Origin of the sequence: Microbacterium sp. 2RAF4, from assembly GCF_052115285.1 — a bacterium.
GTDB lineage: Bacteria > Actinomycetota > Actinomycetes > Actinomycetales > Microbacteriaceae > Microbacterium > Microbacterium oxydans.
On sequence record NZ_JBFRGI010000005.1, the window covers coordinates 55385 to 281301 of the forward strand.

Annotated in this window: 221 protein-coding genes and 2 pseudogenes (2 of these 223 running past the window's edge); 130 read left to right on the plus strand and 93 right to left on the minus strand. The window is 69.0% G+C overall.

The window, feature by feature from the left end:
- Window positions 1-662 carry the 3' portion of a siderophore-interacting protein gene (locus tag AB4070_RS17215; protein ID WP_441981172.1) on the plus strand. It extends 145 nt beyond the left edge of the window, so the window shows 662 of its 807 coding nt (coding positions 146-807); its start codon lies off the left edge, out of view; the stop codon is at window positions 660-662.
- A gap of 23 nt (window positions 663-685) precedes the next feature.
- Here AB4070_RS17215 and AB4070_RS17220 read toward each other — a convergent pair whose 3' ends face one another.
- The 4 genes from AB4070_RS17220 to AB4070_RS17235 all read right to left on the minus strand — a co-directional run bounded on the left by AB4070_RS17220 (window position 686) and on the right by AB4070_RS17235 (window position 2763).
- Window positions 686-931, minus strand: coding sequence for a hypothetical protein (locus tag AB4070_RS17220; protein WP_441981173.1), 246 nt, complete (start codon window positions 929-931; stop codon window positions 686-688).
- Window positions 932-1014: 83 nt separating this feature from the next.
- Entirely contained in the window at window positions 1015-1350 is a 336-nt protein-coding gene (locus tag AB4070_RS17225; RefSeq protein WP_441981174.1) for a hypothetical protein, read from the minus strand.
- A 62-nt stretch (window positions 1351-1412) separates the two neighbouring features.
- Window positions 1413-1718, minus strand: coding sequence for a protealysin inhibitor emfourin (locus AB4070_RS17230; protein WP_441981175.1), 306 nt, complete (start codon window positions 1716-1718; stop codon window positions 1413-1415).
- On the minus strand, window positions 1693-2763 hold the full coding sequence (locus tag AB4070_RS17235) for a M4 family metallopeptidase (RefSeq protein WP_441981176.1): 1071 nt from the start codon (window positions 2761-2763) through the stop codon (window positions 1693-1695). The genes AB4070_RS17230 and AB4070_RS17235 overlap by 26 nt, the downstream gene beginning before the upstream one ends.
- Before the next feature lie 243 nt (window positions 2764-3006).
- On the opposite strand from AB4070_RS17235, the gene AB4070_RS17240 reads away from it, so the two are divergent.
- Window positions 3007-3417 (plus strand): hypothetical protein, encoded by a 411-nt coding sequence (locus tag AB4070_RS17240; protein WP_441981177.1) that lies wholly within the window; start codon window positions 3007-3009, stop codon window positions 3415-3417.
- A gap of 35 nt (window positions 3418-3452) precedes the next feature.
- Here AB4070_RS17240 and AB4070_RS17245 read toward each other — a convergent pair whose 3' ends face one another.
- A complete protein-coding gene (locus tag AB4070_RS17245) occupies window positions 3453-3896 on the minus strand; it encodes a hypothetical protein (protein WP_441981178.1) in 444 nt (147 codons plus the stop codon).
- A 162-nt stretch (window positions 3897-4058) separates the two neighbouring features.
- Between AB4070_RS17245 and AB4070_RS17250 the strand changes: the two genes are divergently transcribed.
- Genes AB4070_RS17250 through AB4070_RS17270 form a run of 5 tightly spaced genes read left to right on the plus strand, consistent with a single transcriptional unit; the run spans window position 4059 to window position 9474 of the window.
- Window positions 4059-5375, plus strand: a complete 1317-nt coding sequence (locus AB4070_RS17250) for an ABC transporter substrate-binding protein (protein ID WP_282847464.1) — start codon at window positions 4059-4061, stop codon at window positions 5373-5375.
- A gap of 2 nt (window positions 5376-5377) precedes the next feature.
- The gene (locus AB4070_RS17255) at window positions 5378-6340 is read left to right on the plus strand and encodes a carbohydrate ABC transporter permease (RefSeq protein ID WP_441981179.1); all 963 of its coding nucleotides are present in this window, start codon (window positions 5378-5380) and stop codon (window positions 6338-6340) included.
- Window positions 6337-7281 (plus strand): carbohydrate ABC transporter permease, encoded by a 945-nt coding sequence (locus AB4070_RS17260; RefSeq protein ID WP_441981180.1) that lies wholly within the window; start codon window positions 6337-6339, stop codon window positions 7279-7281. Before AB4070_RS17255 ends, AB4070_RS17260 begins: the two co-directional genes overlap by 4 nt.
- Window positions 7281-8918 (plus strand): amylo-alpha-1,6-glucosidase, encoded by a 1638-nt coding sequence (locus AB4070_RS17265; protein WP_441981181.1) that lies wholly within the window; start codon window positions 7281-7283, stop codon window positions 8916-8918. Before AB4070_RS17260 ends, AB4070_RS17265 begins: the two co-directional genes overlap by 1 nt.
- Window positions 8919-8964: 46 nt before the next feature.
- Window positions 8965-9474: a GNAT family N-acetyltransferase gene (locus AB4070_RS17270; RefSeq protein WP_441981182.1), complete on the plus strand. Its 510-nt coding sequence runs from the start codon at window positions 8965-8967 to the stop codon at window positions 9472-9474.
- A gap of 36 nt (window positions 9475-9510) precedes the next feature.
- Here the strand turns inward: AB4070_RS17270 and AB4070_RS17275 are convergent, their stop codons facing one another.
- The 4 genes from AB4070_RS17275 to AB4070_RS17290 all read right to left on the minus strand — a co-directional run bounded on the left by AB4070_RS17275 (window position 9511) and on the right by AB4070_RS17290 (window position 11887).
- On the minus strand, window positions 9511-9783 hold the full coding sequence (locus AB4070_RS17275; RefSeq protein ID WP_441981183.1) for a DUF6510 family protein: 273 nt from the start codon (window positions 9781-9783) through the stop codon (window positions 9511-9513).
- Complete coding sequence (locus AB4070_RS17280) at window positions 9783-10508, minus strand: ferredoxin reductase (RefSeq protein ID WP_441981184.1); 726 nt, start codon at window positions 10506-10508, stop codon at window positions 9783-9785. The genes AB4070_RS17275 and AB4070_RS17280 overlap by 1 nt, the downstream gene beginning before the upstream one ends.
- Window positions 10505-11098, minus strand: a complete 594-nt coding sequence (locus tag AB4070_RS17285; RefSeq protein ID WP_441981185.1) for a sulfite oxidase-like oxidoreductase — start codon at window positions 11096-11098, stop codon at window positions 10505-10507. The genes AB4070_RS17280 and AB4070_RS17285 overlap by 4 nt, the downstream gene beginning before the upstream one ends.
- Window positions 11099-11230: 132 nt before the next feature.
- The gene (locus AB4070_RS17290) at window positions 11231-11887 is read right to left on the minus strand and encodes a GntR family transcriptional regulator (RefSeq protein WP_061015407.1); all 657 of its coding nucleotides are present in this window, start codon (window positions 11885-11887) and stop codon (window positions 11231-11233) included.
- A 148-nt stretch (window positions 11888-12035) separates the two neighbouring features.
- Between AB4070_RS17290 and AB4070_RS17295 the strand changes: the two genes are divergently transcribed.
- From AB4070_RS17295 to AB4070_RS17315, 5 genes are read left to right on the plus strand one after another with little or no spacing between them, the layout of a single operon-like run.
- Window positions 12036-14135, plus strand: a complete 2100-nt coding sequence (locus tag AB4070_RS17295; protein ID WP_441981186.1) for a beta-galactosidase — start codon at window positions 12036-12038, stop codon at window positions 14133-14135.
- Window positions 14132-15511 carry an aminomethyl-transferring glycine dehydrogenase subunit GcvPA gene (gene gcvPA, locus AB4070_RS17300; protein WP_441981187.1) on the plus strand — a complete coding sequence of 460 codons (1380 nt, stop codon included), beginning with the start codon at window positions 14132-14134 and terminating at the stop codon, window positions 15509-15511. The genes AB4070_RS17295 and gcvPA overlap by 4 nt, the downstream gene beginning before the upstream one ends.
- Window positions 15508-17094, plus strand: a complete 1587-nt coding sequence (gene gcvPB, locus AB4070_RS17305; RefSeq protein ID WP_441981188.1) for an aminomethyl-transferring glycine dehydrogenase subunit GcvPB — start codon at window positions 15508-15510, stop codon at window positions 17092-17094. The genes gcvPA and gcvPB overlap by 4 nt, the downstream gene beginning before the upstream one ends.
- Window positions 17095-17099: 5 nt before the next feature.
- Window positions 17100-18479 (plus strand): ATP-NAD kinase family protein, encoded by a 1380-nt coding sequence (locus tag AB4070_RS17310; RefSeq protein WP_441981189.1) that lies wholly within the window; start codon window positions 17100-17102, stop codon window positions 18477-18479.
- Window positions 18480-18529: 50 nt separating this feature from the next.
- Window positions 18530-19288, plus strand: coding sequence for an SDR family NAD(P)-dependent oxidoreductase (locus tag AB4070_RS17315; protein WP_441981190.1), 759 nt, complete (start codon window positions 18530-18532; stop codon window positions 19286-19288).
- 6 nt (window positions 19289-19294) lie between these two features.
- Here the strand turns inward: AB4070_RS17315 and AB4070_RS17320 are convergent, their stop codons facing one another.
- Both AB4070_RS17320 and AB4070_RS17325 read right to left on the minus strand, forming a co-directional pair.
- A complete protein-coding gene (locus AB4070_RS17320) occupies window positions 19295-19687 on the minus strand; it encodes a VOC family protein (protein WP_441981191.1) in 393 nt (130 codons plus the stop codon).
- Window positions 19684-19965 (minus strand): ArsR/SmtB family transcription factor, encoded by a 282-nt coding sequence (locus AB4070_RS17325; protein WP_441981192.1) that lies wholly within the window; start codon window positions 19963-19965, stop codon window positions 19684-19686. The genes AB4070_RS17320 and AB4070_RS17325 overlap by 4 nt, the downstream gene beginning before the upstream one ends.
- 106 nt (window positions 19966-20071) lie before the next feature.
- On the opposite strand from AB4070_RS17325, the gene AB4070_RS17330 reads away from it, so the two are divergent.
- A complete protein-coding gene (locus AB4070_RS17330; RefSeq protein WP_046746908.1) occupies window positions 20072-21592 on the plus strand; it encodes an SDR family NAD(P)-dependent oxidoreductase in 1521 nt (506 codons plus the stop codon).
- A 12-nt stretch (window positions 21593-21604) separates the two neighbouring features.
- Here AB4070_RS17330 and AB4070_RS17335 read toward each other — a convergent pair whose 3' ends face one another.
- Window positions 21605-21943: a winged helix-turn-helix transcriptional regulator gene (locus tag AB4070_RS17335; RefSeq protein ID WP_282847480.1), complete on the minus strand. Its 339-nt coding sequence runs from the start codon at window positions 21941-21943 to the stop codon at window positions 21605-21607.
- A 77-nt stretch (window positions 21944-22020) separates the two neighbouring features.
- Between AB4070_RS17335 and AB4070_RS17340 the strand changes: the two genes are divergently transcribed.
- The gene (locus tag AB4070_RS17340; protein ID WP_046746906.1) at window positions 22021-22677 is read left to right on the plus strand and encodes an FMN-dependent NADH-azoreductase; all 657 of its coding nucleotides are present in this window, start codon (window positions 22021-22023) and stop codon (window positions 22675-22677) included.
- A gap of 102 nt (window positions 22678-22779) precedes the next feature.
- On the opposite strand, the gene AB4070_RS17345 is transcribed toward AB4070_RS17340, so the two are convergent.
- On the minus strand, window positions 22780-23862 hold the full coding sequence (locus AB4070_RS17345) for a sensor histidine kinase (protein ID WP_441981193.1): 1083 nt from the start codon (window positions 23860-23862) through the stop codon (window positions 22780-22782).
- A 10-nt stretch (window positions 23863-23872) separates the two neighbouring features.
- Window positions 23873-24544, minus strand: a complete 672-nt coding sequence (locus tag AB4070_RS17350) for a response regulator transcription factor (protein ID WP_046746904.1) — start codon at window positions 24542-24544, stop codon at window positions 23873-23875.
- A gap of 87 nt (window positions 24545-24631) precedes the next feature.
- On the opposite strand from AB4070_RS17350, the gene AB4070_RS17355 reads away from it, so the two are divergent.
- From AB4070_RS17355 to AB4070_RS17380, 6 genes are read left to right on the plus strand one after another with little or no spacing between them, the layout of a single operon-like run.
- Complete coding sequence (locus tag AB4070_RS17355; protein ID WP_441981194.1) at window positions 24632-25294, plus strand: M15 family metallopeptidase; 663 nt, start codon at window positions 24632-24634, stop codon at window positions 25292-25294.
- The gene (gene alr / locus AB4070_RS17360; protein ID WP_441981195.1) at window positions 25291-26415 is read left to right on the plus strand and encodes an alanine racemase; all 1125 of its coding nucleotides are present in this window, start codon (window positions 25291-25293) and stop codon (window positions 26413-26415) included. The genes AB4070_RS17355 and alr overlap by 4 nt, the downstream gene beginning before the upstream one ends.
- Window positions 26412-27359 (plus strand): D-alanine--D-alanine ligase family protein, encoded by a 948-nt coding sequence (locus AB4070_RS17365; protein WP_441981196.1) that lies wholly within the window; start codon window positions 26412-26414, stop codon window positions 27357-27359. Before alr ends, AB4070_RS17365 begins: the two co-directional genes overlap by 4 nt.
- 54 nt (window positions 27360-27413) lie before the next feature.
- Window positions 27414-27803: a VOC family protein gene (locus AB4070_RS17370; RefSeq protein ID WP_441981197.1), complete on the plus strand. Its 390-nt coding sequence runs from the start codon at window positions 27414-27416 to the stop codon at window positions 27801-27803.
- Window positions 27804-27850: 47 nt separating this feature from the next.
- Window positions 27851-28111, plus strand: a complete 261-nt coding sequence (locus tag AB4070_RS17375) for a type II toxin-antitoxin system prevent-host-death family antitoxin (RefSeq protein ID WP_441981198.1) — start codon at window positions 27851-27853, stop codon at window positions 28109-28111.
- A complete protein-coding gene (locus tag AB4070_RS17380; protein WP_441981199.1) occupies window positions 28108-28371 on the plus strand; it encodes a type II toxin-antitoxin system RelE family toxin in 264 nt (87 codons plus the stop codon). Before AB4070_RS17375 ends, AB4070_RS17380 begins: the two co-directional genes overlap by 4 nt.
- Before the next feature lie 45 nt (window positions 28372-28416).
- Here AB4070_RS17380 and AB4070_RS17385 read toward each other — a convergent pair whose 3' ends face one another.
- From AB4070_RS17385 to AB4070_RS17405, 5 genes are read right to left on the minus strand one after another with little or no spacing between them, the layout of a single operon-like run.
- The gene (locus AB4070_RS17385) at window positions 28417-29433 is read right to left on the minus strand and encodes an ABC transporter substrate-binding protein (RefSeq protein WP_441981200.1); all 1017 of its coding nucleotides are present in this window, start codon (window positions 29431-29433) and stop codon (window positions 28417-28419) included.
- Window positions 29434-29443: 10 nt separating this feature from the next.
- Complete coding sequence (locus AB4070_RS17390; RefSeq protein ID WP_441981201.1) at window positions 29444-30226, minus strand: ABC transporter ATP-binding protein; 783 nt, start codon at window positions 30224-30226, stop codon at window positions 29444-29446.
- Window positions 30223-31368 (minus strand): FecCD family ABC transporter permease, encoded by a 1146-nt coding sequence (locus tag AB4070_RS17395; RefSeq protein WP_441981202.1) that lies wholly within the window; start codon window positions 31366-31368, stop codon window positions 30223-30225. The genes AB4070_RS17390 and AB4070_RS17395 overlap by 4 nt, the downstream gene beginning before the upstream one ends.
- Window positions 31365-33155 (minus strand): prolyl oligopeptidase family serine peptidase, encoded by a 1791-nt coding sequence (locus AB4070_RS17400; protein WP_441981203.1) that lies wholly within the window; start codon window positions 33153-33155, stop codon window positions 31365-31367. Before AB4070_RS17400 ends, AB4070_RS17395 begins: the two co-directional genes overlap by 4 nt.
- The gene (locus AB4070_RS17405; RefSeq protein ID WP_441981204.1) at window positions 33152-34354 is read right to left on the minus strand and encodes a hypothetical protein; all 1203 of its coding nucleotides are present in this window, start codon (window positions 34352-34354) and stop codon (window positions 33152-33154) included. Before AB4070_RS17405 ends, AB4070_RS17400 begins: the two co-directional genes overlap by 4 nt.
- Before the next feature lie 110 nt (window positions 34355-34464).
- Here AB4070_RS17405 and amiA point away from each other — a divergent pair, with 110 nt between their 5' ends.
- The 7 genes from amiA (at window position 34465) to AB4070_RS17440 (ending at window position 42218) form a co-directional block, all read left to right on the plus strand.
- Window positions 34465-34563 carry a streptamidine family RiPP gene (gene amiA / locus AB4070_RS17410; RefSeq protein ID WP_017831216.1) on the plus strand — a complete coding sequence of 33 codons (99 nt, stop codon included), beginning with the start codon at window positions 34465-34467 and terminating at the stop codon, window positions 34561-34563.
- 85 nt (window positions 34564-34648) lie between these two features.
- The gene (locus AB4070_RS17415) at window positions 34649-35458 is read left to right on the plus strand and encodes a hypothetical protein (RefSeq protein WP_441981205.1); all 810 of its coding nucleotides are present in this window, start codon (window positions 34649-34651) and stop codon (window positions 35456-35458) included.
- The gene (locus AB4070_RS17420; RefSeq protein WP_441981206.1) at window positions 35455-36444 is read left to right on the plus strand and encodes a CocE/NonD family hydrolase; all 990 of its coding nucleotides are present in this window, start codon (window positions 35455-35457) and stop codon (window positions 36442-36444) included. The genes AB4070_RS17415 and AB4070_RS17420 overlap by 4 nt, the downstream gene beginning before the upstream one ends.
- Window positions 36441-37844: a YcaO-like family protein gene (locus AB4070_RS17425; RefSeq protein ID WP_441981207.1), complete on the plus strand. Its 1404-nt coding sequence runs from the start codon at window positions 36441-36443 to the stop codon at window positions 37842-37844. The genes AB4070_RS17420 and AB4070_RS17425 overlap by 4 nt, the downstream gene beginning before the upstream one ends.
- A gap of 38 nt (window positions 37845-37882) precedes the next feature.
- Entirely contained in the window at window positions 37883-38887 is a 1005-nt protein-coding gene (locus tag AB4070_RS17430; protein WP_441981208.1) for a hypothetical protein, read from the plus strand.
- A complete protein-coding gene (locus tag AB4070_RS17435) occupies window positions 38884-40527 on the plus strand; it encodes an ATP-binding cassette domain-containing protein (protein ID WP_441981209.1) in 1644 nt (547 codons plus the stop codon). Before AB4070_RS17430 ends, AB4070_RS17435 begins: the two co-directional genes overlap by 4 nt.
- Window positions 40524-42218 carry an ATP-binding cassette domain-containing protein gene (locus tag AB4070_RS17440; RefSeq protein ID WP_441981210.1) on the plus strand — a complete coding sequence of 565 codons (1695 nt, stop codon included), beginning with the start codon at window positions 40524-40526 and terminating at the stop codon, window positions 42216-42218. The genes AB4070_RS17435 and AB4070_RS17440 overlap by 4 nt, the downstream gene beginning before the upstream one ends.
- Here AB4070_RS17440 and AB4070_RS17445 read toward each other — a convergent pair.
- Window positions 42196-44745: a DEAD/DEAH box helicase gene (locus AB4070_RS17445; protein ID WP_441981211.1), complete on the minus strand. Its 2550-nt coding sequence runs from the start codon at window positions 44743-44745 to the stop codon at window positions 42196-42198. The genes AB4070_RS17440 and AB4070_RS17445 overlap by 23 nt on opposite strands.
- 168 nt (window positions 44746-44913) lie before the next feature.
- Between AB4070_RS17445 and putP the strand changes: the two genes are divergently transcribed.
- Window positions 44914-46425, plus strand: coding sequence for a sodium/proline symporter PutP (putP, locus tag AB4070_RS17450; RefSeq protein WP_441981212.1), 1512 nt, complete (start codon window positions 44914-44916; stop codon window positions 46423-46425).
- Here the strand turns inward: putP and deoD are convergent.
- The 9 genes from deoD to AB4070_RS17495 all read right to left on the minus strand — a co-directional run bounded on the left by deoD (window position 46422) and on the right by AB4070_RS17495 (window position 53833).
- Window positions 46422-47132 (minus strand): purine-nucleoside phosphorylase, encoded by a 711-nt coding sequence (gene deoD, locus AB4070_RS17455; RefSeq protein WP_441981213.1) that lies wholly within the window; start codon window positions 47130-47132, stop codon window positions 46422-46424. The genes putP and deoD overlap by 4 nt on opposite strands.
- A 19-nt stretch (window positions 47133-47151) precedes the next feature.
- Window positions 47152-47670 carry a hypothetical protein gene (locus AB4070_RS17460; protein WP_441981214.1) on the minus strand — a complete coding sequence of 173 codons (519 nt, stop codon included), beginning with the start codon at window positions 47668-47670 and terminating at the stop codon, window positions 47152-47154.
- Entirely contained in the window at window positions 47667-48290 is a 624-nt protein-coding gene (locus AB4070_RS17465; protein ID WP_441981215.1) for a GTP-binding protein, read from the minus strand. The genes AB4070_RS17460 and AB4070_RS17465 overlap by 4 nt, the downstream gene beginning before the upstream one ends.
- A complete protein-coding gene (locus tag AB4070_RS17470; RefSeq protein ID WP_282847504.1) occupies window positions 48287-48658 on the minus strand; it encodes a hypothetical protein in 372 nt (123 codons plus the stop codon). The genes AB4070_RS17465 and AB4070_RS17470 overlap by 4 nt, the downstream gene beginning before the upstream one ends.
- A 153-nt stretch (window positions 48659-48811) precedes the next feature.
- Entirely contained in the window at window positions 48812-49480 is a 669-nt protein-coding gene (locus tag AB4070_RS17475) for a DNA alkylation repair protein (protein ID WP_441981216.1), read from the minus strand.
- 83 nt (window positions 49481-49563) lie between these two features.
- Window positions 49564-50601 (minus strand): FUSC family protein, encoded by a 1038-nt coding sequence (locus AB4070_RS17480; RefSeq protein WP_441981217.1) that lies wholly within the window; start codon window positions 50599-50601, stop codon window positions 49564-49566.
- A 44-nt stretch (window positions 50602-50645) separates the two neighbouring features.
- Window positions 50646-51287, minus strand: coding sequence for a hypothetical protein (locus AB4070_RS17485; protein ID WP_441981218.1), 642 nt, complete (start codon window positions 51285-51287; stop codon window positions 50646-50648).
- Window positions 51288-51341: 54 nt separating this feature from the next.
- Complete coding sequence (locus tag AB4070_RS17490) at window positions 51342-52625, minus strand: family 16 glycosylhydrolase (RefSeq protein WP_441981219.1); 1284 nt, start codon at window positions 52623-52625, stop codon at window positions 51342-51344.
- 92 nt (window positions 52626-52717) lie between these two features.
- A complete protein-coding gene (locus AB4070_RS17495) occupies window positions 52718-53833 on the minus strand; it encodes an ROK family transcriptional regulator (protein WP_441981220.1) in 1116 nt (371 codons plus the stop codon).
- A gap of 121 nt (window positions 53834-53954) precedes the next feature.
- Between AB4070_RS17495 and AB4070_RS17500 the strand changes: the two genes are divergently transcribed.
- From AB4070_RS17500 to AB4070_RS17595, 20 genes and pseudogenes are all read left to right on the plus strand, one after another.
- Window positions 53955-55277, plus strand: a complete 1323-nt coding sequence (locus AB4070_RS17500) for an ABC transporter substrate-binding protein (RefSeq protein WP_441981221.1) — start codon at window positions 53955-53957, stop codon at window positions 55275-55277.
- A 3-nt stretch (window positions 55278-55280) separates the two neighbouring features.
- The gene (locus tag AB4070_RS17505; protein WP_441981222.1) at window positions 55281-56204 is read left to right on the plus strand and encodes a carbohydrate ABC transporter permease; all 924 of its coding nucleotides are present in this window, start codon (window positions 55281-55283) and stop codon (window positions 56202-56204) included.
- Complete coding sequence (locus AB4070_RS17510) at window positions 56201-57019, plus strand: carbohydrate ABC transporter permease (RefSeq protein WP_441981223.1); 819 nt, start codon at window positions 56201-56203, stop codon at window positions 57017-57019. The genes AB4070_RS17505 and AB4070_RS17510 overlap by 4 nt, the downstream gene beginning before the upstream one ends.
- Entirely contained in the window at window positions 57016-58275 is a 1260-nt protein-coding gene (locus AB4070_RS17515; protein ID WP_441981224.1) for a Gfo/Idh/MocA family protein, read from the plus strand. Before AB4070_RS17510 ends, AB4070_RS17515 begins: the two co-directional genes overlap by 4 nt.
- A 124-nt stretch (window positions 58276-58399) precedes the next feature.
- Window positions 58400-59356 (plus strand): manganese catalase family protein, encoded by a 957-nt coding sequence (locus AB4070_RS17520; protein ID WP_441981225.1) that lies wholly within the window; start codon window positions 58400-58402, stop codon window positions 59354-59356.
- A gap of 102 nt (window positions 59357-59458) precedes the next feature.
- Window positions 59459-59914 carry an SRPBCC family protein gene (locus AB4070_RS17525; RefSeq protein ID WP_441981226.1) on the plus strand — a complete coding sequence of 152 codons (456 nt, stop codon included), beginning with the start codon at window positions 59459-59461 and terminating at the stop codon, window positions 59912-59914.
- Between the two features lie 6 nt (window positions 59915-59920).
- Window positions 59921-60085 (plus strand): annotated as a pseudogene (locus AB4070_RS17530) (helix-turn-helix domain-containing protein); the annotation flags it as partial.
- 9 nt (window positions 60086-60094) lie between these two features.
- Window positions 60095-60520, plus strand: a complete 426-nt coding sequence (locus AB4070_RS17535; RefSeq protein WP_441981227.1) for a hypothetical protein — start codon at window positions 60095-60097, stop codon at window positions 60518-60520.
- Window positions 60521-60702: 182 nt separating this feature from the next.
- Window positions 60703-62019 (plus strand): cytosine permease, encoded by a 1317-nt coding sequence (locus AB4070_RS17540; RefSeq protein WP_441981228.1) that lies wholly within the window; start codon window positions 60703-60705, stop codon window positions 62017-62019.
- Window positions 62016-63164, plus strand: coding sequence for a DUF917 domain-containing protein (locus tag AB4070_RS17545; RefSeq protein ID WP_441981229.1), 1149 nt, complete (start codon window positions 62016-62018; stop codon window positions 63162-63164). Before AB4070_RS17540 ends, AB4070_RS17545 begins: the two co-directional genes overlap by 4 nt.
- Complete coding sequence (locus AB4070_RS17550; RefSeq protein ID WP_441981230.1) at window positions 63164-64714, plus strand: hydantoinase/oxoprolinase N-terminal domain-containing protein; 1551 nt, start codon at window positions 63164-63166, stop codon at window positions 64712-64714. Before AB4070_RS17545 ends, AB4070_RS17550 begins: the two co-directional genes overlap by 1 nt.
- A gap of 66 nt (window positions 64715-64780) precedes the next feature.
- On the plus strand, window positions 64781-65860 hold the full coding sequence (locus tag AB4070_RS17555) for a DUF998 domain-containing protein (RefSeq protein WP_441981231.1): 1080 nt from the start codon (window positions 64781-64783) through the stop codon (window positions 65858-65860).
- 73 nt (window positions 65861-65933) lie between these two features.
- A complete protein-coding gene (locus tag AB4070_RS17560; RefSeq protein ID WP_441981232.1) occupies window positions 65934-66179 on the plus strand; it encodes a hypothetical protein in 246 nt (81 codons plus the stop codon).
- Between the two features lie 68 nt (window positions 66180-66247).
- Window positions 66248-69130: a helix-turn-helix transcriptional regulator gene (locus AB4070_RS17565; protein WP_441981233.1), complete on the plus strand. Its 2883-nt coding sequence runs from the start codon at window positions 66248-66250 to the stop codon at window positions 69128-69130.
- A 74-nt stretch (window positions 69131-69204) separates the two neighbouring features.
- Window positions 69205-69408 carry a cold-shock protein gene (locus AB4070_RS17570; protein WP_017831237.1) on the plus strand — a complete coding sequence of 68 codons (204 nt, stop codon included), beginning with the start codon at window positions 69205-69207 and terminating at the stop codon, window positions 69406-69408.
- A gap of 242 nt (window positions 69409-69650) precedes the next feature.
- Entirely contained in the window at window positions 69651-70676 is a 1026-nt protein-coding gene (locus tag AB4070_RS17575; protein WP_441981234.1) for an iron-siderophore ABC transporter substrate-binding protein, read from the plus strand.
- A gap of 33 nt (window positions 70677-70709) precedes the next feature.
- Window positions 70710-71759 carry a FecCD family ABC transporter permease gene (locus tag AB4070_RS17580; protein ID WP_441981235.1) on the plus strand — a complete coding sequence of 350 codons (1050 nt, stop codon included), beginning with the start codon at window positions 70710-70712 and terminating at the stop codon, window positions 71757-71759.
- Entirely contained in the window at window positions 71756-72838 is a 1083-nt protein-coding gene (locus tag AB4070_RS17585; RefSeq protein ID WP_441981236.1) for a FecCD family ABC transporter permease, read from the plus strand. Before AB4070_RS17580 ends, AB4070_RS17585 begins: the two co-directional genes overlap by 4 nt.
- Window positions 72835-73635 (plus strand): ABC transporter ATP-binding protein, encoded by an 801-nt coding sequence (locus tag AB4070_RS17590; RefSeq protein WP_045262087.1) that lies wholly within the window; start codon window positions 72835-72837, stop codon window positions 73633-73635. The genes AB4070_RS17585 and AB4070_RS17590 overlap by 4 nt, the downstream gene beginning before the upstream one ends.
- Complete coding sequence (locus tag AB4070_RS17595) at window positions 73625-74587, plus strand: siderophore-interacting protein (protein WP_441981237.1); 963 nt, start codon at window positions 73625-73627, stop codon at window positions 74585-74587. The genes AB4070_RS17590 and AB4070_RS17595 overlap by 11 nt, the downstream gene beginning before the upstream one ends.
- 157 nt (window positions 74588-74744) lie before the next feature.
- Here the strand turns inward: AB4070_RS17595 and AB4070_RS17600 are convergent, their stop codons facing one another.
- Window positions 74745-75587 carry an alpha/beta fold hydrolase gene (locus tag AB4070_RS17600; protein ID WP_441981238.1) on the minus strand — a complete coding sequence of 281 codons (843 nt, stop codon included), beginning with the start codon at window positions 75585-75587 and terminating at the stop codon, window positions 74745-74747.
- Window positions 75588-75683: 96 nt separating this feature from the next.
- Here AB4070_RS17600 and AB4070_RS17605 point away from each other — a divergent pair, with 96 nt between their 5' ends.
- Both AB4070_RS17605 and AB4070_RS17610 read left to right on the plus strand, forming a co-directional pair.
- Window positions 75684-76250, plus strand: coding sequence for a TetR/AcrR family transcriptional regulator (locus AB4070_RS17605; protein WP_441981239.1), 567 nt, complete (start codon window positions 75684-75686; stop codon window positions 76248-76250).
- Window positions 76251-76357: 107 nt separating this feature from the next.
- A complete protein-coding gene (locus AB4070_RS17610) occupies window positions 76358-77167 on the plus strand; it encodes a tryptophan-rich sensory protein (protein ID WP_441981240.1) in 810 nt (269 codons plus the stop codon).
- Between the two features lie 72 nt (window positions 77168-77239).
- Here AB4070_RS17610 and AB4070_RS17615 read toward each other — a convergent pair whose 3' ends face one another.
- Genes AB4070_RS17615 through AB4070_RS17640 form a run of 6 tightly spaced genes read right to left on the minus strand, consistent with a single transcriptional unit; the run spans window position 77240 to window position 85016 of the window.
- Window positions 77240-77911 (minus strand): response regulator, encoded by a 672-nt coding sequence (locus tag AB4070_RS17615; protein WP_046746772.1) that lies wholly within the window; start codon window positions 77909-77911, stop codon window positions 77240-77242.
- Window positions 77908-80466 (minus strand): ATP-binding protein, encoded by a 2559-nt coding sequence (locus tag AB4070_RS17620; protein WP_441981241.1) that lies wholly within the window; start codon window positions 80464-80466, stop codon window positions 77908-77910. The genes AB4070_RS17615 and AB4070_RS17620 overlap by 4 nt, the downstream gene beginning before the upstream one ends.
- Window positions 80463-81065, minus strand: coding sequence for a K(+)-transporting ATPase subunit C (gene kdpC, locus AB4070_RS17625; RefSeq protein ID WP_441981242.1), 603 nt, complete (start codon window positions 81063-81065; stop codon window positions 80463-80465). Before kdpC ends, AB4070_RS17620 begins: the two co-directional genes overlap by 4 nt.
- Window positions 81066-81091: 26 nt before the next feature.
- A complete protein-coding gene (gene kdpB, locus AB4070_RS17630) occupies window positions 81092-83245 on the minus strand; it encodes a potassium-transporting ATPase subunit KdpB (RefSeq protein ID WP_441981243.1) in 2154 nt (717 codons plus the stop codon).
- A 2-nt stretch (window positions 83246-83247) separates the two neighbouring features.
- Window positions 83248-84927, minus strand: a complete 1680-nt coding sequence (gene kdpA, locus AB4070_RS17635; RefSeq protein ID WP_441981244.1) for a potassium-transporting ATPase subunit KdpA — start codon at window positions 84925-84927, stop codon at window positions 83248-83250.
- Window positions 84927-85016 (minus strand): potassium-transporting ATPase subunit F, encoded by a 90-nt coding sequence (locus tag AB4070_RS17640; protein ID WP_017201862.1) that lies wholly within the window; start codon window positions 85014-85016, stop codon window positions 84927-84929. Before AB4070_RS17640 ends, kdpA begins: the two co-directional genes overlap by 1 nt.
- Window positions 85017-85222: 206 nt before the next feature.
- Between AB4070_RS17640 and AB4070_RS17645 the strand changes: the two genes are divergently transcribed.
- Complete coding sequence (locus AB4070_RS17645; protein WP_441981394.1) at window positions 85223-86386, plus strand: SLC13 family permease; 1164 nt, start codon at window positions 85223-85225, stop codon at window positions 86384-86386.
- A gap of 10 nt (window positions 86387-86396) precedes the next feature.
- On the opposite strand, the gene AB4070_RS17650 is transcribed toward AB4070_RS17645, so the two are convergent.
- The 3 genes from AB4070_RS17650 to AB4070_RS17660 form a co-directional block, all read right to left on the minus strand.
- The gene (locus AB4070_RS17650; protein WP_441981245.1) at window positions 86397-87341 is read right to left on the minus strand and encodes an alpha/beta fold hydrolase; all 945 of its coding nucleotides are present in this window, start codon (window positions 87339-87341) and stop codon (window positions 86397-86399) included.
- A gap of 118 nt (window positions 87342-87459) precedes the next feature.
- The gene (locus AB4070_RS17655) at window positions 87460-88068 is read right to left on the minus strand and encodes an FMN-binding negative transcriptional regulator (protein WP_441981246.1); all 609 of its coding nucleotides are present in this window, start codon (window positions 88066-88068) and stop codon (window positions 87460-87462) included.
- Window positions 88068-89024 (minus strand): DMT family transporter, encoded by a 957-nt coding sequence (locus AB4070_RS17660; RefSeq protein WP_441981247.1) that lies wholly within the window; start codon window positions 89022-89024, stop codon window positions 88068-88070. The genes AB4070_RS17655 and AB4070_RS17660 overlap by 1 nt, the downstream gene beginning before the upstream one ends.
- Here AB4070_RS17660 and AB4070_RS17665 point away from each other — a divergent pair.
- Entirely contained in the window at window positions 89023-90429 is a 1407-nt protein-coding gene (locus AB4070_RS17665) for an aminotransferase-like domain-containing protein (RefSeq protein WP_441981248.1), read from the plus strand. The genes AB4070_RS17660 and AB4070_RS17665 overlap by 2 nt on opposite strands.
- 6 nt (window positions 90430-90435) lie before the next feature.
- Here the strand turns inward: AB4070_RS17665 and AB4070_RS17670 are convergent, their stop codons facing one another.
- Both AB4070_RS17670 and AB4070_RS17675 read right to left on the minus strand, forming a co-directional pair.
- Window positions 90436-90564, minus strand: coding sequence for a hypothetical protein (locus AB4070_RS17670; protein ID WP_441981249.1), 129 nt, complete (start codon window positions 90562-90564; stop codon window positions 90436-90438).
- 31 nt (window positions 90565-90595) lie between these two features.
- Entirely contained in the window at window positions 90596-92716 is a 2121-nt protein-coding gene (locus AB4070_RS17675) for an APC family permease (protein ID WP_441981250.1), read from the minus strand.
- Window positions 92717-92800: 84 nt separating this feature from the next.
- On the opposite strand from AB4070_RS17675, the gene AB4070_RS17680 reads away from it, so the two are divergent.
- Window positions 92801-93892 carry a VanZ family protein gene (locus AB4070_RS17680; protein WP_441981251.1) on the plus strand — a complete coding sequence of 364 codons (1092 nt, stop codon included), beginning with the start codon at window positions 92801-92803 and terminating at the stop codon, window positions 93890-93892.
- 23 nt (window positions 93893-93915) lie between these two features.
- Here the strand turns inward: AB4070_RS17680 and AB4070_RS17685 are convergent, their stop codons facing one another.
- A complete protein-coding gene (locus AB4070_RS17685) occupies window positions 93916-94278 on the minus strand; it encodes a nuclear transport factor 2 family protein (protein WP_441981252.1) in 363 nt (120 codons plus the stop codon).
- Window positions 94279-94385: 107 nt separating this feature from the next.
- Between AB4070_RS17685 and AB4070_RS17690 the strand changes: the two genes are divergently transcribed.
- From AB4070_RS17690 to AB4070_RS17710, 5 genes are all read left to right on the plus strand, one after another.
- A complete protein-coding gene (locus tag AB4070_RS17690) occupies window positions 94386-95120 on the plus strand; it encodes a GTP pyrophosphokinase (RefSeq protein WP_441981253.1) in 735 nt (244 codons plus the stop codon).
- A gap of 61 nt (window positions 95121-95181) precedes the next feature.
- A complete protein-coding gene (locus AB4070_RS17695; protein ID WP_441981254.1) occupies window positions 95182-95505 on the plus strand; it encodes a hypothetical protein in 324 nt (107 codons plus the stop codon).
- A gap of 95 nt (window positions 95506-95600) precedes the next feature.
- On the plus strand, window positions 95601-97307 hold the full coding sequence (locus AB4070_RS17700; protein ID WP_441981255.1) for a molybdopterin-dependent oxidoreductase: 1707 nt from the start codon (window positions 95601-95603) through the stop codon (window positions 97305-97307).
- A gap of 41 nt (window positions 97308-97348) precedes the next feature.
- Window positions 97349-97837, plus strand: a complete 489-nt coding sequence (locus AB4070_RS17705) for a MogA/MoaB family molybdenum cofactor biosynthesis protein (protein WP_441981256.1) — start codon at window positions 97349-97351, stop codon at window positions 97835-97837.
- Window positions 97834-98268, plus strand: coding sequence for a molybdenum cofactor biosynthesis protein MoaE (locus AB4070_RS17710; protein WP_441981257.1), 435 nt, complete (start codon window positions 97834-97836; stop codon window positions 98266-98268). Before AB4070_RS17705 ends, AB4070_RS17710 begins: the two co-directional genes overlap by 4 nt.
- 134 nt (window positions 98269-98402) lie before the next feature.
- Here the strand turns inward: AB4070_RS17710 and AB4070_RS17715 are convergent, their stop codons facing one another.
- The 6 genes from AB4070_RS17715 to AB4070_RS17740 all read right to left on the minus strand — a co-directional run bounded on the left by AB4070_RS17715 (window position 98403) and on the right by AB4070_RS17740 (window position 103263).
- Window positions 98403-98636: a MoaD/ThiS family protein gene (locus AB4070_RS17715; protein WP_441981258.1), complete on the minus strand. Its 234-nt coding sequence runs from the start codon at window positions 98634-98636 to the stop codon at window positions 98403-98405.
- The gene (moaC, locus tag AB4070_RS17720; RefSeq protein ID WP_441981259.1) at window positions 98633-99145 is read right to left on the minus strand and encodes a cyclic pyranopterin monophosphate synthase MoaC; all 513 of its coding nucleotides are present in this window, start codon (window positions 99143-99145) and stop codon (window positions 98633-98635) included. Before moaC ends, AB4070_RS17715 begins: the two co-directional genes overlap by 4 nt.
- Window positions 99142-100377 (minus strand): molybdopterin molybdotransferase MoeA, encoded by a 1236-nt coding sequence (locus AB4070_RS17725; RefSeq protein WP_441981260.1) that lies wholly within the window; start codon window positions 100375-100377, stop codon window positions 99142-99144. Before AB4070_RS17725 ends, moaC begins: the two co-directional genes overlap by 4 nt.
- Window positions 100374-101192: a HesA/MoeB/ThiF family protein gene (locus AB4070_RS17730; protein ID WP_441981261.1), complete on the minus strand. Its 819-nt coding sequence runs from the start codon at window positions 101190-101192 to the stop codon at window positions 100374-100376. The genes AB4070_RS17725 and AB4070_RS17730 overlap by 4 nt, the downstream gene beginning before the upstream one ends.
- Window positions 101193-101227: 35 nt before the next feature.
- Window positions 101228-101596, minus strand: a complete 369-nt coding sequence (locus AB4070_RS17735; protein WP_441981262.1) for an antitoxin HicB — start codon at window positions 101594-101596, stop codon at window positions 101228-101230.
- A 299-nt stretch (window positions 101597-101895) separates the two neighbouring features.
- Window positions 101896-103263, minus strand: coding sequence for a D-alanyl-D-alanine carboxypeptidase family protein (locus AB4070_RS17740; protein ID WP_441981263.1), 1368 nt, complete (start codon window positions 103261-103263; stop codon window positions 101896-101898).
- Between the two features lie 120 nt (window positions 103264-103383).
- On the opposite strand from AB4070_RS17740, the gene AB4070_RS17745 reads away from it, so the two are divergent.
- From AB4070_RS17745 to AB4070_RS17780, 8 genes are all read left to right on the plus strand, one after another.
- Window positions 103384-103776, plus strand: a complete 393-nt coding sequence (locus tag AB4070_RS17745; protein WP_441981264.1) for a TOBE domain-containing protein — start codon at window positions 103384-103386, stop codon at window positions 103774-103776.
- 1 nt (window position 103777) lies between these two features.
- Window positions 103778-104560 carry a molybdate ABC transporter substrate-binding protein gene (gene modA / locus AB4070_RS17750; protein ID WP_441981265.1) on the plus strand — a complete coding sequence of 261 codons (783 nt, stop codon included), beginning with the start codon at window positions 103778-103780 and terminating at the stop codon, window positions 104558-104560.
- A complete protein-coding gene (gene modB / locus AB4070_RS17755; protein ID WP_441981266.1) occupies window positions 104557-105345 on the plus strand; it encodes a molybdate ABC transporter permease subunit in 789 nt (262 codons plus the stop codon). Before modA ends, modB begins: the two co-directional genes overlap by 4 nt.
- Window positions 105342-106418: an ABC transporter ATP-binding protein gene (locus AB4070_RS17760; protein WP_441981267.1), complete on the plus strand. Its 1077-nt coding sequence runs from the start codon at window positions 105342-105344 to the stop codon at window positions 106416-106418. The genes modB and AB4070_RS17760 overlap by 4 nt, the downstream gene beginning before the upstream one ends.
- 121 nt (window positions 106419-106539) lie before the next feature.
- Complete coding sequence (gene moaA / locus AB4070_RS17765; protein ID WP_441981268.1) at window positions 106540-107625, plus strand: GTP 3',8-cyclase MoaA; 1086 nt, start codon at window positions 106540-106542, stop codon at window positions 107623-107625.
- An 8-nt stretch (window positions 107626-107633) separates the two neighbouring features.
- Window positions 107634-108302, plus strand: a complete 669-nt coding sequence (locus AB4070_RS17770) for a uridine kinase (protein WP_441981269.1) — start codon at window positions 107634-107636, stop codon at window positions 108300-108302.
- Window positions 108303-108306: 4 nt separating this feature from the next.
- Window positions 108307-108885, plus strand: coding sequence for a hypothetical protein (locus tag AB4070_RS17775; RefSeq protein ID WP_441981270.1), 579 nt, complete (start codon window positions 108307-108309; stop codon window positions 108883-108885).
- 70 nt (window positions 108886-108955) lie between these two features.
- Window positions 108956-109225 carry a ribbon-helix-helix domain-containing protein gene (locus AB4070_RS17780; protein ID WP_441981271.1) on the plus strand — a complete coding sequence of 90 codons (270 nt, stop codon included), beginning with the start codon at window positions 108956-108958 and terminating at the stop codon, window positions 109223-109225.
- 265 nt (window positions 109226-109490) lie between these two features.
- Here AB4070_RS17780 and AB4070_RS17785 read toward each other — a convergent pair whose 3' ends face one another.
- Window positions 109491-110705 (minus strand): amidohydrolase, encoded by a 1215-nt coding sequence (locus AB4070_RS17785; RefSeq protein ID WP_441981272.1) that lies wholly within the window; start codon window positions 110703-110705, stop codon window positions 109491-109493.
- Window positions 110706-110866: 161 nt separating this feature from the next.
- Window positions 110867-111514 (minus strand): TetR/AcrR family transcriptional regulator, encoded by a 648-nt coding sequence (locus tag AB4070_RS17790; protein WP_441981273.1) that lies wholly within the window; start codon window positions 111512-111514, stop codon window positions 110867-110869.
- 157 nt (window positions 111515-111671) lie between these two features.
- Here AB4070_RS17790 and AB4070_RS17795 point away from each other — a divergent pair, with 157 nt between their 5' ends.
- The 6 genes from AB4070_RS17795 (at window position 111672) to AB4070_RS17820 (ending at window position 119502) form a co-directional block, all read left to right on the plus strand.
- Window positions 111672-113333, plus strand: coding sequence for an ABC transporter substrate-binding protein (locus AB4070_RS17795; protein WP_441981274.1), 1662 nt, complete (start codon window positions 111672-111674; stop codon window positions 113331-113333).
- A 69-nt stretch (window positions 113334-113402) separates the two neighbouring features.
- Complete coding sequence (locus tag AB4070_RS17800; protein WP_441981275.1) at window positions 113403-114227, plus strand: ABC transporter ATP-binding protein; 825 nt, start codon at window positions 113403-113405, stop codon at window positions 114225-114227.
- Window positions 114224-115030 carry an ABC transporter ATP-binding protein gene (locus AB4070_RS17805; protein WP_441981276.1) on the plus strand — a complete coding sequence of 269 codons (807 nt, stop codon included), beginning with the start codon at window positions 114224-114226 and terminating at the stop codon, window positions 115028-115030. Before AB4070_RS17800 ends, AB4070_RS17805 begins: the two co-directional genes overlap by 4 nt.
- Entirely contained in the window at window positions 115027-116115 is a 1089-nt protein-coding gene (locus AB4070_RS17810) for an ABC transporter permease (RefSeq protein ID WP_282848166.1), read from the plus strand. Before AB4070_RS17805 ends, AB4070_RS17810 begins: the two co-directional genes overlap by 4 nt.
- 1 nt (window position 116116) lies before the next feature.
- Window positions 116117-117256 (plus strand): ABC transporter permease, encoded by a 1140-nt coding sequence (locus AB4070_RS17815; protein ID WP_441981277.1) that lies wholly within the window; start codon window positions 116117-116119, stop codon window positions 117254-117256.
- On the plus strand, window positions 117256-119502 hold the full coding sequence (locus tag AB4070_RS17820) for a glycoside hydrolase family 3 N-terminal domain-containing protein (protein ID WP_441981278.1): 2247 nt from the start codon (window positions 117256-117258) through the stop codon (window positions 119500-119502). Before AB4070_RS17815 ends, AB4070_RS17820 begins: the two co-directional genes overlap by 1 nt.
- A gap of 67 nt (window positions 119503-119569) precedes the next feature.
- Here AB4070_RS17820 and soxR read toward each other — a convergent pair whose 3' ends face one another.
- The gene (gene soxR, locus AB4070_RS17825; RefSeq protein WP_378875456.1) at window positions 119570-120019 is read right to left on the minus strand and encodes a redox-sensitive transcriptional activator SoxR; all 450 of its coding nucleotides are present in this window, start codon (window positions 120017-120019) and stop codon (window positions 119570-119572) included.
- 119 nt (window positions 120020-120138) lie between these two features.
- On the opposite strand from soxR, the gene fdxA reads away from it, so the two are divergent.
- Genes fdxA through AB4070_RS17845 form a run of 4 tightly spaced genes read left to right on the plus strand, consistent with a single transcriptional unit; the run spans window position 120139 to window position 123009 of the window.
- The gene (fdxA, locus tag AB4070_RS17830) at window positions 120139-120465 is read left to right on the plus strand and encodes a ferredoxin (RefSeq protein WP_282848170.1); all 327 of its coding nucleotides are present in this window, start codon (window positions 120139-120141) and stop codon (window positions 120463-120465) included.
- Window positions 120462-121835, plus strand: a complete 1374-nt coding sequence (locus AB4070_RS17835) for an FAD-dependent oxidoreductase (RefSeq protein WP_441981279.1) — start codon at window positions 120462-120464, stop codon at window positions 121833-121835. The genes fdxA and AB4070_RS17835 overlap by 4 nt, the downstream gene beginning before the upstream one ends.
- The gene (locus AB4070_RS17840) at window positions 121832-122341 is read left to right on the plus strand and encodes a flavin reductase family protein (protein WP_441981280.1); all 510 of its coding nucleotides are present in this window, start codon (window positions 121832-121834) and stop codon (window positions 122339-122341) included. The genes AB4070_RS17835 and AB4070_RS17840 overlap by 4 nt, the downstream gene beginning before the upstream one ends.
- A gap of 38 nt (window positions 122342-122379) precedes the next feature.
- Complete coding sequence (locus tag AB4070_RS17845; protein WP_441981281.1) at window positions 122380-123009, plus strand: superoxide dismutase; 630 nt, start codon at window positions 122380-122382, stop codon at window positions 123007-123009.
- Between the two features lie 132 nt (window positions 123010-123141).
- Here the strand turns inward: AB4070_RS17845 and AB4070_RS17850 are convergent, their stop codons facing one another.
- Window positions 123142-124149 (minus strand): LacI family DNA-binding transcriptional regulator, encoded by a 1008-nt coding sequence (locus AB4070_RS17850; RefSeq protein ID WP_046746811.1) that lies wholly within the window; start codon window positions 124147-124149, stop codon window positions 123142-123144.
- 81 nt (window positions 124150-124230) lie between these two features.
- The gene (locus tag AB4070_RS17855; RefSeq protein ID WP_441981282.1) at window positions 124231-125901 is read right to left on the minus strand and encodes a glycoside hydrolase family 13 protein; all 1671 of its coding nucleotides are present in this window, start codon (window positions 125899-125901) and stop codon (window positions 124231-124233) included.
- 209 nt (window positions 125902-126110) lie between these two features.
- Here AB4070_RS17855 and AB4070_RS17860 point away from each other — a divergent pair, with 209 nt between their 5' ends.
- Window positions 126111-126542 carry a DUF1761 domain-containing protein gene (locus AB4070_RS17860; protein WP_441981283.1) on the plus strand — a complete coding sequence of 144 codons (432 nt, stop codon included), beginning with the start codon at window positions 126111-126113 and terminating at the stop codon, window positions 126540-126542.
- A gap of 11 nt (window positions 126543-126553) precedes the next feature.
- On the opposite strand, the gene AB4070_RS17865 is transcribed toward AB4070_RS17860, so the two are convergent.
- Entirely contained in the window at window positions 126554-127450 is an 897-nt protein-coding gene (locus AB4070_RS17865; RefSeq protein ID WP_441981284.1) for an SDR family oxidoreductase, read from the minus strand.
- Between the two features lie 241 nt (window positions 127451-127691).
- Here AB4070_RS17865 and AB4070_RS17870 point away from each other — a divergent pair, with 241 nt between their 5' ends.
- Complete coding sequence (locus AB4070_RS17870; RefSeq protein ID WP_441981285.1) at window positions 127692-128954, plus strand: hypothetical protein; 1263 nt, start codon at window positions 127692-127694, stop codon at window positions 128952-128954.
- 57 nt (window positions 128955-129011) lie between these two features.
- Here AB4070_RS17870 and purQ read toward each other — a convergent pair whose 3' ends face one another.
- The 3 genes from purQ to AB4070_RS17885 all read right to left on the minus strand — a co-directional run bounded on the left by purQ (window position 129012) and on the right by AB4070_RS17885 (window position 130576).
- Window positions 129012-129719, minus strand: a complete 708-nt coding sequence (gene purQ, locus AB4070_RS17875; RefSeq protein WP_061015104.1) for a phosphoribosylformylglycinamidine synthase subunit PurQ — start codon at window positions 129717-129719, stop codon at window positions 129012-129014.
- Window positions 129716-129964 (minus strand): phosphoribosylformylglycinamidine synthase subunit PurS, encoded by a 249-nt coding sequence (gene purS, locus AB4070_RS17880; protein WP_017831295.1) that lies wholly within the window; start codon window positions 129962-129964, stop codon window positions 129716-129718. Before purS ends, purQ begins: the two co-directional genes overlap by 4 nt.
- Window positions 129965-130042: 78 nt before the next feature.
- Window positions 130043-130576 (minus strand): adenine phosphoribosyltransferase, encoded by a 534-nt coding sequence (locus AB4070_RS17885; RefSeq protein WP_441981286.1) that lies wholly within the window; start codon window positions 130574-130576, stop codon window positions 130043-130045.
- 231 nt (window positions 130577-130807) lie between these two features.
- Between AB4070_RS17885 and AB4070_RS17890 the strand changes: the two genes are divergently transcribed.
- The 6 genes from AB4070_RS17890 (at window position 130808) to AB4070_RS17915 (ending at window position 137251) form a co-directional block, all read left to right on the plus strand.
- Window positions 130808-132118 carry an ABC transporter substrate-binding protein gene (locus AB4070_RS17890; RefSeq protein ID WP_441981287.1) on the plus strand — a complete coding sequence of 437 codons (1311 nt, stop codon included), beginning with the start codon at window positions 130808-130810 and terminating at the stop codon, window positions 132116-132118.
- Window positions 132119-132194: 76 nt separating this feature from the next.
- Complete coding sequence (locus AB4070_RS17895; RefSeq protein ID WP_441981288.1) at window positions 132195-133274, plus strand: carbohydrate ABC transporter permease; 1080 nt, start codon at window positions 132195-132197, stop codon at window positions 133272-133274.
- On the plus strand, window positions 133271-134161 hold the full coding sequence (locus AB4070_RS17900; RefSeq protein ID WP_441981289.1) for a carbohydrate ABC transporter permease: 891 nt from the start codon (window positions 133271-133273) through the stop codon (window positions 134159-134161). The genes AB4070_RS17895 and AB4070_RS17900 overlap by 4 nt, the downstream gene beginning before the upstream one ends.
- Before the next feature lie 5 nt (window positions 134162-134166).
- Window positions 134167-135597: a GH1 family beta-glucosidase gene (locus AB4070_RS17905; protein WP_441981290.1), complete on the plus strand. Its 1431-nt coding sequence runs from the start codon at window positions 134167-134169 to the stop codon at window positions 135595-135597.
- 28 nt (window positions 135598-135625) lie between these two features.
- Window positions 135626-136156, plus strand: a complete 531-nt coding sequence (locus AB4070_RS17910) for a DUF6578 domain-containing protein (protein ID WP_441981291.1) — start codon at window positions 135626-135628, stop codon at window positions 136154-136156.
- Window positions 136157-136255: 99 nt separating this feature from the next.
- The gene (locus AB4070_RS17915; protein ID WP_441981395.1) at window positions 136256-137251 is read left to right on the plus strand and encodes a LacI family DNA-binding transcriptional regulator; all 996 of its coding nucleotides are present in this window, start codon (window positions 136256-136258) and stop codon (window positions 137249-137251) included.
- Window positions 137252-137339: 88 nt separating this feature from the next.
- On the opposite strand, the gene AB4070_RS17920 is transcribed toward AB4070_RS17915, so the two are convergent.
- Both AB4070_RS17920 and AB4070_RS17925 read right to left on the minus strand, forming a co-directional pair.
- Window positions 137340-138401: a hypothetical protein gene (locus tag AB4070_RS17920; RefSeq protein WP_441981292.1), complete on the minus strand. Its 1062-nt coding sequence runs from the start codon at window positions 138399-138401 to the stop codon at window positions 137340-137342.
- Complete coding sequence (locus AB4070_RS17925) at window positions 138374-139246, minus strand: DUF1266 domain-containing protein (RefSeq protein ID WP_441981293.1); 873 nt, start codon at window positions 139244-139246, stop codon at window positions 138374-138376. Before AB4070_RS17925 ends, AB4070_RS17920 begins: the two co-directional genes overlap by 28 nt.
- Window positions 139247-139370: 124 nt before the next feature.
- Here AB4070_RS17925 and AB4070_RS17930 point away from each other — a divergent pair, with 124 nt between their 5' ends.
- On the plus strand, window positions 139371-140057 hold the full coding sequence (locus tag AB4070_RS17930; RefSeq protein ID WP_441981294.1) for a TetR/AcrR family transcriptional regulator: 687 nt from the start codon (window positions 139371-139373) through the stop codon (window positions 140055-140057).
- Between the two features lie 69 nt (window positions 140058-140126).
- On the opposite strand, the gene AB4070_RS17935 is transcribed toward AB4070_RS17930, so the two are convergent.
- A complete protein-coding gene (locus tag AB4070_RS17935) occupies window positions 140127-140945 on the minus strand; it encodes a matrixin family metalloprotease (RefSeq protein WP_441981295.1) in 819 nt (272 codons plus the stop codon).
- 235 nt (window positions 140946-141180) lie between these two features.
- Complete coding sequence (locus tag AB4070_RS17940) at window positions 141181-141819, minus strand: GntR family transcriptional regulator (protein ID WP_441981296.1); 639 nt, start codon at window positions 141817-141819, stop codon at window positions 141181-141183.
- A 172-nt stretch (window positions 141820-141991) separates the two neighbouring features.
- Here AB4070_RS17940 and AB4070_RS17945 point away from each other — a divergent pair, with 172 nt between their 5' ends.
- From AB4070_RS17945 to AB4070_RS17965, 5 genes are read left to right on the plus strand one after another with little or no spacing between them, the layout of a single operon-like run.
- Entirely contained in the window at window positions 141992-143269 is a 1278-nt protein-coding gene (locus AB4070_RS17945) for an NRAMP family divalent metal transporter (RefSeq protein ID WP_441981297.1), read from the plus strand.
- Between the two features lie 4 nt (window positions 143270-143273).
- Window positions 143274-144038 (plus strand): LamB/YcsF family protein, encoded by a 765-nt coding sequence (locus AB4070_RS17950; RefSeq protein WP_441981298.1) that lies wholly within the window; start codon window positions 143274-143276, stop codon window positions 144036-144038.
- Window position 144039: 1 nt separating this feature from the next.
- Window positions 144040-144840 (plus strand): putative hydro-lyase, encoded by an 801-nt coding sequence (locus AB4070_RS17955; RefSeq protein ID WP_441981299.1) that lies wholly within the window; start codon window positions 144040-144042, stop codon window positions 144838-144840.
- Window positions 144840-146444: a carboxyltransferase domain-containing protein gene (locus AB4070_RS17960; protein ID WP_441981300.1), complete on the plus strand. Its 1605-nt coding sequence runs from the start codon at window positions 144840-144842 to the stop codon at window positions 146442-146444. Before AB4070_RS17955 ends, AB4070_RS17960 begins: the two co-directional genes overlap by 1 nt.
- Window positions 146441-148174, plus strand: a complete 1734-nt coding sequence (locus tag AB4070_RS17965) for an acetyl/propionyl/methylcrotonyl-CoA carboxylase subunit alpha (protein ID WP_441981301.1) — start codon at window positions 146441-146443, stop codon at window positions 148172-148174. The genes AB4070_RS17960 and AB4070_RS17965 overlap by 4 nt, the downstream gene beginning before the upstream one ends.
- Before the next feature lie 73 nt (window positions 148175-148247).
- Here AB4070_RS17965 and AB4070_RS17970 read toward each other — a convergent pair whose 3' ends face one another.
- Window positions 148248-149576: a uracil-xanthine permease family protein gene (locus AB4070_RS17970; protein ID WP_441981302.1), complete on the minus strand. Its 1329-nt coding sequence runs from the start codon at window positions 149574-149576 to the stop codon at window positions 148248-148250.
- Between the two features lie 112 nt (window positions 149577-149688).
- Between AB4070_RS17970 and AB4070_RS17975 the strand changes: the two genes are divergently transcribed.
- Together AB4070_RS17975 and AB4070_RS17980 are read left to right on the plus strand one after the other, a co-directional pair.
- Entirely contained in the window at window positions 149689-149952 is a 264-nt protein-coding gene (locus AB4070_RS17975; protein WP_441981303.1) for a type II toxin-antitoxin system VapB family antitoxin, read from the plus strand.
- The gene (locus AB4070_RS17980) at window positions 149949-150338 is read left to right on the plus strand and encodes a type II toxin-antitoxin system VapC family toxin (RefSeq protein ID WP_441981304.1); all 390 of its coding nucleotides are present in this window, start codon (window positions 149949-149951) and stop codon (window positions 150336-150338) included. Before AB4070_RS17975 ends, AB4070_RS17980 begins: the two co-directional genes overlap by 4 nt.
- Before the next feature lie 36 nt (window positions 150339-150374).
- On the opposite strand, the gene AB4070_RS17985 is transcribed toward AB4070_RS17980, so the two are convergent.
- Window positions 150375-151253: a phosphoribosylaminoimidazolesuccinocarboxamide synthase gene (locus AB4070_RS17985; protein WP_441981305.1), complete on the minus strand. Its 879-nt coding sequence runs from the start codon at window positions 151251-151253 to the stop codon at window positions 150375-150377.
- 77 nt (window positions 151254-151330) lie between these two features.
- Here AB4070_RS17985 and AB4070_RS17990 point away from each other — a divergent pair, with 77 nt between their 5' ends.
- The 8 genes from AB4070_RS17990 to AB4070_RS18025 all read left to right on the plus strand — a co-directional run bounded on the left by AB4070_RS17990 (window position 151331) and on the right by AB4070_RS18025 (window position 157572).
- Complete coding sequence (locus AB4070_RS17990; protein ID WP_441981306.1) at window positions 151331-151879, plus strand: GNAT family N-acetyltransferase; 549 nt, start codon at window positions 151331-151333, stop codon at window positions 151877-151879.
- Window positions 151880-151960: 81 nt separating this feature from the next.
- Window positions 151961-152587 carry a PadR family transcriptional regulator gene (locus tag AB4070_RS17995; RefSeq protein WP_441981307.1) on the plus strand — a complete coding sequence of 209 codons (627 nt, stop codon included), beginning with the start codon at window positions 151961-151963 and terminating at the stop codon, window positions 152585-152587.
- Window positions 152584-154155, plus strand: coding sequence for an MFS transporter (locus AB4070_RS18000; RefSeq protein ID WP_441981308.1), 1572 nt, complete (start codon window positions 152584-152586; stop codon window positions 154153-154155). The genes AB4070_RS17995 and AB4070_RS18000 overlap by 4 nt, the downstream gene beginning before the upstream one ends.
- A gap of 122 nt (window positions 154156-154277) precedes the next feature.
- Window positions 154278-154553 (plus strand): DUF4160 domain-containing protein, encoded by a 276-nt coding sequence (locus AB4070_RS18005; RefSeq protein ID WP_441981309.1) that lies wholly within the window; start codon window positions 154278-154280, stop codon window positions 154551-154553.
- Window positions 154550-154717, plus strand: coding sequence for a DUF2442 domain-containing protein (locus AB4070_RS18010; RefSeq protein WP_441981310.1), 168 nt, complete (start codon window positions 154550-154552; stop codon window positions 154715-154717). Before AB4070_RS18005 ends, AB4070_RS18010 begins: the two co-directional genes overlap by 4 nt.
- A gap of 42 nt (window positions 154718-154759) precedes the next feature.
- Window positions 154760-155314, plus strand: a complete 555-nt coding sequence (locus tag AB4070_RS18015; RefSeq protein ID WP_441981311.1) for a GNAT family N-acetyltransferase — start codon at window positions 154760-154762, stop codon at window positions 155312-155314.
- 54 nt (window positions 155315-155368) lie between these two features.
- Window positions 155369-156847: an amino acid ABC transporter substrate-binding protein/permease gene (locus tag AB4070_RS18020; RefSeq protein ID WP_441981312.1), complete on the plus strand. Its 1479-nt coding sequence runs from the start codon at window positions 155369-155371 to the stop codon at window positions 156845-156847.
- A complete protein-coding gene (locus AB4070_RS18025) occupies window positions 156844-157572 on the plus strand; it encodes an amino acid ABC transporter ATP-binding protein (RefSeq protein ID WP_058631627.1) in 729 nt (242 codons plus the stop codon). The genes AB4070_RS18020 and AB4070_RS18025 overlap by 4 nt, the downstream gene beginning before the upstream one ends.
- Before the next feature lie 133 nt (window positions 157573-157705).
- Here the strand turns inward: AB4070_RS18025 and AB4070_RS18030 are convergent, their stop codons facing one another.
- The 4 genes from AB4070_RS18030 to AB4070_RS18045 form a co-directional block, all read right to left on the minus strand.
- Window positions 157706-159016 carry an MFS transporter gene (locus AB4070_RS18030; protein WP_441981313.1) on the minus strand — a complete coding sequence of 437 codons (1311 nt, stop codon included), beginning with the start codon at window positions 159014-159016 and terminating at the stop codon, window positions 157706-157708.
- The gene (locus AB4070_RS18035) at window positions 159013-159492 is read right to left on the minus strand and encodes a winged helix-turn-helix transcriptional regulator (protein WP_441981314.1); all 480 of its coding nucleotides are present in this window, start codon (window positions 159490-159492) and stop codon (window positions 159013-159015) included. Before AB4070_RS18035 ends, AB4070_RS18030 begins: the two co-directional genes overlap by 4 nt.
- Window positions 159493-159745: 253 nt before the next feature.
- On the minus strand, window positions 159746-161023 hold the full coding sequence (purD, locus tag AB4070_RS18040; protein ID WP_441981315.1) for a phosphoribosylamine--glycine ligase: 1278 nt from the start codon (window positions 161021-161023) through the stop codon (window positions 159746-159748).
- Window positions 161024-161091: 68 nt separating this feature from the next.
- Window positions 161092-161766 carry an NUDIX hydrolase gene (locus tag AB4070_RS18045; protein WP_441981316.1) on the minus strand — a complete coding sequence of 225 codons (675 nt, stop codon included), beginning with the start codon at window positions 161764-161766 and terminating at the stop codon, window positions 161092-161094.
- A gap of 51 nt (window positions 161767-161817) precedes the next feature.
- Between AB4070_RS18045 and AB4070_RS18050 the strand changes: the two genes are divergently transcribed.
- A complete protein-coding gene (locus AB4070_RS18050; RefSeq protein ID WP_105669591.1) occupies window positions 161818-162186 on the plus strand; it encodes a sterol carrier family protein in 369 nt (122 codons plus the stop codon).
- A gap of 30 nt (window positions 162187-162216) precedes the next feature.
- Here AB4070_RS18050 and AB4070_RS18055 read toward each other — a convergent pair whose 3' ends face one another.
- Window positions 162217-162669 (minus strand): hypothetical protein, encoded by a 453-nt coding sequence (locus AB4070_RS18055; protein ID WP_441981317.1) that lies wholly within the window; start codon window positions 162667-162669, stop codon window positions 162217-162219.
- Between the two features lie 166 nt (window positions 162670-162835).
- The gene (locus AB4070_RS18060) at window positions 162836-163204 is read right to left on the minus strand and encodes a VOC family protein (RefSeq protein ID WP_441981318.1); all 369 of its coding nucleotides are present in this window, start codon (window positions 163202-163204) and stop codon (window positions 162836-162838) included.
- A 61-nt stretch (window positions 163205-163265) separates the two neighbouring features.
- On the opposite strand from AB4070_RS18060, the gene AB4070_RS18065 reads away from it, so the two are divergent.
- Entirely contained in the window at window positions 163266-163715 is a 450-nt protein-coding gene (locus AB4070_RS18065; RefSeq protein ID WP_441981319.1) for a MarR family winged helix-turn-helix transcriptional regulator, read from the plus strand.
- An 11-nt stretch (window positions 163716-163726) separates the two neighbouring features.
- Here AB4070_RS18065 and AB4070_RS18070 read toward each other — a convergent pair whose 3' ends face one another.
- From AB4070_RS18070 to AB4070_RS18080, 3 genes are read right to left on the minus strand one after another with little or no spacing between them, the layout of a single operon-like run.
- Window positions 163727-164500, minus strand: coding sequence for a heme ABC transporter ATP-binding protein (locus AB4070_RS18070; RefSeq protein ID WP_441981320.1), 774 nt, complete (start codon window positions 164498-164500; stop codon window positions 163727-163729).
- Window positions 164497-165570 (minus strand): FecCD family ABC transporter permease, encoded by a 1074-nt coding sequence (locus tag AB4070_RS18075; RefSeq protein WP_441981321.1) that lies wholly within the window; start codon window positions 165568-165570, stop codon window positions 164497-164499. The genes AB4070_RS18070 and AB4070_RS18075 overlap by 4 nt, the downstream gene beginning before the upstream one ends.
- Window positions 165567-166679, minus strand: coding sequence for a heme/hemin ABC transporter substrate-binding protein (locus tag AB4070_RS18080; protein WP_441981322.1), 1113 nt, complete (start codon window positions 166677-166679; stop codon window positions 165567-165569). Before AB4070_RS18080 ends, AB4070_RS18075 begins: the two co-directional genes overlap by 4 nt.
- Before the next feature lie 163 nt (window positions 166680-166842).
- On the opposite strand from AB4070_RS18080, the gene AB4070_RS18085 reads away from it, so the two are divergent.
- Together AB4070_RS18085 and AB4070_RS18090 are read left to right on the plus strand one after the other, a co-directional pair.
- A complete protein-coding gene (locus AB4070_RS18085) occupies window positions 166843-171057 on the plus strand; it encodes an HtaA domain-containing protein (RefSeq protein ID WP_441981323.1) in 4215 nt (1404 codons plus the stop codon).
- A gap of 105 nt (window positions 171058-171162) precedes the next feature.
- A complete protein-coding gene (locus AB4070_RS18090; protein ID WP_058631637.1) occupies window positions 171163-171477 on the plus strand; it encodes a hypothetical protein in 315 nt (104 codons plus the stop codon).
- A gap of 3 nt (window positions 171478-171480) precedes the next feature.
- On the opposite strand, the gene AB4070_RS18095 is transcribed toward AB4070_RS18090, so the two are convergent.
- Genes AB4070_RS18095 through AB4070_RS18110 form a run of 4 tightly spaced genes read right to left on the minus strand, consistent with a single transcriptional unit; the run spans window position 171481 to window position 175791 of the window.
- The gene (locus AB4070_RS18095; RefSeq protein ID WP_113681004.1) at window positions 171481-172086 is read right to left on the minus strand and encodes a zinc-binding alcohol dehydrogenase; all 606 of its coding nucleotides are present in this window, start codon (window positions 172084-172086) and stop codon (window positions 171481-171483) included.
- A gap of 44 nt (window positions 172087-172130) precedes the next feature.
- Window positions 172131-172955 (minus strand): enoyl-CoA hydratase/isomerase family protein, encoded by an 825-nt coding sequence (locus AB4070_RS18100; protein ID WP_441981324.1) that lies wholly within the window; start codon window positions 172953-172955, stop codon window positions 172131-172133.
- A complete protein-coding gene (locus tag AB4070_RS18105; RefSeq protein ID WP_441981325.1) occupies window positions 172952-174244 on the minus strand; it encodes a hypothetical protein in 1293 nt (430 codons plus the stop codon). The genes AB4070_RS18100 and AB4070_RS18105 overlap by 4 nt, the downstream gene beginning before the upstream one ends.
- Window positions 174241-175791 (minus strand): AMP-binding protein, encoded by a 1551-nt coding sequence (locus AB4070_RS18110; RefSeq protein ID WP_441981326.1) that lies wholly within the window; start codon window positions 175789-175791, stop codon window positions 174241-174243. The genes AB4070_RS18105 and AB4070_RS18110 overlap by 4 nt, the downstream gene beginning before the upstream one ends.
- A gap of 244 nt (window positions 175792-176035) precedes the next feature.
- Here AB4070_RS18110 and purM point away from each other — a divergent pair, with 244 nt between their 5' ends.
- From purM to AB4070_RS18125, 3 genes are read left to right on the plus strand one after another with little or no spacing between them, the layout of a single operon-like run.
- Entirely contained in the window at window positions 176036-177166 is a 1131-nt protein-coding gene (gene purM, locus AB4070_RS18115) for a phosphoribosylformylglycinamidine cyclo-ligase (RefSeq protein WP_441981327.1), read from the plus strand.
- 6 nt (window positions 177167-177172) lie between these two features.
- On the plus strand, window positions 177173-178645 hold the full coding sequence (gene purF, locus AB4070_RS18120; protein ID WP_378875495.1) for an amidophosphoribosyltransferase: 1473 nt from the start codon (window positions 177173-177175) through the stop codon (window positions 178643-178645).
- Window positions 178642-179958 carry an MFS transporter gene (locus AB4070_RS18125; RefSeq protein ID WP_441981328.1) on the plus strand — a complete coding sequence of 439 codons (1317 nt, stop codon included), beginning with the start codon at window positions 178642-178644 and terminating at the stop codon, window positions 179956-179958. The genes purF and AB4070_RS18125 overlap by 4 nt, the downstream gene beginning before the upstream one ends.
- A 9-nt stretch (window positions 179959-179967) precedes the next feature.
- Here AB4070_RS18125 and AB4070_RS18130 read toward each other — a convergent pair whose 3' ends face one another.
- Entirely contained in the window at window positions 179968-181002 is a 1035-nt protein-coding gene (locus AB4070_RS18130; RefSeq protein ID WP_441981329.1) for a LacI family DNA-binding transcriptional regulator, read from the minus strand.
- Between the two features lie 94 nt (window positions 181003-181096).
- Here AB4070_RS18130 and AB4070_RS18135 point away from each other — a divergent pair, with 94 nt between their 5' ends.
- Together AB4070_RS18135 and AB4070_RS18140 are read left to right on the plus strand one after the other, a co-directional pair.
- Window positions 181097-182917: a glycoside hydrolase family 35 protein gene (locus tag AB4070_RS18135; RefSeq protein WP_441981330.1), complete on the plus strand. Its 1821-nt coding sequence runs from the start codon at window positions 181097-181099 to the stop codon at window positions 182915-182917.
- Between the two features lie 265 nt (window positions 182918-183182).
- Window positions 183183-188378 (plus strand): endo-alpha-N-acetylgalactosaminidase family protein, encoded by a 5196-nt coding sequence (locus AB4070_RS18140; RefSeq protein ID WP_441981331.1) that lies wholly within the window; start codon window positions 183183-183185, stop codon window positions 188376-188378.
- A gap of 280 nt (window positions 188379-188658) precedes the next feature.
- On the opposite strand, the gene AB4070_RS18145 is transcribed toward AB4070_RS18140, so the two are convergent.
- The 5 genes from AB4070_RS18145 to AB4070_RS18165 all read right to left on the minus strand — a co-directional run bounded on the left by AB4070_RS18145 (window position 188659) and on the right by AB4070_RS18165 (window position 193241).
- The gene (locus AB4070_RS18145) at window positions 188659-189579 is read right to left on the minus strand and encodes a carbohydrate ABC transporter permease (RefSeq protein ID WP_441981332.1); all 921 of its coding nucleotides are present in this window, start codon (window positions 189577-189579) and stop codon (window positions 188659-188661) included.
- Window positions 189576-190553 (minus strand): carbohydrate ABC transporter permease, encoded by a 978-nt coding sequence (locus AB4070_RS18150; protein WP_441981333.1) that lies wholly within the window; start codon window positions 190551-190553, stop codon window positions 189576-189578. Before AB4070_RS18150 ends, AB4070_RS18145 begins: the two co-directional genes overlap by 4 nt.
- Before the next feature lie 90 nt (window positions 190554-190643).
- Entirely contained in the window at window positions 190644-191957 is a 1314-nt protein-coding gene (locus AB4070_RS18155; RefSeq protein WP_441981334.1) for an ABC transporter substrate-binding protein, read from the minus strand.
- Between the two features lie 196 nt (window positions 191958-192153).
- Window positions 192154-192975 carry an MOSC domain-containing protein gene (locus AB4070_RS18160; RefSeq protein WP_441981335.1) on the minus strand — a complete coding sequence of 274 codons (822 nt, stop codon included), beginning with the start codon at window positions 192973-192975 and terminating at the stop codon, window positions 192154-192156.
- 80 nt (window positions 192976-193055) lie between these two features.
- Window positions 193056-193241, minus strand: a complete 186-nt coding sequence (locus AB4070_RS18165; protein WP_029259537.1) for a DUF3073 domain-containing protein — start codon at window positions 193239-193241, stop codon at window positions 193056-193058.
- A gap of 150 nt (window positions 193242-193391) precedes the next feature.
- Here AB4070_RS18165 and AB4070_RS18170 point away from each other — a divergent pair, with 150 nt between their 5' ends.
- The gene (locus tag AB4070_RS18170) at window positions 193392-193937 is read left to right on the plus strand and encodes a universal stress protein (protein ID WP_046746511.1); all 546 of its coding nucleotides are present in this window, start codon (window positions 193392-193394) and stop codon (window positions 193935-193937) included.
- A gap of 179 nt (window positions 193938-194116) precedes the next feature.
- On the opposite strand, the gene AB4070_RS18175 is transcribed toward AB4070_RS18170, so the two are convergent.
- The gene (locus AB4070_RS18175) at window positions 194117-194743 is read right to left on the minus strand and encodes a PadR family transcriptional regulator (protein ID WP_441981336.1); all 627 of its coding nucleotides are present in this window, start codon (window positions 194741-194743) and stop codon (window positions 194117-194119) included.
- Complete coding sequence (locus tag AB4070_RS18180) at window positions 194740-195579, minus strand: DUF4097 family beta strand repeat-containing protein (protein ID WP_282847109.1); 840 nt, start codon at window positions 195577-195579, stop codon at window positions 194740-194742. The genes AB4070_RS18175 and AB4070_RS18180 overlap by 4 nt, the downstream gene beginning before the upstream one ends.
- A gap of 212 nt (window positions 195580-195791) precedes the next feature.
- Here AB4070_RS18180 and AB4070_RS18185 point away from each other — a divergent pair, with 212 nt between their 5' ends.
- From AB4070_RS18185 to AB4070_RS18195, 3 genes are all read left to right on the plus strand, one after another.
- Window positions 195792-196589: a MerR family transcriptional regulator gene (locus tag AB4070_RS18185; RefSeq protein ID WP_441981337.1), complete on the plus strand. Its 798-nt coding sequence runs from the start codon at window positions 195792-195794 to the stop codon at window positions 196587-196589.
- 146 nt (window positions 196590-196735) lie between these two features.
- Complete coding sequence (locus tag AB4070_RS18190) at window positions 196736-197110, plus strand: hypothetical protein (RefSeq protein ID WP_282847111.1); 375 nt, start codon at window positions 196736-196738, stop codon at window positions 197108-197110.
- 5 nt (window positions 197111-197115) lie between these two features.
- Window positions 197116-197955: a nitroreductase family protein gene (locus AB4070_RS18195; RefSeq protein ID WP_441981338.1), complete on the plus strand. Its 840-nt coding sequence runs from the start codon at window positions 197116-197118 to the stop codon at window positions 197953-197955.
- Here the strand turns inward: AB4070_RS18195 and AB4070_RS18200 are convergent.
- Window positions 197924-198247 (minus strand): Rieske 2Fe-2S domain-containing protein, encoded by a 324-nt coding sequence (locus AB4070_RS18200; protein WP_441981396.1) that lies wholly within the window; start codon window positions 198245-198247, stop codon window positions 197924-197926. The genes AB4070_RS18195 and AB4070_RS18200 overlap by 32 nt on opposite strands.
- A gap of 156 nt (window positions 198248-198403) precedes the next feature.
- A pseudogene (locus AB4070_RS18205) lies at window positions 198404-199473 on the minus strand (NAD(P)/FAD-dependent oxidoreductase); the annotation flags it as partial.
- Window positions 199474-199536: 63 nt separating this feature from the next.
- On the opposite strand from AB4070_RS18205, the gene AB4070_RS18210 reads away from it, so the two are divergent.
- The 10 genes from AB4070_RS18210 to AB4070_RS18255 all read left to right on the plus strand — a co-directional run bounded on the left by AB4070_RS18210 (window position 199537) and on the right by AB4070_RS18255 (window position 210712).
- Window positions 199537-199911, plus strand: a complete 375-nt coding sequence (locus tag AB4070_RS18210) for a fluoride efflux transporter FluC (protein WP_441981339.1) — start codon at window positions 199537-199539, stop codon at window positions 199909-199911.
- A complete protein-coding gene (locus AB4070_RS18215) occupies window positions 199908-200267 on the plus strand; it encodes a fluoride efflux transporter FluC (RefSeq protein ID WP_441981340.1) in 360 nt (119 codons plus the stop codon). The genes AB4070_RS18210 and AB4070_RS18215 overlap by 4 nt, the downstream gene beginning before the upstream one ends.
- Before the next feature lie 187 nt (window positions 200268-200454).
- Window positions 200455-201723, plus strand: coding sequence for an ABC transporter substrate-binding protein (locus tag AB4070_RS18220; RefSeq protein WP_441981341.1), 1269 nt, complete (start codon window positions 200455-200457; stop codon window positions 201721-201723).
- A 4-nt stretch (window positions 201724-201727) separates the two neighbouring features.
- Window positions 201728-202687, plus strand: a complete 960-nt coding sequence (locus tag AB4070_RS18225) for a carbohydrate ABC transporter permease (protein WP_441981342.1) — start codon at window positions 201728-201730, stop codon at window positions 202685-202687.
- Window positions 202680-203567 carry a carbohydrate ABC transporter permease gene (locus AB4070_RS18230; RefSeq protein WP_282847118.1) on the plus strand — a complete coding sequence of 296 codons (888 nt, stop codon included), beginning with the start codon at window positions 202680-202682 and terminating at the stop codon, window positions 203565-203567. The genes AB4070_RS18225 and AB4070_RS18230 overlap by 8 nt, the downstream gene beginning before the upstream one ends.
- Before the next feature lie 3 nt (window positions 203568-203570).
- The gene (locus AB4070_RS18235) at window positions 203571-204626 is read left to right on the plus strand and encodes a LacI family DNA-binding transcriptional regulator (protein WP_441981343.1); all 1056 of its coding nucleotides are present in this window, start codon (window positions 203571-203573) and stop codon (window positions 204624-204626) included.
- 41 nt (window positions 204627-204667) lie between these two features.
- Entirely contained in the window at window positions 204668-205849 is a 1182-nt protein-coding gene (locus AB4070_RS18240; protein ID WP_441981344.1) for a Gfo/Idh/MocA family protein, read from the plus strand.
- Between the two features lie 39 nt (window positions 205850-205888).
- Window positions 205889-206815, plus strand: a complete 927-nt coding sequence (locus AB4070_RS18245; protein WP_441981345.1) for a DMT family transporter — start codon at window positions 205889-205891, stop codon at window positions 206813-206815.
- An 80-nt stretch (window positions 206816-206895) separates the two neighbouring features.
- Window positions 206896-207483 carry a TetR/AcrR family transcriptional regulator gene (locus tag AB4070_RS18250; protein WP_441981346.1) on the plus strand — a complete coding sequence of 196 codons (588 nt, stop codon included), beginning with the start codon at window positions 206896-206898 and terminating at the stop codon, window positions 207481-207483.
- A 16-nt stretch (window positions 207484-207499) separates the two neighbouring features.
- On the plus strand, window positions 207500-210712 hold the full coding sequence (locus AB4070_RS18255; protein ID WP_441981347.1) for an efflux RND transporter permease subunit: 3213 nt from the start codon (window positions 207500-207502) through the stop codon (window positions 210710-210712).
- Between the two features lie 152 nt (window positions 210713-210864).
- Here AB4070_RS18255 and AB4070_RS18260 read toward each other — a convergent pair whose 3' ends face one another.
- Window positions 210865-211761 (minus strand): aldose 1-epimerase family protein, encoded by an 897-nt coding sequence (locus AB4070_RS18260; protein WP_441981348.1) that lies wholly within the window; start codon window positions 211759-211761, stop codon window positions 210865-210867.
- Between the two features lie 294 nt (window positions 211762-212055).
- Between AB4070_RS18260 and AB4070_RS18265 the strand changes: the two genes are divergently transcribed.
- On the plus strand, window positions 212056-214221 hold the full coding sequence (locus tag AB4070_RS18265; protein WP_441981349.1) for a DEAD/DEAH box helicase: 2166 nt from the start codon (window positions 212056-212058) through the stop codon (window positions 214219-214221).
- Window positions 214222-214396: 175 nt separating this feature from the next.
- Here AB4070_RS18265 and AB4070_RS18270 read toward each other — a convergent pair whose 3' ends face one another.
- Together AB4070_RS18270 and AB4070_RS18275 are read right to left on the minus strand one after the other, a co-directional pair.
- Window positions 214397-214936, minus strand: coding sequence for a YaeQ family protein (locus AB4070_RS18270; protein ID WP_441981350.1), 540 nt, complete (start codon window positions 214934-214936; stop codon window positions 214397-214399).
- A gap of 46 nt (window positions 214937-214982) precedes the next feature.
- A complete protein-coding gene (locus AB4070_RS18275; protein ID WP_441981351.1) occupies window positions 214983-216083 on the minus strand; it encodes an Rv2578c family radical SAM protein in 1101 nt (366 codons plus the stop codon).
- Window positions 216084-216157: 74 nt separating this feature from the next.
- Here AB4070_RS18275 and AB4070_RS18280 point away from each other — a divergent pair, with 74 nt between their 5' ends.
- The 5 genes from AB4070_RS18280 (at window position 216158) to AB4070_RS18300 (ending at window position 221178) form a co-directional block, all read left to right on the plus strand.
- A complete protein-coding gene (locus AB4070_RS18280; protein ID WP_441981352.1) occupies window positions 216158-217087 on the plus strand; it encodes a M15 family metallopeptidase in 930 nt (309 codons plus the stop codon).
- Window positions 217088-217240: 153 nt separating this feature from the next.
- Entirely contained in the window at window positions 217241-218404 is a 1164-nt protein-coding gene (locus AB4070_RS18285) for an acyl-CoA dehydrogenase family protein (RefSeq protein ID WP_441981353.1), read from the plus strand.
- A 113-nt stretch (window positions 218405-218517) separates the two neighbouring features.
- Window positions 218518-219615, plus strand: a complete 1098-nt coding sequence (locus tag AB4070_RS18290; RefSeq protein WP_441981354.1) for a serine hydrolase domain-containing protein — start codon at window positions 218518-218520, stop codon at window positions 219613-219615.
- 151 nt (window positions 219616-219766) lie between these two features.
- Window positions 219767-220876: a DUF222 domain-containing protein gene (locus AB4070_RS18295; RefSeq protein WP_441981355.1), complete on the plus strand. Its 1110-nt coding sequence runs from the start codon at window positions 219767-219769 to the stop codon at window positions 220874-220876.
- Window positions 220873-221178, plus strand: a complete 306-nt coding sequence (locus AB4070_RS18300; protein WP_441981356.1) for an HNH endonuclease — start codon at window positions 220873-220875, stop codon at window positions 221176-221178. The genes AB4070_RS18295 and AB4070_RS18300 overlap by 4 nt, the downstream gene beginning before the upstream one ends.
- Before the next feature lie 158 nt (window positions 221179-221336).
- Here AB4070_RS18300 and AB4070_RS18305 read toward each other — a convergent pair whose 3' ends face one another.
- From AB4070_RS18305 to AB4070_RS18320, 4 genes are read right to left on the minus strand one after another with little or no spacing between them, the layout of a single operon-like run.
- Window positions 221337-222152 (minus strand): ECF transporter S component, encoded by an 816-nt coding sequence (locus AB4070_RS18305; RefSeq protein WP_441981357.1) that lies wholly within the window; start codon window positions 222150-222152, stop codon window positions 221337-221339.
- Window positions 222149-223024, minus strand: coding sequence for a siderophore-interacting protein (locus tag AB4070_RS18310; protein ID WP_441981358.1), 876 nt, complete (start codon window positions 223022-223024; stop codon window positions 222149-222151). The genes AB4070_RS18305 and AB4070_RS18310 overlap by 4 nt, the downstream gene beginning before the upstream one ends.
- A 10-nt stretch (window positions 223025-223034) precedes the next feature.
- Complete coding sequence (locus AB4070_RS18315) at window positions 223035-223853, minus strand: energy-coupling factor transporter transmembrane component T (RefSeq protein WP_441981359.1); 819 nt, start codon at window positions 223851-223853, stop codon at window positions 223035-223037.
- Window positions 223850-225601 carry an ABC transporter ATP-binding protein gene (locus AB4070_RS18320; RefSeq protein WP_441981360.1) on the minus strand — a complete coding sequence of 584 codons (1752 nt, stop codon included), beginning with the start codon at window positions 225599-225601 and terminating at the stop codon, window positions 223850-223852. The genes AB4070_RS18315 and AB4070_RS18320 overlap by 4 nt, the downstream gene beginning before the upstream one ends.
- Window positions 225602-225849: 248 nt before the next feature.
- On the opposite strand from AB4070_RS18320, the gene AB4070_RS18325 reads away from it, so the two are divergent.
- On the plus strand, window positions 225850-225917 hold the 5' end (the start) of the coding sequence (locus AB4070_RS18325; protein WP_441981361.1) for a heparan-alpha-glucosaminide N-acetyltransferase domain-containing protein. It continues 1204 nt past the right edge of the window; the window shows 68 of its 1272 coding nt (coding positions 1-68); it begins with the start codon at window positions 225850-225852; its stop codon lies beyond the right edge, outside the window.

Here is a 225917-nt window from a genome sequence, read left to right on the forward strand (position 1 = left end):
ACTACGCGCCCGCGGGGCCTGACGAATACCTCGGTCTGCTGCTGCCTCGCGACGAGAGCGTTCCGCTCGTGCTGCCCGCGAACGATGGGACGGAGAACATCCGTGCAGCTGTCGCGGCCATCCCCGACGAGGAGCGGCCAGATCTGCGCTGGTACACGCTGCGCGACCACCGCCCCGAGGCTCGTGAGATCGACGTCGACTTCGTCGTGCACGGCGATGAGGGGCCCGGAACCCGATTCGCCGGACGAGCGCGTGTCGGCTCGTCCCTCGGCATCCGCGAGTGCACGGCCTTGTATGCGCCCCTGCCCGAGACCCGCGCGCGGGTGATCATCGGCGACGAGTCGTCACTGCCCGCGATCGCCCGCATCCTCGAGGCGACGGAGGCTCCGGAGACGCACGTCTTCATCGAGATCGCGGATGCCGCGGAGAAACAGGAACTCGCGGGCGCCGTCACCTGGGTCGAGCGCCGGGGTGAGCTGCCCGGTGCGCGACTGCAGCAGGCTGTGCGGGCCGCTGAGCTCCCCGAGGTGATCGACTATGCGTGGGTGTGCGGAGAGCGACTCGCCGTGCAGGAGCTACGCCGTCACCTGGTGGACCGTGGCGTATCGAAGGACCGGATCACATTCTCGGGATACTGGCGGCTGGGCGAAGCGCGGGGCTGAGGCCGGCGGCTCCGGCCGGTCTGTCAGTCGTCTTCGGGGTCGTCGTCCTCGGGCTCCCGGTTCTCGGTCGCGGTCGCTTCCGGCACGGGAGGGGCGACGGGGAACAGGACCGAACTCAGATCGCCGCTGGTCTCCGCGCCGAGTCCGATCGACAGCGGATCGACGACGGGGGCCGTATCGAGGACTTCCGATTCGGAGCGCTCGAGCGGTTCCGAGGGCAGCACCCACTGGTTCTCTTCTTCTTCAGGCTTCTGCTGGAACAGTCCCATGGGGTCCATTGTGACCCCGCGCGGCCGACACGGGGTCGGATTCACACGCGATTGATCGGATGCCGCTGCAGCAGGCCGGGCGGTCAGGTGGAGGCCGTGCGGCGGAAGGTGAAGTACCCCGAGACGCCACCGTGATTGACGACGCCTGTTCCCGTGCTCATCAGCCGATCCGAGGTGGTGGCGCCGGAGTCGACGAAGGCGTATCCCGTGTGCTCGAGCCGCCACCCCACCCTCTCGACCTCGCCGAGGAAGTAGCCGACGCTCTCGTTCTGGAGGTAGTCGTTCTCCGCGGAACCCCAGGACGACGGGGCCCCGGTGAGACGGCTGACCTCGACGTGCAGATGGAGCAGGGGGTCGCCCCTGGTGTACGCATCTCGTGCTGCTCCGAGCAGCCGTTCTGCTTCTTCCGTCGTCAGCATGATCCCCCTTCATGAGACCGCCGGTCGACGGCTCATCTGAGAGCGTACGTCGGATGAGCGTGTCAGGTGGAGGCCGCGCGCACAGCGTCGACGAGTGTGCGCCAGGGGCCGTCGAGCGCGGAGTCCGGCAGCTCGCGTTCGCGTCTCTCGGACGGTGTGCGCGCTCGGATGCTCCACATGAACCGGTCGGCACCGACGCTGCCGTCCGGTTCCTGGTCCCACGGGCAGCTGTCGATCAGGTCGATCCACTCCACGGCGGCGTCGGGTTCCGCTTCGACCCGCCACTGACGGCGGATGCCGGCGATGCCGCCGGTGCGCACCACCGCGATGACGACCTGCGCGTCAGTCGGTGGAGGGGACTCGCTCATCCTCATAGACTCCCACGGTCGTCCACGCCCGTCGAGCGGCTGCGGCCGTGGCGGTATCGACGGTCGTGGCCGCGGCGACGGTGGCGTCGGCGAACTGCGTGAAGGTCGCGGTGCTCGACAGGCCTCCGGTGAGGGCGCGATACCAGACGGTTCCCGCGCGCTCCCAGGCGTTGCCGCCGAGGTCGGTCGCGAACAGGGCGAACGCGCGATTGGGGATGCCGGAATTGATGTGCACCCCGCCGTTGTCTTCCGTGGTGCGGACGAAGCCGCTCATGTGGTCGGGCTGCGGATCGCGGCCGAGTTCGTCGTCGTCGTAGGCGGTGCCGGGCGCGATCATCGAGCGCAGCGCCGCGCCTTCGACCGCATCGGTGAAGATCTCGGCGCCGATGAGCCAGGTCGCCTGGTCGGCCGTCTGGCCGAGGGCGTACTGCTCGGTCAGGGCGCCGAACACGTCGGCGATCGACTCGTTCAGGGCGCCGGGCTGCCCCTGGTACTCGAGGTTGGCGGTGTGCTGCACCACGCCGTGGGCGAGCTCGTGGCCGATGACGGTGAGCGAGCCGGTGAAGTGCTGGAACACCTCGCCGTCTCCGTCGCCGAAGACCATGCGCTCGCCGTCCCAGAACGCGTTGTCATAGTCGACGCCGTAGTGCACGGTCGCGTCGAGCGGCGCGCCCGCGTCGTCGAGGGAGTTGCGGCCGAACGCCGCCAGGAGCATCTCGAAGGTGGCGCCGAGCCCGTCGTAGGCCTCATTCACCGCGGTGTCTTCGACCGGGGCATCGTCTTCGCCCCGCACGACAGCGCCCGGCAGCTGCTGGGTGTTGCCGGCATCGCTGATGGTGCGGTTGGGGGCGTCGGACAGCTGCGCAACGAGGTCGCCGTTCTCGTCGATCGACAGGTCGATGCGGGCACGGAACGGCGGGCGCCCGGCGGTCAGTGTCTGCCGCGCGGCAGCGGCGGCCTTCGGGAAGCGACCCGACTCGGCCAGACGCGCGAGCAGATAGGAGGGGACCACTCCATGACGTTCTCCGGATGCTGTGCTGCTCATGGTGCGACCCTACGCCGGGGGGCCGACGTTCGGGGGCCTCCGCGGGCGGAGCGTCCTCTGAATCACCGTCACGCGACCGCCGCCTCCGCGGACGCCTCACCGTGCTTCATATCGGACCAGGGGTGCAGATTTCCGGAGCACTGAGGAGATGTCCCCCGAATGGCCGACAGACGCCTCCCTGAGGAGCGGCTACCTTGCGAAGTGTCGCTCGTCGTGTGTCGGGCGGAGGAATGTAGGGGGCTCATGCGCATCAAGACACCGGCCGCCAAGGTCGGGTACCTGCTCGTCTTCGTCATCGGGATCACCCTCACTGCGTTTCCGCTCGCAGCCATCAGCTACGAACTCGGATTCGCGTGGGCGACCGTGGCTCTCGTGGCAGCCGTCGTCGTCGCAGCGCGCACCTTTCGTGGTGCCGGCGAATCGGATGCCCCGCGTCCATGGTGGAAGATGACCAGCACGCGAGGCAGCGCGCTTCTTCTCAGCGCCTTCTTCTTGATCCAGGGAGTCGCCGCGTCGTTCGGTGCCTTCGGTGTACCCGATCCGACGTTGGTCCTGATCGGTGGCGTGGTGGCGCTGGTGATAGGCGCGTTCTACCTGCACTCGGCCCTCCGGGTTCAGCAGCCCGTGGAAGGCGCCGTTCCCGCGGAGAACTGAGCCCCGCACGCCGCGGGAGCTCTGGTCACGTCGTCTCAGTCGCGCTCGATGCTCAGCACGGTCGTGCGCAGGCCGTCGGATTCGAACTGCACCGGCATGCCCGGGTGGTCGACCGAGAACCAGAAGACGCCGTCGACGGTGTCGTACCTGCGGCAGGTGAGTGCGCCGAGGGGAGTCGTCAGGCTCACCGTCGACACGCTCGTCGTCTCGGGATCGAACGCGGAGTGACCCTGGAGTTCGAGCCACGTCACCCGGTTCGAGACCACCGCCTTCGGGTCGTCGACCGACCAGCGGTCGAGCGTCGCGCCCTCGTCGTCCACGTCGTGATAGCGGTTGACGTGTTCGGCGAGTGGGCCGTCCGGCCCTTCCAGGAGCAGATGGATCGTGGTTCCGGCGCCGATGGCATCACGGATCTCGGCCGCGGTGAAGGGCGTCGGGAGGAGTCCAAGGTCGAGCAGGTGCGGATCGGGATCGGTCATGGAGCCAGTCTGCGTCATACCCTGCTGGTTCGTCACGGGATGGTCTCGATGCTCCCTTCCCTGCCGCCATTCCTTGACAGGATTGCGTTTTGTATACAGAATACCAATACGCCCGAAGGGGTGATCCCGACCTGATCTTCCAATGACGAAAGAGGTAGCGAGATGGCACGTGCGAACGTGACGCGGTTTCTGGCACTGGGGGCCGCCGGTGCTCTGGCGCTCGGACTCGCCGCGTGCAGCGGTGGGGGTGGAGGAGGCGGTGGAGGCGTCGACGCCGACGGCAACGCCACCGTCGTCTGGTCGACCTGGGGCACGGCCGACGAGCTCACGCGCTACGAGGAGTTCAACAAGGACTTCATGGAGCGCCACCCCGACATCAAGGTCAAGCTGCAGCCCGTGGCCGACTACGGCGACTACCACTCCAAGCTGCTCGCCCAGCTCACCAGCAACACCGCCCCCGACGTGTTCTACGTGGGCGACGACAAGATCGGCCAGTTCGTCGACTCGAACCGGCTCATGCCGCTCAGCGACCTGATGGACTCGAAGGACAGCAAGACGAAGAAGGACGACTTCTTCCCCGGGCTCTTCGGCGCTGCCGAGAACGACGGCGAGGTGTACGCCGCCCCGAACGACTCGAACCCCGACGTGTTCTGGTACGACAAGCAGGCGCTCGCCGCCGCCGGCATCACCGAGGACCCGGCGACCCTGGCCGAGAACGGCGAGTGGACGACGGACAAGTTCCTCGAGATGAACAAGAAGCTCCACGACGCGGGCCTGACGGGCACGATGTATTGGAACTACTGGGCGACCCACTGGAGCTGGCTGTCGTCGCAGGGCCTCGACGCCCCGTACGACGACTCTGGCGCGTTCGTGGCGAACAAGGATGCCGACACCGTCGAGTCCGTGCAGCAGCTCGGCGACCTGTTCGAAGACGGCACCTTCGTCGTCGCAGACACCCTGCCGGACGGTGCCGGGGCCGACAGCGTGTTCGTGACGCACAAGGCCGGCTTCTTCGTGCAGGGTCGCTACACGATCGGCACGGTGAACGCGACGGGCGAGCAGGACAGCTACGACATCGTGCAGTGGCCGACTCCCGACGGCGAAGCCGCTCCGACCGGTGTCGCGACCAGCTTCCTCGCCATCAACGGCAAGACCAAGGTGAAGGACGCCGCATTCACGTTCTGGACCGAGTTCCTCTCGGCCGAGGGGCAGACCTTCCGTCTGCAGGGCGGCGGCAATGCCGTCCCGTCGATCAAGGGTGCAGACGACGTGGTGCTCGAGGGTGACTACCCCGCGCATGCGCAGACCTTCCTCGACATGCGCGACATCGGATTCGAGGACTACCCCGCCGAGGCGCGCGTGCCGGGTCTGCCGACCGCGATCGCGGACGAATTCCTGAAGCTCTACCAGGGCAAGACCGACGCGCAGGCCACCCTCGACACGATCGCCGACGTGGTCAAGGACCGGTCGGAGAAGTAGGCGTGAGCACTGTCACCGAGAACGGGCGGATGCCGCAGGTCACCCCTGCGGCATCCGCCCCGCCCCTGCGCAAGGAGGCACTCTGGCGCCGCCGTGATCGGCGGTGGGGGTACGTCTTCGTCGGCCCGCAGCTGCTCGGCATGGGCCTGTTCGTCGTGCTGCCGTTCGCGGCCAGCCTGGTGCTGGCTTTCGCCGACTGGGACGGTCTGTCCGACCTCACGTGGGTGGGATTCGCGAACTTCGCCGACCAGTTGACGGATCCGCTGCTGTGGCGGGCGATCATCAACACGCTCATCATCGCGATCGTCACGGTCCCCATCGGCCTGGGCCTCTCGGTGATCGTGGCGGTCGCGCTCGAGAAGCTCAAGACGCGCACGCTCTACCTGATCCTGTTCTTCGCGCCCGTCGTGACGTCGACGGTGGCCGTGGCGATGATCTGGCAGCAGATGTTCCGCTCCGACGGCCTGCTGTCCACGACGATCTCGAAGGTCTTCGGGGTCACCCCTCCGGATTGGCTGCAGGATCCGAAGCTCGCCCTCCTCGCCGTCTGCATCGTCACGATCTGGTCGTCGATGGGCCTGAACGTGGTGATCTTCCTCGCCGGCCTGCAGAACATCTCGCCCTCGGTGATCGAGGCGGCACGGATCGACGGCGCCGGCCCGTGGCGGCTGTTCACCAGCATCCGCCTGCCGCTGCTCTCGCCGATCGTGTTCTTCTCTTCTGTGGTTGCCTTCATTTCCTCCCTGCAGACGTTCGACACCGTCTACGTGCTCGTGCAGGACGCGGGCCCCGACAACGCCACCCGCACGATCGTCTACCACATCTTCGATCTGGGCTTCGGGCGGTTTGAGTTCGGTCCGTCCAGTGCCGCGAGCATCATCCTGCTCGTGCTGACCCTCGTCATCACCGCTGTGCAGTTCGGCGCGCAGAAGAAGTTCGTCCACTACGAGGATGACCCCGCATGAGCATCCAGACGCCTCCCCTCACCGGTCCCGCTCCGGCGACCGACTCCACCATCGCGATCACCGCGCCCGGCTACCGTTCGCGTGGCCGTGGTGGACCTGCCGCCGATCGCGCCCGCCGCTGGCTCGGTTCGACCGTCCTGCACGTCGTGCTCGTCATCGCCGGGATCGGCATGGTGTTCCCGTTCATCTGGATGCTGCTGACCTCGTTCAAGACGCTGCCGCAGCTGCTGAAGAACCCCCTGCAGTTCCTGCCCGACCCGTGGACCTTCGACAACTACACCGAGGCGTGGAACGCGGTGCCGTTCGGTCAGGCGTACCTGAACAGCGCCTACATCGCGATCCTGGTGGTGGTGGGCACCCTGCTCACGGCCTCGATGGCCGGCTATGCGTTCGCGCGCATCCGGTTCCGCGGCAGCAAGGTGCTCTTCATCGTCTTCCTGGCGACGCAGATGATCCCGAAGCAGGTGACGCTGATCCCGTTCTACCTGCTGATGTCGAACCTCGGTTGGGTCGACTCGCATCTCGCGCTGATCGTGCCGGGGATCATGGCGAACCCGTTCGCGGTGTTCCTGATGCGTCAGTTCGTGCTGGCGCTGCCGCGTGAGCTCGAAGAGGCGGCCATCGTCGACGGCGCCGGCCGCTGGCGCATCTTCTGGAGCGTCGTGCTTCCGAACCTCAAGCCCGGTCTCGCAGCCCTCAGCATCATCGTGGCGCTCGACGTCTGGAACGCCTTCCTGTTCCCCCTGGTGCTGCTGAACTCGCCCGACCTGTTCACGGTTCCGCTGCTGCTGAACGCGTTCGAGAGCCAGCAGGGATCGGTCAACTACGGCCTCGTGATGGCGGCCTCCGCGATCGCCACCGTGCCGATGCTGATCGTGTTCGTGATCGGTCAGCGCAAGATCCTCAACAGCATGGCGGCATCGGGACTCGGAGGACGATGATGACGGATGCTGCAGCGCTCGCCGGGCGTCACCTCGACCTCGTCACCACCCCGTTCACGCTGCCACGCTCGCGGGTGCTCGTGTTCCGTGCGGAGGACGGGGAAGGCGTGCGGGTGCACACCTCGGAGTACGAGAGGCGGCTGTCGGAATGCCGTGTACTGGATGCGCTGGCTGTGGTGGATGCGGCGGGAGCTGTGCATCCGGTGGTCGACGTGCATCCGGCGCGGGTGACCTTCGGGGATGCTGCGGCGACGCTGACGTTCGCCGATCCGTCGACGCTGAGCCTCGGGGGAGAACCCGGGTTGCGGGTGCGGCTGCGGCGACCGGACGGGAGTGTGGACGAGCATCCGCTCGGTGACGGTCTTCGACTCCGCATCGATGCCGATCGTGCCGTGGTCGTCGAACCCGGCGACCATGCTGCGGCGCTCGCAACGACGGAGGAGGTCTGGGGCGACTGGTTCGCGAAGTGTCCGACAGTGCGCGACGACCTGCAGGAGATGGCCGCGTTCTGCTGGTGGGTGCTCGGAGCGAACATCATCGAGCTGCCCTCGCTCGGCGACGCCAGAGCGATCGTCCCGTCGAAGATCGGCTATGTCGGCCTGTGGCAGTGGGATGCGTACTTCATCGCCGTCGGGTTGCGACACGGCGACCCGGAGCTCGCGCGCGAACAACTCGACATCGCCTTCCGGTTCGCCCAGTCCGACGGGCAGCTGCCCGACGTGGTGCACGAGCTCGGGGTGCTGGCCACCAGCGATGATCTGCCCGAGAGCGACCGCGCCAACCTGCGTCGCGCCGGCTCGCAGATCGCCGACCCGAGCGCGCCCGTGCCCCTGACGAAACCACCGCTCGCCGCGTGGGCGCTGCGCAAGGTGCTCGAGGTCGAGGATGCTCCCGACTATGCGCGCACGCAACTGGCCCGCGTCGTCCGCTCGCAGGACTGGTGGTTCGCCGCGAGCGACCTCGACCGCGACGAGATGCCGGAGTATGGCCACCCGTACTCCTCAGGCCTCGACGACAGCCCGATCTTCGACGGACCGCTGCCCACCGCGGCTCCCGACCTCGGGGCGTATCTCGTGCGCCAGGATCGGGAACTCGCGTCGCTGCTGGAGAAGTACGAGCCGGATACCGACGTGACGCGGTTCCGCGAGAGGGCGGCGGCCACGCAAGAGCTGCTGCTGCGCATGTGGGATGCCGAGCGGGAGCGTTTCCTCGCGTTCGGCGGAGGGGAGCCGCAGCTCAGCGACACCGTCGTCGGGTTGATGCCGCTGCTCACGGGCACGCTGCCGACTCCTATCGCCGAGAAACTGCGTGCGGCCGTCGACGATCCTTCTCGGTTCGCCCTCGCTTGGGGGCTGCCCACCGTCTCGGTCTCCGACCCCGACTTCTCGGACGAGCGCATGTGGCGTGGGCCGGTGTGGGTCAACACGAGCATGCTCGTCGCGGAAGGGCTCGAGGCTTCGGGATACGCCGAGCGGGCGCGTGACCTGCGCGAGCAGGCCGTGGCGCTGGTGATCCACGGCGGTGGTCCGCACGAGTACTTCAACCCGCACACGGGGCAGAAGGCACGCACGGCGACGACCGCGTTCGGCTGGTCGGCTGCGCTCTTCATCGACCTGGCGGTGACGCTGTCGCGGTGAGCGCCTTCGATGTGGGGGCCAGGCATGATCCTGGTTAGCTGATGTGATGCATGAGCCGCTCACGATCACGCTCGAAGACCCGCGCTCACCGGAAGGGCGAGGCGTCCTGGAGGCCTTCTTCGCGGAAGTCATCGGGCGCTACTGGGATCGGCCGGCCACCGCGGCGGAGGTCGAGCAGGAGATGGAGAGCGACCCGAGCGACGACCTCCGGGGCGATACCGGGTTCCTGCTCGTCGTTCGAGACGGCGCCCAGGCGGTCGGCTGCGGAGGCGTTCGATTCGTCGGACCGGGAGCGGGCGAGATCACGCGGGTGTACATCGCCCCCGCCGCGCGCGGGCGTGGGGTCGGCCGCTCCCTGATCCACGAACTCGAATCGATGAGTGCCGAGCGCGGTCTGCACACTCTCCGGCTGACCGTGCGTCGCGACCTCGCCGAGGCGCATCGGCTCTACCAGCGACTCGGGTATGAACCGGTCGCGCCCTTCTCCGACTCGCCCTACGCCCACCACCAGTTGGCGAAGAAGCTGGATGCGCCGTCCCCGTCAGAAGATCGATGACCGGCTCCGTCATCGGGAGCGGGATGCCCCGCGGTGCTACCCGGAGGAGTGGAGGGACTGCAGCAGCCCGACGCGCATCGACGTGCCGTCGGGGGACTGCAGCACGGTGAAGAGCGTGCGGGTGCAGGTGCGGCACCGCACGATGGCGGCGTGGCGATCGAGCTCGACCACGGTCTCGGCGAGGGCCGCGAGCGCGCCGCAACCGCCGCAGGTGCCGACCAGCGCGGTGACGTCCGCGCCGAAGAGGTCCCAGAGCATGCCGGCGATCGCGTTTCCGTCGACGGTCTGTGCGGGGGCGGCAGCATCCATCACTTTCCTCCGAATCGTTCGGTGCGCACGCGTTCCGGCGCATGCCCGAGGCCGACCAGCAGGTCGGCCACATGCTCGACGAACCCGGTGGGCCCGCACACGAAGACCAGGGGAGCGCGCTCGGGTGGCCAGGTGGCATCCCGGAGCACCTCTTCGGTGACACGTCCGACGGTCCCCGCCCATCCGTCAGGAGCGGAACGGGTGAACGCCCATCGCACATCCGCTGCCGCCCCTGCGGGTGCCGCCTCGAGCTCACTGCGATAGAGGGCTTCGTGCGGAGCCCGCACCGAGTAGAGCAACCTGACCGCGTCGGTCGCCCCTGCGGCCTGAGCCGCCCGCACCATCGACATCAGCGGCACGATGCCGGATCCACCGGCGATGAGCTGCACGGGACCGGGTGTTTCGGGCTGCCAGACGAAGTATCTCCCCAGTGGGCCCTTCACCTCGAGCTCGTCGCCGACGCGGACGTCGCGCACCAGGTACGGGGAGACCTCCCCGTCGGGGATCTCGTCGACCGCGAGTTCGATCGTCTCGCTGTCCCCGAAGGAGGCGAGCGAATAGGAGCGGACCGCCTGGTAGCCGTCTTCGGCGGTGAGACGGACATCGACGTGCTGTCCCGGGTCGCTCCCCGGCCAGCCCGGCACGCTGAGTCGGATCGTGCGAGCAGAATCCGTCTCGGCGTGCGCGCCCGTCACCCGCGCCTCACGCCAGCCGCCGACCGTCACCAATAGCGTTCCTCCGTCCACGGATCGCCGTGCATGTTGTAGCCGTTCTGCTCCCAGAAGCCCGGAGCGTCCTCCTCCATCAGGGTGAGTGCCCTGAGCCACTTCGCGCTCTTCCAGAAGTAGAGGTGCGGCACGATCAGCCGAGCGGGGCCGCCGTGCTCCGGGGCGAGCGGTTCGCCCTCGAACTCGAACGCGATCCACGACTGCCCGCCGAGCAGATCGTCGAGGGGGATGTTCGTGGTGTACCCGCCGTAGGAATGCGCCATCGCGAAGGAGGCGGCGGTGTCGATCCCGTCGAAGAGCGTGTCGAGGGAGACCCCGCGCCAGGAGGTGGCGAGCTTCGACCATCGCGTCACGCAGTGGATATCGGTGCGTACGTCTTCGATGGGCAGCTCGTGCAGTTGATCCCACGTCCAGGAGACGACCTCGCCGACCTCGTTGCGGATGCCGAAGCTCCACTCCGACATGTGGATGTTCGGCGTCGGTCCCGCGGAGAGCACGGGGAAGTCCTCGGTGAGATACTGCCCCGGCGGGAGCTCGGGGGTGCTCTCGCGGCGTCGAGCGCCGAAGCCTCGGGAAATCACGGCCATGATCTTGCTCCTGTCGGTGGATGCGACCCTGCGCGTCAGGCGTACTGGTTCAGACGGTACTCCGCGGAGGGTGCCCGGGGCGAGGGAGGGTCGCGTCGAGCCGGGAACAGGAGAGCGTGTGGTGGAGAAGGACTACGCCGTGAAGTAGGAGCTCGTGGCGTTGTCGAGGATGCGCTGCATGCCGTGCATCCAGTTGAGCTTGAGCGCTTCGACGGCGCCGGGGATGTCGCCGTCGGCGAGGTGCCGGGCGATCTCGGCGTGCTCGGCGGCGACGCGTTCGACCTTGACGTCTTCGGGCACGAGGAGCGACTCGTAGCGGTGGAACGAGCTGCGCACGTTGTCGATCACGGCGAGCAGACGGGCGTTCGGGCAGGCGGACAGCATCATGCTGTGCCACTCGTCGTCCTTGGTGATGACGAGCTGATGTTCGACGAGCTCGTCGGCGAAGGCATCGGCCATCTCCTTGAGCTGCGCGCCGATGCGACGCAGCTCGTCGGGCGGACTCAGCTCGAGGGCGAGGCTCTCCAGGGCCGCCATCACGGGGGCGAGGTCGCGGAACTCCGAGGCGCTGAGCGGGACGAAGCGGAAGCCCTTGCCGTTCTCGCTCTCGATCTGTCCTTCGGATTCGAGGGCGATGAGCGCCTCGCGAAGCGGGGTGCGGCTCACGCCGAGCTCGGTGGCGAGCTGCACCTCGTTGATGCCCTCGCCGGGCTGCACGAGTCCGGCGCGCATGCGGGTCAGCAGCTCCTGCCGAACCTGCGAGCGCAGGTTCTTGCGTTCGATCGCCATGCGTCCCCTCTTCTGCCGCCTGCCCGTCAGCCTATGGGTTGACGGGCCTCTGACGACGTCTTAGTGTGTGTATACAGAATACAGCTGATCCCGGATTTGCACCAGTGCCCGGCGGGATCAGCCGGTGATGACTCAGAGAGGAGACTTCGTGCCCGCACCCGGTGGCGACCAGCCCACCCGACGCGTCCGCCTCGACGCCCTCGCCTACGGCGGCGACTACAACCCCGATCAGTGGTCGGAAGAGACCTGGCACGAAGACATCCGGCTGATGCGTGAAGCCGGCGTGAACATGGTGAGCCTGCCGATCTTCAGCTGGCCCCAGCTGGAGCCGGAGCCCGGCATCTTCGACTGGGCCTGGCTCGATCGCATCATCGACCTGCTGTGGGAAGCCGGCATCGCGATCGACCTCGCCACCGCCACCGCGACCCCGCCGTCGTGGCTGCTGCGCGCGCACCCCGAGATGGCGCCGTGGGACGCGGATGGCCACCGGCTCGAGTTCGGCTCCCGCCAGACGTACTGCCCCTCATCTCCGATCTGGCGCGAGAACGTCGTCCGCATGGCCAAGGCCATGGCCAAGCGCTACGGCGAGCATCCGGGACTCGCGATGTGGCACATCTCGAACGAATACGGCGACCACACCTCGCGCTGCTGGTGCCCCGAGTCGGCCCGCCACTTCCGTCGCTGGCTGCGGGACCGCTACGGCGATCTCGACGGTCTGAACGAGGCCTGGGGCGTGAACGTGTGGGGTCAGCGCTACACCTCATGGGAGCACATCGAGACGCCGAAGAAGGCTCCCGGCCCGGTCAACCCCACCAAGCTGCTCGACTTCGAGCGCTTCTCGTCGGATGCGCTGCTGGAGCTGTTCCAGCTGGAGATCGACGTGCTGCGCGAGGTCACCCCCGACATCGCGGTGACAACGAACTTCATGAGCATGTTCCGCGATCTGAACTACTGGGACTTCGCCGCCGTGGAAGACGTCGTGACCGATGACGCCTACCCCGAACCGGCCGACCCGACCTCGCACGTCGGCGCCGCCCTCAACTACGGACTGATGCGCTCGCTCAAGGACGGACAGCCGTGGCTGCTGCTGGAGTCGTCGGCGAGCGCTACGAGCTGGCGTGACGTGAACGTGCCCAAGGCCCCGGGAAAGATCCGCGTCGAGAGCCTGCAGGCCGTCGCCCACGGCTCCGATGCCGTGATGTTCTTCCAGTGGCGACAGGCGAAGTACGGCCAGGAGAAGTTCCACTCCTCGATGCTCGGCCATCGCGGCGAGCGATCGCGCAGCTTCCGGGAGACCAAGGCGCTGGGCAACGAGCTCAAGAAGCTCGAGCCGGTGCGAGGGACCCGCGTGCGCTCGCGCGTCGCCCTCGTCGTGGACTGGGACTCCTGGTGGGGCACCGGCGCCGCAGAATCGCTGCCCTCCCAGCGGCTGCAGTGGGCACAGCAGGCGCGTGCCTGGCACCGGGCGCTGTACACGCTCGGCCAGCCGGTGGATGCGGTGCGGGCGACAGGACCGTTCGACCGATACGACGTGGTCGTGGTGCCGAACCTCTACATCGTGGAGCAGCCGCAGGCCGACGCGCTGCGATCCTTCGTCGAGCGCGGAGGTCACCTCGTGGTCGGGCCGTTCTCGGGAGTGGTGGATGCCACCGAGAAGGTGCATGACGGTGGAGCGCCCGGGCTGCTGCGCGACCTGCTCGGCATCGAGGTCGACGAGCAGTGGCCGATCGCCGACGGTCTGACGGAGCGCATCGACGTCGCCGGCGAGATCCTGAGCGTGCCGGCGTGGAGCGAGTGGATCGAGGTCGACGACGATGTCGACGTGCGCGGGACCTACGCGAGCGGTGAGCTCGACGGACGGCCTGCCGTGACCTGTCGCACGGCGGGGGACGGCACGGCCTGGTACGTCAGTGCGATGTTCGAACCGGACGGTCTGCTCACGGTGTTCCGCGACGTGCTGCGCACCGCTGGCCTCCCCGCTCGCGAGCGGACGGACGTCGATGTCGAGGTCGTCACCCGGTCCGACGACGCCACCGACTACACGTTCTACCTGAATCACGGGCGCTCGCCCGTCGCGTTCGAGATCCCGTCGCCGGGCGTGGACCTGCTCACCGGCGTGCGTTATGCGGGCCGTCTGGAGCTCGAACGCTTCGGCGTCGCGGTGCTCGCCGCTCCCCGTGCCGACACCCTCTCTCTTGCCACCCTGACCCCGCCTTCGGGCGCTGATGACGTGAAGGAGGACGCATGACCACCCCGTTCGTGCATCCGTACATCCCCAACACCGCCCCCGAGTCGAGGGCGGCGATGCTCGCGGCCGTCGGCGCCGCGTCGGTCGACGAGTTCTACGCCGATGTGCCGGAGTCGCTGCGACTCGGCCGGGCGCTCGATCTGCCGGCACCGTTCGTGGCCGAGCAAGACCTCGCCCGTCACGTGCGCGGGCTGCTCGCCAAGAACCGCTCGACCGAGGAGCGGCTGAGCTTCCTCGGCGCTGGCACCTACAACCACTACGTGCCCGCCGTGGTGGATGAGGTCATCGGCCGCAGCGAGTTCCTGACCGCCTACGCCGGCGAACCCTACGAGGACCACGGCCGCTTCCAGGCCCTGTTCCAGTACCAGTCGCTGATGGCGGAGCTGTTGGAGATGGACGTCGTGAACGTCCCGGTCTACGACGGCTACCAGGCCACGGCGACGGGCCTCACGATGTCGGGGCGTCTCACCGGTCGCGGGCGCGTGCTGGTGGTCAGCGACGTGCTGCCGGCGAAGCTCGCGAAGGTGCACGACTACGTGCGGGCGCACCTGACCCTCGAGCAGGTGCCATCGGTGAACGGAACGGCCGACGTGGAGGGGATCAGGGCCGCTCTCGGCGACGATGTCGCCGCCGTGTGGGTCGAGACTCCCAGTGCCACCGGAGCCGTCGAAGCGGCGCTGCAGGAGATCGCGGATGCCGCGCACGCCGCCGGCGCCGTGCTCGTGGTCGGCACCGATCCCATCGGCTACGGGGTGCTCACCCCGCCTTCGGCCTCCGGTGCCGACATCGTGACCGGAGACATCCAGTCCCTCGGCCTGCATCAGTGGTTCGGTGGAGCCCACGGCGGCTTCATCGCCGTGCACGACGACCCCGCGTTCGTGATGGAGATGCCTTCGCGGCTGTTCGGCCTCGCCACCACCGACGTGCCCGGCGAGTACGGCTTCGGCGACGTGGCCTACGACCGCACCTCGTTCGCACACCGCGAGGAGGGGAAGGAATGGGTCGGCACGGCCGCGGCCCTCTGGGGCATCGCCGCCGGTGTCTACCTCGCGCTGATGGGCCCCGCCGGCATGGCCGAGCTCGGCGAGGTGCTGCTCGCCCGCACCCGGTATGCGCAGCAAGCACTCGCTGCCGTTCCCGGTGTCTCTCTCGACGACGGCGCCGTGCACCTGCGTGAGTTCACGGTGACCCTCCCGGTGCCCGCGGCGGAGGTCGTCACGGCGCTCCGCGCCCGAGGCATCGAACCCGGCGTGGTCGTGGGCGAGCACCGCCTGCTCGTCTGCGTCACCGAACTGGTCTCCCAATCCGACATCGATACCCTGGCGGGCGCGCTCGCCGCGGTCGTCGCCCCCGAACTCGCAGAGGAGCAGAAGTGAGCCTCCCCGTCGCGCCCAAGCCGGCGCTCCGCCGATTCCAGCAGGCCCGCTGGGACGAACCGATCATCTTCGAGCTGACCACGCCCGGTGAACGCGGCGTGCTGGTGTCGCAGGTCGAGCCGGGCGTGCGCGAGGCGGTGGGCGATGTGGTCGCCGCCCTGCCGGCCTCACTGCGTCGCCCGACCCGTCCCGCGCTGCCCGAGATGGGGCAGATGCGGGTGCTCAAGCACTACCTGCGGCTGTCGCAGGAGAACCTCGGTGCCGACTTCAACGTCGACATCGGCCAGGGCACCTGCACCATGAAGTACGCCCCGAAGATCAACGACCAGCTCGCGAACACCCCGCAGCTCACCGCGATGCACCCGCACCAGGATCCGGCAGATGCGCAGGGTGTGCTCGAGATCGTCTGGCAGCTGGAGCGGATCCTCGCCGAGATCTCCGGCATGGACGAGGTGTCGCTGCACACCCAGGGAGGCTCGGCGGCGATCTGGTCGAACATCGCCATGATCCGGGCCTTCCATGAGGCGAACGGCGAAGGCGAGCAGCGTCGCGAGGTCATCACCACGATCTTCAGCCACCCCTCGAACGCGGCCGCCGCGAAGGCTGCAGGCTACGAGGTCATCACGGTCTACCCCGATGCCGAGGGCTATCCGTCGCTCGACGCGTTGAAGGCCGCCCTGTCGCCCCGCACCGCGGCGATCATGGTCACGAACCCGGAGGACACCGGCATCTACAATCCGGCGATCCGGGAGTGGGTCGACGCCGCGCACGCGGTCGGAGCCCTCGCCTCGTACGACCAGGCCAACGCCAACGGCATCCTCGGCGTCACGCGCGCCCGCGACGCCGGCTTCGACGTGTGCCACTTCAACCTGCACAAGACCTTCGGCACCCCGCACGGCAGCGGCGGACCGGGATCCGGTGCGAACGCCGTGAGCGCGGCACTGGCTCCGTTCCTGCCGGGACCGCGCGTGGTGCGCGACGACGACGGGACCTTCGGGGTGGCCGAGGCGGGGGAGCTCTCGATCGGCGCGGTCGGTCCGTTCTTCGGGGTCATCCCCGCGCTCGTGAAGGCCTACTCGTGGATCATGGCACTGGGGGCTCCGGGGCTGCTGGCCGCCGCGGAGACCGCCGTGCTGAACAACAACTATCTGATGGATCGCGTGCTCGCGATCCCCGGGGCCTCGGCACCGTATGCCACCGGTCGCCGCCGCATCGAGCAGGTGCGCTACTCGTGGGAGGAGCTGTATCAGGAGACCGGCATCTCGTCGGAGGAGATCGGCGTGCGCATGTCCGACTTCGGGATGCACTACTGGACGAGTCACCACCCCTACGTGGTGCCGCAGCCGTTCACGCTCGAGCCGACCGAGTCGTACTCGATGGCCGAGCTCGACGAGTATGCGGCGACCCTCGCGGAAGTGGCGCGCGAAGCCAGGGACACCCCGGAGGTGGTGCGCACCGCCCCGCACAACCAGACCGTGCACCACACGCACCATGACGATCTGGACGACCCAGAGCGGTGGGTGATCACCTGGCGTGCATACCAGCGGAAGTACGCGGTGGAGCTGGCCGCACGGGCGGACTGACCGCGATGATCGGACTCGTCGTCAACCCTGTCGCCGGAGTCGGCGGGCCCGCGGGCCTCGCCGGCTCCGACGGTGCGGACGTGCAACGCCTCGCAATCGCGCGCGGGGCCCGTTCGCGCGTGCAGGAGCGGGCGGTCCTCGCCCTGACGACGTTTGCCGAACGGCATCCGGGGCTCGTGATCGCGACGGCGCCCGGTGCCATGGGCGCTGACGCGGTGCGCGCCGCAGGACTCGCACCGCGCGTCGTCACCCCCGTTTCCGCTCCCGCTCCCACTTCCACTCCGTCGAGTGCACGGCTTATCGCCGAGTGCACGGCTTCGACACGCGAAGGACCCGTGCACTCGGCAGCATCTGGTGCAGTCGGCGACGAGGCGCAGGGGGAGGACGGCGGCGATGAGACGGGGACGGGCGGCGCCGACACCTCACACGCGGTGGCGGCGCTCGCTGCGGTCGGGGCCGACCTGATCCTCGTGGTCGGTGGGGATGGGACGCTGCGGGACGCGGTCGCCGGACTCCGTGCCGTCGGCACCGCGTACACGACTCAGGAGGAATCCACCGATCCGGGGAGTCGTCGCCCCGGTTCGCGGAGTTCTGCTCCGTTCATCCCCCTTTACGCACAGGTGGCTGCGGTGCTCCGGGCCCCGGCCGTGCTCGGAGTTCCGGCAGGCGTGAAGATGTACTCGCCCGTGTTCGCGGTCAGCCCGCGGGCGGCGGGATCGATCGCCGCGGACTGGATCGACCACGGCGGCCTCCCGACCGAAGAGCGTGAGGTTCTCGACATCGACGAGGCCGCGATGCGGCGCGCCCGCGTCGACCCCACCCTGTATGGAATGCTCCGGGTGCCGCATCGTGCGGGCCGCACTCAGGCGCGCAAGGCGCCGACACCGGTCACCGAGGCGGCAGCGGTCGAGGCCGCGGCTCACGGGGCCGTCTCCCGCATGCGACCGGGCGTGCGCTATCTGCTCGGCCCCGGCGGCACGACCGCGGAGATCGCTCGGCAGCTCGGCGTCGAAGGTTCCCCGCTCGGCGTCGACGTCGTTCTCGACGGTGCCCTCCTCGTCCGCGGTGCGAGTGAGCAGGAGTTGCGCGCCCAGATCGCCGAGGGTCCGGCGCAGGCCGTCGTCACCGTCATCGGCGGGCAGGGATTCCTGCTCGGGCGCGGCAACCAACAGCTCTCGGCACCTGTTCTTCGCGCGCTCGGCGACGAGCCTCTCCTCGTCGTCGCCCCCGAGCAGAAGCTCATCGACCTGCACGGACGCCCGCTCCTCGTCGACTCCGGCGACCCGGAACTCGATGCGAGATTCGCCGGGCACGTGCGCATCATCACCGGCGTCGGCACCACCAGTCTCTATGCCGTGACCGCACCCGAACTCTCTCTCAGCTGACACATCCGACCCCCGGCAGACCCGTCTGCACGTACCCGAAAGGACAACCCATGCGTCTCGAGAACAAGAAGGCCATCGTCACCGGCGGTGCCGGCGGCATCGGTCGCGCCACGTCGCTCGCGCTCGCCGCCGAGGGCGCGGCCGTCGCCGTCGTCGACCTGAACGCGGATGCGGCCGAAGCCGTCGCGGAGGAGATCCGTGCGGCCGGTGGCACGGCCATCGCGATCGCGGCGGATGTGGCGAGCGAGTCCGACATCGAGCGGGTGATCGCGACCTCCGTGGCCGAACTCGGCGGTGTGAACGTCGTGTTCAACAACGCCGGGATCATCCGTCGCACCACCGCCGTCGAGACCACCGTCGAGGAGTGGGACCGCGTGTTCGGCGTGAACGTGCGCTCGATCTTCCTGATGTGCAAGCACATCGTGCCCATCATGGAGGCGGCGGGCGGTGGCTCCATCATCAACACCGGATCGGGCTGGGGTCTCAAGGGTGGCGGTCAGGCCATCTCGTACTGCGCCTCGAAGGGGGCGGTCGTGAACATGACCCGCGCACTCGCGATCGACCACGGTCCTGCCGGCATCCGGGTGAACTCGGTCAACCCCGGCGATGTGAACACCGGGATGCTGCGCGACGAGGCGCGTCAGCTCGCACAGGACACGAACGCGTTCCTCGCCGAGGCCGCCGACCGTCCGCTGCGACGCATGGGTGAGCCGAGCGAGGTCGCCCAGGCCGTGGTCTGGCTGGCGAGCGACGACTCCTCGTACGTCACGGGCTCGGCGCTCGTCGTGGACGGCGGCGGGATCGCGTAGCCGCGGTCAGTCGGCCTTCATCTGGATCAGCTGGATCAGGTTGCCGCACGTGTCGTCGAGGACCGCGACCCAGGCGGTACCGATGTCGGTCGGCGGCTGGGTGAACACGACGCCGAGCGCGCTCAGACGTGCGTGTTCGGCGGCGAGGTCGTCGACGGCGAACTGCGCGAGCGGGATGCCGTCTTCGACGAGCGCGTCGCGGTAGGGCTTGACCGCGGGGTGCCCGGAAGGTTCGAGCAGGAGCTCGGGTCCGTCCGGCGCTTCGGGCGAGGTCACCGTGAGCCAGGCGGCATCGCCGAGGGGGATGTCATGGTGCTTCGTGAAGCCCAGCACGTCGGTGTAGAAGGCGAGGGCCTTGCGCTGGTCATCGACGAAGATGCTGGTCAGTTCGATTCTCATGGGATGCTCCGTGTGGTCGGCCACCGCTCGACGATGCGGGCGATGGGTTCCGGATGGAAGTAGTGGAACTTGGAACGGCCTCGTCGTTCCGTGGAGATCAGTCCGGCGGATTCCAGCACGGCGAGGTGCTGCGACACGGCCTGCCGGGTCAGTGAGGCGCCGTGCTGCATCGTGAGCGTCGTGCAGATCTCGAACAGCGTCTGTCCGTCCCGCCGCGACAGCTCATCGAGGATGAGTCGCCTCGTCTCGTCGTCGAGCGCCCGGAACACGTCTGCCACACCACCATGATAGGCAAGTGCCCACTTGCCTATCAACCCCCTCCTCGTCCGGGAGGCGGGGAGGACGCGGGGCTGGCGTGCAGGATGCTCGCGTAAAATCGGCACAATGACCGACGCCCCCTCCGACGCTGCACCCGACCTCGGACCGGGCGTCGACCCCGAAGATCTCGCCACCACGCTGCGTGTGCTGCGCGAGCTGCACCGGATCGACAACGAGCACCCCGACTTCATCGCGGTGCGCCAGGCCACCGCGGCGATGTTCAAAGACGTGAAGCGGGTGCGCCGCAAGCAGATCCGTGACGCGATCGCCGAGGCCGACAAAGCCGTGGTGGCCCGCACCGCCACGGGTGCCCCCGACCGCATCGATGATGAGACCCGTGGCAACGATCTCGCCACCAGCGTGGTCGACGCCCCGATCGCGGGCGAGCTGCTGAAGCCCCGCAACTGCTACATCTGCAAGCAGCCGTACACACAGGTCGACGCCTTCTATCACCAGCTGTGCCCGGACTGCGCCCGCTTCAGTCACGGCAAGCGCAACGCCCGCACCGACCTCACCGGCAAGCGCGCCCTGCTCACGGGTGGCCGCGCCAAGATCGGCATGCACATCGCGCTGCGGCTGTTGCGTGACGGCGCGCACACCACGATCACGACCCGCTTCCCGCGCGACGCCGTGCGGCGCTTCTCGGCCCTGCCCGACTCGGCCGACTGGCTGCATCGACTGCGCGTGGTCGGCATCGACCTGCGCGACCCCGCCCAGGTGATCGGCCTGGCGGACTCTGTCGCCGCTCAGGGCCCGCTCGACATCCTGATCAACAACGCCGCGCAGACCGTGCGCCGCTCGCCGGGTGCGTACTCCCTGTTGGCGGATGCCGAGCTGCAGCCGTTGCCCGATGGCCCGCTGCCCGAGATGGAGACCTTCGGGCACACGGCCGACCCGCACCCGCAGGCGCTGCAGGCTTCGGTCGATGCGCATCCGCTGCTGTCTGTGGCCGCGCTCGGTGGCACGGTCGCCGAGCAGGGCGGTCAGGCACTCACGGCCGAAGATCTCGCGCGCCTCGCGATGGCGCCCGGATCGTCGTCGCTCGAGAAGCACGCCGACGGCACCGCGATCGACGCCGGCGGGCTCGTGCCCGACGTGAACCGCGTCAACAGCTGGGTGCAGTCGATCGAGCAGGTCGATCCGCTCGAGATGCTCGAGGTGCAGCTCGCCAACACGACCGCGCCGTTCCTGCTTATCAGCCGTCTGCGCGCCTCGATGGCCGCGTCCGATGCGCACCGCAAGTACGTGGTCAACGTCTCGGCGATGGAGGGACAGTTCTCCCGCCGCTACAAGGGCCCTGGCCACCCGCACACGAACATGGCCAAGGCCGCGCTCAACATGCTCACCCGCACCAGCGCGGGCGAGATGCTCGAGAAGGACGGCATCCTGATGACCGCCGTCGACACCGGGTGGATCACCGACGAGCGCCCGCACTACACGAAGGTGCGCCTCGCCGAAGAGGGCTTCCACGCCCCGCTCGACCTGGTCGACGGCGCGGCGCGTGTGTACGACCCGATCGTGCGCGGCGAGGCCGGGGACGACATCCACGGCGTGTTCCTTAAGGACTACGAGCCCAGCCCCTGGTGAGGGAAGTTCGGGTCAGTGCGCGCGCTCGGCGAGGTTCGCCGAGGCCCACTGCCCGAGCTGGTTCAGGATCGGCAGCAGTCCTTCTCCCGCGGGCGTGAGCGCGTACGACACGGTCACGGGCGGACCGGCATCGACCGTGCGCGCGACGAGTCCGGCGTCGGCGAGCTCCGCCAGGCGATCGGAGAGCACGGTGTCGCTGATGCCGTCCACGGCGCGGCGGAGTGAGACGAACGTCGTGGGTCCGCCCCCGAGGGACGACACGATCATGCCGTTCCACCGCTTCCCGAGCACGCTGAAGGCCAGTGTGACGGCGGCGTCGCACACCTGGCGTCCTTCGTCGACCTCGGCCATGGCCCCATCCTACCCGTGCTACGTTAACCGATGTCGCTAAGAAAAACAGAGCGACTACGAAAACGAGAGGTAGGCCCATGTCCCTGTTCCGCCTGGATGCCAGCATCCTTCCCGCGTCGTCCGCCAGTCGTGCGCTCGCCGACATCGTCGAGGCCGAGTGGACCGCGTCGCACCCCGATTCGACCGTCTTCCGTCGCGATCTGGCGAGCGACCCCGTGCCCGCGACCGCGTGGGCGGATGCCGTGACGGGTGGATTCGTCGACGAGGCCCAGCGGACCCCTGCGCAGAACGAGGCTCGCGCGCTCGCGACGCAGTTCGCCGACGAGCTCATCGGCGCCGACGCTCTGCTGTTCGCGGTGCCGCTCTACAACTACGGCGTCTCGCAGCACTTCAAGACCTGGTTCGATCTCGCCTACACCGACGCGCGCATCGATCCGACCGGCACCGCATTGAACGGCAAACCGGCGACCCTGGTCACCGTGCTCGGCGGCAACTACGCGCCCGGTTCGCCCAAGGAGGGCTGGGACCACTCGACCGGCTGGCTGCGACGCGTGCTCGAAGACGTCTGGGGTCTCGATCTGCGCGTCGTACAGCGTCCGTTCACACTGGTCGGCGTCAACCCGGCGCTCGACGCATTCGCCGACACCGCGCGCGAGCTCAAGGAGAACGCCGAAGCCGACGCCCGCACCTACGGCCGCGAGCTCGCCGCGACACGCGACCCGCGGGTGGCCTGAGCCCCGCGGGGTCGACTTCGCCGTCTTCGAATCGCGCAGATGGTTCGTTCTGTGCCCGGCATCCGACCATCTGCGCGATTCGAGACACCGGAGGACGGTCGTTCAGCCGGGAAGCTCCATCGGATACGGGTGCGGCAGCCACACGGTCACGATCAGACCGCCATCCGTCCGCGGGGTGAGGACGAGCGTGCCGCCGTGAGCCTGCGTGATGCGGTCGACGATCGCGAGGCCGAGCCCCGCCCCCGCATGGTCGTCGCCGCGGGTGCGCTCCGCACCACGCTGGAACGGCTCCACGAGCGTCGCCACGCGGTGTGCCGGCAGATGCTCGCCGGTGTTCTCCACGACCAGTGCGACCGCGTGCGGCATCGAGTGCGTGCGCACGGCCACGGCACCGCCGGAGGGCAGGTTGTGCACGATCGCGTTGAGGACGAGGTTCATGACCAGCTGCGGCAGCAGCGCCGCCGACCCGAGCACCGACGCGGGTGCACCGCCGACCTCCATCGCGACTCCTCGGCGGTCGGCAAGCGGCACCAGGGCCTCGACGGCCTCCTCCGCGAGGAGGGACATGTCGACGACCTCGCGCGGAAAGGTCCGTCTGTCCGCCCGGCTCAGCAGCAGCAGCGCCTCGGTCAGGTCGATCGCGCGAGTGTTGACCTCCTGCAGGCGGTCGATCAGCGCGTCGACGTCACGTTCCGGGTCATCGCGCGCGACCTCGAGCAGGGCCTGCGAGATCGCGAGAGGCGTGCGCAGCTCGTGCGAGGCGTTCGCGGCGAACCGCTGCTGCTCGGCGACGTGGGCTTCGAGCTGCTCGAGCATCGAGTCGAAGACATCGGCCAGGTCGCGGAACTCGTCGCGAGGGCCGGGGAGCGCGATCCGGTGCGAGAGCGATCCCTGCGCGGCCAGCCTCGCCGCATCGCCGATGCGTTCCAGAGGTGCCAGCATCCGTCCGGCGAGCAGCCACCCGCCACCCAGACCCAGCGCCAGGAGGGCGACCATGACCATCGACGCGACCGGGACGAACGCCCTGATCAGGTCGGAGCGGTTCGGCACGCGGACCTCGAAGTAGGGGATCTGCACGTCCGGCACATACCGCAGCAGGTACAGGGCCACCGCGGCGAGGAGCAGCAGCCCCGACACCAGCACGACCGCCGCGTAGCTGAGGGTGAGCTTGAGGCGAGCGCTCATCCCGCGGCGCCTAGGCATCGGCATCCGTTCCGATCCGGTACCCGACACCCGGGACGGTGAGGATGATCCACGGCTCTCCCAGGCGCTTGCGCAGCGAGGAGACCGTGATGCGCACGGCGTTCGTGAACGGGTCGGCGTTCTCGTCCCAGGCGCGCTCGAGCAGCTCCTCCGCGCTGACGACACCGCCCTCGGCGTCGACGAGCACCTCCAGCACGGCGAACTGCTTGCGGGTGAGTGCCACGTAGCGGTCGTCGCGGTACACCTCGCGGCGGAACGGATCGAGGCGAAGGCCGGAGACCTCCAGCACCGGAGGCCGACTGCGCTGGCGGCGACGGTCGAGGGCACGCAGACGCAGCACCAGCTCGCGCATCTCGAACGGCTTGGTGAGGTAGTCGTCCGCACCGATCTCGAAGCCGCTCGCCTTGTCGTCGAGGCGGTCGGCTGCGGTGAGCATGAGGATGGGGATGCCGCTTCCCGACGCGACGATCCAGCGGGCGATGTCGTCGCCGGAGGGTCCCGGCACGTCGCGGTCGAGCACGGCGAGGTCGTAGGAGTTGATGCTCAGCAGCTCCAGCGCCGTGTCGCCGTGGCCCGCGATATCGGCCGCGATCGCCTCGAGGCGCAGCCCATCGCGGATCGCCTCGGCGAGGTAGGGCTCGTCCTCGACGATCAGCACACGCATGGCAGCGATCCTACGCACCCCGGCATATCGCGAACATATGGAAAAGCGCATACGCCCTGGCAACCGGCTCCCTTCTTCACTGGGAGCATGAACACCAACAGCTCGTCCCTCCCGCCGCGGGCACGCCGTCGCCGTCGGGTCGCCGGCGTCGCGGTCGCGCTCGCCGCCGCCGTGATCCTGGCGTTCGCGGTGCAGCAGTCGTTGTCCGTGGCTTTCGCCGACACGGCGAAGACGCTCCCCACGCCCGTGCCGACCCCGGTGCCCGACGACGTGGAGCCCGTCGACGTGCCGGGCGACGCCGACGGGGCGATCCGTGACGGGGATCAGCCCACGGTGTTCGATGTGGACCGCGTCGCGGTCGGCAACCTCGACCCCGCGCTGCTCGACGCCCTGCAGCGGGCGGCCTCGGATGCCGAGCGCGATGGCGTCACGTTCCTGGTGAACAGCGGATGGCGCTCGCCGGGGCTGCAGGAGCGGATGCTCCAGGACGCGATCGCCGACTACGGGTCGGAGGACGAAGCGCGCCGCTGGGTGGCGACGCCGCAGACGTCGGCGCACGTGTCGGGCGACGCCGTGGACGTCGGCCCCCTGCCCACGCTCGACTGGCTCGCCCAGTACGGCTCCGACTACGGACTGTGCCAGACCTACGCGAACGAGTCATGGCACTACGAGCTGCGCCCCGAGGCGATCGATCAGGGGTGCCCCGAGATGTATGCCGATCCCACCGAAGACCCGAGGATGCAGCGATGACCACCATGACCGCCCCTCGTCCCGCCATCGCCTCGCGCCTGCACGCACCGACGCTGACGACGCTCCCCGACGCCGTCGCCGAGAACCTCCGGATCGTCAGGGCGGCGACTCCGGTGCCGATCATGGCCGTCGTGAAGGCCGACGGCTACGGACACGGTGCCGTCGTCGTGGCAACGGCTGCGGTCGCGGCGGGCGCTGAGTGGCTCGGGGTGACGCAGGTCGCCGAGGGCGTCGCACTCCGCGAGGCCGGACTCACGGTGCCCATCCTCTCCTGGCTGAACCCGGCGGGCATCGACGCCGAGGCGGCGGCGGAGCATCGCATCGACATCGCGGTGGGCTCGGCCGAAGAGCTTCGCCAGCTGAGTTCTGACGCGTCGCGCCCGGTCAGGGTGCACCTGCATCTGGACACCGGGATGGCCCGCGGCGGGTGTCCGCTGGACGAGTGGCCCGAGCTGTTCCGACTGGCGCGCGCCGGCAGAGGGCGGATCGAGGTCGTGGGGGTCATGGGTCATCTGCCGCGTGCCGACGAAGGCGATCCGGGCGCGAACGCGGCGGCCGTGCTGCGCATGCGGCAGGGCAGGGATGCGGTCCTGCGTGCCGGCCTCGGACCGGTGCTCGTGCATCTGGCGGCGACGTCGGGGGCGCTGACCGATCCCGCGACCCATTTCGGGATGGTGCGGATCGGCGCAGGACTCGTCGGGATCGACCCCTCGGGGATGACGCCACTGGTCGGGGCTTCGCGATGGACCGCGCCCGTCGTGCACGGGGCTCTCGCCCCGGCGGGCACGGCTGTCGGGTATGCGGGAACGCATGTCAGCCGTACGGAGACGCACCTCGCGGTCGTGGGCGTCGGGTACGCCGATGGGATCCCGCGAGAGCTCGCGCCTGGCGCCGGTGTCGAGATCGGCGGCGTGCGGCATCCGATCGTCGGACGGGTGTCGATGGATCAGATCGTGGTCGACACCGGGGCCGCCCTGTTCCCGCGCGGCACGGTCGCGACCGTGTTCGGCCCGGACGGGGGTGCGGTGCCCTCGGTGCAGGAGTGGGCGCGGTGGGCGGGGACGATACCGCACACCATCGTCACCGGGATCGGAGCGCGAGTGCGGAGGAGTGCGTCATGACGAGGGTGCTGGTCATCGGGGGAGGGCAGAATGCCGAGCACGACGTGTCGTTGGCGTCGGCGGCCGCGGTCGCCGCAGCTCTGCGGCTGGGGGATCACGACGTGACGTGCGTGACCATCGATCGAGACGGCATCTGGCGCGTCGACGGGCGCCCGAACGGGGGATCCGCCGCCGAGTCGCTGGCGCTCGCGCTTCCGCTGCTCACGCGCTCGGACGTGGTCTTCCCGGCCGTACACGGTGCGCTCGGCGAAGACGGGGCGCTGGCGGCTCTCTGCGCCCTCGCCGGAGTGCGCGTGGTGGGCTCGGGGCTGCGCGCCGGTGCGATCGGCATGGACAAATGGGCGACGAAGCTGGTGGCGGACGCCGTGGGGATCGGGACCGCCCGCGGGCGGCTGATCTCGGCGGACGACATCGGGGATGTGGAGTTCGACGGCGAGGTCGTCGTGAAACCGGTCTCGGCGGGGTCGAGTCACGGCGTGAGTCTCGTGACCCAGGAGGACGGTCTGCTCGCCGCGCTGCATGAGGCGGCGCGATTCGACCGACGCATCCTCGTCGAGGAGGTCATCCGAGCGCGGGAGATCGACGTGGCCGTGCTGCGCGAGAAGGGGGGCATCCGGTGGGCGGCTCCGCCGCTGGAGATCCACGCGACCGGACTCTTCGACACGGCGACGAAGTACGACGGGAGTGCGCGTTTCACGGTGCCGGCGCAGCTCGATGCGGGCGAGGCGGCGTCCCTGAAGCGCGCTGCGATCGCGATGTTCGACGCCCTGGGGTGCGACGGCGTCGCGCGGATGGACTTCTTCCTCACGGATAGGGGTCCCCTGCTGAACGAGGTCAACACGATGCCGGGGCTGACCGCGGCGTCGCAAGTGCCGCGGATGTTCGCGGCTGCGGGAGTGGATTACGTCGACCTGGTCGGCAGGCTCGTGCGCGCCGCGGTGTGAGAGCGGAGTCGAGAAGGCATCGACAAGCGAGCCCGGGAGGCGGATGCTGGAGCCATGGCAGCATTCACAGCGGACAACGCGTTCAGCGGATTCAGCGTCGATGACATCGACGCGGCGGAGGACTTCTACGGCACGACGCTCGGGCTCGATGTCGAGCGCAACGCGATGGGGTTCCTCGACCTGCGTCTGCCCCGCGGCGGCTCGATCCTCGTGTACTCGAAGCCGAACCACGCGCCGGCGAGCTTCACGATCCTGAACTTCCCGGTGGCGGATGTCGACGCCGCCGTGGACGAGCTCATCGCCCGGGGCGTGCAGACGAAGATCTACAGCGACGAGGAGTTCCCCTCCGACGAGCGCGGCATCGTCCGCGGCAACGGGCGGGGACCGGACATCGCATGGTTCCGCGACCCCGCGGGCAACGTCCTCGCCGTCATGCAGGCGTGATTCACGTATCGTCTCCCTCTTATGTACATAAGGGGTAGAATTGCGTTATGAACACGATCAGCCGAAACGTCCCGTCGAAGGATCTTCGCGACAGCTTGGCCGACGTTCTCGGAGGTGTCGCCTACGGTTCCGAGCGCGTGGGCGTCACCCGTCACGGGAAGCTCACGGCCGTCGTGATCAGCGTGGCTGATCTGGAACTGCTCGAAGAACTCGAGGCTGCTCGCGATGCGGCCGAGTTCGCGGCGGCCAAGGCGGCGGATGATGGACAGCGGGTGTCGCTCGATGAGCTCATCACGGAAGTTGCGTGACGAGCTATCGGGTCGAATTCACCGCAGCGGCCGCTAAGGAGATACGCAAACTCGACGCGCAGATCCGTCGACGGATTCTCGTCGGCATCGCTGAGCTGGAACGGGAGCCCCGCCCTCCCGGTGTCCGCAAGCTCTCCGGCTATGACAATGCCTGGCGGGTGCGCATCGGCGACTACCGCGTTCTCTACGAGGTGATCGACGCTCAGGTGCTCGTGACTGTGGTGCGTGTCGCCCACCGCCGAGACGTCTACGAGATCTGACGCCGCATCCCCGAAGAGCGTGTGCTCTCCGGGGATGCGGGCAACTCAGTCGAAGACGACGTCCGGGTGGAGGCCCTCGGCGATCAGTCGCACGGCCGAGACGTTGCCGAGTGTGCCGGGGAACAGGTCGGTCGAGGGCACCGCGATCAGTCGACCGTCGCGCACGGCGGGCATGTCGGGGAACGTCGCGGCGAGGTAGGAGCGGACGGCCGCCTCGTGCGCGGGGTCGGACACCGCGAAGACGATCGCGTCCGGCGCCTCCGACGCGAGCGATTCCGGGGTGATCTCGGCGGCGAAGAAGTCGGAGAACGCGGGGTCGTCCGGCGTGAAGACGTTGTCGGCACCGGCGCGCTTCAGGATGTCGTACTCGATGCCGGCGCCGATCGCGGTGAGGGTCGTCCCCTCCACGAAGACCTGAGCAACGCGGGGGCGGTCCTTGCCTTCGAGCGCCGCATCGACGGTCGCGAGCTCGGCCTTGGACGACTCGATCAGGTCGTCCGCCTCGTCCTCGACGTGGAAGATCTCGCCGAGGTTCTCGAGGTCGATGAACAGGTCGTCGACCGTGCCCTCCATGCGTCGGTCGAAGCATCCGCCGGTCGCGGTGTACGCGGCGACGCCGGCCTCGGAGAGCTGCTCGATGCTGGCGAAGCCCTGTTCCGCGGTGAACTCGTAGGTGGTCGGCGAGTAGACGAAGTCGGGTTCGACGGCGAGCAGTTCCTCCCGGCTAGGCGGGGCGTCTCCGCCGATGACGGGCACATCGGCCGCGAGGTCTGCGACGTCGCTCGGCAGTTCCTCCGCGGTGGCCTGCGCCTGTCCGACGAGCGAATCGGCGAGACCCAGGCGCAGCAGCAGCTCGGTCTGCGAGGGGTGCAGCCCGACGACGGCCGTCGGCGTGGCCGGGATCTCGACCGTGCGGCCGCAGTTCTCGATGCTGATCGCCTCCCCGGAGGCGGCGGGCGCTGCTCCCGTGGAGACGCCGCTGCCGCAGGCGGTGAGGACGATCGCGCCGAGGCCGACGGAGGCGGCGGCGAGCAGGCGGGCGGGTCGGGTACGTGGTGTCATTCTTCTTCTCCTAGGTGAGGGGCTGGGGCTGTCTGGGGTGGAACGTCATCGCGCGTGCTCCCGTGTCGACCTCGACGGCGATGCGGGCGGTCACATGGAAGACCTCGTCGACGAGCGCGGGGGTGAGCACGGTGTCCGGAGCGCCGAAGGCGACGATCCTGCCCTCGTCGATCACCGCGACGTCATCGCAGAACGCGGCGGCGATGTTGAGGTCGTGGAGGGCGGCGATCACGGTCGTGCCGAGTCCGCTCACCACACGCATGAGATCGAGCTGATGCGCGATGTCGAGGTGGTTCGTCGGTTCGTCCAGCACGAGGATCTCGCCGCTCTGCGCGAGGGCTCTGGCGAGCATCACCCGCTGGCGCTGACCGCCCGAGAGTCGACGCACCAGCCGGTCGCCGAGATCGTGCACGTCCGCGGTGCGCAGCGCCTGGTCGACGATGCGCTGATCCTCCGGGGTGTCCCGGCTGAACGGTGGACGATGGGGTGAGCGGCCGACCAGCACCGTCTCCCGCACGGTCAGATCGAACTCGGACGGGGCGTCCTGGAGCATGACGGACACGGTGCGCGCGAGCGTACGCGGCGGCAGCTGCGAGACGTCGAGCCCGTCGATCAGGACACGCCCCCGCTGCGGACGCTGACCCGTGAACAGGGTGCGCAGCAGGGTGGACTTGCCGCTGCCGTTCGGGCCGAGGAGCCCCACGATGCGGCCTGTACCGACCTCGAGGTCGACCCCGTGCAGCACGGTACGGCCACCGCGGGCGACGCTGACCCCGTCGAAGTGCACGCTCATCGGTCGAACCCCGCCCGATCGCCTCCGCTGCGCATCAACCACAGGAAGAACGGAGCCCCGACGAAGGCGGTGAGGATGCCGAGCGGGATCTCGGTGGGCATCGCGACCGTCCGCGCGAGCAGATCGGCGACCATCAGGAACAGAGCGCCGCCGAGGATCGTGATCGGCAGCATCCGCCGATGGTCGGAGCCGACGAGGAGCCGGGCCATGTGCGGCACGACGAGCCCGACGAATCCGATGCCGCCGCTCACGGCGACGATCGCTCCGGTCAGCAGCGAGGCGAGCACGAGCAGCACGCCGCGCACCCGGGTCGTGCGCACCCCGACGGCCAGTGCGGACTCGTCGCCCGCGAGCAGCGCGTTCATGGAGCGGGAGAGCCCGAACACCGCGATGCAGGCGATAGCGAGGGCGACCGCAGGGATCAAGAGCGTCGACATGTCGGCGGCCGACACGCTGCCGAGGAGGAAGAACATCACGCTCACGACGTTCTGGGCGTCGGTGGTGAGGGTGAGGTAGCTGGTGACCGCGCTCAGCAGGGCGCCGAGCGCGACGCCGGCGAGGATCATCCTCGTCGGGGACAGTTCTCCGCGGATGCGCGCGAGCATGGCCACGAGGAGACAGGCGACCATCGCCCCCACGAACGCCGCACCGCTCATCGTCAGCCCGAGGAAGGTGGCACCGCCCGAGACGATCACCAGCACGGCGCCGACGCTCGCGCCTGAGGAGACGCCGAGGATGTACGGCTCGGCGAGGGGATTGCGCACGACGGCCTGCATCATCGCTCCGGCGAGAGCCAATCCCGCTCCCGAGAGTGCGGCCAGGAGCGACCTGGGCACCCGGAACTGCCACACGGCCTGGTCCTGCAGCGGGGTGAGTGTGCCGTCCGTCATCCAGGGCATGCCGGGGATCAGGTGGCCGATCACGATCTTGGCGGCATCGAGGGGGGAGACGCCGACGGGGCCGGTGGCGGCGGAGACCACGAGGACGAGAACGGCGAGCACGGCGATCGTCGTCACGGTCGGGCCGACAGGAAGCACCCGTCGACCTCCGCTGCGGCGCAGTGCGCCCTCCTGGCTCGACTGCCGCCGGAAGGGCAGACGTCGGGCGCGTGGTTCGGTGAGGGTGGCCGTCGAATCACTCACCGGATGCCTCCGGTCGTGCTGCCTGACGCGATGGTCGTCGTGGCCGCGAACTCGAGCACCGCGAGGCCGAGGGCGTGCAGGGCGACGGACTCGTTCGCGCCGTGGCCCGCCCCCGCTGCCGTCCACGAGCGAGCCGAGCCGCCCGCTCGACGCAGCGACTCGACCATCCGGTGCGTGTCGCGGGCGAGGACCCTGGTGTCTTCGCCGAGCACCACTCCCAGGTAGGAGGGGACCGGCGCACCGATCGGAAGGGACTCGGCGCGCGCGAGCGGAGACAGCGCGCCGAGCCGGGCGCGGGATCCAGGTGTGCCGTCGTCGCCGAACTCTGCGCGCCAGCCCGCCCCGAGCGGATGATCCTCGAGGGCGAGCAGATCGAGCGGAGCGGCTGTGGTCACGAACCCCGCGCACAGCTCCGGATGCTCGAGCGCGCACGCGGCGGCGACGACCCCGCCCAGCGAGGCGCCGGCGAGGACGAGCAGATCGGGGCGGGTGACACCGGCCGCGATCAGGCCGCGGGCGACGTCGGCGAGGTCCGCGACCGTGCGGTGCTTGCGCTCGCCGTGTCCTGCTGCGCGCCAGGCCTCACCGCGCTCGCCCCCGCCGCGGAGCTGTGCAGAGGCGTAGGCACCTCCGCACTCGACCCATGCGGGCACGGTCGGTTCGAACACGGGCAGATGCGGCACGCCGAAGCCGCCGTAGCAGGTCAGGATCAGCGGCAGCGGGCCCGTCGTCCCCGCGCCCGTGATCCCCGCCCCTGTGATCCCCGCCACGGTGCTCGGCGACGTCACGTGCACCGTGAGGGTCGCGCCGTCGCCGGCCGGGATGTCGTAGCGCACGGTGGTCGCGCGGGAGTACGCGGCAGGCGGCACCATCGTGGTCCCGAGCTGTGCGCGCTCGACGATCCGGGGTGGCGTGAGAGGGCCTTCGACGCCCAGATGCAGCACGCCGTCGTCGACGCCGAGCATCGTCGTGGTGAGCACGTCCGCGTCGGAGAAGGCCGGTTCCGTGCGGCCGACCTCGATGCCGTCGTCGAGGTCGATGAGCACGCTCCGCCCTTCCGCGACGGCGAGCACGACCACCCGATCGTCCAGCACCGCGACGTCGACGATCCGCACATCGGGGTCGTGCCAGCGCCAGAGTGCGCCGTCATCTGCCGCATCGGCTGCGGCGTCGATCCGCACGGCATCCAGACCCCGGTCGTGCCATACGAGCACCCCGGTATCGAGGGGCCCGGCCCGGAACAGCGCAGACCACCGACCCAGCGGCGTCGCCGTCGCCCGGTCGGTCAGAGTGGTTCCCGTACCGGCGAAGCTGAGGGCGCGCAGGCCGCTCTCTCCTCCGGGGAACAGTCGCAGCCGGCCCTCGTTCGCCAGGGGAGCCACCCGTGTCTCGCCCGTCTCCACGTCGAGGGTCACGAGCCGGCGGTCGCGGCTGGCGACCACGTCGAGGCTCCGCGAATCGGTCGCCCAGAGCACGGCGTCGTAGCGCAGGCGGATGTCGGGGTGGAGACGCAGCGTGCCGGCGGCGACGTCGACGAGGCCGAGGACGGCGTTCTCATCGGCGGTGGGCGCCCATTCCACCGCGATGAGGCGACGGTCGGGGGAGGGGAAGATCCGGTGCAGGTGGCCATCCGGCTCGATCACGGTCGAGCCGTCGAGGCGATGGATGCCGCGGCGGGTGCGGTCGGCGGCCCTCCCCAGGGTGAAGCCACCGACCGGGAGCCCCGGCCGACCATGGCGCTCGGCGCGGGAGAGGGCGTCGTCGAGCACGGCCCGATGCGCGTTCATCGGCCCACCAGGTCGTCGACGTTGTCGTCCTCGGACGCCCAGAGCAGATGCCCGCCCTCGTCGAGCGGGGTGGGGAGCTCGACCGTCGAGATCTCGGTTCCGTCGAGGAGGAGGATCGTGCCGTCGCCACCGCTGGTGACCGCGATCGTGCCGCCGACGGGGTCGATCGCGATGGACCGGCGCTGCGCGGGGCGGCCGCCGACGCCGTCCCACGGCAGCCGACCGGCGCGAGGGGGATGTGTCATCGCCGGGATCGGCACGGCCCGGGACACACGCGCCTCCTCGCGATCGATCACGAGCACCGCGTCTCCGTCGGGGTGGATGACGGAGACGGCCGCAACGCCCGCAGCCAGTGCGAACCGGAACGCGAGCCCCGGCGGCAGCGGCACAGCACGGGAGGATCCGGATGCGAGGTCGATCTCGACGAAGGTGTTCGTCCATTCCGGCCACGATCCCGGGGAGGCAGGCCCGCCGCGCACGATCCCCGTCGCCCGTCCGGTGTCAGGGGCGAGACGCAGGTAGTACGCCCGTCCGTCGACGGGCCAGGGGATGATGCCGATTGCCCGAGGTGCACCGCCGTCGACCACGAAGCGCTCGAGGCCGCGGCTCGTCGCGATGCCGATGATGCCGGAGACGGGGTCGATCACGTCGCCGTGGCCGTCTGCGGCGAAGTCGGTGAGAAGGCGTCCGCGGAGGACAGGCGCGTGGGGGCCGACCGCGAACGCTGCGGCAAGGGGGATCGTCTCGACGGCTCCCGGTTCGCGGTGGCGGAGCACGATCGTCGGTTCGCCTGAGGCCTGGTCGGGAGCCACGACGACCCCGGGTTCGCCGACGCGGGCGCGGAACCGCGTGGACGAGTCGGTTGCGAGATCCACGACGGTCACCAGGTCGCTCCAGGCTTCGTCGTTCATGCCCAGGCCGGAGGTGACGACCACGTGACGACCAGACGGGTCGCAGGCGAGGTGCTCGGCGGGGATGGCGATCGGGATGCGTCGTACGGTGCCGCCGCCGACGACTAGAGCGCCGCCGCGGTCGTCGGCGAACGCCCAGCGGTCGTTCGCACCGGAGGGCAGGCGGAGGAATCCGGCGTGCTCGGCGAGCCAGCTGTCGGCCACCACGACACGCCGGGAGTCGTCATGGATCTCGAAGACGGTCCCGGCCCGGTGATCAGCGGCGAGGAGGGGGAGGGAGGAAGGCATGTTCGCCAGACTAGTAGATATTGAGAATCATTATCAATTAGGGTCGATCTCGTCCCACCGTGGACCCGTCCCGCACACCGCGGGTCGGAAACTCACTGAAGGAGAACGAAATGGAAAAGCAGATCCTCGCCGAGATCGAAGAGTCCGAGCAGCTGGCGCACCTGTCGGCATCGCACTCCAACGCACTGGTCGAGAACCCCTTCGACTGATCGCGGATCCTTCCGCCGCGCTTTCGAGCGCACTCCAGTCCGGCCGGGTGTTCGCGCCCGGCCGGGCCCTTCCCCGAGAGACTCCATGACTTCCGAACCCCGCGTCCTGCCGCTCCCCGACTCGGGAGCCCATCTCGTCCTCGGCGCCGACGGTCGCCCCCGGATCCGCCTGCGCACCGGACGATTCGCCCTGATCGACGCGCCACCCGCCGAGCTGTTCGACGCCCTCGGCGCTCCCGGCGGTGGTTCGAACGGTGCGGCCTCCGCGCTCCTCGACCGCCTGATGCTCGAGGTGCAGGAGCGCGAGTCCGTGGACGCGCTCCGACGCTGGCCGGACGAGCGCCGCGACGTCTGTGTGCTGGGAGCAGGCGCGCTGGTCGACGGGCTCGAACGTGTCCTCCAGTCCTGGGGTGCGCGGGTCACCGTCCTCGATCCGGAGTCCGCGCTGCCCGATGACACCTCCCTCGTCGTCGCCTACGCCGACGACGCGCTCGGCCGCCGTCGGTGGTCCGACCTCGACATGCTTCCCCTGCGGGGTGTCGCCTGGCTGCGTGTGCACCGCGAGGGCGAGAGCATCCTGATCGATCCGCTCGCGCTCGACGAGCACGACCCGACCTCGGCCCAGGTATCAGCGCGACGGCTGGCCGCGAGCAGCGCGCCGGCTTCGACCGAGGCATGGCAGAAGTCCGGTCCGGCCGCGGCCACCCCGGTCGACGACGCGGCGTCGGTGCTCGTGCTCGCCCGGCTGCTGTACGTGATCCTCACCTGGGCGCGAGCCGACGCCGACCTCGACCACCTGCGCACGACCCTGTGGAAGCTGGTGCCGTCGACCGGATCGGTCACCGAGCACACGGTGCTCCCCTTCCCCGCGGCACCGCCGAGGCTGCCCCGATGACCCCGCCGCGCGATGCCCGTCCCCATGTCGTCGTCGCCGATGACGGCGCCCTGCTGCGCGGATGGGCCTGGTCGCCCGCAGAGACGCGAGGCGTGGTGGTCATCCGCACTCCCTACGGGGCCTGGCGGCACGCCGACACCGCGCGGGCGTGGGTGAGGCGCGGGTACCGCTGCGTGATCCACGACGTGCGCGGCAGGCACTCGTCCGACGGCGAATGGCATCCCTACCTCTCCGAGCGTGCAGACGGCCGCGCGGTGGTCGATGCTGTCAGGGCCGAGAGCCCCGGGCTACCGCTCCTGCTCTCCGGCGGGTCGTATGCCGCCCACACCGCGCTCGAGACGGCGAGGTCGGTCGACGTCGATGCACTCGTGCTCCTCGTGCCGGCGCTCGGGCTCGCCGAGACCGCGTGGGACGCGAACGGGCGACCACACCTGCGCGACCGGATCGGGTGGTGGCACCAGCACGGTCGTGGGGCGCGTTCCCTTCCCCCGCTGAGCGATGAGGAGCTCGAGGCCAGGGTGGCGCGGGCAACCGAGGTCGGCGTGCACCGGGCCGCTGCGGAATGGGGGTGGTCGCGAGAGGTGCTCTCCGGCTGGCGTCGCCTGTGGTCAGCGCCCGCCGTCGATCTGCACCGCGCCTACGGCGACCTCCGCGTACCCCTGCTGCTCATCCGCGGCGACCACGACTTCTTCTTCGCGGATGCGGGCCGGCTCGCCGACGCCTGGCGTGGGCCGCTGCACCTGGTCGACGGGCCCTGGGGCCACCGGCTCGCCGCCGACATCGACGATGACGACGTCCGCTCCCGGCTGCGCAGGGCGGGCGGCATCGGCGGCGTGCTGGACGCCTGGCTCACCGAGACCGGTCTGCCGTCGGCGGGAACAGCGTCGGCATCCGAGCCCGCAGACGTCGGTCGGCATGCGACCCGCCGCACCAGGTCGGCCTTCGAGCCCGAGACCGGTCGCTGGCGCTACGAGAGGACAGCATGAACGCGCACGACACCCCGAATCACCGCACCGAACGAGCGACCCTGCCTGCCGAGGCGCTCGTCGACGCGGAGGCCGGCATCATCCGCTCCGTGCGCGAGGTTCCGCATCCGATCGGCGCACCGCACCGGTATCTGGCTCTCACCGCATCGGTGGCCGACGCCCGCCTGCTGGGCGAATGGCCCGCCGACCGGGTCTCGCTCGGCACCTCGTTCGGCGACCCCGCCCAGGCGCGCATCGCGGCCATCGGCGAAGGCGTGGAGCGGTACTGCGGCAATTGGCTGCCCGATGTGCTGCCGCGGCACGACCTCCGCGTCGCCTCGGCGGAAGAACTGCGCGCCGACGGAGAGGCCGTCATCGACGACGCGGATCTTCCGCGCTTCGCCGATTGGCAGCTCTCCCGTGCGGGCTTCCCCTATCAGCGGCTGGAGGAGTCCACGCCGACGCTGTGGGCGCGCTGCGACGATCTCGACGGAGGCTCGGTGTGGATGCCGGATTCCCTCGTGCACCTGAACTGGCGACAATCCCGCTTCCGCTCTCTGCCCCGCACGCATCACCTCAACTACGCGGGCATCGCCACGGGAGCGGGCTTCGACGATGCGCGCGATCGAGGGGTGATCGAGGTGATCGAACGGGATGCGCTCGAGGTGTGGTGGCACCTCGATGGGCCGACGTTCGGCATCGACCCTGCGACGGTCCCCGGTCTGCTCGACGATCTGCGCGGAAGCAGCCTGCGTGTGTGGCTGGTGGCGATGCCCTCGGAGTTCGCCCCGGCGATCGGCGCTCTCGTGCACGATCCGGAGCGCGGCCTCTACGCCGCGGGGTTCTCGGCCGCACTCGATCCTGCACGCGCCGCACGGAAGGCCGTGCTGGAAGCCGTGCACACCTGGATATACACGCAGGGCTGCACGACGGCGGACGGGTGGGTGTTCCGGGCCGTCGCCGAGGGATTGATGGCCAAGGGCCTCACCCTCGAGTTTCGTGCGGACGCCGACTACACGACCGCGGCCGGAGCCGAGTTCGAGAAGGTGATCGACCTCGGCGCGCACGTGCAGGTCTGGCTGGACCCGACCGTGCACGGCGAGACGCGCCGGTTCCAGGCGCCCGTGCAGGGTGTACTCCCGTTGAGCGCAGTGGAACCCGTGACGATGGACGAGGTCTATGCGCGCCTCGCTGATCGCGGCCACCGCGTGCTCACGCGCGACCTCACGACCTCCGACGTGCGGCGCACTGACCTGCGCGTGGTGCGCTCGATCGTGACGGGGCTCGTCCCCAACGCACCGGCTGCGTTCTCGTACCTCGGCATGCCCCGGTTCCGAGAGGCGGCGCAGGAGCGCGGCTGGCGGACGACCTGGAGCGGCGGACCGGAGGACTTCACGCTCCTCCCGGCCCCGCACATGTGAGGCTGACCATGGCGCAGAGCTTGCGGGAAGAGCGTGGCGTGTCCACACCGCTCGACCAGGTGCACTCGTCGCGGGTGCCGTCCGGTCCGCTGCCGCCCGGGCCGAGGGTGAACGCCTGGGAGCGGACCGGCGCCGTGGCGGACGATCCCCCTGTCGGTGTGCGCGAGCTCGTCGACGGACTGTGGCACCCCGGGGAGTTCCATCGGGCGGAGGACGGCACGGCCACGTGCATCCACCGTCGCCCTGTGCCCTCGGCGGGGGCGTGCTACCCGGTGCAGACGCACCTCGTCGACGCGGTCGGTGTGCGTTGGGCGGTCGACCACGACGGAGGCGTCCTCCTCCGTCGAGATCCCCGTGCCGATCGCGCGGACGGATGGCCCTCGACCACCCCGGGGGACGGCATCGCGCGGGTGGTGTTCACGGTCCAGCCGGGTCGATCCTTCGGCCGCTACCGGCATCGGGCCTGGCCGCTCTGGATCGCGGACACCGCCTACGCAGTCGCCGCGGTGCGCTTCCTGCTGGGTGCGAGGGCGGGGCGGGGGCAATTCGGACCCTCGGCCCGACTGCGCGGACTGCTCGGCGTGCCCCGCGCTTCCGACGTCGACAGCTGGCTCCGGCGGGGACTCGCCCCCGAGATCCCGCTCGCCGCGGTCGAGCTTCCGCACGCCCCGGTGCCGATCGACGCGGCACGTCGTGCTCTCGGTGCCAGACGTTCGCCGTCCACGTCCGCATTCATCGCCCGGACCCCCGCGCGAGAACGCCTGACGCCGCGCGGCGAGATCGAGCGCCTCGCGCGCGCGTCCGGGCAGGCCTGGGTGCGGGGCGCGAGCACCGTCCGCTCCTGGTCCGCGCCGACCACGGCTCCGGCGCCGGTCATCGGCACCGCGCTCTGGAACGCCCATCTCACCGCGGCCGGTCTCTGCTACCGCGCGGCGCTGGGCGGAGGCTGTGGCGCTCGCCCGGTGTCCGGCTTCTCCTCGACCGGAGGGCGATGGATCCTCCACGCGGTCGCCTTCCTCGACTCTCCCGGAGGCTCACGATGATGATCGTCCCCGAGCTGTGGCGCGAAGCGCGACGGCACCCCTGGCTCCTGGCTGGGACCACGTTCCTCCTTCTCCTCGTGTATGCGACGCACCTGCTGCAGGCGCTGGCTCTCGCGTGGTCGCTCGCAGCTCTCGTGCGCGGTCATGGGCAGGGCGCAGTCGTCGGCATCGGGGTGATCCTGGTGATCGGGGTGACGCGCATGCTGCTGACGATCGTGCAGGGAGATGCCGCCGCGCGCCTCGGCGGGAGGGTCAGAGAAGACCTTCGGGGCGCGGCCGTCTCCGCGGTCCTCGTGCCGCAGAGGCTGCACGACGCCGGTCTCAGGGACGGCTCGACCCAGCTCGCACTCGGCGACGGGATCGACGGTACGGACGCCTATGTGTCGAAGTACATCCCCGCCATGGTGCAGCTCGTCGTCGGCAGCCTGATCGCGGTGTGCCTCGTGGCGGTGCTGTCCCCGCTGATCGCGGTGTGCGTCGCGGCGGGGATCCTGCTCGCGGTGCTCGGTCCGCTGCTGTGGAAGCGCATGCTCGCCCGTCGGGGCTTCGAGCACTGGGACAGCTACGAGGCTCTCAGCGGCGACCTTCTCGAGTCCCTTCGCGGCATGTCGACGTTGCGTGCACTGGGAGACGTCCCCGCCACGCGGGCGCGCCTGCACACGAGGTCGGAGGCACTGCGCCTGGCCACCGAACGCGTGATGCGCACGTCGCTCGCGGAGACGGCCATCACAGACTTCGCCGTGCAGGCCGGCGTGGTGGTCGCCGCGGGGCTCGCGGTCGTCGCGGTCCTGACCGGTGAGCCGCCGGCCGTCGAGGTCTACGCGCTGCTGCTGCTCTCCTCCGAGGCGTTCCGTCCGGTGCGCGAGCTCTCCCGACACTGGCACGCCGGTTTCCTCGGCCTCACCGCCGTTCCAGGGCTCGCGACCCTCGGGGCGTTCCGTCGCACGCCCCCTCTCGCACCGACGCGGGGGGAGCCCGACACGCACGCACTTCCCCGGGGCCGGATGCTCCGCATCTCCGGCCTCTCCTACCGCTACCCCGGTGCCGATCGCGACGTCCTCCGCGGTGTCGATCTCCTCGCCGAACGCGGAGAGGTCCACGCGATCGCCGGGCCTTCGGGCGCAGGCAAATCCACGCTCTTCGACCTGGTCCTCGGATTCCTGCCCGCGGCAGCCGGAACGGTCGAGCTCGACGGGCGTCCGCTCCAGCCGAGCGATGTGGCGGTCGTCTCGCAGCGGCCTGTCCTCTTCGCCGGCACCATCAGGGAGAACATCGATCTGTTCGGTGCGGATCGGGAGGACGTCGAACGCGCCTGTGCCGCGGCGGGTGTGCTCGACGAGATCAGGGCCATCCCCGGCGGCTTCGAGGCGATGGTGGCGGAGGCCGGGACGAGTCTGTCGGGAGGACAACGCCAACGCCTCGCCCTCGCCAGGGCGCTGCTGGCCGGTCGTCCCGTGCTGCTCGTCGACGAGCCGACCAGCGCCCTCGACGACCGCAGCGCCCTGACCGTCGCCGAGACGCTCGAACGCGTCGCCGAAGAGAGGATCGTGCTCATGATCAGCCACCGCCCCGAGGCGCTCGCCCGCGTGGCCGACGTGCGGGTGCTCCGTGACGGGGTGCTCGTGGGGGAGGTTCCGTGACCTCGTCAGGGGCGATCCTCGCCCGGCTCCTTCCGCCGCTGCGACCGGAATGGCGTCGCATCATGGGCAGCTACCTGATCGCCACCACGAGTCTGTGCGCCCTCGCCACCATCGGGGTGCTCACCGCACTCGGCGTGGGCGGCGCCGTCGTGCACGGCACCTGGCCTCCGGTCGTCTGGTGGGTGGCGCTCGGCACCCTCGTGCTGTTGCGCACCTTCCTCACCTGGCGGGAGATGGACGTGTCGCACGCCCTCGCGTACCGGGTGCTGGCGCGGCTGCGGATGGCTCTCTTCGACGCCTACTCCCGGAGCGTTCCCGGGCGGCGGCGGGAGCACTCGGGCCGCGCGGCCTCCGTGGCGATGACCGACATCGAGAAGCTGGAGTTCTTCTACGCGCACACGGTGGCGCAGATCGGAGCCGCACTCACCCTGTTCCTCGGAGCCGTGGTCTGCGCGTTCGTCGTGATGCCCGTGGCGGCCCTCGTGATGCTCGGTGGAGCGGCCGCCGTCGCGCTCACCGCCTGGGCGGGAGCGGGTCCGGCGCGCCGGGTCGGGGCGCGCGAGCAGCAGGAGCGGGAGGATCAGTCGGAGCGACTGGTCGATGCTCTCGGCGCCGTGCGGGAGGTTCTCGCCTACGGACTGCAGGGCCGCGTCGTGCGCGAGGCCGTCGCCGGCACCCGGAGGTCGGTGGCGCTCACTCGTCGAAGGGAGGCCATCGCCCATCTCGTCGACGGCACGCGCGAACTGATCCTCACCGCCGTGGTGATCGGCGTGATCGCGGCGTCTCTGACCCTCGGCGGCACGGTGGGCGGCACGGTGGGCGGCGCTCAGGCCGCGCTGCTTCCCGCGGTGATCGCACTCGCCGTCGCCGGGGTGGCGGCGGTGGCAGAGGCCGCCCATACGGTGTCGGAGCTGCACCCGCTGATCGCGAGCGCCGACCGTGTGGGGGCGGGCCTGCACCGTCCTCCGGTCGTGGCGCCGGTCGAGCGCCCGATCTCGCTGCCCGACGGCCCCGTAGGGATGCGCTTCGAGAAGGTGTCGTTCTCCTACGACGACAGGACCGACGTGCTCGGAGGGTGGTCGATGGAGGTCGATCCGGGGGAGCACGTCGGTCTCGCCGGGCCGTCCGGAGCAGGCAAGAGCACGGTCATCGCACTCGCGGCCCGCCTGTGGGACCCCTCAGCCGGCACCGTCGCGCTCGTCGACGCGACAGGCGCCGTCTATCCACTCGGCCGCATCCGCGACGACGAGCTGCGCCGTGTCGTGGCGGTGGTGGAGCAGGACGCACGCCTCTTCCACGGCACGGTCCGAGAGAACCTGGTGCGCGGAGCCGACCCCCGCACCGATGAGCAGTTGTGCGACGCCCTCACAGCGGTGGGGGCCGATGACTGGATCACCCTCGACGATGAACTCGGCGAGCACGGCGCCCGGCTGTCCGGAGGTCAGCGGGCTCGGCTGGCCCTGGCACGGGCGCTGTGTCGTGCGCCGCGGGTACTCATCGTCGACGAGATCACGGCGAGCCTGGACGCCGAGTCCGAGCGCATCATCTCCGACGTGCTCGAACGGTTCGACGGGACCGTGATCGCAGCCTCGCACCGGCGCGAGACGCTGGGGAGGTTCGGCAGGGTCGTCGGTGTGGAGCGGGTGGGGGCAGGGGTCGGGTCTGCGCCTACAGCCGGTCCACTCCAGTGATGGTGACGACTGCCTCGCCCGCCTCGTCGGAGTCGGCGAGGTCGATCGTCGCGGAGATGCCCCAGTCGTGGTCGCCGGCCGGGTCGTCGAAGATCTGCCGTGCGGTCCAGACGGTCGGGCCCTCGGTGAGGATCAGCAGCTTCGAGCTGCGCGCGTCCGCTCCCGTGAGGATGTCGTCGTGGTCGGCGAAGTATCCGTCGAGCGCGTCCGACCATGCGTCGGCGCCGAACCCCGGATCGAGCTCGGCCAGCGCGTTCACGTCTTCTCTCGCGGCGAGCTGCACCCGGCGGAACAGTTCGTTGCGCACCAGGATGCGGAAGGCGCGGATGTTGCTCGTGAGGCGCTTGGGTGCGGGAGGCACGATCGGCTCGTCAGGTCGATGCGGGTCGAAGCGTCCGTTGTCGACGCCGGCGATCAGCTCTTCCCACTCATCGAGCAGGCTGGAGTCGACCTGGCGGACGAGTTCGCCGAGCCACTCGATGAGGTCGCGGAGGTCTTCGTCCTTGAGTTCCTCCGGGATGGTCTGCGAGGCCGCACGGTAGGCGTCGGAGAGGTAGCGCAGCACGACGCCCTCGGAGCGCGCGATCTTGTAGTAGGCGACATATTCCCCGAACGACATGGCCCGCTCGTACATGTCGCGCACGACCGACTTGGGGTGTAGCTCGAAGTCGCGGATCCAGGGCTGAGCCGCGCTGAACGTCTCGAAGGCCGCGGTCAGCAGCTCGTCGAGCGGCTTCGGGTACGTGATCTGCTCGAGCAGCTCCATGCGCTCGTCGTACTCGATCCCCTCGGACTTCATGGCCGCGACCGCCTCGCCGCGTGCCAGGAACTCCTGCTGGCTCAGCACGGCGCGGGGATCATCGAGGGTCGACTCCACGATCGAGATCATGTCGAGCGCGTACGAGCCCGTCCCGACCCCCTGGGCCGCTGAACTCGTCGACGCGTCGGGGTCGAGCAGTTCGAAGGCGGCGAGGGCGAACGGCGAGAGCGGCTGGTTGAGTGCGAAGTTCGGCTGCAGATCGACCGTGAGGCGGATGTCGCCGTCCGGCGTCTTCTCGACGATGCCCGATTCGCGGAGGGTGCGGTAGATGCCGATGGCCCGGAGTGCGAGCTCGCGCTGACGCCTCCGCGGTTCGTGGTTGTCGTATACCAGTGCACGCATATTGGCGAACACGTCGCCGCCGCGGGCGATCACGTTGAGCATCATGGCGCTCGTGATCTGCATGTGGGAGGTCAGGGTCTCCGGCACGGCGTCGATGAGCTTGCGGAACGAGGGCTCGCCCCATGACACGAAGCCGTCGGGTGCCTTCTTGCGCACGATCTTGCGCTTCTTCTTCGGGTCGTCGCCGGCCTTCTTCACCGCCGCGACGTTCTCGCTCTCGTGCTCGGGAGCCTGCGCGACCACCGTGCCGGCGGTGTCGTAGCCCGCACGACCAGCGCGGCCGGCGATCTGATGGAACTCGCGGGCGTTCAACTGCCGCATCCGCGTGCCGTCGAACTTGGTGAGCGCCGTGAGCAGCACCGTGCGGATCGGCACGTTGATCCCGACGCCGAGAGTGTCGGTGCCGCAGATCACGCGCAGCAGACCGCGCTGCGCCAGCTGCTCGACGAGGCGTCGATACTTCGGCAGCATGCCCGCGTGGTGCACGCCGATGCCTGCACGCAGGAACCGCGAGAGCGTCTTCCCGAACGCGGTCGTGAACCGGAACTCGGCGATCAGGGCGGCGATCTCGTCCCGCTGCTCGCGGGTGGCGACCTTGGTGCTCGACAGTGCCTGGGCACGTTCCATCGCTGCGGCCTGCGAGAAGTGCACGACGTAGATCGGCGCCTGCCCGGTGTTCAGCAGGTCGTCGATCGTCTCGTGGATCGGAGTCGTCTCGTAGAAGAAGTGCAGGGGGACGGGGCGCTCCACCCCCGTCACGGTCGCCGTCTCGCGGCCGGTGCGACGCGTGAGGTCGGCGGCGAGCTCGGTCACATCGCCCAGGGTCGCCGACATCAGGATGAACTGCGCCTGCGGCAGCTCGAGCAGCGGCACCTGCCACGCCCATCCGCGGTCGGGGTCGGCGTAGAAGTGGAACTCGTCCATCACGACCTGCCCGACGTCGGCGTCGGTGCCCTGGCGCAGGGAGAGATTCGCGAGGATCTCCGCCGTGCAGCAGATGATGGGGGCGTCGGCGTTCACCGCAGAGTCTCCCGTGACCATGCCCACGTTCTCGGCACCGAACACGTCGACCAGGGAGAAGAACTTCTCGCTCACGAGCGCCTTGATCGGTGCCGTGTAATAGCTGCGGCGTCCCGCCACGAGTGCACTGAAGTGCGCTCCGATCGCCACCAGCGACTTCCCGGTGCCGGTCGGCGTCGACAGGATCAGGTTGTTGCCGGACACGATCTCGATGATCGCCTCGTCCTGCGCGGGATACAGGCTGATGCCCGTCGATTCCGCCCATTCGACGAACGCCAGGTAGACGGCGTCCGGGTCCGCGGCGTCCGGAACGAGGGCGGGGTCGAGCCGCGGCGGGGTAGTCATGATCCCTCGATCATCCCATCCGCCGATGAGTGTCTGATGCGGCGCGAGGTTAGATCCTGCTGACCGCGCCGAAGTCACGCCGCGCCGAGGCGCCTCGGGATGCTCGGGGCCGCGCTTGGCATCATCGAACGACGACAACCGGAGGCTGCACGCCCAGGGGGGACGACGATGCCCGACCAGATCTTCACTTTCGCCGCACTCGCGCTGTACTTCGCCGGGATGCTGCTCATCGGCTGGATCGCCTTCCGGCGGACCGGCGACCATGAGGACTACATGCTCGGCGGACGGAACCTCCCGCCGTGGGTGGCCGCCCTCAGCGCGGGAGCCTCAGACATGTCCGGCTGGCTGGTGATGGGACTCCCCGGCGCCATCTACGTCTCGGGACTCATCGAGGCCTGGATCGCGGTCGGCCTCACGATCGGTGCCTACCTGAACTGGCTGCTCGTCGCCCCGAGGCTTCGGGCGTACACGCAGGTCTCCCGGAACTCGATCACGGTGCCGAGCTTCTTCGAGAACCGGCTGCGTGACACGACGCGACTCCTGCGTGTGGTCTCCGGAATCGTCATCCTCATCTTCTTCACGCTGTACATCTCCTCGGGCATGGTCGCCGGCGGGGTCTTCTTCGAGAGCTCGTTCGACGGCGACTACCTGACCGGCATGCTCCTGGTCACGGGCGTCACCCTCGCGTACACGCTCTTCGGAGGGTTCCTCGGCGCATCGCTGACCGACGTGGTGCAGGGTCTCATGATGGTGGTGGCCCTCGTGGTGATCCCGGTCGCTGCGATCGTGGCGATCGGAGGGCTGGCCGAGACGGGGGAGCTGATCAACGAGGTCGCGCCCGACCATCTGTCCCTGCTCTCGGGCACTGCGCTCACCGGCGGCACGATACTCGCCATCGTGTCCTCCCTCGCGTGGGGACTCGGGTACTTCGGGCAGCCGCACATCATCGTCAGGTTCATGGCACTGCGCTCGCCGCAGGAGGCGAAGAGCGCCCGACGCATCGGCATCTCCTGGATGATCGTCTCCCTCGGAGGTGCGGTGCTCTCCGGCCTCGTCGGCATCGCCTACATCGCCAAGACGGGCGTCGACCTGGCGAACCCCGAGACGGTCGTGCTGCTGATGTCGCAGACGCTGCTGCATCCGTTCGTCGCGGGTCTCGTGCTGGCGGCGGTGCTCGCCGCGATCATGAGCACGATCTCCAGTCAGCTGATCGTCTGCTCCTCGGCGCTCGTCGAGGACCTGTACGGGGTGTTCCGGCGGACGCCGCCCTCGCAGAAGACGCTCATGCTGATGGGGCGGCTCGGGGTGTTGGGTGTCGCGATCGTCGCAGCGGTCCTGGCGATCACCCCGAACGACACGATCCTCGGCCTCGTCTCGTTCGCGTGGGCCGGCTTCGGTGCCGCGTTCGGGCCGGTCATCCTGCTCAGCCTCTACTGGCGTCGACTCACCAACTGGGGTGCTCTGGCGGGGATGTTCGTCGGAGCCGCGACGGTGTTCATCTGGAAGGCGCTCGACACCGGGCTCTACGAGCTTCTTCCCGCGTTCGTGCTCGCCACGGTCGCCGCGGTCGTGGTCAGCCTTCTCACCTACACGCACGACGAGGAGATCCAGCAGGAGTTCACGGACACCGGTGCGATGGTGGCTCTGCCCCGTCCGCACGCGGTCGGCGACACCCCCTAGCGGGTCGCGGCGCGCAGCGCGATGCGGATCATGTCGCCGAACGTCTGCTCGCGCTCCTGTGCCGTGGTCTCCTCGCCCGTGATGATGTGATCGCTGACCGTGCAGATGGCGAGGGCGCGTCGACCGTAGTACGCCGCGAGGGTGTAGAGACCAGCGGCCTCCATCTCGACGCCGAGGATGCCGTGCTGCACGAACGGCTCCGTGAGCTCGGGGCGGGTGCTGTAGAACTGGTCGCTCGAGAACAGCTGCCCCACGTGCACCGTCGACTCGAGCGATTCGGCCTCACTCGCCTCGACAGCGGCACGCAGCAGCGAGAAGTCGGCCACGGGCGCATAGTCGAGCCCGTGGAAGCGCACGCGGTTGATGCCGGAATCGGTGCTGGCGCCGTTCGCGATGATGATGTTGCGGATCTTGACCCGCTCCGTCAGCGCTCCGCAGGAACCGACCCTGACGATCGTCTGCACGTCATAGGCGTCGAAGAGCTCGTTCGCATAGATCGCCATCGAGGGCTGCCCCATGCCCGAGCCCTGCACGGAGACGCGATGCCCCTCCCAGGTGCCGGTGAAGCCGAGCATGCCGCGTGTCTCGGAGTAGAGCTCGGCATCGTCGAGGAAGGTCTCGGCGATCCACTTCGCACGCAGCGGATCGCCCGGGAACAGGACGATGGGGGCGATCTGGCCGGGCTCTGCGGCGATGTGCGTGCTCATGGCCTCAGCGTAGTCAGCCTCACCCGGGAGCGCCCGCGAGCCCCAGCGCGGTGATGAGCTCGTATGCGGCCGAGCGGGCCTGCACGATCACGGTGCCCACCTGCACCCCCTTCGCGGACACCGAGAGGAGCAGCTGACCGTACGGTGCGAGGATGAAGCTGAGCAGTGACAGCTGGCTCTGCCCGATCGACACCGAGACGACGGCGGAGAGGCTCGGCTCCGTGCCCCGGGAGATGATCTCGGCCTCGGCCCTGGCGACCGCGAACAGCGAGCCGTTCATGGCGGCAAGGCGGTCTCCGGTCTCACCGAGCGCTCCGACCGACGCGATGTGCAGACCGTCGGCGGTGGACAGCACTGCCGTGGTCAGTTCGGGGAAGCGCTCCTCGAGATGACGCAGCCGAGTGAGTGCGGCCTGACTGACGACGCCCGCCCAGAGCGCCCAGTTCGCGGCCAGATCCGGATGCATGAGCGTGCCGTCCTGCGTCGGGCCGGACTCACCGGTCGACGCGGAATCGTCCGATCGGATGGGGACGTTCATGACTCTCCTCCCGGGAGGTCGAGGGCTGCGCACGCCACCCGCATCACGCTCTCGCGGTCGCGCGCGTCGGCGGCGAGCACGCGAGTGAGGGGTATCCGATGCCGTTCGAGGCTCTCGCCGAGCGCGCGGCGCACCTCGTCGAGGGCTTCGTCGGCCACGTGGGTGACGGCGATCACCGTCTGCTCGTGGTCGCCGGCGAGTCGCGCCAGCCACTCGGCGGCGTCCGCAGTGATGCTCCCGCGGTCTGCACGCAACCACAGCAGCATGCGGGTGTCGGAGGAGGAGACGCTCTGCCGGGCATGGGCGAAGCGGTCCTGGCCGGGAACCCCGATGAGCGCGACCGAGATCTCGTCCGTGGGCTTCCACGTGCCGTAGTCGAGCCCCACCGTTGTCGTCGTCTTGTCCGCATCGCCGTACTCGGCTGAGCCCGCCGAGATCGGGACGTCGGTATCCACGGTGACGACATCGCTCAACGCCCGGACCGCCGTGGTCTTCCCGGCACCGACCGGCCCCGCGAAGACGAGACGGAACCTCGTCGGCAGGTTCCGTCGTCGTCGGCGCACCCGTCTGGCCGCCGGTTGTGCGGCGGTATCGACGGTCGAGGCTTCGGAGCCGATCAAGCGTTCAAGGCCGCCACGTGGCGGTTCACGGCGGACCGGAGCAGGGCGATGTTCGTCGCCTGGCGGTCGGCGGCGAGGTAGATGAACGTGTCGTCGTCGATCATCTTGAGAAGGTGGAGCTGCGTGTCGAGCGTCAGCAGCATGTCTTCGAGCGTGGCCTCGAGGCGGAGCGCCTCGATCGTCTTCCGCTTGTTCTTCACCATCTCGCTGTTGTACGCGCTGGCGACATCGAGGTCGAAGTCCGGGCGGACCGAATTCGAGGCGAGCGGCAGGCCCGATTCGACGTCCACCACGGAGGCGCCGATGAACCCGTTGATGTCGTTCGCGATGTCGGCGATGAGTGCGTTCAGTTGATCTTGCGTGGCCATGATGATGCATCCCCAGTTCCGTCGTCGCGCAGGTGACCGCACCGTGCGGGCACCCCCAGTGCGCAGACGAACGGATAAAGTGTATAACGTTACCGACTGTGCTGAGCGACAGCGACCGGACACGCCTGGCGAGGAGTGATCGCCCGGTGCGGCTCAGCCCTCGCGGCGGCGCACGATCTCGTCGATCCAGAGCGGAGCGAACGGCGAGGTGCAGCCGGGGGCGGTCGGGTAGTCGGCGAGTACCTGCAGGCGCTCGCCGATCTCTCGGGCTCTGGCGCGATGCTCGGGGTGGAAGATGCCGATGTTCGCGAGGGTCTCGTTCATGGCCCATTGCAGGCGTGAAGGCGCCGTCGCCAGATCCCGCTCGATCAGGTCGAGCAGGTGCGAAAGCTCCAACCCCTCGGGGTCCTTCATCACGCGCACGGTCGTGAGCGACCACGCGGCGGCGGCGACGGTCGGGTCGGGGTCGTCGAACCAGCGCAGCCGCAGCTCCTCGGCGAGCGGAGTCTTCTTGGCGACGTAGTTGACGAACCAGTCGTTGACCTTGGGTGCGCGGGTCTCGCGCAGCATGGCGTCGAGCTGGTCGGCGCTGTAGTCCCTGGGGCGACAGATCAGGAGGGCGAGCAGCCGCGCAGGCGTCTCGCCCGTGGCCCACAGATCTTCAGCGAGGGGCTGATCCGTCTTGATGCGCTTCGCCAGGGCACGCATTCGGCTGAGGTTGATGCCGTGGTCGTCACCGCGCTTCTCGTTGGCTGCGCGCACCTTCGGGTCTTCCAGCGCGGCCAGTTCCCCGAGCGCTTCCCCCACGGTCATGTCTGACATGTCTCCAGCGTAGGCCGCTTCGAATCGCGCGAACGGTTCGATTCCGGCGCCGGAGACCCCCGGTTGCGTGATTCGAAGACGGGTCAGTCCTCGTCGACCAGCTCGCCGCGGATGCGACGGAGGTCTTCCATGAGCGACCCGATCAGGATCCAGTGCTGCGATGACGGCGGACGGATCACGAGGGGAGCGGTGAGGGCGGGGATCGCCGACGTCATGGTGTCGGGCTCCGGCGAGGCATCGGCGACCTGCACGGCGAGGCGGACGTCGTGCCCGGCTCGCCGCAGCTGCTCGGCGATCGCGGTGACCGCGGGCTCCTCGCCGATCTCGTCGTCGTAGTGGTCGAAGTAGGCGCGGGTCATGCCGATCGTCTGCGTCACGATGGGGGAGAGGCGATCGAGCAGCGCCCGCATCTCGCGCAGGTCGGCGCGGTGGGTCGAGCGCCGCGGGTTCAGCGTGAGCGACTCCTCTCCGGCGGCGATCGATGCTTCTGCAGCCTCCTTCATCGGGCGCAGCAGCCGCACCTCCAGCATCAGCTCCTGCAGCTTCGCGGGCGTCTGCGGTTCGGGCAGTGCGTCGGCCAGGCGATCCAGGCTCGCGGCGAGTTCGAGGCCGAGGAGCCCCACGTCCCGGCGGGCGGGCGCGACCAGCACCGGTGGCACGATGAGTGCGTTCACGACGATGCCGATCACCACGCCGATCAGCGTCTCCACGATGCGGGCGAATGCGTACTCGGGGCTGGACGACCCCAGCGCCAGCACGAGCATCGCGGAGATCGCGACCTGGTTTCCGGTGCCCGGAGAGGCGCGGAAGATCCACGCCACCAGCATCGCGACGACGATCGCGAGCAGCACGATCCAGCTCGGCGAACCCAGCAGCAGCCCCAGGGCGACGGCGATCACGACGCCGGCGATCACCCCGATGCTGCGCTCGAGCGCCTTCGACAGCGATTGGTTCACGCTGGGCTGCACCACCAGGAGGGCGGCGATCGCGGCGAAGACGGGCAGTTGCGCGGGGAACACCCATCCGGCGATGAGCCATGCGGCGATCGTCGCGGCGGCCGACTTCACGACCTGCAGTAGCGGGGAGCGCTGTGAGGCACGGATCGCGGCGGGGATGCGCATGACCTCAACGGTAGTCGTGCGGGTCGGCGCGTCGGGGTGCGCCGCTACGGAGCCGGCTGAGATGTCGAGCGCAGAGGCCCTTTCGCGATGTCGTCGATGAGCCATTCGCCGTCGACTTTGGTCAGCGTGTACTCGCGCGGCTGTGCGAACTCCGCCCCCGCCTCGGCGCCGAGCTCGTGGAGGTATCCCTCGGTGGCGGTGACGATCCGGAACAGGGACTCGAACCCGACCGTCGCCTTGGCGCGGCTCTCGTCGATGCTCGATGGAGTCCACGCGACGCCGGTCTGCTCGATCGTCAGGTCGTTGTCGACATACATCGCCACCAGGGCGTCACGGTACCCGGTGTCTGACAGCTTGGTGACGAAGAGCGGCGTGAAGAACGCCTCTTCCGCGACGATAGAGTCGGCCACGCTGGCAGGCGAGCGGTTGTCCGAGGCCCCGGAGTGCAGAGCCACGACCTGCTGCACGGCCTGCACATCCGCGTCGTCGAGCGGCAGCTGTTCTCCGGTGGAGGTGAGGGTCCACAGGGTGGCGTCCGGGTCGAACCCCGGGGTCGGTGTCGCGCTCGGCGCGTTCGATGCGGCCGGTGGGGTCGGTTCGGTGCAGCCGGAGAGACTCATGCTCCCCGCCAGCAGTGCGAGGGTGAGCAGGAGGGCAGACGTGGATCGGGATGGTGTCGTGCGCATGGGGGTCTCCTCGAAGGGGAGGGGGACCGGTCGGTCCCCCTCCCGGTGTCGTGCTCAGTTCGCGGGCGCGGCCTTGAGCTGCCAGTGCGAGGACCACCAGCTGCTCGACACGTTGCCGAACTCGACCTTGCCGGTGTTGTTCTCGACGTGCAGCGCGCCGGATGCGTTCTGGATCCGGGTGAACCCTCCGCCCGCGTCCGGTGTCGACCAGGAGGCGGAGGCACCGGCCGTCGCTGCGGTCCCGTGTCGCACGGTCGTGCCGTCCACGTAGAGGTACTGGTTGGTCCAGCGGTTGCGGTACTTCGTGGTGCCGGACGACGTCTCGGGAACCCATTGCGCGCTCCAGTAGCTCGTCGGCACCTCGCCGAAGCGGACGACCCCGTCGTTCGGCTCGATGTTGATCGCGCCGGCGCGGTGACGGTTGTTGATGAGCTTCCAGGTGGGGGACACGGCTTCGGAGTAGCCGGCGTTGTCCTTGTACACGCGCAGGTAGTCGACCTCCCACTGCTTGGGCCAGACGCTGTTCGGCTGGCCGGAGCCCGCGCCCGTGTAGATGTTCATGATGATGCCCATCGCGGTGTTGGGCGCATCGTTGAGCGTCTTCACGAGCTGGCCGTCGTAGTAGAACCGCAGCTGGGTGGGAGTCCAATCCATGGCGTAGACGTGGAACTCCGTGGTCGGGGAGCCGGACACCGGAACCGTGTCGAGCGACCACGATGAGAGGAAGTTCGGGTCGCCCCAGCCGTAGGCGGCGATGCGCCAGCTGTTCGGCGTGCTGAAGAAGGTCTCGATCATGTCGATTTCGGACTGGCCGCCGGTGGTGTTGGTGCCGACGAGCCACAGGGCCTGGTGCCCGCCGCCGCCCGCGTTGGAGTTCTTCGCCCGCACCTCGAAGTAGCCGTACTTGGTCGAGTAGCCGTCGAAGGTCGGCAGGTTGTTGCGGTTCACGGCGCTGCCGTTGAAGGGGTGCCAGTTGTTCTGGTTGTGGGTCTGGATCGCGGAGGACACCACAGTGCCGTCCTGATCGGGGTTCCACGGCGGTTGGTCCTTGTCGACGCGGAGCTTGATGGTGCCGTTGGAGATCGTGTAGCGCGCGGCGGTGTCGGCGATGTCCTCGGCGGGCACCCAGTGGGGCAGATAGTTCGGCAGCCACTTGTTCGTGTCGAGCGTCGTGCCGGTGAACTCCTCGCTGAAGTCGAGAGTGTATCCGGGTTTGTCGAGCGGGCTGGGTGGCGTGTCGGCGGCCCAGGCTGCGGGGCCGGCGAGAGTGAGGGCGGCTGCGGAGGCCACCACGGCGGCGGCCGCGGTGAGGCGACGTACGGATTGCGGGCGTGTCATCATGCTCCTCGGGGATCGACGGTGATCTTCACCCGGACGCGATCAGACGAACACGGCCGGCGAGGCAATTAACCCGGACTCTGTCGTAATTGTCAATACTCGCGAGCGAACAGCTGCTCGTGCACGGCCGCAGTGCTCACGGCGAGTGCACCGAGGCAGGGCGCGGCGGCTCCCAGCGCCGACGGCCGGACTTCGGGGAGGAAGAGGGCGCGACCGTCGAGCTCCCGACTCAGCGCTGCGGCGAGCCGCGTCGACGCCTCCGGGATGCTGCTGCTGATGACCACGGCGTGCGGATCGATCGCCAGGACGAGCGCCCCGAGCCCGTCAGCGATGTCCGCCGCGAAGTCTGAGACCGCTGCATGGGCCTGCGCGGACAGACCGTCGCCCTCGAGGAAGAGGCGTTCGATCTGGCCGGCGGCGCGGGTGGTGAGGCGTTGTTGAGCCTGAGGCCACGCCACGCGACCCAGCGCCCCGATCTCGCCCGCAGCGCCGTGGGCCCCGCGGGCGACCCGGCCGTCGACGATCGAGGCTGCGGAGATGCGGTTGCCGATCCGCAACAGCACGGCGGTCTCGTCCGCGCCGACGGCTCCGCTCTCGATCTCGGCGATGGCTGCGAGCTTGGTGTCGTTGTCGAACGAGATCCGTGCGTCGGGGAACGCGCGCCGCAGGTGCGCGTCGATATCCGCCTCCAGCCAGTCCGGCACGACGGTCGTCTTCACGGGGTGGCCGTCCGCGTCGACGATGCCGGGGATGCCGACGGTGAGCGCGGCGATCTCCCGAGCGCCCGTCGCCTCGTCGAGCAGCGCGGCCACCAGGTCGATCACTGCGGCAGCTGCATCCTCACCGCCGGAGAGGTCCTGTTCGATCCGGCGATGCGGTGCAATCACCGTGCCGCGCAGGTCGCCGGCGATGCCTGCGATGCCGTGCGGGCCGATGTCGATTCCCACCGACATGCCGTGCGCGGCCGCGAAGCTGTAGCCACGCGCCGGTCGGCCCGCCCGGTGGGGGCGCAGCTGCTCGGCGGCGACGAGTCCGTTCTCGAGCAGCGAGGGCAGCACGGCCTCGACGGTCGTGCGGGAGAGGCCGGTGACGGACGCGAGCTGGGTGGCGGTCAACGGTCCGTCCGCCTCCCACAGGGTGGTCAGCACGGCGTGATCGTTGAGTCGCCGCATGGCTGCGAGGTCGGTGCCGAGCGGCTGGGATGTCACGAGTCCTGACTACCACATCCGGCGATCCGGACGCTTGACACCGTGACTGCTCCGCCCTAAATTATGAATTACCACGGAGAGTTGCAAAATACTCCCTCCCTCACCCGAAGGCGACACAACCATGCAAAGACGCACCCGACTCGTCCTCGCGCCGCTCGCGGCCGGAACGCTTCTCGGCCTCGCTCTCACCGCCTGCGCACCCGGCGCGACGACCAGCGGCACCGGCGCCGATGTCGACGCCAGCACCGAGCTGACCACCGATGACATCACCCTGACCCTGATGTCGACTCCCGAATCCGGCGCAGCGACGGAAGCCACCATCGCTGCGTTCGAGGCGGAGCACCCGAACATCACCATCGAGTACTCCCAGACGAACTACGACGACTACAACCAGAGCGTGAACCTGAACCTGTCCGGCGACCAGTCGCCCGACATCGTCCTGCTCAACGCCGTGGCCAACACCGTGAAGAACAAGCTGGTGCTCCCGCTCGACGACTACGCCGGCCTCTACGGGTGGGACGAGTTCTTCCCCGCCAACCAGCTCAATCAGTGGCGGGTCGCCGAGGACGGCAGCACGCTCGGAGACGGGGGCGCGCTGTATGCCGCGCCCGCCGGCTTCTCACTGGTCGGTGCGTACTACAACAAGGCGCTCGCCGCGCAGCTCGGGATCGACGCTCCGACGTCGCCGGCCGACTTCGAGAAGGCGCTGCAGACCGCTGCGGCCGCCGGCGCCCTGCCGGTGCAGGTGGGCAACGCCGAGGGACACGCCGCGTTCATCGTCCAGCTCCTCGGCCAGGGGGCATCCGGGGCCGACGTGGCCAACGCCTGGGCCTTCGGCCACGAGGGCGAGACGTTCGAGACCGACGCGAACCGCGAGGCGGCGCAGACGCTGGTGGACTGGCAGAAGGCCGGTTACCTCGGAGACCCGACGACGGTGAACGGCACCGATCTGCAGGGAGCCGTCGACAACTTCACGGCGGGCAAGGGGCTGTTCCTCGTCGACGGCATCTGGGACGCCGGCAAGATCGGGGACGCCCTGGGGGCGGACGCCGGGTTCCTGGCCTTCCCCGGTGAGAACGTGACGGGAATCGGCACCTCGGTGGCCTACGCGATCTCCTCGCAGAGCGCGCACCCCAACGAGGCGGCCGCGTTCCTCGACTTCCTGCGATCCCCCGAAGCCAGCGAGCAGCAGTTCGCACAGGGGTTCATGCCGAACGATCCCACGGTCGCGGTCGCCGAAGACGGAACACTCCAGGGCGACATCGTGGCCGCGTGGGCTGAGGTCTCCGATGCCGACGGTCTCGTCGCGTTCAACAACAACGCGACCGCGACGATGAACGACGTGCTCAAGGCCGGCACGCAGCAGCTGATCGCGGGTCAGACGGGCGTCGACGACTTCCTCGCCGCCGTCCAGGCCGACTGGGCCGCCGCCCACGCCGGCTGATCGATGACGACCACGTCACCGCGGTCGCGGGAGGGTTCCGGTCGCACGGCCGGAGCCCCCCGTCGACCGCGTCGGGGATGGAGCGCTCTCCTCTATCTGCTGCCAGCGCTCGCGTTCTACGGCACCTTCACCATCGCGCCCTGGGTGCAGAGCATCTGGCTCTCGTTCTGGGAGTGGGACGGGATCGGTGCCGCCACCTGGGCCGGCATCGACAACTACGTCAAGGTCGCGACCGACGAGCGGCTGCTCGTGGCACTGCGCAACGGCCTCGGGTTCATCATCTTCTACACCGTGTTCCCTGTGATCCTCGGCCTCATCATCGCCGCGGTCATCGCCGCGCGCCCTCGACGGGGGTCCGGGTTCGTCCGCACGGTGCTGTTCCTCCCGCAGATCCTGCCGCTCGTCGCCGTCGGCGTGGTGTGGCGCTACCTCTACGCTGCCGACGGCCCGATCAACCAACTGCTCACCGCCCTGGGTATGGGGGATCTCGCTCGGGCATGGCTCGGCGACTTCACCTGGGCCTACCCCGCGGTGGGGGTGATCGGCACCTGGGTGACCACAGGGCTGTGCATGATGCTGCTGCTCGCAGGCATCCAGAAGATCGATCCGTCGCTGTACGAGGCCGCCCGGCTCGACCGATGCGGCCCGATCCGACAGTTCTGGCACGTGACGGTCCCTGGCGTCCGGGCTGAGATCGTCGTCGCAGCGACGGTCACGCTGATCGCCGCGCTCGCCAGCTTCGACATCGTCTACGTCACCACCGGCGGAGGCCCCGGATATCAGACGATCGTGCCCGGCGTGCTGATCTACAAACTCGTCTTCACCTCGAACGAGGTCGGGCTCGCCTGCGCACTCGCCACCGTGCTGAGCGCCATCATCCTCGTCTTCGTCGCCGTCATCGGCAGGATCGGACGCCGCAACGCATGAGATCACGCACGTCCCGGTTGATATCCGCCGGCTTCCTCCTCGTGGCGGTGCTCAGCGTCGTCCTCCCGTTCCTGGCGCTGGTCTCCGCCGCGCTGCAACCCTCCGGCACGCTCGTGCCGCGGCTCACCTGGCCGACCGATCCGCACTGGGAGAACTTCCTCAGCGCATGGACCATGGCCGGCTTCGGCTCGCTGCTCGCATCGAGCGCGATCATCGCCGTCGTCGTGGTGCCGATCTCGGTGATCTGCTCCACGCTCGCGGGCTACGCCATGGGAACCATGAAGATGCCGGCGAAGGGGGCGCTGTTCGCGTTCTTCCTCGCCGGGCTCACGCTCCCGTATGAGGCCATCGTCATCCCGCTCTACTTCTCCATGCGTTCGACGGGGCTGATCGACACCTACTGGGCCGTCATCCTGCCCCTGGTCGGAGCGTTCATGCCGTTCGGGATCTTCTGGATGCGCACCCACTTCGAGTCGGTGCCGAACGAGCTCATCGAAGCGGCGCAGCTCGACGGCGCGGGTCGCTTCCGCACGCTGATCCAGATCCTGATCCCCGGCGCCAAACCGGCGATCATCACCTATGCGCTGCTGACGTTCATGTGGGCGTGGAACCAGTTCCTGCTCGCGCTGATCCTGATCCGCGACCCCGCGCGACGGACGGCGCCGTCGGGACTCGGCACCTTCGTGCAGCAGTTCGGCGAGAACATCCCCCTGCTCGCGGCCGGCACGATCATCGTGATCGTTCCGATCGTCGTCCTCTACTTCATCTTCCAGCGCAAGTTCGTCGCCGGTCTCGTCCAAGGAGCACTCAAATGACCGTCCCCGTCCCTCTCCGTCTCGCGATCGTCGGGGCGGGATCGCGCGGCACCGGGTATGCCCGTCGCGCCGTGGCCGAGGGGGCGACGATCACGGCGGTCGTCGAGCCGGACCCGGAGCGTCTGGCGGCGTTCCTGACGGAGTTCTCCGGGCAGCCGATCGAGCGGTTCGACACCTGGCAGGACATCGCGGGGCGCGCGGAGAGAGTGGCGGATGCGGTCGTCGTCGCCACCCCGGATCGCCTGCATGCGGATCCGGCGATCGGGCTCGCCGAAGCCGGATACCACCTCCTGCTCGAGAAGCCGATCGCGCCGACCGAGGAGGAATCCGCCCGCATCGTCCGTGCCGCTGAGGACGCGGGCGTGATGCTCGCTGTATGTCACGTGATGCGATACTCCGCGTACTCCCGCACGCTCAAGCGTCTGCTCGACGACGGGGCGATCGGGCGGCTCGTCTCGGTCGAACACCTCGAGCCGATCGGCTGGTGGCACTTCGCGCACTCCTACGTGCGAGGCAACTGGGCACGCGAAGAGGACTCCGGCCCGATGCTGCTCACGAAGAGCAGTCACGATATCGACTGGCTCTCCTACATCGTCGGGCTGCCGGCAGAGCGGGTGTCGTCGTTCGGCAGCCTGCTGCACTTCCGCCCGGAGAACAAGCCCGCCGATGCGGCGGCGCGCTGCCTCGACTGCCCGCTGCAGAACACGTGCGCGTACTCCGCGACCACGATCTACCGCGGGTTCCTCGGCGACGAGACGTTCGAGCGCTGGCCGCTCGCCGTGCTCACCACGGACGTCACCGCTGCCGGGGTGGACCGCGCACTCCGTGAGGGCCCGTACGGCCGCTGCGTGTACGACGGGCAGAACGACGTCGTCGATCATCAGGTCGTCAACATCGAGTACGGCGGTGGGGTCACCGCATCGTTCACCGTCACCGCCTTCACGGAACTCGACTTCCGCAAGACCCGCCTGTTCGGGACCACGGGCAGTATCGAGGGCGACGGGCGCACCCTCGTCGTGCATGACTTCGTGCGCGACGAGAAGTACGAGGTCGTCCCGGAGACCCGGGGCAACGCGAGTGCGGCCGACGGGCACGGCGGGGCGGACGATGCCCTCGTTCACGCCTTCCTCGACGCGCTGCGCACGGGGGACCGCTCCGGGCTGCTCTCCGGTCCCGAGGAGAGCCTCGCCACCCACCGGATCGTCTGGCTTGCCGAGGAGGCGAGGAGGCAGGGCACCGTCGTCACCATCCCCTGAGAGTCGCCGGTCGCGCGCGCACGGCGCGATGATACGCGCGGGCCGGGGCGTCGTCCATCGGGGTGGCTGATCGTCGGAACGGGCGCAGAGTGGGCCGTTCATCCCCGACGGCGAGGAGGCCGACATGTACTTCCATCTCCAGCAGCTCATCAACCCGATCGAGGTCGACGAACCGGATCCTGCGGCGGCCAATGCGCTGCAGGAAGGTCTGGGCGGTCAGTTCGGCGAGATGCGCACGATGATGCAGTACCTCTTCCAGAGCATCAACTTCCGCGGACCGGACGGCAAGCCGTATCGCGACCTGATCCAGGGCATCGGCACCGAGGAGATCAGTCACGTCGAGCTCATCGGCACGACGATCTCCCGGCTGCTCGACGGCTCGCCCGCGTATCAGGGCACGAAGGGCGATCCGGTCGATGCGCCGGGTGCGGGAGGCGCGGTGCCGTTGAGCATCGCCCTGGATCACAGCAACATCCACCACTATCTGGTCGGTGCGCAGGGAGCTCTCCCCGTCGACGCGGCGGGCAATCCCTGGATGGGCAGCTACGTCTACAACTCCGGCAACCTCGTGCTCGATCTGCTCTACAACCTGATGCTCGAGTCGACGGGCCGGCTGCAGAAGTGTCGGCTCTACGAGATGACCGCCAACAAGACGGCCCGCTCGACCATCTCGTACCTGATCGTGCGCGACCAGGCACACGAGAACGCGTACGCGAAGGCACTGGAGACGCTCGGTGTGAACTGGCGGACCAGTCTGCCGATCCCGAAGACGAACGCGGAGAGCTTCCCCGAGGTGAAGCGCCTGCTCGACCTCGGACTGCAGAGCAAGCAGTATTCCTTCGATCTCGACGACCGCTCCGAGGCAGGGCGCATCTTCCAGGGCATGTCTCCGTCGGGCGACGGGACCGAGCTCGTGGCGGACGAGCAGGCTCCGGAGGGAGTGCCGTCGACGATCGCTCCGGAACGACCGGAGGAGTTCTCGCCCGGCGCGGACGCGGAACTCCAGGCGCTCATCCAGGCGACCGCCGAGATGGAGATGGCCGACATCGACGCGACGTTCGGCCGGATGTCGGCAGGCTGAGGGAATGTCGGGGAACCGGCGGCGGATGTCAACCCCGTCGCCGATCCCCGCGATCTGCGGCTGAATGGGATCACACGAACGACGAGCAGTGAGGAGCATCCCATGGTGCAGATCATCGAGACCATCGACGTCGACGTTCCCGTCCGCACGGCCTACAACCAGTGGACGCAGTTCGAGAGCTTCCCGAAGTTCCTCGACGAGGTCGAATCGATCACCCAGATCGACGACACGCACACCCACTGGAAGGTGAAGGTCGGTGGCGCGACCCGCGAGTTCGACGCCGAGATCACCGAGCAGCACCCGGACGAGCGCGTCGCGTGGAAGAGCACGGGTGGTGAGACCGAGCACGCGGGAGTGGTGACGTTCCATACGCTCACCGACACCTCGACGCGGGTGACGGTGCAGCTCGACTGGGCCCCTGAGGGGCTGCTCGAGAAGCTGGGCTCGCTGGTCGGCGTGGGGGGTCACGCCGTGAAGAAGGACCTCGAGAACTTCAAGGAGTTCATCGAGGGCCGTGGAGTCGAGACCGGCTCGTGGCGCGGCGACGTGGAAGCCTGACCGGAGATCAGATGCAGAGAAGGCCCGACGGCTCAGCCGTCGGGCCTCGCGGAAGCGCGCACGATCTTCGCGCGCCAGGGCTACGCCGAGACGAGCCTGCGCGAGATCGCCGAGGCCGTCGGGATCAAGACCCCCTCGCTCTACGCGCACTTCCCGAGCAAGGAGGCGCTGTACGCGGAGGTGTACGCCGCGGTCTCCATCGAGCACACCGCCTTCTTCGACGAGCTCGTGCGGAGCAGCAGCACTCTCGAGCCGCTCGCTCGTCTGCAGCACCTGCTGGGCGGGATCGAGGCGTACTACCGCGACCGTCCCGACCTCGCGGAGTTCAGCCTCAGGGCCGCGGTCTCCGAGTACGGGCCAGGTGGCGAGCAGCTGCGTCAGATCTTCCTCGACTCGGAATCGACCCTGGCTGCAGCCGTGCGCGAGACCTACGACGACGGCGTCTCGGCGGGCGCGTTCATCCCCGGCGATGCCGACGGCTTCACCGCGCTGGTGTTCGTCGTCATGGACGGCCTGTTCCTGCAACTCACCCATTACACGCCGGAGATCTACCGCGAGCGCTTCGACCAGGCCTGGCGACACCTCTCCACGATCCTGTCCCGATGAACCCCGCCGCACAGATGCGGTGACCCTCGACGATCGCCGGCAGGGAGCCACGAACTCCCTTCGGCACCGCGTCACCCGGCCGCACCGCGACCCGACCCCCGACCCGCCCTGCGAGGCGTCCGCACCCCGGGAACCCGAATCCCCGCCGACGCACTCGCAGGGCCACATCCCAAGGAATGATGATGACCACCACCGACTACGAGCACGGCGTCGTGCCCCAGGACCAGCGCAAGAGCTGGCTGTCGATCGCCACCGTGTGGATCGCGATCGGCATCGACCTCTCCGGGGCGTTCCTCGGCGTCTCGCTGGCATCCGGAATGGCCTTCTGGCCGGCGATCGGCGCGACGATGCTCGGTTCGCTCCTGCTCGGACTGCTCGCGATGGCATGTGCCTACGTCGGAGCGGCCACAGGACTCTCCACGGCGATGATCTCGCGCGCCGTGTTCGGCCGGGTCGGTGGAGCGATCCTCGCCCTGGCGATCGCCATCAGCCTCGTCGGCTGGTACGCCGTGCAGGCGGGCTTCTTCGGCGCCAACGCGCAGATCGCCTTCGCCGAGTTCACCGGCATCGATGTCCCCGTGCAGGTGTTCACGGCGATCGGCGGCGTGCTGATGGCCATCACCGCGTTCTGGGGCTACCGCTCGATCAACCGCCTCAGCACCCTCGCCGTGCCGCTGCTGCTCCTGCTGCTCATCGTCGGCGTCATCGTCGCGTTCACGGTGAACGGTGCGGCGGGGCTCGATGCTCCGGTCGAGGCGACGTTCACGTTCGGCGGTGCGGTCTCGCTCGTCATGGGCATCTTCATCCTGGGCGTCGTGCTCGCCCCCGACATGGCGCGCTGGGCCAAGACCCCGAGACAGGCCATGATCGCCGGCTTCGTCGGCTTCTTCTTCGGCAACTCGATCATCCTGGTCGTCGCGATCCTGCTCGCCCGCATCATGGACGGCACCGAGCTGATGGCGATCTTCTTCGCGCTCGGCCTCGGTGGCGTCGCGGTGATCGTGCTGATCCTGGCGCAGTGGACCACGAACACGACCAACCTCTACTCGGCGGGTCTCTCGTTCGCGTCGATCAGCGAGCGGCTGAGCCGACGCACCGTGACCGTCGTGCTCGGCGTGATCGGCATCGTCGTCGGTGTGATCGGGGCCGCCGACTACTTCGTGCAGTTCATCCTCGTCATCGGCACCATCATCGCCCCCTACGGCGGCGTGTATCTGGCATCGTTCTTCACGGGCCGCAAGACGGCGCGCTGGTCCCATGGCGCCACCGTGCCGATGGTCGACGGCTGGTCGATCGCCGCCTGGGTGGTCGGCATCTTCGTGGCGGTCGCGACCACGAACCCGGCGGACGGACCCGGCTTCGGGTGGTTCACCCTCACGTCGATCTCGGCCCTCGACGGACTGCTCGTCGGTTTCGTCGCGTACCTCGTGCTGCTTCCGCTTCGCCGTCGCGTCGCTCCCGATGCGCCTGCTCCCGTCACGGACGAGGTGAGCGCATGAGCGCTGTCGTCACGACGCCCATGATCACCGAGGCCGACATCGACGAGATCGCGCTCGGTGCCGCCGTGCTCGGCACCGGCGGTGGAGGAGACCCGCACGTGGGATCGCTCATGGCCAAGCGGCTGATCCGCCTGCACGGACCCGTACGACTGCTCGCGGTCGACGAGCTGACCGACGACGACTTCGTCATCCCGATCGGGGGCATCGGCGCGCCCTCGGTGAGCGTGGAGCGCATCCAGGCCGAGTCCGAGCTGCGGGCAGCACTGGACGCGATCGAACGCGCGGTCGGTCGCACGCCCACGGCCGTGATGCCCATCGAGGTCGGCGGAGGCAACTCGATGATCCCGATCGCCGCGGCCGCCCTCGCCGGGCTGCCGGTGGTCGACGGCGACGCCATGGGTCGTGCCTTCCCCGAGGCGCAGATGGTCACCTTCCACCTCGCCGGCTACGGGCCCGGGACGACAGTGCTCGTCGACCATCACGGCAACGAAGTGGTCAGCCGTCCTGTCGACGGTGCATGGTCGGAGCGCATCGCGCGGTCCGTCACCGTCGAGATGGGGGGAGGTGCGACCATGATCGACTACGCCTACGGCGGCGATGTCGTGCGCGAGTGCGCCATCCCCGGCACGCTCGGGCTCGCCCAGCGCATCGGACGCATCCTCCGCGGACGCGACTCGTCCGGGCGAGAGCTGCGCGACGACGAGCGCATCGATGCCCTCTGTGCCGACCTCGACGCCGTGCGGCTGTTCGACGGGAAGGTCGCCGACCTGCAGCGCGCCGTCGACGGCGGTTTCACCCGCGGTGCGGCTGAGCTCGTCGGTGTCGGCGACGACCGGGGGAGCGCGTTCCGGCTCGATTTCCAGAACGAGATGCTGCTCGGACGGAGGGACGGTGTGCTGGCTGCCGTCACTCCCGACCTGATCGCGGTGCTCGACCTGGCCACGGGCATGCCGATCACGACCGAGTCCCTGCGCTACGGCGCCCGGGTCGCGGTCATCGCGATCCCCAGTCACGAGAAGTGGCGCACTCCGATCGGCCTGGAGACGGCGGGACCCGCCCACTTCGGCTACGACGTGGAGTGGGTTCCGGTGGAGCACATCGCGCAGCGTTCCGCTGCGCGCACGACGGATGGGGAGGTCGCGTGATGGCCGGCAGATATCGCATCGGCATCGATGTCGGCGGCACGAACACCGACGCCGTGATCCTCGATGAGCGCCTCGAGGTGGTGGCCTCGGTCAAGCGTCCGACCACGGCCGATACGGGCGATGGAGTGGCTGCCGCGATCGACGCCGTGCTGGCGGCCTCGGGTGTCGACGCCACGCTCATCGGCCATGCGATGCTCGGGACGACGCACTGCACCAACGCGATCGTCGAACGTCGCGGTCTCGGCCGCGTCGGCATCCTCCGTCTCGGGGCACCGGCCACCACGGCTGTTCCTCCCCTGGAGGGGTGGCCGGACGATCTGCGGGCGGCGATCGGCGAGCACGTCCACCTGCTGGCCGGCGGATTCGAGGTCGACGGGCGCGTGCTCTCGCCGGTCGATGAGGAGGCGGTGCGCGCAGCCTGTCGGGAGGTGCGCGGCGAGGTCGACGCGGTCGCCGTCGTCGGCGTGTTCTCCCCCATCGACGAAAGCCAGGAGGAGCGCGTCGCCGCGATCGTGGTCGAGGAGCTCGGCGTCCCGGTCTCGCGGTCGGCACGGATCGGCTCGCTCGGGTTGCTCGAGCGTGAGAACGCGACCGTGCTGAATGCCGCGCTGATGCAGACGCTCCGGCAGATGGCCGCGGGCTTCGTCGCGGCTCTGCGGGAGCGGGGCATCCCCGCCACGCCGTACTTCGGCCAGAACGACGGCACCCTCATGCAGCTCGAGTACGCGCTGGAGTTCCCCGTGCTCACGATCGGCTGCGGCCCCACGAACTCCATCCGCGGAGCCGCGCACCTCTCAGGTGCGACCGATGCCCTCGTCGTGGACATCGGCGGCACGACGACCGACATCGGTGTGCTCGTCGACGGGTTCCCGCGGCAGTCGGCGCACGCGGTCGAGATCGGCGGCATCCGCACGAACTTCCGGATGCCGGATGTGCTGTCGGTCGGCCTCGGCGGCGGCACGATCGTCCGTGAGACCCCGGCGGGTGCCGCGGTCGGTCCGGACAGCGTCGGCTACCGGCTCCCGCAGGAGGGACTCGCCTTCGGCGGCTCCACTCTCACGGCGACAGACGTCGCCCTGGCGGTCGGCGGGGCTGCGATCGACGGCATCGACGCGCCCGTCGTCCCCACAGCGGTGGGTGCGGAGGCCTGGAGGGCGATGCGGGCGATCCTGGAGGACTCGATCGACCGGATGAAACCGAATGCCGCACCCGTCCCGGTGATCCTCGTCGGTGGCGGGGGAATCATCGCCCCGACCGTGCTCGACGGCGTCGCCGAACTGATCCGTCCCGACCACTTCGGGGCTGCCAACGCGGTCGGCGCCGCCCTCGGCGAGGTCGCCGGACAGATCGAGAAGATCTACCGCGTTGACTCCGCCGACCAGCGGGCCTCGCGGGCGGATGCCGCGGCGGAGGCGACAGAGCGTGCCCGACTCGCTGGTGCCGACCCGGCGACGATCGAGGTCGTCGCGGTGGAGGAGCTGCCCGTCGCGTACTCCGACGGCACGGCCGTGCTGATCCGCGCGCGTGCGGTGGGGCGCCTGGCCGCCTGACGTCCCCGCCGCACGCCTCGGACGGGTGGGGTTCCGCCCGTCCGAGGCGCGTGCTTGCATGGGCGCATGGAGCAGGAAGCGAAGCTGCGCGGCGAGACGAGGGCGATCTGGGCGACCGTGGTCTGCTTCGTGGTCGGTGCAGTGGCGGGCATGCTCGTGCTGGGCGGTGACGCGCGCCCGCTCACGGGGGTAGGTGCGCTCGCGATGCCGGCGGCGGTGGTCGCCGGAGTGATCGCCGCGGGGGCATTCCTCGCGAGCACCCTGATGCACCGCCGCGGCGAGACCGCCTCGATGCCGCGGTGGCAGGCGGTGGTGTCCGATCTCTCGACCGGAGCCCTGACCATCGCGTTCGGGGCCGTCACCGTGATGGGGGTGCTGCTCGCCGCGGAGGTGCTGGCGGCCGGTCTCCAGGGCTTGCAGCTCGCGGCGGTCGGCGGCGGTGTCCTGACCGGCGTGGCCGCGGCGGTCGGCGGGCGCTTCGCGTTCGGGGCCGGCATCGACCTGCGCACGTCCGACCTCGCTGCGCTCCTGTTCGGCTTCCTTGTGATCGGCACGCTTTTCGCGATGGTCACCGCCGCCGATCCCCGTTGGTGGGAGCAGAACTTCTCCCAGCTCGGCGTCGGGTGGGCGTTCAACGGCACCCTCGTGGTCGCCGGTCTGCTCGTCGCGACCGTCGGCTCGTACATCGGCCGCGACCTGCACCGGATGCTCGGCGACGCCGTGCTCTCCCGCATCGCCCTCGTCGTGGCGCTGTGGGCGGCGTCCGGGATCGCGCTCGCCGCTGTCGGGCTGCTGCCGCTGCACCGCGTGCCGGTTCCGCACGACATCGCGGCTCTCGGCGCGCTCGTGCTGTTCGCCGCGGCGGCCGCCACCACGGTCGCGAGGGTCCCCGGACATCCTCGCGCGCTGTCGATCACCTCGATCGGTGTGGGCCTGCTGGTCGTGATCGCCCTGGTGCTGTGGGTGCCCTTCGGCGTGTACTCCACCACTGCCGTCGAGGCGATCGTCGTCGGACTCGGGCTGCTGTGGATGGCGACACTCGTGCGTGTGCTCGCGATCCTGGTGCCGGCCGGGTCTCGACCGTCCGGGCGTCTGCGGCTGATGCGGGCGCGCGCACCGTCGGGCGCGGGGCCGGGGGAAAGATAGGGCATCTGTCCGATGTGCCAGGGGTACCTCAGAGCGGAGTGTAGGGATACAGCGAACCGTCGAGGAGAACCCCATGTTCGAGCACCCCTATCTCCACCAGCAGCTCACCAGGCATGACCAGGAGCAGATGGAGCGCGCCGCTGCGAGGCGCCTCACCCTGATCGAGCACGCCGACCAGATCGTGCCGCGGCCGGAAGGAGCGATCCGTCGGATGCTTCGTCATGCGTTCGGTCGCTCGGCGGGCGATGCCACGGCGGTGCCGGGGAAGGCGCGGGTCGCGGCCGCGTGCGACTCGGCAACGGCGGCGCACGCGCGGTGAGCAGAGTCATCGCGCGCGGCGAACATCCGACAGACCCGAATGTCGGTCGGGGGTGGGACGATGAGTCCATGCCCCCTTTCGCATCGAGCGCTGCGATGGTCGGCCGTGAGGCCGAGCTGGCAGAGGTGCGTCGATCGTTCGCGGGCGTGCGCGACGGCATCCCGGCGGCCCTGCTCGTCGAGGGCGAGGCGGGCATCGGCAAGTCGCGACTGCTGCGCGAGTTCGCCACCGAGATCTCGCCGACCGCCGACGTGCACGTGGGGTGGTGCCTCGACCTCGGCGCTTCGCGCACGCCGTACGGCCCCCTCACCGGAATCCTCCGCTCGATCGTCCTGCGCATGGGGGTCGACCGGGTGCGCGAGTCGGTAGGTGTCGGAGTCGAGGCTCTCGGCATGCTGCTGCCCGAACTCGTCGACGCCCCGACCGATCGCGACCGCACGAGCCCAGAGCGTCTTCGCGACGCCATCGCCTCACTCATCGAAGCGGCGGCCGAACGTGCCCCTCAGGTGCTCGTGGTCGAAGACCTGCACTGGGCCGACGAGTCCACTCTCGCCATCCTCTCCTTCCTGCTGCGGGCCCTCAGTCGCGGCCGCATCCTGCTGCTCCTCACCTGTCGCACCGACGACGTGCGCCGTGGCGACGCCGTGAGCCGCTTCATCGGGGAGGCCACCAGAGCACGGCTGCTCGAGCGCCTCACGCTCGGCCGCCTCGACGAGACCGCTGTCCGAGAGCTGGCCGAGCAGATCACCGGCCGTGCGCTCACCGCGAGTGCGCTCGATCGCATGCAGGAGCGGGCCGAGGGCGTGCCCTTCTTCATCGAGGAGATCGCCGGATGTTCGAACGGCCCACTCCCTGACGGCCTTCGCGATCTGCTGCTCGCCCGTTTCGACCGACTCGGCGACGACGCGCGCCATGTCGTGCAGGTCGTCTCCGGTGCGGAACGCCCGCTCTCGCATCCGCTCATCACGAGCCTGGTCGAGCTGCCGGAGCAGAGGCTCGACGAAGCGATCCGCGAGGCGACCCGCAGCGGCATCCTCGTGATCGGCGACGACGACTACCGTTTCCGGCACGCGCTGCTGCGCGAGGCCGTGCACGACGACCTGCTCCCCGGCGAGCGGGCACGACTGCACCGCGCATACGCCGAGGCGCTCGAAGCGCAGTGTGCCGGGTCCGATTCCAGCGACGCCGCCGCGCTCGCGTACCACTGGCAGCTGGCGCAGGACGATCGGAAGGCACTGGTCGCCGCCGCCGACGCGATGCGTCACGCGAAGGGACAGTACGCGTTCGCGAGCGCCGCCCGTTTCGGAGAGCTGGCGCTGGAGCTCTGGCCGCTCGTGCCCGACGCCGCCGACGCGGCCCGCATCGAGCGTCTCGACCTGCTGCTGGTGCTCGGCTCCATCCTGCGCAATGCGGGCGACGGTGAACGGGCGCTCGCCGTGGCCAACGTCGCGCTCGCGGAGGTCGACCCGGAGACGGTCGATCCGCGACTGCATGCTCGCCTCCTCCGCAACAAGGCGCTGTATCTCGTCAACCTGGGGCGTCTCGGGGCCATCCCGCTGCTGCAGCAGGCTCTCGCGATCGCCGACGAGCGGATCGGCGATGAGGTGTTCCGCGCCGAGCTGCTCAATCAGCTGGCGAGCCGCCGGATGATCGCGGGCGATCGCGAGGAGGCGATCCGGCTCGCCGACGAAGCCGAGCGTGGGGCGGCCGGAGCCGAATCCACGGATCAGCTGTCGATCGCCGCGAACGTGCGCGGAGGCTCGCTGGCGCACCTGGGTCGCATCGACGAAGGCGTGCGCGAGTACGAGCGTGCGCGTGAGCTCGCGACGGGTTCCAACGCCGAGATGCGATACCGGGTGAACTACTCCGACCTGCTCACGCTGCTGGGGCGCTACCGAGAGGCCGTCGAGGTCGCAGAGGAGGGCTTACGGCGCGCCCGCGAACTCAGGGTCGAACGCACCTCGGGGTCGATCATGGCGCAGAACATGGTGGTCCCTCTGCTCGAACTCGGCGAGATCGATCGGGTCGAGGAGATGCTGTCGAGGGACTTCGTGCAGGGGACCCTGCGCGTGTTCCGCATGTACATGAGCATGACGCGCGTGCGGGTGCTCGCCTGGCGGGGGCGGTCGGCGGAGGCCGCAGAGCTCTTGCAGGCCTGGCTTCCCGCGTTCGAGGAGACGGGCGTCTCCGAAAGGCAGATCTGGTACGACCGCGTGATGATGATCGTCGCCGTCGCCGAGAGTCGAGGAGACCTCCGCGGGGCGCTCGACACGATCCTCGAGATGCTGGAGAGCGATGAGCCGGCGCTGCTGCACCAGCGTCGACTGCTGCTGGAGGGAGGTGCGATCATCGCCGAGCTGCGAGCGGCGGGAGTCGACGTGTCAGGGGCATCTGCCGCGATCCGTGCCGCGTGGTCCGCCCAGCCGACGCAGCTGCAGCACGACGCATGGGAGACGATCCTCGACGCCCTCCTCGATCCCCGCCCCGATGCGCTCGCCGAGGCGCTGCGGTGCGCGGAAGGGGAGGACGTGCCGGTGATCTTCCGTGCCGTCCTCCGTCTGGAGCAGGCCCGCGTGCTGGTCCGCGATGGAGACCGGATCGCTGCGGGCTCCGTGGTCGCCGAGGCCGACGCCCTCGCGGAGTCCCTCGGCAACGCTCAGCTCCAGTCCGCCGTCTCCCGGTTCGCCACAGACGCCGGGTTGAGGGGAGATGCGGTGTCGGCGTCGAACACCGACCCGCTGACCGCAAGGGAGCGGCAGGTGCTCGAGCTCATCGCCGAAGGCCTGAGCAACCGCCAGATCGGTGAGCGCCTGTTCATCAGTGTGAAGACCGTGAGCGTGCATGTCTCCGCCGTCCTGCGCAAGCTCGGCGTGAGCACACGCACCGAAGCAGCTCTCCTGAAGAAGAATGAACAGCCCCGTACTGCGGCGGAGCCTGCCGTGGTAGCGTGACAGTGCGCGCGTCTCGGATGTTCCGGGTCGGCGTAGGCCGTGTAAACGGCTAAGTCAACAGAAAGTAGAAACACATGGCCACTGGCACTGTGAAATGGTTCAACGCGGAAAAGGGCTTCGGCTTCATCGCTCCCGATGACGGCTCGGACGACCTTTTCGCCCACTACTCGGCTATCGCCGGCTCCGGTTTCAAGGAGCTCCGCGAGAACCAGAAGGTCGAATTCGACGCTGAGCGTGGCCCCAAGGGCATGCAGGCGGCGAACATCCGCGCTCTCTGAGCGCGCGCTGACTTCCTGAAGCCGGTCGGATCCTCACGGATCCGGCCGGTTTTTTCGTGCCTTCCGCCGTTCGAATCGCGCGGGCGGTTCCCTCCGGCCGCAGTTCACACCCATTCGCGCGATTCGAACGGGGGAATCTCAGGGTGAGGATCACCTAACCTCCGTGTTAGATTAGGCCAGGCTTACCAAAGGCTGGGCGCATCACCCGTGCCGCCCCCTCACCCCGAACCGAAGGAACGCCTGTGCGCACCTCTCGAATCCTCGCCATCGGCGCGGCCGCCGCGCTCGCCATCGGCCTCTCCGCCTGCGCATCGTCCGCGCCGGAGTCGACCTCGACCGCCGGCGGCAACCCCGCCTCCGACGACGTCTTCCCCGTCACCGTCGAGCACGTCTACGGCGAGACCACGATCACCGAGAAGCCCGAGCGCGTCGCGACCGTGGCATGGGCGAACCACGAGGTGCCGCTGGCACTGGGCATCGTTCCGGTCGGCATGAGCAAGGCCGCCTGGGGCGACGACGACGACAACGGCGTGCTGCCGTGGGTCGAGGAGAAGCTCGATGAGCTGGGTGCCGAGACGCCGGTGCTGTTCGACGAGACGGACGGCATCGACTACGAGGCCGTCGCCGACACCGAGCCCGACGTGATCCTCGCCGCCTACTCCGGTCTGACGCAGGAGGAGTACGACACCCTCTCCAAGATCGCCCCGGTCATCGCCTACCCGAAGGTCGCCTGGGGCACCTCGGTCGACGACATGATCGAGATGGACTCCAAGGCCCTCGGCCTCGAGAAGGAGGGCAAGGCCCTGATCGAGCAGCTCGACGCCGACGCGCAGGAGGCCGTCGAAGCGAACAGCGTGCTCAAGGACAAGAAGGTCCTGTTCTCCTACATCGACCCGACCGATCTCAGCCAGATCGGCTACTACACCGCGATCGACACCCGCCCCGGCTACCTCCACGGCCTGGGCCTGCCGTTCCCCTCGATCGTCGAGGAGAACAAGGACAGTGACCAGTTCTACCTGACCGTGAGCGCGGAAGAGGCGCAGAAGTTCGACGACGTCGACCTGTTCATCACCTACGGCGACGAGTCGATCATCCCGCTCCTGCAGGCCGACCCGCTGCTGTCGAAGATCCCGGCCATCGCCGAGGGACGCATCGCCGTCCTTCCCGACGCCACCCCGATCGCGGCCTCCGCGAACCCGTCGCCGCTGTCGATCCCGTGGGGTCTCAGCGACTACCTCGCACTCCTGGCCGCACCGCTGTCCAAGTAGCCGTTCCATCCGCAGCAGCGGAGTGAATGCTCAGTGACCTCAGCAACCGTCATCGCACCAGCACCGGGCGCCGCAGACCTGCGGCGCCCGGTGCTGGTGCGCACCATATGGCTCCTGGTCGGACTGGTGGTGCTCGTCGTCCTCAGCGTCCTGTCGATCTCCTTCGGCGTGCGCGCGGTCTCGTTCGACGACATCGTCGCCGCGCTCTCCGGCAACACCGACACGATCGCCGAAGCCGCGATCGTGAAGCGCATCCCCCGCACCGTGCTCGCCCTCCTCGTCGGCGCTGCACTCGCGCTCTCCGGAGCGACCATGCAGGCGGTCACAAGGAACCCGATCGCCGACCCCGGCATCCTCGGCGTCTCGAACGGCGCCTCCCTGGCCGTCGTCTGCGGCATCGCCTTCTTCGGACTCGCCGACCCCTACGGCCAGATGGCCTTCGCGATCGCGGGAGCCGGCGTCGCCGCCGTCTTCGTCTACACGGTCGGCTCACTCGGGCGCGGGGGGGCGACCCCTCTCAAGCTCGCACTCGCGGGGGCGGCGACATCGGCGGCCTTCGCCTCGCTCATCAGCGCCGTGATGCTGCCCCGCGTCGACCTGCTGCAGACGTTCCAGTCCTGGCAGATCGGCGGCGTCGGCGGTGCGGAGTGGCCGCGCATCGCCCTGACCGCGCCGGTGCTCGCCGTCGGCGCCCTCATCTGCTTCCTGTGCTCGCGGGGCATGAACTCCCTCGCCCTCGGCGACGAGATGGCCAAGGGCCTCGGCGAGAACGTGTTCCGCACCCGCTTGATCTCGGCACTCGGTGCCGTGATCCTCGCCGGGGCCGCGACCGCGATCGCCGGACCCATCGGATTCGTCGGGCTGATCATCCCGCACGTGTGCCGCATGCTGGTGGGCACCGACCACCGCTGGCTGCTTCCGTTCTCGGCCATCGCCGGCGCCGCCCTGCTGACGGCGAGCGACATCGTGGGTCGCGTGATCGCCCCGTCGTCCGAGGAGATCCAGGTCGGCATCATCACCGCCATCATCGGAGCGCCGTTCTTCATCTGGATCGTCCGCAGGCAGAAGGTGCGTGAGCTGTGAGCACGACCGAGCACACCGAGCACACCCTCGAACGCGCCGAGGAGTCGGCCACCGCCCGCATCGCCCGGATCGTCGCGGGCCGGCGCTCGCGGCACCGTCGTCACGCGATCGCCACGATCGTCCTCGGCGTCCTGGTCCTCGCCCTCTTCGCGGTCGCTCTCATGGTGGGGAACACGTTCTACACGCCGGATGAGGTGATCCGCGTGATCCTCGGCGAGACCGTGCCAGGGGCGTCGTTCACGGTGGGCGACCTGCGGCTGCCGCGCGCGGTGCTCGCGGTCCTCACCGGAATCGCCTTCGGCATGGCGGGGGTCTGCTTCCAGACGATGCTGCGAAACCCTCTCGCCTCGCCCGACATCATCGGCATCTCCAACGGCGCCGGAGCTGCAGCCGTGTTCGGCATCATCGTGCTGTCCGTCAACGGGCCGGTCGTGTCTCTGCTCGCGCTCGTCGGCGCCGTGGTCACGGCCTTCGTGATCTACCTCCTCTCGATCAAGGGCGGCTTCGCCGGCACGCGACTCATCCTGATCGGGATCGGCGTCGCGGCCATGCTGCAGAGCGTCATCTCCTACCTGCTGTCGCGCGCGGCGAACTGGGACATCCAGACCGCGATGCAGTGGCTCACCGGAAGCCTCAACAACGCGTCGTGGGAGCGGGTGCTGCCGATGGCGATCGCCGCGCTGATCATCGTGCCTTTGATGCTGTCGCAGGGCCGGGCACTCGGAGCGCTCCAGCTCGGAGACGATTCCGCTGCGGGACTCGGCATCCGCGTCAACGTCACCCGCCTGCTGCTCATCCTCGGTGCGGTCGCGCTGCTCGCGTTCGCGACCGCCGCCACCGGCCCCATCGCCTTCGTCGCGTTCATGGCGGGGCCCATCGCCGCGCGCATCACGGGTCCAGGCGCGAACCTGCTCCTGCCGTCGGCGTTCGTCGGGGCTCTGCTCGTGCTCGCCGGCGACCTCATCGGCCAGTTCGCCTTCGGAACCCGTTACCCCGTCGGCGTCGTCACCGGCGTCGTCGGGGCTCCGTACCTGATCTACCTGCTCATCCGCACCAACCGCTCCGGGGGTTCGCTATGACCGTCTCGCACAGCCTGTCCGCCGAGGGGGTCACGCTCGCCTACGGCGACCGCACCATCATCGACGGTCTCGACCTGCAGATCGCGCCGGGCCGCATCACGACCATCGTCGGAGCGAACGGATGCGGCAAGTCGACGCTGCTGCGCTCGCTGGCCCGCCTGCTGTCCCCGAGCGACGGGCAGATCGTGCTCGACGGCAAGTCCGTACACGCACGCCCGACCAAGGAGGTCGCGCGCATCCTCGGGCTGCTTCCGCAGTCGCCCGTCGCGCCGGAGGGCATCGCGGTCGCCGATCTGGTCGGCCGCGGACGGCACCCGCATCAGAAGATGCTCGCCCGGTGGAGCACCCACGACTACGAGGTGGTGGCTGACGCCCTCGACGCGACCGGAATCTCCGACCTCGCCGACCGCAGCGTCGACGAGCTCTCCGGCGGTCAGCGTCAGCGTGTGTGGATCGCGATGGCCCTCGCGCAGGAGACCGACATCCTGCTGCTGGACGAGCCGACCACCTTCCTCGACGTCGCGCACCAGGTCGAGGTGCTCGACCTGCTCACCGACCTGAGCGTCTCGCGCGGCACGACCATCGTCATGGTGCTGCACGACCTCAACCTCGCCGCTCGCTATGCCGACGAGCTGGTCGCCATGAAGGACGGGCGCGTGCATGCGACGGGCGCACCCCAGGACATCGTCACCGCCGAGCTCGTCGAAGAGGTCTTCGGCCTCGCCAATCAGATCACCATCGATCCGGTCTCCGGCAAGCCGATGGTCACACCCATCGGGAGGCACCATGTCCGCTGAGACGACCACGACCGAGCGCCCGACCTACATCCTCACCCGCGCTGAGGTGCGGGCCGTCGCGCGTATCTCGCCCTCCTTCGTGCGGGTGACCTTCGGTGGAGACGAGCTGTTCGAGTTCGGCACACCGGGTGAGGTGTTCGACAGCCGCATCAAGCTGGTCTTCCCGCCCGCGTCCGGAGTGCTGCCCGACCTCGACAGGGCATCGGACAACTGGTGGCAGGCGTTCCTCGCGGTGCCGGAGGAGGAGCGCGGGTCCATGCGCACCTACTCCGTGCGCGAGCTTCGGGTCGACCCTGCCGCGGGTACGGAGGTGGACGTCGACTTCGTGCTGCACCTCGAGCCGGGGCTCACCGGTCCCGCGTCGCTGTGGGCGAGCCAGGCCGCGGTCGGACAGGAGCTGTACCTCGTCGGTCCGCGTCGTGGCGTGGATGTGGACGCGCACGGAGGGGCCGAGTTCGCCCCCGGTGCTGCGGCATCGGTCGTGCTCGCCGGCGACGAGACTGCTGCTCCGGCGATCGCCCGCATCCTGGAGGACGCGCCTCGCGACCTGCGCGGTGTCGCCTTCATCGAGGTGCCGTCTCCCGCCGACATCCTGCGCATCGACGTGCCTGCGGGCGTCGAGGTGCACTGGCTGCCCCGTGATGCCGGAGAGCCGCACGGGCTGCGACTGATCCCCGCGGTGCTCGGGTACCTCGGAGACGCGGACGCTGCGGACGAGATCCGGGTGAAGGACATCGACGGCGAGGACCTGCTGTGGGAGACGCCGGAGTACTCCGGTCTCGGCGAGGACATCGCCACGGCCGACGCTCCGGGCGAACGCTACTTCTGGATCGCGGGGGAGAGTGGCGTGGTCACCACGCTGCGTCGCCACCTGGTCAAGGACCTCGGCATCGACCGTGGGCAGGTGGCCTTCATGGGCTACTGGCGCCGCGGTGTCGCCATGCGCGGCTGACCCCTTCCTCTTCCTCCTCCCCCTGCCCTCCTCCCCCTGCCAAAACGAAGACGACCCGAGCATCCGTCGGCGTGTCTTGTGTGGACGCGCCGCCCGGGTGCCGGGTCGTCTCCGTTTCGGCCTGCCTGCGGGGAGCGGACGGCTGGCGGGGGAGGGGTTACTTCGCGAGGAAGGTCTTCAGCGCGGCGTTGACCTCGTCGGCGTGGGTCCAGAGCAGGCCGTGCGGGGCGCCCTCGACCTCGACGTAGTCGGCCTCCGGAACCGCCTGGTGGAAGCGGCGCGCGGTGGCGTCGATCGGGAGGATGTTGTCCTTCGTGCCGTGCAGGATGAGCGTGGGCTTCGCAGCCGCCGCCACAGCCTCGACGTCCGAGCGGAAGTCCTCGATCCAGGCGGGCACGACGGCGTAGGCAGCCACGGGCGCGCTGCCGATCGCGACGTTCCAGCTGCCGGTGACAGCCTGCTCGCTGATGCGGGAGCCGAGGTTCTCGTCGAGGTTGTAGAAGTTCTTGTAGAAGTCGGTGAACCACGCGAATCGGTCACCCTTCGCCGCGGCTTCGATGCCGTCGAAGACCTCCTGCGGCACGCCCTCGGGGTTGTCGTCGCGCTGCACCAGGAACGGCTCGAGCGAGGCGAGGAAGGCGAGCTTGGCGACGCGCTCGTGCCCGTAGCGGGAGACGTAGCGGGCGAGCTCTCCGGTGCCCATCGAGAAGCCGACGAGCACGACATCGCGCAGGTCGAGGGTCTCGAGCACGGTGTTGAGGTCGGCGGCGAACGTGTCGTAGTCGTAGCCGGTGTTCACCTTGGAGGACTGGCCGAATCCGCGGCGGTCGTAGGTGATGACGCGGTAGCCCTGGGCGAGGAGCTCGCGGGTCTGGCGCTCCCAGCTGTGCCCGTCGAGCGGGTAGCCGTGGATCAGGACGACGGGCTGGCCGGCTCCCTGGTCTTCGTAGTAGAGCTCGATCGCGGTGCTGTTCTCGTCTCCGACGGTGATGTAGCCCATGGTCCTGATCCTTTCGGTCCCGGTGAGAACGGTCGTTCTCGCTCGATGTCCTCAATCTAGAGAACGTTCGTTCTCGTGTCAAGTAGACTTCTGGACATGACCGAAGACGAGGCTCGCGAGCGCATCCTGTCCGCCGCGGAGGAGCTCTACTACCGAAAGGGCTACGCCGCTGTGGGCATGGACGAGCTGCGCTCGGCCGCAGGCGTGTCGCTGCGCCGCCTCTACGCGCTCTTCCCCGCCAAGAGCGACATCGTCGCGGCGGTGCTCGCGCGCAAGCACGCGGAATGGGAGTCCGGCCTCTCGGGGGCGGTGGCGGATGCGGGGGATGACCCCCGTGCGCGCATCCTGGCCGTCTACGGGTACCTCGAGAACTGGTTCTGCGCCGACGACTTCCGCGGCTGCGCCTTCATCAATGCGTTCGGCGAACTCGGCGGCACCAATGCGGAGGTCGCGGAGATCGTGCGGGCGCACAAGGCGTCGTTCCAGGAGTACATGGCCGGCCTGGTCGCCGACACCGGCGCTCCGTCCGCGCTCGCCGCACAGCTGTCGATCCTCGCCGAGGGCGCGCAGAGCACCGCGGCGATCTCCGCCGATCCGGCCGTCGCCGCACAGGCGCGGGGTGCGGCCGAGGTGCTGATCGATGCGGCTTTCGCCCGCGTCTGAACTCTCACCCGGTGCATCATCCATATTTTGGCTAACCTGGTTAGCGAAACGCGGCATCGCTGTCAAGGCCGGTGCGACCGAGGAAGCGCAGCCGTAGCCTTCGGGGCATGGAATCACGCACGAAGGGCATCGGTCGTCAGACGCTGATCATCGCGGCGGCGACATTCATGGTGATCGCCGCCGCTGTCGGGGCAGGAGCATTCGGCGGCGCGTCCGTCGACGATCTGCAGGACGGGGCGCTCTCGGCTCAGGGCTCGTACCTCGCGCCGGCAGGCCCCGCATTCTCGATCTGGTCGCTGATCTACCTCGGGCTGATCGCATACACGGTGTGGCAAGCGTTCCCGGCGCAGCGGCAGGATCCGCGTCAGCAGGCCGTGGGCGGGTGGATCGCCGCCTCGATGGTGCTGAACGGGCTGTGGCTGGTGACCGCACGGTTCCTGACGCTGTGGCTCACCGTCGTCGTGATCGCGGCGCTCCTGGCCGTGCTCGCGCGGGTGATCGTGCTGCTCGGCCGCTTTCCCTCCCGGAACCTCGCGGACCGCATACTCACCGACGGCGCGAACGGCCTGCACTTCGGCTGGGTCACCATCGCGACGGTGGCCAACACGGCCGCGTGGTTCACGCAGATCGCCCCGGAGAGCTGGGCGCAGGCCGCGGACGCCTGGGCCATCGCCGTGCTGGTCGTCGTCCTGGTGATCGGGGCTGCCGCGGCGTGGGCCACCGGACGCATCTCCCCTGCCCTCGCGACGGCCTGGGGTCTCGCCTGGCTCGCGGTAGGACGGCTCACGGGAGAGCCCGAGAGCACCCCGACCGCGATCGCCGCGATCATCGTGGCCGTGCTGCTCGTCCTCACCGGGGTCGCGGCGGTTGTGCGCCGGTCACGCGCCGTGAACAACTCCTCAGAACCTGCGCGCTGAGCCCGCCCGCATCGGCTTTCGGGGGCGATGTTCCCAGTAATTGAGGAGTTGTGCACGCGGGAGCGCAGGGGCTCAGAGGACGAGCCGATAGCCCATCCCTGATTCGGTGAGCAGATGCACCGGAGCACCCGGCTCCTGCTCCAGCTTCTTGCGCAGCTGCGACATGTAGAGGCGCAGGTAGCCGGAGTCGGACACCTGTTCGCTGCCCCAGATCTCCTTCAGCAGATCCTGGCGGGTGACGAGTGCACCCGGGTGCCGGGACAGGTGTTCCAGCATGCGCCACTCGGTGGGCGTCAGATGCACCCTGGTGCCGCCGCGGGTGACGGTCTTGGTCGAGAGGTCGACCACCACATCGCCGAAAGCCACCGTGGACTCGCCGCCCGCCGGAGCAGACCGTCGCGAGAGGGCCCGCAGACGCGCCAGCAGCTCATCCACCTGGAACGGCTTGGTCACGAAGTCGTCGGCTCCAGCGTCGAGTGCCTCGACCTTGTCGGCGGACCCCGTGCGCCCCGACACCACGATGATGGGCACGTTGGTCCAGCCGCGAAGGGCCTGGATGACCTCGATGCCGTCGAGTCGAGGCATGCCCAGATCGAGCATGATGAGGTCCGGGTGGGTCTGAGCGGCTGCGGCGATCGCGGCCGCACCGTCGGGGGCGACCACCACGTCGTAACCGTGGGCGGCGAGGGTGATCCGCAGGGCGCGGACCATCTGCGGATCGTCGTCGGCGATGAGGAGCTTCACTCCGTGCCTTCCATGTCGCGGGATCCTGCGGCCAGCGGCAGGGAGATGACCATCGTGAGGCCGCCGCCGGGGGTGTCCTCGGGTGTCAGGGTACCGCCCATGCCCTCGGTGAACCCGCGCGACAGGGCGAGTCCCAGACCGAGTCCCGTGGTGTTGTCGGTGTCGCCGAAGCGTTGGAACGGCTGGAAGATGCGGTCGCGTCGCTCGGGCGAGACGCCTTCCCCGCGGTCGATGATCCGGATCTCGGCGCGGTCGCCGAGAGCGCTCGTGGAGACGATGATGCGTGAGCCGTCGGGGGCGTGCCGGTGGGCGTTGGCGATCACGTTGACCAGCACGCGAAGCAGCAGCACGGGGTCGGCGTGCAGCGGGGGCAGATCGGGGTCGAGGGCCAGCTCGACGTCGGACGGACCGAGACCCAGCTCGTCGACGGCTGCGAGCACGATGCCTGCCGCGTCCATCCGGGACGATGAGACCGCCAGCACTCCGGCCTGCACGCGGCTCACGTCCAGCAGATCCGTGACGAGCGTCGACAGTGTCGCGAGGCTCTCGTCGGCGGTGGCGAGCAGCTCGGCGCGGTCGGACTCGGACAGCCCGTGGGCGCCCCGAACACCACCGATGGCGGCGACCGCGGAGGCGAGCGGACGCCGCAGGTCGTGGCTCACGGCCGACAGCAGAGCGCTGCGCACCTGATCCGTCTCGGCCAGAGCCTCGGCTTCCCTCGCGGTGGCCCGCAGATCGGTGTGCTCGATCGCGGCGGCGAGCTGGGCGACGATCGCATCCAGCAGCCGCCGCTCGGGACCGGCGAGCGGCTCTCCGTTCAGCTCCAGCACCGCACGGGGGCCGCCACCGGTGACCACCCCGACCGGGATGGTCGTGGCGCGTCCGTCGGCCACGGGCTCGCCGTCGCTCGCCAGCACCTCGCCGTCCGGCGCGAGCAGGCGCACGCCGCTCAGGCCGAACGCCTCTCGGGTGCGGCTGACGAGGGCGAGCACGGCGTTGTCACCGCGCAGCACATTGCCGGCGACGGCCGCGAGCAGCTCTGCTTCGGCGGCTGCACGTTGGGCGGTGCGGGCACGACGGGCAGCCTGGTCGACGATGATGCTGACCAGGATCGCGATCACGACGTAGAGCGCGAGGGCGAGCACGTGCAGCGGGTGCGCGATCGTGATCGTGAAGAGCGGCGCGACGAAGAGGAAGTCGAGCGTGATGCCGGAGAGCACGGCGGCGAACACCGCGGGACGGATGCCGCCGATGAGGGCGACCACGACCACGAGCAGCTGATACGCGAGCACTTCGGCGGTGATCGACTCGGGGCTGCGATACGTGTACATGATCCACGACAGGATCGGGCCGAACACGAGCGCGACGCCGAACCCCAGCAGCTGTCGCCGCCAGCCCAGAGCCCCACCCTTGATACGCGGGAGCACCATCCGTCCGCCCGCCGCGGCATGGGTGACGATGTGCACGTCGATGTCGCCGGAGCGTCGGATGACCTCTGAGCCGATGCCGGGACCGGTGAGAGCGGCGGCCAGTCGGCTGCGCCTGCTGACGCCGATCACGAGCTGCGTGGCGTCGGCGCCCTGTGCGAACTCGACGAGCGTGGCAGGGATGTCGTCGCCGACGACCTGGTGATAGGTGCCGCCGAGCGATTCGACGAGGGTGCGCTGTGCGGCGAGGGCACCTGGCGTCTCGTCGCGAAGCCCGTCCTGCGCGGAGATGTGCACGGCGAGCAGTTCCCCACCGGCGGAGCGGGCGGCGATCCTGGCACCACGTCGCAGCAGGGTCTCGCCTTCTGGCCCTCCGGTCAGGGCGACGACCACGCGCTCCCTGGCCTGCCATGTGCCCTCGATGCCCTGCTCGGCCCGGTAGCTGCGCAGCGCGCTGTCGACCTCGTCGGCGAGCCAGAGCAGGGCCAGCTCGCGCAGAGCAGTGAGGTTGCCCAGGCGGAAGTAGTTCGACAGGGCGGCGTCGATCCGCTCGGCGGGATACACGAGTCCTGCCGAGAGCCGATCGCGCAGGGTCTGCGGGGCCAGATCGACGACCTCGATCTCGTCGGCGGCACGGACCACGGCATCCGGGATCGTCTCCTGCTGTGCGATGCCGGTGATCTTCTCGACCACGGCGTTCAGAGACTCGATGTGCTGCACGTTGACCGTGGTCACCACGTCGATGCCGGCGTCCAGCAGCTCGTCCACGTCCTGCCAGCGCTTCGCGTTGCGGGAGCCGGGGGCGTTCGTGTGCGCCAGCTCGTCCACGAGGGCGATCTCGGGTGCGCGGTCGAGCACGGCGTCCACGTCGAGCTCGGTCAGCGCGACTCCGCGGTGCAGGTCGACCCGCCGTGGAACCTCGGGGAGCCCCACGGTCTGCGCCCGTGTCGCAGCGCGCTCGTGCGTCTCCACGATCGCGATCACGACATCGTGGCCTTCGTCGAGCATCCGCCGTCCCTCGGCGAGCATCTCGTAGGTCTTGCCGACGCCGGGGGCGGCTCCGAGCAGGACTCGGAGCCGCCCCCGGCGCTGGTGGCCCTGGGCTCGACGAAGAGGTGCTGCGGTCATTCGCCCTCCCGGTCATCGAGCGCGAGGTTGAGTTCGGCGACGTTGATGCGCTCCTCGCCGAGGAATCCCAGATCCCGCCCTTGAATCCTAGACTCCACGAGGTCGCGCACCTCCTGCGCGGACAGCCCGCGGGCCTCGGCCACACGCGGCACCTGCAGCAGCGCATACGCCACGCTGATGTGCGGGTCGAGGCCCGACCCCGAGGCGGTGACCGCGTCGGCCGGAATCTCCGACGGGTCGATGCCCTCGCGTTCCGCGATCGCGGCCTTGCGCTCGGCGATCGCGGCGACGAGGTCGGCGTTCACGGGTCCGAGGTTGCTGCCGCTGGAGCCGGCGCCGTCGTACCCGTCACCCGCGGCGGAGGGGCGCGATTGGAAGTACTCCGGGAGCGCCTCCCCGTCGGCATCCGCGAAGGACTGACCGATCAGCGCGCTGCCCCTGTCGTCGGGGAGCGCCGATCCGTTGGCCTGCCAGGGGAGCAGCAGCTGGCCGACCCCGGTGACCAGGAGTGTGTAGCCGATACCGAGCACGAGGGTGAGCACGAGCATCGCGCGGACGGCGACACCGGTGGTGCGGAGGGTGGTGCGAGTGGATGACATGTTCTGCATTCCGTTTCAGAGCCGGGTCAGAAGCCCGGGATGAGGCTGATCACGAGGTCGATGAGCTTGATGCCGATGAACGGGGCGATCACGCCGCCGAGACCGTAGATCAGCAGGTTGCGCTGCAGGATCTGCGAGGCGCTCGCCGGGCGGTACTTCACCCCTCGCAAAGCCAGCGGGATCAGGAACACGATCACGATCGCGTTGAAGATGATCGCACTGGTGACCGCGGACGCCGGTGAGTGCAGCTGCATGATGTTGAGGGCGGCGAGTCCGGGGAAGACCCCCATGAACATCGCCGGGATGATCGCGAAGTACTTGGCGATGTCGTTCGCGAGCGAGAACGTGGTGAGCGCTCCACGCGTGATGAGCAGCTGCTTCCCGATGCGCACGATGTCGATGAGCTTCGTGGGGTCGGAGTCGAGGTCGACCATGTTGCCGGCCTCCTTCGCGGCCGAGGTTCCGGTGTTCATCGCCACGCCGACATCCGCCTGCGCGAGGGCGGGGGCGTCGTTCGTGCCGTCGCCGGTCATCGCGACCAGGCGTCCTCCCTCCTGCTCCCGCCGGATGAGGTCGAGCTTGTCTTCGGGGGTCGCCTCGGCGAGGAAGTCGTCGACGCCGGCCTCCTGCGCGATGGCGGCGGCCGTGAGCGGGTTGTCGCCCGTGATCATGACGGTGCGGATGCCCATCGCCCGCAGCTCGTCGAAGCGTTCGCGCAGGCCGTCCTTCACGATGTCCTTGAGGTGCACGACCCCGAGGACGCGGGCGTCCGCTCCCGGGCCCTTCACCGCGACCACCAGGGGTGTGCCGCCGCTCTCGGCCACGGCGTCCGTGCGGCTCGTGAGCTCGAGGTCGTCGCCGTCGAGTCCGAGCCAGGCACGGACAGCGGAGCCGGCACCCTTGCGGATCTGCGTGCCGTCGGCCAGGTCGAGGCCCGACATGCGGGTCTGTGCCGTGAACGGAACGACCACGGCGTCATCGGGGGCGATCACCCGGATGCCCTGCACGGCGGCGAGTTCGACGATCGAGGCTCCCTCCGGCGTGGGGTCCGCGAGAGACGACAATGCGGCGACGCGCAGCAGCTCGTCCGCATCGACTCCCGGAAGAGCCAGCACCTCGTGGGCGCGGCGGTTGCCGTACGTGATGGTGCCCGTCTTGTCGAGCAGCAGCGTGGTGACGTCGCCCGCGGCCTCGACCGCACGACCGGACATCGCGAGCACGTTGCGCTGCACGAGCCTGTCCATCCCGGCGATGCCGATGGCCGAGAGCAGCGCCCCGATGGTGGTCGGGATCAGACAGACGAGCAGGGCGATGAGCACCGGGATACTGACAGGGGATGCGGCGTACGACGCGATCGGGTTCAGGGCCAGCACCACGACCACGAAGATGATCGACAGGCTCGCGAGCAGGATGTTCAGGGCGATCTCATTGGGGGTGCGCTGGCGGCTCGCACCCTCGACGAGAGCGATCATCCGGTCGACGAACGTCTCACCCGGCTTCGAGGTGACGCGCACCACGATCCGGTCCGACAGCACCCGGGTGCCGCCCGTGACGGCGCTGCGGTCGCCACCGGACTCGCGGATCACCGGGGCGCTCTCGCCCGTGATGGCCGACTCGTCGACCGTGGCGATGCCCGAGACGATGTCGCCGTCTCCGGGGATCAACTCGCCCGCCGTGACGATCACGATGTCGTCGCGCTGCAGCTCGGCCGACGAGACCTGGGCGGTCGCTGCGTGCTCGGCCGCCGCATCCGTCGTGCCGTCGTAGCCGACCACGCGACGGGCCATCGTGCTGGTGCGGGTCTTGCGCAGGCTCGCGGCCTGCGCCTTGCCGCGGCCCTCGGCGACAGACTCCGCGACGTTCGCGAACAGCACCGTCAGCCACAGCCAGATCGCTATCCCCCAGGTGAAGGGCGCGGGCACCGGGGTGCCGCCGGAGTCCGCCGGGCCGCCCAGGAACGGCTCGGCGATCGCGAGCACGGTCGTGAAGGCCGCACCGACCCAGACCAGCAGCATGACCGGGTTGCGTACCAGGGCTGTCGGGTTGAGCTTGCGCACGGCGCCGGGAAGGGCCTGCACGAGCTGCGACCAGCCGAAGGAGCGCGGTGGTCGGGTGGGGGCGGATGCCGCAGCATCCTGTTGTTCGGAGGGCGATTCCGAGGGGGTGGTGATGAGGGTCATGGTCAGACGAGTCCTTCAGCGAGCGGGCCCAGTGCGAGCACGGGGAAGTAGGTGAGCGCGGTGACGATGACCGTCACCGTGAGAAGCAGACCGACGAACTGGGGTCGGTGCGTCGGCAGGGTTCCCGAGGTGGCGGGGATGCGCTCCTGCGCTGCGAACGAGCCGGCAAGGGCCAGCACGAGCACGATCGGCAGGTACCGGCCGAGCAGCATCGCGATACCGAGGGCGGTGTTGAACCACGGGGTGTTCGCGGTGAGTCCGGCGAACGCGGAGCCGTTGTTGTTCGACGCCGAGGTGAAGGCGTAGAGCACCTCGCTCATGCCGTGCACACCGGGGTTCAGGATGCTGGTGGACTCCACGTCCTCGCGGATGCCGGGGATCGCGAAGCTCAAGGCGGTACCGACCAGCACCAGGGTCGGCGTCACCAGGATGTACAGGCTGGCGAGCTTGATCTCGCGCGGCCCGATCCTCTTGCCGAGGTACTCCGGGGTGCGTCCGACGAGCAGTCCGCCGACGAACACCGCGATGATCGCGAGCACGAGCATGCCGTACAGCCCCGAGCCGACACCACCGGGGGCGACCTCGCCGAGCATCATGTTCAGCATCGGCATCATGCCGCCGAGCGCCGTGTACGAGTCGTGCATCGAGTTGACCGCGCCCGTCGAGGTGAGGGTGCTCGCGCTGCCGAACAGGGCCGAACCCAGGATGCCGAAGCGCACCTCCTTGCCCTCCATCGCGGCCCCCGCGAGCTCGGGAGCGGTGCCCCGGCCGGCCAGCTCGAGCGCCGAGAGGGCGAAGGTCGAGACGAGGAAGATCGTGCCCATCACGGCGGCGATCGCGTAGCCCTGACGGTGGTCGCCGACCATGCGGCCGAAAGCGCGGGGGAGGGAGAACGGGATCACGAGGATCAGCAGCACCTGCAGCAGGTTCGTGAAGCCGGTCGGGTTCTCGAACGGGTGCGCGGAGTTGACGTTGAAGAAGCCGCCGCCGTTGGTGCCGAGCAGCTTGATGGCCTCCTGCGAGGCCACAGGGCCGCCGGGGATGCTCTGCGTACCGCCCGAGACGGTGGTGACGTCGGTGAAGCCGGCGAAGTTCTGGATCACGCCGCCCGCGAGCAATGCCACGGCGCCGATCAGCGCGATCGGGAGGAGGATGCGGCCGAGGCCGCGGATCAGATCGACCCAGAAGTTGCCGATGGTGGTCGAACCCCGGCGGGCGAGACCGCGGATGAGGGCGATCGCGATGGTGAGACCGACCGCCGCGGAGACGAAGTTCTGCACCGTGAGGCCCGCGAGCTGCACGGTGTAGCCCATGGTCTGTTCGGGGGAGTACGACTGCCAGTTGGTGTTGGCCACGAACGAGGCGGCGGTGTTGAAGGACAGCCCTTCCGGCACGGCCGGCAGCCCGAGCGACTGGGGGAGGAAGGCCTGGAGTCGCTGGAGACCGTAGACCAGGAGAACCCCGACCACCGAGAAGGCGAGCACGCTGCGGGCATACGCGCGCCAGGTCTGCTCCGACGAGGAGTCGACTCCGATCAGTCGGTAGACGCCGCGCTCGACCCGCAGGTCACGCGCCGAGGAGTACACGTGGGCGATGTAGTCGCCGAGGGGGCGGTAGAGGAGCACGAGCACGACCACGACGGCCGCGACCTGCAGGATGCCGAACAAGATCGTCGCGTCCATCAGAACCTCTCCGGGGCGACGAGCGCGACCACGAGGTAGACGACGGCGGCGACCGCGAGGGCGGCCGCGAGGATCTCGAAGACGATCACAGTCGCTCCACCCCCTTGGCCGCCAGGGATACGAGGGCGAACAGCGCGAGAGTCAGCGCGATGTAGATGATGTCGAGCACGGATCCGATACAACTCCCGCGCGGGGTTCGCGGACGCCATCCTCACGCTTCCCCTACGCCCTCCGCCCCGATGCATGCGGGTTGCTCACGGTTCGGCCCTATGCTCACGGGGTGGGAATCAGAAGGATGCGCATCGGGACCGGGACGTGGATCGTCGCGGCGCTCGTGGTCGTGGCGCTCGTGTGCGTGCTCACGGGGTTCCTGCCGCGCACGGAAGCCGGTGCGCTCGGCGAACGGATCGCGCCCGTGCTGGGGTTCGTCGTCGCGATCACGATCGTCGCCGAGCTCGCCCGCGACGCGGCGGTGTTCGACGTCGTCTCGCAGCGACTCGCCCGCTGGGGCCGAGGGCGGGTGCTGGTGCTGTGGGCGCTGGTGGTCGCGCTCGCCGTGGTGAGCACCGTGTTCCTCTCGCTCGACACCACCGCTGTGATCGTCACCCCGGTCGTCGTCGTGCTGGCGCAGAGCATCGGCGTCTCCCCGTTGCCGTTCGCCCTGGCCACCGTCTGGCTCGCCAACACGGCATCCCTCGCACTGCCGGTCTCGAACCTCACGAACCTGCTCGCCGCCCCCGCGATGGGGGAAGGGCCGGGAGCGTTCATCGCGCTGAGCTGGGCGCCCACGCTCGTGGGGATCCTGGTGCCGGTCGCGATCCTCACCGTCCTGCATCGGCGCACGGTCTTCGGTGCGTACGAGACGCCCGTGCCGCGGCGGCCGGCCGACCCGACGCTGTTCTGGAGCGCCACCGGCATCCTCCTCGTGCTGATGCCGCTGCTCGCGCTCACCCACGACGTGTGGATCCCGGCCACGGTCGCGGCTCTCGCGTTGATCGTGCTGTTCGCCGTCCGTCGACGCCGCGTCCTGCGGCTCTCGCTCGTCCCGTGGCAGGCGATCGCGCTCGCCGCGTCGCTGTTCGTGCTGGTCGAGGCCGCGCACGCGCAGGGGCTGCTCGACTTCCTGACCTCGCCCACGGCGAGCGGCGACTCTCCGGGCGACCTGTTCCGGTTGGCCGCGCTCGGAGCCGTGAGCGCCAATGCGATCAACAACCTCCCGGCGTACCTCGTGCTCGAGCCTGCTGCCGGTGATCCGGTCGCCCTGATGGCGCTGCTGATCGGCGTGAACGTCGGACCGCTCATCACCCCGTGGGCGTCGCTCGCGACCCTGCTCTGGCACAACCGGATCGTCGCGCTGGGCGTGACGATCCGGTGGAGCCGCTTCATGCTGTGGGGCGTGGTGGCCGCCGTCCCGACCGTGCTCGCCGCGGTGCTCGTGCTGACGCTGGTCGCGGGCTAGCCGGTCCGCATCAGTCCGCCGCGAGGGCGTCCAGGAAGGTGCGCGTCTGGGCGGCGAGCTCGGGCGACTGCGTGTGGTGCAGGTAGTGGCCGCCGTCGACGCGGACGACCTCGCCGCGATCCACCGTCGCCGCCTGTGCGTCGTGCAGCTCGAGCCAGCCGGGCACATCGCCGTCGCCCTCCGCGACGAACAGCAGCACGGGCAGGTCTGCGGGGAACGTCGTCCCACTCACCGAGGCGAAGTTCGCGGGCGCGCGGTCCATCTCGTCGAGCAGGGTGGGCGCGGCCGCATTCCGGTTGCTGAGCACCTGCATCCGGTCCTTCGTGTCGTCGTCGTACGGAAGGCCCGCGTAGGCGTCGCCGGCGAGCCCGCTCAGCTGCCGTGTCAGGCCCAGGGCCGACATCGTGCCGATCGTCGAGGTGGGGATCTCGTCGTCCCACCCCGGCTGGTCGGGCACACTGCTGTCGATGCCGATGAAGGCGGTCACCTCGTCACGGTACGCGGCGGTGTAGGTGAGCGCGTAGATGCCGGAGATCGAGTGCCCCATCAGCGTGTAGCGGTCGACGCCGAGCTGCTGCAGCGCTTCGTGTACCTCGCGGGTGATGTTCTCGGCGGTGCGGGGTTCGTCGGTCTGGTCGCTGAGTCCGGTACCGAAGGGCTCCACCGCGACGACCCGGTAGGTGTCCTGCAACTCGGCGATCAGCGGCTGGAAGTCGAGTGCCGGAGCCGCCGTGCCGAGGCCGGGCAGCAGCACGATCGTCTCGTCTCCTTCGCCCGCGACCACGACGTTCATCGCCTTGCCGTCGACCGTCACGGTCTCGCCGTAGGGAGTGAAGGTGGACGCCTCGACCTTCGTCGCGATCACGTTGCCGATCGCGGTGGCCGCGATGGCGAGCACGGGCACCGCCACGATGACTCCGAGGGTGGTGAGGACGACTTTCCAGGGCTTGCGCATGGTGCTCTTTCTCGATCGGCGGATCGGATTCCGCGTCTGGGATCCAGTCCATCCGACCTCGGTCCTGCCGGGAAGTGTCGCGCCGTCACCGGCTGCGGTGACTTGTGTCACGACCCGGTCAGCGGGGAGCCTTGCCGACGCGGCGCATCTCGGCCGCGAGGGCCGCATTGGTCTCGGCGAACTGCGCGGTGATGTGCTCCCGCACCTCGGGCGACTTGTTCTGGCTGAGCTTCGCGCGGGCATCGAAGCGGGTCACGCGCATCCGCAGGCCGACCGTCCCCTTCGCCGCTCGTCGTGTGCCCGCCTCGTCTTCCGACAGGTGGCGGCCGTGCTCCCGGTGATCCTCGAAGTGGTTTGTCAGCCGCGTGAGCATGGCGTAGTTCTCCTCCTCGCTGAGGATCTCGGGGATGCCGTAGAGGTGCGCGGTGACGTGGTTCCAGGTCGGCACCAGGTCGCCGGGCGCGTAGAGGCTCGGCGATACGTAGCCGTGCGGTCCCTGGATGATCACGAGCACCTCATGTTCTCCGAGCTCGTGGAGCTGCTCGTCCGGCCGGCCGAAATGGCTCGCGATCACGATGTCGCCTTCGTCCTCGACCAGCAGCGCGGGGTAGTGCGAGGCGACGAGTCCGGTGCTCGTCGGGGAGACGAACGTCGCCCAGGGGTTGCCGCGGATCAGGCGTTTGACCTCGTCGGGGTCGGTCATCAGGTAGCGGGGTGTGTGACGCATCAGGATTCCTTCGTGCGGGTCGTCGTCCGGCGGGTTGTCCGGTGGCTGGCCAGCCGGGTGCGCACCGCGAGCGCGGCGCACGCGATCACGGCGAGTCCGCCGACCGCGGTGGCCCAGCCGATCGGTTCGTGCAGCAGGAGTGCAGCCCAGGCGATGCTCATCACGGGCTGGACGAGCTGGATCTGGCTCACCTGCGCCATCGGACCGATCGCGAGCCCGCGGTACCAGGCGAAGAAGCCGAGGAACATGCTCACCGCGGCGAGGTACGCGAACGCCAGCCACTGCACGGGTGTCGCTGCGGGAGGCTGCTGGACCGCCGCCCCCACGGTCAGCACGGCCATCAGCGGAGCAGCGACGATCAGCGCCCACGAGATGGTCTGCCAGGAGCCGAGCTCGCGGGCGAGCAGCCCTCCCTCCGCGTATCCGATCGCCGCGGCGACGACGGCTCCGAACAGCAGCAGGTCGGCACCGGTGAGGGAGCCGAGCCCGCCGTTCTGCAGCGCGGCGAAGACGACGGCGGCGACGGCGCCGAGGAGCGCGAACACCCAGAAGGATCGGGCGGGGCGTTCCCCGGTGCGGAGCACGACGGCGACCGCGGTCGCGGCGGGAAGCAGGCCGATCACGACGGCGCCGTGGCTAGCGGGGGTCGTGGTCATCGCGAACGAGGTGAGCAGGGGGAAGCCGGCCACCACTCCGCCGGCGACGATCGCGAGGCGTGCCCATTGCCGTCTGGTCGGTGTCCGCTGGCGGGTCGCGGCCAGGGCGATCCCCGCGAGGAGGGCGGCGATGACCGCGCGGCCGGATCCGATGAAGAGCGGTGTGAGCCCGCCGATCGCGATGCGCGTGAACGGGAGGGTGAAGGAGAAGGCGAGAACTCCCAGGAACCCCCACCACACGCCCGCGCGTGTCGATAGCACTGTCGATCGCGAAGCGATAACGCTACTGTCTACTTTCATGAGTCAGGATAGCAGTGACCGCATCGTCGCCGGCGTGCGTGCGTGGATCGCCTCCGCGTCACCGGGCGCACGGGTGCCGTCGAACCGGGCGCTCACGGCCGAGTACGGCGCGAGCCCGGTGACCGTGCAGAAGGCGATGCAGCGGCTCATCCGACTCGGCCTGGTCGAGTCGCGTCCAGGTGCGGGCACGTTCGTGCGTGCCGTGCCGCGTGCCCGCTCGGTCGACTACGGCTGGCAGACGGCCGCCCTCGGCACGGCGCCCGCGGGCCTCGTCGGCCTGTCATCGACGCAGCGCACCGTCGCCCCCGACGCGATCGGCATGCACTCGGGCTATCCCGCGGTCGACTTGTTGCCGGAGCGGCTCGTGCGGCAGGCACTCGTGCGCGCGGCCCGCTCGGACGCGGCCCTGACCCGTTCGCCCGCTGCGGGTCTTCCGGAGCTGCAGGCGTGGTTCGCGGGGGAGCTCGCATCGGCGACTCCCGTCGGCATCACCCCGGCCTCCGCTCGAGACGCGCTCGTGATCTCGGGCAGCCAGAGCGGCCTGAGCTCGATCTTCCGTGCGGTCGTAGGCGTCGGGCAGCCGCTGCTGATCGAGTCGCCGACGTACTGGGGAGCGCTGCTCGCCGCGGCACAGGCCGGTGTGACGCTGGTGCCGATCCCCTCCGGCGCGCACGGCCCCGATCCCGACGACATCGAGCGGGCGTTCGCGCAGACCGGGGCTCGGGCGTTCTACGCGCAGCCGACGTTCGCGAATCCGACCGGGGCGCAGTGGCCGATCACGACGAGCGAGGCCGTGCTCGAGTCGGTCCGCCGCCACGGAGCCTTCCTGATCGAAGACGACTGGGCGCACGACCTGGGGATCGACGCCGACCCGCGTCCGATCGCCGCGTCCGACGACGACGGCCATGTGGTCTACCTGCGCTCGCTCACCAAGAGCGCCTCGCCCGCCCTGCGCGTCGCCGCCGTGATCGCGCGCGGGCCGGCACGGGACCGTATCCTCGCCGACCGGGCGGCCGAGTCCATGTACGTGAGCGGGCTGCTGCAGGCCGCCGCGCTCGACGTGGTCACCCAGCCCGCGTGGCGCACCCACCTCCGCGGTTTCCGGGAGCACCTGCGTGCGCGGCGCGACCTGCTGATCTCGAGCCTGGCGACGCACGCGCCCTCTGCACACGTCGAGGGTGTTCCGGCGGGTGGCCTCAACCTGTGGGTACGGCTGCCAGACGGGACGGATGTCGTGCAGGTCGTGCGCGAGTGCGAGGTGCGCGGACTCATCATCGCGCCGGGGCCGGAGTGGTTCCCCGCCGAACCGTCCGGTTCCTACGTGCGCCTCAACTACGCCAACGCCGACCCTGCCCGCTTCGCGGAGGCCGCCGGTATCCTGGGCGCCGTGCTCGACGGAGCCTGAGGGCGTTCAGCGCTGTTCCGGCTTCGTGCCGAGGTCGGCCCAGAGCCAGGCGAGATCCACCGAGGTCGTCTGCGGCAGCGAAACGGAGGCAGGGTCGAGGGCCGGGTGGAAGATCGCGTCGTCGAGAGTGCTCATACTCTGTATTGCGCGATCCGCCCCGAAGAGTTCACGCTTCGGGCGCACCGTCCTGCGGCGGACCGGCGGGACGGTGCGCACGCCGACCGCTGACGACCACCGGGCGACCCCCGCGCTCCTGACCGGGCAGCGGACGGGAGCGGCGACCGTAGATGAGCTCCGACGAATCGAGCAGCCACGGCACGAGGGTGATCGACACCCCGTGCACGAGCATGAGCTGGTTGGCGAGGCGGCGGGCGCGGCGGTTGTGCAGGAAAGACTCCCACCAGTGGCCCACGATGTACTGCGGCAGGTACACGGTCACGACGGATGAGCCGTGCTTCTCGCGGTACTGCTTGATGAACTGCGTCACCGGCTGCGCGAACGAGCGATACGGCGACTCGACGATCACGAGCGGGATCGGCACCAGGTGGTCGGCCCAGTCCTTCTGCAGTTGCGCCGCGTCGTCGGAGGCCACGGCCACGTGCACCGCGAGGGTCTTGCCGTGCTTCGCTGCGATCGCGTAGTCGATGGCTTTCACGACGGGCTTCTGCAGACGGTTGACGAGCACGATCGCCAGGTCGCCGGTCGCGCCGAACTTCGTGGTGTCGTCGATCGCGATCTCGTGCTCGACGTCCCGGTAGTACCGCTTCACGCCCAGCATCAGGAAGGCGAGGATCGGGATGGCGAAGAACACCAGGTACGCGCCGTGCGTGAACTTCGTGATCGTCACGATGACGAGCACCAGCACGGTCATCACGGCACCGGTCGAGTTGATGATGAGCCCGACCTTCGCCGAGCGGCGGTCCGCGGCCGAGGCGCCGTCGATCCCCGGGCCGGCCTTCTCCTCCGTCGGCCCGCGCAGCACTCGTCGCCAGTGCCGCACCATGCCGATCTGGCCGAGCGAGAACGACACGAACACTCCGATGATGTACAGCTGGATCAGCGTGGTCAGCTTCGCCTGAAACACCAGGAGCACCACGATGGCGCCGATGCCGAGCAGGATCATGCCGTTCGAGAACACCAGGCGGTCGCCGCGGGTGTTGAGCGACTTGGGCGCGTAGCCGTCACGCGCGAGCACGGCCCCCAGCAGCGGGAAGCCGTTGAACGCGGTGTTCGCCGCGAGCAGGAGCACGCACGCGGTGGCGGCCTGGATGATGAAGAAGGGGATGCTGCCTCCGCCGAACGTCGCGGCGGCGATCTGCGCCATGAGACTCGGCTGCGGGTTCGTGCAGTCGAAGCCGACCAGGTCGCACGGGTTCTCGGCGTAGTGCACACCCGTGATCAGGGCGAGCGCGGTGAGACCGGCGAACAGGCACGCGGCGATGCTCCCCATCAGCACGAGGGTCGACTGGGCGTTGCGGATCTTCGGTGCGCGGAAGGCGGGCACCCCGTTCGAGACGGCCTCGACACCGGTGAGGGCCGAGCATCCGCTCGAGAACGCGCGCAGGATCAGCAGGATCACGGCCGCCTGGCCGAGGCTCTCCGCCTGCACGCTGAAATCGTGACTCGAGGCCACAGGTGCGTCGCCGAGGAAGGTGCGGATGAGGCCGGTGACGATCATGATGCCGACCGACCCGATGAACACGTATGTCGGGATCGCGAAGACCAGAGAGGCCTCGCGCACGCCGCGCAGGTTCACCACGATGATGAGGATCACGAAGCCGACGGCGAGCTCGACGCGGAACGGGTCGAGGCCCGGCACCGCCGAGATGATGTTGTCGACACCGGAGGCGACCGACACCGCGACGGTCAGCACGTAGTCGACCAGGAGGGCCGCGGCCACGATCACCCCGGGGATCTCGCCGAGATTCTTCGACGCGACCTCGTAGTCACCGCCTCCCGACGGGTAGGCCTTGATGAGCTGGCGGTAGCTGAGCACGACCACGACCAGCAGCACCACGACGGCGCCCGCGACGAGCGGCGTGAACGACAGGAAGGTGAGCCCGCCGATCAGCAGGATCATCACGAGCTCCTGCGGGGCGTATGCCACCGAGCTGAGGGCGTCGGACGCGAAGATGGGCAGAGCCATCCGCTTAGGGAGCAGCTGGTCGTCGACCTGCTGGCTCGTCAGCGGTTCGCCGATGAGGATGCGTTTGGCGCGTGGCGGTGCCTCCGCGCCCTCCCTGTTTTCGTCTGACACGTCCGGCGACACTACGCCTCCCGATGACATCCTCACGCGATCCTCACGGAATCCCTACGGTGGGATGGCGCGGTCCTCACGGAATCCTTACGCGCAAAGCTACACTGGCACGCGGTGGAAGATCAGGTGCTGCTCGGATTCATCGCGATCGCGATAGGGGTGGCTTTCGGCATCCTCCTGTTCGTGCCCTTCGTGGCGGTCAGCTACCGTCGGCGGGGGCGTCTCGGTCTGGGTCGCACGGTGCTGTGGCTCGCGGCGCTGATCTACTTCTGGGCGATCTGGACGTACACCCTGCTTCCGTTGCCCGACCCCGACACCATCCGCTGCGTCGGCGCGATCACCGATCCGATGTCGGTCGTGCGCGATGTGCAGAAGGCCTTCGCGGCGCCGGGGAATCCCCTGCGGCAGCCGGCTCTGCTGCAGCTTGTGTTCAACGTGCTGCTTTTCGTGCCGCTCGGGTTCTTCGTCCGCGTTCTCGCGGGGCGCGGCGTGGTGACCGCGCTCGCCGCCGGGTTCGGGCTGTCGCTGCTGGTCGAGACGACGCAGCTGACCGGTGTGTGGGGTGTCTACCCGTGCGCCTACCGCTTCTTCGACGTCGGCGACCTGATGACGAACACCCTCGGCGCGGTGGTCGGCTGCACGCTGGCGCTCGTCGTGCCGCGGACGCTTCGTGGCGCGAAGGCGAGCCCTGACGCCGACCTCCCGCGCCCGGTGACCCGCGGTCGTCGTGCCCTCGCCATGCTGTGCGACGCCCTCGCCTACGGATTCCTGAGCACGGGCATCGGCGTGACCGTGCAGGTGTGGCTGGAGTATGTCGTGCGCGACAGGGCGGCTGTGCTCGACGGGTCGATCGCCTCCACCGCAGGAGCCGTCGTCCCCGCCGGCCTGTTCCTGGTGCTGATCCTGGCGACCGGACGCTCGGTCGGCGACTTCGCCGTGCAGTTGCGCTACGCGGGCTCGCGGCTGCCCGCCCCGCTCGCCCGCCTGCTGCGCTGGGCCGGGGGCATCGGCGGCCTGAGCGCGCTCGCCCTGGGCGGCAACCTGTTCGACCTCGCCAGCTCGATCCTGATCCTCGTCGCGGTCGTGATGCTGTTCACCACCCGTCTCGGTCGAGGACTGCCGGGAGTCGTGTCCGGGCAGCAGCTCACCGACGCGAGGGCGTCGGCGCGAGTGGTGGATGGTTCCTCTCCTCCGCGCGATGCGTGACGGCGGAACCTGCTGACCGGTGGTCAGCCCTCTGCGTGGGGGCGCGGCATGTACCACTCGGTGAACTCGGTCGCACGCCCGTCGGGTGCGAGCCGGATGATCCAGAGGTTGAGGTAGTCGCGCTCGGCCGGGTACCGGGTGCGGCCCTGGACGACCACGAAGTCGCCGGTCTCGTGGAGGATCTCCCACTCGAAGGTCCAGGTGCCCGGGTCGTCGCTGTCTTCGAGCCATCCGGACACGATCGCCTCGCGCCCGGTCCGAGGCTGCGAGTCGGGGCTCGTGAGGTAGCGCGCATCGTCGGTGAAGAGCGCCCCTATCCGTTCCGGATCGTTCGACCTCCACGCCTCGATGTAGGCCCTGGTCCAGTTCTCGCCTGCTGTCGTCATGTGCTCCGTTCTAGGCCGTGGTCGAGGCCGCGTCAACCCGTTCGAGAACCGTGAGGACATCGGGCATCCACAGCGGTTTCCGATCACGAAGCCGTAACGTCGGTGACATGACGACCGTTCACGTCACCGAGGACACGATCAACCAGGCCCGCGAGCTGCGCGACGAGCTGCAGCGGTTCCTGCGCGAGTACGAGTTCGGGATGCGCGAGGTCGAGACGAAGATCTCGATCCTGCGAGACGAGTTCACGCACGACCACGCCTACAACCCCATCGAGCACGTGAAGAGCCGTCTGAAGTCGCCGGACAGCATCGTCGAGAAGCTTGCGAGGAAGGGCATCGACGAGCCCGACTTCGACCGTATCCGTGCCGACATCACAGACATCGCCGGCGTGCGCGTGACCTGCAGCTTCGTCGCCGACGTGTACCGTCTGTTCGACCTGCTCACCGCACAGGACGACGTCACCGTGCGCACGGTCAAGGACTACATCGCCCACCCCAAGGCCAACGGCTACAAGAGTCTGCACGCGATCATCGAGGTGCCCGTCTTCCTGTCGACCGGTGCGCTCTCGGTGCCGGTCGAGGTGCAGTTCCGCACGATAGCCATGGACTTCTGGGCGAGCCTCGAGCACAAGATCTATTACAAGTTCTCCAACCAGGTGCCCTCGCACCTCGTGGACAGTCTGTCGGATGCAGCGGAGGCGGCGTCGGAGCTCGACAGCCGGATGGAGCGCCTGCACCGTGAGGCGCACGGGGTGCCGCAGCGCCAGCTCGCGCCCCCGCCTCCTCCGGCTCCGAGGTCCACCCCGGACGCACCCTCCAGCCCCCGCGTCGTCGGAGTCTGACCGGGGCGCGCCCGTGCGCGACGCTGTTGCGCCCACGGGGCGGTCCTGGCACCATCGGCAGGTGGTGAGAACGCAGGAATCCGTGTCCGTCGTCGCTGATCGAGCCGTCGTCGGTGATCGGGCCGTCGACGAGCGACCCGACGTCGACGACCTGCCCGGCATCGACGACCTCCCCGGCATCGACCGTGGGTCGCAGCGATGCGAGTGCGACCACGGCGACGACGACGGCTACCAGCCGTGCGGACGCAAGGCCAAGTGGCGCGTCACCGTGGACTGCGTGTGTGGCGAGGGTCACCCGCGTCGCGTCGAGATCCTGTGCTCGAGGTGCATGCGCACGCTGCGACAGTTCCAGGGACGCGAGGCCATCACCGTGCGCCGCCTCTGACCCGCGGGCACCGACTCCTGATCGGTCACATCCGATCTCGCCGTCGCTCCGAACAAGCGGGGAGCACATCGGAGACGGTGGAACAGGAGACGATCATGGCGCAGCGCCGCAGTGGCAAGAGGTTCCTCGTCTGGGCGGCCCTCGCCGGGGTGATCGGCGGAGGGGTCTTCCTCGCGACGGCCGAGCTGTTCGCTCTTCTCTTCGCGCGTGCGGCCAGCCCGATCCTCGCCGTCGGCGGGTTCGTGATCGACATCGTGCCGCAGCCGTTCAAGGAGTTCGCGATCGCCACCTTCGGCGAGTACGACAAGATCGCGCTGCTGGCTGGGCTCGGGCTCGCTGTGCTCATCGCCTCGGCGATCGCCGGCATCCTGCAGTTCGTGCGCCCGCCGCTCGGCGTGATCGCTCTCGTCGTCGCCGGTGTTCTCTCCACCGCCGCCATCGTGACCAGGGCGGCCGTGTCGCCCCTGGCCTTCCTGCCTCCGGTACTCGGAACCGTCGCCGGGTCGATCATCCTCGTGCTCCTCAGCCGCCGTCTGCGCGGGTGGAGGGACGCCCGCACCGCCGTCGCGGAAGCCGGCCGAACCGCCGGGGCGGAAGCCGGCAGCACCGCCGGGGCGCAAGGCGCCGGCACCGCCGGGGCGCAAGGCGCCGGTGCCCATGACTCCGGCGCGGTAATCGCCGAGCCGGAGGACGGCGGTGTCGGGCCGGCGGATGTCGAGCCCGCTCGGCCCGGCATCGACCGACGCCGATTCTTCGTCCTCGCCGCGCTCGCCGGAGCATCTGCACTGGTCGTGGGGATCACGGCACGGACGGTGAGCATGGCCGTGTCGTCGGTCGAGGCGATCCGCAGCGCGCTCAAGCTCCCCGCCCCGAAGACCACGGTCACGGTGCCGCAGGGTGCCGAGCTCGACATTCCCGGCCTCAGCAAGCTCTTCACCCCGAACAAGGACTTCTACCGCGTCGACACCGCGCTCACCGTCCCCTCCATCGACCCCGACACCTGGCGGCTCGTGATCGACGGCATGGTCGATCAGCGGGTGGAGATGAGCTTCCAGGACCTCCTCGACATGGGGCTCGACGAGTATGCGATCACGCTCACCTGTGTGTCGAACGAGGTCGGTGGCGAGCTCGTCGGCAATGCGAAGTGGCTCGGTGTGCCGTTGCGCGATGTGCTGAAGAAGGCCGGCGTGAAGTCCGGTGCCGACATGGTGCTCTCGCGCAGCGTCGACGGCTATACCGCGAGCACCCCGCTCTCGGCACTCACCGATCCCGACCTCGATGCGATCCTGGCGGTCGGCATGAACGGAGAGCCACTGCCCCTCGAGCACGGCTTCCCGGTGCGGATGGTGGTGCCGGGGCTCTACGGCTACGTGTCGGCGACCAAGTGGCTCACCGAGCTGAAGGTCACGACCTTCGCCAAGGACGAGGCGTATTGGACGCCCCGCGGGTACAGTGCCGAGGCCCCGATCAAGTTCGCCTCGCGCGTCGACACCCCCAAGATCGGTGAGGCGGTCGCGGCGGGGAAGATCCCGATCGCCGGTGTCGCCTGGGCTCAGTCGGTCGGGATCGAACGCGTCGAGGTCAGCATCGACAACGGTGACTGGATGCCGGCGACGCTGTCGGCTCCGATCAACGACGACACGTGGGTGCAGTGGTTCATGGAGTGGGATGCCACCCCCGGAACGCACTACGTCGCCGTGCGCGCGGTCAACAAGAACGGCGATCTGCAGATCGAGGAACGCGCCCCGATCGCTCCGAACGGCTCTTCGGGGTGGCAGCGTTCGCTCATCCGGGTCAACTGAGGCCGGTGCACAGCCGACCTCGCGGGCCTAGGGTGGGAGCCATGGGCCCGCTCCCCGCACTCGTGATCACGGTCTCCGACCGATCCTTCTCGGGAGAGCGTGAGGATCGGGGAGGCCCGATCGCCGTGGGGATGCTGCGTGACGCGGGATGGCACTGCCCCGACGCCGAGATCGTGGCGGACGGGGTCGATTCGGTGGCGGATGCCCTGCGCAGAGCCGTCGCCCGCGGCATCCGCCTGGTCGTGACCACCGGCGGGACCGGTGTCGGGCCGCGCGACCTGACGCCGGAGGGCACTCGGCGCGTGATCACCAGGGAGATCCCGGGGATCGCCGAGGAGCTGCGTCGCAGCGGACTCGCCGACACCCCGCTCTCGGTTCTCTCTCGTGGGCTCGCAGGCATCGTCGACCCCGCGGGCATGCTCGTGGTGAACCTTCCCGGATCCACGCGAGCCGTGGCCTCCGGCGTACCCGTGGTGCTCGGCGTCGCCGGGCACATCCTGGACCAGGTGGAGGGCGGAGACCACTCATGAACGACGTACGAATCGCTGCGGTGACGGAGGAGCGCCTCGACCTCGACACGCATCTCGCCGCGGTCGAAGACCCTCGACTCGGCGCGGTGACCACCTTCGTCGGTCGGGTGCGCGACAACGACCCGGATGCCGAGACACCCGTGGTCGGGTTGGAGTACAGCGCCCATCCCGACGCCGAAGCCGCGCTGCGAAGGATCGCCGCCGAAGCGGGGGCCGGATCGGATGCCCCTGCCGTGGTGGCGGTGAGTCATCGTATCGGGCGGCTCGATGTGGGCGATGCGGCTGTGGTGATCGCGGTCGCCTCCGAACACCGCGCCGAGGCCTTCGAGGTGTGCCGGGCGGTCATCGAGGCGATCAAGAGCGACCTCCCCGTGTGGAAGCGTCAGCTCGAGGTCGACGGGACGTCGTCGTGGAAGGGCATCGGCGGCTGACCAGCTCCGGCACCGCCGCCCCGCGACGTGCCACCTGCATGAGCTTTTGCCGTCTGCACGAGGAGACGCCGACCATAGATCATGCATGTGTTCCCCGGTCATGCATGTGACCAGCGGATGCGGCAGGTGTGCGGTCAGCCGCCGGCGAAGGGCGGGAGAACGTCGATGAGCTCGGCGTCGTCGAGGGCGAGGTCGTCGTCGCTGCGCACACCATCGACCATGACGGCGCAGCGCGGAAGGATGTCGGTCAGCGCCGGATGCTCGGCGACCACGGCGGCGCGCAACGCGACGAGTGTCGTCTCGGCGCGCTCCTCGGAGTCGACACCGGCAGCCTCCGCGGCCGCGGCGAAGTAGCGCACCCGAGTCATCGGGCGTCTCCGTCGGCGTGGGTCTGTCCGGGGTCTGCTTCGCCGGGACGCACCCAGTCGCCGGAACGTCCACCCGACTTCGCCACGATCCGCACATCCTCGATCACCACGGAGCGGTCCATGCCCTTGATCATGTCGACCACGGCGAGAGCGGTGACCGACACGGCGGTGAGCGCCTCCATCTCCACCCCGGTGCGATCGGCGGTGCCCACCGTGGCCTCGATGCGCACGCCGTCGTCGACGATCTCGAGGTCGACGCTCGCCCGGTGCACCCCGATCACGTGTGCCAGCGGCAGCAGCGCAGGGGTGGACTTGGCCGCCTGGATGCCCGCGATGCGCGCCACGGCGAGCACGTCGCCCTTCGGCATCGTCCCGTCGCGCAGAGCGGCGATCACATCAGTGCTGCAGCGCACGAAGCCGCGGGCGGTTGCGGTGCGGACCGTCGGCTGCTTCGCGGTCACGTCGACCATGTGCGCGCGACCGGCCGCGTCGAGGTGAGGGAAACTCATCCGACCAGCATGACATCGATCACGTCGCCGACGGCGACCGTCTCGACCTCGGCCGGCACGATCGCGAACGCGTGCGCGCGAGCGAGGCCTCCGGCGAGGTGGGACCCCGACCCGCCGGCGGTCGCCGGACGCACGGTGCGCGCGGCGAGGTCGACGACGGCGGGAAGATACTGGCGGCGGCCAGGGGGAGGCGTCCACGATGCATCCGCGGTGAACGGCGCACGCGGGCGGTGGATGTCGCTCCGTCCCTGCATCGCGAGCAGCGCGGGTCGCACGAACACCTCGAACGACACGGCGACGCTGACGGGGTTTCCCGGCAGGCCGAACACCAGGCACCCGCTCTCGAGCACTCCGAAGGCCTGGGGCTTGCCCGGCTGCATGGCGACCGCACTGAACTCGACCTGTCCGCCGCCGTCGAAAGCCCCGCGCACGGGCTCGTAGGCGCCTGCACTCACCCCGCCGGTGAAGACGATCGCGTCCGCGCCGAGGCTCACGGCTTCGGCGGTGACGGCTCCGACGGCCTCGGGCTCGTCAGGAACGCGGGCGACCAGCACGACGTCGGCGTCGGTGTCGGCGACCAGCTGCTCGAGCAGAGGGCCGTTCGAGTCCGGGATGCGCCCGCGCGCCGGTGCGTCTCCCGGTCCGAGCAGTTCGCTTCCGGTCGACACCACGACCACGCGAGGCGCACGGGTGACCGAGACCGCATCGACACCGGCGGCGACCGCGGCGGCGAGCTGATAGGCGCCGAGGCGTTCCCCCGCGTGCACGACATCGTCGCCTGCGTGCAGGTCGGCGCCGCGTCGGCGCACGAACACGCCGGGCCTGGCGGGGGCACGCAGCACCGTCACCTCCCCGAGGGAGTCGGCGAGGCCACCGGTCGTGTCCTCGAAGGGCACGATCACGTCGGCGTCGGTGGGCAGGGGAGAACCGGTCATGATGCGGGCGGCTTCGCCAGGGCCGAGTGCTGGGTCGAGGGCGACGCCGGCGGGGAGGTCGGCGACCACGCGCAGCGTCACCGGGTTCTGCTCGGAGGCCGATGCGACGTCCGCACCGCGCACCGCGAACCCGTCCATCGCGGAGTTGTCGAACAGGGGTATGTCGTGGGCGGCGGCCGCAGGTGCTGCGAGCGTGCGACCCGCGGCATCCGCCACCGGGACCGTGGCCTGCTCGACGATTCGAACCGCGTCGAGCACGCGGGAGAGCTGCTCCTCGACCGTGCGGCGGCCGGTCATGCGCGTGCTCCCGTCATCGTGACCGGGGAGGTTGTCGTGACCGTGGAGGTGACCGTGGATGCCGGGCGGATCGTGATCTCGTGCTGGCGGGAGGTCAGCGCATCGATCATCGCGAGCCTCCCGAGCAGCGGTTCACCGGCGCCGGTGACGAGCTTGATCACCTCGCCGGCCAGCATCCCGCCCACCTGCACGCACAGTGCCCCGAGCACCCCGACCTGGGCGCAGCTGGGTGGCTCGCCCTCGGTGCCCAGCGGGAAGAGGTCCGCGAGCACCACCGGTTCTCCCTCCGGCGGCGCAGACCAGAAGACCGTGACCTGCGCGTGCCACTCCTGTACGGCACCCCACACGAGCGGGAGCCCGAGCGCCTCGGCCGCCGCGGCCACATCCCGGCGGGTCGCGAACGAGTCGCTCGTGTCCACCACGAGATCTGCGCCCGCGAGGAGCTGCTCGGCGTTGGCGCTGTCGAGGCGTTCGGAGACCGCGTTCACGAGGGTATGCGGGGCGAGGTCGGTGATCGCACGCGCGGCGGATGTGACCTTCGCGATGCCGATGTCCTCCACCCGGTGGGCGAGCTGGCGCTGCAGGTTGGTGAGCTCCACCACGTCGTCGTCGATCACGGTGAGCGTGCCGACTCCCGCGGCGGCGAGGGCGAGCAGCACGGGGGAACCGAGCCCGCCCGCACCGACGACGGTGACACGAGCCGCGTTCAGGCGGCGCTGGCCTTCTTCGCCGATGCCGGCGAGGACCGCATGCCGCGCGGTGCGGACGAGCTCTTCCGGCGCCAGCGCGGCAGATGGGGCGACGAGGGGCTGCATGTGTTCAGCGTATGCCCGGTCCGCCGACTGTGTCTTCAGCTGCTGACGAGCTGGGACACTCGCCCGCGTGAGACGCCGAGGATCGCCGCCGAATCGGTGACGGAGAACCCTGCTTCCCGAAGATGCCGCACCACGCGACGCGACTCCGACGCGGCTGCGGCGGAGGCTGCGATCGCGTTTTCCGTCGCGAGACGAGCCGCGGCGACCTCATCACCGAGAGGGCCGATGTCGGGAACCACGGTGATGTTCCACGCGCTGTGGTCGACGCCGGGTTCTTCGGTGTCGAGGTAATCCCGGATCTGCTGCTCGGCCTTATCGAGCGTGGAGGTCTGTGTGGCGGCTTCTCCGTCGAGCCAGAGCTCCCAGCCGTGTTCCCACTTGCGAGCAGTGGCGGTGATGTCCATGATCAATCCTCTGTCGATGCTTCGATCGTCTTCAGCGCCTTGCGGACGAGTCCGGGGAGATATCTCGAGTCCGAGTGATCGAGACCCTGTGGTGAGCCTTCGTCCACACCTCCTGATCGCCCTTTCCCTGTCGCGAGACGAAACCGGCGGCCCGGAGCAGAGCGGTGCGGGCGGCATATCTCATCGGCTTGACCATGAGCATAATTTATGCCCCCTAGACAGTCAACGTTGAGTCCCCCTAGACGCCATCATGGCGATGGTGGAGAACCGAGGTTTATGGCCGCAGGTGCAGAGTGTCTTCAGCCCGTATCCGTCATCGCGCCGAGCTCGGAGGGATGCGTCAGCCGCCACCACTCCGTCGGCTGGTCGATGCTGCCCGAGAGGGTGACCGCAGCGGTGACGGTGTTCGGGCCGGCGGTCCAGGTGACGGTTCCCACCTCCGTGCCGTCGCGATAGGTCGGCGGGGTCTTGATGTCCATGGTCACGACGATCGGCGTATCCGACCAGGTGAAGATGGTCACGTCGTCGTCGATGAGCAGCTGGGCGGTGTCTCCCCAGGGTGTCGTGATCGTGCCGACCTCCTGCCCGGCCGACGCGACCGGCACCTGGTGGAATCCGGCGCGGATGCTGTCGAGCACGGAGAGCACACCGGCGTTGACCGACTCGCGCGACGCTCCTCCGAGTACGACGCCGGTCACCGCGAGCGGGTCGGCCGTGCCGACGGAGAGACTCGCCGTGTAGAGCAGGCTGTACGTGCCCTCGCCCAACGTGCCCGTCTTCAATCCCGTGATCCCCGTCGTCCCGAGGAGGCCGTTGGTGTTGTGGAGCAGGCCGGCTCCGGGAAGCGTGATCGATGGAGTCGCCACGATCTGCGCGATGACAGGGTTGGCCGCGGCGAGCTTGCCGATCGTGAGGAGATCGGTGGGCGTGCTCGTGTTGCGGGGGCTGATGCCCGTGGGCTCGGTGATCGTCGTGCCGGTCAGTCCGTGGGCGGCGAGCCAGTTTCGCGCGGCGCCGAGGAACGCGGTCTGCGATCCGAAGATCCGGGAGGACAGTGCGTCGGCGTAGTTGCTGGCCGAGGGGATGAGCATGGCGGACAGGGCGTCGCGCAGCGACATCGAGGTGCCGGTGGGCATGGGGGCGATCGTCGCCCCCAGCACGTAGTACCGGTCGTAGAGGTCGTGATCGGCCTTGCTGAAGGTGATGGTGGGACCCGGGTCGTCGGCGGAGGCGAGCGGGGAGGCGTCGAGGATGACCAGGGCGGTGATGAGCTTGGTGATGCTTGCGATGGGCAGGGGCTCGCCCGTCCCGCTCGACGACCAGACGCCGTTCGCCGTTTCGCCGAGATAGGTGTCCGCACCCGCGACGCTGAGCGCCGAGGCGTCTGCCGGGGGTGTGGTGATCGATGCCGGAGCGGCTGCCGGGACCTGCGGCATCTGTGTCGACACCGCCGGCGGGCTCACGGGAGCGGTGAGCGCCCACCCGACGTAGCCGCCCGCTGCGGCAAGCACCAGCACGACGACGATGGCGGTGGCGATGAGGCCTCGGCGCCGTCGTCGTCTGCGTACCTCCGGGGGGATCAGATCAGGGGTGGAGAACTCCTGTTCGCGGGCCATCAGCTCCGCGAAGTCGGACAGCCCGTCCTGTGGTTGATTCGGCGCCGTCATCGAGAGCCATCATGGCGGAGAACCCGGCCGCGCGGTATCGGCCATTCGGGGGACACGACGGAGTTTCGCAGAATCGGAACTATCAACCGGATTTCTCCGCGCGTGCGGTAGATTCCTGTCATGCAGACCTATCGGATCGCTCGAGCCGCGCAACTGCTCGGGGTCAGCGACGACACCGTCCGCCGCTGGATCGAGCAGGGGCTGCTGCCGGTCACCGACGCGGTGCCGGCCGAGATCCCCGGTGATGCGGTCGCGGCACGAGCCGTGGCGCTCGCGGAGGAGGCGAAGGACGCCGGTGATGTGCTCTCCAGCGCCCGCAATCGCTTCCTCGGCATCGTGACGCGCGTGCAGATCGACGGGCTGATGGCGCAGGTCGACATCCAGTCCGGGCCGCATCGCGTCGTTTCGCTCATGTCCGCTGAGGCCGCCCGTGACCTGCAGCTCGAGGTGGGCTCACTCGCCACCGCATCCGTCAAGGCGACGCAGGTCGTCGTCGAGGTCCCGAAAGACTGACATGAACCGCACGCTCCGCCGCTCCACCGTCCTCGTCCTCGCCGCCGCCGTGTTCGCCCTGGGCGGCTGTGCGAGTACGGCAGGGAGCACGCCGTCGCCATCGGCCACCACCGAGCAGAGCAGCCTGAACGGAGACCTCACGGTCTACGCCGCGGCATCGCTCAGCGGCGCCTTCGACGCCATCGGCGAGGCGTTCGTCGCCGAGAATCCGGAGGTGCGGTTCAGCCCGGTGTACGACGGCTCGTCCACGCTGGTCACGCAGATCCTCGAAGGCGCACCAGCCGATGTGTTCGCCTCAGCCGACGAGGCGAACATGGACAAGGCCGCCGATGTCGCCGTCGATCCCACGCTGTTCGCCTCCAACACCCTCGTCATCGCGGTACCTTCCGGGAACCCGGGCGGAGTCGAGACGCTCGCCGATCTGGCCGACGTGACCACCGTGCTGTGCGCACCGGAGGTGCCGTGCGGTGCCGCTTCCGCGAAGCTGCTCGCCGCCGCGGATGTGACGGTCGATGCGTCCAGCCTCGAGCAGAACGTGACGGCGGTGCTCACGAAGGTCGCCGCATCCGAGGCCGATGCCGGACTCGTGTACGCCACCGACGTGATCGGGCGTTCCGATGTCGAGGCAGTCGTGCCCGATGGTGCGGACGAGGTCGTCAACAGGTACCCGATCGCCGCGCTCTCGGACGCACCGAACGCCGAGGCGGCCGATGCGTTCGTGGCGTTCGTGCTGTCGGACGCCGGACAGAAGATCCTGGCGGACTTCGGCTTCGGAGCCCCATGAGCGCAGCAGGGGGTCGAGGGTACGCTCCGCGGGCGCTCGCCATCCCCGCCGCGATCGGTCTGGCCTTCCTGATCCTGCCGCTGATCGCTCTTGTCGCTCGGGTGCAGTGGTCGACGTTCCTGGCCGATGTGACGTCTCAGACAGCACTCTCAGCTCTCCTCCTCTCGCTCGGCACCGGCCTCGTCGCCACACTGCTCTGCATCGTCGTGGGCGTTCCGCTCGCGCTGTACATCGCCCGTTCCGGGCCCCGGCTCGCCGCGGTGCTCCGCGCTGTCGTCACGGTGCCGCTGGTGCTGCCGCCGATGGTGGGCGGCGTCGCGCTGCTGTATCTGTTCGGACGTGCGGGGTGGCTCGGCGGGCTCGGCCTCTCCTTCAGCACGCCGGCCGTTGTGCTGGCGCAGACCTTCGTCGCGCTGCCCTTCCTGGTCCTGGCCGTCGAGGGCGCCGTGCGCACGTCGGGAGTGGACCACGAGCGCACGGCTGCAGCGCTCGGGGCCGGGCGGTGGACGATCCTGCGCCGCATCACCCTGCCGCTCGCGGCGCCGGGGATCGTGGCAGGCGTCGTGCTGTGCTTCGCGCGGGCGATCGGCGAGTTCGGCGCGACGGCGCTGTTCGCGGGCAACCGCCCGGGAGTCACTCAGACGATGCCGCTCGCGATCTACACCGCGTTCAACGGCGCGGGAGTCTCGCAGGGCACGGCGGTCGCGCTCGCCCTGCTGCTGCTCGCGACCGCCATCGTCGTGCTGCTGCTCGTGCGCGGCTGGCGACCGGGGGCCGCGCGATGACGGGCGCGGAGGGCCGGGCCGAGTCGTCGGGGCTGCGCGCACACATCGTTGTCGATCGCGAGCACTTCGCCGTCGACGTCGCACTGCAGGTCGCGGTGGGGGAGACCATGGCCATCATGGGCCCCAGTGGTGCGGGCAAATCGACGCTGCTGCAGGCTCTCGCGGGCCTCGAACCGTTGACCGCCGGAGAGATCGAGGTCGATGGCCGTATCGTCGACCGCGTCGCTTCACCACGGGTGCGGACGCCGCCGATGAACCGCGGCGTGGTGCTGCTCGGCCAGGATGCGCGTCTGTTCCCGCACCTGTCCGTCCGGGAGAACGTCGCCTTCGGGCCTCGTGCTGCCGGGAGGGATGCCCGTGCGGCGCGAGACTCTGCCGATGAGTGGCTCGCACGCGTCGGGCTCGCCGGGTCCGGGGACCGGCTGCCGCGTGAGCTCTCGGGTGGCGAAGGGCAGCGCGTCGCCGTCGCCCGGGCGCTCGCCGCTTCTCCGCGCGCGGTGCTGCTCGACGAACCGCTGGTGGCGCTCGATCCGGTGACGGCGGGCGAGATCCGACAGATGCTGCGCGACCAGCTCGCCGGGATCACCACGATCGCGGTCACCCACGATGCCGCCGATGCGGTCGCGTTGGCCGAGCGTCTCCTGGTCATCGAGTCGGGGCGGGTCACGCAGAGCGGACCGGTCCGCGACGTGCTGTCGGCACCCGCGTCGGGCTTCGTCGCATCGCTCGCAGGCGTCAACCGCGTGGTCGGCGTCGCGAGTGGGGGCACGTGGCGGGGCGGTGAGGTGCGGCTGACCAGCGCGGATCCCGCTTCGCGCGCGCTCGCCGAGGACGATGGAACGCCGCTGGTCGCCGTGTTCCGCCCCGAGCACGTGCGGTTGGTCGAAGACTCGGACGGCGGTGGATGGATCGCCGAGGTCGACCGGCTCGAACCCACGGTCACCGGCGTCCGGCTGCAGACCGGGTCGTGCGTCGTCGACCTCTCTCTTTCCGATGCCGCCGGACTGCTCGTCGGCGATACCGTCCAGCTGCGGATCGAGCCCGAGCATGTGCGGTTCGTCCCCCTGCGCTGAGCCGTCGCCCCGGACGGTCGTGGACGGAACGCTGGCAATGTGCCGGTCGTCGCCGCCGAGCCGACCCCGCGCGGTGCTCCGGGGGTTAGTCTCGGAACATGACGGGGAACGGGGGAGCACCGTGACGGCCGTGCCGGTGGTTATCGGCATGCGCGCGCCGCGCACCGAGCCCGCATCTCATGCCGCCGGCCTCTCGGGAGGTCTCGTCGACACGCATGGCCGTGTGCATCGCGATCTGCGCATCTCCCTCACCGATCGCTGTTCGCTGCGCTGCACGTACTGCATGCCTGAGCAGGGCAACGAGTGGCTCGCTCGCACGAGCATCCTCTCCACCGACGAGATCGTCGAGGTGGCGGAGGTCGCCGCAGCACTCGGCATCCGCACCTTCCGCCTCACCGGCGGCGAACCGCTGCTGCGCACCGACATCGTCGACGTCGTGCGGCGCATCGCGCGCATCGAGGGGGAGGAGGGCCCTGTCGAGGTGGCGATGACCACCAACGGCATCAGCCTCGCCCAGAAGCTCCCGGCTCTGATCGATGCCGGGCTCACGCGCCTCAACATCAGCATCGACACGGTCGACCGCCAGCGCTTCGCCGACCTCACCCGCCGCGACCGCCTCGACGACGTGTTCGCGGGTATCGAGGCGGCTGCGGCTTCGTCTCTACGTCCCCTCAAGCTGAACGCGGTCGCGATGCGCGGCGTGAACGACGACGAGCTGGTCGATCTCGTGGAGTTCGCGATGGGCGTCGGCGCTCAGCTTCGATTCATCGAGCAGATGCCGCTGGACGCCGGGCACACCTGGGACCGCGCCTCGATGGTCACGCGCGAAGAGATCCTCGCGTCGCTGGGGGAGCGCTGGCAGCTCGACCCGGTCGAGGGTCGCGGTGGCGCTCCCGCCGAGAAGTGGCGGATCGACGGCGGGCCGCACGAGGTCGGCGTGATCGCCTCGGTCACCGCTCCGTTCTGTGGCGCCTGCGATCGTCTGCGGCTGACCGCCGACGGACAGCTGCGCAACTGCCTGTTCTCGCTCGCCGAGTACGACCTGACCGGGCTGCTGCGCGGGGAATCGGCCTCCGCGCCGGGGGAGCGTGCAGACGAGATCGCCGCGCTGCTGCGTTCGTGCGTGCACGGCAAGCTGCCCGGGCACGCGATCGACGACCCTTCGTTCCTGCAGCCCGCGCGCGGTATGAACGCGATCGGCGGCTGAGCGGGGCTGTGCGCACGACTGACGCACGCTCGGCTGTGCTGACGCAGCTCTGGGACGAGATCGAGAGCCTTCGTCCGGACGATCGGATCTTGGTGGCCCTCGACGGCTTCGATGGTGCGGGGAAAACGCACCTCTCCCGCGAACTCTCGGAGCAGGCCGGACAGAGCGCAGGCCGGCCGGTCGTCTGCGTCAGCATCGATGGATTCCACCGCCCGAAAGCCGACCGTGTCGCGTCGGGTGCGGGGCCGGAGGGCTTCTACTCCAGCTCCTACCGATACGACGCCTTCTCCGCGTGTGTCGTCGACTCTCTGCGCGTGAGTGGCTCGGTCACCCCGGGCGTCTGGGACGTCGGTCGGGACGAACCCGTCGCCCCGGTACCGATCGCCGTTCCTCCGACGGGGGTCGTCCTCGTCGACGGCATCTTCCTCCAGCGCCCGGAACTCGACGGCGTGTGGGATGCCACGGTCTGGGTCCATGCGCCGTTCGAGGTCAGTGTCCCCCGCGGCAACGCTCGATTCCCGGGGAATCACGATCCTGATCCGGAGGCTCCGTCCAACCGGAGGTACGTCGGCGGCCAGCGCCTGTACCTCGCGGAAGCCCGGCCACAGGAGCGGCCCACGTGGGTCTGGGACAACACGGTCCTCGACCGGCCTACGTTGCGTCGGAATCGGGAGTGAACGTATGTGGGAAACGATCCGGCCGGGGACCGACGGATACCGGCTGACGATCCGGGCGACACGGGTCTCCATGATCCAGCTCGTCGTGATCATCGTCGGCTGCGTCGTGGTGGGAGGAGCCGGCGCCGCGGCGGCGTTGATCGCGATCTCGCTGGAGACCGATGTCATGTTCGGCCGATCCGGTGTCGTCCTGGTCGCCGGCGGCCTGGGGATCGTCATCGTGCTCGCCCTGCTGTGGATCTTCGCCTGGCGGAGGAAGCGCTACGTCATCGAGTGGGATGACGAGGGGATGCGAATCGTCGGAGCCGGGTCGGAGCGATCGTTCCCCTGGACGTCGATCTCTCGAGTACTGATCCGCCTCGACACCGACTACGCCCGCGTCGAGGTGAGGGACATCGACGGCAGGTCTGTGACGCTCCTGGCCGGGTTCGGCTCTCAAGACACCAAGAAGAACCACGCGATCGATCCGATTCCGGCGGCGATCGCGGCACTCCTGCGACGTCACCTACTCAGGGAGACGCCGTCCGGCCGAAAGGCCCCTGGCCTGCACATCTTCCTGCGGGATCATGCTGCGACGGCATGAGTCGCGCATCTAGAAAGCAGTAAGTTCTTTTCGTATACACAAATCCAGGATTTTCGTATACGCTAATAGCATGAGTGAGCACCTGTTGAATGGCAGGCCTGTGGCCGACGAGCAGATCCAGGCGTGGGCAGATGAGGCTGAGGCAGGTTACGACGTGTCGAAACTCCCCAAGCCGCGTCGTGGTCGTCCGACCGTAGGTGATGGGCCAGGGGTGGTGATCCCGGTGAGGCTCGACGCATCCACCATTGCTGCCCTGACGGCGCGTGCTGAGGCTGAGGGCATCGCCACGCGCTCTGACGCGATTCGCGCCGCCGTGCGCGAATGGGCGCACGTTGCCTGAACTTCACGGGTCAGCTCGCAAGCACTACCGACGGGACCAACTCGACGATGCTGACGTGCGCTACGCCGCAGCGCACGTCCTGCACTCACGGCCTCTAGATGACGACGAGGACCCGCGTAGGTGGCTCATGATCGGGACCGATCCTGCAGGCCGCTTGCTTGAGCTCGTCTCCCTGATCTATGACGACGGATACGAGCTGATCATCCACGCGATGAAAGCCCGTGCTCAGTACCTCGACGAGCTCTAAGTCGATCCCCGACGGCCCCTAGGCGAGGAACTCCCGGGCCGCGGCCAACAGCGCGGTGACGCCGACCTCGATGGTCGGGTGGATCTCCGGCGCGAAGAACGGCGAGTGATTCGTCGGGATGTCCTCTCCCAAGCGTCCTGCGGCGACGGCCTCGGCGAACCGGGCGGGGTCGATACCGCCCCAGAACCAGAACACGAGGGGTGCTCCGGCATCGCGGGCAAACCATGACACGTCCTCGCTGCCGGTGAACATGCCCGGGTCGATGACGGCTGCCTCGCCCAGGGCGCGCTGCAGGGCTGCGGAGACGCGGGCGGTGGCCTCTTCGTCGTTGATGGTGGCGGGCAGCGTGTGGTCGGTGCGGATCTCGGGCTCGCGCTCGGCCCCGGAGGCGGTGGCCTCGGCCCGCACGATGCGCTCGACGCTCGCGAGCACCTTGTCGCGCGTCTCCTCGTCCGGGTAGCGCAGGCTGAGCTCGAGCTTCGCCTCGGCCGGGATGATGTTGTTCTTGAGGCCCGCGTGGATCGATCCCACGGTCACGACCGCGACCCCCTGCGGGTCGATCTCCCGCGACGTGATGGTCTGCAGGCGCATCACGGTGGCCGCGGCCATCACGACGGGATCGATCGTCGCGTGCGGGCGCGAGCCGTGGCCGCCGCGGCCGTGCAGGGTGACGGTGAGTCCGTCGGAGGCGGCCATCTGCGTCCCGCTGCGCACGCCGATCACGCCCGCGGGGAGCGGGGTCACGTGCTGGCCGAGCACGACATCGGGCTTCGGGTAGCGGTCGAGGATCCCGTCATCGAGCATCGCGCGTGCCCCGGCGCCGTACTCCTCGGCAGGCTGGATCAGCACGACGAGGGTTCCCGACCAGTCGGACCGCTCGGCGACGAGCTTCTCGACCGCGCCGATCATGGCGGTGACGTGCATGTCGTGGCCGCAGGCGTGCATGACGGGAACGGTCGTCCCCGCGGGGTCGACGCCCTTCGCGGTGCTGGCGTACGACAGGCCGGTCTGCTCCTCGACGGGGAGCGCGTCCATGTCGGCCCGCACCCACACCACCGGCCCTTCGCCGTTGCGGAGCACTCCGACGACGCCGGTGACGCCGACTCCCTCTTCGACCTCGAGGCCGAGGTCGAAGAGGTGCTGGGCGGCGATGCCCGCGGTGCGCGTCTCCTGGAACGAGAGCTCGGGATGCTGGTGCAGGTCGATGTAGAGCGCTTCGAGGTCGATCGTCATGGCCCGAGCCTAGCCGGGCGTCCTTGCGTTGCCGAGACCCACGGGCATCGCCCAGACCCACGGCCACAAGCGCCTGGCTCGATGGGTCTCGGCGCGGCGCATGGGTCTCGGCGCGGCGCATGGGTTTCGGCGCCGCGGGGAGGAGGAGAGGGGAGGGGGGATTAGGTGGGGGGTGCGTAGGTCGTGAGGTCTGGGCCGGGGTGCAGCACGGCGTTCACGATCGCCCGGATCGAGAACTCGCTGGTCGCGCCCAGGTCGATCGCCCCGGGGTGCAGGAGCCACTGCAACTGCAGCCCGTCCATCACGGCGAGGATCGCGGCGGAGGCGGCGGCGATCGAGTCGGGGTCGCGCACACCCTCCTGGGCGCACAGCTCGTGGAACGCGGCCGTGACCTCGCGGCGCAGCGTCGTGTACCTCTCCTCGAAGAACGGGCGCGAAGGATGCTCGTCGGTGACGGACTCCGCTGAGAGCACCGTGTAGGCCTGCACGATGCCCGGCCGCTTCTCGTTGGTGAAGGCGGTGCGCACCAGGTGCAGGAACAGCTCCGGTCCCCCGGGGATGTGCTTCTGGGCGAGGCCGGCGACATCGTCCCTGTCGCGGTAGGCGAGCACCTCGAGCAGGAGCTTCTGCTTCGAACCGAAGTGGTGGAGCACGCCGGCATGCGTGATGCCGACCTGCTCGGCGACGTCCGCCAGGGTCCCGTTGGTCGAGCCCTTGTTGCCGAAGATCTCGATCGCGGCCTTGAGGATCTGCTCGCGTTTCTCGAGCGTCGCCGGGCGCACGCGCACTGCCTGGTCGCTGTCTGCCACCGCGGCCTCCTCTTCATCGTCGGACTGTGCTTGCGGTCAAACTTACTACTCGGTAACCTCACGGGAGCTTACTTTCTCGACAGTAAGCAAATCACGACGGCCGGCGGACCCCCGTTCGCCGGCGACACAGCACAAAGACCCGTGCCTAGGAGAAGCAATGAAGCTCAGAAAGTCTCTGATCGCCGTGACCGCGATCACCGCGCTCGGTGTGTCGGCCCTCGCCGGCTGCTCGGCTGGCGGTGGATCCGGCGACGGCGCCGGATCCGCATCCCTCACCATCGCGAAGCCCGACGGTGCGATCACCACCGAGTCGAACAACCCGTTCGTCGGCGACTCCGCCGCGTCGAAGTACGGCTACGCCAAGGTCGTGTTCGAGACCCTGGCCCTGGTGAACCAGACGGGAGACCGCGGTACCACGCCATGGCTCGCCGAGAGCCTCGAATGGAACGACGACTACACGCAGCTCACGGTCGTCCCCCGCGCGGACGTCACCTGGAGTGACGGCGAGCCGTTCACGGCCGACGACATCGTCTTCTCCTTCGAGACCGCCTCGATCCCCGCCCTCGACACCGCCGGCCTCAAGTACGAGGGGGCCGAGATCGACGGCGACAAGGTCGTGCTGAGCTTCGGCGACTCCAAGTACGTCAACCAGGCGCGCGTGCTGCACGTGCCCATCGTCCCCAAGCACATCTGGGAGAAGTTCGAGGACCCGGCCACCGACCCCGTCAAGGGCGACGACCTCGTCGGCACCGGCCCCTACGCGATGGCGAACTGGTCGACCGAGTCGGTCACGCTCGACGCGCGCGACGACTACTGGGGCGGCGACCTCGCCGTGCCGGAGCTGCACTACGTCTCCTACGGAGACAACACCGCCCTCACCACGGCCCTCGCGAACGGCGACGCCGACTGGGCGCAGGCGTTCATCCCGCAAATCGAAGAGCAGTTCCTCTCGGCCGACCCCGAGCACAACAAATTCCTCGCCTCCCCGACCACCGGCTCCGCCACGCTGTTCATGAATCTGCAGCAGAAGCCGTTCGACGACCCCGCCTTCCGTCAGGCGCTCGCCTGGGTGATCGACCGCGACGCCTACGTCGACATCGCGAGAGAGGGTGCCAGTGAGCCGGTCTGGTCGGTCACCGGACTGTCGTCGATCCTCGAAGACGAGATCCAGCCGGAGTTCGAGGGCGTCGACTACAAGGTCGACGCCGAGAAGGCGCGTGACCTGCTGGAGACCGCCGGGTACACGTGGAAGGACGACGCGCTGATCGACCCCGACGGCACGCCCGTCTCGTTCACGCTCTCCGTCCCGTCCGGCTGGAGCGACTGGAACACGGCGCAGGAGCTCATCGCCGAGGACGTGAAGGACAGCATCGGCGCCGAGGTCAAGATCGACATGCCCGACTGGGGCGGCTGGGCCGACCCCCGCGACAACGGCACGTTCTCTGCGATCATCCACTGGCTGGAGGACAGCGGCACGGCGTACGGCCTCTACACCTCGACCATGGATCCGCGGTGGATCTCGCCCGAGGGCAAGGCCGGCTTCAACTTCGGCCGCTTCGACGACCCGGAGGCGACCGCCGCGCTGAACACCTACGCCAACGCCTCGTCCGACGAGGAGCGCACCACCGCCATCGACACGCTGCAGACGATCTTCTCCGAGCAGGTGCCGGCCATCCCGCTGGGCGCCCACCCGCTGCTGGGTGAGTTCAACACGCGCAACTACGTCGGCTGGCCTTCGGAGGACGACACCTACGCGTCCGCCGACCCGACGCAGCCGAACATCGTGCAGATCCTCACGAAGCTGAAGCCCGCCGAGTAAGCACCACCCGCAGGGGAGCCCGGTCACACGGGTCGGGCTCCCCTGACCAGGTCGACGAAGGACACCCCCATGCCAGATCCCCTGCTCACCGTGCGCGACTTCTCCGTCGTGTACGACGTCGATCCGCCCGTCGAGGCGGTGAAGAACGTGACCCTCGAACTGCAGCGCGGCGAGATCCTGGGCCTTGCCGGTGAGAGCGGCTGCGGCAAGACCACGCTCGCCTACGGGGTGCAGCGCCTGCTGCGTGCCCCGGCCGTCATCACCGGCGGCAGCGTGACCTTCCACGACGTGACCGGTGTCGACATCGACATCAACGCGCTGGACGTCGACGCGATGCAGCGATTCCGCTGGGACAAGGTGTCGATGGTGTTCCAGGGCGCGATGAACGCCCTCAACCCCGTGGCGACGATCGGCTCGCAGCTGGAGGACGTGTTCGAGATCCACCGCCCCGACATGAACCGCAAGCAGCGGCGTGCCGAGGCCGAGGAGCTGCTCGAGATCGTCAAGGTCGGGCGCCAGCGCATCCGCTCGTTCCCGCACGAGCTCTCCGGCGGCATGCGGCAGCGCGTCATGATCGCGATGGCCCTCGCGCTGCGTCCGCAGCTGATGGTCATGGACGAGCCGACGACCGCGCTCGACGTGCTGGTGCAGCGGGAGATCCTCAAGCAGATCTCCCAGCTGCGGCACGAGTTCGGCTTCTCGGTGATCTTCATCACCCACGACCTGCCGCTCCTGCTGGAGATCAGCGACCGGATCGCGATCATGCGCGAAGGCGAGATCATCGAGCTCGATACGGCAGAGCGCATCTGGACGCAGCCGGAGCACGAGTACACGAAGACCCTGCTGTCGTCGTTCCCCCGGCTCACCGGGGAGAGAGGGGTGCTGGTGCGATGACCACCCTCGAATTCCGTCACGTCACGAAGGCGTACAACGTGCGCGGCGCCGGCCAGATCAAAGCCCTCGACGACGTGAGCTTCACGCTGACATCCGGGCAGACGATCGGCCTGGTCGGACAGTCCGGCAGCGGCAAGTCCACGATCGCGAAGATCCTCACCCAGCTCGAGACCCCGACCAGCGGTGAGGTGCTGCTCGACGGCAAGCCCATCCCGCGCCGCGGCAGAGGCCTGCGGACCTACCGTCAGCAACTGCGCATGGTGTTCCAGGACCCGTTCGCCTCGCTCAACCCGTACCACTCGATCCGCTACCACCTGGAGCGGCCGATCCGCCTCGACGACGTGGTGCCCAAGAAGGAGACCGAGCACGAGGTGCGTCGGCTCCTCGACCGGGTGCGCCTCGATGCGGACGCGGTGATCGACCGCCGCCCCCACGAGCTGTCGGGCGGCCAGCGGCAGCGTGTGGCCATCGCCCGTGCCCTGGCCTCGCGTCCCTCGCTCCTGGTCGCCGACGAGCCGGTGTCGATGCTCGACGTGTCGATCCGGCTCGGCGTGCTGAACCTGCTGGCCGACCTGCAGCGCGAAGAGGGACTCGGCGTGCTCTACATCACGCACGACCTGGCGACCGCTCGACACTTCAGCGACGAGATCATGGTCCTCAACCAGGGGCGCGTGGTCGAGTACGGCACTGCCGACGACGTGATCCTCAACCCGCAGGATCCGTACACCCGCGAGCTGCGCGCGGCCTCTCCCGATCCGGAGAAGCACTTCGCCGCGGCGGCATCGAACGGAGGCGCCCTGTGAGCACGGCATTCCCCCAGCTCGACGACAACGACCTCGTCGCCCGCGATGCCCTCGAGGTCGGCACCACGGCGACCACGGCGGAGCGCACCCGGCGGCCGGTGCCGTGGCGCTTCTTCGCCGGTCGCGCGGCCTTCTACCTGTTCACGCTGTGGGCGGCGATCACGATCAACTTCTTCCTGCCGCGCCTCATGAAGGGGGATGCGGTCAGCTCGTACCTCGCGCGCAACCGCAACGTGAGCCCCGAGGCGGCAGATGCGCTGCGTGTGCTGCTCGGCATCGACACCGACAAGTCGATCTGGCAGCAGTACCTCGAGTACTGGGGGATGCTGCTGCGCGGTGACCTCGGCATCTCGACACTGCACGGTCTGCGGCCGGTCGCCGAGGTGCTCGCCGCCGCCCTGCCCTGGACGCTCGGGCTGGTCGGCATCGCGACCATCATCTCGTTCGCGATCGGCACGCTGCTCGGAGCCGTCGTGGGATGGAAGCGGGGCAGCAGGCTCGACGCGATCATCCCGGTGACGACGTTCTTCAACACGATCCCGTACTTCTGGCTCGGACTCATCGCGATCGCGATCTTCTCCTCGACCCTGAAGTGGTTCCCCTCCTCGCACGCCTACGACAAGGGGCAGTCGCCGGAGTGGAGTCTCGACTTCATCGGCCAGGTGATCATGCACGGCACGCTGCCGGCGCTGACCATCGTCGTCGCCTCGCTCGGCGGCTGGGTCCTCGGCATGCGCAACATGATGCTGACGGTGCTCGACGACGACTACATCACGGTCGCGCAGGCGAAGGGCATGCCCAACAAGCGGGTGCTCTGGGGCTACGCCGCCCGCAACGCGGTGCTGCCGCAGATCCAGAGCTTCGCGCTGTCGATCGGCTTCATCGTGGGCGGCACCATCGTGATGGAGATGGTGTTCAGTTATCCGGGTGTCGGCAAGCTGCTGCTCGACGCGACCAACGCCAAGGACTTCGCCCTCATGCAGGGTGTGTTCCTCGTGATCACGCTGTCGGTGCTCGTGGCCAACATCCTCGCCGATGTCGTCTACGCCTACCTCGACCCGCGCACGCGCCAGATGGAGTCCTGACATGACCGTTCCCACCACCGCAGCGACGACAGCGCCCGACGGATCGGCCGTCGTCTCCGGCATGCCCGAGACCGCGACACTGCGCACCCCGCCGGCGGGAGCGCCGCCGCGCATGACGTTCTGGTCGCAGCTCGCGCAGGCGTTCGCGATGTTCCGCAATCCCAAGTCGATCGCCGGGCTCATCATCCTCGGGGTATTCGTGCTCATCGCGATCCTCGCCCCGTGGATCGCCCCGTACGGACCGACCCAGAAGGACCGCACAGCGTTGCGTCAGCCGCCCTCCTGGGAGCACTGGCTGGGCACGACGCACATGGGCGAAGACGTGCTGAGCCAGATCATCTACGGCACCCGCGGAGTGATCGTCGTCGGCTTCCTCGCGGCCTTCATCGCCACGATCATCGCGATCACGATCGGTGTGATCGCCGGCTACGTGCGCGGCTGGAAGAGCGAATCGCTCTCGGCGCTGACCAACGTGTTCCTGGTGATCCCCGGCATTCCGCTCATCATCATCATCGCCTCGCAGTTCGAGAACCCGCCGCTGATCGTGATCGCCGCGGTGCTCGGGATAACCGGCTGGGCGTGGGGCGCCCGCGTGCTGCGCGCGCAGACCATGTCGCTGCGCAACCGCGACTTCATCCAGGCTGCACGCGCGAACGGTGAACCGCTGCGCCGCATCATCACGGTCGAGATGCTCCCGAACCTCATGGCGCTCATCGCCTCGAGCTTCGTCGGCACCGTGACCGCGGCCATCCTCGGCCTCACCACTCTGGCCTTCATCGGCGTGATCCCGGTCAGCAACCTGAACTGGGGCACGATCCTGTTCTGGGCGCAGCAGAACGGCGCGTTCCCGCGGCTGTGGTGGTGGTATGTGCCGGCCGGGCTCTGCATCGCGATCATCGGCGTCGCGCTCTCGCTCATCAACTTCGGCATCGACGAGTACGTCAACCCGCGCCTGCGCTCGGCGGGTGAGCGAGCCAGGGCGATGAAGAAGAAGGGGCTCAACGTGAACGACGCCGTCACGGCCGTCCGCAGCGTGCCCCTCCCGAAGAAGGCCCCCGATCCCGTAACGTCGGCGGCCTCGTCCGACCCTTCGCGCGCCGCCGACGCCTCGAACCACAACACGAACCAGAACACGAAGTGATGACCTCTCAGACTCTGACCACGCAGCTCCCGTACCAGGACCCCGCTCTCTCGATCCCCGAGCGCGTGGCCGACCTCCTCAGTCGCATGACGCTGGAGGAGAAGGTCGGGCAGATGCTCCAGCTCGACGCTCGCGACGACATCGACGACCACATCGCCCGCCGTCATGCGGGATCGATCCTGCACACGTCGCCCGAGCGCATCCTGCGGGCGAACGAGCTCACGGCGCAGACCCGCCTTCGCATCCCGCTGCTGGTGGGCGAGGACTGCATCCACGGGCACTCGTTCTGGCCGGGGGCGACGATCTACCCGACGCAGCTCGGCATGGCCGCGTCGTGGGACTCCGCGCTCGTCGAACGCGTCGCTCGTGCCACGGCCGAGGAGGTCGCGGTGACCGGCATCCACTGGACCTTCTCGCCCGTGCTGTGCATTGCCCGCGACCTGCGCTGGGGTCGCATCGACGAGACCTTCGGCGAAGACCCGTTCCTGATCGGCGAGCTGGCTTCGGCCATGGTGCGCGGCTATCAGGGTGACGGTCTCGACGACCCCACGGCCATCCTCGCGACCGCCAAGCACTTCGCCGGGTACTCCGAGACCCAAGGCGGGCGCGACGCGAGCGAGGCCGACATCTCCCGCCGCAAGCTGCGCTCGTGGTTCCTGCCGCCGTTCGAGCGCGTCGCCCGCGAGGGGTGCCGCACGTTCATGCTCGGCTACCAGACCACCGACGGCGTGCCGATCACCACCAATGACTGGCTGCTCAGCGACGTGCTGCGCGGCGAGTGGGGCTACACCGGCACGCTCATCACCGACTGGGACAACGTCGGACGCATGGTGTGGGAGCAGCGGATCCAGCCCGACATCACGCACGCGGCCGCGGCAGCTGTGCGGGCGGGCAATGACATGATCATGACCACGCCCGGGTTCTTCGAGGGAGCGTTGGACGCCGTCGCGAAGGGCATGCTCGCCGAGGACGCCTTCGACGCCGCGACCGCTCGCATCCTGACGCTGAAGTTCGAGCTGGGCCTCTTCGAGAACCCGCGCCTGCCCGGCACCGAGCTCGACGCGGTGGTCGGCAGCGCTGAGCACGCGGAGCTGAACCTCGAAGTCGCCCGCCGCTCGCTCGTGCTGCTCGAGAACGACGGCGTGCTACCGCTCGACCCCGCGTCCGCGCTGAAGGTCGCGGTCACCGGCCCCCTCGCCGACGACGCGCAGACGCAGCTCGGCGACTGGGCCGGCGGATCCGGCCAGGCGGGCTGGCTCGACGGGCAGCCCCGCGAGATGATCACGACCGTGCTCGACGGGCTGCAGGCGATCGACGGGTGGAGCGTCACGCATACCCGCGGCGCCGACATCCTCACGCTCGAAGAGGACCCGCAGGGGGCGTTCTTCCCGGACCATCAGCCGCGTCCGCCAGTGGTGAGGGCCTGCGAGCCCGACGCCGCTCTGATCGCCGAGGCCGTCGCCGCCGCATCCGATTCGGACGTCGTCGTGGCAGTCGTCGGCGACCGGATCGAGCTCGTCGGCGAGGGCCGCTCCACCGCGACCCTCGAACTCATCGGCGGGCAGAACGCCCTGATCGATGCGCTCATCGCGACCGGGAAGCCTGTCGTGATCGTGCTGCTCGCCTCGAAGCCGCTCGTGCTCCCGGCCTCCGCGTCGAAGGCGGCTGCCGTGATCTGGGCGGCGAACCCCGGAATGCAGGGCGGGCGCGCACTGGCGGACATCATCTCCGGAGCGGCCGAGCCGTCCGGGCGCCTGCCGATCTCGTTCGCCCGCCACGTGGGTCAGCAGCCGACGTACTACAACCAGATCCGCGGACAGCACGGCGACCGGTACGCCGACCTCACGCAATCGCCCGCCTGGGCGTTCGGAGAGGGTCTGTCGTACACCACCGTGGAGTACTCCGACCTCGTGCTGGACGAAACCTCGCTGGGGGAGTCCGACACGATCGTCGGTCACATCACGGTGTCGAACACCGGGGAGCGGCCCGTGCGCGAGACGGTGCAGGTGTACGTGCGCGACTCGGTGACCAGCGTGAGCTGGACCGACAAGGAGCTCAAGACCTTCCGTCAGGTCGACCTCGCTCCCGGCGAGTCCGTGCGGGTGCGCCTGGAGCTGCCGGTGTCCGACTGCACGATCGTGGACGCCGCGGGCACGCGTCTGGTCGAGGCCGGCACGTTCGAGCTGCTCGTGGGCCCGAGCTCCCGCGACGAGGCTCTCCTCTCCGCCACCTTCGAGGTCGTTTGACCCCGCTCCGGTCGCGATATGACAGCTGAAATCGCCTTCGAAGGTGTCATATCGCGACCGGAGCAGGCTAGTCCTGCAGGCGGTGGGGGCCGGCGCCCTGCGTGCCGAGGGCGTCGTCGGGGTTGAGCAGGCCGCAGGCCTTCATCGACAGGCAGCCGCAGCCGATGCATCCGGTGAGTTCGCGTTCGAGCCGTTCGATGCCCTCGCGGCGCTTCTCCAGTTCGCGCTTCCAGCGCCGGGAGGCCCGCTGCCAGTCCTCGTGACTCGGGGTCTCGGTCAGCGGCACGTCGGCGAAGGCCGTCTGCACGTCGGAGAGCGGGATGCCGAGACGCTTCGCGACAGTGATGAGCGAGACGCGACGCAGCATGTGCCGTGCATAGCGGCGCTGGTTGCCCGGCGTGCGGGTCGACGCGATGAGGCCGAGGCTCTCGTAGAAGTGCAGCGCGGAAGCGGCGACCCCCGTACGTCGGGTCATCTCGCCGATCGTGAGCGGCTCGTCGGGCGCATGCGGACTCATCCGGCCGCCTTTCCTTCGATTTGACCTCAAGTGTACTTGAGGTTTTACGGTAGTCATGTGGCCCGGCGAGGGCTGATCGACCCGAACGAGGACAGCGTGACCCGAACGAAGACCCTGCGATGACCTATGTGATCGCCCTGCCGTGCGTCGATGTGAAGGACAAGGCCTGCATCGACGAATGCCCTGTCGACTGTATCTACGAGGGGGAACGCTCGCTCTACATCCATCCGGACGAGTGCGTGGACTGCGGAGCCTGTGAACCGGTGTGCCCGGTCGAGGCGATCTTCTACGAAGACGATCTCCCCGACGAGTGGCAGGACTACTACAAGGCCAACGTCGAGTTCTTCGACGAGATCGGCTCTCCCGGAGGTGCCGCGAAGACGGGCATGCTGACGTTCGATCACCCGATCATCGCCGCGCTCGCGCCCCAGGGGGAGCACGCATGACCGCCGCCGGGTCACCGGCCGTGGAGCCGCGCATCGCCATCGTGGGAGCGGGCCCTGCGGGGATCTACGCCGCCGACATCCTGCTCGACCGTGTCCCCACCGCAGCCATCGACCTGTTCGAGAAGCTCCCGGCGCCGTACGGTCTCGTCCGCTACGGTGTCGCGCCCGACCATCCGCGCATCCGCAAGATCACCGATGCCCTGCACGACGTGTTGGTGAACCCGCGTATCCGACTGCGGTGCAACGTCGAGATCGGTGTCGACATCGGGATCGACGATCTGCGTGCCGCGTACGACGGCGTGATCGTGGCGACGGGTGCGGACCTCGACGTCGCTCTCGACATCCCCGGCATCGACCTGCCCGGGTCGTTCGGCGCCGCCGACTTCGTGGCCTGGTACGACGGGCATCCCGATGCGCCGCGCACCTGGCCGCTCGCCGCCGAGTCGGTCGCCGTGCTCGGGGCCGGCAACGTGGCGCTCGACGTCACGAGGATCCTGGCCAAGCACGCCTCGGCGTTGACCCACACCGACACCCCTGATGCCGTGCTCGACCAGCTCGTGGCCAGCCCGCTGCGCGATGTGCACCTCTTCGCTCGACGAGGACCGGCGGACGTGCGGTTCTCAGCCATGGAGTTGCGCGAGCTCGCCGAGCAGGACGACGTCGACGTGATCGTCGACCCCGAAGAACTCGCTCTCGACGAGCACGCCGAGCGGATGGTGGCGCAGTTCTCGCAGCGGCGCATCATCGTGCGCACCATGACCGAATGGGCCGCCATCGACCCCGCGACGCGCACGGCCTCGCGCCGCATCCACCTGCACCTGCGTCAACGGCCGGTGCGGCTTCTGGGCACCGATTCCGTGAAGGGAATCGAGATGGAGCGCACCGCCTCCGACGAGCTCGGTCGCATGGTCGGCACCGGCGAGCTGCTGCGCTACGACGTCGGAGCGGTCTACCGCGCCGTGGGCTACCGGTCGACGCCGGTGCCCGGGATGCCGTTCGACACTACGCTCGGAGTCGTGCCGCACATCGAGGGTCGAGTCGTCGACGCGGAGGGCGTCCCGATCCCCCGGCTGTACGCCACGGGCTGGATCAAGCGCGGGCCGGTCGGACTCATCGGCTCGACCAAGTCGGATGCCGCGCAGACCATCGGACACGTCGTCGACGACCTCGGATCGGTCGAGCCGGAAGTGCGTGACGATGATCCGATCGCCCACCTGGCGCACGCCGTCGACCTCGACGGCTGGTTGCGCATCGACGCCGCGGAGCGCGCTGCGGGAGCCGACCGTGGCCGCGAGCGGACGAAGATCGTCGAGCGCGAGGAGATGCTGACGCATGCGAAGCAGGAACAGATGATGGAGGCCGGTCGATGACCGCGACACCCGTGCCCACCCCGATCGGCGAAGGGCTCAAGGCCGCGTTCCGCACGCACCCCGCCGGCGTCGCCATCATCACCGCGAGCACGCCGGACGGGCCGGTCGGCCTCACGGCGTCGAGCGTCGCCTCGGTGGCGGTCGACCCCGCGGCGATCGTGTTCTCCGTGACCAGGGCGACAGGCTCCGCGGGGGCGATCCTCGGGGCCGACACCTTCGTGGTGCATCTGATCGACGACGAGCACTCCGATCTCGCGCAGAGCTTCGCGGTCAGCGGGTCCGAGCGCTTCACCCCTGAGCAGGGCTGGGCGACGCTGCCGACCGGAGAACCGCACCTCCCCGAGGCCAGGGCGGCGCTGCGGTGTCGCACGATCCAGACCGTGGCCGTGGGGTCGTCGACCGTGGTCATCGCCGAGGTCATCGAGGTGCTGCCCGGTCCGTCCGGGCGTCCTCTGGTCTACCTCGACCGCCGCTTCCACTCGCTCCCGCACGACCCAGAGCACTGATCCGCACCCACTGATCGCACCATCGAAAGGAAGACGTCATGTCCACTCTCTACACGCTCCCCGAGCTCCCGTACGACTACTCCGCACTCGAGCCGCACATCTCCGGCAAGATCATGGAGCTGCACCACTCCAAGCACCACCAGGCGTACGTGACCGGCGCGAACACCGCGCTCGAGCAGCTCGCCACCGCCCGCAGCGCCGGCGACCTCGCGAACGTCAACAAGCTCGAGAAGGACCTCGCGTTCAACCTCGGCGGCCACATCAACCACTCCGTCTTCTGGCAGAACCTCTCGCCCGAGGGCGGCGGCGCTCCGGAGGGCGAGCTCGAGGCCGCACTCGTCGACGCATTCGGATCTATCGATGCGTTCCGGTCGCACTTCACCGCGACCGCGCTCGGCGTGCAGGGATCGGGCTGGGCCGTGCTCGCCTGGGACAGCTTGGGCGCCCGCCCCGTGATCTTCCAGCTCTTCGACCAGCAGGGGAACGCACCTCTCGGCGTGACGCCGCTGCTGCAGCTCGACGTCTGGGAGCACGCGTACTACCTCGACTACCTCAACGTGCGTGCCGACTACGTCAAGGCGTTCTGGAACCTCGTGAACTGGCCCGATGTGCAGCGTTGCTTCGAGGCTGCACGCACCGCGACGAAGGGTCTCATCGTCGCGAGCTGACCGCTCCGCGTCAGGCGTGCACAACTCCGCAGTTTCCTGACCTGGGAGCGCCCGAACGGCCTGAGAGGGTGCCCGCGGGGAGGGTTCTTGAGGAGTTGTGCACGCCCGCAGTCAGACACGGGTGGCCCTCGGCTAGATCAGGCGGGCGGTCGTTCCGCGCACGTTCAGCTCGTACGGCAGCGCCGACGGGATGTGCACGGCATCGGGGGTGGCGAGCTTCGCGAGCACGGCGTCTGCGGCCCGCTCGCCCTGGCCCAGCGGGAACTGGTCGACGGTGGTGAGGCGGAAGAACTCTCCGAGCTCATGGCCGTCGATGCCCACGATCGACAGCTCCTCCGGCACGCTGAAGCCGAGGTCGCGAGCGGCGAGCAGCGCTCCGATCGCCATCTCGTCCGATGCCGCGAAGACCGCGGTCGGGCGGGGGCCTGGCCTGCCGAGCAGCTGCTTCGCCGCCCGGTAGCCGCCCTCCACCGTGAAGTCGGCGGGCTCGAGGAAGGCATGGTTCAGGGGGATCCCTGCCGTGGCCAGTGCCTTCTCGAAGCCCAGACGACGGTTGGTCGGGATGTGGAAGTCGATGTCGAACTCGGGGTTGGCTCCGATGTGCGCGATGTCGGTGTGACCGAGACTGATCAGGTGCTCGGTCGCCAGCTGTGCGACCGCGACGTCGTCGACGGTCATGGTGTCGAGCTTCGGGTTCGGACCGCCGATCGCGATCACGGGGAGCCCGAGGTCGAGCAGGTACTGCGTCTCGTCCTCATCGAGCTCGATCGACACCGCGATCACGGCATCCACGCGCTGCCGTCGCAGGAAGGTGTCGAACACGTGTCGGCGCACGTCCTTGTCGGCGGTGATGTTGTACAGCGTGATGTCGTAGCCCTCGCGCATCAGCGCCGCCGAGACGCCGGAGAGCACCGTGCTGAAGAACCACCGGTCGAGGAACGGGACGATGACCCCGACGTTGCGGGTGCGACCCGATGCCAGGCTCGACGCACGGGACGACACCACGTAGCCGAGAGTCTGCGCCGCGGCCTGCACCCTCTCCTTCGCGGACTCGGACACGTGGCCGCGTCCGCTCAGTGCGCGCGAGACGGTCGCGGTGGAGACCCCGGCGAGCCGGGCGACCTCATCGATGCTGGCCATGGTTCCTCTGTCGAAAGGCTCCGGTCGCGGTGTGTGTCGCTTCACGCGGGCGTGGGCGACGACAACCGCGACCGGAGGGTGTCAGGCGTGGGTCGCGGTGGTGTACCAGACGGCCGTGTCGACCGGGATCGCGGCTCCTTCGAAGGGCTGGCTCTGCAGCAATACCAAGGCGTCGGCCGGCAGCTCGATGGGGGCGGTGCCGAGGTTCGCGACCACGTGCACGTCACCACGACGGAACGCCACCGCCTCGGGACCGGCGTCCTCCCACACCAGTGATCCGCTGCCGAAGCCGTGCTCGCGCCGCCCGGCCAGCAGACGCTTGTACAGCGCGAGTGTCGATGCGGGGTCGACCTCTTCCACATCGCGGGCGTAGGTCGCCCACTCGGCGGGCTGCGGAAGCCACGACAGTCCGGTGTCGTTGAAGCCGAAGGCCGGAGCCTCTGCGTTCCAGGGCAGCGGCACGCGGCATCCGTCGCGTCCGTAGCGTGCGCCGTTCGTGCGGAACCACGTCGGGTCCTGACGGTACTCGTCGGGGATCTCCATCGCCTCGGGCAGCCCGAGCTCTTCGCCCTGGTAGAGGTACGAGGAACCGGGCAGCGCCAGCATCAGGGTCGTCGCTGCACGAGCGCGAGCCAGTCCGATCGCGGTGTCCGGCTTGTCGGGGGTGTTCGGTCCGATGCCCTCGCCCTGGGGGTTGTCGGAGGTGAGGGCGAGGCGCGTCGCATGGCGCACCACATCGTGGTTCGACAGCACCCACGTGCTCGGAGCGCCGACCTCGCCGAACGCGTCCAGAGACTCGCGGATCACGTCGCCGAGCTTCTTCGCGTCCCACTCCGTCATCAGGTACGGGAAGTTGAAGGTCTGGTGCATCTCGTCCGGACGCACCCAGAGTGCGGTCTGCTTGAGGGTCGGCATCCAGGCTTCGCCGCACAGAGCGCGGTCGCCGTCGTACTCGGCGAGCACCTTGTGCCAGTCGCGGTAGATCTCGTGCACGCCGTCCTGGCCCCAGTACGGCACGTTCGACTCGCCGCCGCCCATGGAGTCCGCGTCGGTCGGGGGTGTGTAGTCGGGCAGACCCTCGGTCTTGATCATGCCGTGGGCCACGTCGACCCGGAAGCCGTCGACACCGCGGTCGAGCCAGAAGCGCAGGATCGAGCGGAACTCCTCCTGCACCTCCTCGTTGTTCCAGTCGAAGTCGGGCTGCGTGGCGTCGAAGATGTGCAGGTACCACTGGCCGGGTGTGCCATCGGCCTCGGTCACGCGCTGCCACATGCCGCCGCCGAACACCGACTCCCAGTTGTTCGGGGGCAGCTCGCCGTTCTCGCCCTTGCCATCGCGGAAGATGTAACGCGCGCGCTCCGGGCTTCCGGGTGCGGCCTTGAGCGCCTCCTGGAACCAGGGGTGCTGGTCGGACGAGTGGTTGGGGACGAGGTCGACGATCACGCGGATGCCGCGGGCGTGCGCAGCCTCGAGCATGTCGTCGAAGTCGCCCAGCGTGCCGAACAGCGGGTCGACGTCGCGGTAGTCGGCCACGTCGTAGCCGGCGTCGCGCTGCGGGCTCGTCATGAACGGGCTGAGCCAGATCGCGTCGACGCCGAGCTCCTGCAGGGCATCGAGCCGGCTCGTGATGCCCGGCAGGTCGCCGATGCCGTCGCCCGAGGCGTCCGCGAAGGAGCGGGGGTAGATCTGGTAGATGACGGCGCTGCGCCACCACTCGGAACCGGGGGCTGCGATCTGCTCAAGCTGTGCCATGGGAACAGGCTAGTGCAAACGCTTACAGTCATGCCAGGGCGGGGATCGAATCGGTTCGGCGTGGCCGACTGCTCGGGATCACCCTGGCTGTTTGCATGACCGTTCCTCACGTGCATGAGCGTCCCGGCCGGCCGAGTCATGCATCCGTTTCGGGATCATGCAGGTGCCACCCGGGAGTATGGTGAGGCATCCGACGAGTGGAGGCTGTCATGGTTCCCGAGATCAACTACTGGGCGGTCCTGCTGGCCACCGCATCGAGCATGATCGTCGGCTCGATCTGGTACGCCCCGAAGGTGTTCGGCACGCGCTGGTCGAAGCTCGCGAACGTCGACATGGACAGGCCTGCCGCGACGGCGGTGTGGCCCATCGTCACCACCGTCCTCGTGAGCTTCATCACGGCCTGGGTGCTCGCCGGCGCCTCGTCGATCGCCTGGCACTTCTACGGCGGATCCTTCTTCTGGGGGACGATCGTCACCGCGGTGACGCTGTGGGCCGGGTTCACGGCCGCGCGTTTCATCACCCATGACGCTTTCGAGGGTCGATCGACCCGGCTCACCACGCTGAACATCGCGCACGAGCTGGTCACGGTCGTGGTCATGGCACTGCTCATCGGGGTGTGGCCACCGGCCCTCGCCTCCTGACTCCCGCAGCGTCACGGGGTCGGCATGCCGCCGTTCACGTTCAAGGTCTCCCCGGCCACGTAGCTCGACTCCGCCGAGGCGAGGAACACGTACGCGGGAGCGAGCTCAGCCGGCTGGCCCATGCGCCCGAGGGGCGTGTCCTTCCCGAACTCGGGGAGCTTCTCCTGCGGCTGCCCGTCGCTGGGCTGCAGGGGCGTCCAGATCGGCCCCGGTGCCACGGCGTTCACGCGGATGCCCTTCGGCGCGAGCTGTTCCGCGAGGCCCTTGGAGAAGGCATTGATCGTGGCCTTCGTCGAGGCGTAGTCCACCAGGATGCCGGAGGGTGAGTAGGCCTGGATCGACGTGGTGTTGATGATCGTCGAGCCCGCGGGGAGATGGGGCAGGGCCGCCTTGGTGATCCAGAACGTCGCGTAGACGTTGGTCTTGAAGGTGTCGTCGAACTGCTCGTCCGTGATGTCGGTCAGCGATTCCTGATACACCTGCTTGCCGCCGTTGTTGACGACGATGTCGAGGCCTCCCAGCTTCTCGACCGCCTCGGCGACGAGGGCACGGCAGTACTCCGGGTCGCGCAGGTCGCCGGGGATGGTGGCGACCGTCACCCCGGCCTCCCGCAGGAGGTCGGCGATCCGGCTCGCGTCCTCTTCTTCCTGCGGCAGGTAGGAGATCGCGACATCGGCGCCCTCACGCGCGAACGCGATCGCGGTGGCCGCGCCGATTCCGGAGTCGCCGCCCGTGATCAGGGCCTTGCGTCCGGTCAGGCGCCCGGTGCCGCGGTAGGACTCCTCTCCCAGGTCGGCGCGCGGGGTGAGATCCGCGTCGAATCCCGGCTCCGGCATGTGCTGCTTCCGCGGTTCGATGTCGGAGTAGAGCGCGGACGGGTCGGTGAAGGTGTACTGGTCGCGGGACATGGGCGATCCTTTCGAGGCTGTGCGGGGGCGGGGTGACCATGCTGAGCGCCGGGCGTGGATCGCGCAAACGCCTTGCACGGGGACGACGCCTGCGCTACGAGAGGCGTGGTCTCGTCATCCCGTGGCGAAATGTGGCCGAAAGACACTTCACCGATCGACGGCTGTCATGACAGGCTTCGCATCGTCCCCCGTGTCACCCGTGCGTCCTGCCCACGGGGCCTGTTGCCTTCGAGAGGTCACGATGTCCGGTTCTGCCCGCCGATCCGCCCCCTGGGTGACCGTCGCCGCGCTCGTGGTCGGAGCCGTGCTCGTGGGTGCTGCGCCTGCGGTGTCGGATGCCTTCGCGGCGCGAGCCGACACCCCGGCGGACCCTGTCGCGGACCCGGCAGCCTCGGTCGCGCTGGCGTATGAGTTCCTGGATGCGCGCACCGACGAGTTCTGCGACGGAGACGGCCGCTGCCTGCCGCGCAGTTACGAGGGTGGCTTCTTCACGACCCCGACCTGGGACTTCACGCCCTCCTTCGTCTACGACGATGCCCTCGTGATCATCGCCTACACCGCCCGCGGCCTTCCGGACGACCTCCGGCGCGCGCGGACGATCGGCGACGCCCTCCTCTTCGTGCAGGAGAACGATCCGATCGGCGACGGGCGCACCAGGGCATCGTACGAGCCGCACGGCATCCGTCAGGGGCGGGTGGAGATCACGGGAGCCGGGGCGTTCACCGGAAACCAGGCCTGGGTAGGGCTGGCCCTCGCCCGTCTTGCACACGCGACAGGGGATTCCCGATATCTCGACGGTGCGGTTCGGATCGGTGAGTGGATCCAGGACCACACGGCGGACATGACCAGGGCGCCCTACGGCTACACGGGCGGTCAGCTCGAAGACGGCACTTCGCTGACGTGGAAGTCCACCGAGCACAACAGCGACATCGCAGGCTTCTTCACTCAGCTCGGCCAGCTCACGGGCGACCGGATCTGGACGGATCGGGCGGCGGTCGCCGCGGACTTCGTCGCCGCAATGCAGAGCGCAGACGGACATGTGAACACCGGCACCGGCCTCGACGGCTCGACGATCAACACCCGTCCGATCCCGCTGGACGCCCAGACCTGGAGCTTCCTTGCCACGAGCGACCCGCGCTACGGTGCGGCGCTCGATTGGACGCTCGCGAACCTGCTCGCGACGGACGGTCCGTACACGGGGCCGTCGATCAGTGAGGTCGATACGTCCAAGGCGTGGTTCGAGGGCAGTGGACACCTCGCTCTCGCACTCACACTGCGTGACGCCGCCGGCGACGCGGACCGTGTCGAGACGCTTCTGAGCAGTATCCGGTTGGCGCAGCGCGATGCTCCGAACGGCGATGGCAAGGGGATCGTCGCCACGTCGAGCGACGGCCTCGACTCCGGTTTCGGCGACCTGTACTACGCGAGCCTGCACACCGGCGCGACCGCCTGGTACCTGCTCGCCGCAGTCGGCGACAACCCGTTCGCCCTTCCGGCCGAGTGAACAGACCGACGTGAACCGGTCGACGGCGTCGAGTCTGTCCGGTTCGCGATACGGAGGCTAGGCGGCGACGCGGGCGACTGCGGCGATCGCGCTCGTGAAGAAGTCGACACCGTCGACTCCGCTGCGCATCGCGGCCGCGGTGTCGGGGCCGAAGCCGGCCTCGGTGGCGTGCTCGGGGTGCGGCATCAGGCCGACGACGTTGCCCGCTTCGTTCGTGAGGCCGGCGATGTCGCGCAGCGATCCGTTCGGGTTGACCCCGGCGTAGCGGAACGCCACCAGGCCATCGCCCTCGATGCGGTCGAGCGTCTGCTCGTCGGCGATGTAGCCGCCGTCGGCGTTCTTCAGCGGGATCACGATCTCCTGACCGGTGCGGAACGCATTGGTCCACGCGGTGTCGGAGTTCTCGACCGTGAGCTTCTGGTCGCGGCGCACGAAGTGCTGGTGGTTGTTGCGGATCAGGCCGCCGGGCAGCAGGTGCGCCTCGACCAGCATCTGGAAGCCGTTGCAGATGCCGAGCACGGGCATGCCCTTGGCCGCAGCATCCTTGACTTCGCTCATGATCGGCGAGAGCGCGGCGATCGCGCCGGCGCGGAGGTAGTCCCCGTAGCTGAAACCACCCGGCAGGACCAGCGCGTCGACGCCCTCGAGATCATGCGATCCGTGCCACAGGGCGACTGGTTCTGCGCCGGCGATGCGGACGGCGCGCTGTGCGTCGCGGTCGTCGAGCGAGCCCGGGAAGGTGATGACGCCGATGCGGACGGTCACTCCGCGACCTCGATGCCGACGACGTCCTCGATCACGGAGTTGGAGAGCACCTCGTCGGCGATGCGCTTGGCTTCAGCGAGAACCTCGTCGGTGACCTCGCCTTCCACGGTGAGCTCGAAACGCTTGCCGATGCGGACGTCGGTGAAGCCCTCGACGCCGAGGCGGGCGAAGGCGCCGGAGACGGCCTTGCCCTGCGGGTCGAGCAGTTCGGGCTTGGGCATGACGTCGACGACGATGGTGGGCATGACGGCTCCAAGAGTCGCGGGCGGAGGGGCGCATCCAGTCTACTGCCCTCGCCGCATCCGCTCGGCGTCGTGGAGGAGTCAGGCGGAGTGGAAGACGGTGTGGAGGTCGCCGACCGCTTCACGGCCGCCGAGGCCGTCGATCTCGAACAGCACGGAGATGCCGATCACGTGGCTGCCGAGGCGCTCGACCAGTTCGCGACCGGCAGCGAGAGTTCCGCCGGTGGCGAGCACATCGTCGATCAGCAGCACCCGCGAGCCGGCGGGCAGGTCGTCGTGCATCTCGATCGTGGCGGTGCCGTACTCGAGCGCATAGTCGACGGATGCCGCAGGCCGGGGCAGCTTGCCGGCCTTGCGGATCGGGATCAGGCCGACCCCTGCGGCGATGGCTGCGGCGCTGGCGAGGATGAAGCCGCGCGCCTCGATGCCCGCGATCACGTCGAACTGCCCGGCGAAGGGCTCGATGATCGCCTCCGTCGTCACGCGGAGGGCTTCGGCGTCGGCGAGAAGAGGCGTGATGTCGCGGAAGATGATGCCCGGCTGAGGGTAGTCCGGCACGTTGCGGATCAGGGTCTCGGCGCGGACGAGGGCGGGGGAGAGGGTGGCTTCGGGCACTGCCCAAGGGTACCGCCGGTGCCCAACTCCTCAGAAACACCGGCCCCGCTCCTCGAGGGGGTCCCAGGTGGTGCCCGAGTGAATTCTTGAGGAGTTGCGCACAGCCCCGGGCCCGTACCGGCGTGGCTTGACACCGTGGGAGCGCTCCCATAGAGTGGCTGCTCAATGCGTGGGAGCGCTCCCACGCGTCCCGAAGCACCACACCGCACGACCACCACAAAGGAGTGAACTGTGAACACACGTGCCCGCCACCGGATCCTCGCGATCGCCGCCGTGGCCTCCGCATCCGCCCTCGCCCTCGCCGGCTGCTCCGGCAACAACGGCGACAGCGGTGACGCGAACGGCGACGAAGAGGTCACACTGACCGTGACTACCTTCGGAACCTTCGGCTATGAGGACCTCTACAAGGAGTACGAGAAGGCGCACCCGAATGTGAAGATCGAGGCGACGAACATCGACACCGGTGGCAATGCCCGCACCGATGCCTTCACCAAGATCGCTGCCGGCTCCGGTCTCAGTGATGTCGTCGCGATCGAGGAGGGCTGGCTCGGCGCGATCATGGACGTCTCGGACACCTTCGTCGACCTGCGTGACTACGGCATCGAAGACCGCAAGGACGACTGGGTCGATTGGAAGTACGGCCAGGCCACCGACGCCGAGGGCCGCGTGATCGGGTACGGCACCGACATCGGCCCGAGCGGCATCTGCTACAACGGCGCCGCGTTCGAGGCTGCCGGGCTCCCGAGCGACCGCGAGTCCGTGGCCGAGCTGCTGAACGGCGACTGGGCGAACTACTTCAAGGTCGGCGCCGACTACACCGCGAAGACCGGCAAGGCCTGGTACGACCACTCCGGCTTCGTCTGGAACGCCATGGTGAACCAGCTTGACGAGGGCTACTACACGAGCGACGGCAAGCTGAACGTCGAGGACAACGCCGAGCTCAAGGAGCGCTTCGAGCAGCTCGGGGCCGCGACCGAGGGCGGGCAGTCGGCCGCGCAGACGGCCTGGGACTGGAACGGCGGCAAGTCGTTCGTCGACGGCACCTTCGCCACCTTCGTGTGCCCGGGCTGGATGCTCGGTGTGGTGCAGGGGCAGGTCGAGGCCGGCGGGGGAGACGCGTCGACCGGATGGGACTTCGCCGATGTGTTCCCCGGAGGTGCGGCCAACTGGGGCGGCGCGTTCCTGTCGATCCCGGAGTCGTCGCAGCACAAGGAGGCGGCGGCCGAGCTGGCCGACTGGCTGACCCAGCCCGAGCAGCAGGTGAAGCAGTCCGCTGCGGCTGGCAACTTCCCCTCGACGATCAAGGCGCAGGAGACGCTCGCGGCCGACGCGACGCCGAACGCGTTCTTCAACGACGCTCCCACCGGCGCGATCCTCGCCGAGCGTGCCAAGGGAGTCGTCGCGCAGTTCAAGGGCGCCGACGACTCGGTCATCCAGGAGAACGTGTTCGGGCCGGCGCTCAGCAGCCTCGACCGCGGTGACACCGACACCCAGGGTGCCTGGGATCAGGCCATCGGCCTGCTGAACGACCTCGTCGGCTGATCATCTCCGCTTCGACAGGCTCAGCGACCCCGCAGATCGGGTGGCTGAGCCTGTCGAAGCCCGGCAAAGGACCCTCATGACTCTCACCGCACCGCCGGCGCAGCAGCAGCGCACCGCATCCGCGACCTCGGATGCTCCGCCGAAACGCCCCTGGCGCCACCGCCTCTCCCGGTTCGACCAGAACGCCTCGCCCTACTTCTACATCTCGCCGTTCTTCCTGCTGTTCGGGCTGGTCGGCCTGTTCCCGCTGCTCTACACGGTCTGGGTGGCCGTGCACGAGTGGGACCTGCTCAAGGGCGAGGGGGAGTTCGTCGGCGTCGGCAACTTCGCCAAGATCCTCGGCGATGCGATGTTCTGGAACTCCATCGGCAACACCCTGAGCATCTTCCTGCTCTCCGCGATCCCCCAGCTGGCCGTCGCCCTCGTGATCGCCTACCTCCTCGACCGCGGGCTGCGCGCCCCGACGTTCTGGCGCATGAGCGTGCTCATCCCGTTCGTGGTCACCCCTGTCGCGGTCGCCATCATCTTCTCGAGCATCTTCAACGAGGCCGACGGGCTGGCCAACAACCTGCTCAACCTCATCGGCATCGCCGACCAGGAGTGGAAGCACAACACCGCTCTGTCGCACATCGCGATCGCCGTGATGGTGAACTTCCGCTGGACCGGCTACAACGCCCTCATCCTGCTCGCGGCGATGCAGGCCGTGCCGCGCGATCTGTACGAGTCGGCAGCGCTCGACGGGGCCGGCGCCGCTCGCCGCTTCTTCTCCATCACGATCCCGACGATCCGTCCGACCCTGATCTTCGTGATCATCACCGCGACGATCGGCGGGCTGCAGATCTTCGCGGAGCCGCGTCTGTTCGACGTGTCGACGGCCGGGGGCATCGGGGGCAGCGACCGCCAGTTCCAGACGACGGTGCTGTTCCTGTGGGAGCTGGCGTTCTTCCGCCGCAACCTCGGCGAAGCATCCGCCGTCGCCATCCTGCTGTTCGTGCTGATCGTCTTGATCGGCGTGATCAACTTCCTCATCTCCCGACGCATCTCCACCGGAGACGCCCCCAAGAGTCGCGCGGCCCGACGGAGCGCCCGCACCGCTGCGACCGCAGCCGCAGCCGGCACGACGATCGCCACCACGACCGAGGAGAACGCGCGATGACCGCCACGCAGGCGCTGAGCGTCCCCGAGAAGATCCGCCGGCGCCGTGCCGCCACCGGGGGCACTGCCGGCATCGGCAGCCGCCCCGGCTTCCTCACCTACGGGCTCCTCGCGGCCTTCATCATCGGCAGCGTCTATCCGCTGTGGTGGTCGGTCGTGGTCGCGAGCGGTACCAACGCGACGCGCGGGGAGACGCTGCCCCTCATCCCGGGCGGCAACTTCTTCGCCAACGCCGCCAAGGTGTTCGACGCGATCCCGTTCTGGCTGGCGCTGGGCAATTCGTTCCTCATCTCGGGCATCATCACCGTCTCGGTGGTCACGTTCTCGACGCTCGCCGGCTACGCGTTCGCCAAACTGCGCTTCAAGGGGCGCGACGGCCTGATGATCTTCGTGATCGCGACCATGGCCATCCCGACGCAGCTGGGCATCATCCCGCTGTTCATGCTGATGCGCGAGCTCGGCTGGACCGGCTCGATCGGCGCCGTCATCGTGCCGACCCTGGTCACGGCATTCGGTGTCTTCTTCATGCGCCAGTACCTGGTGGACGTGATCCCCGACGAGCTGATCGAGGCCGCCCGCATGGACGGCGCGAACCAGTTCCGCACGTTCCTGACCGTCGGACTCCCCGCTGCCCGGCCGGCGATGGCGATCCTCGGTCTCTTCACGTTCATGACGGCGTGGACCGACTACCTGTGGCCGCTGATCGTGCTCTCCCCGCAGAACCCGACCCTGCAGACGGCGCTCAGCCAGCTGCAGTCGGGGTACTACATCGACTACTCGATCGTGCTCGCCGGCGCGGTGCTCGCGACCCTTCCGCTGCTCGTGCTCTTCGTGGTCGCGGGGCGGCAGCTGGTCAGTGGCATCATGGCCGGCGCGGTGAAAGGATGACCCGTATGACCCGCCCCTTCCCCGAGAACTTCCTCTTCGGCGCAGCCACGGCCGCGTACCAGATCGAAGGGGCGGCGTTCGAGGACGGGCGCACCGCATCGATCTGGGATGCGTTCTCGCGTGAACCCGGTGCCGTGATCGGTGCGGAGAACGGCGACGTCGCGTGCGATCACTACCACCGGTACCCGCAGGATGTCGCTCTCATGAAACAGCTCGGCCTGCAGACCTATCGGTTCTCCACCTCGTGGTCCCGGGTGCGTCCGGACGGCGGAGCGGTGAACCCCGCAGGCGTCGACTTCTACGAGCGCCTGGTCGACGAGCTGCTCGCCGCCGACATCCTTCCCTGGCTGACGCTGTACCACTGGGACATGCCGCAGGCGCTGCAGGAGGCCGGCGGATGGACGAACCGTGACACGGTCGACCGCTTCCTCGAGTACGCGGGGACCATGCACGATGCGCTGGGCGACCGGGTGAACGTGTGGACCACGCTGAACGAGCCGTGGTGCTCGTCGTTCCTCTCCTACACGGCGGGTGAGCACGCGCCGGGGAACACCAGCATCGGGGAGGGGCTGCTCGCCGCGCACCACCTGCTGCTCGCGCACGGCAAGACGGTGCAGGAGCTGCGGGGGCGCGATGCCGCGCTCAACCTCGGCATCACGCTCAACCACACGGTCGCCGATCCCGCCGACCCGCAGAATCCGGCAGACGTCGACGCCGCCCGCCGCGTGGACGGACAGTTCAACCGCTGGTTCCTCGACCCGATCTACCGCGGCAGCTATCCGGCCGACATCGTCGAGGACATCCGCGCGGTCGATGCCGAAGCCGTCGCGACGTTCGAGGCGGCCGTGCACGACGGCGACCTCGATACGATCGCGCAGCCCATCGACACCCAGGGCGTGAATTACTACCACGGCGACTTCGTCTCGGGCGCGGCACCGACCGAGGAACCCGTCTCGGCCGAGCCCGACACCGAGCGCGTGCGCCGCAGCCCGTATCCGTCGAGCGAGGGCATCCACGCGGTCGAGCGAGGTCTGCCCCGTACGGCGCAGAACTGGGAGGTGCAGCCCGAGGGGCTCACCCGTGTGCTGCAGCGGGTCTGGACGGACTACGCCGAGCCCGCGGGAACGGTGCTCTACATGACCGAGAACGGCGCCGCCTATGACGACGTCGTGGTGGTCGAAGACGGCGAGCCATGCGTGCACGATGCCGACCGGGCCGAGTTCCTCCGGCTGCACCTGGGTGCCGTGCTCGACGCGGCGGAGGCGGGTGTCGACGTGCGCGGCTACTTCTACTGGTCGCTGTTCGACAACTTCGAGTGGGCCTGGGGGTACGACAAGCGCTTCGGCATCGTGCGCGTCGACTACGACACACAGGAGCGCACCCTCAAGGACTCCGCCCACGAGTACGCCCGCATCATCGCCGCTCGCGAGCTCTGAGCGGACAGGGGCGGGTTAGTCTGACGGCATGACGCGTGTGTGGCTCACGCCGTGGGAATGGGCGTGCTGCGGGGACCGGTTCGAGGTCGGCGACGATGTCGACTTCGGTATCAGCTCCCGAGATGCCTCGTTTCTGGCCGATCGCCTCGGGGCGGAGCTCGTCCACACCGTTGACGCGGTGGAGTCGCACCATGAGGATGAGCATCCCGACCGAGTGCGCGGACGGGTCGTCGCGGTGCACGAGGTCACCCGCGAGGTCGTCGAGCGCAGGTTCGATCACTTCGTCGACCCGTACGCCCGTGCCCGACCGTCCGGCGAGGCAGGGCGTCCGGAGGGACTGGCCCCGGGTGCGCGGCTTTCACGGCAGGAAACCCGGATCGAGCCGATGCCGGGCACGACTCGGTCGGTGTCGGTGCAGGGGGTGCCGTTCATCGAGGAACACCGGGTGCCGTCCGTCCGGCCCGACCATGTGGAGGAGTCGACATCGGAGCGTCGACGTCAACGGGTCGGATGGATCGTCGACGTCGAGGAGCTCCCGCCCGGCTCTCGAATCGCCTGAATGGGTCGATCCGCGGTCGATATGCGACCATTTGCGTGATTCGAAGCGAGATGGCCGTGCGACCGGTGAGAATAGGGCGATGGAAGAGGACGAGCGTTGATGTCGCCCCGAGCGACCATCGAAGAGGTGGCGTCGGCTGCCGGTGTCTCCCGGTCGACCGTATCGCGGGTCGTGAACGGGTCGACGGCCGTGAGTCCCGAGGCCCTTGCCGCCGTGCGCGCAGCCATCGACGAGCTCAACTACGTGCCCAACCGGGCGGCACGCTCACTCGCGTCGCGTCAGACGCACGCCATCGCGCTGATCGTTCCGGAGGACACCACGCGCTTCTTCGGGGACCCCTTCTTCGCGGCCATCGTCGCCGGTATCACCGGGGCGCTGGGCGGCTCGGACTACCTGCTCAACCTGCTGATCGCGAGCGACGACCCCGGTGACAAGATGACCAGCTTCGTGCGCAATGGCGGTGTCGACGGCGCGCTCATCGTCTCGCACCACACGAGCGATGCGTTCGTCGATCGGATAGCGGATGCGGTGCCCGTGGTGTTCGGCGGACGCCCGGTGCGTCGAAACGAAGGCGACTACGTCGTCGACGTCGACAACGTCGCGGGGGCGAGGAATGCCACCCAGCGATTGATCGACATCGGTCGCACGCGCATCGCCACGATCTCGGGTCCGCTCACGATGGTCGCCTCGGAGGATCGCGTACAGGGCTTCCGGTCCGCTCTCGCCGGGGCGGGGCTCACCCCCTACGCAGAGGAAGAGGGCGACTACAGCGAGAGCAGCGGGGCAGAGGCCGCGAGGCGACTGCTCGACGGTGGGCGTCCGGATGCGATCTTCGTCGCGAGCGACCTGATGGCCCGCGGCGCGCTGACCGCCCTGCGCTCGGCAGGGCTGCGGGTGCCGGAGGACATCGCGCTGGTCGGCTTCGACGACTCCTCGGTCGCCGTCACGACGGACCCGCCGCTCACCACGATGCGCCAGCCGATGTACGCGCAGGGCGAGGCCATGGCGCGGGTGCTGCTGTCACGTCTCGCGGGCGAGAATCCGCCGACCACGACGATCCTTCCGACCGAGCTGGTCGTCCGCGGCTCCGCCTGAGCACCCCGCGGCCGTCCGCGAGGGGAAGGACACGGCTGCGGCCCTGGCGCCCCCTCCGGGCCAGGCCCGCAGCCGTGCGTCTGAGGGCTCAGTCGACGAGCGAACTGAGCAGATCACCGCTGAACAGGGACAAGGCGGTGATGCCGGCCGAGAGCAGCAGCACCGCGGCGGTGCCGGCCACGGCGAAGACGGAGATCCCACGACCTCCCAGCCGCTGACCGCGAAGGCCGATCGAGACGCCGGCCCTGGCCGCGAGGCCTCCGGCGTCGTCGTCGCGGTACAACTCGGTGCGTGCGGTGAAGCGCCGGTGGAACTCCTCGGCCAGGGTGACGGCGGCCGCCATGGTCTCGGCGCGGTCGAACCGTGTGCGGGACGGCAGGTAGACGTACAGGCGATCGGAGACGAGCTCGATCTCGGCACCGGAACCGAGATCGAGCACCCGGGCCATCAGGTCGGGGGTGAAGATGTACAGGGCGTCCTGCTGATACCCCTCCGGAACGATAAGACGGAACGTCTTCGCGAAATCCCCCTCCAACTCCATGCGCGCTGCTCCGCGTCCGAGTCCGAGGGTGGGGACGATGCTGTGCTTCCGGTTCGCCAGCACGATGTGCGGAACGGATGCAGGCAGCGGCAGCTCGATGAAGGCGAACGGGCGTTGGATCGTCGCGCGCTCCTGCCCGCGCGAGACCGAATGGTGCATGCCCAGCTCGAACGGCATCCGCGCGTCGTCGCAGGCCATGACCGCTCGCTCGCGACTGTGTACGACTCTGGTGAAAGCCGCACCGGGGCGACGGGTGTGCTCGAGGAGGTCGGCGTACGCCCAGCCGTTCTGCCACGCGAATGCGGCGATCTTGACTCGACGGCTCAGGCCCACCGCCCACCAGAGGAAGCCGAAGGCGGCGAGCACCGTGTACCCGATGACGAAGATCCCCAGGATCGGCGCGACCGTGAGGATGTCGCCGCGCCCGAGGAACCACAGCCCCGTCAGCATCGCGACGGCGAACAGCAGCACAGCCACCAGGATCACGAGGAAGCGGCGGTGCGGCGGGATCCCGCAGATGCGCTCGTAGGTCAGGATGTCGCGGAGGCCGGCGCTTCGTCGCAGCGGTTCCAGATCGACGGCTACAGGCTCCATGACAGCGTCGCCCACGGGCCGTTGCGCTTCTCCGTCGCAGCGGCCTTGAAGTCGGACCAGCCGTCTCCGAACTTCTCGAACGACTTCTCGTCGACATTGCCGTCCGACCAGTGCATGACTCGACCCACGATGTAGCTCAGCCCGAAGTCGGCCCAGGACTCGAAGGCCGGTCGGCCGTCGACGTTGATGCGGTGGATGATCGCCCGCGCTTCGGCGACATCGGCGTGCCCGAGCGCGACACCCCAGGTGGCCATCGCCACGGCCTGGCCGATCGCGTAGCCGTCGAGGGTCTTCACGAACAGGTCGGGCGTGACGATGTCCTTGCCCACGCGCTTGCGCACCTGTGCCTCCGCGTATTCGACCGAGGTGACGAAGGTGCGGGCGTCGCGCTTGTCACCGCCCTCCTGCACGATCGCGGCGAGCCACTCCTTGGCCTTCGGCGCGCGGCCGAGACGCTGAGCGAGTTCGGTGCGCACGGCGAGGTAGAGCACCCACACCTCGCGGCGTCGACGCACGGTGCTGAGGCGCTCGATGTTGGCCAGCCACTCCTCGCGTGTGTGCACACCCCACTGGTCGACGAGCACCTTCTTCTCGCGGTCGCCGAGGATCGAGGCCGTCGGATCGTTCCAGTGCCCGGAGGGGAGGTTGACGATCTGCAGGAAGCCGAGCGCGATCTCGTCGGCCTCCGCACCGGTGGCGGGATACTCCGGCGAAGCCTTGACCTTGGCGTCGGGGAGGATCCAGGTCACGAGGAAGAACAGCACGATGACGCCGACGATCGCCCAGGCCCACCACTGGCTGACGAGCCACTCGAAGATCGAGGTGATGCTGTTGAAGTCGACGCTCGCGAAAGAGTGCATTGATGCTCCTGGGAGGGGGTGAATCCGCGCCTGCTCATAGATTGAACAAACATTCAGTGAGTAATCTATACGGCGGGGGGCGATTCGGAAAGACAGACCGGCGGGACTCAGGAGGTGGATGCCGATGGCACGCTCCGACGAGCAGAACCGGGTGGCCAGGGAGCGCGCCAGGGAGAACATCCTGCAGGCGGCGATCGAGGCGTTCAGCGAGCGAGGCGTCGCGGGGGCGAGCATCGCCGAGATCACGAAGCGGGCCGGCGTCGCGCAGGGCCTCGTGAACTATCACTTCGGCGGCAAGGAGCAGCTCGTCGCCGCCGTGATCGACCGGTGGTTCGAGACCGTGCTCGGGTTCGCCCGTGTCGACGGCACGCCTGACGAGATGCTCGCCGCAGTGATCGACGGCGCCCTCACCGCGACGGCGTATGCCATACCCCTGCAGCGGGCCGTGCTGGCGATGCAGCAGCAGCCGGCCACGCATCGGCTCTTCGCGGAGTCGGAGGCGCGGCACGAGGCGGGCGCCACCGCGGCGGAGGATGCTGTCCGCGACCTGTTCCGCGCGCGCGGGGCCGAGGATCCGGCGCTGGAAGAGGTCATGCTGCGCAGCACGATCGAGGGGGTCTTCGTGAAGTCCGCCGTCTTCGGCGAGACCTATCCGCTGGAGGAGGCGCGACGGTGGATGTTCCGTCGATACGGACTGCCAGAGCCCGCCGCCCCCATCGCGCCGCCGGCTCCGCTGCGTGACGGCGAACCGCGGCCGCGGGCGACAGCGGCCCTGCGCCCGGATGAGGCTGCGCCGACCCCGCGGCTCTGATGTCGCAGCAGACAGCGGGGCCCGGTCGAGAACGACCGGGCCCCGCTGTCTCCGACGATGCGGAGCGTGTCAGTTTCCGTAGAGCGAGACGACGCCCGCGGTGTCGACGCTCGTCATCGACAGGTCGTCGGAGGAGCCGTTGCACTGCGGGTAGTGCATGATCGACGAGGAGTCGTACGGCGTCAGCGGACGCCAGTTGTTGTCCTCGAAGCAGGTGCCGGCCTCCGGGCGGGTGTGCTCGTGGCGGAAGCCGAGAACATGGCCGAGCTCATGTCCGAGAACGTTCGTCGGAGTCCAGGACGACCCAGGGGTCCAGATCGAGTCGTCGATGAGCACGTTCTGCAGGCGCGGTGCCGTGCTCGGGAAGAACGCCCTGGCGATGTACTGCGTCGTCTGCACCGGCTCGACCGAGAACAGGACGGCGTTGTTACGCGTCGTGCAGTTGGCGTCGGCGCTGCTGTCGTAGATGAAGTCCACCTTCGACGACGCGGCCTCCCACAGTGCGGCGCCGCTCTCCATCGCTTTCACCACGTCGGCGTGACGAGCGCCGAAAGCGGTGCTGACGCAATACGTGAGGTTGCCCACCTGGGCGTTCGACCACTTGTCGTCGATGTTGTTGACCGTGTTGACGATCAGTCCGTTGGTCACGGGGTCGGCACCGAGGAGCTGCTCGTAGAACGACCGCAGCTCGCCCTGGTTGGAGATCACCTCGTCACCGTTGACGACGTAGGCGCCGTCGACGTCTCGGTAGGTCGACGCTTCGAACTCCTGGAAGGTGGGGATGTCGTCGGCGTCCGGTGCGGAGTTGGCGGCAGCGGGGATGACCGTGCCGAGGCAGAGCGCAGCAGCCGCGGTAGCGGCGAACGCCAGTTTTCTCGTGAGTCGCAAAGTAGTAGTCCTTTTCGATCTGAACGATTCCGCGCACCCCCTCGGTACGCGGCCTCCGGGTGAACGGGGGAGCAGCTCTGCGCCCCGATCCGTCCGAAGTCCGCTCACGGTAAGCACCGCTTTCACGGGATGGCAAGGCATTTCCCGGCACGTTCACAGATTTATGCACTCAGGTCAGAAATACCGAACGCTGTTCTGGTCGAAGGTGCTGCCCGCGTCTGCGAGAGGTTGGGGGTCAGGGGTGACCCATGCGGGCGAAGGCTCCCAGCACGCTGCGCTCGGAGGCCGTGAGGTAGCGCTCGAGCTCTTCGGCGGCGGCCTCGGGGCCCTGTTCCAGCAAGGCGGTCAGCACCGCGCGGTTCCGGCGGACATAGGGCTCGTGGAGCGACCGCGGCTCGTCGATCTCGAGGAAGACGAGCCGCAGCTCAGCGGCGACATCACGGTAGGTGCGGGCGAGACGGGCGCTGTCGGCGAGGGCGACGATCGCGTCGTGGAAGGCCATGTTCGCACTGCCGATTCGCCGCCAGTCCTCATGCGGCAGCTGCTCCTCGGCCTCGGCCAGAGCCTCGCGCATGAGCTGCACCGCGGGGTGCTCCGGCTCCGACTGGCGCAGCGCGGTGCACTCGATCACGCGGCGGGCGCGGTAGATGTCGATGACGTCGGCGATGGTGGGGGATGCCACCGAGACGCCGCGGTGGGGGATGTGCTCGACCAGGCCCTGCTCCGCGAGCACGCGGAAGGCCTCGCGGAGAGTGTTGCGCGACACGTCGAACTGCTCGGCCAGGGCTGACTCCGACAGGCGGGACCCCGGTGCGAAGTCGCCGTCGATGATGCGCTGACGGAGCACGTCGGCGAGCAGGCCCTTCTGGTTCATGCCCTCATCGTAGGCGGCGGAGGGGTGGGATCGTCGTCGATCGAGTGCGGGAAATCACACGACGGCAACCGCTCTGTAGCGCGGCCGTAACATGATTGTTGAACAATCGGGTTCTATCCGTTCTACACTGGGGGTCACCCGACACCCACCAACGACGATGGGAATCCCCCGCATGTCAGAGCAGACCACCGCCTCCCTCTCACCGGAAGACGAAGCCCGCCTCGCGTCAGCCAAGAAGCGCGCCGGCCGCAGCGCCGTCATCGGCGCGATCTTCCTCATGGCCACCAGCGCCATCGGACCCGGCTTCATCACGCAGACCGCCACATTCACGGCGACGATGGGGGCGGCCTTCGCCTTCGCGATCCTCATCTCGATCCTCGTCGACATCGCGGTGCAGCTGAACGTCTGGCGCATGATCACGTCTTCCGGCAAGCGCGCCGGCGAGCTCGCCAACAGCGCCATCCCGTTCTCCGGCCATGTGATCGCGGTGCTCGTCGTCATCGGCGGTCTGGCGTTCAACATCGGAAACATCGCCGGCGGTGGACTCGGTCTCAACGCGCTGCTCGGCATCGATCCGAAGATCGGTGGCGCGCTCACCGCCGGCCTCGCGATCATCCTGTTCCTGATCAAGAAGGCCGGTCGGGTGATGGACGTCGTGCTCGTCGTGCTCGGCCTGGGAATGATCGTGATGACCCTGATCGTCGCCTTCATCGCCCAGCCGCCGATCGGCGAGGCGCTGCGTCAGACCTTCCTGCCCGACGAGCTGAACTTCGCCACCATCACCACGATCGTCGGTGGAACGGTGGGCGGTTACATCACCTATTCCGGCGCGCACCGCTACCTCGACTCCGGTCACACCGGTCCGGAGCACGCCGGCCCCGTGATGCGCGCCGCGACCAACGGCATCCTCGTCACCGGCATCATGCGCTACGTGCTTTTCCTCGCGATCCTCGGTGTGGTGGCGTCCGGCGTGACGCTCGACCTGTCCAGCCAGGCCGCCAACCCCGCCGGCCAGGCGTTCGGCGCGGTGCTCGGCGACGCCGGCCTGCGCATCTTCGGTGCCATCTTCTGGGCCGCGGCGATCAGCTCGGTCATCGGTGCGGCGTACACCTCGGCCACGTTCCTCTCGACCTTCACGAAGAAGCTCAAGGGCGGCTGGGCGCTGCAGCTCGCGACCGTCGCCTTCATCGTCGTGTCGCTGATCGTCTACCTGTCGATCGGCACGGCGCCGGCCGCCATCCTCGTCTTCGTCGGTGGATTCAACGGACTCATCCTGCCCATCGGTCTGACGGTGTTCATGTACATCGGCTGGTTCCGTCGTGATCTGCTCGGCACGAGGAAGTACCCGATGTGGCTGCTCGTCGCCGGTACGCTCGTGACGCTGCTCACCTGGTACATGGGGATCGTCTCGGTCGGTCCCATCTTCGCCTTCCTCGGAATCGGAGCGTGATCGCATGACGTCGATCGACCTGAACTCGGACCTCGGCGAGAACGTCGCCGACCGGATCGTCAGCGACGACGAGAGCATGCTGCGCCTCGTCACGAGTGCGAACGTGTCGTGCGGGTTCCATGCGGGGAGCCCGGAGGGTATCCGTGAAACCCTCGCCGCTGCGGTGCAGGGCGGGGTCGTGATCGGCGCGCATCCCGGCTACCGCGACTACGAGAACTTCGGTCGCACGAAGGTCGACATCGATTCGGCCACGTTGCAGGCGCACGTCGAGTACCAGCTCGGTGCGCTCATGGGTCTGGCCTCGGCGGTCGGCGGCAGGGTGTCGTACGTCAAGCCTCACGGGGCGCTGTACAACACGATCGCCCGCGACGAACGGCAGTCGAAGGACGTCGTCGCGGCGATCAGGGCGATCGACCCGAAGCTCGTGCTGCTGGGGCTCGCCGGTGGAGTCGTGCTCGATGTCGCCGAGCGTGCAGGCCTCGAGGTCGCGGCCGAAGCCTTCGCCGATCGCGCGTATCAGCCGGACGGCCAGCTCGTCTCCCGCGCCGAGGAGGGGGCTGTGCTGCACGACCCCGCCGCAGTCGCCGAGCGCATGGTGCGCCTCGCCGCCGACGGCGTGATCCGGGCGATCGACGGCACCGATGTGTCCGTGGTCGCGCAGTCGATCTGCGTGCACGGCGACAGCCCCGGATCTGTGGCGATGGCGGCGGAGACCAAACGGATGCTTCAGGATGCGGGCATCGCGATCGCCCCGTTCGCGGGAGCCTGACATGACGGTTCTCGCCACCGCCGCTCAGCTCGCTGACGCCCGTAAGGCTCGGGCAGCCATCCGCGCCGGACATGCCGAGCCGACCAGTGGCGTCGCGGTCGGGCTGACGCAGGCGAACCTCATCGCCGTGCCAGCCGACTGGGCCTTCGAGACGCTGCTGTTCGCTCAGCGCAACCCGAAGCCGTGCCCCGTGCTGGAGGTCATCGAGGAGGGTCGGGTGGAGTCTCGGCTCGCGCCCGGCAGCGACATCCGTACCGACATCGGCCGGTATCGCGTCTGGCGCGACGGCGAGCTGGCGGAGGAGGTCGGCGATGCGAGAGCGGCCTGGGCCGAACACCCCGATCTGGTCGCCTTCCTCATCGGATGCAGCTTCACCTTCGAATCCGGCCTCGTGCAGGCGGGCATCCCGATCCGGCATCAGGAGCTCGGACGCAACGTGCCGATGTACCGCACCGATGTGGCGTGCGCCCCCGCGGGACGACTGCGAGGCGAGATGGTCGTGTCCATGCGCCCGATCCCCGCGTCCCGCGTGGCGGACGCGGTGCAGATCTCCGGGCGGACTCCCGCCGTGCACGGTGCTCCCGTCCACATCGGCGACCCGGCCTCACTCGGCATCGACGACCTGGCGCATCCCGACTTCGGTGATGCCCCCGAGGTCCGCGACGGCGAGGTGCCGGTGTTCTGGGCGTGCGGCGTCACTCCGCAGGCGGCGATCATGGCCTCGAAGCCGCCGTTCGCCATCACGCATGCCCCGGGCTACATGTTCATCACCGATGTTCCCGATGCGGAGTATCTCGTCTGATGCGCATCCTCACCGCATCCGATCACGCCGTGCTCGTCGAGGCGGCCGACCTCGACGAGGCGATGCGCCTGAACCTCGCCTGGGACGGACTGGCCGGAGTCCTCGAGCGCATCCCCGGCGCGAGGACCGTCCTGGTGCGTTTCGACCCGCTTCGCATCTCGGCAGGCGACCTGAGGGCAGCGCTGGAGGCGACGGAGGTCGATGCGGCGCACCTCCCGGCGACCGGCGATGCCGTCATCCCCGTGCGGTACGACGGTGAAGACCTCGACGAGGCGGCGTCGCTGCTGGGCGTGTCCGCGGAGGAGCTCGTCAACAGGCATCTCGCTGCCGATTGGCGGGTCGCGTTCTCCGGGTTCGCCCCCGGCTTCGGGTACGTGGTGAGCAGCGATCCGCTGTTCGATGTGCCGCGCCGCTCGTCGCCGCGTACGCGCGTGCCTGCCGGTTCGGTCGCGCTCGCCGGACAGTTCACCGGGGTGTACCCCCGCGAGAGTCCGGGCGGATGGCAGCTGATCGGTCGCACGGATGCCGTGATGTGGGACATCGACCGCACCCCGCCTGCGCTGCTGGCGCCTGGCGTGACCGTGCGCTTCGAGAGCGTGCGGGAAACCGCTCGGCTGGAGGATAGTCATCCTGGCCGAAACGGAGATGACCCGGCGCACCCTCGGCGTGTCACGGAGCAACACGCGGCGACGGCTGCGGATGGGCTGGGTTTCAGCACGGAGGCTGCGATCGAGGTGGTCCGCCCGTCGCTGCAGCTGCTGGTGCAGGATGCCGGGCGTCCCGGTTATGCGGCGCTCGGGGTCTCCGCATCGGGGGTGGCCGACCGCCGGGCGATGCGCGATGCCAACCGGGCTGTGGGCAACACGACCGATGCCGCGGTGCTCGAGAGCGTCGGGGGAACGGTTCTGCGGTTCCGGGGTGACGGCGTCGCGGCGGTCGCCGGTGCTCTCGGTGCTCTCACCCTGCAGGACGCCGAGGGGCGCGAGCGCCCTGTCGCGCACGGTGAGCCCTTCGCCACGGTCGACGGCGATCAGCTCACTCTCGGTCATCCCGAACGCGGTCTTCGCTACGTCATCGCCGTCCGTGGGGGTCTGGACGCCCCCGTCGCACTGGACAGCCGCGCGGCGGACACGCTCGCCGGACTCGGGCCCGCACCGCTCGCACAGGGGGCCGTGCTCAGGGTCGGCGACGCCGGCGTGCATCCTGTCGAGCCCGACGCTCTTCCGCGCGATCTTCCCGCCCCCGGTGAGCTCATCGAGCTCGAGATCACGCTCGGCCCGCGCGACGACTGGTTCACGGCGTCGGCGCTCGCCACCCTCACCGATCAGGAGTGGACGGTCACGCCGCGGTCCGATCGCGTCGGCATCCGCCTGCAGGGCGATCTCCCGCTCGAACGCTCCCGCCCGGGCGAGCTCCCGAGCGAGGGTGCTGTCACCGGTGCGATCCAGGTGCCGCCCGACGGACAGCCGGTCCTGTTCCTCCCCGACCATCCGCTCACCGGGGGATACCCCATCATCGGTGCGCTCACGGATCGCAGCCTCGACCTCGCGGGTCAGCTGGCTCCGGGAGTGCGTCTCCGTCTCACCGTCAAGGAGCCCTCATGACCACGGCGTCACCCACGCAGAAGGTGCTGATCGCGAATCGCGGAGAGATCGCGGTTCGCGTCATCCGCGCCTGCGCCGAAGCCGGATACACCTCGGTCGCGGTCTATGCGGATCAGGATGCCGATGCCCTGCACGTGCGCCTGGCCGACGAGGCCGTGGGGCTGGGCGGCTCCACCGCGGCCGAGACGTACCTGTCCGTCGACGCGCTGCTCGCGGCCGCACGGCAGTCGGAGGCGACCGCCGTGCACCCCGGATACGGATTCCTGTCGGAGAGCGCGGCCTTCGCGCGTGCCGTGGAGGATGCGGGGCTGGTCTGGATCGGACCGACCCCTGAGAGCATCGACGCGCTCGGCGACAAGATGACGGCGCGCCGTATCGCTCAGCAGGTCGGAGCGCCGCTCGCCGCCGGCACCGATGAGCCGCTCGCCGGACCCGAGGAAGCCGTGGCGTTCGCCGAGGAGCATGGTCTCCCCATCGCGATCAAGGCCGCGTTCGGCGGCGGCGGGCGCGGCCTGAAGGTCGTGCGCGAGCTTTCCGAGGTCGCGGAGGCGTTCGACGCGGCCACCCGCGAGGCGGTCGCGGCGTTCGGTCGAGGAGAGTGCTTCGTTGAGCGCTTCCTCGAGAGCCCGCGCCACATCGAGGTGCAGGTGCTCGGCGACGGAGTCGGCGGTGTCGTGGTGGTCGGCGACCGCGACTGCTCGATGCAGCGCCGGAATCAGAAGCTCATCGAGGAGGCGCCCGCGCCAGGACTCTCCGCAGAGCAGCGCACGAGGTTCCACGATGCGGCACGGTCGATCTGCGCCGAGGTGCAGTACCGCGGGGCCGGCACCGTGGAGTTCCTGCTCGCCGCCGACGGCACCATCTCGTTCCTCGAGGTGAACACCCGACTGCAGGTGGAGCATCCGGTCACCGAAGAGGTCACCGGGACCGACCTGGTGCGCGAGCAGTTCCGCATCGCCTTCGGGAAGGGCCCGTCGTTCGTCGAGACGCCGACACCCGTGGGGCACGCGTTCGAGTTCCGCATCAACGCCGAGGACCCCGGCCGTGGCTTCCTGCCCAGCCCCGGCCGCGTCGAGCGTCTGCGCGTCCCCGGCGGACCCGGTGTGCGGTGGGACAGCGGCATCGACGAGGGCGATGTCGTGCAACCGGCCTTCGACTCGATGATCGCCAAGCTGATCGTGCATGCCGAATCCCGCGATGCCGCCATCATGCGCGCACGGAGGGCCCTGCGGGAGCTCGCGGTCGATGGGCCGGCCACCGTCATCCCGTTCGATGCGATGGCGCTCGACGAGCAGGCCTTCGCCACGGAGAGCTTCGCGGTGCACACGCAGTGGATCGAGAGCGCGCTGCTCCCCAAGCTCGAGGCCCAGCCGCGACCGGCAGTGGTGGTGCCGGATGCCGTGCTGCAGCGCTTCCCGGTCGAGATCGACGGGCGCCGCGTGATGCTCGGTCTTCCAGCCGGATTGTTGTCGGGCCTCGGTCGTCCCGTCGACCTCGCGGCCGCGGCACCCACGACCGATCCGGGTGAGCTGCGCTCGCCGGTTCCCGGCACTCTCGTGCGCTGGCTCGTCGACGACGGCGCCGAGGTCGTGGAGGGAGAGCCGGTCGCGGTCCTCGACGCCATGAAGATGGAGACCACGGTGAACGCGCACCGTACCGGGACCCTGTCCCATCGTGCCGAGATCGCGGAGATGGTGTCGGCGGATCAGGTTCTCGGGATCATCGGCTGAGCGCTCCGCGGTGAACGCAGCGATCCCGGATGCCTCAGGAGAGGCATCCGGGATCGTCGTCTGCGGGACCGGCTTATTCGGGATCGCCGCCGAGCGGCCCGACCGCCTCCAAGGGCTTGGGGTCGTCGGCGCCTGTCTTGCGCAGTCGGGCGATGAGGTTGCCCAGGTGGTAGATCAGGATCGCTGCGACGGTGGCGATGACGATGCCACCCAGCTCGAAGCCGGAGGACTCATCCTTGATCATGAAGCCGCCGACCGCCATGATCAGCGCGACGGCTGCCGTGTACTGGTTGACCGGGCGCGAGAAGTCGACCCGGTTGTCGACCCAGATCTTGATGCCGATGACGCCGATCAGGCCGTAGAGCGCCGTGGTCACGCCGCCGAGCACGCCCGCGGGCACCGAGTTGATGACCTCGCCGAACTTCGGCGAGAGGCTGAGCAGGATCGCGGCAGCACCGGCCACCCAGTACGCGGCGGTCGAGTAGACGCGGGTGGATGCCATCACGCCGATGTTCTCGCCGTAGGTCGTCGTGCCCGAACCGCCGAAGAATCCCGCGAGCGTCGTGGAGACGCCGTCTGCGATCAGCGCCTTGCCGGTCTGCTGGTTCACGGTCGTGTCGCCCGTCATGGTCGCGACGCCGCGCACGTGTCCGACGTTCTCGGCGATCAGGACCAGGACCACGGGAAGGAACATCGCGAGCGCGGTGAGGGTGCCGGGCTCTGTGAAGTTCGGGAAGTGGAAGGTGGGAAGGCCCACCCAGTCGGCCTTCTCGACGGCCGAGAAGTCGAGTTCTCCCCGGAACGCCGCGAAGATGTATCCGGCGATCACGCCGAGGAAGATGGAGATGCGCCCGAGGAACCCGCGGAAGATCACGGCGAAGAGGATCGTGATCGCGAGTGTGAACGTCGCCGTCACCGGCGCTGCGGCGTAGTTGTTGTGCGCGGCGCCGGCGAGGTTGAACCCGATAAGGGCGACGATCGTGCCGGCGAGGACCGGTGGCAGGAAGCGGTCGACCCACTTCACCCCGACCGTGTGCACCACGACCCCGATGATCGCCAGCAGTACGCCGACCGCGACGATCCCGGCCAGGGCCGTGCCCATGTTCGCGGACGCGGTGGCGGCGGTCACGGGCGCGATGAAGGCGAACGACGAACCGAGGTAGCTGGGCAGTTTGTTGCGCGTGACCAGCAGGAACAGGATCGTTCCCACACCGCTGAAGAGAAGCGTGGTGGCGACCGGGAACCCGGTGATGATCGGCACCAGGAACGTGGCCCCGAACATCGCCACGACATGCTGGAGTCCGATCGCGATCGTCGCGGGCCAGTTCAGGCGCTCATCGGGACGGACGACGGCGCCGGGCTCGACCGTGCGGCCGTTTCCGTGCAGCTTCCACAGGGCCATGCGGGCTCCTCAGGGTTCGGGGGATGGCAGGAGTGCCGGAGCAACACTACCGATTCCTGAGTTTTCACTGAACGACTTCTACCATGGTAGAAGTCGAGGTAGAATGGTAGACATGAGCCTGAACATCAAGAACGAGACGACGCATGAACTGGTGCGCCGGCTCGCGGCGCTCACCGGGCAGAGTCAGACCAGCGCGGTGGAAGATGCCGTTCGGCGGCGCCTCGCCGAGTTGGAGGAGGGCCGGGAAGCAGAGATCGAACGAAGGCGCGCGGCGATTGCCGCTGTGATCGCTCGAGCTCGGCTCGTGCCCCGGACCGGCCGGAGCACCGAGGACATCATGGATGAGCTGTACGACGAGACCGGGATGCCCCGATGATCGTCGATTCGTCGGCGCTCGTCGCGATTCTCCTCGACGAGCCGGAGGCCCCTCGTTTCGCCTCCTATCTCGCGGCCGAGGAAGCATCGCTGTCTGCGGCGTCCCTCACCGAGACGCTGCTGGTGCTGCGTGGCAACGCGGAGGAGAGGATCGTTTACGAGCTCGATGAGCTGCTTCGCGTCACCGAGGTGACCGTCGTGCCACTCGATGAACGTCAGGCGCGGCTGGCCGGAGACGCCTACGTTCGGTATGGCCGAGGGTCAGGGAGCCGCGCGCGTCTGAACTACGGCGATTGCTTCTCCTATGCGCTCGCGATCAGTCGCGACGAGCCGCTGCTCTTCAAGGGAGCCGACTTCGTCCATACCGACGTGCGTCTCGTCGAGTAAGTCGGTCTGGTCGGCGACTGACCGGCGCTGACGGTGTCAGGCGCCGAGGCGCTCGATCAGCTCGCGGTAGCGGTCGGCGGTGCGCTCGACCACGTCGTCCGGGAGCAGCGGTGGCTCGCCCTCCTGGTCCCAGTTCGCGGCGAGCCAGTCGCGCACGATCTGCTTGTCGAAGCTCGCCATCCGCGCGCTCGGTGTCGTGCCGGTGCGCCAGGCCTCGGCATCCCAGTAGCGGGACGAATCGCTCGTGAGCACCTCGTCGGCCAGGCGCAGGGTTCCGTCGGCGTCCGTGCCGAACTCGAACTTGGTGTCGGCGAGGATCAGCCCCTTCTCCTCGGCGATGGCGGCCGCGGCCGTGTAGATGGCGAGAGAGGCGTCGCGCAGCTCGGCCGCGCGCTCGGCGCCGACGAGCTCGACGGCGCGCTCGAACGTGATGTTCTCGTCGTGCTCGCCCATCGGGGCCTTGTATGCCGGAGTGAACAGCGGCTCGGGCAGTCGGTCGCCGTTCTGCAGGCCGGCGGGCAGCGGGATGCCGCACACGGTGCCGCTCTCCTGGTACTCCGCCCATCCGGAACCCGTGATGTAGCCGCGTACGACGCACTCGATCGGCAGCATCTCGAGCGACTGGGCGAGCATGGCGCGATCGGCCACGGTCTCGGGCAGCTCGCCCTCGGCGACGTGGTTGGGGAAGTCGGAGAGCTGCGCGAACCACCAACGGCTCAGTCGCGTCAGCAGTGCGCCCTTGTCGGTGATGCCAGGGGAGAGCACGAAATCGAAGGCGCTCACCCGGTCGGAGGCGACGACGAGGATGCGCGTATCCGCCGGATCCTCGGAGGCGTACAGGTCGCGGACCTTGCCGGAGTAGATGTGCCGCCAGCCGGGAATGCTCTGTGCCGTGCCTTCTGAAGGTGTGCTCACCCGCCCATTATCCCGGTTCCCGCCACCGTCGAATGCCGTGGCGTCGAGGCGTCGGTGGGGAGTCCTAGCCTGGTGGCGTGAACACCGACATCCTCACACCGCGCCTTCGGCTGTCCCGCCCGACCGCCGCCGACCTCGATCCGCTGTTCGGCGTCTCGGCCGACCCACGGGTGTGGACGCATTACCCCAGCCTTCGCCATCAGCGTCGGGAGGACACCCTTGCCGCGATGGCGCGCTGGGAGACGAGCTGGTCCGCCGCCGGTCTGGGGTCGTGGGCGGTCCGCCTGCGCTCCACGGGTGAGCTGATCGGCAACGGCGGGTGCACGCTGCTCGGTGGCGAGGTCTGGAACCTCGGGTATCGGCTGTCGGCCGACCATCACGGTCAGGGGTACGCCACCGAGCTCGCCCTCGCTGCGGTCGAGGCGGCGCGTGCAGTCGATCCCGATCGCCCCGTGATCGCGTATCTCGTCGAGCACAACCTCGCCTCGGCGCGAGTCGCCGAGAAGGCGGGGCTCGAACTCGTGCACCGTGCGCCGGATGCGGGAAACCCCGATCCCTCCGTGTGGCGACTCGTGTACGCCGACCGTCCGCTCACGGAGGCGCAGCTCGCGGCGACCTCGCTCTGAGAGTTCATCGATCCGTCACGACTTCGTCTTCTCGGCGGGCGGAAATGGGCGTATAGTCCACATGGACTATTTGAGGTGGACATGAAGAAGGATGCCGTCGACCGGCTCACTCCCATGGGGGTGATGGTGCTCGCGCTGCTGCGCGAAGGGGACATGCACCCCTACGAGATGGTGCGTCTCATGCGGGCACGCCACGACGATCGCCTGCTCACGATCACCAACGGGACGCTGTACCACACGGTGTCACGGCTGCACCGCGCCAGCCTGATCGACGAGCTCGGCATCGACCGCGAGGGAAATCGGCCCGAGCGGACGACCTACTCCTTGACGGAGACCGGACGCGAGGCCGTCGTCACGTGGGTGCGGCGCGAGCTGCCCCGCATCGATCGCCCGGCCGACTTCCGCATCGCGCTCGCCGAGGCGCACAACCTCGAGCGTCCGGAGGTCATGGACCTCCTGCGCGCGAGGCGCGTCGCGCTCGTCGAGGATCACGCACGCCACCGCGACGGACTCGGCAACGCGAGGGAGAAGCACGTGCCCGAGCAGGTGCTGGTCGAGATCGAGCGTCAGGAAGCCCTGCTGGCGGCCGAGCTCCGCTGGCTCGACTCCCTCCTCGATCGTCTCGAAGCCCAGGTCCTGCCGTGGGGTCCCACGGCATTCCAGAACTCAGACCGCTACCGCGCTCAGCGAAAGGCTGCACAGCAATGACAGATATCCCTCGCGACGGAGACCGCCCGCCGGTGTCCGCGCCCTCCACCTCCGGTCCGTCGACCGGAACCTACTCCGTCGGGCACAAGCCCGCGAGCCCCTGGCCCGCCCTCTGGGCGCTGGTCATCGGCTTCTTCATGATCCTCGTCGACACCACGATCGTCTCGGTCGCGAACCCGGCGATCAAGGCCGCCCTCGACCCGAACACGAACAACCTCGACAACGTCGTGTGGGTCACGAGCGCCTACCTGCTCGCGTATGCGGTGCCGCTGCTGATCACCGGTCGCCTGGGCGACCGCTTCGGCCCGAAGAACATCTACCTCATCGGCCTCGCGGTGTTCACCCTCGCCTCGCTGTGGTGCGGACTGTCCGATTCGCTCGGAATGCTCATCGCCGCACGCGCCGTGCAGGGTCTCGGCGCCGCTTTCATGACGCCGCAGACCATGGCCGTGATCACCCGCACCTTCCCGCCCGAACGTCGAGGCGCTGCGATGGGCCTGTGGGGTGCGACCGCCGGTGTCGCCACGCTCGTCGGTCCGCTCGTGGGTGGCCTGCTCGTGGACGGCTTCGGCTGGGAGTGGATCTTCTTCGTGAACATCCCGGTCGGCATCGTCGCCTTCGTGCTCGCCTGGCGTCTGGTCCCGAAGCTGGCCACGCACCCGCACCGCTTCGACATCGTGGGTGTGGTGCTCAGCGCCGTGGCGCTGTTCCTCATCGTGTTCGGACTCCAGGAAGGCGAGAAGTTCGATTGGGGCGTGATCTGGGGCCCGATCTCGGTGTGGAGCCTGATCATCGCCGGACTCGTCGTGCTCGGGCTGTTCATCTTCCAGCAGGCCAAGACACGTAGCGAACCGCTCGTCCCGCTCGAGCTGTTCCGCGACCGCAACTTCTCCGGAGCGAACGTGGCCATCGCCGCCGTGGGCTTCACGGTGACGAGCATGTCGCTGCCGATGATGTTCTTCCTGCAGACCGCACGGGGGCTCACCCCGACGGAGGCGGCGCTGCTCCTCATCCCGATGGCGGTGCTGTCGGGAGTGCTCGCTCCGGTCGCGGGCAAGATCCTCGACCGTGTGGATCCCCGCATCATCCTCATCCCCGGCTTGCTCTGCGTCGCCGCCGCGCTCGTCTGGTACTCGGCGCTGATCAACATGCAGACCGAGATCTGGATGTTCCTGCTGCCGTCCGCACTGATGGGTATCGGCAACGCCGGCATGTGGGGCCCGCTCGCCACCACGGCCACGCGCAAGCTCCCTCCGCGTCAGGCGGGAGCCGGCGCCGGCATCTACAACACCACCAGGACCATCGGGTCGGTCATCGGCTCCGCTTCCATCGCCGCGTTCATGCAGTCCCGACTCGAGGCGAACCTCCCGGGTCTCGCGGACGCCCCGGCCGGCATCTCCACCGGGGGTGCACTGCCGCCGCAGGTCGCGGACGGGTTCGCTGCGGGGATGTCGCAGGCGATCCTGCTGCCGGCGTGCGTCATGGCGGTCGCGCTCATCGCCTCACTGTTCCTCGGTCGGTACGACAAGACCGAGTCGGCAGCACCCGCATCCGCGCGCACCGAGTAGCCGACGGCTCTCCCTCCACAATGAGTCCGAGAGGTGCATACTCCGCACCTCTCGGACTCATCGTCGTCGTGGCTCGGTCCGGTCCGGCGGGCCGAGCTACCTTTCGTGTCGCGCCGACGGTCATGCGAGTACGCGGGTACCGGTTCTTCTTCTACAGCAACGAGGGATCGGAGCCGCCGCATGTGCATGTGGAGCGCGCGGAGTTCTCGGCCAAGTTCTGGCTACGGCCGGTAGAATCGGCCGCGAAGACGAGGTTCGACGACCGCGAATTGCGAGCGCTCCGACGGTTGATCGAACGCGGCGTGAGCCGATCGAGGAGGCCTGGCATGAGCACTTCGGTGGATGACGCAGTGGCGGTGGAGGCCCAGATCGACGAACGGGACCTTCACGTGCGATGAAGGACGGGCGCACGATCAGCGTCCCGCTGAGCCGGTTCCCGCGACTCGCCGATGCGAGCGCGGAGGAACGTGCGGATTGGCGTTTGATCGGCGATGGTGAGGGCATCCACTGGCGACAGCTGGATGAGGACATCTCCATCTCCGCGTTGCTTCGAGGTCGATGACGCCGGTTTGTGGATGACGTCGGAATCTGATGTCATCGGGCGATGACGATCGCACTCTCTCGACCGAACATCGACCTCTTCGACTCTTGGGCCGCCGCAGTGGGCGAGTTCGAGGGCGGACACGTCGACGGGGGCGGTCTCGAGAAGGGCTTCGTGCCCGATCGGGCCGCGTTCGAGGCGTTCGTCGAGCGCGCAGAGCTGTACGCCACACCCGGGGCGGTGCTCCCGGAGGGGCACGTGCCCTGTGACTATTACTGGATCACCGAGGGCGACCAGGTCGTCGGCTTCCTCTCCTTCCGCCGAGAGCTCAACGACTACCTGCGTCGCTTCGGCGGCCACATCGGCTATTCGGTGATCCCTTCCCGTCGTCGCGAAGGGATCGTGCGCGAGGCGATGCGGCAGGTGCTCCGCCAGGCGAAGGCGGAGGGGTACGAACGCGTCATGCTCACCTGTGACGATGACAATGTCGGGTCCATCCGCACCATCGAGGGCGCCGGTGGCGAGCTCGAAGACGTGATCGAGGCACCGCAGGCGGGGCAGCCTCTCGTCCGCCGGTACTGGATCGACGTTTCGGGCACCCGACTCGCCGCGAGCTAGGGTAGTTCCTCGGCGGTCGTCCGGTCGCTGCTGTCGACCCGAGGAGCACACGTCGTGATCCGAAATCCATCCACCGCGGCTGGCCGCCTGCGCCGATCGGTGCGCACCGTCGGCGCAGCCGCACTCGTCGCCTTCGTCGCTGTCGGGGCGCTCCTCGCCGGTGCTGCCCCCGCCACCGCAGCGAACGACGGCGACAAGTACGTCATCGGCACCGACACGACGTTCGCGCCGTTCGAATTCACGAATGCCGACGGCGACCTCGTCGGCATCGACATGGACCTGCTCCGCGCGATCGCGAAGGACCAGGGTTTCGAGGTCGAGATCCGCCAGCTCGGATTCGACGCCGCCGTCCAGGCGCTGCAGTCGAACCAGGTCGATGCGGTCATGGCCGGCATGTCGATCACCGAGGAGCGGCAGAAGACCTTCGACTTCAGCGAGCCCTACTTCACCAGCGGCATCCAGCTCGGCGTGCTCGAGTCGAGCGACATCACGTCGCTCGACGACCTCGACGGCAAGGCCGTCGCGGTCAAGACCGGTACCCAGGGACAGACCTTCGCCGACGAGAACAAGGACGAGTACGGCTTCAAGGTCACCCCGTACCAGGACACGACCGACATGGTCGACGCGGTGAAGGCCGGGCAGGCGGTCGGCTATTTCGAGGACTTCCCTGTGCTGGCCTACGGCATCCAGCAGGGATCCGGCTTCCGCCTCGTGGGTGAGCCCGAGCTCGGCGGCGAGTACGGATTCGCGGTCAACAAGGGGCAGAAGCCCGAACTGATCGAGATGTTCAACGCCGGGCTCGCGAACCTGAAGGCCTCGGGGGAGTACGACAAGATCGTCGACACCTACCTGTCGGGTGGCGAGGAGTCCACGCAGCCAACCGACATCTTCTCCGTCGCGGTGAAGTACTGGCCGGCTCTCATGGAGGGCCTGTGGCTCACGATCCTCGCGACGATCGTCGCCATCGTGGCCGCGTTCATCCTGGGACTCATCTTCGGCTTCGGACGGGTCTCGAAGTTCGCGCCGTTCCGCTGGGTCGCGACCGCCTACGTGTACGTCTTCCGCGGCACTCCGATCCTCATCCAGGCGTTCTTCGTGTTCTTCGCGATCCCGCAGCTGTTCCCCGGTCTCACGTTCAACCCGTTCGTCGCCGGAGCGATCACGCTCTCGCTCAACACGGGTGCCTATATGACCGAGATCATCCGCGGTGGCATCCAGGCGGTCGATCCCGGCCAGAACGAGGCCTCGCGTTCGCTGGGTCTGAGCCACTGGAAGACCATGCAGAAGGTCGTGCTCCCGCAGGCGTTCCGCATCATGGTGCCCTCGTTCGTCAACCAGGGCATCATCACCCTCAAGGACACCTCGCTGATCAGCGTCATCGGACTGGCGGAGCTGACGTTCGTCTCCCGCCAGATCATCGCCTCGACGTATCTGTCTGCGCAGGTGCTGACGATCGTCGCCATCATCTACTTCGTCGTGATCACGCTGCTGACGCTGCTCGCGAACCGCCTGGAGAGGACGTTCAACGCATGAGCAAGATCCTGGTGCAGGACCTGCACAAGTCGTTCGGTGACAACGAGGTGCTCAAGGGCATCGATCTGGCCGTGGAGGACGGTGAGGTCGTCGCGGTCATCGGCCCGTCCGGCTCGGGGAAGTCCACGCTGCTGCGTTGCCTCAACAAGCTCGAGGAGCCCACGTCGGGGCACGTCATCATCGACGGCGTCGATCTGACGGACAAGAGCGTGAAGCTCGATGAGGTGCGCCAGCGCATCGGCATGGTGTTCCAGCACTTCAACCTCTTCCCGCACATGACCGTGCTGGAGAACATCACTCTCGCCCCGGTCGAGTGCGGGAAGCTGACCAAGGCCGAGGCGAAGGAGCGGGCACTCTCGCTCCTCGAGCGTGTCGGCCTGTCGGAGAAGGCGGGCGCGAAGCCGGCATCCCTCTCGGGTGGTCAGAAGCAGCGCGTGGCGATCGCCCGTGCGCTGGCGATGGACCCGGAGATCATGCTGTTCGACGAGGCCACGAGCGCGCTCGACCCTGAGATGGTCGGCGAGGTGCTCCAGGTCATCCGCGACCTCGCCTCCGGCGGCATGACCATGGTGCTGGTGACGCACGAGATGGGCTTCGCGCGTGAGGTCTCCGGCCGCACGGTCTTCATGGACGGCGGCGTCGTGGTCGAGGAGGCCCCGCCCGCCGAGTTGTTCGGCGCCCCCAAGAACGAGCGTCTGAAGGACTTCCTCTCGAAGGTGCTCTGACGTAGCGCCGCACCATCCGCGTCGACTTCCCGTGTACTCGCCGAGTGCACGGGAAGTCTGCGTAGAGAAGCCGTGCGCTCGTCAGCCCCCGGTGCACTCGGGTGGGTGCGGGCGTGGGCGCGGAGGGAGGGGGCTAATCGCGGACGGGGGTCGGGTGGCGGCGGATGGTCGCGCTGACGAGGGCGGCGACAGCGCAGAGACCCGCGGCGGCGAACCACGCGACCGTGTACTGGCCGGTGTGGTCGCGCACGATGCCGGCGAGGATCGAGGCGATGCCGGCACCGATCTGATGCGCCGCGAACACCCAGCCGAACACGAGCGGCCCCTTGTCGCCGAAGACCTCACGGCACAGTGCGATGGTCGGCGGCACGGTCGCGACCCAGTCCAGCCCGTAGATGACGATGAACACGACGATGCTCGGCTGCACCTCCGCCGAGAGCAGGCTCGGCAGGAAGAGCAGGCTCACCCCGCGCAGCGCGTAGTACGCGGCCAGAAGGATGCGTGGATTCACACGGTCGGTGAGCCAGCCCGAGAACACGGTGCCCACGATGTCGAAGACGCCCACGACCGCGAGCAGGCCGGCCGCGGTGGTCGTCGCCATTCCGTGGTCGTGGGCACTGGGGATGAAATGCGTGCCGATCAGTCCGTTGGTCGTCGCTCCGCAGATCGCGAAGCCGATCGCCAGCGCCCAGAAGGTCTTGGTGCGCGCGGCTTCTCTCAGCGTCGAGAGGGCGAGCTTCGCAGCACCCCAGGCGGTCCCTCGCAGCACGGGTGCAGGAGTGGACGCGAGTGAGGTCTCGCCGTAGCGGGCGACGCCGAGGTCGCGCGGCCTGTTGCGGAGGAAGATCCAGACCAGGGGCACGACGGCGAGAGCGCCGCCCGCGATGATGAGTGACGCCCCGCGCCAACCCACGTCCTCGGCAGCCGCCGCGATCACGGGGAGGAAGATGAGCTGACCTGTCGCGCTGCCTGCCGTCAGAACGCCCGAGACGAGGCCCCGCCTGGTGGCGAACCAGGTGTCGGTGATGGTCGCCGCGAACACGAGCGCCATCGACCCTGTGCCGAGTCCGATCAGCACACCCCAGGTCAGGATGAGCTGCCCGGGGGTCGCCACGAACACGCTCAGCGCCGAGCCCGCCCCGATCACGAAGAGAGCGACGACCGTGACCGCGCGGATCCCGAACCGCTGCATGAGGGCTGCTGCGAACGGGGCGATGAGTCCGTAGAGCAGCAGATTGACGGAGACGGCGAGCGACAACTCCGCCGTGGTCCATCCGAACTCCTCCTCGAGCGGCACCATGAGCACACCGGGAGCTGCGCGGAAACCGGCGGCGCCGATCAAGGCGATGAGAGCCACGAGGGCCACGGTCCACGCGGGGTGGAATCGACGCTGCCGAGTGCCGAGGGGTTCCTCGATCGGCCCGTCGAGCGATTCGGCGGTCACGCCCCGCGTCCGGTGAGGAGGGCGAACGGCTCCCGGCCCATGCTGCGTCGCGCCCAGCGGGTGCTGTCGACGTCGAGCGATGCCGCGCACGTGGCACACCAATCGACGGAATCCGAGATCTCGCCGCATCGACCACAGCTCACCGTCAGACCCCAGGGCCCGTCGGGATCGGTGACGCGGGAGAATCGCGCATAGGCGTGCAGGATCGGGAGTGTCTGATGCCCCGCGGTCGTCACGCGGTAACCGCTGCGCGCATCAGCGGGGTCTTCACGCTCGACGAGTCCTGCCTCGCTCATCGCCGTGAGTCGCCGGGACAGCACGGAGTCGGCCGCGCTGGTGGCTTCGCGCAGCTGGTCGAACCGGGTGCGCCCGGAGAAGAGCTCACGCAGGATGAGAAGCACCCAGGGGTCGGCGAGGATGTCGGCGGAGCGCGCGATGGGGCAGGTCGCAGACGACCAGTCGGAGCGGAGCGGCATGCGACAACTTTCTTGAAGAAAGCGTCGAGTGTCAATCGCGTTCACACATGTTGGCAGTCATCCGCCCCGTATCCGGCGGATTTCATGCGCTACGCCGCGAACTTCTCCGGCTCCCCGAGCCCGCCGACTGCCCGTGCACTCGCCGAGCGCACGGGCAGTCGGCGCGGAGAAGTCGTGCATTCGGGAAGAAGCCGTGCGTTCGGCGGCGAGGCGGGCGTGGCTGCACGGCGGGCGTGGTGCCCAGGCCGGAGAACTACTCGGCGACGCGGGCAGCGATGTCGGTGCGGTAATGGGAGCCGTCGAGGCGGATGCGGGCGATTGCTTCGTAGGCGCGGTCCCGCGCGGTGCGGAAGTCGGAGGCGACAGCCACCACGTTCAGCACCCGACCGCCCGTGGCGATGAGGGATCCGCCCGGGGCATCGGGGCTCGCCGTGGCGGCGTGCACGATGCGGACGCCCTCGACGGCTGCGGCATCGGCCAGGCCCTCGATCGGGCGGCCGGTCTGCGGCGACTCGGGATAGCCCTCGCTGGCCAGCACGACCGTGATCGCGACGTCGTCGCTGAACACGGGCTCCGGCTGATCCTCGAGCGTGCCGGATGCCGCGGCGAACAGCAGCTCGGACAGTGGCGTGACCAGTCGCGGAAGCACGATCTGCGTCTCGGGATCCCCGAAGCGGGCGTTGAACTCGATCACGCGCACGCCTGCGGGGGTGAGGATCAGCCCGGCGTAGAGGAGTCCGATGAACGGGGTGCCCTCCGAGTCGAGCTGCCGCACGACGGGAAGCGCCACGTCGCGGGTGACCTCTTCGACGAAGGCCCGCTCGCTGCCGAACTGCTCGTCGAGCCACGGCAGCGGCGAGTAGGCGCCCATGCCTCCCGTGTTGGGTCCTGCGTCGCCGTCGAGCGCACGCTTGAAGTCCTGCGCGGGGCTGAGCGCGCGCACGGTGTCGCCGTCGCTCAGGAAGAACAGGGAGACCTCGGGGCCGGAGAGGAATTCCTCGATCAGCACGGGACCTGCGGGAAGATACTGCTCGGCGTGCGCGAGGGCCTCCGCGCGGTCGGACGTGACGATGACCCCCTTGCCCGCAGCGAGTCCATCGGCCTTGACCACGTAGGGGGCACCGAGGTCGTCGAACGCCGACTCGACATCGGCCGTGGTGGCGGCACGGACAGCGCGGCCGGTGGGGACGCCGGCGGCGTCCATCACGCGCTTCGCGAACGACTTCGAGCCTTCCAGCTGGGCGGCGGCCTTCCCCGGTCCGAACACAGGGATTCCGCGGACACGCAGTGCATCGGCGACCCCGGCGACGAGCGGGGCCTCAGGACCGACGACGACCAGATCGATCGCGTGCTCATGGGCGAAGGCGGTGACCGCTCCACCATCGAGCGGATCGACGGAGACGGGGGTGGCATCCTGAGCGATGCCGGCGTTGCCCGGCGCGACGAAGATCTCATGCTCCGTCTGCTCTGCCCGCAGGGCGAGGATGATCGCGTGCTCACGGGCACCGGAACCGAGGACGAGAATCTTCACCCGTCCAGACTACCGAGGGTCGTGCACCGGGTTTCGGCGGTCCGTGGTGCGCGGCCCTCCGGCGACGTTCAGAGCTCGACGGTCCGTTCGATCGAGGCATCCCACGGCACGGTCCAGCCCGCCGCGTCGAAGAGAGCGTCGAGCACCATCGCGGTGAAGCCCCACACGATCGTGCCGTCGACATCGAACGCCGGGCCGCGGAAGGTGCGGCCCATGCGGGTGATCGTCGAGGTGAACCGGGTCTGCGGATCGAGCAGCTGTGCGACAGGGACTCGGAACACCTCGACCGTCTCCGCATGATCGACCGCCACGACCCGGGACGGCGACTGCCACCACGCCAGGACGGGTGTCACGAGATGGTTGCTCGCGGCGAGCGGGATCTGGGGCAGGGTGGCCAGGATCTCGACACCGGCCGGGTCGAGTCCGGTCTCCTCCTCGGCTTCGCGAAGAGCCGTGGCGACGAGGTCGGCATCCTCCGGTTCCACCCTCCCGCCGGGGAAGGAGACCTGTCCGGGGTGCGACGAGAGCGTCGGGGCGCGTCGCTGCAGCAGCACGTCGAGGTCTCGGGCCACGGCCGCGACGGTCGTGGAGGCCGGGACGCTGTCGAGCACGCCGAACAGGATGAGGACAGCCGCGTCATGGGCGCTCTGCGGGTCGGCCAGCGGAGGGATGCGCACGCCCCACGAGTGGTCGGCGACCGCGGCGAGCAGCTCGGCGCGGGCGCCCTGGGGATGCATGCTCATGCGTTCGAGCATAGGACTCGGCGCGCCGCGGGTCGGTCGTAGTCTGGAGCGATGGCGAAGAAGATCGACATCGTGGACGGACGCACGGCTCTCGACGCTGTCCGCACCGCGGAGGCCTCCGGTGCGAAGCCGCAGCGCACCGACCTCGCCACAGCCGTGCGCTACCTGCTGCAGCTTCTCGACGAGAAGGCTCCGGGCAACAGCGTCGAGGTGCGGGTGCCGCCCTTCGGTGCGGTGCAGGTCATCCAGGGCCCGCGTCACACCCGAGGGACACCGCCGAACGTGGTCGAGATGGATGCAGCGACCTGGATCGCCGTCGCGACGGGGGCGGAGCGATGGGCGGATGCTGCTTCCGGCGGACGCATCCACGCCTCCGGCACCCGCGCCGATCTGAGCGACGTGCTGCCGGTGCGCCCGTAGCGCGGCGCGGGCAGAGCAGTCGATCTCGGATCAGTGCTTGCGGCGTCGGTCGATCTCGTCGACGAGCTGCTGCACCCGGGTGGCGTCCGCGTCCTTGGCGAGAGCGACGTAGTGGTCCATGACGGCGGGTCGATACCGCACCGGCATCGTCTGCCCTGGAGCGAGTCGGGTCAGCTCGGTGATCGTGAAGTCCTCATCCGCGATACCGCGGAACGAGGCGCCGTCCGCGGTCGCCACATCGAGCATCAGCACCAGGCGGACGCCTCCGTCGCTGCTGACCTCGCGCCAGTCGACGAGCGTGCCGAGGGCGAGTGTTCCCGCGCGCAGTTCGGCGTTGCGTCGTCGAGCTTCCCCGCTCAGCAGCGGATTCGGCGCGATGCCGGGAAACTCGGGCCCGACGCCGAGGGACTCCCGGCTCAGATCGGGCCGGAGCTGCTCCATCAGATCGCTGAATCGCTGTCTCTTCTTCTTGGACCCGAACATCCTTGCCCTCCTTCGCGCCGGCGCGGACATGTCCGTCCTGTGCTGCGCCTCATCGAGAGTGTATGGGTCCTCATGGTCGGACGGGGCTGCGAGATCGCCCTGCGTCATCGCGGACCGCTGGACGATGGGCCCTGCCTCTGTGGCGGCCGGCTCGCACGGCGGGGCGTCAGGCGCGGTCGTGGAGGGTGATCCGGTATCCGTCAGGGTCGGCGAACGTGAAGGTCCGGCCGAACGGGCCGTCGATCGGCTCCGCGACGATCGTGTGTCCGTCGGCGAGGAGTGCATCGTGGATGGCCTGGACATCGGTGGCGTGCAGCCAGATCGCTGTGCCGATGCCGGGCTGGTCCACGTCGGTCAGGTCGGTGCCGGGTGCGATGTCACGCAGCGCGAATGCGATGGGGGTTGTGTCGAACACCACGGCGTGGGGAGGGCCAGCGGGAGAGCGGACGAGGCCGAGGTAGCGCTCGTAGAAAGCTTGGGAGGCAGCGAGGTCGCGCGCCTGCAGGGAGATGAAGTCGGGGCCGGTGACGGGCATGGGGGATCCTTCGCTCTGTGTCAGTTATCTGACACAGAAGAGCGTATGTCAGAATACTGACATGAGTCAAGACCGCGCGGGCATCGACCTCGACACGTCTCTGGGGTACCTGCTGAAGGAGGCATCGAGCGCTCTCCGTGCCGCGATGGAAGAGGTGCTGCGCCCGCTCGGCATGACCATCACCCATTACTCCTGCCTCGAACTGCTCTCCCAGCGGCCCGGCCTGTCGAACTCCGATCTCGCACGGGGCGCATTCGTGACGAGGCAGTCGATGAACGTCCTGCTCCAGGCGCTCGAACGTGAGGGGTTCGTCACCAGGCCGTCGGAAGCGCCTGTCGGGAAGGCCCTCCCCGCCCGCCTCACCGAGCGCGGCCGTGAAAGTCTCGCGAAGGCGACCGCGGCCGTCCGCTCTGTCGAGGTCCGGATGCTGTCCGGCATGACGCAGGAGGAGCAGGCGGGAGCGCTGAAGATCCTCCGAAGCATGATCCGCTCGCTTCGCGAGGAGGCCTAGCCCCCTACTGTTCAGCGCCGAGCGACCACGAGCGGCACACCGGTCGTGGGGTGGGGGAACACGTCGACCGCCTGCCCGTACACCTGCTCGATCCGCTCGGCAGTGAGCACCTCGCTCGCTGTCCCCGTCGCTGCGACCCGCCCGCCCGAGAGGAGCGTGACGCGGTCGGCGTGCGCGAGAGCGGCGTTGAGGTCGTGCAGCACGATCGCCACCGCGATCCCCGCGTCAGCGAGTCCCCGGATCAGCCGCATGACGTCTTCGTGGTGCTTGAGGTCGAGGGCAGCGGTCGGTTCGTCGAGCAGCAGGACGCCGGTGGCCTGGGCGATCACCCGGGCGAGGGCGACCCTCGCGCGCTCGCCGCCGGACAGGGAGGGCACGGCTCGCGATCCGAGCGCCGTCACCTCGGTCTGCGCCATCGCCGCGGACACCCGCTCGTCGTCCTCATCGGCCGCGGGTGTGCGTGCCCACGGAGTGCGCCCCATGCGCACGACCTGTTCGGCGCTGAAGGGAAACGTGACGGTGTTCTCCTGCAGGAGGACCGCGCGCTGCTGAGCGAGCGTGCGCGGCTTGATCCGGTCGATCGACAGTCCGTCGAGATCGACCGTCCCTGCGTGAGCCGTCACGTCTCCGGCGAGCACGCCGAACAGGGTGGACTTGCCGGCCCCGTTCGGCCCCACGAGCGCGTGGATCTCTCCGCGGTGGATCGCGATGGAGACGTCGTCGAGGATCGTCCGTCCTTCGCCGACGCGCACCGTGAGCCCCGACCCGCGGAGCCGCACGCTCATGCCCATCCTCCCGAGCGACGGCGCGTGCGCACGAGCAGCCACAGGAAGAACGGCCCGCCCACGAGGGAGGTGATCATGCCGATCGGAAGATCGGCGAGAGGGACCGCCGTGCGCGCGACGAGGTCGGCGACGGCGATGAGCAGTGCGCCTCCGAGAGCCGAGGCGACCAGGAGCGGCAGGTGGGCCGGCCCGATCAGCATGCGCATCAGGTGCGGCACCACCAGACCGGCGAAGCCGATGATCCCCGCGAACGCGACCGCCGCGCACACCAGCAGCGCGACGGTCACGATGACCACGACCCGCAGCAGTTCCACATTGACGCCGAGGTGTCTGGCGGTGCGCTCGCCGAGGGCGAAGAGGTCGAGGCTCGGTGCCACGATCAGCGCGATGACGACGCCGATCAGCACGAGGGGCGCGACGAGCTGGATGTTCGACCACAGCGCGCCGTTCAGCGATCCCAGCTGCCAGAACACGATCTGCTCGCGCGTCGACGTGGTTCCGAGGAACGTGAAGAACGCCATGCCGGCGCCCGCGATCGCGTTGATCGCGATGCCCGTCAGCAGCAGGGTCACGACCTCGGTGCGGCCGCCGGACCGACTGATGAAGTACACCGAGAACACTGCGACCAGGCCCCCGAGGAACGCGAACGCGGGCGTGGTCCACATGCCGAAGGTCGCGAGTCCGAAGGTGATGCTCGCTGCCGCGCCGAGCGCAGCGCCCGAGGAGACGCCCACGACACCGGCATCCGCGAGGGGATTGCCGAAGATCGCCTGCATGAGCACACCCGAGACGGCGAGGGCGGCGCCGACGAGGAGTCCGAGCACGATGCGCGGCATCCGCAGGTTGAAGATCACGCCGTAGTCGGTGGAAGCCGTCGGCGCCCACGCGGTGTCGATGCCGACACCGCGCAGCAGCACTCCGATCAGCGATGCGGGGGAGAGGTCATACTGTCCGCTCGTGATCGACACGATGCAGGTGACGGCGAGGGCGACGATCAGGCCGACCGTCACCAGCGCGAAGCGCAGTCCCCGGTGTCTCGAAGGGGTCGGGGTGACGACCTCGCCGGTCACGTCGCGGGCTCGGGGGCGTAGAGGGCGCGGGCCAGGGCGCCGATCACGTCGGCGGTACGCGGACCGAAGCTGAGGATCTCGCTGTCGGCCATGTCGATCACGCGGCGGTTCGCTCCGGCGGGGGTCTCTGCCACAGCGGGGATGCGTTCGATGAGTCCGTCGATGCCGCCGACGGACTCCAGGCCGTCGGTCATCATCACGAGGACGTCGGGCTGGGCGGCGACCAGGGCTTCCGCGGTCATCGGCTTCATGCCCTTCCAGCCGATCTCGGCCGCCACGTCGACACCGCCGACCGCGTCGATCAGGGAGTCGGCTCCGGAGTCCTCGCCGAAGATGTAATAGACGTTCGCGCTGCCGCGCACGTACAGGAACAGCATCCGTGCGCGGTCGGCTTCGTCGGCGGGCACGACCTCGGCGATCTCCGCGAGCGTCTCGTCGACGGACGCGTCCAGCCGCTGGATGAGAGCTTCACCGCGGCGTGGCACACCGAGAGCGGCGGCGATCTCGGTCACCAGCTCGTCGGTGGTGTCGAGTCGCCGGTCGCTGGAGATCACGACGACCGCGATCCCCGCGTCGCGCAGCTGCTGACGCACCTCCTTCGGGCCGATCGTGGTGTCGGTGAGGACCACGGTCGGGGCCAGCTCGAGGATCGCCTCGGCATTGAGGGTGTGGCCGGTCTTCGTCACGACCGGGAGGTCTTCGGTACCGGCGAAGACGGTGGACGCGTCACGACCGACGACCTGATCTCCGAGGCCGAGCGCGAACACGGTCGACGCGATCGTGCCCGAGATGTCGATCGGGAGGATGCGGTCGACGTCAGTGATCTCGACTTCGTGGCCCTCGCTGTCTGTCACGGTCACAGGCAGCTTCGGAGCGCTGTCGTCGTCGACGGGCTCGATCGCGTGGCTCGACAGGCAGGCGGTCGCGGGGCCTTCGTGCGTGCGCACGTCGTCGATGAGGTCGAGCGAGGCGAGCGGGGCGGATGCCTGAGGGCAGTCGTAGTCGTCATCGACGACGGTGGCCGGTTCCGCGCTGGCTCCCGGTTCTGCGCAGGCGGTGAGCCCGAGGGCGAGAGCGGCGACGAAGAGGAGGGCGAGAACTCGACGCATTAGGCAAGGCTATCCTAAAACTTGACGCGCAATGACCCACACCTCTACGCTCGGGATCGGTGGCTTGCTTAGCTAAGCCTAACCAAAACTCCTCCCTCGTCCGACTGCATTGCGGCACCGCCGGCGCGCCTGCTTCTCGACGCGCCCGGAGCCGTGGAGAACCGTGAACACCACAGCCCCCGCATCCTCGGTGAGTACCCGCATACGCGTGCTGCTCGCCGCCTTCGTCTCTCTTCTCCTCGTCGCCGCCGGTGCGGTGATCGTCCCGCCCGCGCACGCGGCCGGCGCTGCGGTCACAGCCACGGTCGCGTCGGCTGCCACCTCCGGTGTGAGCGTGCAGGTCCAGGTCGGCGGCCTGCCCGAGGTCGAAGGCGCTTATGCCGCGCTGATCATCAAGGGCACGGAATCGGGGCTCAACGGCGGGGGCGGGTATGCCGCATTCGTCATGCCGACCGTCACCGCCGGCGCGAGCTCGTTCACACTCGATGCACCGGCCGGATCGCTGGATCGGACGAAGTCCTATGAGGTGCTCGTGTGGCAGAAGCACTCGAACCCGAGCGACGCCACCATCTACGGTCGCGGCGATGTCGTCATCTCGTCCGGACAGTGGGACGCCGTGTTCGGTCCCGTGCCGACCGATCCCGGTACGGACCCTGGCACCGATCCCGGCACGGACCCCGGCACCGATCCCGGTACCGATCCCGGCACGGACCCCGGCACGGACCCGGGTACGGACCCCGGCACCGATCCGGGTACCGACCCCGGCACCTCGCCGAAGTCTGCGGCGATCGAGGTCTTCCTCGCCGACGGCACCACGCCGGCCGCAGGCGTCGCGCTCAAGGCCGGCGACAAGGTCGTGGTGAAGGGATCCGGCTACGACCCGACGGCGAACCTCGGCACCGAGGGGCGTGGCGTGCCGATCCCGAAGCACCTCCCCCAGGGCACCTACGTGGTCTTCGGCAACTTCGCTTCGGCGTGGCAGCCTTCCGCAGGCGCTGCTTCGGCGACGCGGTCGTCCGCGTCTCAGGTCTGGGCGCTCGCCGAGGGCGTGCTGAACCAGGTTCCCGCCCAGTACCAGAACGCGATCCGTGCGCAGTGGGTCGACATCGCGGCCGACGGCACGTTCCAGGCGACCATCACCCTGAAGGATGCGGCCGCGACCCCTGGCTCGTACGGTGTCTACACGTACGCGGCCGGCGGGGTGGTCAACGCCGATCAGGAGCGCAGCGTCGCCCTGAACTACACCGAGGCTCCGGCCGTCTCCGCGGTCGTGAAGTCGGCGACCGCGAAGGACGGCCTGACCGTCACGGCATCCGGCTCGAAGCTGGGTGCGATCACCGGCGCCTACGTCGCGCTGATCGAGAAGGGCACCGAGGCGAACGTCACCGGCAGCAGCGGCTTCCTGGCGATGCAGTGGGTGCGTCCGATCTCCGGCGGAGTCTTCACGATCGACCTGACTGCTGCCGCTGACGCGCTCGACCGGACGAAGTCGTACGAGGTGATCGTCTGGAAGCAGCACTCGAACCCCGATGCGAGCACCATCTCCGCGCGTTCGGCCCTCGCCATCTCCGACGCGCAGTGGGAGATTCTGCGGCCGACCCCGAAGTCCGCCGCAATCGAAGTGTTCCTGGCCGATGGCACGACTCCGGCCGCGGGCGTCGCGCTCACGGCGGGCGACAAGGTCGTGGTGAAGGGCTCGGGCTATGACCCGACCGCGAACCTGGGCACCGGGGGGCGTGGTGTGCCGATCCCGAAGCACCTCCCGCAGGGCACATATGTGGTGTTCGGCAACTTCGCGTCCACGTGGCAGCCGTCGACCGGGGCCGCATCCTCGGCCCGTTCCGTGGGCGCGCAGGTCTGGGCTCTCGCCGAGGGTGTGCTGAATCAGGTTCCGGCGCAGTATCAGGGCGCGATCCGCGCGCAGTGGGTCGACATCGCGGCCGACGGCACTTTCCAGACCACGCTGACCCTCCAAGATGCGTCCGCGACCCCTGGCTCGTACGGTGTCTACACGTACGCCGCCGGCGGAGTGGTCAACGCCGATCAGGAGCGCAGCGTCGCCCTGAACTACGGCGTCGCCTCGGGCGTGACGACCACGGTGAAGTCTGCGAGTGCGAGCGGCGGACTCACGGTCACCGCCTCCGCCTCCAAGCTCGGCGCGATCACCGGCGCCTACGTCGCGCTGATCGAGAAGGGCACCGAGGCGAACGTCACCGGCAGCAGCGGCTTCCTGGCGATGCAGTACGTGCGGAACATCTCTGGTGGCGCGCTCTCGGTCGACTTGACCGCAGCCACCGACACGCTCGACCGCACGAAGTCGTACGAGGTGATCGTGTGGAAGCAGCACTCGATGCCCGATGCGAGCACGATCTACGGGCGGAGCACCGTCACGGTCACCGGTGCGCAGTGGGACACGCTGTTCCCCGCGGGGCCCACGACGACGACGACGGTGAAGACGGCGACGGCGAAGGACGGACTGACCGTCAACGCCGCAGCCACGAACCTCGGTGAGATCCCCGGCGCCTACGTCGCACTGATCGAGGCCGGAACCGAGGCGGAGGTGAGCGCCGACGGCGGTTTCCTCGCGATGCAGTACGTGCAGAAGGTCACGTTCGGTGCCTTCTCGGTCGACCTCACGACCGCGGCGAAGAACCTCGACCGCACGAAGTCGTACGAAGTGGTCGTGTGGAAGCAGCACTCAATGCCCGATGCGAGCACGATCTACGCGCGCTCCACCGTGACCATCACTCCGGCGCAGTGGGACGCCCTGCTCGACGTGAAGGAACCTGAGGTACCGGTCACGCCGGTCACGCCGACGGCTCCGGCGGCGAGCGTTCCCGGAGGCTCCCTCCGCTGGGCCATCTCCTCGTCGTTCACCGACTACATCACGGGCAACATCGCCAAGGGGTCCATCACAGTCTCCGACGGCGCGACCCGTTCCGGCGGTCAGTTCCAGTTCGGCCAGACCGTCGGGGGCGACTTCGACGTGAACACCGGTCTCGGAAGCGTCGTGTATCGCGGATCGGTGCGCTTCACCGGACACCAGGGCGTGCTCGACGTGACGGTCTCGAACCCGTTGATCCGCATCACCTCGACGAACGCGGCGACGCTGTACGTCACCAGCGGCGGCGTGCAGGTGCCGTTCGCGACGCTCGACCTGTCCGGCGCGGCGCGCGTCGCTGCCAACGGCGCCGTGACCTACACGGCGGCTCCTGCGGCGCTGACCTCTGAGGGACGCGATCGGGTGCTCTCGGGCTACGGCACCGCACTGAACCCGGTGACCTTCACGATCGGCTCCGTCGCCTCGGCGCCGGCCGGATCGAGCGGCACGGTCGCCGCGGCGGTCGTGAAGCCGAAGGTCTCGCTGCCATCGACCCCGCCGGCGACCGCGGGCATCGAGGCCGACGAGGCCGCTCTGGCCGCGCTCGCCGCGGGGCAGCCCGCGACGGTGTCCGCATCCGGATTCCGGGCGAACGAGCAGGGGATCAAGGTCGTCGTGTATTCGACCCCCGTGCTCCTCGACACGGTGACGGCCGACGAGAACGGTGTCGCGACCTGGTCGGGTGCCCTTCCCGCCACCCTCGAGGACGGCGAGCACACGCTCACGTTCCAGGGCTCCGTGAACCGCGGACTGGTGTTCACCCTGAACAGGGCGACGGCGGCGATCGGCGTCTGCGCGGTCGAGGGCGCCACGCTCAAGTGGGGCTACAAGGAGTCGTTCCGCACATACATCGAGGGCATCGCGAAGGGCGGCTGGACCCTGACCGACGTGACCTACGAATACCCCGACTACGTGTGGGGGAACGGGACGGGTTCCCTGGACGACGAGAGTCTCGCCGGCCTGATCACCTACGGCGGCAGCATCACCTTCACGGGTCATGACGGCGCACTGAACACGACGCTCGCGAACGCGGCGGTCGAGCTCGCGGGAGACAAGGGCTACCTCGTGTTCGACGTGACCGGCACCACGCAGGGCGGGGAGAGCATCGATCAGAAGGGGGTCCGCCTCGCGGAGTTCGCCCTCGGTGATGCCGCGGTCGTCGACGGCGCGCTGACCCTCGACGCGATCCCCACCACGCTGACCGAGGCCGGGGCCTCAGCCTTCGGCACCTATGCCGCGGGAGAGGAGCTCGACCCCGTCACGGCCGTCATCCCGGTCGGCACGGACTGCGGCGTCTCGGAGGAGAAGCCGGAGTCCGACTCCGAGGCGACTGCGGTGGTCACCGCCGCGGACGAGCCCGCCGACGCCGAGGGTGCTCCGGTGTGGCCGTGGATCGTCGGCGGCCTCGTCGTGGTCGCCCTCGCTGCCACCGGCGGTGTGCTGATCGCCCGCCGCAACCGGGTGGCGGAGACCACCGACACGACCACCGAGGTCTGATCGCGGTGACACGGAACGGCCCTCCCCGCAGCGGACGTGGGGAGGGCCGTTCTGCCGCTCGTGAGACCGGTGCACGGCGGCCTTCGTCGGTGGGACAATGGAGACATGACCCCCACCGACTCCCACCAGACCGTCGAAGCGACCGTGCGCCGCGTGCCGCGGTACGGCGTGCTCATGGGCATCGGCGTCGTGGTCGGTGTGATCGCGGCGGGTATCCTCACCTGGACCGGCAGCTTCGACGAGTCGCAGGCCCTCGACATCGTCTATCCGCCCGGTCAGGTGTTCGGCTTCCTGCTGCTGTGGACGGTTCCGATCGGGATCGCCCTCGGAGGCGTCGTCGGCCTGATCCTGGAGCGTCTCGCCCGTCGCCACGACCGGGTCGTGCGGGTCGACCGCGAGACCGTCGTCGACGAGGACTGACGTCTACGCCAGTTCGGCGATCACCGGACGGATCGCGGCGTCGAACGCCACGACATCCCGGCGCAGGCCATCGGTGACGGCGACCGTGAGGGCTCCGATCCACCAGATGCCGCGCTGCGAGAACGGCAGCACCTGCACGTTCAGCTCGAACGAGTGCGCGCGCCGACCGACTTCGCGTTCGAATTCCGCGATCGCACTCGCATACGCGCGGTAGGCATCGCCGCCGGTGTGGCTCTTCATCGAGGTCACGTACCTGTCGTGCGCCGCGCGCGCGTACAGCAGGGCCGACGTCGCCTGGGGTGCGATCGCCGCCATGAGCTCCTCGGCACCGCGGGCGGGCAGCGCGACCAGGGTGTCGAATCCGTCGACGAGTTCGAGCGGCACATCCGAGGGGTGGGCGCGAGGTTCCACCGTCATGTCCCAGTAGTGGCGCCACTGCGCTTCGAGATCGGGGGAGGCGTCGGCGGCATCGGGGGCGCGGACGGCGAGCTCCCGCAGACTCGGCAGGTCTTCGGGAACCCGGATCCCGAGCTGTTGCCGCAGTGCGAGCGCGACGAGCACCGGAACGCTCGCGTCTTCGCGGATGAGCCACTGCGGCTTGTCTGCCATGGCCCCATCGTAGGCGGACGGTCGACGGCGGCGGCCCTCCGGGTTCACATGTCGCCGGGTGAGAACTCGGGTGGACGCTTGGCGAGGAATGCCCGGATGCCCTCGTCACTGTCCTGATGCGTGAAGGCGATTCCGTACAGCCGAGTCTCCTCCGCGAAGGCCGCACTCCTGTCTTCCTGCACGGCGGCTCGCAGTGCCTGACGGGCCATCGCGGTGGCGGCGCGCGAGCGGCGTGGTCCGGACGAGAGAGCAGCGACCGCCTCGCGCAGGACGCTGTCCCTCGGCGCGAGACGTGTCGCGAGGCCGTGCGCCTGCGCTCCGACACCGTTCAAGGCCCGACCGGTGAGGACCATCTCCGCCGCCAGTCCTGGACCCACCCGCTCGACGAGTCGCCGAACTCCCCCGAAGCCGGGAAGGAGGCCGAGAGTCGGCTCCGGCAGAGCGAAGTGAGAATCCGGTGTCGCGTAGATGGTGTCGCAGGCGAGCGCCAGCTCCAGGCCGCCCCCCACCGCGGGGCCGTCGACGCACGCGATGGTGGGGCACGGCGAATCCTCGATCTGCGACAGGAGTGACTTCGCCGCCAGGGCGATCCGTCGTCCTGCTGCGGCCGGGTCGTCGGACACCCGCGCGAGGTGCAGCTCGCCGATGTCGGCTCCGGCGCAGAACGCGGACCCGGCTCCGCTGATCACGATGCCGGACAGCGTCAGGCGCTCGAGCGTGTGGAAGGCGCGACCGAGCTCGGTGAGCATGAGGGCGGACAGCGCGTTCCGCCGCTCCGGTCGCTGCAGCCGGATGTGGACGACGGGACCCTCCGTGGTGACCTCGATCGTCTCGTAGCTGTGGTCCATGGGTTCCCGATCGCCGTTCATGAGTCCCAGATCGCTCCGAAGGCGGGGATGCCCTGCTGTTCGAGTCCTTCGACGATGGACCAGGTCGTGGTGCTGTTCGAGATGCAGATCACTGCTTCGGCTCCTGTCGTGGTGACGGCATGGCGGGCGAGGGCGAGGAGGTCGGGCTTGCCATCGGAGGCGGTGTCCCAGACGAGGGCATCGGGGACGGCCCTGCGGATCTCGGCGACCAGCTCCGTCCCGTACGTGCTCTGCGGAGCGCGTGCAGACCAGACCAGGTGTGCCGGCGCCGTTCCGGCGAGGAGATGCGGCAGGCACGGGCCGATGCCACTGCCGGTGGCCACCCAGACCACCTTCCGGAAGAGCTTGTCGATGTTGCCGACGCCGGCGGTCGGGATGCCCTTGACCCAGACGTGCCCTGGCTTGTCGTCGATGAATCTGCTCGTCCAGTCGCCGGCGCGCGAGATCGTCAGCCGGAAACCCGGTTCGCCGGGCGACGGCACGTTCGCGAAGGAGTGCCATTCGCGCAGGGGGTTGCGACTGATCGACGTGGAGGACCCGGCGAACGGGGTGACGCCGTAGTCGAACCGGGCGATCGCGACGTGGCTCGACGGTGTCGAGATGTCGACGGGGACTCTCCGCAGCCGCATCCAGGGGAGCGCGACGCTCACCGTCGTGGCGAGGAGGAGCCAGAGCGGAGCGGAGAAGGTCACCTGCAGGAGCGAGGCCCGCGCGTCGACGAGCATCGCGATCGTCTGCACCCAGACGAGGACGAGCAGCAGCCAACCGCCGAACCGGTGCGTGAGCTCGAAGGCGTCGTGCCATCGCGCACGCAGGGAGGGCAGCGCGGTGACGAGCATCGCGATGAGGACCGACGAGCCCAGGACCGCGGTGATCGTGAACAGGGGCGAGGGCCCGTCGGCGATCGTGAGCACGCAGAAGGCGAGGTACCAGACAGTCGCGCTCACGGCGGCGCCGACGTGCACGCCGCCGAAGCTGTAGATCTTGCCGAGGCCCCACCTCACACGAAGCGGTGCCGTGGGGCTGATGCTCGTCGCCAGCCGGAACAGGGCGTTGATCACGTACTGCTGACGCACGATCGCCGCCAGGAACACGTTGACACCCGCGACGATGAATGCCTGCTCCGCGGTCGGAGACGGATTCGCGGCCCACGCCACGAGATTCAGCAGGATGATCGCCAGTGCGAGACGGTTGTACGGCCTGAGACGGCGGGACCGCCGGAGCCGGGACCACCGGCCAGGGACCGGCGGTGTGTCGAGCGTCACTGCGGAGAGTGAGACGCCGGTCATGCCACTCGCCTCTGTCGTGCGCCCGTTTCGATCATGCGCAGCACCGCCGCGCGGTCGGCCTTGCCCCGTGTCGTCAGGGGGATCCGATCGACGGCGATGATGTCGGACGGCACGCAGTAGTACGGAAGCAGCACGGCGACGGCGGCCCGTGCCGCCTCGGGGTCTGCGCTCGCCGGAGTGATCACGGCTCCGAGGCGTCGCGCGTCGAGCTGCACGGTTACCGCCGTGGTGCAGGACAGGCTCGTCTCCAACGCCCGCGACACCGAATCGAGCTCGACGCGGAATCCGCGTACCTTCACCTGGTCGTCCGTGCGGCTCAGGTGCTCGAGCTCGCCGCGAGACGTCCAGCGGCCGACATCGCGGGTGCGGAACATCCGCCCGCCGTCGGCGGAGAAGGGATCGGGGAGATAGCGCTGCGCGGTCAGCTCCGGATCACCGATGTATCCGAGGGTGACACCGGCACCGCCGACCCACATCTCGCCGATCTCCCCGTCCGGAACGGGTCGCCGTTCGTCGTCGAGCACGTAGACCGTCGTGCCGGGAACCGGAGTCCCGATCGATAGCGCTCGGCCGGGAACATGCTCCACCAGGGTGTTGATGATCGTGATCTCGGTCGGCCCGCACGAGTTGAGGAAGCGATGCTCGGCCGCCCACTCGTCGGCCAGCGCCTGTGGGCAGCGCTCGCCCGCGACGACCACGGTGCGGGCGCGGCAGCGTGCGGACGAAAGGGTGCTCACGATGCTGGGTGTCGCGATGAGCACATCCACCTGCTCGGCGGTCGCGGCGATGTCGGAGCCGCGGATCACCAGCGTGCCGCCATTGACCAGCGTTCCGAGGATCTCCCACATGGCCATGTCGAAAGCGATGTTGAGCACCTGGCCGACGGTCGTCCCCCGGCCGATGCCGAGGTCGCCGGGGGCATTCCGGAACAGGTTGACGAGGTTCCCGTCCGTGACCTGGACGCCGTTGGGCGACCCCGTGGTGCCTGAGGTGTAGATCACGGCGCAGACGTCCGACGCGCGCCGGTCCACGAATGCGTGCGTCACGGCTGTCTCCATGCCGTCGATCCGCGTGCCGTCGATCCGCGTGCCGTCCGACGGGATGCCGTCGATCGGCACGGCGTCGATGCCGTCCGGCATGGCGCCGAGGAACTCCTCGGTCGTGAGCGCGACACGCATGCGGGAGGAGGCTGCCACGCGACCGAGCAGCACCCGCGGTGAGATCCGCGCATCTTGGGGAGCGTAGGCTGCGCCGGTCTTCAGCACGGCCAGGATCCCGACGACCATCGGGATCGAACGCTGCAGGAAGACCCCGACCACATCACCGCGTCCGATGCCGCGCGCGCGTAGGTGTGCAGCCAGTATCCCGGCAGCCTGATCGAGCTCGGCATAGGTCATAGAGGCGGACTGATGGCGCACTGCCTGTTCATCGGGGTGCCGAGCGACGTTCGCTTCGAACAGAGCGGTGACGGACGCGGACGGTTCCGTGCGAGAAGGCGAAGACGGGCGCGTGATCGTCGAGGCGGCAGGGGCGATCGTATCGGTCATCAGGTGTCCTTTCCGCCCCGCGTGCGGATCCCGAGGCCGAGAGGAAGGCGACGGAGCGGGGCGTGAGCGCCAACGCTAAAGATCGCCTCGGCGCGCGAACGGAGTTCTTTCGGAACGGTAAGGAACCGGGGCGTCTCGGAGCTTCGGGCCTCATCATGTCCGCCCTGGCGCTGGCGAGATGGTCGCGGATGACGGGTCGGACTTCGCGGAGAGAGTGACCTGCTCCGGGCGGTAGGCTGGGGGCGTGGCTGCCTCCCCCACCAACCCCTATTCCGAAGCCGGCGTCGACACCGCTGCAGGTGATCTCGCCGTCGAGCTGATGAAGTCCTCCGTGCGCGCGACGCACGGTCCCGAAGTGCTCGGCGGTGTCGGCGGATTCGCCGGCCTGTTCGACGCCAGCGCGCTGCGCGACTTCCGTCGTCCGCTGCTCGCGACCAGTACCGACGGCGTCGGCACGAAGGTCGCGATCGCGCAGGCCATCGACAAGCACGACACGATCGGCCAGGACCTGGTCGGCATGGTCGTCGACGACATCGTGGTGGTGGGCGCGAAGCCTCTCTTCATGACCGACTACATCGCGTGCGGCAAGGTCTATCCGCAGCGTATCGCCGACATCGTGCGCGGCATCGCCGAGGCATGCTCCGCGACCGGCACGGCTCTGGTCGGCGGAGAGACGGCGGAGCACCCCGGTCTGCTCGGACCGCGCGACTACGACGTGGCGGGAGCGGCGACCGGTGTGGTCGAGGCGGATGCGATCCTGGGCGCCGACCGCGTGCAGGACGGTGATGCGGTCATCGCCGTGGCTTCCAGCGGACTGCACTCCAACGGCTACTCCCTCGTGCGGCACATCATCACCGGTGCCGGCATCTCCTACGGCGACAACGCCGCGGACTTCGGAACCACGTGGGGCGAGGCGCTCCTCGAGCCGACCCGCCTCTACACCCTTCCGCTGCTGCGTCTGATCGAGCAGCTCGGCGGTTCGGCCGGGGTGGGTGGCGTCCACGCGCTCAGCCACGTCACCGGCGGCGGCATCGCGGCGAACCTCGCCCGCGTGCTCCCGCGGGGCAGCTGGGCCGAGGTCGACCGCAGCACCTGGTCGCCGAGCCCGGTGTTCCGAGTGCTCAGCGACATCGCCGGTTCCACGCTGGAGTCCGCCGAGGGCACCTGGAACCTCGGTATCGGATTCCTCGCGGTGGTCGCTGCGGACAAGAAGGACGCCGCGATCGCCGCGCTGAACGCCGAGGGCATGCCCTCGTGGCAGGTCGGGACCGTGGGCTTCGGCCCGCGTCCGGCCGGTGAATTCGAACAGGGCGCCAAGGGCGTCGATGGTGGAGCAGTGCGCCTCGTCGGCGCCTATGCGGACGGAGCGAAGTAAGAGCCCATGTGCGGCATCGTCGGAATGGTGGGCTCTGCCCCGGTCAATCAGGACATCTACGACGCACTCCTGCTGCTGCAGCACCGCGGCCAGGATGCGACGGGCATCGCGACCGCTGAGGCGAACGGCGTGATGCACAACGCCAAGGCACAGGGCATGGTCCGCGAGGCCTTCCGCACCCGTGACATGCGCGCCCTGCTCGGCAACGTGGGTCTGGGTCATGTGCGCTACGCCACCAAGGGCACGGCCTCGAACGAGGAGGAGATGCAGCCGTTCTACGTGAACGCGCCGTACGGCATCATCCTCATCCACAACGGCAACCTCACCAACACGCGTGAGCTCACGGCCGACATGGCCAAGCGGGACCGTCGCCACCTCAACTCCTCGAGCGACACGGAGCTGCTGCTCAACGTGCTCGCCGGTGAGCTGCAGAACACCACCTCGACCGTCGATCTCGACCCCGAGCGGGTGTTCGAGGCCGTTGCCCGCACGCACGAGCGCATCGAGGGCGCCTACGCCGTGATCGCGGTGATCGCCGGATACGGTCTGCTCGCCTTCCGCGACCCCTTCGGCATCCGCCCGCTGATCCTGGGCCGCCGTCCCTCCACCGTCCCCGGCGCCGAGGGCAAGGACGAGTGGGTCGTCGCGAGCGAGTCGCTGGTGCTCGAGAACGGCGACTACGAGGTCGTGCGTGAGGTCGAGCCCGGTGAAGCCGTCTTCATCACCAACGATGGCGAGCTGTTCTCCCAGCAGTGCGCCACCGCCGCGACGCTCGCGCCCTGCGCGTTCGAGTACGTCTACCTCGCCCGCCCCGACTCCGTCATGAACGGCATCTCCGTGTACGAGTCGCGTCTGCGCATGGGCGACAAGCTCGCCGACACGATCGCCAAGCACGTGCCGATGGACAAGATCGACGTGGTCATGCCGATCCCCGATTCGTCGCGTCCCGCCGCGATGGAGGTCGCGCGCAAGCTCGGCATCGAGTACCGCGAGGGCTTCTACAAGAACCGCTACGTCGGCCGCACCTTCATCATGCCGGGGCAGGCGGTGCGCAAGAAGAGCGTCCGCCAGAAGCTCAACGCGATGTCGACCGAGTTCCAGGGCAAGAACGTGCTCCTCATCGACGACTCGATCGTGCGGGGAACGACCTCCAAGGAGATCATCCAGATGGCGCGGGATGCCGGCGCCGCCTCCGTCACCTTCGCGTCCGCAGCACCTCCGGTGCGGCACCCGCACGTCTACGGGATCAACATGCCGTCGCGCCATGAGCTCATCGCACACGGACGCACGATCCCCGAGATCGCCGAGGAGCTCGGCTGCGACCATCTCGTGTATCAGGAGGTCGAAGACCTCAAGGCCGCCATCACGGAGGGTTCCGTGCTCACGGATCTCGACATGAGCTGCTTCGACGGGCGATATGTGACCGGCACGGTCTCCGACGAGTATCTCGCCTGGGTGGAGGGGTCGCAGACTTCATGACGATGCCGAGCGCACGACCGCTGTGGCAAGGTCGGGCTCTCGCACTCGTGGGGATCGTCCTGGTGGCGTTCTCGCTGCGTTCCGCGGTCGCCTCCCTGTCGCCGGTCATCGATCACGTCGCCGCGGACTTCCCGGTCTCGCCCGTCGTTATCGGTCTGATCGGGGCCGCGCCTCCGGTGTGCTTCGCGATCTTCGGTCTGCTCACGCCACTGTTCGAGCGGCGCTTCGGTCTGGAGCGGATGGCGGTCGTCGCGATCACGCTGATGGCGGCCGGGATGCTCCTGCGCGGCGTCGCGCAGGACTCGACGAGCCTGCTCGCGGCCACCGCTCTCGTGTTCGCGGGTGTCGGCTCCGGCAACGTGCTGCTGCCGCCGTTGGTCAAGAAGTACTTTGCAGACCGTCTCGGCGTCATGATGACGGCCTATTCGACCACGCTCGCCGTCTCGACGTTCCTGCCGCCTCTGGTCGCGGTTCCCGTCGCCGACAGTCTCGGCTGGCGGGTGTCGCTCGGCATGTGGGGTGTGGTCGCCGCTCTCGCTCTGGTTCCCTGGATCACGCTGCTGGTGCGTTCACGCTCCGAGAACGACGACCGCGCGATGACCACGGAGCTGCTGGTCCCGGATCCGACCGACGGCGTGGACGACGTCCGCGACGCGGTGGCCGCATCCACCGGACCCATCACGACCCAGTCCGCCAACCCGAAGGCGTTCGGGCGGCTGTGGCGGCTGCCGCTGGCCTGGTCGCTCGCTCTCGTGTTCGGCACCTCGTCCACCATGGCGTACGTCGCCTTCGCATGGCTGCCCACCATGCTCGTCGACATCGGCGGCGTCACCCCGGCCACGGCGGGGTTCCTGCTGTCGCTGTTCGCCCTGGTGGGTCTGCCGTGTTCGATGCTCGTCCCCGTGCTCGTGGTGCGTTTCCAGGCCACCCGCCCCCTGTTCTTCGTGGCGGTGGCCGCGGGGCTGGTCGGGCTTCTCGGCCTGCTGTTGTTCCCGACCGTCGCCCTGCCGCTCTGGGTGGCGATCTTCGGCCTCACGGCCATCATGTTCCCGCTCAGTCTCGTGCTGCTGAGCATCCGCGCCCGCACTCCGGAGAGCGCAGTGGCGCTGAGCGGTTTCGTGCAGAGCATCGGCTACGGGATCGCGGCGACCTTCCCGCTGCTCGTCGGGCTTCTCCACGAGACCACCGCGGGCTGGCAGGTTCCGCTGCTGGTCGTCGCGGGAGTGCTCGTGGCCTCCATCCCTGCGGGCATCGTCGCGGGTCGTCGGCGCACCGTCGAGGACGAGTGGGAGCGCCGGCACGGGCGCTGGTGATGCGCTCGATCAGCGCGCCGACCGCGGCGGGGCCGTCGATGAGCGGACGATGAGCTGAGGATCGGTGGAGGGCATCTCGCCCACCGCCTCATGACCCTCGATCTGGGCGATCACCCGGAGGGCGGCTGCCCGGCCCATCGCCTCGAAGGGCTGGCGGACCGTCGTGAGGGCAGGGGAGGCGTACGCGGCGAGGGCGATGTCGTCGACGCTCACCACCGAGACGTCCTCGGGAACGCTGCGTCCGGCCTCGTGCAGCGCGCGGATCAGGCCGAACGCCATCTCGTCACTGCTGACGAACACGGCCGTGGCCTCGGGGATGGCGGCGATCGTACGACCCGCGCGGTAGCCCGACTCGGGTGTCCAGTCGGCGGGGATCAGCGGCGGGGGTACGATCCCCCGGTCGCGCAGCGTCTGCTCCCAGGCTTCGCTGCGCTGCTGCGTCTCGGTCCAGTAGTCGTCGCCCGAGACATGCCACACGGTCTTGTGGCCGAGGTCGAGGAGGTGCTCGACCGCGAGGCGGGCGATCGCGCGCTGATCGACGGCGAGCGGAGCATCCTCTTCGAGAGAGGTGCGCTCGCTGCGGGTCGCGGGCGTGCGCTCGGTGCGCGCCCTCATGGCCGGGCTCTCGAGTTCGAGCGGCACACCGAGGATGATGCCTTCGGCTCCCTGGCGCTCGAGTCGGTCGAACGCTTCGAGGAAGGCCTCGGCGGAAGCGTGATCGGCGACGGCCGCGGTCGAGACCGTGTATCCGTTCGCCGCCGCGGCCTGCTGGATGCCGACGCCGAGGGCTGCCGACGAGTAGCGGTCGGTGGAGACGACGATCACGCCCAGCACGCGTGTGCGACCTGACGCCAGTGAGGCGGCTGCGGCGTGCACCCGGTAACCGAGTTCCTCGACCGCTGCCAACACGCGCCTGGCGGTGTCGGGGCGCACGTTGTCCTGCCCCGACATGACGCGGGAGACGGTCTGTGTGGAGACACCGGCAAGCTGGGCGACATCGACCTGGCTGGGGGCGCGGTCGTCTCTCGGGCGACGAGGTGACATGTGCTCAATGGTAGCGATCAATCGGCGTGAATCCAGGAGGCGCGGAGTATCGTGATGCGATAATGTGAACGCAAACACTCGTGCTTGGAGCGCTATGCCTGACCTTCTCGCCTCGGCTGTCGACGCCGTGTCCGCTGCCGTCGACACTCGGGCCGCCGTGCCGCCGATCGGCGCTCCCGCCCTGTCCTGGCGCGACGGGGAGATCCTTCGCGACGGCGTCGCGCACCGCATCATCGCCGGTTCGATCCACTACTTCCGGGTGCATCCCGACCAGTGGGAGGATCGCCTCCGCCGCCTCGCCGCGATGGGCGCGAACACGGTCGACACGTATGTCGCGTGGAACTTCCACGAACGCGTCGAGGGCGATGTGCGCTTCGACGGCTGGCGTGACATCGAGCGTTTCATCCGCCTCGCCGGAGAGGTGGGCCTGGATGTCTTTCTGCGGCCGAGCCCCTACATCTGCGCGGAGTGGTCCAACGGCGGCATCCCGTTCTGGCTGTCCGGTCGCGTGGCTGCGCTGCGCACGAGCGATGTCGGCTTCCTCGCGGCCGTCGACGCCTGGTACGACGAGCTGATTCCCCGCCTCGTCCCGCTGCAGGCTGCGCACGGCGGACCCATCGTCGCGATCCAGGTCGAGAACGAGTACGGCTCTTTCGGCAGCGATCCCGCCTACCTCGCGCATCTGCGTGACGGGCTCCGTCGCCGAGGGATGGTCGAGATGCTCACGACCGCCGACGGCATCACGAGCGACATGATCGAGCACGGCAGTGTGCCCGGCGCGATGGCGACATTCACCTTCGGCACCGGCGTCGCCAAGGCGGTGGAACTGCGTCGTCACGGCGATGCGCTCATGTGCAGTGAGCTGTGGGGCGGGTGGTTCGACCATTGGGGCGAGCGGCACCACGTGCGTTCGGCCGCGAGTGCCGGCGGAACCATCGAGGAGCTGCTGCGTGCGGGTGGGTCCGTGAGCCTCTACATGGCGCACGGAGGCACGAACTTCGGCCTGTGGAACGGGGCGAACCACGATCGGGTGCTGCAGCCGACCGTGACCAGTTACGACTCGGATGCGCCGATCGGCGAAGACGGCACCCTCAACGAGAAGTTCCATGCGCTTCGGGCGATGTTCGCGCCCTTCCATGGGACTGCTCTTCCGCCTGTGCCCGCGGCGCCGCGTCGGCAGGCTGCGGCGACCGCAGCGCTCACCCCTCGTTCCTCTCTGATCGAGCTGATCGCCTCGCTTCCCGTGATCGGCGAGGTATCGCCGCGACCGCGCACCTTCGAAGAGCTCGGCGCCGAAGACGGGCTCGTCGCCTACGAGGCTGATGTGTCCTTCCCCGCCGAGGCGACGCTCACTGTCGACGGACTGCACGACCGGGCGGTGGTGTTCCTCGACGACCTTCGGCTCGGCGTGCTCGAGCGGGATGGCGAGACGTCTCTGCCCCTGCCACGCGAAGGCGGTGTCGGCCGGCTCGTCATCGTCGTCGAGAGCCTGGGCCGCATCAACTACGGCCCCTACACCGGAGAGGGCAAGGGCATCATGCGCGGCGTGATGATCGGCCGCCGACTGGTCAACGGGTGGACACATCGCCTGATCCCGCAGGATGCTCCTGCGGCGACCTCCCGTTCGGTCGACAGCGCCGACGACGGGGTCGCCGTGGCCTCGTTCGACGTCGCTGAACCGCTCGACGCCTGGCTCGCCTTTCCCGGCGGCTCGAAGGGCATGGTCTGGTTGAACGGGTTCCTCCTCGGCCGGTACTGGAAGGTCGGACCGCAGGAGACGCTGTACGCACCGGCGCCGCTGTGGCGGACGGGTCGCAACGAGATCGTGGTGCTCGACACCGACGGACTCGGCGAGACGGTCGAGATCCGCGAGCAGCCCTCCTTCGGCGAGACCGAGGAGTTCATCGGCTCCTGACCGCTCTGCTGCTGTCCCGAGGCCCATCCTCCACGCCGACACCCATCGTCTCCGGCGGCTGTGAGGGTGGGTCTCGTCGCGGAGCATGGGTTTCACTGCCCCAGCACCTGAGGACATGTTTGCGCTCGCTTGGCAAAAAGCCTTGATATAGGAGCCCACGTCCGCTTACAGTGATAGCGCAAACATCGATGTGGGTCGTCGATGACCACTTGCGGCGCACCGGGGCGTCCGTCCTCCCGACGTCGCTCCGATCGAGAGGCAAGACGTGTCGAAACCTTCCCGACCGCCCCGCGCCGCCGTCGCTCTCAGCTCCGTGCTGGCGACCGCGCTCGCAATCGGCGGTGTGCTCACCCCGGCGACGGCTGCGCAGGCCGCCGACCTCGTTGCGGTGCCCAAGACCGACTACCGCCTGCACGCGGTCTCGAGCGAGTCGGACCCCTATCCGGCGCCGCCGTCGCTCGACGGCACCGCTCTGGGCGCCTTCGACGGCGACTTCGCGACGCAGTGGACTTCGCGGTACGCCGCGAACGCCCCGTTCCCGCACTGGATCGTCGTCGACCTGCAGCGCTCGCTCTCGGTGAAGGCCCTCGACTACTCGGTCAAGAAGGGTCAGGGCGTCGCCGCTAAGACGGTGGAGGTCTATGTGACCGACGACGCGGATGTCGCGCGCAACTCTCCGGCCGACGGCGGATGGGGTGCGGCCTCAGGAACAGCGACGCTGCACGCACCGACGGCGAACGACGAGAAGCAGCGCATCACCCTCGATTCCGCCAAGGACGGCCGCTACGTTGCTTTGCTCGTGATCGACGCGCAGGGCACCACAGGGGGAGGGGCGGGCGAGATCGAGGTCCTCTCCGACGAGCCGCTGCCTCCGATCGTCACCGAACCGGAGACGCCCGACACCGATGAGACGGTCGAGATCGCCGCCGGTGGTACGACAGCCATCGTGTCGACCGAGTTCCCCCGCATCACCGGATATCGGGTGGGTGGGGAGAGCATCGCCGGCCAGCGCAGCTCCGCGAAGACCTGGTCGGTGAACGGCACGACCTACCCCTCGACGACCACCTCGACATCCTCGGCGACCGGGGTCGATTACGTGTCCACGCTCACCGGCATCGACGTGACCGTGCGCAGCAGCATCCGGGTCGCGAAGGACGGGACTGTCGGGTTCGAGGTCACCGCCGTCGAAGGCGGGGCCACAGTGACGACGCTCGGACTCCCGGACAACGCGTTCCTCTCCGTGAGCGCCGCGGATGCCGGTGCAGCGCTCGACCGCACCGTGATCAGCCCTGACAGCACGAAGAACGCCGACGAGCACATCGCCGTCGACGCCTCGACGGCCACCGGTCAGAAGGGGGCGGCCTTCGCCTTCCTCGGCAATGGTGCGCTCGTGGGCAGCGTCATCACCAACGCGACGACGCAGGCATCCGGCGGCACAGCCTCGTGGAACACGCGCCTGACCACGCGCGTGACCGAGACGGCGGGTCGCACCGCCGAGATCGGATCCAGCGCCTGGCTGATCCACCCGACGACCGCCGTCGACAGCCGCGTGACCACCTACGCGCTGCCGAAGGTCACGGTGCTCCTCGCCGCCGACCGCAACGGCGACGCGACGGTCGACTGGCAGGACGCCGCGATCCGCTACCGCGAGGTCGACACCCCGCGTCTCGGCGCCGACCGGGTCGCGGAGCGCGTCGTCAGCAGGATCCCGTTCAACTTCGCCTCCAGTGCGACGAACTACTTCGACCTCACCCTCGACAACACCAAGCGCATCGCGAACCAGACCGACGGTCTCGGCCAGTGGGTGCTCAACAAGGGCTACGGCAGCGAAGGCCACGACTCCGCGAACACCGACTACGGCGGGAACTACAACGAGCGCGCGGGCGGGCTGACCGACCTGAACAACCTCGTCGATGAGGGGGCGAAGCTCAACGCCGACATGAGCGTGCACGTCAACGCCACGGAGATGTATCCGCAGGCCGACGCGTTCGACTCCGCGATCATCGACGGAGCGGCGCCGTACAAGCCGGGATGGAACTGGCTCGACCAGTCGTACTACATCAACCAGCAGGCCGACCTCGGCACCGGACGCGTGCTCGACCGCTTCCAGCAGCTGCGCGACGAGGTCCCCGGCCTCAGCGGCGTCTACATCGACGTGTACTACTCCAACGGCTGGGTCGCCGAGGAGCTCGCGGACGAGTTGAACGGCATGGACCTCGAGGTGGCGACCGAGTGGGGTGACAAGTTCGTCGACAGCACGGTCTGGTCCCACTGGCCGAACGACCTCAGCTACGGGGGCGTGACCAACAAGGGCATCAACTCGACCATGGTGCGCTTCATCCAGAACGGGCAGGCCGACGTCTGGAACAACGACGCCCTGCTCGGCCAGCAGCGTCTGGTCGACGCCGAGGGCTGGGTCGGCAACCGCAACTGGGACGGTTTCGTCGACAACATCTGGACGCAGAGCCTGCCGACCAAGTTCCTGCAGCACTTCGACCTGTTGACCTACGAGGCCGGTGCGGAGGCGACTCTGACCGATGATGTGGCCGTGCGGATGGACGGCAGCACCAGGGTCGTCACCATGGACGGCGCGACGGTGCTGCGCGGCGACTCCTACCTGCTTCCGTGGCAGTCGCTGGCGTCGAACCAGGACACCGGCACGCCCGTCGATGCCGACAAGATGTACTTCTACTCCGCATCCGGCGGCGAGAAGACCTTCGGTCTCACGGACGCGTTCCGGGGCAACACCACCTTCGACGTCTTCGAACTCGGTGACCAGGGCCGCGTCAAGGTGGGTACGGCGAACGCGGACGGCGGTGAGCTCACGCTCAGCGGCGACAAGGGTACGGCCTACGTCGTGGTGCCGCAGGGCGGTGCACAGCGCGCGGCGGTCGAGTACCGCGATGCCGGTCTCGACGACCCGGGGTTCAACTCCGGTTCACTCGATGTGTGGAACCCGCAGGGCGATGTGACGATCGAGCGCACCGACCTCGGCGGTGCGAAGAACGAGTCCCGCGGCGACAACATCGCCGTGTTCGGCGCCGCCGCCTCGTCGATCTCGCAGACCGTGACCGGGCTCACTCCCGGCCAGCGGTACGCGTTCTCGGCTCAGGTGCAGATCGATCCCACTGCGACCCGTGACGTGAGCGTCGCGGTCGACACCGGCTCCGGGGCGGTGACGCGCACGTGGAACCTCTCGCCGACATACAACTACATGCGCGCCGACTCCAAGGCGGGTCAGTACTACCAGCGCGGATCGACGTCGTTCCTCGCTCCCGCTTCCGGTGAGGTGAGGGTCTCGATCGGTGCCGTCGCCGGCGACGCGAAGGTGCGCATCGACAACGCCCGCGTCACGGCCGACACCACCGGTCCGTTCGCAGCCGGCACGGTGTACTCGAACGACTTCGAGGGCAACGAGGCGGGGTGGGGTCCCTTCGTGAAGGGCGACGCCAACGGCATCGACGACCCGCGCACGAGCATCTCGCGCCGGCATGACCCGTACGCGAGCAGCGAGTGGCGCAACACCGCCAAGCCGTTCGATGCGGGGCCCCTCGCCGGGCTGGCGGTGGACACGACGCTCAACGGCGACCACTCGCTGATGTCGCATTCCGAGAACAGCGGAGTCGTCTACCGCACCGATCCGACACTCGTGCCGCTGCAGGCCGGGCACTCCTACCGGGTCGGGTTCGATTACCAGGTCGGGGCGAGTGGTGCGTACCGCTGGCTCACCGGCACGGATGCGGTGGCGGGTGGCAAGGTGACCTCGACGACTCTCAGCCGCACCGGGATCACGCAGGCGTTGGAGACGGCGGAGTTCTCCCAGGACGTGATCGTCGGATGCGGCGACTACACCTGGGTGGGACTCGAGCGCGTGGGCGGACCGGACGTCGACTTCGTGTTGGACGACTTCACCGTCACCGACCTCGGCCCCACGACCGGCGGCACGCCGTGCGCGACGGTGTCCGGCGAAGCGGGCGTCCTGAGCCCCGGAGCGCAGACCGCGTTCACGACCACCTTCACCAACAGCGAGTCGATCGCCGTCGAGAACATCGGCGTTCAGCTCGAAGTGCCGGAGGGCTACGTGGTCGAGGTCGCCGATGACTCATCGAACCTGTTCGACGAGGTCGCGGCCGGCGACAGCGTGGAGACCACCTGGCTGGTCACGGCGCCCGCGGACGCCGCAGGTACGACGGTCGGCATCGGGATCGCGGCGACGTACCTCGCGGACTGCGATGTGCGCACGGTCGGGACGACGCAGGAGGTGTCGGTGTCCTCGCGGGCCCGCATCCCCAACGCGCAGATCTCCGCGACGGCGAGCTCGGAGGAGACCTCGGGCGAAGACGGCGCTGCCGCGAACATGCTGGACGGCAACGCCGGCACGTTCTGGCACAGCCGTTGGAGCTCGGCGGCCACCTCGTACCCGCACGTGCTGACGTTCGACCTCGGTGCTGCCGAGCAGGTCGACGGTGTCTCGTACCTGCGTCGCGGTGCCAACCAGAACGGGCCCATTAAGGGGTACGAGGTCGCGGTGTCGACGGACGGGCAGGCGTACACACCGGTCGCCTCGGGGGAGTGGAAGAACGTGGCCGAGTGGCAGGACGTGGACTTCACGGAGACCACGGCTCGCTACATCCGCGTCACGGCACTCTCTTCGATCTCGGGGACACAGTTCGCCGCAGTCGCCGAGATGGCCGTCTACGGATCCTCCGCACCGCGGGCAGGACACGCTCCGGCGACCCGTCCTGCGGATGACCTGAGTGCGTGCAACCCGGTGATCGACCCGAAGCTCGGGCTCGACACTGACACGGTGCGTGCCGGAGAGACGGTGGGCATGGCGCTCACGGGCTTCGCGCCGCGGTCGACGGTCTCGGTCTGGCTCGACGGCACCAGACTCACGGATGCCACGGTCGATGCGGAGGGTGCGTTGACGACGCGGCTGCTGATCCCCGCGAACGCCGAGGTCGGGAAGCACCGGGTCATCGTGCGGGATGCGGCAGGCACCGAACTCGCGAGCGCACCGTTGAAGGTCAAGAAGGCGAAGCCGGGGAAGAAGGCGACGGTCACGGCCTCCATCGGCTCTGTGTCCGCCGGAGCGACGCTGACCGTGCAGCTGAGCGGCTTCGAGGCCGATGCGCTGGTGCAGCTGTGGCTGCACTCCGAACCCGTGCGGGTCGGCGAGGTGACCGTGTCAGCAGAAGGCGACGCGGTCGCGACCGTCACGATCCCGGCGTCGACACCGGCCGGCGCGCACGCGCTCGTCGCGACCGATGCCCAGGGCGTCGAGCTGGCTCGGGGCGACCTCGCCGTCACGGCTGCGACGGGCAGTGGCAGTGGTAGCAGCGGGGGAGACCTCGCGACGACGGGTGCCGACGGCGCGATCTGGACCGGTGCGGCTCTCGCCGCGCTTCTCACGATGGGCCTCGGCCTGACCCTGTGGCTGCGGAGGCGTCGCCTGAGCTGATCAGCAGTCGCACGAACGGCCCGGAGGCATCCCGCCTCCGGGCCGTTCGTGTCCCCGCTCCCCACTCCCTCCCGCTCCCTCCCCGCTCTCCGCTCCCTCCCCGCTCCCTCCCCGTCGAGTGCACGGCGTCTCGTCGATCGCACGGTTCTCTCCGTGAATGTCCCGTGCGTTCGCGAGCTTCCCGTGCACTCACGGACTCGGCGCGGCTCCCGCGCACGCGGCGAGTCCGCCCCCGGCGTTGTGCTGAGGGCGGACCTGTGGGCTGGGGTGGGGTGAGGAACTAGCCCTTCACCGCGCCGGCGGCGAGGCCGGAGCGCCAGTACTTCTGCAGGGCGAAGAACAACAGCACGAGCGGGATGACTCCGAGCAGGGCACCGAGCATGACGGCGCCCTTGTCCGGGGCGAAGTAGCTCACCATGCCGTAGAGCCCGAGGGTCACCGGCTTCAGATCCTGACTCGAGATCATCATGAGCGGCAGGAGGAAGTTGTTCCAGGTGGCCACGAAGATGAACAGGAAGATCGTCACCATCGCCGGACCCAGAAGCCGCATCACGATCGTGAAGAAGATGCGCGCCTCGCCGGCACCGTCGATGCGGGCGGCTTCGAGCAGTTCGGTCGGCACCGACGACTGGGCGTAGACCATGCCGAGGAACACGCCGAAGGGCGACACCGCGGAGGGGATGATGATCGCCCAGACGGTGTTGGTCAATCCGAGCGCCTGGAACTCGATGTACAGCGGGACGGTCAGCAGAGCGACCGGGAGCAGGAGTCCCGCCATGATGACACCCACCGCGATGCGCTTGCCGGGGAAGGCGAACTTCGCGATCGCGTATCCGGCCATCACCGCGAACAGGGTGCCGATGACGCCTGCGCTCACGGAGTACAGCAACGAGTTGCCGACCCACCGCCAGAACAGGCCCTGGGTCCAGTTCATGAGGCTGTCGTAGTTCGTGCCGAGATTCCAGTCGGCGAACCAGAAGCCGAAGGTCGACGTGAGGTCGGTGTTGTTCTTCGTCGATGCGACGATCAGCCAGTAGACCGGCACGAGGAAGTACAGCGTCGCGACGACCAGTGCGACGATCCCGAACGCCCGCGCGGCCGGAGTGGGCGCGATCGAGGGCGGCGGGGCGTCGACATCGCGCGGTCGGCGGGGCCGTCGGCGGGGGGATGCTCCTGTGGTGATGAGGCGCGTGGTGGTCATGCGTCGCCCTTCCGGCGCTGCAGCAGCGCGTACACGATCGCGAGCACGCCCGCGATCAGAGCCATGAGCAGGGAGTATGCCGATGCGGGGCCGCTGCCGGACGGCGAGATCTCGCCCATCATCGTGTTGTACGTGAGCATCATGGGCGTGAAGTCCTTGCCCATCCACGAGTTCGCGGCCTGCAGCACGACCGGCTCGTTGAACAGCTGGATGGTGCCGATGATCGACAGCAGCACGGCGAGCAGTGCCGCTCCCCGCACGAGCGGCACCTTGATGCGCATCGAGATCTGGAAGCCGGAAGCGCCGTCGAGGCGCGCGGCTTCGTACAGGTCACGGGGGACGGCCTGCAGGGCTGACAGGAAGATGAGCATGTTGTACCCCGTGTAGGTCCAGGTCGTCATGTTCGCCATCGAGAACAGGATCGTTCCCGGCGCCATGAAGTCGGTGCCCTCAGGGAGGAACGGCAGGAAGGGCGAGACCTCCGGGGTGTAGAGGTACAGCCACATCATCGCCGCGATGATGCCGGGAACCGCGTAAGGGAGGAAGAAGGAGAGCCGGAAGAGGGTGGGACGGCGCACGATGAACGAGTCCAGCAGCAGGGCGAGCCCGAGGGCGACGAGGATCATCACCGGGATCTGCAGGGCGGCATAGAGCACCACGCGACCCATGCCGGTCCAGAAGGCGCCGTTGGTCGCGGCGGTGATGAAGTTCTCCAGACCGACGAACGTGTCGACGAGCTCGCCGCCGCCGTAGAGCCCGTCGCCCGCGGGAACCTGGGCGAAGAACGACGACCGGATCGACACGATGATCGGCACCAGGAAGACCAGCACGAACAGCACCGCGAACGGCGTCATGAACAGCCAGCCCGTGAGGCCTTCTCTGCGGGTTCCGAACCGGCGTCTGCGGGCCGGATCCGCGGGGATGCGCGGCGGTGCTGCCGGTGCCGCGCCCCGCGTCTCGGTCACTGTGACCATGGTGTCGCCTCTCGATATCAAGACGACGGCGGAGTGCACGATTGCGCGTGCACTCCGCCGTCGATCATCCGATGATGCCTTCTCGCCCGGTCACTCCGCGACCGGGAGGCCGAGGTCCTTCAGAGAGGCCACTGCCGTGTCCTGCGCCGTGGTGAAGATGTCGGCGACCTTCGCAGTGCCGGCGACGGCTGCCGCTGCGGTCTCGTTCATCTTCGACAGCGTCGAGAAGCCCGGCGCGTAGGGGAAGTCGGGGTTGAGGTTCTCGGTAGCGGTGCCGAGCTCGGCGAGCACGTCCTGGCCGCCGAACTGGCGCAGCATCTTCTCGGGGGTCTCCACGTCGCCCTTCGCGGCCACGACGAGGCCCTGCGACGCGAGGTCGTCGACCTGCGTGTTGAACCAATCGTTGAACTCCATCGCCTCGGCGGGGTGCTCGCAGCCCTTCATGACCGAGACACCGGAACCGCCGTCGGGGCCGCTCATGGCGCCGGCGCCGAAGTCGGGGAGCTGGGCGACGCGCCACTGTCCTTCTGCGGGGGTGCCGTCGAGCGAGTCGAGGAGGAATCCGGCCTCCCACGCCGCTCCGACGTGGCCGATGAGGCTGCCGTCGTTGAGGGCTGCGGTGAAGCCTTCGCCCCAGCGCTCGGTCGCGAGGGTCTGCTTGCCGTCGAGCAGACCCTGCCAGAACGCGGCGACGCGCTCGGAGCCCGCGCCCTCGGCGTCGACCTTCCACTCGTCGCCGGCGGTGCTGAACCAGGTGTCGCCCGCCGCAGCCGACTGGGCGGCGAGCCAGTTCTGCGCCTCATCGGGAGTGAACGCAGTGACGTACTTGCCGGCAGCTGCTGCCGTGGCGGAGTCGGCCGTGAGGTCGTCGAGCGTCTTGGGCGCGTCGAGGCCCAGCGCCTGGAACTCGGCCTCGTTGTAGAAGTACACGAGGGGTCCGGTGTCCTGCGGAAGGCCCACGATCGCGTCGCCGACCTTCATGCCGCTGAACGCGCCGGCGGAGAAGTCGTCCTCGTACTTCTTGGCCTCTTCTGCCACGTCCTGCAGCAGACCCTTGACGAACAGCTGCGGCACCTCGGAGTACCCCGTCTGCGCGAGGCAGGGTCCGTTGCCTGCCTTCACGTCGGTCTCGAGCTTGAGGATCATGTCACTCGACTTGCCGTCGAACTTCGTCGCCTTGACCTGGATGTCGGGGTGCTCGGCGTTCCAGCGATCGACGATCTCGGACGTCGGGGTCATGCCCTCTCCATCGGGGAGACGGTGCAGGTACTCGATCGTGACGGGTTCGCCGCCGGTGCCGTTGTCTCCGGAATCGCCGGATGAGCAGGCTGCGAGGCCGAAGGCCGACACCGCGCCGACGGCGACGATCGCGGCGGTGCGGGTGAAGCGAGGGGTGATTGCCATGCTGTTCTCCTCTTTGAGGTCATGTTCCTGCGGATCGCCCTGGGCGGGGGATTGGCGTCGTGGCGCCGTCGATCACATGCACATCAAATCAGAAAATGTTTGCGCTCACAAGCCTGAGATGATGACCTCTCGGCCGAAAAGTCGATGCGGAAAGGGAGCGCTGACATCGAGCAACCGGCCCGTTCGCGCGTGGCGTTCAGCGGGCGAAGAGCTCGTCGCCGACGCGGACGACACCACCGTGCTGAGCGCCGTCGTCATCCGCGGCCGGCCAGCCGGGGAGAAGCAGCCGTCCGAGGGTCGGCTCCTGTTGGCCGAAAGCTCCGGTGAGGGTGGTGAGGACCTTCGCGTCCCGCCGGCCGTCGTCGGGGTTCGCGTGGGTCGCCAGGCAGCGCACGATGGGGCCGGCGGCGCGGAAGCGCAGCTCACCGATGCGCACTTCGTCCGTCCACTCGAGTTCGCTCCACGGGTCGGCGTCATCGATCACGATGTTCGAACGGAATCGCCGATCGTCGATGCTCATCCCGAGCGCCTCGCCCAGCGCGCGGATGCTGCCCCGGCTGTGCACCGAGACGTAGCCGCGCGAGCGGTCCTGGAAGCGGGACGTCTCGCCGTCGCCGACGAGCACGATCGGAAGACGGCCCGGTCGTCGGAGGCGGCGACCCTCGGGGGTGGCGAGGACGAAGTCGGTGACGGCATCCGCGATCTCCCGGCGCCCCTCCTCGTCGATGCCTGCGTCGACGAGGATCGCACCGGCGTGCACGATACGGATGCGGCGGCTCCCGTCGTCGTAACTCGTGCGCAGAGCAGCGAGCGCGGGGAAATCCTGGAGGGCGAGCCCCTTGGCTTTGGGCCAATAGTCGAAACCGTCGCGGTCCTCCGGCTCGGTCGCGTCTGCGAACCGGAACGCGAGCACGCGATCGCCGCCGACTCTGCCGTCGGACTGCACCGTCAGGGATTCACGTCGTTCGGGCGTGAGGCCCTTGATCGGGTGACGGTAGAGGGCGACGACGCGAGGCATGAGGAGATCCTCTCAGCTGCCGGCCCCGGAGCACGAAGAAACACCCGCACGTCGTGCGGGTGCCACGAACAGAGGGGCGGTCAGGCCTTCTCTAGTTCGTCCTCATCTTCGTCGGCGTAGTCATCTGCCCACTTGTCGACATATGCGTCTTCGTCTGTCGGATGACCCAGCTCGCGCTCGAGCGCGGAGTAGTTCACCGACGGACTGTACGCCTTGAGTTCGCGGGCGATCTTTGTGTGCTTCGCCTTCTGACGGCCACGGCCCATGCGCGAGACCCCCTCACGAGTTAAGCGGCGGGGTTCGAGGCCCGCGGCATTTTTCACGACACCGGATCAAAGCCGGTAAGAGTAGCATTCAGAATAGCACGCGGGTAAGCCCCTCTGGCTGACGCCAGGCTGGTGAAGGGAACGATCTTCATGACCGACGACACCTCCACTCCCTCCGACGAGGCCGCACAGAACGCGGCGCTGCAGAAAGCCGTCATCGTCGGCATGCAGGTGGACCAGGACCGACACGTCATCGACGAGGCCGTGCGCTATGCGCGGTTGCTGGGTGCGCCGCTGGTGGTCGCGCATGTCGACGTCACTCGATTCGTCACGTACGAGGACCCGGACGGCTACGTGCATTCGGCTCCGATCGACATCAACTTCGATGCCGGTGCTGCGGAGTTCGAGGCGGTCGAGGCGGCGGCCGCTGGCATGCTCGCGGGCACGGACATCACGTGGACGGCACGGCAGCTGGTGGGAGACCCCGCCCTGGCGATCAAGCAGCTCGCGAACAAGCTCGACGCCCAGCTGATCGTCGTGGGCACTCGCAAGCGCGGCATCGGCGAGTCCATCAGGGAGTTCTTCACCGGATCGGTCGCCGCGCGTCTGGCTCACCGTCAGCATCGCTCGGTTCTCGTGGTGCCTCTCGGGGAATCCGTCCCCGACGAGCAGAAGGAGATCTGGCCGGAGAAGTAGTCCGTCCGACCGCGCGGAGAAGCGGAAAGAAGGGTGTCGGCATCCGCGATGGATGCCGACACCTTCTGTGTGATCGGGAGGGTTCTGTGTGGTCGGGGATTCAGGGCCCGGAGACTCGGGACCCGGTGACTCAGGACCCAGCTGTTCAGGGCCCGGAGCTGTTCAGGGCCCGGAGCTGTTCAGGACCCGGAGCTGCTCAGGGCGACCGTGATGCCGCGGGCTGCGGTGTCGAGCGCCGTCTCGAGGTCGGTGACGACCGACGGCGACAGCGTGCCGCCCTTCGCGATGTGGGTGCGCAGGTCGGTCCGCACCCGGGCGCGGAAGGCATTGATCACGGCGTCCGCCCGGTGCATCTCCTCGCGGGAGACGAGGCGCGAATCGTCGGTCGCCGTCCTGGGACGGTTCTTCGCCGCGTTCCGTTCGTCCTTCTCCGCCGCTGCCAGATCGGCGCGGAGGCTCTTCATCGCATCCTTGACGCTCTGTCGGACCTCGCTCGCGATCAGTCGCACGGAGTCGGTGAGCCCGGCCTCGATGCCCGCGAGGTCACCCTCACGCGATGCGAGCTCTGCCCGGCCGGCCTCGGTGATGGAGTAGATCGTGGTGCGGCCGTCGACGGTCTTGGTGACCAGGCCCTCTTCCTCGAGCTTTGCGAGACGAGGATAGATGGTGCCGGCGCTCGGCGTGTAGGTGCCACCGGTGCGATCGGTGAGCGACTGGATGATGCCGTAACCGTGCTGGGGTGCCTCGGCGAGGAGCGACAGCAGATACAGGCGCAGGTCGCCGTGGGAGAAGACCGCGGGGCTCATGCTTCCCACTCCGGGTCGTCGGCGATCGAAGCAGGGGAGCGGCGGAGGACGGTCACTCCACCGGAGACCGAGTTCGCGCGCAGGTCGACGAAGCGCCCCGCGAGTTCCCCGGTGGTGCCGGTGTAGTTGCTGGGTCCCGAGGTGCTGCGCTCGACGCCGTCGATCAGCAGGCGTCCGCTCAGCGACCGGATGACGTAGTTCGCGGCGAGAGACTCATCCAGACGGACGGTGGTCCCGCCCGAGACCGAGTTGACGGTGATGGTGTTCACGTCTCCCGCGGCATCGACCAGTGTGGAGCCGGAGACGATGTCGACCGTGGCCCGGCGGACGGCGCCCGTGACGGCCACGTCGCCCGAGACGCTGTTCGCGCTTATCGAGCCGGTGAGTCCGCGCACCTGCACGTCCCCGGAGACGGAGTTCACGGTGAGGTCGCCGATCAGGGTGTCGACGATGATGTCGCCCGACACGGTGTTGAGACGGGCGTCGTTGCGGAGTCCCGACACCAGGGCGCCGGCACTGACGACACCGAGGTTCAGGGCGATCGCGCGGGGGACGGCGACGCTCACCTCGGCGCGGGGGCCGCCTGAGCCGAAGTTGCGGAACACCTCGAGGAAGTTGTCCCACCCCAGCTGCGGGTGGTCGATCTCGACCTCGCCGTCGTGGGACTCGATGCGCAGGTCTTTGGTGGTGACGCCGTGCACCTCGATGCGGATGCCCGGTTCGTCGTGGGCGATGATGTCGACCTGTCCGCCGACGAGGCCCACTTTGAGGCGGGTGACGGATTCGATGTCGATGACACGGTCCTCGCCGGGGGCGATGAGCCACTTCTCGGTCATGTCTGCTTCTCCTGGGTTTGGGATCACGATATATCGTGTGTTGCCACGATAACACGATATATCTCGTTCCTGTCAAGGGCCCTCACCCGCTCCCGTCGCGATATGACACCCTTCGACGCGTTTTTAGCTGACATATCGCGACCGGAGCAGGGTTGACCTTGACGCTGCGTCAACTTCTAGAGTCGAGGTGTTGAGCGAGGAAGGGAGGGGTGATGGAGAAGGACGACTGGTCGATCCAGGAGATCGCGCGGCTGGCGGGTACCACGAGTCGCGCGCTCCGGCACTACGACGACGTCGGGCTGCTGCCGCCGTCGCGCATCGCGTCCAACGGCTATCGGCACTACGACAGGAAGGCCCTCGTGCGTCTACAGCGCATCCTGCTGCTCCGGGAGCTCGGGCTCGGGCTGCCGCAGATCGCGGAGGTGCTGGGATCCGCATCCTCCGCGGACGCCGGGGCGGTCGAGGCCTCGGCGCTCGAAACCCACCTCGCGCTGCTGCGCGACGAACAGACCAGGCTGGCGCGACAGATCGCGTCGGTCGAATCCACCATCACGGCATTGAGAGGAGGTGAGAACCTCATGGCAGAGAACATGTTCGACGGCTTCGACCATGCGAAGTACAAGGACGAGGTCGAGGAACGCTGGGGGAAGAAGGCCTACGCCGACAGCGACAGCTGGTGGCGCGGCATGACCGAGTCCGAGCGCACAGCGTGGCAGAAGCGCGTGTCCGACCTCGGACGCGACTGGATCGCGGCGGCGGAGAGCGGTATCGCTCCGTCTTCACGCGAAGCCCAGGAGATCGCGCGGCGCCACGTGGAGTGGCTCACGGGCATCCCCGGCACACCTGCGGCCGCGCCCGGAGGAGACGTCAAGGCGTACGTGATCGGCCTCGGCGAGATGTACGTCGCGGATCCGCGCTTCGGCGCGAACTATGCGACGTCGTCCGGCGGCACGCACGGCGCGGAGTTCGTCCGCGACGCCCTTCGCATCTACGCGGACGGCAACCTCTGAGTCGTCCCCCTCCGGTCGCGATATGCCAGCCTCAGCCACGGTTTCGGCTGTCATATCGCGACCGGAGCGCGCCGGGTCCGTACCGAACGGGCGCGCGGGGCGCAAGGGGGGGCGATCGCAGGGCACCCCGGGCGTAGGGTCGGGGCATGGCTCACGGACCCCGGCGCACGAATGCGGCGCCGCTGTTCGTCGCCGCGGCAACCGCCTACGGAGCCAACTGCGCTCTCGGCACGGCCGTCGCTGCGCGGGTCGTCGACACACGGAACTTCCGGTGGCTGCACCACCTGCTGTACATCGCCACATGCCTCACGACCGCACTGGCGCTGAGCGCAGGGCTGTGGGGCCGCCCGCGCAGACAGAGCCGTCGCGCCGCACTCGCATTGCTCCCCGTCGCCGCACCGCTTGCGGCGATCCCGTATCTCGGCTCGCACGGTCGACGGCACCCGTTGGTCGCCCTCACCGCCGCGCCCTTCATCGTCGCGGGGCTGCTGCTCTCGCGGTCCACCGCCGACCGGAAGTGAAACGCATGGAGCTGCTCGACGCCATCCGCCGCCGCAAGACCACGAACGGTGCGTTCTTGCCCGACCCGGTCTCCGAAGAGCATCAGCGCATCCTTCTCGAGGCGGCCGGGCGCGCGCCATCGCAGCTGAACAGCCAGCCCTGGCGGTTCGTCGTGATCGAGAGCCGGGACACGATCGAGCAGATCGCCCGCATCTCAGGCGAGAGCATGACCGAGGCGATGTCGAACGGCACCTTCTTCGAGCGCTACAAGCCGTACTTCCGCTTCAGTCAGGCCGAGATGGAGGAGAAGCGCAGCGGCATGCTGTTCGACAAGCTGCCCGCAGCGCTCCGGCCGTTCACGAGCCAGGTGTTCACCAAGCGCGGGCAGACGCTGATGAACACGTTCGGGGTGCCGAAGACCCTCGGAGCCGAGAACAGGAAGCTCGTCGCGGGTTCACCACTGTTGCTGGGCGTCATGCTCGATCGCAGCGAGTACCGACCGGGACAGCTGTCGTCGTTCTATTCGGTGTTCAGCATGGGGGCGGCGATGGAGAACGTGTGGCTCACGACCGTCGAGCTCGGCATGGGCATCCAGTTCATCTCGTTCCCGATGGAGGTGCCGGGCCGCTGGGACGAGATCGTCGAGCTGCTGCGCGTGCCCGACGACCTCGAGCTCATGGCCGTCTACCGGCTGGGCTACCTGCCCCCGGAGCAGCGCCGCCCCGCGATCGACTGGTCGAGCAGCCAGCGCAAGCTCGTGTCGCAGTACGTGTTCCGAGAGAACGGGAACACGCCGCAGCAGGGGTGGGACGGCCCGCCCCCTGCGGCCGACGTCACTCCGGGTCCGCCGACGACAGGGGAGTGAGGTCGCGCAGCGCCGGACCCTCGATGCGAGTGCCGTCCGGGGCGAAGCGCGATGCGTGCAGCGGGCAGTCCCAGGTGCAGTCCGCGTCGTTCCAGGTGAGGACTCCGCCGAGGTGTGTGCACACGGCACCCACCGCCCGCGTCACGCCATCGACGGTGGAGACCGCGACCGGACGTCCCGCGCGATTCGCGACCACCCCTTCGCCCTCCGCGGGCTGAGGGACCGGCGTTCGGCGCCGTTCCGCGTCCACCCACCCGGAGGCGAGGGCGGCAGCGACCTTTCCGCTCTCCACGGCACCGCGACCGAGGTCGGCGGGAACCGTCAGGCGCGTGCCGATCGTCGTGACCCACGTGGGGCGATCGCGCCGCGGTGTGCCGAGGATCTCGGAGGTGAGGCGCTGGGCCGCGGCGGGGGCGTTGGACAGACCCCACTTGGCGTAGCCGGTCGCGAAGCGGATGCGGCCGAGGCCGCGCGGCATCGCCCCGACGAACGGGATGAGGTCGTGCGACTCATAGTCCTGCGCCGACCACCGATGCGTCTCCTCGGCGCCGGGGAAATGCAGCTGCGTCCACGCGACGAGGTCCTCCACTGCAGCTGCCTCGCTGTCGGAGCGGCCGACCGGGTGGCCGTTGCCTCCGACGACGAGCCGGGCCCCGCTGCCTGGGCCATCCGCCACGGTCACGGGACGGATCGACCGGGTGGGTCCGTCGACCGAGAGGAACGTGCCCTCCGGAACATCCCCGGGAACCCGGAACGACACGCAGTACGACCGGAGCCCCCGCACCTTGGCGAAGTAGAGCCCGCGGTCCGTGATGGGCGTGCCGGTCGCGAGCACGATGTGTTCGGCGAAGAGCGGTCCCTGTGCGGTGTCGACGCGTCCGGCGAGCGCCCGCGTGCCTGTCGCCCTGACGCCTGTGTGCAGAGTCCCGCCCGAGGAGAGCAGTTCCGCGGCCAGCGCCACCGCGACGGCGACGGGATCGATGGCGACCTGATCGTCCAGCGCCACCGCGGCCGCCACGGGGAACGGGTGGGCGGGAGCTCGGTGGGCGACAGCACCCTGGACGGCAGGCCCGCCTCGCGAGCAGCGGCATGCTGCTCGTCCACCGTGTCGATGCCGTCAGGGCCCTGGGCGTAGGAATGGTCCGTGTGGCGGGTGAACGGAACACCCGAGAGCTCGGCGAACGCGAGCAGCCATTCCATTCCCGAGCGGTTGGCATCCACGTAGGCGCGCACGAGCTCTGCCGGATGATGTCGACGGATCGTCGCGAGCTGTGCGCCCTGCAGCAGGGACAGCTTTCCTGTGTTCGCACCGCTGGCGAGCTCGGCGATCCCGCCGGCGTCGATCACCGCCACGTCGAGCCCCGCTCTGGTGAGCATGACCGCCGTCGAGAGTCCGGTGAGCCCGGCGCCCACGATCACGACGTCATGGCGCGCGCCGGACTCGAGAGGTGTTCCGGTCGGCAGGGTCCGGTCGAACTTCCACAGGGGATTCATGCGCTCAGTCAACGCCGTGCACATCCCGGTATCCACCGCCTTGACATCCGGACGGTCCGCTGTCAGGCGGCGACTACAGTGGCGGACGTGAACCTTCGCCGCATCCTCCTGGTCGCCGCCGGCGGCACGGCGGGAACTGCGGCACGGCTCGGGCTGGGGCTCATGCTGCCTGATGCCGGGGGCTTCCCCATGGCCGTGCTGGTCGCGAACGTCGTCGGGGCCTTCCTGATCGGACTGCTGGCCGCGCGCCTGCCCGCCACGGCCGAGCTCCGACTCGCGCTCGGCACCGGCGTGCTCGGAGGCTTCACCACCTACAGCGCCTTCATGACGGGCACCCTCTCCCTGTGGATGGACGCCCCCGTCATCGCCGTCGCCTATGCGGTCGGCAGCCTTGCGCTCGGGCTCGCCGCGGCGGCTCTGGGGCTGCGTCTCGGTCGGCCGCGCGCGGGAGGGGCATCGTGAGTCCGCTCCTCTTCATCGGCGCAGCGCTCGCCGGAGGGGCGGGCGCGGTGCTGCGCTACCTCGTCGATCTCGGAGCGGCCCGGCTGGTGGGGCGCCGTTTCCCCTGGGGCATCCTCCTCGTCAACCTCACCGGCTCGTTCGCGCTCGGACTCGTCACCACCGCGCTGCCTGACGCGGCCTTCCTCCTCGGGGCAGGGCTGCTCGGCGGGTACACGACCTTCAGCACGGCGATGCTCGACACGGTCGCGTTGTGGCGTGACGGGGAGCGCCCGGCGTCGGCCTTCAACGCGATGGGGATGCTGCTGCTCGGGCTGCTCGCCGCGGCTCTCGGTCTGGCTCTCGGTTCCGTTCTGTAGCCCCTCGGGTCTTTCGAATCACGAAAAGGGGTGCATCCGCCCCCCCGATCGGACCATTCGCGCCATGCGAACGACTCGATGGTTGCGAGGGGTGGGACCTCGCGGTAACCTGCTTGCTAATCGATTAACGCTAAACGATTAACAAGCGGAGAAACCGCGCACCCGTGCACTGTCGAAGGAGACACCGATGCCCCGTACGACCCGCCGCGCTCTCGGCGCCCTCGCCGCGTCAGCCGCAGCCGTCCTCGCCCTCAGCGCCTGCTCGTCCGGAACCGGGGGAGGAAGCTCCGACGGCGAGGTCAGCCTGAGCTACGCCATCTGGGACGAGAACCAGAAGCCCGCGATGGAGGACATCGCCGCGGCGTTCACGAAGGAGCACCCGAACGTCACGATCGACATCCAGGTGACCCCGTACAAGGAGTACTTCACCAAGCTGCAGACCGCCGCGACGGGTGGCTCCGCGGCCGACGTCTTCTGGATGAACGGCCCGAACTTCCAGCTCTACGCCTCGAACGGTCAGCTCGCCCCGCTCGACGACGGCGGGATCGACGCCGCCGACTACCCGCAGGGCCTGGTCGACCTCTACACCTACGACGGGAAGCTCTACGGGGCGCCGAAGGACTTCGACACCGTCGCGCTCTGGTACAACAAGGCGCTGTTCGATGCGGCCGGGGTCGGATACCCCTCGGCCGACTGGACGTGGGACGACTTCACCGCCGCGGCCGCGAAGCTCACCGACCCCGCCAAGGGGCAGTTCGGCGTGGCCGCGAGCCAGTACGGCCAGGAGAACTTCTACAACTCGATCGCGCAGGCCGGTGGCGAGGTCATCTCCGCCGACGGCACCAAGAGCGGCTACGGTTCGCCCGAGGCCCTCGCCGGCATCGAGCTGTGGACCGACCTGATCGCCGCAGGGTCCTCGCCCACGGCGCAGCAGATGACCGACACCAACCCCGAGGACTTCTTCCTCTCCGGCAAGGTCGCCATGTTCCAGAACGGATCGTGGGCGGCCATCGCCTATGCGGACAACGCCGACATCGGCGGCAGCGTCGACGTGGCTCCGCTTCCTACCGGCGCCGAGGGCAACCAGAGCGTGATCCATGGCGTCGGCAACGTCGCCAACGCCAAGAGCGCGCACCTCGCCGAGGCCAAGCAGTTCGCCGCCTTCGCCTCCGGGGAGCAGGCCGCGAAGATCCAGGCCGAGACCGGCACCGTGATCCCCGCGTTCGACGGGACGCAGCAGGCCTGGGTCGACGCCCTGCCGCAGTACGACCTGCAGGTCTACATCGACGCGCTCGAGAACGCCGTGCCCTACCCGGTGTCGAAGAACACCTCGGCGTGGACGAGCATCGAGAGCGAGGTGCTCTCGCAGGTCTGGTCGGGTGCGGTCTCGCCGAAGGAGGGTCTCCAGGACCTCGCCGCCCAGATGCAGGCGGCCCTGGACGCCGAGCAGGAGTGACCTCATGACCGTCATCGCGCCACGCGCGGTCGAGTCGGCGGAGCGGATGTCGGCGACCCCGGCATCCGCCCCCCGCCGCCGTCGACGGAGCCCAGGGGCCTCGGCCTGGTGGGCGCTGGTCTTCCTCGGCCCCACGGCCCTGGGCATCGCCGTCTTCTACCTCTGGCCGACCGTCCGCACCCTCATCATCTCGTTCACGAAGTCCGGTCCGTTCGGCGGGGCCGAGTGGGTCGGCCTCGACAACTACACGCGCCTGTTCCAGGACCCCGAGCTGATCGGAGCTCTGCGCAACACCGCGATCTACACGGTCATCGCTCTGATCGGCATCCCGCTCGCGGTCGGTATCGCCGCGCTGCTGAACACCACAGGACTCAAGGGCCGCAGCGCCTATCGCACGCTGTACTTCATCCCCGTGGTCACCATGCCCGCGGCGATCGCGCTCGTCTGGCGAATGATCTACAACGGCGACTACGGCGTGCTGAATGCCGCGCTCGCCGCCGTCGGCATCGAGGGGCGCAGCTGGCTCACCGATCCGAACACGGCCTTGATCGCGATCGCCGTCGTCGGCATCTGGGCGGGCCTCGGCACGAACATCGTCATCTTCCTCGCCGGGCTCCAGGGCATCCCCGACACCATCATGGAGGCGGCCGACCTCGACGGCGCAGGACCCGTGCGCAAATTCTTCTCCATCACGATCCCGCTGCTGTCGCCCTCGATCTTCTTCGTCAGCGTCATCAGCGTGATCGGGGCGCTGCAGGTGTTCGATCTCATCTACATGATGCTCGGCCGCAGCAACCCCGCGATGCCGAACACCCGGACGGTCGTCTACCTGTTCTACGAAGCGGGTTTCCTCGACAACGACCGCGGTTACGCGGCCGCCGTCGCCTTCCTGCTGTTGGTGATCATCCTGATCCTCACGATCGTGCAGTTCCGTCTGCAGAAGAAGTGGGTGCACTATGAGTGACGTCTCGCTCGACACGCGTGCCATCGTGGGCGCGAAGCCCGCGCGCTCCGGCGCGGGGAAGCCGAAGAACCGCGGCCTCTGGATCGTGCACCTCGTACTCGCGCTCGGCGCGGTGCTGATGGTCTTCCCCTTCGTCTGGCAGCTGCTCACCTCGTTCAAGACGCTGTCCGACTCGGTGCAGGTGCCCCCGTCGTTCCTGCCGCGCGAGTGGGTGTTCACGAACTTCGCCGAGGTGTTCGACTCGATGCCGTTCGCGCAGATGTTCCTGAACTCGGTGTGGCTCACCGTCGGTCGCACGGTCGGTCAGGTGGTGCTCTGCACCATGGCGGGCTACGCGTTCGCACGCATCCCGTTCCCCGGCCGCAACGCCCTGTTCGTGGTGTTCCTGTCGGTGCTCATGGTGCCGTCGCAGCTGTACCTGCTGCCGCAGTACGAGATCATCCAATCGCTCGGCTGGCTGAACACCCTGCAGGCGCTCATCGTGCCCGGCATCTTCAGCGCTTTCGGAACCTTCCTGATGCGGCAGTTCTTCATGTCGATGCCCGCCGAGCTCGAGGAGGCCGCCCGCATCGACGGTGCCAATCCGTGGCAGACGTTCTGGCGGATCATGGTTCCGCTCGCGAAGCCTGGCATCATCGCACTTGTGGTGTTCACTGTGCTGTGGTCCTGGAACGATCTGCTCTGGCCGTTGATCGTGACGACCGATCCCGCCAAGATGCCGCTGTCGGTCGGCCTGTCGCAGCTCGTCGGCATCCACGGCACGGACTATCCGGTGCTGATGGCGGGCGCGCTGCTGGCGACGCTCCCCATGCTGGTGACTTTCATGGTGCTGCAGCGACAGTTCATCCAGGGCATCGCGTTCAGCGGATCGAAGGGCTGAGGCATGGCCAAGAGCGAGCATCAGGTCCCGCGTCGTCCGACCCTGAGGATGGTCGCCGAGCGGGCGGGAGTGTCGACGGCGACGGTGTCCTACGTGTTCTCCGGACGCTCAGGGGCGAATGGGACCGGTGTCGCCGAAGCCACGGCGGCTCGTGTGCTGGCGGCCGCTGACGAACTGAACTACCGTCCCAACAGTGCGGCACGGGCGATCCGCACCGGACGCAGCGGCATGGTGCAGCTCTCGCTGCACATGCTGAGCGACCCGTGGTCCCTGGCCGTGGCCGATGCTGTGAATGCCGAGGCGAACAGGCACGGGCTCACCACGCTGATCCTCGCGGACGGCGACTGGCACGCGGCCCTCGACCGGGTCGAGAGCGACGTGGCCTACCTCGACGGCGTCGGGCTCGACGATGCGGCGCGGCAGAACCTCGCCGACCTCGTACGCCGCGGACAGCGCCTCGTGGTGTTCTCCGAGCATCTGGACCCGGACGGCTTCGACGTCATCCGCTCCGATGCGATCCCCGGTTGCGAGATCGCGATAGATCATCTGCTGGAGACGCACACCGCGATCGGGTGCATCGCCGCGGAGGGGGCGGTACGCCTCGCCGACGAGCAGGTGACCCGCTACACGCCGTATGTCGAGAAACTCGCTGCGGCCGGCCTCGTGCCCGACCCTGCCTGGACGGTGACCTACGCGGACACCCAGGCGAGCGCGTTCACCGCTGCGGTCGAGCTGCTGTCCGGCGAGAACCGGCCGCACGCCGTCTACGCCACCACCGACTTCGCGGCGATCGCCACGATCAACGCCGCGCACATGCTCGGCCTCCGCGTGCCGCACGATGTCGCGGTGGTGGGGGTCGGCAACACCCCGGACGCCCGCCTGATCGCGCCCACCCTCACGACCGTCGGTCCGACCGATTTCTACGAGCGGCAGGCGCGCATCATCGTCGACCGCGCCCTCGAGACCGACCCCGCACCAGGGCGCCTGCACGAGTTCGCATGGACGCTCTTCCCCGGCGGATCGACCGACCTCGACGCCCCCGCACCGCGGGCCCGTTGACCTCGGCATCCGCACAGACTCATCACACAAGAAGGACCATCGTGGATCTCCAGATCGGCATCATCGGCTTCGGCGCGCGCTCGACCCTGCAGGAAGAGGTGCATCGGCCCGGCCACGGCTCCCGCATCACCGCCGTGTGCGACCTCGCCCTGCGCGCTCGTGAGGACGCCCGTCTCCTCGTGCCGGACGCGCTCATCACCGACTCACTCGACGAACTGCTCTCCTCGGGCGTCGACGCCGTGATGGTGCTCACCCCCGACGACACGCACGCCGCGCTCAGCATCCGCGCCCTCGAAGCCGGGGTGCCGGTGTTCTGCGAGAAGCCCCTCGCGATCGACCTCGCCGACGCCGACCGGATGCTCGAGACCGCACGCCGCACCGGCACGGGACTCTACATCGGACACAACATGCGCCACATGCCGGTGATCACGCTGATGCGAGGCCTGATCCAGAGCGGACGCATCGGACAGGTCAAGGCCGTGTGGGTGCGGCACTTCGTCGGACACGGCGGCGACTTCTACTTCAAGGACTGGCACGCCGATCGCCGCCGCACGACGGGACTGCTGCTGCAGAAGGGCGCCCACGACATCGACATCATCCACTGGCTCGCCGGCGCCTACAGCGAGCGAGTCTCGGCGATGGGCGCGCTGAGCGTGTACGGCGACATCACCGACCGGCGTGACCGCACCGGGGAGCGGATGCCGGACTGGTTCAGCATGGACAACTGGCCGCCGACCGCGCTGACGGGACTGCACCCCGTCGTGGACGTCGAGGACATCTCGATGGTGAACATGCAGTTGGAGGGTGGCATCTTCGCGTCGTACCAGCAGTGCCACTTCACGCCCGACTACTGGCGCAACTACACGGTGATCGGCACCGAGGGGCGCATCGAGAATTTCGGCGACGTGGCCGGCAGCGAGGTCAAGCTGTGGAATCGGCGTCATGCCGGGGCAGCGGCGGCCGACGAGACCTTCATCGTCCCCGAGGTCCCCGACGCCGGACACGACGGTGCGGACGCGCTGCTCGTCGCGGAGTTCCTGCGCTTCGTGCGCCACGGCGGACTCACCGAGACGTCGCCCGTCGCGGCCCGCGAAGCCGTCGCAGCCGGCATCCTCGCGACCGCCTCGCTGCGGGGTGACGGATCGGCGATCGAGATTCCGCCGCTGGACCCCGAGCTCGTCGCCTACTTCGAGCGCGGGCAGGTCGAGGCCGCACTGGTCTGAACGCCTGGTCCGAACGCCTGGTCTGAGATCCTGGCAGTCATGAAGGCACTGCGAGACGATGCGCCGACGGTCTGGTCGATGACCGGGCGCGCGCGGCTCGTGGGGGAGTCGCTCGGACTCGTGGTGCTCCTCGCCGCGACGTGGGTCATCGCGGGAATCGCTCTGCAGGGTGCGGGCGTGGGGGTGGTGTCGGCAGGGCGCACGGCTTTCGCCGCACTCGGGCTCCTGCTGGTCGTGGCCGTCGCCCGCTCCTCCCCGCGGATCGCTCTGCGGTACACGGCAGGGCAGCTCACCGTCCTCGCCATCACCGGAGTCGCCGGATACACGGTGCTCTCGACCCTTGCCATCGCGCTCGCGGGGCCCGCGATCCCCAGCCTCGTCCTGGCGCTCTCGCCCGTGGTGGTGCTGCTGCTCGAGCATGCTCTGGCGCGTACGCGCATGCATCCACTCGTGCTCGCGGCGACCGTCGTCGCGATGGTCGGTGCCGTGCTGTACGTCGCTCCGCGGATCGGCGGGGGAGCGGAGGCGAACGTCGCCGGGGGTGTGCTCGCCGCAGTGGCGGCGATGCTGTCCATGTCGGTCTACGGATTGCTCTTCGCCCACGTGAACCGCGGGCGCTCCGGCCCGATCGCTCCGCGCATCCTGCCGATCTTCGCGCTCGGGAGCGTTCCGCTCGTGGTCTGGGCGGTCATAGAGGTGAGCGTCGGTGGATCGATCGAACCCCTCAGCATCGCCGTGCTGGCGGTACTCGGCCTCGGCATCTACGTGCCCGCCTATCTGCTGCAGCACCGGCTCATCCTCACCGCGGGCCCGTCCTACACCGCGCTGCTCGGTCTCGCAGTACCGCCGCTGGTGGGCATCGCCTCGGTGCTCCTGGGCCTTGCCGCGCTCCCGGCCCCGGTGCAGGTCGTCGGCATCGCCCTCACGCTCATCGGGATGCTCGTCGTCATCCGGATGAAGGAGTGACCCGGGGCGACGTCGCCTCCCAGCGTCTTCACAATCCTGAAATGTACAAACGTACATGTACGGATGTCCAAGGGGGCGGGATGAAGAACGGGGAGCGTCGGCGACGTGACCCTGAAGCGCGCCGTCGGGAGATCGTGACCGCGACAGCCGAGCTCATCGTCGAGGTGGGCGCCGAAGCCGTCACACACCGCATGGTCGCCGCGCGTGCCGGGGTGCCGCTCGGGGCGACGACGCAGTACTTCGACACCCTCGACGACCTCAGGGCTGCCGCGTTCCGCGCACTTGCGGAAGAGGTCGATGCCCGTCTCGACGGAGTGCGTCAGACCATCGCCGAACGCGGTGACACCCCCGACGTCATCGCTGCGCTGGTGTTCGAGAGCATGGACGACCATCACGCGGTGCAGGCTGACCGTGCCGTGGTCACCGCCGCCGTGCACGACCCCCGCCTGCGCGATCTGGCCCGTCATCTGTCGGACCGGCTGGTCGACCTGCTCACGCCGACCTATGGCGAAGACCGTGCCAGAGCGGCGATGATCTTCATCGACGGCGTCATGTGGAGCACGCAGATCCGCGACGACCGCCTTGCCCAATCGTTCATCGAGTCCGCACTGGCGCGGATCCTCGGAGATTCCGTCTCCACCCCCTCCGCAGCGACAGCCACACCCTGACACCGAGGAAACCGCCTTGTCGAAACTCGCCATCCTGAGCCTCAAGAACCGCGCGCTCATCGCCCTGATCACCATCGTCGCGGCGGTGTTCGGCGGCCTCGCGCTCACGAACCTCAAGCAGGAGCTCATCCCCTCGCTCGAGTTGCCGGCGCTCGTCGTCATGACGACCTACCCCGGTGCATCGCCGGAGGTCGTCGAGAACGACGTCTCCACGCCGGTCGAAGCGGCGATCCAGGGCGTCCCCGGCCTGGAGTCGACGACGGCGACCAGCACCACCAACGCGTCGATCGTGCAGGCGATGTTCGCCTACGGCACCAACCTCGCCACGGCAGAGCAGAAGATCCAGCAGGCGATCAACCGCATCTCCTCGCAACTGCCGGAGGATGTGACGCCACAGGTGCTGTCGGTCTCCATCGACGACTTCCCCGTGATCCAGGTGGCCGTCACCGGGTTCGAGGACGCAGACAACGCGCAGGCCCAGCTCGAATCCGTCGCGATCCCCGAACTCGAAGACGTCGACGGCGTCAACGCGGCCGAGATCGTGGGCGGGGTCGGTCAGCGCATCAGCATCACGCCCGACGTGGCGAAGCTCGCTGCTGCGGGCCAGAGCACCTCGGCGATCAACGACGCACTCGACCAGAACGGCACGCTGTTCCCCGGTGGCGACATCACCGAGAACGGTCAGACGCTGACGGTGCAGACCGGGGCGAAGATCACCTCGGTCGAGGAGATCGCCGCCCTTCCGCTGGTCGGCAGCGACGTCACGATCGGCGATGTCGCGACGGTCGTGCAGGAGTCCGACCCCGTCACCTCCATCTCCCGTGTCGACGGCAAGGATGCGCTGTCGATCTCCATCACCAAACTCCCGGCCGCGAACACCGTCGAGGTGTCCAACGGCGTGATCGCCGCGCTCGACACGATCGGCGATGCCTTCCCGGACGCGACCTTCACGGTGATCTTCGACCAGGCTCCGTTCATCGTGCAGTCGATCGAGACGCTCGCCACCGAGGGAATGCTCGGCCTGGTGTTCGCGGTGCTCGTGATCCTCGTCTTCCTGATGTCGGTGCGCTCCACCCTCGTCACCGCGATCTCGATCCCCACCAGCGTGCTCATCACCTTCATCGGGCTGCAGGCGTTCGGCTACTCGCTGAACGTGCTGACCCTCGGTGCGCTCACGATCGCGATCGGCCGCGTGGTCGACGACTCGATCGTCGTGATCGAGAACATCAAACGTCACTACGTGGGCGACGCCGACAAGGGCGATGCGATCCGCCTCGCCGTGCGCGAGGTCGCCATGGCGATCACGGCGTCGACCATCACGACCGTGGCGGTGTTCCTGCCGATCGTCTTCGTCGGCGACATGGTCGGAGAGCTGTTCCGCCCGTTCGCGATGACCGTGACGATCGCGATGGTCGCCTCGCTCCTCGTCGCCCTGACGATCGTGCCGGTGCTCGCCTACTGGTTCCTCAAGCCGGGCAAGCCGTTGCTCGACGAGCACGGCGACGCGACCGACCCGGAGCACCCTGACGCTCCGCCGACGTGGCTGCAGCGCCAGTACCGTCCGATTTTGGGCTGGACGCTCAAGCACTCCGGTGTCACGGTGATCCTCGCGGTCGTCGTGCTCGGCGCCACGCTCGCCGCAGCGCCGCTGATGAAGGTCAACTTCCTCGGCGACTCCGGTCAGAACACCATGACCATCACGCAGGACCTCGGTCCGACGGCGAGTCTGCAGGCCAAGTCGGATGCGGCGGTCGCGGTCGAGGATGCCCTGCTCGACATCGACGGCATCGAGCACGTGCAGGCCTCGATCGGCACCAGCGGTTCGGCGCTCAGCGACGCCTTCTCGGGCGGCGCGGGCGTCACGTACTCGGTGCTCACCGACTCGAACGCCGACCAGGAGAAGCTCCGCGCGGATGTGCAGGATGCGATCGACGGCCTCGGTGACGATGTCGGAGATGTCGCGGTCTCTGCCTCGGCCGGCTTCGGATCGAGCGACATCGAGATCACGGTCAGCGCCTCGAGCTCGGACGACCTCCAGACGGCGACCACCGCGCTCGTCGAGGAGCTCGACGGAAAGGACGGCGTCGGTCAGGTGAGCGACAACCTCGCCGCGTCGCTGCCCTACATCGCCGTCGTGGTCGACCGGGAAGCCGCGGCACAGCGTGGACTCTCCGAGGTCGCGGTGGGTGCCATCGTCTCGGGCACCATGCGCCCGCAGCAGGCCGGATCCGTCGAGATCGACGACACCGCGCTGACGGTCTACATCGTCACTCCGAACCCGCCGACCACGGTCGACGCACTGAAGCAGCTCACCATCCCGACGCCGACCGGCATCGTGCAGCTGCAGGACATCGCGACCGTCGAGCAGCAGAACGGGCCGACCTCGATCACGACCGAGCAGGGCCGTCGTACCGCGACGGTCACCGTGCCGCCGGCGTCGGACAACCTCGCCACGGCCACGCAGTCCGTGAACACCGCGCTCGCCGCGGTCGACCTGCCCGACGGTGCATCCGCCGAGGTGGGTGGCGTGGCGTCGCAGCAGGCCGACTCGTTCTCGCAGCTGGGCCTGGCGATGCTCGCGGCCATCCTGATCGTCTACGTGGTCATGGTCGCGACCTTCAAGTCGCTGCGCCAGCCGCTGCTGCTGCTCATCTCGGTGCCGTTCGCGGCGACCGGGGCGATCCTGCTGCAGATCATCACGGGTGTGCCGCTCGGCGTCGCGTCGCTGATCGGCGTGCTGATGCTCATCGGCATCGTGGTGACGAACGCGATCGTGCTCGTCGACCTCGTGAACCAGTATCGGGAGAAGGGGCTTTCGACCATCGAGGCGGTCAAGGCCGGTGGCGAGAAGCGTCTGCGGCCGATCCTGATGACCGCGCTCGCGACGATCCTGGCCCTGACTCCGATGGCGCTCGGCATCACGGGCCACGGCGGCTTCATCTCGCAGCCGCTCGCCATCGTCGTGATCGGCGGTCTGATCTCGTCGACCGTGCTGACGCTGATCGTGCTGCCGACGCTCTACAACCTCGTCGAGGGTGCCAAGGAGCGTCGTGCTGCGCGCAAGGCCGGTGGCTCGGATGCCGGGGGAGCGCCCGCTCCGGAAGCTCCGGCCGGTCCCGCCGCACCTGCCGCCGCGACGGGTCCCGGTGCCCCGGTTCTGATCGACGCGTCCGGCCTCCCGCACGCGCCTCAGCTCACGCGGCGCGAGCTGCGAGATCGCGGGGAGTAGGTCGCGCTCGCGGCTCCGTCCGGCCGAAACGGAGACCATGTACGCCGCGCCCGGCGAGTCCCCATCTGACTCGCCGGCCGGGCGTCATTCGGTCTCCGTTTTCGCGGAGGATGAGCGCGGAGGATGAGCGCGGAGGGGCTTGGGTGGGCCGCTCAGCTCAGGGCGATGCCCCAGTGCAGGGTCCAGGTCTCGTCGGGGTCGAGGTGCCGGATGCCGAGGCCGCTGTTCAGGGCATCGGCGGGCGCGGTCATCGGCTCGATCGCGACGGCCAGGCTCTGTCCGGGATAGGCGGGCGTGGTGTACACCTGCACGTAGTCGAAGCCCTCGCCCTGCCAGAGCGTGACCCGTCGGCCGTCCGGTGCGGTGAGGGAATGACGGACGATGCGGTCCGCGTCGCGGGTCAGGTCCGCGAAGCCGGTGTCGAGCGAGACATCGCCGAGGCGCACGCCCTCACGCAGAGCGGCATCGGCCGGGCGGGTGCCGGTGGGCAGCATCCGGTCGTCGGTCTCGATGGCGGTCCCGGCGGGGATTCGCAGGACGAGGTCGTGCGGGTCGACGTCGCCGATCGTGACGAAGGGGTGGGTTCCGAGCGCGACCGGGGCGCGGTCGGCCGACCGGTTGGTCAGCGTGTGCGCGACATCGATGCCGTCGGCGGTCAGGGTGTACGTGACGGCGGTCTCGATCAGGTACGGGTATCCGGTCTGCGGCACGATCGTCGCGCGGAGAACCGCCGCCGTCTCGGTCTGGGCGACCTCGTACGAGGTGAAACGCAGCAGGCCGTGGCTCGCGTTGCCGAGTTTGGGCTCCGTGATGGCGAGCTGTCTGACCGTGCCCGCATCGTCCCATCGTCCGTCGCGCACGCGGTTCGGCCACGGCGCGAGAACCACTCCGGAGCACGACGGGGTCGGAGAGTCCTCGGGGTACGGCGGCACGAGGTCGACGCCCCCGACGCGCAGCGAACGGAGCGAGGCTCCGACCTGAGCGATCTGCGCGGTGACGTCGCCGAGCTGCAGGGCGATCTGGGTGCCGGTGGGAGAGACGGAAATCACTCCCTCAGCGTAGGGGCACCCGCTCGGCACCGGGGTCTGTGCGGTCTCTCAGGAGCGTCGGCTACACTTGAACGGTCGGCTTCGGACACCCGCGCGTTGGCGCGGACGTTTTATGTGTGTGAAGTGTGAGTCCAGGGGCCGATGGTGAGCGTCGATCGACGCAAATCAACCATCACATGAATGGCCCCGGCCGCTGACAGTCCGGAACCCCGCTGGTCGCATCCGACCACGCGCTGGGTGCTCGCGCGTGTGCGCGGCGCTGTTCTCGTGCGAGAACACAGAAAGAACACCGTAATGCCGAAGAACAAGAAGCCCCGCGGCGGGCGTCCCGCCGCCAACTTCGAGCCGCGCTACGGCGCCAAGAAGACCTCCTTCCACGATCGCCACAACGGCGGGCCCGCCCGCGACGGTGCGCGCGATGAGCGCGGTGGACGCGCCGATGTCGGTGACCGCCGCTCCGCTCCCGCCGCAGGTGGATACGACCGTCGTCCCGGCAGCCGCAGCGCCGGTCACCGGGGCTACCGCCCGGCCGAGGCCGAGGGCGGTGCTCCCAAGCAGCGGTGGGGTGCGTCCGAGCGCGCCGGCCGCGATGAGGCCCGCGCCATTCGCAACCGTGCCGAGTCCGGGCGCCGTGAGGCTCCGCATCACCGCAACGACGACCGCTCCGAGCGCCCTCGCTACAACGACCGACCCAGCGCCGGCGGCCGTTTCGACGACCGTCCGCGTCGTGACGACCGCGGTGCCGGCACCCAGCGTCAGGGCTTCCGCGACAACGACCACCGCGATGGCGGACGTCCGGTTCGGGACGATCGCCGTGGCGGCGAGCGTCCCCGGTTCACCAGCGACCGTGGGGGAGAGCGTCCCCGCTTCAACGACCGCGGCAACGACCGCCCCCGGTTCGATCGCGACGAGCGCCCGCGCCGGGATGACCGCGGCTTCGACCGCACCCGCTCGAACGATCGTGGCACCGAGCGCCCCGAGCGTTCCTACGACGCCGACCGCGCACGCCGCGCTTTCGACCGCGACCGCACCCAGCGTTCCTTCGAGGGTGGGCGTGAGCGTCCGTCGACCGGTGGCGCCTACCGCACCGAGCGCCCCCGTCCGCTGACCTCGGACACCCGTGGCCGCCCGGCACGCAATGAGCGCCCGAGCCGCAACGACTGGAACGCCACCAGCCGTCCGGCCTCGACCGGAGCGAAGTTCGCACCCGGTGACGATGTCGTCCACGAGCGCCTCGAGGCGAAGTCCGTCGCGGCCGTCGAGGTCGATGGTGTGACGTTCGGCGATCTGGGTCTCGGCTCCAACATCGTCGAGACCCTCGTCGGAATGGGCGCGGCGACGCCGTTCCCCATCCAGGCCGCCAGCATCCCCGCCGTGCTCGCCGGACGCGACGTGCTCGCCCGCGGCCGTACCGGCTCGGGCAAGACCATCGCCTTCGGTGCACCGCTCGTCGAGCGCGTGCTGCAGTCGCAGGCCGGCAAGCGCCGTGAGTTCGGACGTTCGCCGCGCGCGATCATCCTCGCTCCGACCCGCGAGCTCGCCCTGCAGATCGACCGCACCATTCAGCCGATCGCCCGCAGCGTCGGCCTGTTCACCACGCAGATCTACGGTGGTGTGCCGCAGGGCCGCCAGGTGGGTGCGCTCAAGAAGGGCGTCGACATCGTGATCGGCACCCCCGGTCGCATCGAAGACCTCATCAACCAGGGCAAGCTCGACCTCTCCGACTGCCGCATCGCGGTGCTCGACGAGGCCGACCACATGTGCGAGCTCGGTTTCGTCGAGCCCGTGCAGCGCATCCTGCGTCACACCGCGGACGGCAGCCAGAAGCTGCTGTTCTCGGCGACGCTGGACCGCGAGGTCGCCGCGCTCGTCGATGAGTTCCTGGTCGACCCTGCCGTGTACGAGGTTGCCGGTGAGGACCAGGACTCCAGCACGATCGAGCACCGCGTGCTCGTGATCGAGCACCGCGACAAGGCCGACATCCTCACGTCGCTCGTCGACCGTGACGGCAAGACGCTGGTCTTCGCCCGCACGCGCGCCTACGCCGACATGCTCGCCGAGCAGTTCGACGACGCAGGCATCCCGGCCGTCTCGCTGCACGGAGACCTGAACCAGGCCAAGCGCACGCGCAACCTCGAGCGTCTGACCTCGGGCCGCGTGAACGTGCTCGTCGCCACCGATGTCGCCGCCCGCGGCATCCACGTCGACGACATCGACCTGGTCGTCCAGGCCGATGCGCCCGACGAGTACAAGACATACCTGCACCGCTCGGGTCGCACCGGGCGCGCCGGTCGCTCGGGTCGCGTCGTCACGCTGATCACGCGCCAGCGTCAGCGCCGCATGACCGAACTGCTCGATCGCGCCGAGATCGACGCACCGTTCGAGAACGCCCGTCTGGACGACGACGTGATCGAGGAGATCGCGGGTCGCGTGCCGACCGCGGCCGACCTGACCGCCTGAGGCTCATCCGCGAAGGCCCCGTCCCACTTCTGTGGGGCGGGGCCTTCGTCGTGCGCGGGTTCGTGGCGCGGAGCGGCGAGTGCACGGGGTGTCGGCGAGTGCACGGGGTGTTGACGTCGAGAGGCCGTGCATTCGGCGATAGGCCGTGCACTCGGGGCGCGGGTGCGCGGACGGGTCAGGCCAGCTCGTGCTCGTGCACGGTCGACGTCAGGTTCGTGCCGTTGAGGTCGACGTAGATCACGCTCTCCGTGACGGTGAGGGTCATCGTGTTGCGGCGTTCGATCAGGGCGGCAGCTGCCTCGATGAAGCCGGGGTCGAAGCTGTAGACGCGGATGTCCTCGCGGCGGTGGATGCGCTTGTCCGTCCACGGCGCCATCACCTTGGCGGGGTCGCGGTGGGTGTAGACCACGGTGCGCTCGGCGAGCCGGCTGCCGTAGTGCAGGCGCTCGGCATCGGGCGCGCCGATCTCGACCCAGGCCGTGATGAGGCCGGTGAGGTCGCGCACCAGAACCGCGGGCTCCTCGGTTGACGAGATGCTGCCGCCGAAAGTGATGCCCTCGGCGAACTCGAGCCCGTAGGCCAGCACGCGCGTGAGCATGTAGGCATCGGTCTCGGACGGGTGCCGCGCAACTCGCAAGGAGTAGTCCTCGTAGACGCCGCGATCGGTGTCAGCGAGCTGCACCTCGAATGTGTGGACTGTGGAACCGATCGCCATGATCCCCGAGCCTACGCGGGTGCGGGAGTCGAGACCGACCACCCGGTCAGAAGAGCATCGGCTGCGCGCGCGGTGCCTCGGCTCGGGCACTGGGTGTGAATCGCACCGCTGCTGCTGCCGCCTCGGTTGCTGCACTCGACTGCACGTGGCCCTGCCCCGGTCGGAACCCGCGGCGGGAGTAGTCGTCTTCGTGGCGGCCGTCCAGCCCATGCATGCGGATGAGCGGACGAGTGCGTTTCGCGAGCCACTGTCTGTATCCCTTCGGTGCCTCGGCAGAAGCGCCCGGATACAGCCCTCGGTACGACGAGACGAGGTCGGGGCGATTCGCGTCGAGCCATTGGAAGAACCACGGCTTCACCCCCGGTCGCAGGTGCAGGGCTCCGTAGATGACGTTTCGCGCCCCTGCCTCTTTGATGCGCACGAGGGCGCTGTCGATCGCGGCGAGCGAGTCGGTCATGTGCGGCATGATCGGCATGAGGAACACCGTCACGGGGAATCCGGCATCCGCCAGTGCCCGCACGGTGTCGAGCCGAGCCTGCGTCGTCGGCGCCCCAGGCTCGATGGCCTTCTGCAGGTCGTCGTCGTACATCGCGATCGACATCTGCACATCGATCGGTACCCGCTTCGCGGCCTTCACGAGCAGCGGGATGTCGCGGCGGATCAGTGTCCCCTTGGTGAGGATCGAGATCGGGGTGCCGGATGCCGCGAGCGTCTCGATGATGCCTGGCATGAGTTTGTAGCGCCCCTCAGCCCGCTGATACGGATCGGTGTTCGTGCCCAACGCCACGGTCTCGTGCTCCCAGCTGCCCTTGCGCAGCTCTCGTTCGAGCACCTCGACGACATTCACCTTCACGACGATCTGCGAGTCGAAGTCGGATCCTCCGTCGAGGTCGAGGTACTCGTGCGTGCCGCGGGCGAAGCAGTAGACGCAGGCGTGAGAACATCCGCGATAGGGGTTGATCGTCCATGCGAACGGCATGCGCGAGGCGCCGGGGACATGGTTCAGTGCCGACTTCGAGAGCACCTCGTGGAACGTCATGTCTGCGAACTCGGGAGTTGTCACCGAGCGCAGCACGCTGGATCGGTCTTCGAGGCCGGGGAGCGCTGACGCATCCGTCTCGCCGAGTTTCTGTCCTTGCCACCGCATTCGACTATTCGAACAGATGATCGATGTCGATGCAAGCCACTCTCATAACTATCTTCGAATGAGATAATGGGCCAATGCCCTTTCTGCCGCACGCTCAGCATGCGGCGCCGCGGTCCCCGATCCGCGGACCCGCTCTCCCGATCGGCGTCGCCCTGACGGCGATCGGCATCCTCTTCTCGATCGGCTCCGGTCCGGTGCCGTCGTCCGATGCCGAGGTCATGCCCGTCCCGGTCGCGGTCATGCAGGTTCCGCCGGTCAAGGTCGCTGCGACCACGGCGGCCGATCCCTGCGCCGAGCAGTCGGTGCAGCAGGCCATCGCGAACGGAGACGATGCGGGCGCGATCGCGGGCTTCGGGGGAGGGGTGGCCTTCCGTGAGGCGGTGGTGGCGGGCAACGCTCCCTGTATCTCGCTCAGCGATCCCGCACGCCTCTGGGTGGTGGTGAACAAGTCGCTGCCGCTGGATCCCCCGACCTACGAGCCGGCGGACCTCGCTCAGGTGCCGCTGCAGATGACGACACCGTCCGGACGTGTGCGCTCCGATGTGGCCGCCGCCGTCGGCCGGATGGCGGATGCGGCAGCCGCTGCCGGCGTCGGACGCATCGGGGCCAACAACGGCTACCGCTCCTATGGCCTTCAGGTGACGACCTACGGCTCGCATGTGCGTTCCCAGGGGCAGGCGGAGGCGGATGCCGGCTCGGCGCGCCCCGGTCACAGCGAGCACCAGACGGGTCTCGCCCTCGATGTGGTGGCCTGCGGTGCGGGCTGCGGCGGACTCGACGGCTTCGGCGGCACGGCCCAGAGCGACTGGGTCGCAGCTCACGCCTGGGAGTACGGATTCATCGTGCGCTACGAGCAGGTCGGCACCCCGGTCACCGGATACGCCCCGGAGCCGTGGCACCTCCGCTACGTCGGGGTCGACCTCGCGGCGGCGTACCACGAGGGTGGATTCCACACGCTGGAGGAGTTCTTCGCGTTGCCTGCCGCCCCCGATTACTCGCACTGAATCAGGGGAGGGACGCCCCGGTTGCGGCATCCGACAACCGCGGTACCCAGTCTCATGATTTATGGGATGCATTCTCACAACGTCCTGTCTCCGGCTTCCCTGGCGACGTAGAATCTCCGGAGCAATGATGCACGACACGTTCAGGAGGACGGCATGGAACGCGACATCTACGACGAGGATCACGAGGCTTTCCGGGACCTGGTCAAGGACTTCGTCAAGCGCCACGTGACCAACGAGGCGATCGAGCGGTGGGATGCGGCGGGCGAGATCGACCGCGCGACCATGCTGGCAGCCGGCGAGGCCGGTCTGATCGGGCTCTCCGTCCCCGAGGAGTTCGGCGGCGCGGGGATGCTGCAGGACTACCGCTTCCGCACGATCGTCATGGAGGAGGTCATCGCCTCCGGTGCGGGCTCGCTGGCCGGTGCCTTCGGCATCCAGGACGACCTGGCCGTGCCCTACCTCGTGCACATGGGAACGCAGGAGCAGAAGGAGAAGTGGCTGCCCCGCATGGCCACGGGCGAGGTGCTCGGCGCGCTCGCGATGACCGATCCCGGCGCTGGCTCCGACCTGCGCGGGATCAAGACCAACGCCAAGAAGGTCGACGGCGGCTACATCCTCAACGGCGCGAAGACGTTCATCTCCTCCGGCACGACCGCCGACGTCGTCGTGACCTTCGTCAAGACCGGTGACGGCAACCGCCCGGATGCGTTCAGCCTGCTGCTCGTCGAGAAGGGCATGGAGGGCTTCGACCAGGGCAAGAAGCTCAGCAAGATGGGCTTCCACGGCTGGGACACGGCCGAGCTCAGCTTCACGGACGTGTTCGTCCCCGACGAGAATCTCATCAGCGGCAAAGAGGGTCAGGGGTTCATCCAGCTGATGCTCAACCTGCCGCTCGAGCGCCTCTCGATCGGCGTCGCCGCAGCCGCAGCCGCACAGGCCGCCCTCGACTGGACCATCGCATACACGAAGGACCGCGAGGCGTTCGGCGAGCGCATCGCCGACTTCCAGAACACCCGCTTCCGGCTCGCCGACATGTCTGCGACCACCGATGCGATGTGGGCCTACATCGACCGCGCGCTCCGGGCGTACTCGCAGGGGAAGCTCTCCGCCGAGGACGCCGCGAAGGTGAAGTTCTGGGCGACCGAGCGCGAGTGGGAGGTGCTCGACACGGGAGTGCAGCTGCACGGCGGCTACGGCTACATCATGGAGTACCCGATCGCCCGCGCGTTCACCGATGCCCGAGTGCACCGCATCTACGGCGGCACGAACGAGATCATGCGCGACCTGGTGGGGCGTCAGATCGCCGGCAAGCGCTGAGGCGTTACCCCTGAGGAGGTCCCGGATATCGCATCCGGGGCCTCTTCTCGTCTCTGCGCCGTCGACTGCCGAGGCGTGGACAGGGGATGTCGGCTCCCGGTTGAATCGAGTGCATGACGACGTCGCTCGCAAGGATCCTGGATGAACACGTCGCGCGGGGCACGGCTCCGGGGATCATCGGCGTGCACGGTGAACCCGGTCGGTCGTTCGAGATCGTCGCGGCCGGAGACCTGCCGGTGGATGCGATCGTGCGCATCCAGTCGATGACCAAGCCGATCCTCGCGGTCGCCGCACTGCGACTCGTGCAGGCGGGGCGACTCCTTCTCGACGATCCCGTGGAGCAGTGGGTGCCCGAGCTCGCCGATCGTCAGGTGCTGCGCGTCCCCGATGCTGCCCTCGACGACGTCGTGCCTGCGACGACGCCCATCACTGTGCGTCATCTGCTCACCAACACTTCGGGCTACGGCGTGCAGGTCGTGCCGTCGCCGCTCGCCGAGGCGATGATCACGAACCGGACGGCAGCCGGGCAGGAGCCGGTCGCGATGGGCGCACAGGAATGGCTGGACGCGCTGACCGCGCTCCCGCTGACGTTCGAGCCCGGCACCGGGTGGCGCTACCACCACTCCTTCGGCATCCTCGGGATCCTGCTCTCGCGGGTGGTCGAGGAGTCGCTGGACGAGCACCTTCGGCGTGACCTCTTCGGACCGTTGGGAATGGTCGACACGGGTTTCACGGTTCCCGTCGACCAGGCGCATCGCCTGCCCGCGGCTTATCGGCACCAGGAGGGGGAGCTGGTCGAGATCGAGCCGGCGGCCGCAGGGTTCTCTGTCGCGCCTGCGCCGTTCGATCTCAGTCACTCGGAACTCGTGTCGACGGCAGCCGACTATGCCGCGTTCGCAGGGATGCTGGCCGCCGGCGGGCGCCATGGCGGGAGTGCCGTCCTCGACCCGGAGCTGCTCGCGCTGATGCGTACGGACCAGGTGCCGGCCGCAGCGAAGACCGCGGACAGCTTCTTCCCGGGATTCTGGGAGGGCACGGGGTGGGGATTCGGCGTCGCGGTGCAGGCCGAGGGGGAGCACGCCGGCCGGTTCGGCTGGTCGGGTGGGCAGGGGACAGACTTCTGGATCGACCAGGACGGCTCGTTCCGCGTCGTGCTGAGCCAGGTCGAGATGGGACCGGACGTCATGGGGTTGTTCACCGACGTGCAGTGAAGCGCTCTGGCGGCTCCTGTGCCCGGGCGGGCCTGGCGGGTCGGCGGGTCGGCGGGTCGGTCCGGGGAGGGTGGCTTGCGAGATACCGGTCTCACCGGCATGTGATCGAACAAATATTCGAATGTCGACGCGATCCGCGATAAAATGAAGCATGTCCAGATTGAACGCGTTGCATGAGGCGATGTCCCGCCTCGATGAGGCGTGGTCGGATGCCGACGAGTCCGGAGACCTGTCGCGCGAGCAGCTGATGGCGGTGAGCGAGTCGATCGGGGTGTTGCGGCGTCGGTTGGATGCCGTGCATGTCTCGGTGGCGGCGTGCATATCGCGTGAGTCGCGTCCAGAGCTCGGCGCGGAGAGCCTGGCGAAGCAGCAGGGCTACCGCAATCCGGCGACGTTGATCGCGGCCGCGACGGGAGTGTCGACGGGCGATGCCTCGCGCCTCGTCAAGGTGGGCGAAGCGACCGCACCCCGCAGTGACCTCCTGGGTGCCCGTCTGCCGGCGAAGTACCCGTCGGTCAGTGCGGCGCTCGACTCGGGCGCGCTCGGCGCCCCGGCCGCCTCGATGATCATCGCGCTCCTCGATCGCTGCCGGATCGCCGCGGGAGCGGAGCGTATCGCCGAAGGCGAGCGGGTGCTGGCGGAGAAAGCGGCGGGTTTGGCGCTCGACGATGTGCGCAAGCTCGTGGTCCGTGCGGAAGCATGGCTCGATCCGGACGGCCTGGAGCCCAGGGAGGACGAGCGGCGCAGCAGACGTGCGCTGTCGCTGTTCGAGCGGGACGGCATGGTGCATCTGAACGCGGTGCTCGACGTCGAGACCGCGGCTCCCGTGGTCACCGCGATCCGGGGGTACGTGACCGCCGCGTTCGCCGCGCGAAAGGATGCGCCCGATGAGGGTGCGCCCGATGCGGACCGCCGGACGGTGCCGATGATCCAAGCCGATGCTCTAGCGGTGTTCTGCGCGCACGTGCTCGGGTGCGAGCAGCGGGTGCCGGTGGCGGGTGCGACGGTGATCGTGCGGATGAACCTCGACGATCTGGAAGCCGGCACGGGTTCGGCGACCGTGGATGGTGTCGATCACCCTGTCAGTGTCGGAGCTGCGCGCAGGATGGCAGCCGGTGGCGGCGTGATCCCGTGTGTTCTCGGTGGTGACAGCGAGATTCTCGAATGGGGTCGGGAGAAGCGGTTGTTCACCCGCACACAACGGCTGGCGCTGGTGGAGCGCGACGGGGGATGTGCGATGTGCGGATTGCCGCCGAGATGACGAAAGCGCATCACATCCGCTGGTGGAAACGAGATCACGGGCCGACCGACCTCTCCAACGGGGTGCTGTTGTGCGAAACGTGTCACCACCGCATCCACGACAACGGGTGGGAGATCCGCATCGACGCCGCCGGGAGCGGAGGCGGCAGTGGGGGCGGGAGCGGAAGCTCGAGCGGGACCGAGAGCGGGAGTGGGAGAGGGGCTGGCGCGGCGGCGCGGGTGTGGTTCGTGCCGCCGCGATACGTCGATCCTGCGCAGACCCCGAGGCTCGGCGGTCGCGCACGCTTCGACGTCGCTGCGTGAGGACGTCGCGACCTGAGGACGGTGCTCTCTGAGGACGGTGTTCTCTGAGGACGGTGTTCTCCGGTGAGGCCGCTGCCCGACGGTGCGATGGGCACCGTCTTGCGGTACCGGTCGACCCCGCCTGAGGAGTGTGCTCGGAGTGGCTGTGCTCTCGAGCCTCAGCGGCGCCTGTCGGCGCCTGGCCTGTCTGCGCCTGGCCTGTCTGCGCCTGGCCTGTCTGCGCGTGGCCTGCCCACTCCTGGCCTGCCCACTCCTGGCCTGCCCACTCCTGCCCTGTCCACTCCTGCCCTGTCCACTCCTGCCCTGTCCACTCCTGCCCTGTCCACTCCGGCCCTGTCCACTCCTGCCCTGCCCAGTCCTGCCCTGCGCAGACGGTCGGCGATCAGGATGCCGAGGGCGGTGCCGCCGACGCAGCTGGCGATCGTCACGGCGAAGAAGGCGACCTGGGCGAAGAGAGACATTGATCCGAGATCGAACCAGGCCCACGCCGAGATCGGGTAGACGACACCCACGACGACGGCGCCGACGTAGTGCATCCACGTTCCCCAGTAGCGCCAGAGCACGAACAGGAACGGCAGCTCCGTGAACGCCGCCCACCAGAGGTTGGTCAGCACGGTGCTGAAGCCGTACCCGGAGAACGGCACCATCACGAGGCCGGCGATCAGCGCGACCAGGAGCCCGACCAGCGGCTTCCGCAGCAGCCGCAGCGCGATCACGGACGGCAGCAGCCACAGGCCGGCGAGGGCCATGCCGACGAAGGGCAGCGGCCCGGTCAACAGCGTCGAGAACCAGTTCATCGGCGCGAGCAGCACCGCCCCGGCCACGCCGAGTGCGGCGCAGGTCAGCAGGATGGCGGTGGGGAAGCGGAATCGTCCACCGGCGTCCGACGCGCGATGTCCGGCGGCTGCTGCCGCGGGAGCGTCTCCCGCTGAGCCCATGGAGGCGAGGCCGTCGGCTGCATCCGTTCCGCTCACGCGAGGGGCTCCGCAGCAGCGTCGCGGGCGGCCTTCGAGGCGGGGGATGAGGCGCCGATCTTCCAGTAGCCGCAGAAGCTCACGGCATTCTTGTCGACCCCACGCGCGCCCACGAGATGTTTGCGCGCCCCCGAGGCGAGTGCCTGCTCACCGGCTGCATACGCGTGGAACGGCGCATCCGGCAGGGCAGTGCGTGCCAGCGTCTCCAGGGCGAGCGCCCCGGGAGCCACGCCATGCGGCCGCACGATCCACACGACCTCGACGCCCAGGGGATGCGTGAACGCGAGAGCGTCCTCCTCGCTCGGCACCTCCACGATCGCGGTGCCCGTCGCGGTGGCGGGCAACGAGGCGCAGATGGAGGAGATCGCGGGCAGGGCGGTCTCGTCTCCGACCAGCACGACCCGCTCCACCCCGCGCTGCGGGTTGAATGTGAGTCCTTCGTCGATGATCAGCACGTGCTCGCCCGGCTCGCAGGTCTCCGCCCATCGCGACGCGGGGCCGGCGGTGCCGTCCGCGGCCGAGCCGTGCAGCACGAAGTCCACGTCGATCTCGGCGCCGGCATCCGCGGTCGCGGGACGGTACGCCCGCACGCTGTAGTTGCGCATCACCGGACGCTCGCCGTCGGGGATGCGCAGGAACCTCAGGTACCCGAACACCTTGTTCGCCTTCGCCGGCACCCGGTCGAGCCCGGCATCCCCACCGATCGGCAGGAACAATCGGAACCACTGGTCGAACCCCATCGGCCGGAACCCCTCGATGTCGCCACCGCCGAGCGTCACCCGGATCCAGTGCGCCGAGAGCTGCTCCGTGCGCAGCACCGTCAGGTGGAGGAGTTCGGACGATTCGGGCTTGACCATCTTGCTGAACGCCATCGGATGCCTTTCAGGAAAGCTGCCAGGGGAAGAAGACGACGAAGATGGCCGCAGAAGCCAGCAGGGTCGCGACGGTGAAGACGGTGTCTCGCGTTCGGAACGGGACCAGGTGCCGTTCGGTGCGAGTCGGATGCGCACCGAACGCCCGCGAGTCCATCGCCAGCGCGACGCGCTCGGCATGGCGGATCGCGCCGGCGAGCAGCGGCACGATGTACCCCCACCCCCGGGCGATGCGCGCGAACGGTCCGCGACCGCCGTGATACCCGCGCACCCGATGGGCCGCCCTGATCACGGAGAGCTCATGCCCGAACCGCGGCACGAAGCGGAAGGCCGCCAGGGCCGTGTAGCCGATCCGATACGGCACCCGCAGCTGCTGCACGCTGGCCCGCACCAGGTCGGGTCCGCTGGTGGTGAGTCCGCCGACGAGCGCGAGAGCGACGATCGAGCCGAGCCGCAGCGCGGTCGCGAAGCCGAGGAGCAGAGCCCCGCTGTAGAGCGTCCAGTCCCCGATGCGCACGACCGGAGCGGTGTCGTTGACCAGCCCGGTGTCGACCCACAGGGAGAAGCCGATGCCGATCAGGAGCATCCCGGCGGGGAGAGCGAGCAGCAGCAGGGCGAGGAGGCGCACGGTGAGACGCGCGCCGACCAGGATCAGCGCATAGGCGAGCACCAGGAACGCGGCAGGGGTCGCCAGGTCCCGCACGAAGACGAGCAGCACCATCGCGGGTGCGAAGCCGGCGACCTTCGCGAGCGGATTCAGGGCGTAGAGGAACTGCCGACGCGACGTCGCCGTCATGCGCGCATAGGGGTCGAACGTCGTCGCGGTCACGAGCTCACCCCCAGACCCGCGGATGCGAGCACCCGTTGCAGGGCCGGCAGTCGCAGTCCCGCACCTGTGAACAGCTGCTCGTCCCGCAGAAGGGCGTCGGCGGCGCCGACGGCCCGCACGCGCCCCTGGGCGAGGAGCACGACGTGACTGGCGTGCTCGGCCACGAGCTGCAGGTCGTGCGTGACGATCAGGATGGTCGTGCCGTCCGCGCGCAGCTCCTGCAGCAGGTCGAGCAGTTCGGCGGCTCTCGCGCGGTCCTGTCCGAAGGTCGGCTCATCGAGCGCCAGCACACGGGGGCGGGTGATCAGCGCCGTGCCCACCGACAGGCGCCGCTTCTCACCGCCCGACAGCAGGAACGGATGCACGTCCGTCTTGTGCTCCAGTCCGAAGCGCGTGAGCATCTCGTCGACTCTCGCCGTGATCTCGGCGTCGGGCACATGGCGCAGCCGCAGCCCGTGGGCGAGCTCGTCGAAAACCGTCGGGGCGATGAACTGGTGCTCGGGGTTCTGGAACACGAACCCGATCCGTGCGGCGAGGTCGCGGGGAGAGGCGGTCCCCGGGTCGATGCCGTCGACCGACACCTGTCCACGCGGTGGCGGTACGACGCCCGCGAGCGCCTGGATCAGCGTGGTCTTTCCCGCCCCGTTCGCACCCACGATGGCGGTGAGGCTGCCGGGTGCGAGGTCGAGGTCGACACCGTGGAGGATCTCGGCACGACGCCGACGCACCGTCAGTCCTCGCGCGCGGATGATCGGCTCCACGCGTGTCGTCGCGACGCCGTGCTCCTCAGCGCGGGGGTCCTCAGTGTTGTGACCATCCGCCGCAGCCCCCACGCCGCTCTTCGTCGTCGGGTCGGTCGACGTCGCGTCGCCCGACGGAACGGACGACACGTCCTGACCTTCGAGCGCGACGGCGAGTTCCTGAGGAGACAGCGGCAGCGGATCGAGCGTGAGCCCCTGGCTCCGGAGTCGGAGCGCCGACAGGGTGGCGGCCGGAAGCCACACGCCCATCCTGACCAGCTCGTCGGCGTTCTCGCGGATGATCTCGGCCGCCGGCCCGTCGAAAGCTACCCGACCGTCGCGGTCGAGCACGATCGTCCGCGTGACGAACGACATCGCCGCGTCGAGGTTGTGCTCCACGAGCAGGATGGCCCTGTCACCCGCAGCGACAACCTCGGCGAGCGCGGCGTACACGTCGTCGATGCCCTGCGCATCGAGGTTCGCGGTCGGTTCGTCGAGCACGATGAGGGGCGAGCCCATCGCGAGGGCACCGGCGATCGCGAGTCGCTGCCGTCCGCCGCCGGAGAGGTGGTCGGGGTTCACCGTGCGCCGTTCCCAGAGCCCGACCCGGCGCAGTGCCTCCTCGACGCGATTCTCCACCACGTCGAGCGGCAGCCGCAGGTTCTCGGGGCCGAACGCGACCTCGTCGTACACACTGCCGGTGACGATCTGCGCATCGGGGTCTTGGAACACCATCGCCACGCGGGTGCTCAGCGTCGCGGTCGGGGCGTTCAGCGTGTCGATGCCGCCGGCTTCCACCGTGCCGATCATGGCCGTGGGGAGGGCATGCGGGATGAGCCCGTTGAGGGCGAGGGTGAGCGTCGACTTGCCCGAACCGGAGGGCCCGAGCAGGAGAACGACCTCTCCCGCGTCGATGTCGAAGGTCACCTCTCGCGGAGAGGGGTGCGCCGCATCGGCGTGGGTGAGGGAGAGGTCACGCACGCTCAGCAGGGGCGCGGATGGGCGCACGGCGGAGTCCCGGGTCGGCGGATCGTACCCTTCTAACTTAGCTGAGCCTTACCTGATTATCCACGCGCACAGAAGCCCTCCGACGGATGACATCGATCATCCGATGGACGGACGTGGAGCGGCCGAAGAACCGGCATCGTCGTAGAGGCGCCGACCGGGCGCCGCAGGAACGAGGGAGCACCGTGCCACAAGACACGAACACGCACACGATCGCCCGACCGCACCGCACAGCGCGGAGGGAGCAGCCGATGTCTCCACCCGAGTCGGAGGCGGCACGTCGCCGCGGCGAGCTCGGCCGGATGGTCGGCATCGACTT

Bases quoted from the DNA above. Each gene is read 5' to 3' on its own strand.
- AB4070_RS17220 (WP_441981173.1), bottom strand. From the start codon at position 931: ATGGGACTGTTCCAGCAGAAGCCTGAAGAAGAAGAGAACCAGTGGGTG.
- AB4070_RS17225 (WP_441981174.1), bottom strand. From the start codon at position 1,350: ATGCTGACGACGGAAGAAGCAGAACGGCTGCTCGGAGCAGCACGAGAT.
- AB4070_RS17230 (WP_441981175.1), bottom strand. From the start codon at position 1,718: ATGAGCGAGTCCCCTCCACCGACTGACGCGCAGGTCGTCATCGCGGTG.
- AB4070_RS17235 (WP_441981176.1), bottom strand. From the start codon at position 2,763: ATGAGCAGCACAGCATCCGGAGAACGTCATGGAGTGGTCCCCTCCTAT.
- AB4070_RS17240 (WP_441981177.1), top strand. From the start codon at position 3,007: ATGCGCATCAAGACACCGGCCGCCAAGGTCGGGTACCTGCTCGTCTTC.
- AB4070_RS17245 (WP_441981178.1), bottom strand. From the start codon at position 3,896: ATGACCGATCCCGATCCGCACCTGCTCGACCTTGGACTCCTCCCGACG.
- AB4070_RS17250 (WP_282847464.1), top strand. From the start codon at position 4,059: ATGGCACGTGCGAACGTGACGCGGTTTCTGGCACTGGGGGCCGCCGGT.
- AB4070_RS17260 (WP_441981180.1), top strand. From the start codon at position 6,337: ATGAGCATCCAGACGCCTCCCCTCACCGGTCCCGCTCCGGCGACCGAC.
- AB4070_RS17265 (WP_441981181.1), top strand. From the start codon at position 7,281: ATGACGGATGCTGCAGCGCTCGCCGGGCGTCACCTCGACCTCGTCACC.
- AB4070_RS17270 (WP_441981182.1), top strand. From the start codon at position 8,965: ATGCATGAGCCGCTCACGATCACGCTCGAAGACCCGCGCTCACCGGAA.
- AB4070_RS17275 (WP_441981183.1), bottom strand. From the start codon at position 9,783: ATGGATGCTGCCGCCCCCGCACAGACCGTCGACGGAAACGCGATCGCC.
- AB4070_RS17285 (WP_441981185.1), bottom strand. From the start codon at position 11,098: ATGGCCGTGATTTCCCGAGGCTTCGGCGCTCGACGCCGCGAGAGCACC.
- AB4070_RS17290 (WP_061015407.1), bottom strand. From the start codon at position 11,887: ATGGCGATCGAACGCAAGAACCTGCGCTCGCAGGTTCGGCAGGAGCTG.
- gcvPA (WP_441981187.1), top strand. From the start codon at position 14,132: ATGACCACCCCGTTCGTGCATCCGTACATCCCCAACACCGCCCCCGAG.
- AB4070_RS17310 (WP_441981189.1), top strand. From the start codon at position 17,100: ATGATCGGACTCGTCGTCAACCCTGTCGCCGGAGTCGGCGGGCCCGCG.
- AB4070_RS17315 (WP_441981190.1), top strand. From the start codon at position 18,530: ATGCGTCTCGAGAACAAGAAGGCCATCGTCACCGGCGGTGCCGGCGGC.
- AB4070_RS17320 (WP_441981191.1), bottom strand. From the start codon at position 19,687: ATGAGAATCGAACTGACCAGCATCTTCGTCGATGACCAGCGCAAGGCC.
- AB4070_RS17330 (WP_046746908.1), top strand. From the start codon at position 20,072: ATGACCGACGCCCCCTCCGACGCTGCACCCGACCTCGGACCGGGCGTC.
- AB4070_RS17335 (WP_282847480.1), bottom strand. From the start codon at position 21,943: ATGGCCGAGGTCGACGAAGGACGCCAGGTGTGCGACGCCGCCGTCACA.
- AB4070_RS17340 (WP_046746906.1), top strand. From the start codon at position 22,021: ATGTCCCTGTTCCGCCTGGATGCCAGCATCCTTCCCGCGTCGTCCGCC.
- AB4070_RS17345 (WP_441981193.1), bottom strand. From the start codon at position 23,862: ATGAGCGCTCGCCTCAAGCTCACCCTCAGCTACGCGGCGGTCGTGCTG.
- AB4070_RS17350 (WP_046746904.1), bottom strand. From the start codon at position 24,544: ATGCGTGTGCTGATCGTCGAGGACGAGCCCTACCTCGCCGAGGCGATC.
- AB4070_RS17355 (WP_441981194.1), top strand. From the start codon at position 24,632: ATGAACACCAACAGCTCGTCCCTCCCGCCGCGGGCACGCCGTCGCCGT.
- alr (WP_441981195.1), top strand. From the start codon at position 25,291: ATGACCACCATGACCGCCCCTCGTCCCGCCATCGCCTCGCGCCTGCAC.
- AB4070_RS17365 (WP_441981196.1), top strand. From the start codon at position 26,412: ATGACGAGGGTGCTGGTCATCGGGGGAGGGCAGAATGCCGAGCACGAC.
- AB4070_RS17370 (WP_441981197.1), top strand. From the start codon at position 27,414: ATGGCAGCATTCACAGCGGACAACGCGTTCAGCGGATTCAGCGTCGAT.
- AB4070_RS17375 (WP_441981198.1), top strand. From the start codon at position 27,851: ATGAACACGATCAGCCGAAACGTCCCGTCGAAGGATCTTCGCGACAGC.
- AB4070_RS17385 (WP_441981200.1), bottom strand. From the start codon at position 29,433: ATGACACCACGTACCCGACCCGCCCGCCTGCTCGCCGCCGCCTCCGTC.
- AB4070_RS17390 (WP_441981201.1), bottom strand. From the start codon at position 30,226: ATGAGCGTGCACTTCGACGGGGTCAGCGTCGCCCGCGGTGGCCGTACC.
- AB4070_RS17400 (WP_441981203.1), bottom strand. From the start codon at position 33,155: ATGAACGCGCATCGGGCCGTGCTCGACGACGCCCTCTCCCGCGCCGAG.
- AB4070_RS17405 (WP_441981204.1), bottom strand. From the start codon at position 34,354: ATGCCTTCCTCCCTCCCCCTCCTCGCCGCTGATCACCGGGCCGGGACC.
- amiA (WP_017831216.1), top strand. From the start codon at position 34,465: ATGGAAAAGCAGATCCTCGCCGAGATCGAAGAGTCCGAGCAGCTGGCG.
- AB4070_RS17415 (WP_441981205.1), top strand. From the start codon at position 34,649: ATGACTTCCGAACCCCGCGTCCTGCCGCTCCCCGACTCGGGAGCCCAT.
- AB4070_RS17420 (WP_441981206.1), top strand. From the start codon at position 35,455: ATGACCCCGCCGCGCGATGCCCGTCCCCATGTCGTCGTCGCCGATGAC.
- AB4070_RS17425 (WP_441981207.1), top strand. From the start codon at position 36,441: ATGAACGCGCACGACACCCCGAATCACCGCACCGAACGAGCGACCCTG.
- AB4070_RS17435 (WP_441981209.1), top strand. From the start codon at position 38,884: ATGATGATCGTCCCCGAGCTGTGGCGCGAAGCGCGACGGCACCCCTGG.
- AB4070_RS17445 (WP_441981211.1), bottom strand. From the start codon at position 44,745: ATGACTACCCCGCCGCGGCTCGACCCCGCCCTCGTTCCGGACGCCGCG.
- putP (WP_441981212.1), top strand. From the start codon at position 44,914: ATGCCCGACCAGATCTTCACTTTCGCCGCACTCGCGCTGTACTTCGCC.
- deoD (WP_441981213.1), bottom strand. From the start codon at position 47,132: ATGAGCACGCACATCGCCGCAGAGCCCGGCCAGATCGCCCCCATCGTC.
- AB4070_RS17460 (WP_441981214.1), bottom strand. From the start codon at position 47,670: ATGAACGTCCCCATCCGATCGGACGATTCCGCGTCGACCGGTGAGTCC.
- AB4070_RS17470 (WP_282847504.1), bottom strand. From the start codon at position 48,658: ATGGCCACGCAAGATCAACTGAACGCACTCATCGCCGACATCGCGAAC.
- AB4070_RS17475 (WP_441981216.1), bottom strand. From the start codon at position 49,480: ATGTCAGACATGACCGTGGGGGAAGCGCTCGGGGAACTGGCCGCGCTG.
- AB4070_RS17480 (WP_441981217.1), bottom strand. From the start codon at position 50,601: ATGCGCATCCCCGCCGCGATCCGTGCCTCACAGCGCTCCCCGCTACTG.
- AB4070_RS17485 (WP_441981218.1), bottom strand. From the start codon at position 51,287: ATGCGCACGACACCATCCCGATCCACGTCTGCCCTCCTGCTCACCCTC.
- AB4070_RS17490 (WP_441981219.1), bottom strand. From the start codon at position 52,625: ATGACACGCCCGCAATCCGTACGTCGCCTCACCGCGGCCGCCGCCGTG.
- AB4070_RS17500 (WP_441981221.1), top strand. From the start codon at position 53,955: ATGCAAAGACGCACCCGACTCGTCCTCGCGCCGCTCGCGGCCGGAACG.
- AB4070_RS17505 (WP_441981222.1), top strand. From the start codon at position 55,281: ATGACGACCACGTCACCGCGGTCGCGGGAGGGTTCCGGTCGCACGGCC.
- AB4070_RS17510 (WP_441981223.1), top strand. From the start codon at position 56,201: ATGAGATCACGCACGTCCCGGTTGATATCCGCCGGCTTCCTCCTCGTG.
- AB4070_RS17515 (WP_441981224.1), top strand. From the start codon at position 57,016: ATGACCGTCCCCGTCCCTCTCCGTCTCGCGATCGTCGGGGCGGGATCG.
- AB4070_RS17520 (WP_441981225.1), top strand. From the start codon at position 58,400: ATGTACTTCCATCTCCAGCAGCTCATCAACCCGATCGAGGTCGACGAA.
- AB4070_RS17525 (WP_441981226.1), top strand. From the start codon at position 59,459: ATGGTGCAGATCATCGAGACCATCGACGTCGACGTTCCCGTCCGCACG.
- AB4070_RS17540 (WP_441981228.1), top strand. From the start codon at position 60,703: ATGACCACCACCGACTACGAGCACGGCGTCGTGCCCCAGGACCAGCGC.
- AB4070_RS17545 (WP_441981229.1), top strand. From the start codon at position 62,016: ATGAGCGCTGTCGTCACGACGCCCATGATCACCGAGGCCGACATCGAC.
- AB4070_RS17550 (WP_441981230.1), top strand. From the start codon at position 63,164: ATGGCCGGCAGATATCGCATCGGCATCGATGTCGGCGGCACGAACACC.
- AB4070_RS17555 (WP_441981231.1), top strand. From the start codon at position 64,781: ATGGAGCAGGAAGCGAAGCTGCGCGGCGAGACGAGGGCGATCTGGGCG.
- AB4070_RS17560 (WP_441981232.1), top strand. From the start codon at position 65,934: ATGTTCGAGCACCCCTATCTCCACCAGCAGCTCACCAGGCATGACCAG.
- AB4070_RS17565 (WP_441981233.1), top strand. From the start codon at position 66,248: ATGCCCCCTTTCGCATCGAGCGCTGCGATGGTCGGCCGTGAGGCCGAG.
- AB4070_RS17570 (WP_017831237.1), top strand. From the start codon at position 69,205: ATGGCCACTGGCACTGTGAAATGGTTCAACGCGGAAAAGGGCTTCGGC.
- AB4070_RS17590 (WP_045262087.1), top strand. From the start codon at position 72,835: ATGACCGTCTCGCACAGCCTGTCCGCCGAGGGGGTCACGCTCGCCTAC.
- AB4070_RS17595 (WP_441981237.1), top strand. From the start codon at position 73,625: ATGTCCGCTGAGACGACCACGACCGAGCGCCCGACCTACATCCTCACC.
- AB4070_RS17600 (WP_441981238.1), bottom strand. From the start codon at position 75,587: ATGGGCTACATCACCGTCGGAGACGAGAACAGCACCGCGATCGAGCTC.
- AB4070_RS17605 (WP_441981239.1), top strand. From the start codon at position 75,684: ATGACCGAAGACGAGGCTCGCGAGCGCATCCTGTCCGCCGCGGAGGAG.
- AB4070_RS17610 (WP_441981240.1), top strand. From the start codon at position 76,358: ATGGAATCACGCACGAAGGGCATCGGTCGTCAGACGCTGATCATCGCG.
- AB4070_RS17620 (WP_441981241.1), bottom strand. From the start codon at position 80,466: ATGACCGCAGCACCTCTTCGTCGAGCCCAGGGCCACCAGCGCCGGGGG.
- kdpC (WP_441981242.1), bottom strand. From the start codon at position 81,065: ATGTCATCCACTCGCACCACCCTCCGCACCACCGGTGTCGCCGTCCGC.
- kdpB (WP_441981243.1), bottom strand. From the start codon at position 83,245: ATGACCCTCATCACCACCCCCTCGGAATCGCCCTCCGAACAACAGGAT.
- kdpA (WP_441981244.1), bottom strand. From the start codon at position 84,927: ATGGACGCGACGATCTTGTTCGGCATCCTGCAGGTCGCGGCCGTCGTG.
- AB4070_RS17645 (WP_441981394.1), top strand. From the start codon at position 85,223: ATGCGCATCGGGACCGGGACGTGGATCGTCGCGGCGCTCGTGGTCGTG.
- AB4070_RS17650 (WP_441981245.1), bottom strand. From the start codon at position 87,341: ATGCGCAAGCCCTGGAAAGTCGTCCTCACCACCCTCGGAGTCATCGTG.
- AB4070_RS17655 (WP_441981246.1), bottom strand. From the start codon at position 88,068: ATGCGTCACACACCCCGCTACCTGATGACCGACCCCGACGAGGTCAAA.
- AB4070_RS17665 (WP_441981248.1), top strand. From the start codon at position 89,023: ATGAGTCAGGATAGCAGTGACCGCATCGTCGCCGGCGTGCGTGCGTGG.
- AB4070_RS17660 (WP_441981247.1), bottom strand. From the start codon at position 89,024: ATGAAAGTAGACAGTAGCGTTATCGCTTCGCGATCGACAGTGCTATCG.
- AB4070_RS17670 (WP_441981249.1), bottom strand. From the start codon at position 90,564: ATGAGCACTCTCGACGACGCGATCTTCCACCCGGCCCTCGACCCTGCC.
- AB4070_RS17675 (WP_441981250.1), bottom strand. From the start codon at position 92,716: ATGTCATCGGGAGGCGTAGTGTCGCCGGACGTGTCAGACGAAAACAGG.
- AB4070_RS17685 (WP_441981252.1), bottom strand. From the start codon at position 94,278: ATGACGACAGCAGGCGAGAACTGGACCAGGGCCTACATCGAGGCGTGG.
- AB4070_RS17690 (WP_441981253.1), top strand. From the start codon at position 94,386: ATGACGACCGTTCACGTCACCGAGGACACGATCAACCAGGCCCGCGAG.
- AB4070_RS17700 (WP_441981255.1), top strand. From the start codon at position 95,601: ATGGCGCAGCGCCGCAGTGGCAAGAGGTTCCTCGTCTGGGCGGCCCTC.
- AB4070_RS17705 (WP_441981256.1), top strand. From the start codon at position 97,349: ATGGGCCCGCTCCCCGCACTCGTGATCACGGTCTCCGACCGATCCTTC.
- AB4070_RS17710 (WP_441981257.1), top strand. From the start codon at position 97,834: ATGAACGACGTACGAATCGCTGCGGTGACGGAGGAGCGCCTCGACCTC.
- AB4070_RS17715 (WP_441981258.1), bottom strand. From the start codon at position 98,636: ATGACTCGGGTGCGCTACTTCGCCGCGGCCGCGGAGGCTGCCGGTGTC.
- moaC (WP_441981259.1), bottom strand. From the start codon at position 99,145: ATGAGTTTCCCTCACCTCGACGCGGCCGGTCGCGCGCACATGGTCGAC.
- AB4070_RS17725 (WP_441981260.1), bottom strand. From the start codon at position 100,377: ATGACCGGCCGCCGCACGGTCGAGGAGCAGCTCTCCCGCGTGCTCGAC.
- AB4070_RS17730 (WP_441981261.1), bottom strand. From the start codon at position 101,192: ATGCAGCCCCTCGTCGCCCCATCTGCCGCGCTGGCGCCGGAAGAGCTC.
- AB4070_RS17735 (WP_441981262.1), bottom strand. From the start codon at position 101,596: ATGGACATCACCGCCACTGCTCGCAAGTGGGAACACGGCTGGGAGCTC.
- AB4070_RS17740 (WP_441981263.1), bottom strand. From the start codon at position 103,263: ATGACGGCGCCGAATCAACCACAGGACGGGCTGTCCGACTTCGCGGAG.
- AB4070_RS17745 (WP_441981264.1), top strand. From the start codon at position 103,384: ATGCAGACCTATCGGATCGCTCGAGCCGCGCAACTGCTCGGGGTCAGC.
- modA (WP_441981265.1), top strand. From the start codon at position 103,778: ATGAACCGCACGCTCCGCCGCTCCACCGTCCTCGTCCTCGCCGCCGCC.
- modB (WP_441981266.1), top strand. From the start codon at position 104,557: ATGAGCGCAGCAGGGGGTCGAGGGTACGCTCCGCGGGCGCTCGCCATC.
- AB4070_RS17760 (WP_441981267.1), top strand. From the start codon at position 105,342: ATGACGGGCGCGGAGGGCCGGGCCGAGTCGTCGGGGCTGCGCGCACAC.
- AB4070_RS17775 (WP_441981270.1), top strand. From the start codon at position 108,307: ATGTGGGAAACGATCCGGCCGGGGACCGACGGATACCGGCTGACGATC.
- AB4070_RS17780 (WP_441981271.1), top strand. From the start codon at position 108,956: ATGAGTGAGCACCTGTTGAATGGCAGGCCTGTGGCCGACGAGCAGATC.
- AB4070_RS17785 (WP_441981272.1), bottom strand. From the start codon at position 110,705: ATGACGATCGACCTCGAAGCGCTCTACATCGACCTGCACCAGCATCCC.
- AB4070_RS17795 (WP_441981274.1), top strand. From the start codon at position 111,672: ATGAAGCTCAGAAAGTCTCTGATCGCCGTGACCGCGATCACCGCGCTC.
- AB4070_RS17800 (WP_441981275.1), top strand. From the start codon at position 113,403: ATGCCAGATCCCCTGCTCACCGTGCGCGACTTCTCCGTCGTGTACGAC.
- AB4070_RS17805 (WP_441981276.1), top strand. From the start codon at position 114,224: ATGACCACCCTCGAATTCCGTCACGTCACGAAGGCGTACAACGTGCGC.
- AB4070_RS17815 (WP_441981277.1), top strand. From the start codon at position 116,117: ATGACCGTTCCCACCACCGCAGCGACGACAGCGCCCGACGGATCGGCC.
- AB4070_RS17820 (WP_441981278.1), top strand. From the start codon at position 117,256: ATGACCTCTCAGACTCTGACCACGCAGCTCCCGTACCAGGACCCCGCT.
- soxR (WP_378875456.1), bottom strand. From the start codon at position 120,019: ATGAGTCCGCATGCGCCCGACGAGCCGCTCACGATCGGCGAGATGACC.
- fdxA (WP_282848170.1), top strand. From the start codon at position 120,139: ATGACCTATGTGATCGCCCTGCCGTGCGTCGATGTGAAGGACAAGGCC.
- AB4070_RS17835 (WP_441981279.1), top strand. From the start codon at position 120,462: ATGACCGCCGCCGGGTCACCGGCCGTGGAGCCGCGCATCGCCATCGTG.
- AB4070_RS17840 (WP_441981280.1), top strand. From the start codon at position 121,832: ATGACCGCGACACCCGTGCCCACCCCGATCGGCGAAGGGCTCAAGGCC.
- AB4070_RS17845 (WP_441981281.1), top strand. From the start codon at position 122,380: ATGTCCACTCTCTACACGCTCCCCGAGCTCCCGTACGACTACTCCGCA.
- AB4070_RS17850 (WP_046746811.1), bottom strand. From the start codon at position 124,149: ATGGCCAGCATCGATGAGGTCGCCCGGCTCGCCGGGGTCTCCACCGCG.
- AB4070_RS17855 (WP_441981282.1), bottom strand. From the start codon at position 125,901: ATGGCACAGCTTGAGCAGATCGCAGCCCCCGGTTCCGAGTGGTGGCGC.
- AB4070_RS17860 (WP_441981283.1), top strand. From the start codon at position 126,111: ATGGTTCCCGAGATCAACTACTGGGCGGTCCTGCTGGCCACCGCATCG.
- AB4070_RS17865 (WP_441981284.1), bottom strand. From the start codon at position 127,450: ATGTCCCGCGACCAGTACACCTTCACCGACCCGTCCGCGCTCTACTCC.
- AB4070_RS17870 (WP_441981285.1), top strand. From the start codon at position 127,692: ATGTCCGGTTCTGCCCGCCGATCCGCCCCCTGGGTGACCGTCGCCGCG.
- purS (WP_017831295.1), bottom strand. From the start codon at position 129,964: ATGCCCACCATCGTCGTCGACGTCATGCCCAAGCCCGAACTGCTCGAC.
- AB4070_RS17895 (WP_441981288.1), top strand. From the start codon at position 132,195: ATGACTCTCACCGCACCGCCGGCGCAGCAGCAGCGCACCGCATCCGCG.
- AB4070_RS17900 (WP_441981289.1), top strand. From the start codon at position 133,271: ATGACCGCCACGCAGGCGCTGAGCGTCCCCGAGAAGATCCGCCGGCGC.
- AB4070_RS17905 (WP_441981290.1), top strand. From the start codon at position 134,167: ATGACCCGCCCCTTCCCCGAGAACTTCCTCTTCGGCGCAGCCACGGCC.
- AB4070_RS17910 (WP_441981291.1), top strand. From the start codon at position 135,626: ATGACGCGTGTGTGGCTCACGCCGTGGGAATGGGCGTGCTGCGGGGAC.
- AB4070_RS17915 (WP_441981395.1), top strand. From the start codon at position 136,256: ATGTCGCCCCGAGCGACCATCGAAGAGGTGGCGTCGGCTGCCGGTGTC.
- AB4070_RS17925 (WP_441981293.1), bottom strand. From the start codon at position 139,246: ATGCACTCTTTCGCGAGCGTCGACTTCAACAGCATCACCTCGATCTTC.
- AB4070_RS17930 (WP_441981294.1), top strand. From the start codon at position 139,371: ATGGCACGCTCCGACGAGCAGAACCGGGTGGCCAGGGAGCGCGCCAGG.
- AB4070_RS17940 (WP_441981296.1), bottom strand. From the start codon at position 141,819: ATGAACCAGAAGGGCCTGCTCGCCGACGTGCTCCGTCAGCGCATCATC.
- AB4070_RS17945 (WP_441981297.1), top strand. From the start codon at position 141,992: ATGTCAGAGCAGACCACCGCCTCCCTCTCACCGGAAGACGAAGCCCGC.
- AB4070_RS17950 (WP_441981298.1), top strand. From the start codon at position 143,274: ATGACGTCGATCGACCTGAACTCGGACCTCGGCGAGAACGTCGCCGAC.
- AB4070_RS17955 (WP_441981299.1), top strand. From the start codon at position 144,040: ATGACGGTTCTCGCCACCGCCGCTCAGCTCGCTGACGCCCGTAAGGCT.
- AB4070_RS17960 (WP_441981300.1), top strand. From the start codon at position 144,840: ATGCGCATCCTCACCGCATCCGATCACGCCGTGCTCGTCGAGGCGGCC.
- AB4070_RS17965 (WP_441981301.1), top strand. From the start codon at position 146,441: ATGACCACGGCGTCACCCACGCAGAAGGTGCTGATCGCGAATCGCGGA.
- AB4070_RS17970 (WP_441981302.1), bottom strand. From the start codon at position 149,576: ATGGCCCTGTGGAAGCTGCACGGAAACGGCCGCACGGTCGAGCCCGGC.
- AB4070_RS17975 (WP_441981303.1), top strand. From the start codon at position 149,689: ATGAGCCTGAACATCAAGAACGAGACGACGCATGAACTGGTGCGCCGG.
- AB4070_RS17980 (WP_441981304.1), top strand. From the start codon at position 149,949: ATGATCGTCGATTCGTCGGCGCTCGTCGCGATTCTCCTCGACGAGCCG.
- AB4070_RS17995 (WP_441981307.1), top strand. From the start codon at position 151,961: ATGAAGAAGGATGCCGTCGACCGGCTCACTCCCATGGGGGTGATGGTG.
- AB4070_RS18000 (WP_441981308.1), top strand. From the start codon at position 152,584: ATGACAGATATCCCTCGCGACGGAGACCGCCCGCCGGTGTCCGCGCCC.
- AB4070_RS18005 (WP_441981309.1), top strand. From the start codon at position 154,278: ATGCGAGTACGCGGGTACCGGTTCTTCTTCTACAGCAACGAGGGATCG.
- AB4070_RS18010 (WP_441981310.1), top strand. From the start codon at position 154,550: ATGAAGGACGGGCGCACGATCAGCGTCCCGCTGAGCCGGTTCCCGCGA.
- AB4070_RS18015 (WP_441981311.1), top strand. From the start codon at position 154,760: ATGACGATCGCACTCTCTCGACCGAACATCGACCTCTTCGACTCTTGG.
- AB4070_RS18025 (WP_058631627.1), top strand. From the start codon at position 156,844: ATGAGCAAGATCCTGGTGCAGGACCTGCACAAGTCGTTCGGTGACAAC.
- AB4070_RS18035 (WP_441981314.1), bottom strand. From the start codon at position 159,492: ATGCCGCTCCGCTCCGACTGGTCGTCTGCGACCTGCCCCATCGCGCGC.
- AB4070_RS18045 (WP_441981316.1), bottom strand. From the start codon at position 161,766: ATGAGCATGCATCCCCAGGGCGCCCGCGCCGAGCTGCTCGCCGCGGTC.
- AB4070_RS18050 (WP_105669591.1), top strand. From the start codon at position 161,818: ATGGCGAAGAAGATCGACATCGTGGACGGACGCACGGCTCTCGACGCT.
- AB4070_RS18055 (WP_441981317.1), bottom strand. From the start codon at position 162,669: ATGTTCGGGTCCAAGAAGAAGAGACAGCGATTCAGCGATCTGATGGAG.
- AB4070_RS18060 (WP_441981318.1), bottom strand. From the start codon at position 163,204: ATGCCCGTCACCGGCCCCGACTTCATCTCCCTGCAGGCGCGCGACCTC.
- AB4070_RS18065 (WP_441981319.1), top strand. From the start codon at position 163,266: ATGAGTCAAGACCGCGCGGGCATCGACCTCGACACGTCTCTGGGGTAC.
- AB4070_RS18070 (WP_441981320.1), bottom strand. From the start codon at position 164,500: ATGAGCGTGCGGCTCCGCGGGTCGGGGCTCACGGTGCGCGTCGGCGAA.
- AB4070_RS18080 (WP_441981322.1), bottom strand. From the start codon at position 166,679: ATGCGTCGAGTTCTCGCCCTCCTCTTCGTCGCCGCTCTCGCCCTCGGG.
- AB4070_RS18090 (WP_058631637.1), top strand. From the start codon at position 171,163: ATGACCCCCACCGACTCCCACCAGACCGTCGAAGCGACCGTGCGCCGC.
- AB4070_RS18095 (WP_113681004.1), bottom strand. From the start codon at position 172,086: ATGGCAGACAAGCCGCAGTGGCTCATCCGCGAAGACGCGAGCGTTCCG.
- AB4070_RS18100 (WP_441981324.1), bottom strand. From the start codon at position 172,955: ATGAACGGCGATCGGGAACCCATGGACCACAGCTACGAGACGATCGAG.
- AB4070_RS18105 (WP_441981325.1), bottom strand. From the start codon at position 174,244: ATGACCGGCGTCTCACTCTCCGCAGTGACGCTCGACACACCGCCGGTC.
- AB4070_RS18110 (WP_441981326.1), bottom strand. From the start codon at position 175,791: ATGACCGATACGATCGCCCCTGCCGCCTCGACGATCACGCGCCCGTCT.
- purF (WP_378875495.1), top strand. From the start codon at position 177,173: ATGTGCGGCATCGTCGGAATGGTGGGCTCTGCCCCGGTCAATCAGGAC.
- AB4070_RS18125 (WP_441981328.1), top strand. From the start codon at position 178,642: ATGACGATGCCGAGCGCACGACCGCTGTGGCAAGGTCGGGCTCTCGCA.
- AB4070_RS18130 (WP_441981329.1), bottom strand. From the start codon at position 181,002: ATGTCACCTCGTCGCCCGAGAGACGACCGCGCCCCCAGCCAGGTCGAT.
- AB4070_RS18135 (WP_441981330.1), top strand. From the start codon at position 181,097: ATGCCTGACCTTCTCGCCTCGGCTGTCGACGCCGTGTCCGCTGCCGTC.
- AB4070_RS18145 (WP_441981332.1), bottom strand. From the start codon at position 189,579: ATGACCACCACGCGCCTCATCACCACAGGAGCATCCCCCCGCCGACGG.
- AB4070_RS18150 (WP_441981333.1), bottom strand. From the start codon at position 190,553: ATGGTCACAGTGACCGAGACGCGGGGCGCGGCACCGGCAGCACCGCCG.
- AB4070_RS18155 (WP_441981334.1), bottom strand. From the start codon at position 191,957: ATGGCAATCACCCCTCGCTTCACCCGCACCGCCGCGATCGTCGCCGTC.
- AB4070_RS18160 (WP_441981335.1), bottom strand. From the start codon at position 192,975: ATGCCTCGCGTCGTCGCCCTCTACCGTCACCCGATCAAGGGCCTCACG.
- AB4070_RS18165 (WP_029259537.1), bottom strand. From the start codon at position 193,241: ATGGGCCGTGGCCGTCAGAAGGCGAAGCACACAAAGATCGCCCGCGAA.
- AB4070_RS18170 (WP_046746511.1), top strand. From the start codon at position 193,392: ATGACCGACGACACCTCCACTCCCTCCGACGAGGCCGCACAGAACGCG.
- AB4070_RS18175 (WP_441981336.1), bottom strand. From the start codon at position 194,743: ATGAGCCCCGCGGTCTTCTCCCACGGCGACCTGCGCCTGTATCTGCTG.
- AB4070_RS18180 (WP_282847109.1), bottom strand. From the start codon at position 195,579: ATGACCGAGAAGTGGCTCATCGCCCCCGGCGAGGACCGTGTCATCGAC.
- AB4070_RS18185 (WP_441981337.1), top strand. From the start codon at position 195,792: ATGGAGAAGGACGACTGGTCGATCCAGGAGATCGCGCGGCTGGCGGGT.
- AB4070_RS18190 (WP_282847111.1), top strand. From the start codon at position 196,736: ATGGCTCACGGACCCCGGCGCACGAATGCGGCGCCGCTGTTCGTCGCC.
- AB4070_RS18195 (WP_441981338.1), top strand. From the start codon at position 197,116: ATGGAGCTGCTCGACGCCATCCGCCGCCGCAAGACCACGAACGGTGCG.
- AB4070_RS18220 (WP_441981341.1), top strand. From the start codon at position 200,455: ATGCCCCGTACGACCCGCCGCGCTCTCGGCGCCCTCGCCGCGTCAGCC.
- AB4070_RS18225 (WP_441981342.1), top strand. From the start codon at position 201,728: ATGACCGTCATCGCGCCACGCGCGGTCGAGTCGGCGGAGCGGATGTCG.
- AB4070_RS18230 (WP_282847118.1), top strand. From the start codon at position 202,680: ATGAGTGACGTCTCGCTCGACACGCGTGCCATCGTGGGCGCGAAGCCC.
- AB4070_RS18235 (WP_441981343.1), top strand. From the start codon at position 203,571: ATGGCCAAGAGCGAGCATCAGGTCCCGCGTCGTCCGACCCTGAGGATG.
- AB4070_RS18245 (WP_441981345.1), top strand. From the start codon at position 205,889: ATGAAGGCACTGCGAGACGATGCGCCGACGGTCTGGTCGATGACCGGG.
- AB4070_RS18250 (WP_441981346.1), top strand. From the start codon at position 206,896: ATGAAGAACGGGGAGCGTCGGCGACGTGACCCTGAAGCGCGCCGTCGG.
- AB4070_RS18265 (WP_441981349.1), top strand. From the start codon at position 212,056: ATGCCGAAGAACAAGAAGCCCCGCGGCGGGCGTCCCGCCGCCAACTTC.
- AB4070_RS18270 (WP_441981350.1), bottom strand. From the start codon at position 214,936: ATGGCGATCGGTTCCACAGTCCACACATTCGAGGTGCAGCTCGCTGAC.
- AB4070_RS18275 (WP_441981351.1), bottom strand. From the start codon at position 216,083: ATGCGGTGGCAAGGACAGAAACTCGGCGAGACGGATGCGTCAGCGCTC.
- AB4070_RS18280 (WP_441981352.1), top strand. From the start codon at position 216,158: ATGCCCTTTCTGCCGCACGCTCAGCATGCGGCGCCGCGGTCCCCGATC.
- AB4070_RS18285 (WP_441981353.1), top strand. From the start codon at position 217,241: ATGGAACGCGACATCTACGACGAGGATCACGAGGCTTTCCGGGACCTG.
- AB4070_RS18290 (WP_441981354.1), top strand. From the start codon at position 218,518: ATGACGACGTCGCTCGCAAGGATCCTGGATGAACACGTCGCGCGGGGC.
- AB4070_RS18295 (WP_441981355.1), top strand. From the start codon at position 219,767: ATGTCCAGATTGAACGCGTTGCATGAGGCGATGTCCCGCCTCGATGAG.
- AB4070_RS18300 (WP_441981356.1), top strand. From the start codon at position 220,873: ATGACGAAAGCGCATCACATCCGCTGGTGGAAACGAGATCACGGGCCG.
- AB4070_RS18310 (WP_441981358.1), bottom strand. From the start codon at position 223,024: ATGGCGTTCAGCAAGATGGTCAAGCCCGAATCGTCCGAACTCCTCCAC.